This is a genomic window from Salmonella sp. 2018103, from assembly GCF_026247685.1.
Classification (GTDB): domain Bacteria; phylum Pseudomonadota; class Gammaproteobacteria; order Enterobacterales; family Enterobacteriaceae; genus Salmonella; species Salmonella enterica.
Window position 1 is genome coordinate 685,381 of sequence record NZ_CP111029.1, and the last position, 230,686, is coordinate 916,066.

The following is a 230,686-nucleotide window of genomic DNA, read 5'->3' on the forward strand; positions in this document are numbered from 1 at the left end:
TTACTCATTTTGTGTCCTCAAGAAATGCGTTTGCTGCTGATTCTACGCTGACGGGCGGTGCGGTGAAATTAGCAAAATGTGCAAAGTCTTTTGCATTTTTGGCAAAAGTCTCTGTTACCAACTTACTACGGCCTCAAATCCACCTTCCGCGGCGTTGCCAAACGACACCGTCATGCCGTGCAGCGTAGCGATGCGACGGACGATTGATAATCCCAGACCGCTACCGGTCACACTTTGGCCTGGCGGGCGGTAAAAACGCTCGCCGATATGCGTCAGAATCTCTGGCGCTACGCCGGGGCCATTATCTCTGACGGTGAAGCTGCGGGCATGTAAGGTAACGTCGACGACGCTGCCCTGCGGACTGTAGCGAATCGCATTATCCAGCAGGTTACGCACTAACAGGCTTAAGAGTAGCGGCTGGCCGGTACGTATGACGTCATGGGCGTTAAGCTGTAAACGCACGTCGATATTCGCCTGCTGCGCCGGATGATAAATATCCATTACCGCGGACTGCAGCAGCTCTTCCAGCGAAATCTCCGCTACATCCTGCAAATTATTGAGCGAGTCGAGACGCGATAACGTCAGTAGCTGATCGACCAGCCGCGTGGCGCGATCGATCCCCGCATGGAGCTGGGTCAGCGCTTTATCACGCGATAGCGGATCGTCGCCCGAGAGCTGCGCCACCTCGGTTTGTACTTTCAGCGCGGCCAGCGGGCTGCGCAATTCATGGGCAGCGTCGGAGGTAAATCGCCGTTCGCGCACCATCATGGAGTGGATGCGGCTAAAAAGCTGATTAAGCGCTTCGACCAGTGGGCGAACCTCGCTCGGTACGCCTTTGGCGTCGAGCGGCGTTTCCGATTCCGGCGACCGGAAGCGCAGCGCCTGCGCCAGTTTTTTCAACGGTCTGAGCTCGCGGTGAAGCAGGAGTAATAAAATCAGTAGCATGAAGGGAAGGGCGAGCAGCCACGGCGTTAATTGCGCCGCCACGATCGCCAGCGCCATATCTTCGCGGTAATCCCACTCCTGACCGACGACGATACGATACTTACCGTCCGCCGAGTTCAACCACAAAAAACGCCAGAGATCGTTGTCATCCTTCAGATAGCCATTGTCGAAACCTTCGCGGCGATAGCGATACGGAATATCCTGGCCGTTGTCGCCATCATGCAGCAACATTTTGCCGTCAGCGGAAAAGATGGCGAATGCCAGCGCATCGTCATCGATATGCCCATGTTTTAATTTCTTTGGCGTATGCGCCATGCGCTGCGGGGCATTGATCTCGTTAAGATCGAGGGTGCTAAGCCGTCTGGCGAACAACATCAACTGTGTGTCAAACAGCTCGTCGACATTATCCGTCGTCTTTCTCCAGGCCACAAAACTGGAGATTGCCCAGGTGATGGAGACCAGAATCAGAAAAATAAGCGTCAGCCTGACGCGCAGGCTGAGACGTTGCGTCAATTTCATGCGTCACCCAGGGTATAGCCGATGCCGTGTACGGTGCGAATAAATTCACTGCCGAGCTTGCGGCGTAAATGATGAACATGGACTTCCACTGCATTGCTGGACACGTCGTCATCCCAGTTATACAGCTTCTCTTCAATAAGCTTGCGCGGCAGCACGCGACCTTTGTTGCGCAGTAAGAGTTCCAGCAACGCGAACTCTTTTGGTTTTAGGGCCAGCGGTTCGCCGGCAAGCGTTGCGACGAGATTGCCTGGATTGAGCGTCACCTGGCCGTGGCGCAATTCGCTACTGGCCTGACCGCTGGCGCGGCGTACCAGCGCCTCCAGACGGGCGGCGACCTCAATGAGCGCGAAAGGTTTACATAAATAGTCATCGGCGCCCAGACGTAGCCCCTCGACGCGCTCTGCTAACGCGTCGCGCGCCGTCAGGATCAGGACCGGTTCCTGTTTACCCTTTTCGCGCCATTCGCGCAAAATATCCCGTCCGTCCATGCCTGGCAGCGTCAAATCTAAAATAACCGCATCATAAGGCGCGCTGTAAAGCGCCTCTTTGCCCGGACGTCCCTCGGTAAACCAGTCGACGCTGAAACCCATTTTACTCAGGCCCGCTTTTATGCCATCGCCAATAAGTGTGTCATCTTCTACCAGTAAAATTCGCATCTGTTCTTCCTTGCGGTAACTCGCGTTACCGTCAGTTAACCTTGTCGCCGCAGGCGATGTACAGAAAAAAAGATTCTTTTTTTGCCTTAAGAAGTTGTTAAGGATTACCTTATTAAATGGATCTGAAACGACATGAAAGGGAAAAGTAATCATGAAAAAATTAGCTGCAATCGTTGCCGTTATGGCACTGTGTTCTACCCCGGTTCTGGCGGCTCAGCAGGGCGGTTTCTCCGGCCCGTCGGCGACGCAAACGCAAGGCGGCGGATTTGTCGGCCCGAACGGCAGCAGCACGACGGTAGAGAGCGCTAAATCGCTGCGTGACGATGCGTGGGTAACGCTGCGCGGGAATATCGTCGAGCGCATTTCCGACGACCTGTATGTGTTTAAAGATGCGACCGGTACTATCAATGTGGATATTGACCACAAGCGTTGGAACGGCCTGACCGTAACCCCGCAGGATACCGTTGAAATTCAGGGTGAAGTGGATAAAGACTGGAACTCTGTCGAAATCGACGTAAAACAGATTCGTAAAGTGAATCCGTAATCCCACATTGCGCAAGATCGGTCAGGATTCACAGCCGCCCGGTGGGCAGAATAGGCCACAAGGAGGCAGTGATGAATGACCTGATCAGCGCGGCTTATTCCGAACGTCTGCGGCGCGTTTGCGACCACATTGAGCGTCATCTGGATGAGCCTCTGTCGCTTGAGGTGTTAAGCCGGATGGCGCACAGCTCGCCGTTTCATTTTCACCGGCAGTTTACCACCTGGAGCGGGCTTCCGCTCTATCGCTATATCCAGTGGTTGCGTTTGCGCCGCGCGTCATGGCGGCTGGCGTTTAACCCGCAGGATAAAGTTATCGATATCGCGCTGGATGCCGGGTTTCAGAATCCGGAGTCGTTCACACGTGCTTTCAAAACCGCGTTTGGTCAAAGCCCGCGCCGGTTTCGGCAATCGCCGGACTGGCTGGCCTGGCACCAACGCGTTCCTAAACTTGCGTTACAGGAGCAGCATGTCATGGACGTAAAAATTGTTGAATTTCCACCTACCCGCGTCGCGATGCTGACGCATCTGGGGCATCCGGATAAGGTCAACGCCAGCGCGGCGAAATTTATTGCATGGCGGCGCGAAACGGGGCAGTCGCCGATTGCCAGCAGTCAAACTTTTGGTATTGCCTGGCACGACCCGCAGACGACGCCGCCGGATCAATTCCGCTTTGATATCTGCGGCAGCGTCCACCAGCCGATAGCCGAAAATGACGTTGGCGTGGTGAATAGCGAGATTCTTGGCGGGCGCTGCGCGGTGGTACGCCATCAGGGATCGCTCGACAGCCTCCCGGAGAGCGTGTGGTATTTATTCCGCGAATGGCTACCGGCCAGCGGCGAGACGCTGCGCGATTTTCCGGTCTTCTTCCAGTACCTGAATTTCGTCAATGAGGTGGCGGAACATGAGCTGCTGACGGATATCTATCTGCCGCTTCGTTAACTTCCTCGTCACCTGGCTCACGGTTTGTGACTCAGACCGTGAGATAGGGTATTATCTGCGGCAATATTGCCGTCCGAACGGTCAGCATGCAGATTGAGGATCCCCTGTTAATGAGCGATATGGCAGAGCGCCTTGCGCTACATGAATTTACGGAAAACGCCTACTTAAACTACTCCATGTACGTGATCATGGATCGTGCGTTGCCGTTTATTGGCGACGGCCTGAAGCCGGTACAGCGCCGCATCGTCTATGCGATGTCAGAGCTGGGGCTGAACGCCAGCGCTAAATTTAAAAAATCCGCCCGTACCGTTGGTGACGTACTGGGTAAGTATCACCCGCATGGCGACAGCGCCTGCTATGAAGCCATGGTGCTGATGGCGCAGCCGTTCTCTTACCGTTACCCGCTGGTCGATGGCCAGGGGAACTGGGGCGCGCCGGATGATCCGAAGTCATTCGCGGCAATGCGTTATACCGAATCTCGCCTGTCCAAATACGCCGAGCTGCTGTTAAGCGAGCTGGGGCAGGGGACGGCGGACTGGGTGCCAAACTTCGACGGCACGATGCAGGAACCGAAAATGTTACCGGCGCGTCTGCCGAACATCCTGCTGAACGGCACCACCGGTATTGCGGTGGGCATGGCAACAGATATCCCGCCGCACAACCTGCGCGAAGTGGCGAAAGCGGCGATTACGCTGATTGAGCAGCCGAAAACGACGCTGGATCAGTTGCTGGATATCGTCCAGGGGCCGGATTACCCGACCGAAGCGGAGATCATTACCCCACGTGCGGAAATTCGTAAAATTTACGAAAACGGGCGTGGCTCCGTGCGTATGCGCGCGGTATGGACCAAAGAAGACGGCGCCGTGGTAATTTCCGCGCTGCCGCATCAGGTGTCTGGCGCGAAAGTGCTGGAACAGATTGCTGCGCAGATGCGTAATAAAAAACTGCCGATGGTAGACGATCTGCGCGATGAATCGGATCACGAAAACCCGACGCGTTTAGTGATTGTCCCGCGCTCCAACCGTGTGGATATGGAACAGGTGATGAACCATCTGTTCGCCACCACCGATCTGGAAAAAAGCTACCGTATTAACCTGAACATGATCGGTCTGGATGGTCGTCCGGCGGTGAAAAACCTGCTGGAGATCCTCACCGAGTGGCTGGCGTTCCGCCGCGACACGGTGCGTCGTCGTCTGAACTATCGTCTGGAGAAAGTGCTTAAGCGCCTGCATATCCTCGAAGGTTTGCTGGTGGCGTTTCTCAACATCGACGAAGTGATTGAGATTATCCGTAACGAGGATGAGCCGAAACCCGCGCTGATGTCGCGTTTCGGCATCAGCGAAACCCAGGCGGAAGCGATCCTCGAACTGAAACTGCGTCATCTCGCCAAACTGGAAGAGATGAAAATTCGCGGTGAGCAGGACGAGCTGGAAAAAGAGCGGGACCAGTTGCAGGGCATTCTCGCGTCCGAACGCAAAATGAATACCTTGCTGAAAAAAGAGCTACAGGCAGATTCCGATGCCTATGGCGACGATCGCCGTTCTCCGCTGCGTGAGCGCGAAGAAGCTAAAGCGATGAGCGAACACGATATGCTGCCGTCCGAACCGGTGACTATCGTGCTGTCGCAGATGGGCTGGGTGCGCAGCGCCAAAGGTCATGATATTGATGCGCCGGGGCTTAACTATAAAGCGGGCGACAGCTTTAAAGCCGCGGTGAAAGGTAAGAGCAATCAACCGGTGGTGTTTATTGATACCACCGGTCGCAGCTATGCTATTGATCCCATTACGCTTCCGTCGGCGCGCGGGCAGGGCGAACCGCTGACCGGCAAACTCACGCTGCCGCCGGGGGCGACCGTAGAGCATATGCTGATGGAAGGCGATGACCAGAAACTGCTGATGGCGTCGGATGCGGGCTATGGCTTCGTTTGTACGTTTAACGATCTGGTTGCCCGTAACCGTGCCGGTAAAGCGTTGATTACACTGCCGGAAAATGCGCACGTCATGCCGCCGCTGGTGATTGAAGACGAGCACGATATGCTGCTGGCGATTACCCAGGCCGGACGGATGTTGATGTTCCCGGTTGACTCTCTGCCGCAGCTGTCGAAAGGCAAAGGGAATAAGATCATTAATATCCCCTCTGCGGAAGCGGCGAAAGGCGATGATGGACTGGCGCACCTGTACGTGCTGCCGCCACAAAGCACTCTGACTATCCATGTCGGGAAGCGCAAAATCAAACTGCGCCCTGAAGAGTTACAGAAAGTGGTCGGCGAACGCGGACGCCGTGGCACATTAATGCGCGGCCTGCAGCGTATCGATCGCATTGAGATTGATTCACCGCATCGCGTAAGTCATGGCGACAGCGAAGAGTAAGACAGGGGCACCCGTAGGCCGGACAAGGCATTTAAGCCGCCATCCGGCGCTCTGCCGTTGCCGGATGACGACGCAGTAGCGTCTTATCCGGCCTACGGTTTCAGATCGGATTAACATTAAAATTTCCCGTAAAACCGTTGTTTATTCGTGCATTGCGATTAACAATACGTTTTTCCAGAGAGCCACACTTACCAAAATCCTAACCTGAATTTCAGGTGACGTAGAATGCCGGGCTCTTAGGCCTTCAGAGGTTGTTATGCTATATATTTTTCGTCTTATTGTTACCGTTATTTACTCCATTCTGGTCTGTGTTTTCGGTTCTATTTACTGCCTTTTCAGCCCACGTAACCCAAAACACGTGGCGACGTTTGGACATATGTTCGGTCGTCTGGCCCCGCTGTTTGGCCTGAAAGTGGAGTGCCGCAAACCCGCCGACGCGGAAAGCTATGGCAATGCTATCTATATCGCTAACCACCAGAATAATTATGATATGGTCACGGCGTCGAATATTGTGCAGCCGCCAACGGTGACGGTGGGGAAAAAAAGCCTGCTTTGGATCCCGTTTTTTGGGCAACTGTACTGGCTGACCGGTAATCTGTTGATTGACCGTAATAACCGCGCCAAAGCGCATAGCACCATTGCGGCAGTGGTTAACCATTTTAAAAAGCGCCGTATTTCTATCTGGATGTTCCCTGAAGGTACGCGTAGCCGGGGACGCGGTCTGCTGCCGTTTAAAACCGGCGCGTTTCATGCGGCTATCGCGGCTGGTGTGCCGATCATTCCTGTCTGCGTTTCCAACACCTCTAACAAAGTCAATCTAAACCGCCTGAACAACGGACTGGTTATTGTGGAAATGCTGCCGCCAGTCGACGTCAGCGAATATGGTAAAGATCAGGTTCGCGAGCTGGCGGCCCACTGCCGTGCGTTAATGGAGCAAAAAATCGCGGAACTTGATAAAGAGGTTGCGGAACGTGAAGCGACCGGTAAGGTTTAAGCAGCCTTACTCTGTTATTGTAGAAATCATTTTTTCAGGCACAACTCTTTAGCCTGTTTTACATGGAGCTTATATGTCATTCAGTCGGCGTCAGTTTCTTCAGGCATCGGGAATCGCACTATGTGCAGGCGCGATTCCCTTCAGGGCGAATGCTGCCGGTCAGCAACAGCCGTTGCCTGTTCCGCCGTTGCTGGAGTCCCGTCGCGGGCAGCCGTTGTTTATGACGCTACAGCGAGCGCACTGGTCCTTTACGCAAGGCACGCGCGCGCCGGTCTGGGGAGTGAACGGTCGTTATCTGGGGCCGACAATCCGCGTCTGGAAAGGCGATGACGTTAAACTCATCTATAGCAACCGCCTGGCGGAAAATGTCTCCATGACGGTTGCTGGTTTACTGGTGCCGGGGCCGCTGATGGGTGGCCCGGCGCGTATGATGTCGCCGAACGCGGACTGGGCGCCGGTGTTGCCGATTCGTCAGAGCGCCGCGACGCTGTGGTATCACGCTAACACGCCTAACCGTACTGCGCAGCAGGTGTATAACGGCCTGGCCGGAATGTGGCTGGTCGAAGACGACATCAGTAAAACGCTGCCCATTCCGAACCATTACGGCGTGGATGATTTTCCCGTCATTATCCAGGATAAACGGCTGGATAACTTTGGGACGCCGGAGTACAGCGAACCGGGAAGCGGTGGTTTTGTCGGCGATACGCTGCTGGTGAACGGCGCGCAAAGCCCCTATGTCGAAGTGTCCCGCGGCTGGGTGCGGTTACGGTTGTTGAACGCCTCGAACTCGCGGCGCTATCAGCTTCAGATGAGCGATGGCCGGGCGCTGCATGTGATTTCAGGCGATCAGGGCTTTTTACCTGCGCCGGTTTCCGTCAAACAGTTGTCACTGGCGCCCGGCGAGCGACGTGAAATCCTGGTTGATATGACCAACGGCGACGAAGTCTCGATCACCTGCGGGGAAGCGGCCAGCATAGTCGATCGGATTCGCGGTTTCTTTGAGCCTTCCAGTATTCTGGTTTCTACCCTGGTGCTGACGTTACGACCAACCGGATTGCTGCCGCTGGTGACCGATAATCTTCCGATGCGTCTGTTGCCGACGGAGATCATGAGCGGCGCGCCTGTCCGCAGCCGGGACATCAGTCTTGGTGACGATCCGGGGATTAACGGCCAACTATGGGATGTGAATCGCATTGATATTACGGCCCAACAAGGCACCTGGGAGCGCTGGACGGTACGCGCCGATATGCCGCAGTCGTTCCATATTGAGGGCGTCTCTTTCCTGATTCGTAACGTCAACGGCGCTATGCCGTTCCCGGAAGATAGAGGCTGGAAAGATACCGTCTGGGTGGATGGGCAAGTCGAACTGCTGGTCTACTACGGTCAGCCGTCCTGGCCGCACTTCCCGTTCTATTTCAATAGCCAGACGCTGGAAATGGCCGACCGCGGCTCGATTGGGCAAATGCTGGTGAATCCGGCGTCGTAAAGGCGGACCAGTGATATTCGATGAGAATCAGTGAGGAGGGATGGCGGCTGCTGACGTTCTGGATGTTTACTGCAGCGGCTATCTTATTCTGTTCTTCATTGTTATTTGCCTGGCTTTTTTGTTCCAAACGCCTCGTCGCGTGTTGCTGTGGATTGCTTTGCCACAGATTACGCTGGTTCTTTTGCTATGGTTTGCTGCGGGTGATGAAACGCTTTTCTTCCCGATTGGCGCAGGGTGGATACTGGGGCTTAGTTTATTGCTGGCGCTACTGTTTAGCCACCGATTACGCCAACCACACCACCTTTGGGCCGGGTGCCATGCGGTCGTATTGCTGCTGTTGTTAGCGCACATAGGGGATATTCTCGAGAGGCATCATCGGCGCGATGCCTATCAGGCACAGCAGGCGGCGGAAGAAACGCTGTTACAAAAAATCGATACGACCGATGACCGCTCTTTTTTAAATCATTTGATGTCGCAAGCAATGCAGTCGCAAAACGCAGGGGATTGGTGGACGAATAGGCGGATTGAGCATCTCGCAAAACGCATTTCCCCTTTTGATATTGCTGATGGAACTGAAAAAATTTGGTTGGTTTTGGCCATCGACCGGCTTAATCGTCCTGCCGTTGGGGCGTTTGCCTCCTGGTTTATTGGCGATTCTGTACAGGCAAAGCAATATCGGTATCAGCTTTTACAAAACAATCCATTATTGGACCTACTGAATCGTATTTTTAATGATAGTATGGCTGATGAACAAACTTTTCTGCAACAACAACTTTTTGCGCGAGATATTTGTACCAGTTTGATTAGCGTCGTGCCGGAATTATTGACGGACGAACTGTATGCGCAAGCCGTTGCCTTTGATAATAGCAACAAACCGAAACCTTTCTCATGGCAGTTTGAATTCGATGTATTTTATCATCAGAAAAAATAACGGGCAATAATGAATTTGGGAAACGGATAGAATTTGTTGTTGATGATAATATCCACCGTGCTGGGCAATATATACAATCATCGTATTGGCTATAGTTATTAGTGCGTTTAGCTCGCTGTGTTATCAGAAAATAGAAACGAGAGATTTGAATTCGGTAGTGAGCATGGAAAGTAAGGATGCTTTATGGTTGAATCATTTGCGTGGATGATGTGGGATTCAGTAATATTGATGAGCGCGTGGGGGATTTATGGCGTCGTATTATTGAGGTTAATTGTCGGCGCATTTGATTCTTTGCGCTATCGGCGGGTTTTTTTGCGTGTTGTTCTTCCGCAGGTGAGCGTTGTTTGTATATTGTGGGGAGGATTATTCTGGATCGATTCAAAAAATATTTATATCGTATATTTATTGATATTAGGATTGATGCCCTCGATAATAATTGCTATTTTTTCTAGTCGAGAGTCTCCATTTTTTATTCTGGGAACTATCGTGTCCCATACTATTTTTTTGTTCGTTTTCGTTTATGTGATGGACGGCCCGCGATTATGGCACCACATTGGTGAAGACTGGGATAACTATAAAATTACCCGACTGTTTGAGCGCGCGAAGGGGGATGTTCAGGTTTTGCAGGATGCCTCTTGTTATCAATTGGCAAGTGTTTTGACGCTGGCTGCAGAACACCGCGATACACCGGAAAATTTATTGCGTTATCTGGCTAAAATACGAGGTATTTCGCCATTTTTGACAGCGGCAGAATCTTGCCCTGAAGCGGCGATCCCGAATGCCGAATTTCTTTATACGCCATTTGTTACCGCTCTTCGCCAACATAACGTACCGATAGTACGCTTTTTTAGCCAGCAACTGGTGGGCGAGACATCTTCCGCCAGAGAGAATCGCAACATTGTCGCTCGTAAAGAAAATCCACTGCTGACGCTTTATAAATCTAACTATATGTCACAGTATCGCGAGCAGTACAGGCTAGAAATTAGTCATTTATTGCTGAATATTATGCCATAACTGTTGAATGATGCTGTCTATATTTATCCCATTATCCAACGTAACACCGAGTTGGTTGCTTATTTTTGGCAGAAACATCCGCCCACTATTCCTCTGCGCAGGCTCGAAGCGATGGTGTTGTTAGCCAAAACGGAACCGCTAATGAGCGAGGTAACCCATAATCCAGAAATATTGATCACACCGCCGATTGAGAGGTGGGATCGTGAAAACCTGCTCACTTTCATACTGAGCAATGGCAATCTGGTAATGATTCAGTCGCTTATTGATGCAAACGTAGTGGACTGGAAACGAGCAATGGAAGACGGAAATAATGAGCCTCTGCATCAGGCCATATTGCGACTGCGTGGTGGAGCGTTAGAGAACGCATTGCTGATACAGATCATTAAGGCGATGCAAGCGCAGAAAGCGTTATCCAACGAGCAAATCGCCCACTATCTTCCCTGGACACCGACGTTTCCTGCCGCTTTTTTACAGGCTGGGCTTTCCTGTGAGCAATTGCGTGAGGTGTTGAATGCTTCAGTGGCGGGGGGCGAACAAGCACGAAACGATACGCGGCAACGGCTGAATGCGCTATGTCCAGTCGCGAAGTGACTAAAGGAATAGTAAATGGATTATATTAATCGATGGCTTGGCTCTGAACTGCTGATGTTTTGTATTCTACCGTGGGGGTATGCCGCTGCGGTGGCATCACTGCTGATCCTGATGTTTTCCAAAAAACGCAGACGACAGATTTTGCTGTGGGTATTACTACCACAGTGGGCAGTCGTGGTATTGCTGTTACTCACGTTGCAGTACACCCAGTTGTTGAGCCAAACAGGCACGGTATGGATGTTGATGCTCCTGTTGCCGATTCTGAGTTGGGCGGGCTTGCTGCCCGCGCTGCTGCTGGGAACCTGGCTGCGCAAGCCGTGGCCCGCATGGCTACTGTGCCATATTGTGTTCATTGGGGTGCTGTGCCCGGTGATGCCGGAGCTGTGGCGTGCTATTAGCCATCAATGGCAACAGCAAAATATTGCGCAGTTGCTCAGGCAGGTTCAGGCAGGCGACTTGGACCAGTTAGAGAGCATTCATGATAACAGTATGTTGGAACAGACACTGGTTCAGGCGGTAAAAGCGCCAGGCATATCAGAAAAAAACTTGCGCGCTCTGACTGCACGTGTGGCATCGCCTTTTAGTGTTTCGCGGGAAGATGGCTATTTCGTCAATGCGCCATTTTTTGCAGCTTTTGAGAGTGGCAATATCACTGCGGTGCGTATTTTTAGCGAGCAGCTCACGGGCGACTCTCAGCAGGCGCAGGCAAATCGCACCATCGTACGGCAGCAAAATCCGTTGGAATATCTCCCCACGCCCCATTTTAAGCCTGAGGGATTTCGCCAGACTTTTTTTGAGATGGCCGACGTTCTACTACGGGTCATGCCCGATCTCCTCACCGATGAAGCCTATTCGGGGGCGATACAGCTTCAGGATAAAGAGACTCTGGCCTTTTTCTGGCAGCGGCGTGAAGCGCAAAATCCGCTGTATCGCGCATATTATTTCTTGTTGCAGGGGCAAACTAAAGCGCTGCTTGCCCAGATAAAACTGACGCCGCAGGTGCTGGGACAATCAGTTTATCCGAATAAAAATCTGCTGGCGTCGCTGTTTAGTGATGCGGATGGCGAGACGCTGCGTGCGTTGGTGAAAGGGCAGATGCTGAACTGGCAGCACATCCCTCAGGATAAGTTGACGGACGGCTGGAATTTCCTGATTTCACGCACATTGCATACCGCCTCGAAAGAGGACGCGCTGCCGCCGGATATTCTGGCGGGGATACTGCAAAGTATGCAACAGCAACATACGGCGTTGCCGGAAGCCCTTATTGTAGCCAGCCTTGATTACCAGGATGAAATACATAGCCTGATGACTGCCTACCGGATGGCTTGGTTGGACTGTAACAAGCTTAACGCAATGATCGATAAGGTGTATCCACCAGAAGATACGCGGCGTACCAATGCGCGTATAAAATTAGCACAGCAGTGCGCCGATTTAGACTGATATGCCGTGCTCTGATAATTGAAATTACATTGATTGTTAATAGAAATACAGGGAGTGGTAAATAATGAAAAAATGTTTTTTATTTATATTTGTGTGCCTGTTTATCTTCTCAGCTAATGCGGAACTAAAATTCTGCCCTGAGTTCGAAAATAAAAAAATCTATTTTCAGGGCAAGGTCACAGACTACACACTAAATGACTTTACCTTTTTCGGTGACAGTCGCGAACCCTTTTATGGCAGCGAAAACGATGATTATACCGCCACTGCAGATGAGTGGCTCGGATTTTACGCTGAGTTGCCCGACGTTCGAAAATGGCAGCGCGTGGTTCCTGACGATTTTTCTACGATGTATGGCGCGCCGTGGTGTGACATCCAGTTTTTTGAACAAGAGAATGATCATTCGGTGATTACTGGAAGTGAACATATGCGCTGTATCGATTTTCTCGTGACGCCTAAAAGAAAAGGGCTCATTCCTATGGGGACAAAGGGAACGCTGATGGATTACGGCAGCTATCTTGCTTTCGCACCGCAGATAGAGCACATCACGCTGGAAGGCCGATTTCCTGAAGCCTCGCGGACCTGGCTTCCTGTAAGAAGCGTGCAAACCAGGGCAACCTCGATAGCCGATCTTAAAATTATGCTTAATGAGATTTATGCTCGCCACGGTTATATTTTCAGACCGGGCGGTGAGATGGATCGGTACTTCCGACAGCAGCCGTGGTATCGCCCACGCTATGCGAACGTTGATTACCTCATTACCAAGACAGAACATCGTAATATCAAACTCCTCAAAGAGCTGCTTTCTCCTGAGTCACAGCGTAAAAAGGCGCTGTATATTCAGAACACAACCGATTTTTGTGAGGCGCTGAAAGCGAATAATATCAAATATGTCATGGACAATACGGCAGAATACCTTACGACTGGCGCAGATCAGCCAATCAATTTAGAAAAAGTATGGCAAAAATACAGAGACTTAATGATCAATGGCGGCGGAAACTGTCAACGCGATATCGAGAGCTATAAGCGCTACTCCTTTTTATACAGCGAACCTTTAGGTATTTATTACAATTCCACTTTTGAGTTTGATGAAAAGAAAGGGAAATATGTTCTCACTTATGTGAACTTTGATTCTTCCTGCAACAAAGAGGGTGACACGATTGAACTGGAAGGTATGATGGTCAAACGCGAGCACGTCATTGAAGATAACCAAGGCCAACACTCGGATAAAGATCTCGAATTAAAAACAATAAACCTTCAGTGTGTGGCAGGGGCCATGATGGACCAACCTGACTGGGATCGCTATGTCCAGCTCATTCTTCCTCCTGAAAAATACAATTATTATCAACGGTTTATAGGGAAGAGAATCACCCTGCGAGGGAAAGTCATGATTGCAGAATCCATGTATCATGTCACGCCGGTACTGTTGAATTTGCTCGAAGAACAAAATCCTATTATCAAAGTAGCAGATATGCCTGCTCGTCCATAAGTACGATAACCGGCGGGGCAGGCAATCGGCCCCGCTACAGAGTGCAGCCTCACCAATCAATTCGATTTATCTTCCATTCCGGCTTATAATCCCCGACCTTTGATTATTTTTTTGCCAATCGTTTTGGAAGCAATATGAGCGCTATCTCCCTGATCCAACCGGATCGCGACCTTTTCTCCTGGCCGCAGTACTGGGCCGCCTGCTTTGGGCCGGCGCCGTTTTTGCCGATGTCACGTGAAGAGATGGATCAACTTGGCTGGGATAGCTGCGACATTATTCTGGTAACCGGAGACGCCTACGTCGACCATCCGAGCTTCGGCATGGCGATTTGCGGTCGTATGCTGGAAGCGCAGGGCTTCCGCGTGGGGATCATCGCCCAGCCGGACTGGAACAGTAAAGACGACTTTATGCGTCTGGGTAAACCGAACCTGTTCTTCGGCGTGACCGCTGGCAATATGGATTCGATGATCAACCGTTACACCGCTGACCGTAAGCTGCGCCACGATGACGCCTACACCCCGGATAACGTCGCGGGCAAACGCCCGGACCGCGCCACGCTGGTCTATACCCAGCGTTGCAAAGAAGCATGGAAAGACGTCCCGGTGATCCTCGGCGGCATTGAGGCCAGTCTGCGTCGTACCGCGCATTACGACTACTGGTCTGATACTGTGCGTCGTTCAGTGTTAGTCGATTCCAAAGCCGACATGCTGATGTTTGGCAACGGCGAGCGTCCGCTGGTGGAAGTGGCGCACCGTTTGGCAATGGGCGAAACCATCGATCAGATTCGCGACGTGCGTAACACTGCGATTATGGTTAAAGAAGCTCTGCCTGGCTGGAGCGGCGTCGACTCCACTCGTCTGGACACGCCGGGTAAAATCGATCCAATTCCCCATCCCTATGGCGAGGATCTGCCGTGCGCGGATAACAAGCCGGTCGCGCCGAAAAAGCAGGAAGCTAAAGCGATTACCGTGCAGCCGCCGCGTCCGAAGCCGTGGGAAAAAACCTATATCCTGCTGCCATCCTTTGAAAAGGTGAAAGGCGACAAGGTGCTGTACGCCCATGCGTCGCGTATTCTGCATCACGAAACTAACCCTGGCTGCGCGCGGGCGCTGATGCAAAAACACGGCGACCGCTATGTCTGGATCAACCCACCCGCCATACCGCTCTCCACTGAAGAGATGGATAGCGTGTTTGCGCTGCCGTATCAGCGTGTGCCGCACCCGGCTTACGGCAATGCCCGTATTCCGGCCTATGAGATGATCCGCTTTTCGATCAATATCATGCGCGGCTGCTTTGGCGGCTGCTCTTTCTGCTCGATCACTGAACATGAAGGGCGCATCATTCAGAGCCGCTCGGAAGACTCTATTATCAACGAGATCGAAGCGATCCGCGACACGGTGCCGGGGTTTACCGGCGTGATCTCCGATCTGGGCGGTCCTACCGCGAACATGTATATGCTGCGCTGTAAGTCGCCGCGTGCGGAGCAGACCTGTCGTCGCCTGTCATGCGTCTATCCGGATATCTGTCCGCATATGGATACTGACCATACGCCGACGATCAATCTTTATCGCCGCGCCCGTGAGCTGAAAGGCATTAAGAAAATCTTAATTGCCTCCGGCGTGCGCTACGACATCGCTGTAGAAGATCCTCGCTACATTAAAGAGCTGGCAAGCCATCATGTGGGCGGCTATCTGAAGATTGCGCCGGAGCATACTGAAGAAGGTCCGCTGTCGAAAATGATGAAGCCGGGTATGGGCAGCTACGATCGCTTTAAAGAGTTATTTGACCTTTACTCTAAACAGGCCGGAAAAGAGCAGTATCTGATCCCGTATTTTATCTCCGCGCATCCGGGCACGCGGGACGAGGATATGGTGAATCTGGCGCTGTGGCTCAAGCGCCACCGCTTCCGTCTGGATCAGGTGCAGAACTTCTACCCGTCGCCGTTGGCGAATTCGACCACCATGTATTACACCGGCAAAAACCCGCTGGGTAAAATTGGTTATAAGAGTGAAGATGTGGTGGTGCCGAAGGGAGACAGGCAACGTCGCCTGCATAAGGCGCTGCTGCGTTATCACGATCCGGCGAACTGGCCGCTGATTCGCCAGGCGCTGGAAGCGATGGGGAAAAAGCATTTGATTGGCGGTCGCCGTGAGTGTCTGGTGCCTGCGCCGACCATTGAAGAGATGCGCGAAGCGCGTCGCCAGAACCGCAACACGCGCCCGGCGTTGACCAAGCATACGCCGGTGGAACATCAGCGGCAGGGGCTTGCTGCGAATAAGAAGCGCGGGAAAGGCGCGGGGCGTTAAACGGTTTTACAGGTATCCTGTCAGGCTGGATAAGGCGAAGCCGCGATCCAGCGATTATTTTGCCTGATGGCGCTGTGTTTATCAGGCCCACAGATCGACCCAGGCCGAACGCCATCCGGCAGAAGTGCTCCGTATTTATGCCGCACGAATTCTGGCCGCCAGCGCGGCCAGTTTTTCATCATCCGCCCGTTCATGATCGTGTGACGACAGATATCCTTCATACTGTTCGAAAAATTTATTCTGCCGCGATTCAATCGGTTTCCAGTGGGTTAAATCGCCAGTACCGTGCATGGGGCTTAATTTACTGTGCACATGGTCTACGCCGAAACCTTCGAAGAACATTCCCGTACGACTGACATCCGGGAAAGCCTTATCCAGTTTCTTCGCCACTTTTTGGGTCGCCAGCATCAGGTCCGCTAACGCCTGCGGCGGTAGATCGAACGCGTAGCTGGGGTAATGTTTTTTCGGGATCACTACGGTAAACCCATCGGTATTCGGAAAAATCGACAAAAAAGCCAGGTGATGCTCATCTTCCCAAACTTTATGACAAGGTGCTTTACCTTCAACTATTTGACAGAAAATGCAGGTCATTCCATTTCTCCGTTAACCGAGGGCTTATCGATGCGTTAAGCGTTTAATACAACCCTAACACTTTCCACCATGCGAGGCCGACTGTCAAAAAGACCGCCTGATTAAAGAGACTGATAATAAATCCCGTTCGCCACCAGACGCCCGTTGGCACATAGCCGGCGCCAAATAGAATGGGGCCGCGTGCGTGGGTATACTGCGTAAGAGAGCAGTACAGGCTGCTGGTAAACGCCAGCATAAGCGCCATCGGCGCCGCCGGAATATTTAGATGCAGGCCGACGCCCAGAAATACCGCATACAGCGCGGCGATTTGCGCGTTGCCGCTGGCGAAAAAATAGTGGGTATAAAAATAGGCTGCGTTAAGCAGTAGCAGGATGATTATCCAACTGGTTCCATGCATCGTGCTGCCGATGCTGTCGCCAATCAGGTTGCCAAACCAACTGGTGAATCCTAGTTTCTTCAACTGGTTAGCCATCATCAGCAGCGCGGCAAACCAAATCAACGTATCCCAGGCGCCTTTTTCGCTTTTAACGTCTTCCCAGGTGAGCACGCCGCTCAGTAATAAAATCGAGAGACCGACAAAAGAGGCCGTCGTGGCATCCACGCCGAGCGTATTGCCAAAAATCCATAGCACCAGCAACACGCCGACGGTTGCCAGCATGAGCCACTCGCCGCGCGTCATACTGCCCATTTGCGCCAGCTCTTTGCGCGCCAAATCCGGCGCATCCGGCGTATGTTTAATTTCCGGACGCGTCAGCCAGTAGACCAGCAGCGGGACGATAAGAAAAGAGACCAGGCAAGGCAGGAGAGCGGCGATAAACCAGCTTCCCCAGCTCAACGTAACGCCGGCGTTCGCCGCCAGTTTTACCGCCAGCAGGTTACCCGTATAACCGGTCATAAACAGTGCGGCGGTGACGTCGTTAACATTGCCAATACAGGTGATCAGAAAGGTGCCGATTTTGCTGCGAGACTCATCTTCCGGATGTGAATCAAAGCTGCGCGCCAGCGAGTCGGCGATCGGGTAAATCACGCCGCCGCAGCGCGCGGTGTTACTGGGCATCGCGGGGGAGAGGATCAGATCGGCAAACGCCAGGCCATAAGCCAGGCCCAGCGTTCGTTTACCTAACAGACGGATCATTTGTAGGGCGATACGCCGACCCAGCCCGGTTTTGATAAACCCACGGGCAATCATAAAGGCGACGACGATAAGCCAGATCAACGAACTGTTAAGCTCGCTCAAGGCCGTGGTAATCGCGCCGCTGGCCGTTTTGTCGCCGGCAGCATAGGCGAGCGCAAAGACGGTGATGCCGATAATACCGACCGCGCCAATAGGCAGCACTTTCGCCACGATAGAGGCGATCGTCGCGACAAAAATAATCGCGGAATGCCAGGCCGGCGCGCTTAACCCGGAAGGGGGCGTTAGCTGCCACAGTCCGGCGGCGATAACCAGAATAAGAATGAATGGGAGCCATTTGACGCCCTGAGATTTTTTTTCCGCCACAATCACACATCCATAAATATTTTATATGTATTAAGTAAATTCATAATAAATATGAATAAATATTCACAAAATCAGAATAATTCTGCGCTTGTGTGTGGGGGAAATATACTGTTAAATGCGCGTAATTGTTTCTTAATGTTTCGGAATGCAAAAAAGCCCGACGACATCGTCGGGCATGGCGTGCGATAAATCCGGCTTAACCGCCGAACTGATCCGGATCGGGACCGAGGCGTTTTCCTTGATCCAGTTTTGCGATCTCGCCTAATTCATCTTTATCGAGACGGAAATCCCAGACAGCAAAGTTTTCCGCGATACGGGAAGGGGTGACGGATTTCGGAATGACGACCAGCCCGCAGTCCAGATGCCAGCGAATAACAATCTGGGCGGGCGTTTTGCCGTATTTATCCGCCAGTTCGCGAATCACTTTCTGATCGAATACGCCTTCGCCACCCTGCGCCAGCGGGCTCCAGGACTCGGTCTGGATTTTATGCGTCGCATTCCACGCATGTAGCTGGCGCTGTTGCATCAAGGGGTGAAGCTCGATCTGGTTGATCACAGGGGTAACGCCGGTTTCATCGATCAGACGCTGGAGGTGATGGATCTGAAAGTTACAGACCCCGATACTCTTTACCAGCCCCTCTTTTTGCAGCGCGATCATGCCCTTCCAGGCGTCGACATAGTGATCGATAGCCGGTACAGGCCAGTGCATCAGATAGAGATCGAGATAATCAAGCTGCAGTTTTTTCAGACTCTCCTGCAGGGCTTCGCGGGGACGTTTTTGATCGTCATTCCACAACTTGGTGGTGATAAACAGCTCTTCCCGCGCCACGCTCGCTGCTTTTAGCGCTTTGCCGACGCCTTCTTCATTCTGATATGCTGTGGCGGTATCAATCGATCGATAGCCCACCTCCAGCGCTTTATGAATCGCCGCGATCACCTCTTCATTGCTTGCTTTCCAGACTCCCAGCCCAAGTTGTGGCATTACGTTGCCATCCTGTAGCCTGATAATGGTTGGATTAGCCATGATGTGTTCCTCTTTTAATTGGCTCGCCGGAGTCGGGTCCGGCGAGACTAAGTGACTTAAGTCTGGACGAAATGGCCAAAAACGAAAGTCAGAGGCGAAAAAACCTTAGCGCGCCGCTTCATAAATCCGACGGCTGACATCCAGCGTAATATCCTGATTTTCACCTAAATTTGTGCATCCATGCGCCTCAAGTTTAGCCAGTAGCGCCGGAATAGTGCTGCCATCCAGACCGTAATCGGACAGGTGGGTAGGCACGCCCATCTGTTCAAAGAAACGGCGGGTGGCGGCAATGGCAGCATCAATACGCTCGTCGTCGGAACCGTCGGTGATATTCCATACACGTTCAGCATATTGCAGGAGTTTTGCACGTTTAACGTCTCGTTTTTCGTTCCATAGCGCAGGCAGAATGATAGCCAGCGTCTGGGCATGATCGAGACCGTGCATCGCGGTAAGCTCGTGGCCCAGCATATGCGTCGCCCAGTCCTGCGGAACACCAGCGCCAATCAGGCCATTCAACGCCTGAGTAGCGGCCCACATCACGTTGGCGCGGACGTCATAATTTTCAGGCTCTTGCAGCGCTTTGGGACCTTCTTCGATCAGTGTGAGTAAAATACCTTCGGCGAAACGATCCTGAATTTTGCCGTTAACCGGGTAAGTGACGTACTGCTCAACGGTATGGACGAAAGCATCCACGACGCCATTCGCAACCTGGCGTGGCGGCAATGTATAGGTGTAGACCGGGTCCAGTACGGCAAAGACCGGTTGCACGAACGAGGAGTGGAAGGCCTGTTTGTCGCCAGTGGTTTTACGGGAAATGACTGCGCCGGCGTTCGATTCTGAGCCGGTTGCCGGTAGGGTCAGCACAGACCCCATCGGGATTGCGCTACGAATCTCAGTACCGCCGGTTTCCAGAATGTGCCACGGATCGACGCCGTCCGTATACTGCGCCGCTGCGGCGATAAATTTGGTGCCGTCCAGTACGGAACCGCCGCCAACGGCCAGCAGGAAGGTAATATTTTCGTCGCGCACAAGCTGCACGGCCTTCATCAGCGTTTCATAGGACGGGTTCGGTTCAATACCGCCAAACTTCCGAACATCCAGTCCTTTTAACGCTTCCTGAACTTGCGCCAGTACGCCGGTCTTTTTCACGCTACCGCCGCCATAGGTAATCAGCACGCGGGCGTCCTGCGGGATCTGAGCGCGGAGATCGACGATAGCGCCTTTACCAAACAGAATGCGGGTAGGGGTATGTAATTTGAAATTGTTCATTGCTCATTCCCTTATGTGGGTAAAAAGAGGGCAGGCGGCTGTCTGCCTGATGGCCATCATTGTGGTCTTGTGAGGGATGTCTCTCAATGCACATTTCTGTCAATGTTTTGCCTATTTCTCCAGAATGCTGGAGAAAATCGCTAAAAATGCGCACAATCCAGCGGAGTGGATTTGATGAAAAAATGGCGCGTTATGAATCGTGAAGCAATTTGCTTACAGTTGGCTGATAAAATTAATCATTTAAAAAATAATGATAAAATAATCAGCGAGCGGCTGGCGGGCATTCGTCTGTTGTATGGTGTTGAACCGGGGCCGCGCACGCCGGTCATGTATCAGCCTGGCATCATATTTCTCTTTTCCGGCCATAAAATTGGCTATATTAACAAGCGCAAGTTTCGTTATGACGCTAATGAATATCTCTTACTGACCGTGCCGCTCCCTTTTGAATGCGAGACCTGGGCGACGCCGGAGGTACCGCTGGCCGGTATTCGGCTCGACATTGATGTGCTGCAACTGCAAGAGTTGCTCATGGACATTGGCGAAGATGAGCGTTTCCAGTTGCCGATGGCGGCCAGTGGGATTAACTCCGCCACGCTGTCGGACGAGATTTTATGCGCGGTGGAAAGATTGCTGGATGTGATGGAGCGCCCGCTGGATGCGCGGATTCTGGGAAAACAGATTATTCGCGAAATTCTTTATCATGTGCTGATGGGACCGCGCGGCGGGGCGCTGCTTGCACTGGTTAGTCGCCAGACGCACTTTAGCCTGATCAGTCGCGTACTTAAACAGATCGAAATGAAATACACCGAGAACCTGAATGTTGAGCAACTGGCGGCAGAAGCGAACATGAGCGTGTCGGCGTTTCACCATAATTTTAAGGCGGTCACCAGCACCTCGCCGTTGCAGTATTTAAAAAGCTACCGACTGCATAAAGCGCGGATGATGATGATTCACGATGGTATGAAGGCCAGCGCCGCGGCGATGCGGGTCGGCTATGAGAGCGCATCGCAGTTTAGCCGGGAGTTTAAACGTTATTTTGGCGTTACGCCGGGCGAAGATGCGGCAAGAATGCGGACAATGCAAGGGAGCTAAGTGGGGCATCCCGCCACGGGTCAACGAAGCGTAACCGGGCCATCCTGGCCGATTATGGATACGTCAGGCGTTACAGTATTTCTTTTTAATCACCACGACCAGCGTACCTAACAGCCCGGCGACCAGTAGCGCGACGGGAAGGATCATTAAAAATGTCATTACCTGGTCTTCATGGCGCTTAACAAACGGGATCATACTGAGCGCGTAGCCGAAGCTGGTCACGACAGTCACCCACAGCAGGCCGCTTAACCAGTTAAAAAACTGAAACCGGCGGTTGGACAGGCCGGAAATACCCGCCATTGTTGGCAGCAGAGTGCGGACAAACGCCAGAAAGCGCCCGGCAAGCAACGCTAACAAACCGTGACGGTCAAACATGCAGGTGGCGCGCTGATGATATTTTGCCGGAAGCTGCGCCAGCCAGCCTTTGACGGTACGCGTATTACCGAGCCAGCGTCCCTGGATATAACTTAGCCAGCAGCCGAGACTGGCCGCGGCGGTGAGAATGCCAATCGTCGGCAAAAAATGCATCACATCCTGGGCGATCAACGCGCCTGCCAGTAGTAGCAGACTATCGCCGGGTAAGAATGACGCTGGCAGCAGACCGTTTTCTAAAAATAGCGTGGCGAACATGACAAAGTAGACGACGCTAACAACGTGTGGATTCGCCAGCGCGGCAAAATCATGTTGCCAGAGCGCAGCGATAATATCTTGAATGACAGCCATGAACTTTCCTGTGGAACAGCATTTACGCTTTTATCTGCCTATTGTACTCCTGAATCGTCCGGGATGCCTTGATCCCGGACGCAACAAACGCAGACTTTTCCACGGAAATTGTCTGCATATATGTCCATCCCCGGCAACTTTACACAATTCTGGCGAAGCCGGCGGCTAAATCAGCGATCAAATCATCAACACTCTCTAAACCAATATGCACCCGAACCAGCGTACCGGTAAAATCTACGCCGCCTGCGGGACGAATCGCGGCGATCTGTTCCGGCTGATTAGCAATAATCAGCGATTCGTAGCCTCCCCAGGAGTAGGCCATACTGAACAGCGAAAAGTTATCCAGATAGGCTGATAATTCTGCCTCGGTCAGCTTTTTATTGAGCACAAAGGAGAACAGACCGCTGCTGCCTGTAAAGTCTCGTTTCCAGAAGGCATGACCTTTGCTACCCGGCAGGGCCGGATGATTAACGCGCGCGACCTGAGGATGGTTCGCCAGCCACGCGGCGATTTTGAGGCTGCTTTCTTGATGCTGGCGCAGTCGGACGCCGAGCGTGCGCAGACCGCGGCTGGTCATATAAGCCGTGTCGGCGTCGAGCATTTGCCCCATCAGATAGGCGTTTTCCCGCAATTGTTCCCAGCAGCGCGCATTTGCAACGGCAGTCCCGACCATCGCATCAGAATGACCAATCAGATACTTAGTGCCCGCCTGGATAGAGATATCAATATCGAACTCCAGCGCTTTGAACAGAACGCCAGCCGCCCAGGTATTATCAATCATGATGACGGCTTCTGGCGCGACGCGTCTGACCGCACTGACAATGGTCGGAATATCATGTACTTCCATGGTAATAGAGCCGGGGGATTCCAGAAAAACGACTTTCGTGTTCGGCTGAATATGTTGCGTGATATCAGCGCCGATGAGCGGGTCGAACCAGCTTGTCGTCACGCCCAGTTTGCCGAGAATTTTGCTGCAGAAATCCTGGCTGGGTTCATAGGCTGTGTTGGTCATCAGGATGTGGTCGCCCTGCTCAACGAATGCCAGAATGGTGTTGGCGACCGCCGCCGCGCCGCACGGGAAGAGCGCGCATCCGGCGCCGCCTTCCAGTTCACACATGGCTTCCTGGAGCGAAAAGTGGGTCAGCGTTCCCCGGCGTCCGTAAAATAATTCGCCGTTGGCGCGATTGCGGGTAGCGTGTTTTTTGGCCTCGACGGTGTCAAACACCAGTGAAGAAGCGCGTTGAATCACACTATTCACTGAGCCAAGCGTGTATTTTTTGCTGCGTCCTGCGTTTACCAGTTTGGTATCCAACTGTTTATCCGTCATGTTGCGTTTCCTGATTTTAACCGTCTGGATGTCTAAACTAGCATGAATATAACCATCTGCACCCTGGCGACGTGTGATACAGATGAAAATTTTGCCAAAATAAAAACAGGTGGCTTTTTTAATGCGTAAGCGCAAAGAAAAAGCAGTAAAGGTGCGGCAGTATGTAAATAGTAATGAGAACGACTATCAATTCGACGTCGTTTTGATATTATTATGCTCAGATTTTGTGATTTGCGTCCTGGAGATACAGAGTGGGTAATAATTTGATGCAGACGGATCTCTCCGTCTGGGGTATGTATCAGCACGCCGATATTGTCGTGAAGTGCGTGATGATTGGTTTGATTCTGGCGTCAGTCGTCACCTGGGCTATCTTCTTCAGTAAAAGTGTTGAATTTTTCACTCAAAAGCGCCGCTTAAAGCGCGAACAACTGCAATTAGCCGATGCGCGCTCTTTAGATCAGGCTTCCGACATTGCGGCAGGTTTCAGCGCAAAAAGCCTCAGCGCACAGCTCATCAATGAAGCGCAGAATGAACTGGAACTCTCTCAGGGCAGCGAAGATAACGAAGGGATTAAAGAACGTACCGGCTTTCGTCTGGAACGTCGCGTCGCGGCAGTTGGCCGCTACATGGGACGAGGCAACGGTTATCTGGCGACGATCGGCGCCATTTCCCCCTTCGTCGGGTTGTTTGGCACCGTATGGGGCATTATGAATAGCTTCATCGGTATTGCGCAAACGCAGACCACCAACCTGGCGGTGGTCGCTCCTGGTATTGCGGAAGCGCTGCTGGCGACGGCGATTGGGCTGGTGGCTGCGATCCCGGCGGTTGTCATTTACAACATCTTCGCACGTCAGATAGGCAGTTACAAAGCGACGCTGGGCGACGTGGCGGCGCAGGTATTGCTGCTGCAAAGCCGCGATCTCGATCTGAATGCGAGCGCCAGTGCGCAGCCGGTACGCGCCGCGCAGAAATTACGGGTAGGGTAATGCGTCATGGCAATGCGTCTTAACGAGAACCTGGATGACAACGGCGAAATGCATGAAATCAACGTGACGCCGTTTATCGATGTCATGTTGGTTCTGCTGATTATCTTTATGGTGGCTGCGCCGCTGGCGACGGTAGACGTCAAGGTGAATCTGCCCGCTTCTACCAGTACGCCACAGCCGCGCCCGGAAAAACCGGTTTATCTGTCGGTGAAAGCGGATAACACCATGTTTATCGGTAACGATCCGGTGACGGATGATACGATGATTGCCGAGCTAACGGCCCTGACGGAAGGGAAAAAGGATACTACGATTTTCTTCCGCGCGGATAAAACCGTAGAGTATGAAACCCTGATGAAAGTGATGGATATGCTGCATCAGGCGGGCTATCTCAAGATTGGTCTGGTCGGCGAAGAGACCGCGAAAGCGAAATAAGTATTCTGCTGATGCTGTAGGCCGGGTAAGGCGCAGTCGCCACCCGGCTTTTTTATTGCCTAAAGTGGCGCTTTGCGTAACAGAAGTGCGCCATCTTAATCGACTTCATGCGTTAGCCTAAATGCTCCCCGCCGCACACGCCGTGCACTTCTGCGGTAACGTAACTGGATTCCTGGCTTGCCAGATAGACATACACCGGCGCCAGCTCTGCCGGTTGGCCGGCCCGCTTCATTGGCGTCTGCTGACCAAACTGCGGAATTTTATCCTGGGTTTGACCGCCGGAAATTTGCAGCGCTGTCCAGATAGGGCCAGGCGCGACAATATTCACACGAATTCCTTTTTCCGCCACCTGTTTCGCCAGGCCACGGCTGTAATTGAGGATTGCCGCCTTGGTTGCCGCATAATCCAGCAGGTGCGGACTGGGCTGATACGCCTGGATAGACGACGTCGTGATAATACTGGCGCCTTTTGGCAGCAGCGGAATTGCTTCCTGGGTTATCCAGAACAGGGCAAAAACGTTAACGGCGAAGGTTTGCTGAAATTGCTCGCTGGTCAGATCTTTTATCTCCGGGATTGCCGTCTGTTTACCGGCCACCAGCGCCAGAATGTCCAGCCCGCCCAGCGCTTCACGCGCCTTATGGACCAGCGAACGGGCGAAAGATTCGTCGCTAAGATCGCCTGGCAATAACACCGCTTTACGGCCGCACTCCTCAATCAGCGCTTTAACCTGCTGGGCGTCCTCTTCTTCCGCTGGCAGATAGTTGATCGCGACATCTGCGCCTTCACGCGCGTAAGCGATAGCGGCAGCACGCCCAATCCCGGAGTCGCCCCCTGTCACCAGCGCCTTACGATCTTTAAGGCGACCACTGCCGACATAACTTTTTTCACCACAGTCAGGAACAGGCGTCATTTTCGCCTGGACGCCGGGCGCCGGCTGTTTTTGCTTAGGATACTCGCCGGTGTAATACTGCGTGGTAGGGTCGTATAGATGAGACATTGAGCTTCTCCCTTCAGGTTGAACACCCTTTAAGCGTAGACACTTTTACTACCGTAAGAGGGAGAATCAGAACGATCCTTATGCTTCGCCCGTATTCACAACAGAGTTAACTAGCCATGAAGGTTATTTTTCTTGCCGTGTGACGGTGGTGACGTTGCGCGTCCGGTAGTCGCCATCGGAAAGCTTACGCGTCAGACGTAAGGTTGCCGTCTCGCGAGCCAGCAGATGCTGCCAGTCACTTTCAAGACGAGACATAATTTTGTCTCGTAATTCAGGATGCTGCTCGATAATGGCATTGATGGTCGCGCCATAAATCTCCTCTTTGACCTGTAACGCATACATCTCCCGTCGGTTTTGCCACTTCAGGCGTACTAACGCCGCCGGTATGGATACCACCTCCTGCGTTACCTTTTCCAGGGTGGCATTTTTACTGGCGATTAGCGCTGCAAGATTTTGCTTTAAGATAAATTCATCACTTTTATGGTTGTCTAAAGCCAAATAAACGTTATTGTCTTCAACTTCTTTCATCTTTATCTTCCAGTGAATAAAATAGCGGCATATTGGTTTCGCGAGTGATTAAATTAAGCCAAATGGCATTGCCTTTTTCATTTATCATTGCGGTTTTATCCGCCAGTATTTTACTTAGCATTTGGGCATCAATATCGCCTTCTGCCTGTAGTGCGTTTATCAGGCGGGCAAACGTTTCAATTTTAGCCACACAATACAGACGTTCTTTAATATGACGGTCGCGTTCTTCAAATAATACGTTTCTGTGTTGCCCGGCAGCGTTAGCGCTAATTAAAATATCGGGCTCGTAATCGCTGAGTTTTGTCTTTCCCTTAGGCAAATTTTTACTGTTTTCTGTGGCTTCAGGGGGCGGCGATGACAGGCGAAAATGAGAGGAAACCAGATGCTCAGGAAGCATGACTAAATATCCTTTACGATCAGTGGTATACTATTTTTAATAGTGTAGGTTTCGTTGACAATAACATGGTGTAATTTTAAAATCAAAAAAAATGGAGCCTGCTATGAACAGTATTTTTTATTCTGTTATTATATTGCTATTACTGACCGGCGCGATACTCTTCCTGATGTGGGAGGTTAATAAAAAACGTCCTGGTGGAAAAATCGTAAATTTAAATCAAACTGAACCCATGACAAAGGAAGAGGGCGAAGATCATTTCTCAGTATTAATGAATTCGATAACGCCGGTATGGTACTGGCGCGTTAACCATGAATATATCGATTTCCTTCATGCAACGATAAAACGAATGACAATGACTGAGTTGAATGAAACGCCTGGATTATTTGACGCACAGCGTCGTTGCAGCGACCTTAACTCTGCCGTTTATAAGTATTACGACAATATTAAGAAGCGTTGTCTGAACGGAGAAAAGGTGCCGTATTCGGATTTGGACGTCCTGAATTTACGTCAGTGTTTTCGGGAGTTCAGTCTTGAGGCCTACCCGGCATTGGTCGCGCTGGTATGGCCGGAATATCAGCGTCCACAGGTTAAACCGGATGAGATTTAGAGCCTATCCCATTAGGGCTATTTTACTTGCCATTTTGGACCTGGGCAGTGCTCAAAATCCTCACGTACTACGTGTACGCTCCGGTTTTTGCGCGCTGTCCGTGTCCAAACTGGCTGCGCCAATAACGCCTGGTGGGATAGGCTCTTAACTGCATGTTGATCTGATGTTGCATGGTTGAGATATACTGTTGCTGGTTTTAGTTACCTGACAGGTCCCTATGGAACGCTTTCTTGAAAATGTAATGTATGCGTCTCGCTGGCTGCTCGCGCCAGTGTATTTTGGCCTCTCTTTGGCGCTGATCGCTTTAGCGCTAAAATTTTTCCAGGAAATTCTACACGTTCTGCCGAACGTTTTTGCCCTGGCGGAGGCCGATCTGATCCTGGTGCTGTTATCGCTGGTTGATATGACTCTGGTTGGCGGATTGCTGGTAATGGTCATGTTCTCCGGGTATGAAAACTTTGTCTCTCAGCTGGATATCTCTGCGGGCAAGGAGAAGCTGAACTGGCTGGGGAAAATGGATGCGACTTCGCTAAAAAATAAGGTGGCGGCATCGATAGTCGCTATCTCTTCCATTCACCTGTTACGCGTGTTTATGGACGCGAAAAACGTCCCGGATAACAAATTAATGTGGTATGTCATCATCCATCTGACCTTTGTCCTGTCGGCGTTCGTGATGGGCTATCTGGACAGATTGACGCGGCATAACCATTGAGCCGCCGTCAACGGCGGGGCAGTCGGGCAAAGGACACTGAGCCCGGCTGTAAAACAGCACTTCTTTAACGGCGGATAACCGCCTCCCTGCAGCCTTACGCAATATTTTTACTACATCTATTCATTTACCCAGTAATAAGACTAAAAGATTTTCTCTGCGTTCACAGATATATAACATCTGCGGGTACGTGAACGGCGATAACTGTAAAAAAATGGAGAATGCATTATATATTCTCCGCGCCTTGCCGATAACGAGAGTGCGTCATCGTCTGATGACTAATCTCTTATATTCAGCAAGGAAATTCATATGCGTTTGCTGCAAAACTTTACTATTCGTATGGTCATGCTGACGATACTGGGACTTTTTTGTCTACTCTGGTCGGGGGTGGGGTTATACAGCGTCCATGCTTTATCCGAAGTTTCGGAAGGAAATGATATTGACCGGCATCTTGTGCGGCAAATGACGGTGCTAAGCCAGGGTAACGATCAATATTTCCGCTTTGTTACCCGCCTTAGCCGCGCGATGGATGTAAAAATCGGCGGCGGCACGCCCGATTTTGCGCCCGCCCGGCAGTCGCTCGAGAATATGCGTCAGAAGCTGGAGGAGATGAAAGCGCTATCGCCAGGGCCGATGAACCCTGATATCTCAAGGGAGGTGTTGTCCAACTGGCAGGCCTTACTGGAGAAAGGCGTCGTTCCTCAAATGCAACTGGCGCAGCAAGGATCGCTGACCGCCTGGAGCGAACATGCCAGTACGGTCACGCCCGCACTCAGTCGCGCGTTCGGCGCCAGCGCGGAACGGTTTAGTCATGAAGCTGGCGCCATGCTGGATAACACACGTGTGATGGTCGATGGTAAAACCTATACCATCCGCATCCTGCTTATCACGGCGGTGATTCTGGGCATTGCTATCCTGATTTTTACCGATCGCTATCTGGTTGCAATGATGGTGAAACCGCTGGAGCGCATCCGTCAGCAATTTCAGCGCATCGCGCAAGGCGATCTTAGCCAGCCGATTGAAGCGTTGGGGCGTAACTGCGTAGGCCGGTTGGTGCCGCTACTGCGCGCGATGCAGGACAGTTTACGCGAAGCCGTGAGTACGATCCGCGCCGGAAGCGACAATATCTGGCGCGGCGCGACGGAAATTTCTACCGGTAATAACGATCTCTCTTCCCGAACGGAAGAACAGGCCGCCGCGCTGGAAGAAACTGCCGCCAGCATGGAACAGCTTACCGCAACGGTGAAAATGAACGCCGAACACGCTCGCCAGGCGAGTCAGCTTGCGGATGCCGCCTCGCTAACGGCAGGAAAAGGCGGTGAACTGGTTTCCGATGTGGTAGAAACAATGAACGGTATTTCCGCCAGTTCGCAGCAGATCGCCGAAATTACTACCGTGATTAATAGTATTGCTTTCCAGACCAATATTCTGGCCTTGAACGCAGCGGTAGAAGCGGCCAGAGCGGGCGAGCAGGGACGCGGCTTCGCGGTGGTCGCCGGTGAGGTACGTAACCTGGCCAGCCGCAGCGCGGGGGCGGCGAAAGAAATTGAAGCCTTAATTGGCGAATCGGTACGTCGCGTAGCGCAGGGCGCGCAGTTGGTCCAGGAGACCGGCGCGACGATGGACGCCATCCTGCGCGGCGTCACGGAAGTGACGACGATTATGAAACAGATCGCGTCCGCCTCCGAAGAGCAGAGTAAAGGTATCTCTCAGGTTGGCGTGGCGATCACGCAAATGGATAGCGTTACGCAACAAAACGCCGCGCTGGTTGAGCAGGTTTCCGCGGCGGCGGCGGCGCTGGAACGGCAGACGGAGGATTTGCAACGCTCCGTACAGCAGTTCCGGATTTCCGCTAGTGAGCCGCAACAATGCGTAACGGCGAAAGCGGCGCCTGGCGTTCAGAGAATGGCGTCGGCTCCCGCACAGTCTACTGATGAATGGGTTTCCTTCTGATGTGAAGCAAAAAAGCGCGTAATGCGCTGGCCTTCATTTAACCATCCGCTATATAATTTATTATATATCGGGTGGGGAGGTCAGATGAATAATCATTTTGGGAAAGGGTTAATGGCCGGGTTGCACGCGCCATATGCATATAGCGCGCATCATGCGGTGAATTTCTGTTCTGAGTATAAACGTGGCTTTGTATTGGGTTTTACACACCGTATGTTCGAAAAGACCGGCGATCGTCAACTTAGCGCGTGGGAGGCCGGAATTCTGACGCGTCGCTATGGTCTGGATAAAGAAATGGTGATGGATTTCTTTAAAGAGAATCATTCCGGGATGGCGGTTCGCTTCTTTATGGCCGGTTATCGACTCGAAGGTTGATCCAGCAGGGGTATTATCTTGCTTTAATTAATTACACTATCGCCTCTTCCCTTCGTTTTACTGTTCCGTCGAAGTATTATGGCGCACATAACCATAAAAAAAGTGTGGTAAATGGCGTACCGATCGCAATAACTTCTTCGCGAACAGTGCAAAATAAAAGCCAGGTCTTCGTAACGGAATAACTATAAAATGACTGGAGATAATACTCTCATCACTTCTCACGGCATTAACCGTCGTGATTTCATGAAGCTTTGTGCAGCACTGGCCGCTACTATGGGGCTCAGTAGCAAAGCCGCCGCAGAAATGGCAGAATCGGTATCCAATCCACAGCGTCCGCCCGTTATCTGGATTGGCGCTCAGGAGTGTACCGGTTGTACCGAATCACTGCTTCGTGCTACACACCCAACCGTTGAAAACCTCGTTCTGGAGACTATCTCTCTGGAATACCACGAGGTACTTTCCGCCGCATTCGGTCACCAGGTCGAAGAAAACAAACATAACGCTCTGGAGAAGTATAAAGGGCAATATGTTCTGGTGGTGGATGGTTCTATCCCACTAAAAGATAACGGTATCTACTGCATGGTTGCCGGCGAGCCGATCGTGGATCACATCCGCAAAGCCGCTGACGGCGCAGCCGCGATTATCGCTATCGGTTCCTGCTCGGCATGGGGCGGCGTTGCTGCGGCTGGCGTAAACCCAACCGGCGCTGTCAGTCTGCAGGAAGTCTTACCGGGCAAAACGGTTATCAATATTCCAGGTTGTCCGCCAAACCCGCATAACTTCCTGGCGACCGTCGCGCATATCATCACTTACGGCACGCCGCCGAAGCTGGATGCGAAAAATCGTCCAACCTTTGCCTATGGCCGTCTGATCCATGAGCATTGCGAACGTCGTCCACACTTCGACGCAGGCCGTTTTGCCAAAGAATTTGGCGACGAAGGCCACCGTCAGGGCTGGTGTCTCTACCATCTTGGCTGTAAAGGGCCGGAAACCTGGGGCAACTGTTCTACGTTACAGTTCTGTGACGTTGGCGGCGTCTGGCCAGTGGCGATCGGTCATCCTTGCTATGGCTGTAACGAAGAAGGTATCGGCTTCCATAAGGGCATTCACCAGCTTGCTCATGTCGAAAACCAAACTCCGCGTTCAGAGAAACCTGACGTCAATATGAAAGAAGGCGGCAATATCTCTGCGGGCGCTGTCGGTCTGCTTGGCGGCGTAGTCGGTCTGGTTGCCGGCGTCAGCGTGATGGCGGTACGTGAACTGGGGCGTCAGCAAAAGAAAGATAACGCTGACTCACGGGGAGAATAACCGTGAACAGACGTGACTTTATTAAAGCAGCCTCCGGTGGAGCATTGCTGTTGGGCGCCGCGCCGTCTGTCAGCCATGCGGCTGCAGAAAACCGTCCGCCGATTCCTGGTTCGCTGGGCATGCTGTATGACTCCACTCTGTGCGTGGGCTGTCAGGCCTGCGTCACAAAGTGTCAGGATATCAACTTCCCGGCGCGTAACCCGGAAGGGGAGCAGACCTGGTCGAACAACGACAAACTGTCGCCGTATACCAATAACATTATCCAGGTATGGCGTAGCGGCACGGGCGTGAACAAAGATCAGGAAGAGAACGGCTATGCCTACATCAAGAAACAGTGTATGCACTGCGTCGATCCTAACTGCGTTTCCGTTTGTCCGGTGTCGGCGCTGAAAAAAGATCCGAAAACCGGCATCGTCCACTATGACAAAGATGTCTGCACCGGCTGCCGTTACTGTATGGTTGCCTGCCCGTACAACGTACCTAAGTACGACTACAACAACCCGTTTGGCGCGCTTCACAAGTGTGAGCTGTGTAACCAGAAAGGCGTTGAGCGTCTGGATAAAGGCGGTTTGCCTGGGTGTGTGGAAGTTTGTCCGGCAGGGGCCGTCATTTTCGGTACTCGTGAAGAGCTGATGGCGGAAGCGAAAAAACGTCTGGCCCTCAAACCAGGCAGTGAATATCACTATCCGCGCCAGACGTTGAAAACGGACGACACCTATCTGCATACGGTGCCTAAATACTACCCACACCTCTACGGTGAAAAAGAGGGCGGTGGTACTCAGGTGCTGGTGCTGACAGGCGTTCCTTATGAAGATCTGGATCTGCCGAAGCTGGATGACCTTTCAACCGGAGCGCGCTCCGAGCATGTTCAACACACGCTTTATAAAGGCATGATACTACCCCTGGCTGCGCTGGCGGGCTTAACCGTGCTGGTTCGTCGTAATAGCAAAAACGACCATCACGATGGAGGAGACGATCATGAGTCATGATCCAAAACCGCTGGGCGGAAAAATCATCAGTAAACCGGTCATTATTTTTGGACCGTTAATCGTCCTGTGTATGCTCCTTATCGTGAAGCGTCTGGTCTTCGGGTTGGGCTCCGTTTCCGACCTGAACGGCGGTTTCCCGTGGGGCGTCTGGATTGCCTTTGACCTGTTGATCGGCACCGGCTTTGCCTGCGGCGGTTGGGCGTTGGCATGGGCGGTGTATGTCTTTAACCGTGGGCAATACCATCCGTTGGTGCGCCCGGCGTTGCTGGCAAGCTTGTTTGGTTACTCGCTGGGCGGCCTGTCGATCACTATCGACGTCGGTCGTTACTGGAACCTGCCGTACTTCTACATTCCAGGTCACTTCAACGTGAACTCGGTACTGTTTGAGACGGCGGTCTGTATGACCATCTACATCGGCGTGATGGCGCTGGAGTTTGCGCCTGCCCTGTTTGAACGTCTGGGCTGGAAAGTGTCGCTCAAGCGTCTGAATAAGGTGATGTTCTTTATTATCGCGCTGGGCGCGCTGCTGCCGACGATGCACCAGTCCTCAATGGGGTCATTGATGATCTCGGCGGGCTATAAAGTACATCCGCTATGGCAAAGCTATGAAATGCTGCCGCTGTTCTCGGTTCTGACCGCGTTTATCATGGGCTTCTCCATTGTCATATTTGAGGGTTCGCTGGTTCAGGCAGGCCTGAAAGGAAACGGTCCGGATGAGAAAAATTTGTTTGTTAAGCTGACGAATACCATCAGCGTGCTGCTGGCGATTTTCGTCGTCCTGCGCTTTGGCGAACTGATTTATCGCGACAAGCTGTCCTATGCGTTTGCCGGCGATTTTTACTCCGCTATGTTCTGGATTGAAGTCGTCCTGATGGTCTTCCCGTTAGTGGTGCTGCGTGTGGCGAAACTGCGTAATGACTCTCGTATGCTGTACCTGTCGGCGCTGAGCGCGCTGTTGGGCTGCGCGACGTGGCGTCTGACCTATTCGCTGGTGGCATTCAACCCGGGTGGCGGCTACCACTACTTCCCAACCTGGGAAGAATTGTTGATTTCTATTGGTTTTGTGGCCATTGAGATTTGTGCATACATCGTACTCATTCGTCTACTGCCGATACTTCCTCCTTTAAAACAAAACGATCATAATCGTCATGAGGCGAGCAAAGCATGAGCCAGAGAATTACTATTGATCCGGTAACCCGTATTGAGGGTCATTTACGCATTGACTGCGAAATTGAGAACGGCGTCGTATCCAAAGCATGGGCGTCCGGCACCATGTGGCGCGGTATGGAAGAGATCGTGAAGAACCGCGATCCGCGCGATGCGTGGATGATTGTGCAACGTATTTGCGGCGTTTGTACGACAACTCACGCGATCTCCTCCGTTCGTGCGGCGGAAAGCGCGCTGAATATTGATGTTCCCGTCAACGCGCAGTATATCCGTAATATTATTCTGGCGGCGCATACCACCCATGACCACATTGTCCATTTCTACCAGCTCTCTGCGCTGGACTGGGTGGACATTACCTCTGCGCTGAAAGCCGATCCGGAAAAAGCCTCCGCGATGCTGGATGGCGTGTCGAGCTGGCACCTGAACAGCGCGCAAGAGTTCACGAAAGTTCAGAACAAGATCAAGGATCTTGTCGCCAGCGGTCAGCTAGGTATTTTCGCCAATGGCTACTGGGGGCACCCGGCAATGCAGTTACCGCCGGAGGTCAACCTGATTGCGGTCGCCCACTATCTGCAGGCGCTGGAATGTCAGCGTGACGCTAACCGCGTGGTGGCGTTGCTGGGCGGTAAATCGCCGCATATCCAGAACCTGGCGGTCGGTGGGGTGGCGAACCCGATCAATCTCGACAGCATCGGTACGTTGAACCTTGAACGCCTGATGTACATCAAATCGTTTATCGATAAGCTGAGCGATTTTGTCGAGCAGGTGTATAAAGTGGATACCGCAGTCATCGCGGCCTACTATCCGGAATGGCTGGAGCGCGGCAAAGGCGCGGTGAACTACCTGAGCGCGCCGGAATTCCCGACCGACGGTAAAAACGGCAGTTTCCTGTTCCCGGGCGGTTACATTACCAATGCCGATCTGTCGACATACCGTCCGATCACCTCTCACTCCGACGAGTTCCTGATTAAAGGTATTCAGGAGAGCGCGAAGCACGCCTGGTATAAAGATGAAGCGCCGCAGGCACCGTGGGAAGGCACCACGATTCCGGCTTACGACGGTTGGTCGGATGACGGTAAATACTCATGGGTCAAGTCGCCGACATTCTACGGCAAAACCGTCGAAGTCGGGCCGCTGGCGAACATGCTGTGTAAACTGGCTGCAGGTCGTGAATCCACCCAGACCAAGCTCAATGAAATCATTGCGCTTTATCAGAAGCTGACCGGCAAAACGCTGGAAATGGCGCAACTTCACTCTACGCTGGGTCGTATCATCGGGCGTACCGTTCACTGTTGTGAACTGCAAAACGTATTGCAGGATCAATACAACGCGCTGATTGTAAATATCGGCAAAGGCGATTACACCACGTTTGTGAAGCCGAACATTCCGGCGACGGGCGAGTTCAAAGGCGTGGGCTTCCTGGAGGCGCCGCGCGGTATGCTGTCTCACTGGATGGTGATTAAAGACGGTATTATCAGTAACTATCAGGCAGTGGTGCCATCGACCTGGAACTCAGGTCCGCGTAACTTCAACGATGACGTGGGGCCGTACGAACAGTCGCTGGTCGGTACGCCGATCGCCGATCCGGCGAAGCCGCTGGAAGTGGTACGTACCATCCACTCCTTCGACCCTTGCATGGCGTGCGCGGTACACGTGGTGGACGCCGATGGCAATGAAGTGGTCTCGGTGAAGGTTTTGTAATGCGGATATTAGTCTTAGGGGTCGGCAATATTTTGCTGACCGATGAAGCCATCGGGGTGCGTATTGTTGAAGCGTTAGAGCAACGATACACCCTGCCGGATTTCGTTGAGATTCTGGATGGCGGTACGGCGGGAATGGAACTTCTTGGCGATATGGCGAATCGGGATCATTTGATCATTGCCGACGCCATCGTGTCGAAAAAGAACGCGCCGGGAACCATTATGGTACTGCGCGACGATGAAGTTCCGGCGTTGTTCACCAACAAAATCTCCCCCCATCAGCTTGGACTGGCCGACGTATTGTCGGCCCTCCGCTTTACCGGCGAGTTTCCGAAGAAACTGACCCTGGTCGGCGTTATTCCACAGTCGCTGGAACCGCACATCGGCTTAACGCCAACCGTCGAGGCGATGATTGAACCTGCGCTTGAGCAGGTTCTTGCTGCGCTGCGTGAATCCGGCGTCGAAGCAATTCCTAAGGAGACGGCGCATGTCTGAAACGTTTTCCGGATTCGACACGGCGCCCGTCGCCCGGGTTCAGGCGGCATTTGAAGAGATAGCCCATCGTTCGATGCACGATCTTTCGTTTCTGCATCCGACTATGCCTGTGCATGTCTCTGATTTTACGTTGTTTGAAGGACAATGGACGGGCACGGTAATTACGCCGTGGATGTTAAGCGCATTAATCTTCCCTGGCCCGGACCAGATCTGGCCCGGGCGTACCGTCGGTGAAAAACTCGGTCTGCAACTGCCTTATGGCACGATGACCTTTACCGTTGGCGAACTGGAAGGCGTTTCGCAATATCTTGCCTGCTCGTTGATGTCGCCGCTTTCCCGTAGCCTGTCGCCGGAAGAGGGCGTCCGGCTGGCGGATGACTGCGCGCGGATGCTGTTATCCCTGCCGGTAAGCAATCCTGATGCGCCGCAGACAAGCCGGCGCGCGTTGCTGTTTGGCCGTCGGAGCTGTGAGAATGCATGAGCTGTCTCTTTGCCAAAGCGCCGTTGAAATTATTCAGCAGCAGGCAGAACAGCACGGCGTGGCGCGCGTCACCGGCGTATGGCTGGAGATAGGCGCGCTTTCGTGCGTTGAAGAGCGCGCGGTTCGTTTCAGCTTTGACATCGCCTGCCAGGGGACTTTAGCGCAAGGGTGCGAATTGCACATCGACTACAGACCGGCCCAGGCCTGGTGCTGGGATTGCAGTCAGGTGGTGGAAATTCTCAGGCATGACGCGCAATGTCCGCATTGTCATGGCGATCGCCTGCGGGTGGATACCGGCGATTCGTTGAAAGTAAAAAGTATTGAGGTCGAATAACCCGCATTTTATTCCAGGTGGTTAATTATGTGTATTGGCGTCCCCGGTCAGGTGCTGGCCGTCGGAGATGATATTCACCAGCTTGCGCAGGTGGAAGTGTGTGGCATCAAACGTGATGTCAATATTGCTCTGATTTGTGAAGGTAAGCCAGCCGAGCTGATAGGGCAATGGGTATTGGTACACGTTGGTTTTGCGATGAGCATCATTGACGAAGACGAAGCGAAAGCCACGTTAGATGCGCTGCGCCGCATGGAGTACGACATCACCAGCGCGTGATCCCTTAATCACCTCTATTATATCGCTCTACAATCGTTGTATAATTATTTATATATCGATTGTGGGGCGAAACCTATGAATAAATTTTTGCGCCAGCTCTCTCTGCTGGCGTTGCTTTTTTGCTGGTCGTTAATGTCACAGGCGGCGCGTACTTTTACCGATCAAATTGGCCGCCAGGTCACGGTTCCCGACACCGTCGACAGAGTGGTGGTGCTCCAGCATCAAACGCTCAATCTCCTTGTACAGATGAATGCCACTGACAAAATCGTTGGGGTCATGGCGAACTGGAAACAGCAATTAGGCGACGGCTATGCGCGTCTGGCGCCGGAACTGGCGCAAAAAGCCTCGCTGGGCGATCTAACGCACGTTGATCCTGAAAAACTGGTGGCGCTGCGCCCGCAGGTGGTGTTTGTCACGAATTACGCTCCACAGGAGATGATCGACAAGATCAGCCGTCTTGGCATTCCGGTGGTGGCGATTTCGCTGCGCCATGATGTTGTTGGCGAGCAGGCTAAAATGAACCCGACCCTGGCCGATGAAGAGCAGGCTTACAACCGCGGGCTGCGTGAAGGAATAACGCTGATTGGCGATATCGTCAATAAACCGCAGGAGGCGAAAGCGCTGATTGAGGCGATGGATAAAGGTCGCAAAATGGTCAGCGACCGTTTGCAGTCGGTTCCTGAAAATGAGCGGGTTCGCGCCTATATGGCGAATCCGGAGCTGACCACCTACGGTTCCGGTAAATATACCGGTCTGATGATGGCCCATGCGGGGGCGCTGAATGTAGCGGCATCCTCGGTGAAAGGCTTTAAGCAGGTGACAATGGAGCAGGTGATCGCCTGGGATCCACAGGTGATCTTTGTCCAGAATCGCTATCCAAAGGTCGTCAATGAGATCCTGCACAATCCCCAGTGGCAGGTCATTGACGCGGTGAAGCATCATCGGGTTTACCTGATGCCGGATTATGCCAAAGCCTGGGGATATCCGATGCCGGAGGCGGTGGGAATCGGCGAACTGTGGATGGCGAAAAAACTCTATCCGGAAAAATTCCACGATATTGACATGCAAAAGGCCGCTAACGACTGGTATCAACGTTTTTACCGTACTGACTATCAGGGCGTACAGTGATGCGAATACTGGCTGCGGGGAGCTTGCGTGTCGTCTGGCCGCAGCTAATGGCGGCGTTTCAGGCGGATGCGGTATGTGATTTCGGTCCGGCGGGGTTGTTACGTGAACGCATCGAAGCGGGCGAAGCGTGCGACTTTTTTGCTTCGGCGAACCTGGCGCATCCGCAGGCGCTGCTGGAAAGCGGGCGGGCGCTGCGGGTCGCGCCTTTTACGACGAACCGTTTGTGTCTGAGCGTGCGGGCACAGGCGATGCGTGAAGGCGAGGACTGGCTGTCGCTGTTAACCCGGCGGGATCTGCGGATCGGCACCTCAACAGCAGGTTGCGATCCTTCCGGCGATTATACGCAGCAGCTTTTTTCGCGGATGGGCAAGGAGGGCGAAGCGGTCCGAAAACGCGCGGTAGCGCTGGTTGGCGGCAGGCAGACTTTGCCGTTACCGGCGGGCCGGCTGGCGGCGGAATGGCTCATCAATCATGATTACACCGATATCTTTATCGGCTATGCCAGCTATGCTCCCAGGCTACGGCTGGTTAATTCGCTGCGAGTGGTTGATATCCCGGAACCTTATAATCCCGTGGCTGAATATGGCTTTGCCTGCCTGAGCGAGCAGGGAAAAACGCTTGCCGACTTTTTACTATCAGCACGGGCGAGGTCGATTCTCATGCAACATGGGTTTAGTGAAGCGCCGCATATGACACGCTCGCAGAACTGATAAGCGAAGCGTCAGCAGGGAATACCATGCCGGATGACGACATTACTACCCCATCCGGCATTATGGTTTAACTTTGACGTTTATCTTCGGTATGGTTTTCGAAGTCGCTGGCGTCATGGCGTTCGTGAAGCTGTTCGTTCAATGGGCCGTTGGTCCGGTTGACAATGCGCCCCCGCTTTACCGCCGGACGTTCGGCTACCTGTTTCGCCCAGCGTTGTACGTTTTGATAACTTCCGGCATCCAGAAACTCCGCTGCATCATAGACATTCCCCAGCACCACGTTACCGAACCACGGCCAGATGGCCATATCGGCAATAGTGTACTCTTCTCCCGCGACATACGGGTGGTGAGCTAACTGCTTATCCAGCACGTCCAGCAGACGCTTGGCTTCCATGGTGAAGCGATTAATGGCGTACTCAATTTTTACCGGCGCATAATGATAGAAATGACCGAAACCGCCGCCGAGGAACGGCGCCGCGCCCTGTAGCCAGAACAACCAGTTAAGGGTTTCTGTGCGCTTAGCCAGATCCTGCGGCAGGAAATGGCCAAACTTATCCGCCAGATAAACAAGAATTGCGCCCGACTCAAAAACCCGAATCGGCGGGTTGTGTGAATTATCGCGCAGCGCCGGGATTTTTGAGTTCGGATTGATGTCAACAAAGCCGCTGGAGAACTGATCGCCCTCGCCGATGCGAATCAACCAGGCGTCATATTCGGCGCCGGTTACGCCCAGCGCCAGGAGTTCTTCCAGCATAATGGTCACTTTCTGGCCGTTAGGCGTCCCCAGCGAATAGAGCTGTAACGGATGTTTGCCGACGGGCAGCGTTTTGTCGTGCGTCGGGCCGGAAACCGGGCGATTAATGTTAGCGAACGCGCCGCCGCCGGATTTATCCCACGTCCAGACTTTTGCGGGTTGATAAGTATTATCTGCCATATTGACCTGCCTTCACTGTGGTGGTGTTGAAGCAGTGTAGCAGCTTGCTAACCGGACATTTAACCGATTGGGACATTCCGGCGAGTGAAATTTTAACCTTCTGGCCTCAGTGTGCCTTATTGAGGTGTATGATTATGTCGACCTCTGTCCGGTTAGTGTCACAGAGCAGACAATCAGAGCGAAATTACGCCAGGCTGCTCAGGCGGTCTTGTTTTGAGGTAAGTGCATGAGCAAAGGAACCACCAGTCAGGATGCCCCCTTCGGGACATTATTGGGTTACGCCCCCGGCGGCGTAGCGATCTACTCTTCAGATTACAATTCCCTCGATCCGTGGGACGACGACGACGCAGCTTTTCGTAGCTACATCGACGATGAATACATGGGGCATAAATGGCAGTGCGTGGAATTTGCCCGCCGTTTTCTCTTTCTGAATTATGGCGTTGTTTTTACTGACGTCGGCATGGCCTGGGAAATCTTCTCGCTGCGTTTTCTGCGCGAGGTCGTGAATGACAATATTTTGCCTTTGCAGGCCTTCCCGAACGGTTCGCCGCGCGCGCCGGAGGCCGGGGCGCTGCTCATCTGGCAAAAGGGCGGCGAGTTTAACGAAACCGGGCACGTCGCGATTATCACCCAACTCCTGGATAACAAAATTCGTATTGCTGAGCAAAACGTTATCCACACGCCATTGCCGCCAGGGCAGCAGTGGACTCGCGAACTGGAAATGGTCGTAGAAAACGGGTGTTACACCCTGCGCGACACCTTTGATGACACGACGATTTTAGGCTGGATGATCCAGACCGACGACACGCAATACAGTTTGTCACAGCCTGACATCGCGAATCAGTCGCTGGCGATTCGCGGCGCAAGACTGCCAGAGAAAGGTCAGTTTGACGGTCAGTGGTTGGATGAGCGCGATCCGTTACAAAAAGCCTATGTACAGGCGAACGGACACGTTATCAATCAGGACCCGTACCAGTATTTTACCATCACCGAGAGCGCTGAACAGGAGCTTATCAAAGCGACCAATGAGTTGCATTTGATGTACCTGCACGCCACGGACAAAGTTTTAAAAGACGATAATCTGCTGGCGCTATTCGATATCCCCAAAATTCTTTGGCCGCGCCTGCGTCTCTCCTGGCAGCGCCGTCGTCACCATATGATCACCGGTCGTATGGATTTCTGCATGGATGAACGCGGGCTGAAAGTCTATGAATACAATGCCGATTCCGCATCATGCCATACCGAAGCGGGATTAATTCTCGAAAAATGGGCTGAGCAGGGCTATACCGGTAAAGGGCATAACCCGGCAGAGGGCTTAATTAACGAGCTGGCAGGCGCCTGGAAACACAGTAAAGCGCGTCCTTTCGTTCATATCATGCAGGATGATGATATCGAGGAGGACTATCACGCGCAGTTTATGCAGCAGGCGCTGCATCAGGCTGGTTTCGCGAGCAAAATTCTCCGCGGGCTGGGCGAGTTGCGCTGGGATGACGCCGGGCAGTTGATTGATGGCGACGGACGGCTGGTGAATTGTGTCTGGAAAACCTGGGCGTGGGAAACGGCGATGGAGCAGATACGCGAAGTCAGCGAGACGGAGTACGCCGCAGTGCCTATTCGTACCGGGCACCCGGAAAATGAAGTCCGGCTGATTGATGTATTACTGCGCCCGGAAGTGTTGGTGTTTGAACCGCTGTGGACGGTGATCCCGGGTAACAAAGCGATCCTGCCCATCCTGTGGTCGCTCTTCCCACATCATCGCTATTTGCTCGACACGGATTTTACCGTTAACGATGAGCTGGTGCAGACCGGCTATGCGGTAAAACCGATTGCCGGACGTTGCGGTAGTAATATTGATTTGGTGAGCCATCAGGAAGAGCTCCTGGATAAAACCAGCGGCAAGTTCGCCACGCAGAAAAATATCTATCAGCAGTTGTGGTGCCTGCCGAAGGTCGCCGGGAAGTATATTCAGGTCTGTACGTTTACCGTGGGCGGTAACTACGGCGGTACGTGCCTGCGCGGCGATGATTCATTAGTCATTAAAAAAGAGAGCGATATTGAACCGTTAATTGTCATCAAAGCGTAACGGGGTCATTCTCGTCGGGATATCGGCGTGGGTGCCGATATCCCGCCTGTTGTGTTTACCAGCGAACGGCTGTCAGCCTGCCATTTACTGGTAACATATGAGAAATAATATCACAAATTATTCTTAACTTTTCTGACGCAGGCGGTGACGCTCGCCGCGTTGGCGCATCCGTTTCCTGATTTTCGTCTAATCGGTACTTTTTGCGGCTGGTTACGCCGCCCCTATCCCTTTGGATTTAGGTCATGCCTGTTTGGCGGGTAAACGGACAGCATAATATATTGACGAGTTTAAATGATATTGTTAGTCATATAAAAAGTTTACGTTAGGTTATTTTTCTATCGCAAAAGTTTGCGTTTAAACCCTGTCTGCAATCTTCGGGCCGAGATATAGATACACCTAAGTAAATGCAGTTAATTATTATTCAGCTATTGTTGTCAGCCTTGTAAATAATATTTCCGTATAAAGCGAAGCGACTTCCATTATGACTATTAATAGTATTGTTGAATAGTTTACTTTGTAATTATTTAAGTTTGGTGGACGTTTTGTCTTATTCTGGTGAACGTATGGCTATGGCAGATGACAGCCGATTTTTCATTATGTTAGCATGAGTTGATAATACTTTATCCAGGCATAGATCAGGATGTCCACATATAATAAGGAGAATGGTATATGTTTAAAAAAGTATTAGGCTTGCGCCACTGGAATAATAATGTTGTAAAAATACCGCCGCCAGCAGAATCTGGCGCTAATGCGTCTGACGTGGTGGTGGATACTCCTGAGCCTTATGAGCGGATATTGTGTCAAAAAATTCTGATGGGGATCTCGACGATCGATATCATTCGTAATGCCATCATTAAGTCCTGTGAGCAGCTCAACATTGAAAAAGAACGCATTAATGAACTTAACGAACAGAATGATAAAGCCAGAAGTTCATTAAAATCGCTCGTGGAATTTATCACCGAAATTGGCACGACTTCATCGGATATTGGCTGTCGTATGGGCGACTTAAATACCTCCTTAACGCAAATTAATGCGTGTATTAAAGAGATACAGAAGATCGCTAACCAGACCAATTTGATAGCGATTAACTCCGCGATCGAGGCCGCGCGCGTAGGGGATGCCGGGCGTGGTTTTAGCGTTATTTCGAAAGAGGTGAAAAACCTGTCCGAAGATGTTAAACACAGTTCGAAAAGCGTCAGTACGTTAACCTCTGTAATCAAAGATAATACGGCCAGAGTGAGTGAGGTGCTGGATAACCAACAGCCGGTTATTGATAATATTACGACTAACATAAATCAAATTGTGGAGTCTATTGGCATCGTCATCGATAAATCGCTGAGCATGAAATCGGTCATGCAGTACATCTCTACGGTGCAGTTTTTGAATATTGTCAAAGTTGACCATGTTATCTGGAAAATGGAAGTCTACAAATTACTCTTAAATAAAGACATAAACAGTAAAATAACGATGCACGATCAGTGTCGGCTGGGGAAATGGTACTATGGTTTCGAAGGGCAGCAGTTTAGCAATTACTACAGTTTCCGTAGTCTGGAAGCGCCGCATAAAGAGGTGCATACCGCTGGTCACTCTGCGCTGAACTATTTTGCCGCAGGCGATATGAATGCGATGTCGCAAGAACTTGACAGAATGGAGCGATCCAGTAATGAGGTGGTTAACCAGCTGGAAATGCTGGCTGTCGATTTGTTAAAAGAAACCACACTGTGAAGTCATGAGTTATTACCGTATAACCAACAGGAGCCATCATCAACAGGACTGATGTATCGCACTTTCTGCACTGGAGTTATTCCGGACAGAGAAAAGAAGCATGACGCAGAAGATGGCTGTGTTTGTTCACCCGAATCACTTACCTTAGTAAGTGATTCGGGATTAATCAGCAACCTCTTTGCTTTTTATCGGCGGCCAGACTTTGGCTGGAAAAGTGCGTTACTGCTAAATTTCTCACTCTCTTACCGCCTTCCTGCCCCTCGGAATACCTGAAACCTGTGCTCACAGATTAATAGCGATTATTTAATCGTGAAATAACGTTGGGCATTATTGAAGCAGATATCCTGAACCATACGGCTTAGCATCGCTTCATCATCAGGAATCTCTCCGTCCTGCGCCCACTGTCCCAGCAGGTTACAGAGAATACGACGGAAATATTCATGTCGCGTATAAGAAAGGAAACTGCGGGAGTCGGTCAGCATCCCGACAAACTGACTTAACAGTCCCATTTGCGACAGTTGCTCCAGTTGGCGCAGCATCCCGTCTTTCTGATCGTTAAACCACCAGCCGGAACCAAACTGCACTTTTCCGGCAATTCCCGGCCCCTGGAAGTTACCGATCATGGTCGCCAGGACTTCGTTATCACGTGGGTTCAGGCAATAGAGGATAGTCTTGGGCAGTTCATTGGTCACATCCATACTGTCGAGCAAACGGGAGAGCGCCCAGCTAATGTTATTATCGCCAATGGAGTCAAAGCCGGTATCCGGCCCCAGCAGGCGGAACATACGGGTATTATTATTACGGATCGCGCCAATATGTAGCTGCATCACCCAGCCGCGCGCGGCGTACTGACGGCCCAGCCAGACCAGCACCGCCGTGGTAAACTGGGCGATCTCAAGTTCGCTCAACGTTTCGCCAGCCAGACGTTTGCCCAGAATGGCGTCAAGCTGCGCGTCGTCGGGCACCGGCGCAAATCGCAGCGTTTCAATGCCATGATCGGACGCGCGACAGCCGCAGGCGGCGAAATGGTCGAGACGGCGAGTGAGCGCCTGACGTAAATCGTCGAAACGGGTAATGCTGACATCTGCCGCCGCTTCCAGTTTCCTCAGGTAATCGACAAAGCCGTCCAGTTCGATTTTGAAAACTTTGTCGGGGCGCCAGCTTGGCGCGACTTCAATATCAATGCTGTCGTCGGCGGCTATCTGGCGGTGATATTCCAGAGAATCTATCGGGTCGTCGGTGGTTCCGACCATCCGCACATTCATCTGCTGCATAATACCGCGCGCGGAAAAGGCCGGCGTCGCCAGTTTCTCATTACACTGCGTCCAGATACTTTCCGCGGTATCCGGTCCGAACAGCGTACCTGTAATGCCAAATGGACGGCGTAGTTCAAGGTGCGTCCAGTGATACAGCGGATTGCCCAGCGTTTTTGGTACGGTATTGGCCCAGGCCATATATTTTTCATAATCGCTGGTCTCTTTGCCGGTGATCAGCGACTCATCCACGCCTGCGCTTCGTAGCGCTCGCCATTTATAGTGGTCGCCTTCCAGCCAGATCTGACCGAGGTTATCGAAACGGCGATCGTCGGCGATTTCCTGCGGACTTAAATGGCAGTGGAAGTCATAAATCGGCATGGGCGCGGCGTATTTATGGTACAGCGTGCGGGCAATGTCGTTTTTAAGTAGAAAATCTTCAGTCATAAACGTAGCCATGATTTATCTCCTTACTTAGCCAGCGCTTCTACCGTGGCTTTCGCGCCGTTCTGCAATAGCTGTTGGTAAGCGTCGGTAACGGCTTGCACAAATTCGTGGTTCTTCGGCAGGTCGTTGCCAAAGATAGACTCGATGGCCAGTAGCCCGCGAACGCGTTCTTCCGGCGTCTGATATTGCTGATGAATCGCCTGATACTGTGCAAGCAGCGGATCGACGACATCAATGGTTTTACCTTGTTCATCGACACCGCCGACGTAACGCATCCATCCGGCGACGCCCAGCGTCAGGTGGCGATAGTCATCGCCCTGTTGTAAGTGCAGACGTACCGGGTCCAACAAACGCTGCGGCAGTTTCTGACTGCCATCCATCGCGATCTGCCAGGTGCGGTGTTTCAACGAGGGGTTAGTGAAACGCGCAATCAACAAATTCGCATACCCTTCCAGATCGGTGCCTTCCGGCATTGACAACGTCGGCGCTTGTTCATCAAGCATCAGCGCCAGCGCCGCGCGACGGTAAGCCGGGTTGGTCATGGTATCGGCGATAGTGTCATACCCGCCGAGATAACCCAGATAGGCGAGGAAAGAGTGACTGCCGTTAAGCATACGCAGCTTCATCATCTCAAACGGTACGACGTCTGCAACGAATTGCGCGCCGACGGTGTCCCAGTCCGGGCGACCATTCACAAAGTTATCTTCGATGACCCACTGGCGGAAGGGTTCGCAGGCGATAGCGCAGGGATCATAAACCCCTAACTGGTCGGCAACCAGTTGTAGCGTCTCTTCGGTCGCTGCCGGAACAATGCGGTCAACCATGGTGCAGGGGAAGGTCACATTGTCGGCAATCCATGCGGCGAGGGCGGCATCGCGAGCTTTTGCCAGACCGAGGACGGCAGCCTTCGCGACGTGACCATTCTCGCGCACGTTATCACACGACAGCACGGTAAAAGCTTTCAGTCCTTGCTCCCGGCGCATGTTTAGCGCTTCGACAATATAGCCAATGGCGGATTTAGGCTGCTGTGGATGGGCAAGATCGTTTTGGATCAGCGGGTTATTGACATCAAGCTCGCCGCTGGCGGGGTCGGTGCAGTAGCCTTTTTCGGTCACGGTTAAGGAGACGATGGCGGTTTCCGGGCGCGCCATTGCCGCCAGAATCCCTGCATGACCGTCGAATTCAGGGTGCAGCGCTTCTTTCATTGAACCGATAATTTTCAGTTCGGTGCTTTCTGCGCCGCGTTCTGCAACGGTGTACAGCAGATTTTGCGCTTTCAGGTTCGCGATCAGCCGCGCGTCGTTACCCGGCATCAGGTTCACTTCACAAATGCCCCAGTCGCTGTCGCTCTTTTCCAGTAGATGATGAGTAAAGAGCGCCTGGTGCGCGCGGTGAAACGCCCCGCAGCCCAGATGCACAATACGGGATACCAGACGTGATTTGTCCCAGTTTGGGCGGGCGACGGAAACCTGGGCGGTGGCGATATTCTGTTCCATTGCAAACTCCTGTCATTCGACGTCTTCGCCCGCGATCTCCGGGGCGAGGCATGTTGCTATTGCATTGAGTAGGGGAAATCGCATGACGCGTCGCGCCATGCGAAAGAAGGTTATTTGCTAAAGAAAGCGCGCTGGATAGCCAGTTCGACGCCGCGGACTTCCGCAAGCCCTTTCAGACGGCCAATGGCGGAATAACCCGGATTCGTTTTCTTCTTCAGATCGTCCAGCATCTGATGACCGTGGTCCGGGCGCATCGGGATCAGATCGTCGCTACCTTCGGCTTTACGACGGTGCTCTTCTTCCACAATCGCTTTAACGACTTCATACATATCCACATCGCCGTGCAAATGGGCGGCCTCGTGGAAGGTCTTCGGATTCTCTTCGCGCAGCGTAGAACGCAGATGCGTAAAGTAGATGCGCGGACCAAATTGCTTGATCATATCAACCAGATCGTTGTCGGCGCGCACGCCGTAAGATCCGGTACACATGGTGAAGCCGTTCGCCATGCTATTAACGGTTTCCACCATCCATTGCATATCTTCAATGGTAGAGACAATGCGCGGCAGGCCGAGAATAGGGCGCGGCGGATCGTCAGGGTGAACGGCCATACGCACGCCAACCTCGTCGGCAACCGGAATAATGGCTTTCAGGAAATAGGCAAAATGTTCACGCAGTTTTGCTTTATCGATATCTTTATACGTCGCCAGGTGTTGACGGAACTGCTCCAGCGTATAGCCTTCTTCCGCGCCAGGTAAACCGGCAATAATGTTGCGGGTCAGACGTGCTTTGTCTTCCTCGCTCATGGTGGCGAAACGCCGCTCTGCCTGAGCAATCTCTTCTGCCGTATAGTCGGCTTCTGCTCCCGGACGCTTCAGGATGTGCAGTTCGAACGCGGCGAATTCAATCTGGTCAAAACGCAACGCTTTGGAACCATCCGGTAATACGTATTCCAGATCCGTACGTGTCCAGTCCAGCACCGGCATAAAGTTATAACAAACCGTATAGATACCGCATTGCGCCAGGTTACGTAGCGTTTGCTGGTAGTTTTTGATCCATAAATCGTACTGACCGGTGTGGGTTTTGATGTCTTCGTGGATAGGTACGCTCTCTACCACAGACCACTCCAGACCCGCCTCTTCAACGATTGCTTTACGTTTCTGGATCTCGTCTACCGACCAAATTTCTCCATTCGGGATATGGTGTAACGCCGTTACCACGCCGGTTGCGCCAGCCTGGCGTACATCTGACAGCGTTACCGGGTCGTTAGGTCCGTACCAGCGCCAGGTTTGTTTCATATCTCGTTTCCTCTTCTTGCGATAACGTCTTCGTGGTTGACCCATTGCCAGCCAACATCGAAACGTGCTTTGTAAACCCGTTCTGGCTCCTAAATTCAACCAAAAATTTTCTCATGTCAACCTTATTGTCTAAATTGGCTAACCAAATCACAAATATCATCATTCACGGTCTGCCAATTTTATTTATTTGATCTGTGTCAATTTTTGCTGGGTGAAAAGCATTCACCATTCAACTTGAAATGAGTTGATGTATTTATTTCAGGAATACTAAGTGCGGGAGTTGCCGCCAGATTTTGACCGGTCCGGATGAGAAAATATTGATTGGTCAACCAATTTTTGTGATTTCAGTTTTCCCGCTACAGGTCAGACGGCGCGGAGCTAATGTTTTTTAACGAGGCTTTATCATGAAGATGACAAAATTAAGATGGTGGATTATCGGCCTGGTCTGCGTAGGGACCATCGTAAACTACCTGTCCCGTAGCTCGCTTAGCGTTGCGGCGCCAGCGATGATGAAAGAACTCCATTTTGATGAGCAACAATATTCCTGGGTGGTGAGCGCCTTCCAGCTTTGTTACACCATTGCGCAGCCGATCACCGGCTATTTGATGGATGTCATCGGACTGAAAATCGGCTTCTTTATCTTTGCCTTGTTGTGGTCGCTGATCAACATGGCGCACGCGCTGGCCGGCGGCTGGATAAGCCTGGCATTTCTGCGTGGTCTGATGGGGCTGACCGAAGCGTCGGCGATTCCGGCCGGGATTAAAGCCAGCGCCGAATGGTTCCCGACGAAAGAACGCGGTATTGCGGGGGGGCTGTTTAATATCGGTACTTCGATTGGCGCGATGCTGGCGCCGCCGCTGGTGGTCTGGGCGATGCTGACCTTTGCTGATAGCGGCATCGGTACTGAAATGGCGTTTGTGATTACCGGTGGGATCGGCGTGCTGTTCGCCATCACCTGGTTCCTGATTTATAACTCGCCAAATAAACACCCGTGGATCACCCACAAAGAGCTGCGTTATATCGAAGACGGCCAGGAAAGCTATCTCCAGGACGATAACAAAAAACCGGCCGTTAAAGAGATCGTTAAAAAGCGTAACTTCTGGGCGTTGGCGATTACCCGTTTTCTGGCTGACCCGGCATGGGGAACGCTGAGTTTCTGGATGCCGCTGTATCTGATTAACGTGATGCATCTGCCGTTAAAAGAGATCGCCATGTTTGCCTGGTTGCCGTTCCTGGCGGCGGACTTTGGCTGCGTTGCAGGCGGTTTCCTGGCGAAGTTCTTCATGGAAAAGATGCACATGACCACGATCAATGCGCGTCGTTGTAGCTTTACCATCGGCGCTGTTTTGATGATTTCGATCGGTTTTGTCAGCATTACGACTAACCCGTATGTCGCCATTGCATTGATGAGTATTGGCGGTTTTGCGCACCAGACGCTGTCTACCGTCGTGATTACCATGAGCGCTGACCTGTTCAAGAAAAATGAGGTCGCGACGGTTGCCGGTCTGGCAGGATCTGCGGCGTGGATGGGACAGTTAAGCTTCAACCTGTTTATGGGGGCGTTGGTCGCTATTATCGGTTACGGCCCGTTCTTCATTGCACTCAGTCTGTTCGATATTATCGGCGCCATCATCCTGTGGGTACTGATTAAAGATCCGGAAAAGCACCACCCGCCAATGACGGAACAGCCGCTGGCGTCTCACCGCTAAAGCTGTCTCGGTTTCACAGGCCTGATAAGCGAAAGCGCTACCGGCCTCTAACGGCCACCTTCGGGTGGCCGTCTTCATCTTACCTGAGCATAAAATCATACTGGATGCTCATCTTCACATCCCAGTAATTCAAGCGATCGCCCAGCGCGCTACCGTCGCGTTTTTCGCGCCCTTTGTCAGCGGCAAGAAAAATGTTCATGCCCTCTAGCGGCCCCTCTTCAATACGATAATTTATGGCTCCCAGCAGACCCAACCCCTTAATTTGAACAGCGCGCTGGCTGGACTCATAACCGCGCGTGACGACAGGCGCGAATGTCATGGTGAGCTGTGGCGTAACACGGTAATTAACGCCCGCCTGCCAGGACTGCATGCCTTCCCGGTTGCGATCGAGGCTTAAAGAGAAGGGATAACCAATATCGGTATCGACCACTGCGCCGTTCATGGCGTGTTGCAGATAGCCGCCGCTGGCAAACAGGCTGCCCCAGGGGGCGCTCCAGGTAAACTGAGCGCTAACCAACCCGGTCTCATTAGGCTGGGTGGATGAACGACTTAGCCCCTCCAGCCGGGCGTAAAAACCGAGCAGCTCGCCTTTCAGGGCATAACCATCGTCTAGTGGTATCCGTTTTTCAAAGATACCCTGTACCTGACGGGAGACATCGTTTTGCTGCGAGCCGCCTATGGAATAGCGGCTGCTCTCGTCGTGCCAGCTGGCGGCGAAAAATGCGCGTGGACGATGATGATCATATTGACCCGTTTTACTGTTGTAGACGCCTTCATTGCGAATACCGGTCGTTGAGTCTGTCCACTGAAAAACGCGGGTACGCCACATTGCCCAGAACTCTACATTTGGCGTCAGCGCCAGGTAGCCCAGCGCGCCTTCGGAAGCGGTCGGTAGCGTGCGTTGTGAGCTGCTGGCTATGAGTGGAATTCGCCAGGGGAGGCTGCCATAACTATAATCGGTGCCAAAACGACCTATTTTTAAGCGGCTATTTTCTGTTGGCTTTATTTTTATTGCGCCAAGCACATAGCCGAAACTCTCGTGTCCGTCTAAGTACCAGCGCGTACTCATATTATCGCGAGCACCGAGTTTATAAACATAATACGCGCTACCCTCGACGCCGATCCGTTGTGAATAATAGCTGCTATTAAAATCAATTAACCCACCCTGAACCCAGGCATAAATATCTCTGCCTGCGCCCGCGCTGGGCTTATCAGCTCTTCGTAACTCATTTTTCAGTCTAAAACGTAAGGCGGACTCATCATCAGAAATTTGTAGGGCCAGGGCAGAAGGACAGGCCGCGACTACTGCTATTGGAATAGCCGCTATCTTCGCGAATTTTTTCATTGTTTAACCTGTTGTATATTATTGTTATCGAAAAGCTATTTATTAAAATCTTTAATAAGTTGTTGCTGTGACTGTTTTCGTTTATCTATCTCCTGAACAATCTCCTTAAATTTATTATCCGTTAATGGGTAAAACCAAATAATAATAAAAGCCAGTAACATAAAGCCGCACGGTATGAGCGATATAGACATCCGGATACCGGTAATGACTTCCGGCGTCTGCGTCTGATTGGCGATATAGCCACTTAACCCAAGAATAAAGGCCGGAATAGAACCGCCGATAGCCTGGCCGCATTTACGGGTAAAAGAAAATAGCGAGTACGTCAGACCTTCTATGCGCACGCCCGTGAGATATTCGCCGTACTCCACGGTATCCGCCTCCAGCGCCCACATTACCGTCATGGTGATCCCCTGGCCAATAGCGGCAATCGCCAGAGCGGTTAAGGCCACGGGCACTGAATGGTCAGACATATAAAAGAAAAGCAAATACCCAAGGGTGCCCATTAAGGCGCCCGCCAGGAAGGTATTCTTCTTACCTATCTTCGCCACCAGACGGGGAACCAGAGGTGCTGACGCCACAGAACCTACCAGCATTTGTACCAGCACGATAACCGAGAAAAGGGCGGTATCATTCAAAACATAGCGTACATAGAACAGTGACGATGCGCTGACGGCGAAGGTCGAGATCAGAATGCATAGCGCGCCGGTACAAAGCATCATTAGCGGGCGGTTCTGTTTAAGCGTTTGCAGACTGATTTTTAACGACGGCTGCGCGACGATACGCACCACGTTTTCGCGGGTAGATTTAAAACAGATGAAATACAGCGCCATACCGGCAATGGCCAGGATAATGGTCCAGAAGAGGTAGACCGACGCCATTTCTGTCGGGCTGGAATGAGTAATACGCGGCCCGATCAGGAAGGCCAGACAGACAAACGTTAGCGAGGCCGCAATACTGCGCGCCGCGCCGAGACGGGCGCGCGAACGCGGTTCCTGAGTCATTGCCGTCGCCAGCGATCCATAGGGAATATTGACCATGCTATAGCAGAACCCAAGTCCCATATAGGTGAGATATGCGTAAATAACTTTGTTGCTATGACTCCACTCTGCCGGGACGCAGAATACCAGTACGCTAAACAGCATTAACGGCGCCGATCCGAACAGCAGGAACGGGCGAAATTTCCCCCAGCGGGTATTTACACTATCTACTATGCGTCCCGCCACCACATCGGCGAAGGCGTCAAATATTCGTACCAGTAAGAGCATCGTACCGGCAGCGGCGGCACCGACGCCTGCGACGTCGGTGTAATAACTTAGCAGGAACAGCGCCCCCATGGCGAAGGCGAAATTATTGGCAACATCACCCAGGCTGTAGCCTACGATAACGCGCCAGGAAAGCGGCTGGTTCATGATTTCTCTCCCTGCTGTGGCTTTTCGCCGAAGGTCATACCGGTCCAGCGTTTTTGCAGTATAAAGGCCGCGGATTTTGGTCTTCTGTCGCGGGTAAAAATCCCTTTTCGATTACCGCCGACGCGCATAATGCCCTGTGAAGTCGCGAAATCGGCAAAGTTCCAGACCTGCTCGCCGACAACGGCGCTAACGCGATCGAATACTCGGTGATACATCTCCAGCCAGGCGCACTGGTACTCTTCGCTCCACATGTCGCTGTACATCGAATGCAGCCCTGCCAGCGTATCGACGCCATATTCCGTCATGATGATGGGGCGGTGGAGTTTCTCCTGCCAGGCCAGTAACTCTTTCTCCAGCACTTTTTCTGCTTTCGCAAGATCGCCGCTTTGTACATACCAACCGTAATAGCGGTTCAGGCATACCACATCGAAGAGGTCGGTGATGGTGTCGGTTTCCACATCGCAAAACATGACGTTCACGCAGGTTATAGGGCGGGTCGGGTCCAGTTCGCGCGTGGCCTGCGCCAGTGGCGCAAAATAGTCTCTGGCGCCTTCTGGACGGGTATCCGGCTCATTCGCGATACTCCACATCACCACGCTGGGATGGTTTTTATCGCGGGCGATCAATTCCTGAATAGCCTTGAGATGCGCCCGCTGTGTTTCATCATTGACGCCTTCCTCGCTGTATAGCGCCTTCGGTTTTTCGCAGGAATCAAAGCCGATACCTAAAGAGAGATTGAAACCAACAGCTGCTGTTTCATCAATGACGACAATGCCATGCTCGTCCGCCCAGTCGAGCATCTCTTCGGCGTAAGGATAGTGCGACGTGCGATAAGAGTTGGCGCCAATCCACGACATTAGCGCGTGATCGTGTACCATCAGCACGTTATCAAATCCTTTCCCTCGTAGATCGGCATCTTCATGGCGACCGAAGCCGGTAAAATAAAAAGGTTTATGATTTATCAGAAACTGTTCGCCTTTTACCTCTACGCTACGGATTCCTACCCGAAGCGGATAGTCATCACGTTCGTCCTGATGCTGTGCGATAACCCGCAGCTCGTACAGATATCCTTCGCCCGGTTGCCATAATCGTGGCGCTGCTATCTGTAATTCGCCCTTTGCCCCTTCGCCGTAGGCGACAATATGCTGCCCGGCATCCCGCAGTTCTACGCGTACTTCACCGTTGGCCTCCACCCGCCAGCTCAGTGTGGCCCGGGAGAGATCGTTCGCGACCTCCGTCGTCACCGTAATATCCTGAACAAACGTTTTTGGTGTGGTGTAGAGCATGACGCTACGGTGGATACCGGCGTAATTAAAGAAATCATGGAAGTATGATTGCTGCCTTTTCCCCGTTTCATCACGGGTCACCACCCCCGGAGGGATAGTCTGCCAGCTCAGCTCGTTATTGACGCATACTGTGATACGTATGCTCTCTCCGGCTGCCGCCAGGTGGCTGATATCCGCTTCGAAAGGTGTATAGCCTCCCTGGTGTTCCATCACGGCGTGGTCATTTACCCATACCTTTCCATAATGCGTGACGGCATCAAAACGTAGAACGATGCGTTGATGCTCCCAGCCTTTGGGGATGCGGACGTTGAGCTGATACCAGACATTGCCGACATAGTTGCGGATCTCTGCATCGGCAAACTGATCGTTATAACTACCCGGTACGGCGATAGCGCGGCTTTGGGGGAGCGGTTGTCGCCACCATTGTTGCGCGATACCGCAATCGTCTGCATCCGTGCAAAACGACCACAGTCCATCAAGTTTTTTGATTTCGCGGCTCTGGGTTTCTACGGGACGTAACATTGTTCACTCCTTAATCCTGATGAATTTTCATTGGTCAACCAGCAATAAAACAAGTTAACCAGTTGTCTGAGGCAATAGTTATCACGCAGCGATCGAGAGGGAAAATGCAGAAAGGAAGGATCTTAAGGCGGATCAAAAAAAACAGGATTGCAACCTGATTTTTGTTTCTTTTGTCACATAAAACCATTTTCATCCGTTGACATATGGCAAAAAATGTTCAATCGAATGTTCGTTCTACTGTTTTTTATACAGGAAGTGAGGGGGAGGGGGCGGGAGGGATATCATGAGGATCAAAGAAAATAGGATGAAGAGTAGGCGCCTGAAGTGCGCCCGGGTACACTGCCACCACGCAGAGTGAAAAATGGGTCAACGTAATGGAGAATAAACTTACCGAATCACTACCGACGCGGATGCGAATTTTACGCGCCGCCAGGCAGTGTTTTGCTGAAAACGGTTTTCACAGTACATCAATGAAAACGATCTGTAAGGCCAGCGACATGAGCCCCGGCACACTCTATCATCACTTCCCCTCTAAAGAGGCCCTGATTGAAGCCATTATTTTAGAAGATCAGGAAAGAGCACTAACCCATTTTCGTGAGCCGCTGGAGGGCGTTGGGCTGGTGGATTATCTGGTGGAGTCAACTATTGCCGTCACGCGTGAAGACTGCGCGCAGCGGGCGTTGGTCGTAGAGATTATGGCTGAAGGGATGCGTAATCCTCAGGTCGCGGAAATGCTAACCAATAAATACCACACTATTATCGCCTCGCTGGTTGCACGTTTTAACGATGCGCAGGCGAAGGGGGAAATTGGCGCCGATGTGGATAAAGAAATGGCGGCAAGGCTATTATTAGCTACCACGTATGGTATTTTATCGGATAGCAGCTCTGCTGAGAATGCCCGGCACGTCAGTTTTGCGACGACGTTAAGAACTATGTTAACCGGGCTACTAAAATGCAACTCTGCAAGCTAGTGTCGGTAAAAATACGCGTTCGTTTTATACGAGCGCGTTATCATTTAGTTTGCCTGATTATTTTTAGATGATGAAAATAATATTGTGGTAAGGGTTATTGTTTTTCGCCTGGATTTTTAGCGACTCTCTGTCTCGCTGCGATCATCGATAAAGTCCCCTTTATGTAAATAAAGCTTCAATGCTTCTACTCTTTTCTCCATATATTTTGCGTAGCTTCACAAAAAATAACCTGATGTCGTAATGCCCACTCCCTAATATTCTCCATGCGCTATACGTTAATTTAAGTTTAAATTTCATGCCGGGGATATCACGATGTCACGTAATTTTACTGTTTCAGCCTGTCAGTATATTGTTACTGAAATAAACACTTTTGAAGATTTCATAACAAAGGTAAGGATACTTCTTAATAAAAGTCAGGGAGCTGATGTCGTTATCTTCCCGGAGCTATTTACCATTGAGCTATTTACACTATTGAAAAAATGGCAAGAAAGACCCATTTCACACCTTACTTTAATTGATCAGTTCACGGATGCCTATAAGCAGCTTTTTCAACAGGAAGCGAAAGAAAGAGGACAGTTCATTATTGCTGGCTCTCATCTGGAGCAGACCGGAGCAGATCGCTATGAGAATGTTGCGCATATATGGGGACCCGATGGCGAACATTATGCCCACAGTAAGACGCATATCTTTCCGGCTGAACGGGGTTGGTATACTCAGGAAGGCGATAAAATGGCTGTTTTTCAACTGCCATTTGCAAAGGTGGGTTTTAATATTTGTTATGAAGCAGAAATACCGGAGTGTGCCGCGACGCTGGCGGAACAGGGTGTGGAGTTAATTTTAACGCCTTCCGCTACGTTTACTGAACAGGGATTTTGGCGAGTCAGGCATTGTTGCCACGCACGTTGTATTGAAAATCAAATTTATCTTGTTCACTGTTGCCTGGGCGGAAACCCGGGTGGACCACTGCCAGGCTGCTGGGCCCGAAGTTCAATTTTAAGCCCCTGTGATGTCGTGTGGAAAAATCCACAAGGTATTATCGCAGAGGCGCACGTCAATCAAGAGGATGTCATTTCAGGAGAAATTAACCTCGATGTTCTATATGAAAATAGACTTGGGGGGGCAGCAACAACGTTCAAGGACAGACGCAGAAAAGCAGGCATATATAATATCTGGCCATCACACATTAAATAACAGAATGTGTCCCTTCTATGTATTAGCTGGAGGTCGTTATGGGATATTTAAAATTACCTGAGGGTAAAAGGATTGCGGTCAATCTTGGTGTCGATGTAGATGCTCAGTCTTTATGGCTGGGCGGATTTAATCGACCGTCGCCATCCTTTATGTCACGAGGAGAGTTTGGTGCACAAGTTGGCGTACCAAGGCTTCTGAAATTGTTCAAAGAAAATAATATCAAAACCACCTTTTTTATTCCCGGACACACTGTAGACACCTTCCCGGAAATCAGTAAAGCGATTTTTGATGCCGGGCATGAAATCGCTCACCATGGCTACTATCATGAAAATCCGACGCTGGTGAATCGTGATACAGAGCGCCGACTTATGGATCTGGCGTTCGCCTGTTATAAAAGACATTTCGGCATACGTCCTGTGGGATACCGTTCTCCCTATTGGGATTATAGCGAGAATACGCTGGATCTTCTGGAGGAAGCCGGTTTTCTCTATGACAGTAGCCTGATGGCGAGAGATCTTGTGCCTTACCATCCTCAACGTTGGCAGGTGAATTGGGAGACGGGAAATATCGCAGGCCCGGCCAGCGCGATTCTGGAAATTCCTGTTAGCTGGTATCTGGATGATTTTCCCGCACTGGCGTATACCGGCAACCAGGAGGGGATGAGCGATACTGACGGTGTTCTGCGACGCTGGAAGGATATTTTTACCTATGCTTATAACCATCAGGAAAACGGTTTATATGCGATGGCCCTTCATCCGCAGATAATCGGTCATGGGCATCATATGATGATGTTGTCACGCTTGATTGAACATATTAAAGGGCATGATGGCGTATGGTTTGCAACCTGTGAAGAGATAGCCAGTGTCTGGGTGGATGACGAAGAGGATCGACAAAAAATGCTCCGTCCTGATGTTCGTGGCGTAGCGCCGGTTCCGGATGATTATGGCTGGCCAGGCAAATGATATCACCTCATGACAATGTTAATATCAGTCGGGTAACGGATTACCCGGGCAGAAGTTACCTGTTTGCTCGCTCGTTAATGCATATTGTCCATCAGAAAGGGAGACTATCCCGGGACGTATAAAATCTTTTTTATTTCGGTCAAAACGTTAATCAACGAGAATAGTTTGTTTTTTGATTTAAATCATTTTTTAGTGTTCACAGGAAGATAAGCAAATAGCATTTATAATGTGAGTATTAAGAAAAATAAAATTTCCATAGTGATTAATTTTTATTTAATGCTTTGATTTTTAATGTTTTTGTATATGTTAATTGATGTAAATCAATTTGGATTTTTTTATTGAATAAGTAAAAATTAAGTTGATATTTGCTTTTTGATGTGTTTTTTATATATAGCTGATTATTATTCTGAAATGTCAATTTTTGAATAACGACGCTGTGATACCGGCACCAGGGATACTTTGCGATAAAAGGGATTGAATATGGCAGAGAGCGTTCAGTATAACCTCAATTGTATTTGGCCACAGCGGGCCAAAACCCTCTATTGCATTGCAACCAGCGGAATAACGTTCATCAGACGTGGGTAAACGTTGGCAAAATCCCTGCAAACCTGGCGCTTTTCACGCTGTGTTTTTTGGTAGTTGCGCTTTTAATAAGAGTCACAAGCGTTGGCCGCGGGTATTCGTCTGGCTGCTGAACTGCCACCTGATCAACAAGGAGATAAATCATGGATGCGATTTTTTTAAAGCTCGACAATATCAAAGGCGAAAGCCAGGTTGAAGGCTTTGAAGATCAGATAGAGATCATGTCTTATAGCCACAATGTGGCAATGCAGGTAAATAACGATGTTAGCCTCACTGAGCGGACTTCCGGGCGTGCGCATGTTGGTGAAATGTCGCTCACCAAATTTGTCGACCTCGCCACGCCTGTGCTCAATGAGTACTGCTGTAGCGGGAGGCTAATTAGAACCGCGGTGCTGACGTTGTGCCGCAATGACGACGGCAAAATGCGGTCGCTTATCGTTTATACCCTGACAAACGTGCTGATATCACAACTCAGTGTTAGCGGCGGCGCCGGCGGTAAGCCGGTGGAAACGATGTCGCTGAACTTCACGAAAATCGAATGGCAAATCACTGCCGAGAAATCAGACGGCGCTCAACAGGAGTCCAGAACGTCAGTATGGGATCTGGCGATGGACCAGATAGGGAAATGATGATGACGCCAACCATTCCGGTCGCGCTATTCGACAGGCTCTTGGTTGAGGGGATAAGCCCACATGAATTGGTACGCCGCAAGTTAATGTGTTTATTCAACTCTTGCGCTGTGGCAGGTGGCGAGACATTACCGCCGCTGCTCACTCGGGGTATGCCGGAATGGCACGAGGTGAATGTGGGTGACAGACGGGTTCTCAACTGGTTTTGCCGTGAGCTTCGCGCTGCTATTTTACGTTATGAACCGAGCATCAACATGCTGAAAGTCAGTGTAAAAGATGCCCATCATCAGACGCTGGCGTTGTCTTTGGAAGCGATGTTACAGGATGAGTCTGAACCGTTAAGACTGGAGATAGCCTACTCTAACGGTAGATGGCGCTAGTAATGCAGAAAAGAACGCCGGGCCGGGCGTTTTACATTACCCCAAAAGCAATAAAACGCAGCGAGCGAACCTGATAATCAGGCAGGCAGTCCACCTTTCGGTATGGTTGATCTGCCTGCATCATTTTCAGGATGGTTAATAACGGACCATGACAGATTTAAGTTCGGTATAGTCATCAATAAACGCGCTGCCAAATTCACGACCAATGCCCGATCCTTTCATCCCTCCAAAGGGTACCGCAGGATCGAGGAAGGTATGCATATTGACCCACACCATGCCAGCATCAATATCTTCAGCGTAGCGTAATGCCTTAGACATATTTTCCGACCACACACTTGCTGCAAGGCCAAATGGCGAAGCGTTGATATGCGAAAGCGCCTCTTTTTCATTCTGATAACCGATAAAGCTACAGACAGGGCCAAAGGTCTCCTCGTGCATCAGCGTACTGTTTTTACTACGCACTTTTACCGCCGTCGGCTGTAAAAAGTACCCTTCGCCGGGTAAAGTTTCACCGCCGTAAACAATGGTATCCCCTTCTTCCCGTGCGATTTGAATCAGACGCAGCACTTTTTCAAGCTGAACCTGATTCGCCAGCGGGCCCATCACCGTTTTTTCATCTAAAGGCGAGCCGGGCACGATCTCCGATAACCGTTGCCTGAGGAGCGTCATGACTGTATCCAGTTTTTCCTGGGGCAGATAAAAACGCTCTGCGGCAGCACAAATCTGTCCTTGATTCAGATAACCGGCTTCAAGAATACCGTTGACCATGGCTTGTGCCGAGAGATCATTGAGAAACAGCGCCGCATTTTTCCCTCCCAGTTCGAGGGTAACGCGTTTTCCTGACGATGTTGCCGAACGCCGGACTTTCTCACCTGTCGCGACTGACCCGGTGAAACTCACTTTGGCGCAATCTGGATGCGCGATCAGCTGTTGCGCTATCTCACCGCCAGCACCGTTTACCACGTTAATTACGCCATCAGGGAAACCTGCCTCTTTAGCCAGTTCAGCGACTCGCAGCAGTGTCAGCGGGGTATATTCACTTGGTTTAATGACGATGGTGCAGCCACATACCAGCGCTGCGGCCAACTTCCAGATAGCAATCATGATTGAGAAATTCCACGGCACAATACCGACGACCACGCCAATGGGTTGGCGTTGGGTAAACGCTGTGTATCTCTCTTCTCCCATTGATGGCAGGGAGACATTCAGCGTTTCACCGGTTATTTTTCCTGCCCAACCGGCAAAGTAACGCAGGAAGGCCACTGACTGATCGAGTTCAAGACCGCGTGACAGCATAATCGTTTTACCTGAACAGACGCTTTCCAGTTGAGCTAACTCTTCACGATGAGCGGCAAGAGTATCAGCCAGTTTCAGCAGTAATGCGCCGCGTTGTAACGTTGGCATTTTACGCCAGACATCAAACGCCCGTCTGGCGCTCTGCATGGCCTGTTCTGCCTGCGCAGGGGTTGCCGACACAACGTCGGCGATGATTTTGCCGGTGGCTGGGTTAGTGACCGAAAAGTTTGTGCCGTTTCCGGCCTGACGTTCACCTGCAATAAATTGTCCGTGTCGTTGGCGTAAAAAAGTCGTTACTTCGGCAAGTAATGTCACGTCGCTCATCAGAAGTGCCTGTAGGTCAGGAATGTACGTTTTTCCATCTCAACATACTTTTTCGGGGCTGAATATCGTTCCAAAGAACGTCATTCTTCCGGACGATATTTTGCAAAACGTTACCGTGCTGTGATAGCGGTCTTAGTCAAGCGTGATGACAAGGTAACGCGATGAATACAAAAATCGATGCGTTGAATTACTACGGCGCGACGAAAAAATACCCGTTGCATTTTCCTGCTCTGCAAGAGGATATTGATGCCGATGTGGTGATCATTGGCGGTGGCTTTTCAGGCATCAATACCGCGCTGGAACTGGCGGAGCAGGGGATCACTAATGTTGTCGTTCTGGAAGCCCGTCATCTTGGGTATGGCGGCACCGGACGAAACGGCGGTCAGGTAATGGCCGGTATAGGTCACGACATCGAAGCCGTTAAAAAATATGTAGGCGCAGCGGGAATGGAGACGCTGTTTAAAATCTCGAACCTCGGCGCGGGTATTATTCGGGAGCGAATTCGTAAATACCATATTGATGCTGATTTTGTCCCCGGATATGGTTATCTGGCCTACAACCAGCGGCAGTTAAAAACGCTGCAACAATGGGAAAAAGAATTCAAAGCCGCTACGCCGGAAGACGATATTGAACTCTATACCGGTAAAGACGTGCAGCAGGTTATCGGTTCCGACGTCTACTGCGGTGTTCTCAAGCATATGGGGGGAGGGCATGTCCACTCGCTGAATTTATTGCTGGGCTCCGCTCAGGCTGCGAATTCGCTGGGGGTGAAGATATTCGAATATTCACCTGTGGTTGAGGTCAGTTACGGTAAGACAGTGCGGGTACGTACTGCGATGGGCAGCGTAAAAGCAGCCAAATTGCTGTGGGCCTGCGATAGTTTCCTCAATAATCTGGAACCAGAAATTTATAAGAAAACGCTGGTTACTTATTCTTATCAGGTCTCTACAGAACCTCTCTCCAGCGAGCTTGTTGAGCGGATCAGTCCCTTGCGCGGGGCTTTTAGTGATATCCGTCCGGTGATAAATTACTACCGTCTCACAAAAGAAAACCGTCTGCTGTTTGGCAGCGCCACAAGGTTTCTTGAATATACCCCGCACGATTTTGCTGCCTGGAACCGCACTCTGATGACGGAGGTCTTCCCTTATTTGAAAGACGTTAAAATCGATTTTGCCTGGGGCGGACCGATGGCCTGTAGCGCGAATCTGTTTCCGCAGATTGGCACGCTTCGTGAGCACAATAATGTTTTTTATGTTCAGGGTTATTCCGGATTTGGCGTCACGCCTTCCCATATTGTATGCAAAATCCTGGCCGAAGGAATAAATGGCGGTTCCGAGCGGTATCGTCTGATGAGTAGCATTCCCCACGCGACAATTTATGGTCGCGACAGTTTACGTCTATTGCTGGTCAGTGCGGGAAAACTGATACATCAAACAGCCGGTTTCTGGAAAGGCCGGAATTAACCAGGAGAACATTAATGCACGCTTTTAAACTCAATCAACCTGTTCCTGAATTACAGCCAGTCGGGAGTGTCAGCCTGTTAGGGGCGTTGCCAACAGAAGGCGATCCCCAGGTCGCCGTCGCGATGATTTATGGTAAACCTGAGGATGTATTTACCTGTGGACTGTTTTCATCGACCCGCGGCGGTTTCACGATGATTTATCCCTTTACCGAGCACGCAACCGTGCTGGAAGGGGAAGTGGAACTCACTGTCGCTGGTCAGGAACCGATACGTTTTTCACCGGGCGATAGTTGGTTTGTTGAACAGGGAACCGAAGTGGCATGGAAAGTTTTAACGCCCCGTTTTGTAAAACATTATCTGGCAAACGTTGAAAGCCATAAACAGGATTGAATCCTTTAATTGTTCGTCAGTAGCGTTGGCATCACTGGGGAGAATAACGCGCTCCCCACTTGCTATTAGCGCATGCGGGGACGGCGTCACAACGTTATTTACCGTTATCCCTCTTCAGGACGATACCTGTTAGATGCGCTGCCTGCCATAAATAAGCGTTATTCCGGAGCGGTAATTTATTGTTGTAATAATAGTGAAGAGGTTGACCATGTTTAAAAACAGACTTGCCAGCCATCTTGAACGTGGCGTTATTGGTTTCCCCACGACGCTTGCCAGCTCCGTCGGGCTGATTATGGCAAGCCCGGTGATCCTGACCGTGACCAGTGGTTTTGGCTCAGGGGGAGATACCTTTGCCCTTGCGGTATTACTGGCATTTATTATGATGCAAGCGCAGATTACCACCTTTGCCGAAGCGGCAACGCTTATTCCCACAACTGGCTCCGTCTACGACTATATTTCCTGCGGAATGGGGCGTTTTTTCGCTATCACCGGTGCGCTTTGCGCTTACCTGATCGTACACATTTTTGCCGGCACGGCAGAAACGATTCTCGCTGGCGTCATGGCGCTGGTGAACTTTGAGTCTGTTAGCGAACACGTGGCCATGCAGCACAATACCTGGATGGTTGGCGTCGGCATGGTAGTGGTTTTCGGGTTACTGAATGCCATTGGTGTTGAAGTATTTGGCAAGGTGGAAGTATTTCTTACTTTCGGTATGTGGACTACCCTGACCATCTTCGGTTTATGCGGGATCCTGTTATCCCCGGTCACTCATCATTCTGGGTGGTTTGGCGCACCGCTTGATGTCAGTAATCTTTCTGGTCTGTTTGGTTATATTGGCATGGCGATGTTTATGTTCGTCGGTTGTGAACTGGTAACGCCAATGGCGCCGGAAATTAAAAAAGCGCATCGTACGATTCCCAGAGCGATGGCGCTTGGCCTTTTAGCGGTGGCAGGTTGTATGTTCCTCTATGGCGCTGCGATTAACCGGCAGGTAAATAATGTGGTTGTCGATGCGGCAAACCATATCTTTTTACTGGATACGCCGATGGCTATTCCCGCCTTTGCCAATCGTGTCATGGGACATGTCGGGCAATACTGGCTGGGCGTGGGGTTGTTGTTAGCGGGATGTGCGACAATTAATACGCTGATGGCGGCAGTACCGCGTATTATATACGGCATGGCGCTGGACGGCGCTTTGCCGCGGTTTCTGACCTGGTTGCACCCCCGCTTTAAAACACCGGTCATCGCCATCGCTTTCGGTGTTGCGATCCCCTGTTTACATGCCTGGTATCTGAACGGTGATATCGACCACATTGTTCCGCTGATCCTCGCTGCGGTCTGCGCCTGGGGGGTAGCTTATCTGCTGGTAACGTTATCGGTCGTTATCTTACGTATTCGGCGCCCCGATTTGCCACGCGCTTACCGGGCCCCCTGGTTCCCCTTACCTCAGATTATTTCGAGCGTGGGTATTATTATCGCCATTATTAATATCGCACCTCCAGGAATGAACAGTCGGGATGTACTTATACCATTCGGTATTATGCTTGGATTGACTGCCGCCTATGCCTTATTCTGGACATTATGTGTGCAACGGGTTAATCCTTTCCTCCCACTTCCGGTAGAAGAGGTCGTGGAACGGGCGATGGGCAATTATGAAAAGCGAAACAATGAAGAGATGACGCCAGATGTCCTCCGTCCCCTGGTTTAAGAGCACATTAATGAACATGGTGTTACGTGATTTGAGCGGCTGGCGTTGTGAAAAATTGACCGAACATAGCGCCGTGCTGCATCTGAATGCATTTACCCAGGTTATCTGCCATGTTCAGCAAAAACGATTATTCATGGCCAGTATTCACAGTTGTGAATTCAGGGTGAAAGGCACAATCAATTATCCTTTGCAGGGCAAAATTCGCGTTCATCAGCCCGGATGGCTGAAACGTTATCCCGTCATTTTTACTGGCAGTAAAAGTACCGCCGGGTTGATTAACTATCTTAATCGTTTCCCCAATTTACAACAGGCACTGAGTGAACTGGATTATCGTCGTTTTACGCTGGTTTTACATCATAAGGAATGGTATTGCAGCATTGAGCTATGGGCTGCGAGCGAGGTGGTTTGTAAAATGCCGCCGCTGCGCCGTTATCTGCGGCTTGAGCGACACCAGCGTGTTCTTCTGCTGAGTGTGATAAATATGATCAATCAGGCCATGAATCAATGGCTGCAACAGGATACCGACGCCAGATAATATGACATTTTATTGAGGCATCAGCTCAGAGAGTGGTATTAATTCAGGCATATATGACACATGGGGAAAAGACCCGCAATTGACGCGGGGTAAAAAGCACGCTTTCACATATGCTGTGAATGTTGTACCGAGGACATTCTGGTTCGGGAAACCAGTTCCGTGCGATTTATCACTTCTGTTTTAGCAAAAATATTGCGTAAATGCGTTTTCACTGTTGAGAGAGATATATTCAACTGACGGGCAATCAATTTGTTACTGGCCCCTTCGCAGACCATTCCCACAATTTCACGCTCTTTTGCGGTCAATATTGACGCCAGATTGTTGTCTTCCTGAAGAGAATCATGAATTGCCAGTCCCAGTAATGGTTGTACTGCCTGGGCTCGCAAACGCTCTTCGCTGGAAAAAGGTATATCGCGCATTAATGAAATGCCCGCGATAATACGATGGCCCCGACGAATAAAGATCTCAATCATGTCGCACACATGATTAGGTAGCATAAATTCATGATAATAATGGCGATGACGGGCACAGATACCGGGCGTCATCGTCGCTACGGTAACAACCTGTTGGCCGAACCGGGAAGGCGATAGCGGGTCTAATGGTTGAAAATGCTCCAGATATTGTTGGTGTGTGCTATTAGAAATATTATGTAAAACATAGGCTTCCGGCTTTAAATAAGCATTAACACGATAAAAAACCGCCGACGACAGAGGAATGAGTTGCGCAATGCTCTGTAAGCAATGGAGAGTGATCCCGTCATTATGGCCAGTAGTTGATAAGGCTGACATGTTATCTCCTTCCATCCGGATGAGCGCGTCGGGGCGCAGTAAAATAGTGGTATGTTGAAACATACAATTTACATTCGGTTAACACAATCATTCACATGTTAATAATGTGACGCGTGTTACGGTATTTTTTATAACTATTTGAAATAAAACAGTTTTAATTTAAATCCTGTTTGGTTTTCTAAAAAATAATTAAAAATTATTAATATAATTTTTTTCTGTCGCGGTTGACTCATCTCCTGAAAATGCCGTGGGTTCTCGTCCTTCAGGACGATATTCTTTTGAGATGCCTGTTCTATGATTTTCTGTAATAGCGCAGGTTAACAGAGACTTAATTTCTGGTTCAGACAGGATTTGCTAAATAACGTTTCAATAGCGTCATGCGCTATGCAGAAAACCGGTGTATCAATAGATACAGCCCGCTTTCGGCATTCTGCCCGCAGCACCAGACGGACGCTATTGCGAAATGTGAGTCATGTCTCCGCATCAGAAATGATAATTACAGGACAGAATAATGTTGAATCTCAACACATTACGGCAACAACAAATCCCCGTAATGACTGAATATCGCGCGCAGATACCCTTTCATATTCTGGCAAAACCCATAGGCCCTGCGTGTAATCTGGCCTGCCGCTATTGTTATTACCCACAGGGCGAAACGCCCGTAGAAAAAATGAATGAATCAACGCTGGAGGTTTTTATTTGTCGCTATATTGCGGCGCAACCTGCCAGTGCGCGTGAAATTAATTTTGTCTGGCAAGGCGGTGAACCGCTTTTAGCCGGAATCGGTTTTTATAAAAAGGTAATAGCGCTTCAACAACGATATGCGCCTGACGGCGTGACGATCAGTAATAGTCTGCAAACGAACGCGACGTTGTTAAACGATGCCTGGTGTCGTCTGTTTCGCGACAATAATTTTACTATTGGCATCAGTCTTGAGGGCAGTGAAGACTTGCAAAATTACCATCGTCCGGGCAAACGCGGCGAGTCCAGTTATCCGGCGGTGTTGCGGGGAATCACATTGTTACAACACTATCGAGTCGATTTTAACGTACTGATTGTCGTGCATGATGACATGGCTCGCCATGCGGCAGCCATCTACGATCATGTTGTTAGCCTTGGCGCTCGTTATCTGCAATTTCAGCCACTGATGAACGAAGGCAACGCCCTACAGCAACGTTACCAATTGAGTGCGGATAACTGGGGACGTTTCATGATTGATATCTGGCGTCAATGGCGCAAACGCGGCGATATGGGACGGGTTTTTGTGATCAACATTGAACAGGCATGGGCACAATATTTTACGCATATCAGCGCCACCTGTGTCCACTCCGCCCGCTGCGGCATGAATCTGGTCATGGAGCCGGACGGCAAACTCTATGCCTGCGATCATCTGATTAATAGCCAGCATTACCTGGGACAGCTTGCTAATAATACGTTAGCGCCAGCCGTAGATTCCGCAACCCGGCTTCCCTTTGGTATTAAGAAAAGCCAGCGCCGGGAGTGTCAACGGTGTTCTGTGAAAATAGTCTGCCAGGGAGGCTGCCCCGCACATATCAACAGTGCCGGCTACAACCGACTTTGTAGCGGCTATTACTCTTTTTTCACGGAGATTCTGGCTCCGCTACGCGCCTGGCCCCGGAATCTGAATGGACTGAAAGCCTGGCGTGCTGACGTTATGGGCAGATTTTCGGGCTGATGGTCCCTCTTGCCGCATTTGCCCGCCGCTCTTGTACAACATCCGTAGTCTGAAATGGGGAATAAGCCGTGAAAAAACAAGTAACACTTGCCACACTCAGCATTATCTTCTCCGGTACGGCGCACAGTACGCAAAACGAACGTCCTGATATTATCGTGATTATCGCTGATGATATGGGATATTCTGATATCCCTCCCTTCGGTGGGGAAATCCCAACGCCTAATTTGCAGGCGATGGCTGAGAACGGCGTGCGGATGAGTCAATATTACACGTCTCCCATGTCTGCTCCCGCCCGTGCGATGCTATTAACCGGGAACACCAGTCAGCAAGCGGGTATAGGCGGTATGTGGTGGTATGAAAATACCATAGGTAAGGAAGGCTATGAATTGCGCCTGACTGATCGGGTGACGACCATGGCTGAACGCTTTAAAGATGCTGGTTACAATACGCTGATGGCGGGTAAATGGCATCTTGGTTTTACGCCAGGCTCGACGCCAAAAGATCGGGGCTTTCGTCATTCTTTCGCCTTGATGGGGGGAGGCGCCAGTCACTTTGATGATGCCGTGCCGCTGGGAACCGTGGAGATATTTCATACCTATTATACCCGTGACAATCAGCGCATTTCACTGCCCTCCAGTTTTTACTCCAGCGAAGCCTATGCCAGCCAGATTAATCGCTGGATCAGCGAGACGCCACGGGAACAACCTATCTTCGCGTGGTTGGCCTTTACTGCGCCACATGATCCTCTGCAGGCACCGGATGAATGGATTAGTCGTTTTAAAAGTCAGTATGAACAGGGCTATGCAGACGTCTATCGTCAGCGTATTGCTCGTTTGAAGAAACTGGGTTTCCTGCGTGATGACATACCTCTGCCAGGACTGGAACTTGATAAAGAATGGCAGGCGATGACCCCGGAACAGCAGAAATATACGGCGAAGGTGATGCAGGTTTACGCTGCTATGATCGCCAATATGGATACACAGATTGGTACCGTTATTGAGACGTTAAAAAAGACCGGGCGCGATAAAAACACGATTCTGGTCTTCTTAAGTGATAATGGGGTGAATCCGGCGGAGGGCTTTCACTATGAATCTGAACCGGATTTTTGGAAGCAATTCGATAATCGTTACGAAAATATTGGTCGTAAAAATTCATTTATCTCTTACGGTCCCCACTGGGCTGATGTCAGCAATGCGCCTTATGGTCGCTATCACAAAACGACCAGCGGTCAGGGGGGAATTAATACCAGTTTTATGATTTCCGGTCCTGGTATCATCCATAATGGCGCCATAGATAACGCCACAATGGCGGCGTATGATGTCGCGCCCACGCTCTATGAATTTGCAGGTATTGATGTCAGTAAATCATTATCTGAAAGACCGACACTGCCAATGATCGGCGTGAGTTTTAAACGCTATCTGACCGGTGAAAGTCTGCACGCGCCTCGCACACAATATGGTGTTGAACTCCATAATCAGGCGGCCTGGATAGATGGGGAATGGAAATTGCGTCGTCTTGTCACAGTATTCCCACAGGCGGGTAATGCGCCATGGGAATTATTCAACCTGCAACGTGACCCCCTGGAAACGCATAATCTCGCAGCAGATTATGTGGATAAAGTGAAAATACTGAGCAGTGCATATGAGGCATTTGCAAAACAGACAATGGTGCTTTATGCCAAAGGCAAGCTTATCGATTATGTGGGTATCGACAGTAAAACCGGGCGTTATCTGGCTGTCGATCCACAGACATTGCAGCCAGTTCCTGCTCCGTTAGCGATTCCTTTAGACACAAAATCGGACCAATAATTATTGGTTACGTTTCAAATGATTATTCAACGCTCACGTAACTGCATTCAGCCAGTGACTTTCAGGATGAAGTTTCTCAGCGTTGGCGATGTATCGCCGCGCCGGTATGCCAGAGCCAACTTTGCGACGGGCATCTGGTCTGCAACGGGGCGGTATACTACTCCCTTGACATTAACCTGTCTCATTGAATCTGGAACCATCGACACGCCCATCTCTGCCGACACAAGGTTAATGACTGACGAAATTTGCGGCACGAGTTGACCAATTTTCGGTTCAAAGCCCGCTTTACCGCAGGCCTCGATCACTACGTCATAAAGCGACAGGCCGATTTCACGTGGGAAGAGTAAAAAAAACTCATCTTTGAGAATCGAGAGTGCAATCTGTTTACACGCCGCAGCAGGATGCGTTTCTGCCAGCACAATAACCATCGGCTCTTCAGACAGTAACCTGAGCTGGAACCGTTCATTGCCTGTAAAACCGGGTCTCAGAAAGGCAACATCCAGCGATCCTTCATTCAATTCATCAGCCAGTTGGGTTGTATTTCCTTCCTCAAGCTGCAAACGAACGTCAGGATAAGCCCGCTTGAAAGTACGGATTGCGCCGGGCACCACACTGTTAAATGCCGCAGAGGCAGTAAAACCCACCCTTAACACGCCCGACTCCCCCCTGGCAACACGCTGCGCCGCCAGCGCGGCTCTTGTCGCGGTAGCAGGCATCCCTTTAACAACATCATAAAATGCTTTTCCAGCCTCGGTTAATTCCGCGCCATGAGGCACTCTCCGGAATAGCTGCGCTCCCAGCTCTCTTTCCAGATCCTTAATCTGTTGGCTTAGCGGCGGCTGACCTATGCCTACTTTTGTCGCAGCCCGCGTGAAATGCCGCTCTTCAGCGACGGCGAGAAAATAGCGAATATGGCGCAGTTCCATCCTCATCTCCAAAAGCAATTAAGAATGGCACCATCATATATTGGAAGAATGAAACCAGCGAGCGCATAGTGAGGTTAACAGGAGGTGCAATATGCCCGATATTTCTCATACACCGACACGTAGCTGGCTTTTTACCCCAGCAATTCGACCAGAACGTTTCATAAAAGCAGTTGAAAGTGCGGCGGACATTTCTATTATCGATCTTGAAGATTCCGTCACCCCGAATGACAAGGCGCAGGCCCGGAAAATTGCGATGCAGTTCCTTTCATCCCGACCAAACTCATCGCTGAAAATAGCATTAAGAATTAATGGAATGAATACTCATGCTGGCATTGAAGACCTGCATATGTTACTGGAATGCCGTTTTTTTCCTGATTACATTATTCTTCCGAAAACAGAGTCAGCCGCGCACCTGCAAATCGTGGATAGTCTTATCATGATGGCTGGTTCTGATACTCGCCTTATTGGCATTATTGAGTCAGTTGTTGGGCTTAATGCCGTAGAGTCTATTGCGGACGCCACCCCCAGACTCTGCGGGTTGATGTTTGGCGCCGCAGATATGGCGGCTGACATTGGCGCCACACCCGCCTGGGAGCCTCTTGCGCTGGCGCGGGCCAGAATAGTGGCTGCCTGCGCTATGAAAGGGCTTCTTGCAATAGATGCTCCCTTCTTTGATATAGGCGATTTTTCAGGTCTGAAAGAGGAAACGCTGCAGGCGCTCAGTTTTGGTTTTTCTGCAAAATCGGCTATTCACCCCGCTCAGATTAGTGTAATCAACGCCGCATTTACTCCTACAACGGCAGAAATTAATCATGCTCGTGCAGTACTGACAGAGAATGCCAAAGGCGTCGGGATCGTTAGCGGCATGATGATAGATGCAGCCGTTGCCCGTCAGGCCCGGAGATTACTCGCCCGGGCAGGGATCTTTTCCTGATTTTATTAACAGAGGAATTGATTATGAACACGTTATTACCCGCTTATAAAACCATTAGCGAGGGGCGCTACCGAGAAATTTCGGGTCTTTACTGGGAGGATTTTCATCCCGGTGATGTTTTTGAACATCGTCCCGGCCGGACGGTTCTGGACGCCGATAATGTGTGGTTTACCCTGCTCACTCTCAATGTGCAGCCGGTCCATTTCGATGCGGCTTACGCCAGCAAAACGGAATGGAAAAAGTTACTGGTTGATTCAACGTTCACTCTGGCGCTTTTAACCGGTATGAGCGTGCGTACTGTCAGCGCCAGGGTCGTGGCCAATCTTGGCTGGGATAAGGTACAAGCCGTCCATCCGGTTTTCGCAGGGGATACACTTTATGCTGAAAGCACTGTACTCAGCAAACGCCTGTCAAATAGTCGCCCGGGACAAGGCATCGTTACCGTTCGGACATGTGGCATTAATCAGAATGGTGTAGAGGTCATGCGCTTCGAACGAACAATGTTAGTTTATTGCTGTGGATGTTCGCCTGAAGAAGACGCCGCTTATTGAGAAATCGCCCTGAGGTTTAGAGTCATGATGAATGTTAATGCAGTGTATGCCGAAAAATGCGTGACGCCTGACGAGGCGGTTACTTTAATTACCTCCGGCAGTCACCTCTCTATGGGAATGTTTGCAGCAGAGCCTCCAGCTTTGCTGAATGCGCTGGCAAAGCGAGCGAAAAGGGGAGAAATCAACGATCTGCGGGTTTACTGTTATGAAACAGCCAGCATTGCCGGGAACACTATTTTCCGTTATGAGCTAAGTGACTATATTCATCTCTACAGTATGTTTATTACCGGTATTGAACGGGCTTTAATACGTCAGGGGATTGAGAGTTCCGGGCGAAAAATAGTTAACTATGTACCTTCAAATTTTCATCAGGCGACGCGATTACTGGCTGATGATATTGGTATTGATACCTTTATTCACACCGTGTCCCCTATGGATAAGTATGGCTATTTTAATTTTGGAACTGGAAACGATTATTCCACCCGGATTGCGAGGACAGCTAAAAAGCTTATTGTCGAAGTTAACAAATATATGCCGCGCGTTCATGGAGAAGGTGCTGCAATCCATATTTCAGAAATTGACGCCATTGTTGAAAACCATGTCCCTTTAATTGAACTACCAATACGTACTGCCGTAGCCGAAGATATTGCTATCAGTCAGATTATCGCTTCTCTTGTGCCAGATGGCGCTTGTCTCCAGATGGGGGTCGGCGCATTACCGGAGCTCATCTGTAATGCGCTCAAGGAACATAATGATCTGGGGGTCCATACAGAGGCGCTGAATCCGGGGTTGGTAAGTTTGATTCAACAAGGCGTCGTTACCAACCAGCGTAAAAATATCGACCGGGGAATGTCTGTATTTACTTTTGCTATGGGACAAAAGGATATGTATGACTATCTCGACGACAACCCCTCTTTTTTTAGTCGGCCTGTCGATTATGTTAACGATCCGGGGATCATTGCGCAAAATGAGAATGTTGTCTCCATTAACGCTACCTTACAAATCGATCTCACTGGTGCCTGTAACTCTGAACATTTGCTTGGACACCAGTACAGCGCTTCAGGAGGGCAATTGGATTTTGTCAGAGGCGCATATGCATCTAAAGGAGGTCGTTCCATTATTACGACACGCTCAACGGCCGCGAATGATACGATTTCTCGTATTGTTCCCCGCCTTGAGGGGCCTGTAACAACCCCACGAACGGATACGCACTGGATAGTCACTGAATTTGGCTCCGTAAACCTGAAGGGGCTCTCTTCAACCGAGCGTGCGCTCAGGATCATTGAATTGGCGCATCCCAATTTTCGGCAGCAACTTAGAGTAGATGCAAAAAAAATGCATCTGATTTAAAAGTAGGTTAATGCTATTTTTTAATGTAGCATCCCCAAAATATAAACATCATGAGTCTATTCAAATGATAATTGACAGAATTGATCACCTTGTATTAACGGTATCTGATATATCAACCACAATAAGATTCTACGAAGAGGTACTTGGTTTTTCTGCGGTAACATTTAAACAAAACAGAAAAGCGTTAATATTTGGAGCGCAAAAAATTAACCTCCATCAGCAAGAAATGGAGTTCGAACCAAAAGCGAGTAGACCAACGCCGGGATCTGCCGATTTATGTTTTATTACATCGACACCGATAAATGATGTTGTGTCTGAGATCTTACAGGCAGGCATTCCCATTGTTGAAGGCCCGGTTGAGAGAACTGGAGCTACAGGCGAGATAATGTCTATCTACATCAGGGACCCTGATGGAAACTTAATTGAAATTTCGCAGTATGTTTAATGTTAAAACTTACTATTACTGCCTTTATTATGATCACGCATCCGTTTATATTGGTCTAATAGAGATCATATGGCAATAATTTCTGGAAAGAGTCTATGTTCAAACTTATTGACTTGAAGACATCGAGGAATTCATAAGGAAGCATAAAAAAGGAAAGGTGGTGCCCGGACTCGGAATCGAACCAAGGACACGGGGATTTTCAATCCCCTGCTCTACCGACTGAGCTATCCGGGCAACGAGGCGCATTAAACCGTAATCGCCTCGCTTCGTCAACGAAATTTCTTCAAATCAACGTAGACTGCACAATCTATCACCACTTTGTTGCTATTGCACGCAGAATCAGGCAAAAAACATCGCCCATGCGGCGGAAATCGGCATCGCCAGCAACAGCGCCGGGAGCATATTCACTACCGGAAACATTTTGATTCCACATACACGCAAGCCGGTCGCCACCAGCAGCAGTCCGCCCACAGCGCTAAAGTCGCCCATCATTGCCGGCGTGGTCAACGGAAGAATGAGGGTGGCGCAGGCGGCAAGCGTTAACTGGATAATCAACATCGGCGCGCAAATCGCCGAAACGGCGATGCCAAGCGAACAGGCGAAAATAATGGCAGTGAAAAAATCCAGAAAAGATTTAGCGATCAAAATGTTTGGATCGCCGGTCATCCCTTCATGCATCGCGCCGAAAATACCGGTGCCACTGGCGCAAAAAAGTACAATGATAGCGACGTAACTTTGAATAAATGAGTCGTGTGTTGGCTTCTTACCCGATGCCATAAATAATTGTTGGATTTTCGCGACTGCGCCATTAATGCCTTTTTCCAGCAAACAAAACTCGCCGATAAGCGCGCCGACCAGCGTCGCCAGCACCATCACCGGAAGATTAGCGCACTTCATCACCAGCAGAATGCCAATTCCCAGAGAGCACAGACCAAAAATAGACGTCATTGAGACGCGAATCCGTTCTGGCAGACGCTGACTTAACAGCGCGCCAATAACGCCGCCGAATAAAATTGCGCCAGCGTTAATAAAAGGTCCAATTACCACAATGACTCCTGTTATTTGTCTTTCAAATTGCCTTATTATCACGCGATTAAGCTGTTAATAGCTTGATTATCTGTGACGTATAGAGCGCTGATTTTACCTTGCGCCGTCTGGTGAAAGGTGCCATGATTGCGCGAAATTTCTCCTGCCAGCATGGGGCTCGCCGGGATGAACATAGCGCCTTTATATTGTTTTCACTGTCGCCTGACTGCGCGAGGTTTGCCCCTTTCTTTCCTTTTTTTTGTCGTCCCCGCTATGCGGTGAGGGCAGCGCACGCTCACTGCAGGACAACAGTAAAATCAGAAACAGTCTGTTTTTACTGATGTCTGGCGGTCGGAGCTGGTATCCAGTTTGACCCGGCATCTCGTTGGGCAAGGCATCGGGCTTTGTCCGGGGTTACTCTACTCCCGAAACGGGTATTTGCGCTTATGAAATCAATGAATATTGCCGCCAGCGGTGAACTCATCCCCCGTCTCTCCACCCACCGAAACGTAGTGGCGCTGGACAGTACCGACTTTACCGATGTGGCCGCAGTCGTCATTACCACTGCTGACAGCCGTAGCGGTATTCTGGCGTTGCTTAAACGCACCGGTTTTCACCTGCCGGTGTTTATGCTTGCGGATGAACCCGTCAGCGCGCCTGTCGGCGTCACGGCGGTAATAGGCGGGAACGCGCAGGAATGGCTGGAGCTGGAAAACGCTGCCTGTCGCTACGAAGCGGAACTTCTGCCGCCCTTTTATGACACCCTGACCCAGTATGTCGACATGGGGAATAGTACCTTTGCTTGCCCGGGGCACCAGCATGGCGAGTTTTTTAGAAAACATCCCGCAGGCCGCCATTTTTATGACTTTTTTGGTGAAAACCTGTTTCGTGCGGATATGTGTAACGCCGATGTGAAACTTGGCGATCTGCTCATACATGAAGGTTCTGCCAAACACGCGCAGAAATTTGCGGCAAAAGTGTTTAATGCGGATAAAACCTACTTTGTGCTGAATGGGACTTCGGCGGCGAATAAAGTGGTCACTAACGCCCTGCTGACGCGCGGCGATCTGGTGCTGTTTGATCGTAATAATCACAAATCCAACCACCACGGCGCCCTGATTCAGGCCGGGGCGACGCCAGTCTATCTTGAAGCAGCGCGTAACCCGTTTGGTTTTATCGGTGGTATTGATGCGCACTGTTTTGATGAAACGTACCTGCGCGACCAGATTCGTGACGTGATGCCGGAAAGCGCCGATGCATCGCGTCCGTTCCGCCTGGCGATCATTCAGCTGGGTACCTATGACGGCACTATTTACAACGCCCGTCAGGTGGTGGATAAAATCGGGCATCTCTGCGATTACATTCTGTTTGACTCCGCGTGGGTAGGCTATGAGCAGTTTATCAATATGATGGCGGATACCTCGCCGTTGCGGCTGGAGCTTAATGAAAACGACCCTGGGATCTTTGTGACCCAATCGGTACATAAGCAACAGGCGGGGTTCTCACAAACCTCGCAGATCCACAAAAAAGATAACCATATTCGCGGCCAGGCGCGTTTTTGCCCGCACAAACGCCTGAACAACGCCTTCATGTTGCACGCCTCGACCAGTCCGTTCTACCCGCTGTTTGCGGCGCTGGATATCAATGCCAAAATCCACGAAGGGGAGAGCGGTCGCCGCCTGTGGGCGGAGTGCGTTGCGCTGGGCATTGACGCGCGTAAAGCCATTCTCGCCCGTTGCAAACTGCTTCAGCCCTTTATCCCACTGGTGGTTGACGGCAAGCCGTGGCAGGCATATCCGACGGAGACCATTGCCAGCAATCGTCGTTTCTTCAGTTTTGAGCCCGGGGCGAAATGGCATGGCTTTGAGGGTTATGCGGATGACCAGTATTTTGTCGACCCCTGTAAACTGTTACTGACCACGCCAGGTATTGATGCCGATAGTGGGCAGTACACCGAATTCGGCATCCCGGCGACCATTCTCGCCCACTATCTGCGTGAGAACGGTATTGTGCCTGAGAAGTGCGATCTCAACTCGATTCTGTTCTTGCTGACACCCGCTGAGAGCGAAGAGAAACTGGCGCGGCTGGTCGCGATGCTGGCGCAATTTGAACGGCACATTGAAGACGATACGCCGCTTGCGGATGTATTGCCGACGGTTTTTCAGAAATACCCGGTGCGCTACCGCGATTACACCCTGCGTGAGCTATGTCAGGAGATGCACAACCTGTACGTTAGCTTTGACGTTAAGGATCTGCAAAAAGCGATGTTCCGCAAAGAAAGCCTGCCGCATGTGGCGATGAACCCACAGGACGCCAACAGCGCCTTTATTCGCGGCGATGTAGAGCTGGTGCGTATCAGCGAGGCGGACGGGCGTATTGCTGCCGAGGGGGCATTGCCATACCCGCCGGGCGTACTGTGCGTGGTGCCGGGGGAGATTTGGGGCGGCGCGGCGCAGCGTTATTTTTTGGCGCTGGAAGAGGGCATCAATCTGTTGCCCGGTTTTTCGCCTGAATTGCAGGGGGTATATAGCGAGACTGATGCCGATGGAATTCAACGCTTGTACGGATATGTTTTAAAGTAACGTTGCCTGCAGGCCGGATAAGGCATTTACGCCTTATCCGGCCTGCGAAACAGGGCAAGAATTAATGTGCAACGGGTTGCGAACTTGCCGGAACGCGAACGTGTTTGTATTTGAACAAGGCTACGAACGCAAAGGCCAGCACCAGCGAGTAGCCTGCGAAGATGAGCCACACGGTCTGCCAGTCGGTAATGCCGTTTTGAGTGTAATACTCCACCACTTTACCGCTCACAATGCCGCCCAGGATACAGCCGAAGCCGTTGGTCATCATCAGGAACATTCCCTGCGCGCTGGCGCGGATTTCCGGGCGTACTTCTTTTTCGACAAACACCGAGCCAGAAATGTTGAAGAAATCGAAGGCGCAGCCGTACACAATCATCGACAGTACCAGCAGAACGGTACCGAACGGCGTCGGGTCGCCATAAGCGAACAGGCCGAAACGCAGCATCCACGCCACAATACTGATAAGCATAACGTTCTTAATACCATAACGGCTCAGGAAGAACGGAATGGTCAGGATGAATAACGTTTCAGAAATCTGCGAAATCGACATCATCACCGAGGCGTGCTGCACGATAAAGCTACTGGCGAATAGCGGATCTTTATCAAAGCTATGCAGGAAGGTGTTGCCAAACATGTTGGTGATCTGCAGTTCCGCGCCCAGCATCATGGAGAAGATGAAGAAAATCGCCATCCGCTTATTTTTAAACAGCGCAAAAGCGTCAAGGCCCAGCATTGATGTCCAGCTCTGGTTTTTCTGTTGGTTCGCCACCGGAATGTGCGGCAGGGTAAAAGTAAACAGTACCAGCAGAACAGAAAGCGTCGCGCCGATATAAAGCTGCATATGGCTCAGCTCGAAACCGGAGAAACTCACGCCCCACATCGCCAAAATAAAGCCAATGGTGCCCCAGATACGGATAGGCGGGAAGTCAGTCACAATATCCATGCCGGCAGACTGCAGGCGGTAATACGATATTGTATTGATCAAGCCCAACGTCGGCATATAGGCCAGCGAGTTAAGCAGGATCACAAAGAACATCGCCCCAGGCGTAGTGACTTCCGCGGCCATGAATAGCGTGATGGCGCCGACGACATGACACAGGGCATAGACCCATTTCGCGCTCAGCCATTTGTCAGCCACAATGCCTAGCAAGGTCGGCATAAAGACAGCGGCAATCCCCAGTGAACTATAAACTGCGCCAATAGATGCGCCGTCAAATTTTAAGGTGACGAACATATACGAGCCCAGGGTAGTGAGCCAGCTTCCCCACAGACAGAACTGCAGAAAAGAGAGTATTTTAAGCTGCAGCTTAAGATTCATGTTAATTTCCTCACACCTGAGAGCGGATGAATGTTTTAAAAGGCACATTTGCCGTTGTGATTTGGTGTGATTCTATCAATGAGAGGCGGGCTTTTTTTGTTACCTGTGACAAATATTTGCAAACAATTTCTGATTGCAAAGCAAAAGAGTGACGGAGTTAACACTTTTACCTTTCCCGCCTCTGTCATTTGCTGGCCAGAGGCGGGATGCGATGGTTTATCGGCGGCGATACGATCGCTGGGCGGAATTCACCTTGTACAGATAGCGGCGCGACTCCGCAGATGGATGTCGGGTGGTTAATATCTGGTACACATCCCCCGGCGACATGCGGTTAATCATATTCGCGGCCTGAATCTTATCGTTCGAGAATACGCGTAATACGCTGCCTGCGCCGCCATTGTAGGCGGTAATGACCGCATAGCGCCGCGACGTCGGATTCTCAATACCGCTCAGATAGACATTATTCAACATTGCCAGATACGCTGTGCCGGTATCGATATTGCTGGCGGGGTCGAACAGGAAGTTACGGCTTGGCGTGCCGGACTTACCCTGAGAACGGAAAACATCTTTCCCGGCGCTGTGTTGCACCACCTGCATCAGGCCCAGCGCATCCGCGTGGCTGACCGCATACGGGTTAAACGAGGACTCCGTTTGCATAATCGCCAGAATCAGCGACTCGTCAACGCCGTATTTACGGGAGGCCTGGCGTACCATGCCAATATATTTATGCGCGCGTTTATCAAGGTGGTTCGGCACCAGATTAATGGTGACGCTGTAAATAATACGCAGGCCGTTACTGCGGCTTTTGAGCCGCGTTTTCAGCAAGTAATCCGCGAATGTCGTGGCGCGGCCTTCCCAGCGAATAGGCTGGCCGGTATTGTCGAGGACCTGACCATACAGGAAGGGTTCTTTAGAAATTTTTATGTCATCGACATCGGAGTAAAGATCGACGGAGGTTGGGTCGTCGCCCATGAGCAACGTTTTAATAATGGCCCGGCGCAGATGTGCGGTAGGTTCCGTCCCGGCGATGGTTTCAACGGTAATGGTCCCATCATCAAAGTTGATGTGGCTACGGGTCTGGAACTGATCGGTATATTTGACGTAGTCTTTCGGCCCGGCGATCAGGACTTCCTTATATCCCCACAGATTTTCAATATTGTTGGCAAATTGCCCCATCAAAATATCAAAGCCGTTGGTATCCTTGACCCAGGCTTCATTATACGTCTCGCCTTTTTTGGTCGAACTGGAGCAGGAGATGAGCAACGGCGCAATAACAGCAAGCGCGAGTAATTTTTTCATCATTCCGGGAGTGCATGTTGTGTTGTCGTTATGCCATGTTGCCGGGCAGCGGCGCTAAGGGCTTATCCGGCATAACTCACAGGCCGAATAAGCGCAGCCTCATTCAGCAACGGGCCTATTTTTTATCTTCCGGCGTATAACCTTCGATATGAACGTCTTTGCCTTCGAACAGGAAGCTCACCATCTCCTGTTCCAGCAGCTTACGGTGCTCGGCGTTCATCATGTTGAGCTTTTTCTCGTTAATCAACATGGTCTGCTTATGCTGCCACTGCGCCCACGCGTCCTTAGAGATCTCGTTATAGATACGTTTTCCCAGTTCGCCAGGGTAGAGCTGAAAATCTTGCCCTTCAGCGTCGCGTTGCAGGTAAGTACAAAAAATCGTTCTGCTCATAAGTCATCCTCTTCATCGACCGGGGCGTTAAACTGGCGCTCCGGTACGTAACTGCTGTAACAAGCGCTCCACGGGGGCCGCCAGTCCGACTGACGGCGGTTGCGCTAAGTTATACCAGAGCGCGCTGCCTTCATCCATGCAGGCGTCCAGTGACGACACGGGAAGCCACATAGGCACAATATCCAGGTGGAAATGGCTAAATGTGTGGCGAAACGCGTTAAGCTGGGTCAAATTATCAGCGTTAACATGCCGTTGCGCCAGCCATTCACGTAATTCATCTTCGCTGGCGAACTGCGGGAAGCAGTAGAGTCCGCCCCATAAACCGCTGGGAGGGCGCTGCGCCAGGAAAATCTCCTGATTATGCTGTAACAATAAAAAGTAACCCGTCCGCTCCGGCAACGTCTGTTTCGGTTTCTTGCCCGGATAGCGTGACCAGCTTTCATGCGCAGCGGCGATACAACCGTTTTGCAGCGGACACAGGGTGCACTTTGGCTTTGAACGCGTACAAACCATCGCGCCCAGATCCATCATCGCCTGATTAAAACGCTCCACGCCGCGTGCGGGCGTCACTTGCTCGCTCAACGTCCACAGCGTATTCTCCACCTCTTTTTTTCCAGGCCAGCCGCTAACAGCATAACAGCGAGCCAGCACACGTTTAACGTTTCCATCAAGAATCGGATAATGTTTACCTAACGCGAGGGAGAGAATCGCGCCGGCGGTTGAACGCCCGACGCCGGGTAGCGCGGCGATTTCGGCAAAAGTTTGCGGGAATTCTCCACCGTGAAGCGTCGCCACCTGTTGCGCCGCTTTATGCAAATTACGCGCGCGGGCGTAATAGCCGAGCCCGGTCCATAAATGGAGCACTTCATCCAGCGGCGCATTCGCTAAATCCGTCACCGTGGGAAAGCGCGCCATAAATCGCTCAAAGTAAGGAATCACCGTCGTCACCTGCGTTTGTTGCAACATGACTTCCGAGAGCCATACTTTGTAAGGCGTCTTGTTAATTTGCCAGGGCAGCGTTTTCCGCCCGTATTTGTCGTACCAGTCCAGAACCTGGGCTGAAAATTGAGACGCTTGCATGGAAACTCATTCATTATTGCCGGGGGCAAGATTGCAGCACAGAGGCCGCAGGGTGTAAACCGGAACTTTCCGCAGTGCGCTTCATGCTTGCATCCGGCAACTAACTTTGGATAATGCCCGTTTTCAGAACTCAAACACAGCAGACTACACTTTTATGAAAAACGACGTCATTTCACCGGAATTTGATGAAAACGGTCGCCCGCTGCGCCGTATTCGTAGTTTTGTTCGTCGCCAGGGGCGACTGACAAAGGGGCAAGAACACGCGCTGGAAAACTACTGGCCGGTGATGGGCGTCGAGTTCAGCGAAGCGCCGGTAGATTTCGCCACGCTGTTTGGTCGCGAAGCGCCGGTGACGCTGGAGATTGGTTTTGGCATGGGGGCGTCTCTCGTGGCGATGGCGAAAGCGCGCCCGGAGCAGAATTTCCTCGGCATTGAAGTGCATTCGCCCGGCGTCGGCGCATGTCTGGCGTCCGCTCATGAAGAGGGCGTTGAAAACCTGCGCGTCATGTGCCACGACGCGGTAGAAGTGTTGCATAAAATGATTCCTGACAATTCTTTATCGATGGTTCAGCTCTTTTTCCCTGACCCGTGGCATAAAGCGCGTCATAATAAACGCCGTATCGTTCAGGTGCCGTTTGCTGAACTGGTATTGAGCAAGCTGAAATTGGGCGGCGTTTTCCATATGGCGACCGACTGGGAAGCGTATGCGGAACACATGCTTGAAGTCATGTCTTCTATCGACGGGTACAAAAATCTGTCAGAGAGCAATGATTATGTACCGCGCCCGGAATCGCGCCCGGTAACGAAATTTGAACAACGTGGCCATCGTCTTGGTCATGGCGTATGGGACTTAATGTTCGAGAGGGTGAAATAATGGCAAAGAACCGTAGTCGTCGTCTGCGTAAAAAAATGCACATTGACGAATTCCAGGAATTAGGATTTTCGGTGGCATGGCGTTTTCCGGAAGGTACATCTGAAGAGCAGATCGATAAGACTGTCGATGACTTTATTAATGACGTTATTGAGCCTAATAAACTGGCGTTTGACGGCAGCGGCTACCTGGCCTGGGAAGGGCTGATTTGTATGCAGGAAATCGGTAAATGTACCGAAGAACATCAGGCGATTGTGCGTAAGTGGCTGGAAGCGTGCAACCTTGAAGAAGTCCGAACCAGCGAACTTTTCGACGTTTGGTGGGACTAATGAGTACAGGGTCGGCAAATGCCGGCCCGCTTTGTCTTGAGGGAAAGTTATGATGCGCAAAACGCTGCTGGCGGCAGTGCTAACGTTGACGGCGATGGCCGCTCATGCAGATTACAAATGCAGTGTCACGCCGCGTGACGATGTGATCCTGAGTCCACAAACGGTGCAGGTGAAAGGTGAAAACGGCAACCTGGTGATCACGCCGGACGGCAATGTGATGTACAACGGTAAGCAGTACACCCTTAGCGCCGCGCAACGCGAGCAAGCGAAAGATTACCAGGCGGAACTGCGAAGCGCGCTGCCGTGGATTGATGAGGGCGCCCGATCGCGCGTCGAAAAAGGCCGCGTGGCGCTGGATAAAATCATCGCTAAAGAGGTGGGCGAAAGCAGCAACATGCGTAGCCGTCTGACGAAGCTTGATGCGCAATTAAAAGCGCAAATGAACCGTATTATCGAACATCGTACGGACGGCCTGACGTTCCACTATAAGGCTATCGACCAGGTGCGTGCCGACGGTCAGCAGTTGGTGAATCAGGCGATGGGCGGTATTTTGCAGGACAGCATTAACGAAATGGGCGCCAAAGCGGTGCTTAAAGGCGGCGGCAATCCTTTACAGGGCGTGATGGGCAGCCTCGGTGGTTTGCAAACCGCTATCCAGAACGAATGGAAAAATCAGGAGAAAGATTTCCAGCAGTTTGGCAAAGATGTCTGTAGCCGCGTAGTAACCTTAGAAGATAGCCGCAAAGCGCTGGTTGGCAGCCTGAAGTAATCTTTCCTTTTTAAACAATGGCGTAGATCGTATCTGCGCCTTTTTATTCTGTTTTTTCCTGCATTTTGTTATCCATCTCTAAAAAATACTCTCTGTTGGATATATATCGCTGGTTAATCGTATGACATCACATTATTCGTCTGCAATATAGGGATAATGCGACCAGTTGACATAACTGGAGATATAACATGGAGTTTTTCAGGAAAACGGCATTAGCTGCTCTGGTAATGGGTTTCAGCGGCGCAGCGTTCGCTTTACCGAATATCACCATCTTAGCGACCGGCGGAACGATCGCTGGTGGCGGTGATTCAGCAACAAAATCAAATTATACGGCAGGTAAAGTTGGCGTCGAAAATCTGGTGGATGCCGTTCCTCAATTGAAGGACATTGCGGTAGTGAAAGGCGAGCAGGTCGTTAACATTGGCTCGCAGGATATGAACGATGAAGTCTGGCTCACGCTGGCGAAAAAAATCAATACCGAGTGCGACAGCACCGACGGTTTCGTGATCACCCACGGTACTGATACGATGGAAGAGACCGCTTATTTCCTCGATCTGACCGTGAAATGCAATAAACCGGTGGTACTGGTCGGCGCGATGCGTCCTTCCACGTCAATGAGCGCAGATGGCCCGTTCAACCTCTATAATGCGGTAGTAACAGCGGCTGATAAACAGTCTGCCAATCGCGGCGTGCTGGTGGTAATGAATGATACCGTCATGGACGGACGCGACGTCACTAAGACCAATACGACTGACGTGGCGACGTTTAAAGCGGTTAATTACGGCCCGCTGGGTTATATCCACAACGGTAAAATTGACTTCCAGCGTACGCCAGAGCGTAAACATACCACCTCCACCCCGTTCGACGTGTCGAAGCTGACCGCGTTGCCGAAAGTCGGTATCGTTTATAACTATGCGAATGCGTCCGATCTGCCGGCAAAAGCGCTGGTAGACGCGGGTTATGACGGGATCGTGAGCGCAGGTGTGGGTAACGGCAACCTGTATAAAACGGTCTTTGATACCCTGGCGACCGCTGCGCACAACGGTGCGGTAGTGGTGCGTTCTTCACGTGTGCCGACTGGCGCAACCACGCAGGATGCGGAAGTGGACGATGCAAAATACGGCTTTGTCGCCTCTGGCACGCTGAACCCGCAAAAAGCGCGTGTCTTACTGCAACTGGCGTTAACCCAGACTAAAGATCCAAAACAGATCCAGACGATGTTCAATCAGTATTAAAGATAATGCCCCGGTCGGAAGGCCGGGGCTATCTTTGGAAGACCTCTCGCACAATCAACACTATTATCTTACTAATTATCATCATGGTTATGATAATCGTGGGCGTCATGTCTCTGGACGGGAGGTCCACAAGTGGTTCGACAATGGATTGCTGGCGCAGCGCTGTTTGCCCTGATTTCAGGCTATAGTTGGGCAGAGGTTGCTCAACCCTCCGATAACATCTTAAAAGAACAGTTTAGTAAGCAGTACCACGGCATACTTAAACTGGATTCCATTACCTTAAAAAATCTTGATTCGAGGGGCAATCAGGCCACCTGGTCTGCCGAAGGGGATATTTCTTCCCGTGAAGATATGTATACCGGCGTTGGTATGGCGGCGGATTATTATTTTGTTGAAAAAACCTGGACCAAAGATCGTCCCGTTAAATTTTCTGCCATGTTGACCAGCAAAGGGACGCCAGCCTCTGGCTGGACGGTGAGCTATTACTCATTACAAATGGCAGCCAGCGATCAGGGCCGGGCTATTGACGACATTAAAACGAATGATAAATACCTGATCGTCAACAGCGATGACTTTAACTATCGGTTTGGCAACATTGAAGCTTCCTGGCGTGCGCATAAAGCGTCGATCCCCGGTCTTGAAGAACAACTCTTTGCCCTGGATAAGAAAATAGCGGTAGCTAAAAAAGAAGCGGACGCATATTGGGGAAAAGGTGCTGATGGGAAACCGTTGACCCGCGCCGAGGCGTTTAAAAAGACGTTAAAAGAGCGCGATGATTATGTAAAAGCCAACGATAGTAGCGTATATGCCGAGAAATACGAAAAAGAGGTCTATCAACCGGCATTAGACGCGTGCCGTAAGCAGAGTGAGCCGTGCAATGAAGCGGCTATTCAGCAGAAAAGAGATTTAGACATACACGAGCAACGGCGGCAGGTATTTTTGAAATCAGAAGAGCTGCGTCGAAAAGCGCAGAATGACTGGATAACGTTAGAGAAAGGACAATATCCGCTGAATATAGCGGTACAGAAACTTCAGATGCAACAGAGTGATATCCGTGTGAAAATTATGGATATTAATGACGGTTACGAGCGCTGGAAAAAAGATACGGACGATTTGCGTCGTAAAGGGGTTATTAAATAATGCGCTTGCCGGCGGCGCATTAACCGCCACAGGTCGGTAAGCGTCGCGCCATCAGGTATTTTACCCGCTGGCGCGACAGGCTTATCCTTGTTATTCCGCGAGAAACAACTCAAGAAGAGAGTTTAAAAACAGTTTACCGTGCCGGGTAATCTGCCAGTATTGCTCGCATTCGGTCAGATAGCCCTGGGCAATAGCCTCGTCGATTGGCTGACGAATAACCGCTTCCGTAAGCCCGGTGTAGTCGACAAATTCGGCGCGAGGCGCGCGCTCCAGCAACCGAAAACGGTTCATAAAGAACTCAAAGGGTTTATCGTCATCACTCACGTCACGCTGGCTTTCCAGGTAACGTCCCTGCATATAACCGCGTGGGTGACGGGTTTTGGTGGTGCGCAGGATCCTGCCGCCCGGGAAGGTGACTTTACCGTGGGCGCCGCAGCCAATACCCAGATAGTCGCCAAAGCGCCAGTAGTTCAGATTATGCTGGCACTGATAACCGGGTTTGGCATAGGCCGACGTTTCGTATTGCTGATAGCCCGCGGCGGTTAGTAACTGGTGGCCCTGCTCAAAGATATCCCACAGAGCGTCATCGTCCGGTAAAACCGGCGGACGCGAACCGAACAGAGTGTTGGGTTCAATCGTCAATTGATACCATGAGAGATGCGGCGGATTAAGCGCAATTGCCTGTCGCAAATCGTTCAGCGCCTCTTCCAGCGTTTGGTCCGGCAATCCATGCATCAAGTCGAGGTTAAAGCTGCGTAGCCCAAGCCCATTTGCCAGTCTTGCTGCCCGCATCGCCTCTTGTGGACCGTGAATACGGCCAAGACGTTTCAGCTTAGGCTCACTAAAGCTCTGCACGCCAATGGAGATCCGGTTTACGCCGGCGCGCTGATAGTCGATGAAGCGGTCGGCTTCGACCGTGCCGGGGTTCGCTTCCATGGTAATTTCCGCATCCGCCGCCAGATTCAGGCGCGCACGCACGCCGTCCAGCAGCGTTTGCATCGCCGGCCCGGAAAGCAGGCTTGGCGTACCGCCGCCAATAAAAATGGTCTTTACTTCACGCCCTTGCGCCCAGGCGACGTCGGCATCCAGATCGCTTAACAGATGCTGGACGTAGTCGTCATGCGGCACCTCGCCCTTCAACGCATGGGAATTGAAGTCGCAATATGGACATTTTTGTACACACCAGGGAATATGAATATAAAGACTGAGCGGCGGTAGTTTAGCCATTGCGTAACGCATCCAGCAGCAGCTTGAGCGCTTGTCCACGGTGGGAAATCGCGCTTTTTTCTTCACGGGTCAGTTCTGCGGCGGTTTTGCCTTCAGACGGTACGAAGAAAATGGGATCATAGCCAAATCCGCCATTTCCGGCCGCCTGGCGAGTAATGACGCCAGGCCAACTACCGTGACAGACTATCGGTGTGGGATCTTCGGCATGACGCAAATAAACCAGTACACAATGGAATCGCGCCTGGCGTTTGTCGTCCGGAACATCCCGCAGAGTATGCAGCAGTTTTTCCAGATTTTGCTGATCTGTCGCGTTTTCGCCAGAATAGCGCGCGGAATAGATACCCGGCGCGCCGCCTAAAACGTCAACGGCCAGACCGGAGTCATCGGCAATGGCGGGCAGACCGGTCATTTTAGCGGCATGGCGCGCTTTGAGAATCGCGTTTTCAATAAACGTCAGGCCGGTTTCTTCCGCGGAATCGACGCCCAGTTCCGTTTGTGCTACCACATCAAGCCCAAAATCGCTTAACAGCGACGCGAGCTCGCGCACTTTACCGGCGTTGCCGGTTGCGAGAACAACTTTTTGCATGGGATACCTACTCAGTTAACGCCGCAATTTCCGGCGGGATCTGTTGCGGGTGAATAATTTTTACCTGTTTGTGACGGCCCAGCTCGCCTTTTTCGATGACGATCTGACTTTTCGCCACGCGAAACTGTTTACCGAGAAACTTGATCAGATGGCTGTTTGCCTGACCGTCAACCGGCGGGGCGGTAATGGCGACTTTCACCCCGTCGCCATGTAAGCCCACAATACTGTCGCGGCTGGCTTTCGGCTGAATATAAAGCCGTAACACCAGACCGTCTTCGCAGCGAGTCACAGCACTCATAGCGCCATCCACAGCCCCGGCAGCAACATGTTGCCTGTCGCTTGTAAGACTTCAGCGATCCCCATATTAACGACATACAGCAGCAGCACCAGAACCATCGGCGAGAAGTCGATGCCGCCCATCGCAGGCAGTATACGGCGAATCGGGCTGAGCAGCGGCTCGGCAAGCTGAATCAATACATATTCAATCGGGCTACGACCCTGGCTCACCCAGCTCATGATAGCCATGACCAGCAGCACCCAGAAGATCAGCAGGCCGATTGTTTTAAGCAAGATAAGCACCGCGGCAATCCAGATAATCGCCTGAAACGTAATTACCTTAAACAGCACTATCGCCTTAATAACGCTAAGAATAAACGCCACCAGCAGGGAAGCGCTGTCGATCGGCCCCATTGGTGGGATAATACGACGCAGCGGTCCGATGATGGGCTGCGTAATTTTCACCACGAACTGGGAGAAAGGGTTGTAAAAGTCACAGCGGGCCCACTGCATCCACACGCGCAATAATAGCACCATGGTATACAGCTCAATTACCGTTGAGAGCAGGAAGGTCAACGTATTCATGGCGTTCCTCAGTTTTCCTTAATTTTTTGTGTAATCACGAGCACCAAAGATAGCGGTGCCGATGCGCACCATTGTGCTACCTGCCGCAATCGCGGCTTCCATATCGTCGCTCATACCCAGAGATAGGGTATCAACGTCAGGGTAGCGCGCTTTCAGCCCGGCAAATGCTACAGCCATTTGACGTGCGACTTCAAACTGCCTTACATAATCTGACTCTGGCGCCGGGATCGCCATCAGTCCGCGAAGCCTCAGACGCGGCAGTGTAGCCACCGCAGCGGCCAGCTCATCCAGTTCCGCCAGCGGAATGCCTGATTTGCTGTTTTCATCGCTGATATTAATTTGGATCAGAACATTTAGCGCCGGCAGATTATCCGGACGCTGTTCGCTCAGCCGCGAGGCGATACGCAGGCGATCGATGGTATGACACCAGTCAAAATGCTCGGCCACCAGCCGACTTTTGTTGGACTGTAAAGGGCCTATAAAGTGCCAGTGCAGGCCTTCCACTTTCGCTTCCTGAAAGTGGCGGATTTTTTCCACCCCCTCTTGTACATAATTTTCACCAAATGCCCGTTGTCCGGCGGCAATGGCTTCTGCGATGTCGCTCGCAGGTTTGGTTTTACTCACTGCAAGCAACGTAACTTCTTCTGAAGAGCGGCCGCAACGCGTCGCCGCGGCGGAGATTTTGTCCCGGATGTGTGCCAGGTTATGCGCGATATCGTTCATTTTCCGAGGATGTTTATATGAATATGGAAGAAATTGTGACGCTTAGTGTAAAGCATAACGTCTCGGATCTACACCTGTGTAACGCCTGGCCTGCGCGATGGCGCAAACAAGGACGCATGGAGATCGCGCCTTTTACCGCGCCAGATGTCGACAGGCTTCTGCTTGATTGGCTTAATGACGCGCAACAATATCAGTGGCGAGCGCACGGCCAGCTTGATTTCGCCGTCTCGCTGTCTGGCACGCGGCGCCTACGCGCCAGTGCGTTCACACATCAACAGGGAACGTCGCTGGCGCTACGGCTATTGCCCGAGCGTTGTCCTGATCTGGCGGAAATCCAGACGCCGCCGATAGTACCCGCACTGCTTGCCAGCGAGAACGGACTGATTCTGGTCACTGGCGCTACTGGCTGCGGGAAGTCCACCACGCTGGCGGCGATGGTGGGACATCTTAATCAACATGCCGATAAACACATCCTGACGCTGGAAGATCCTATTGAGTACCGTTACACCAGCAAGCGTTGCCTGATACAGCAGCGGGAAATCGGCCAGCATTGCGCCACTTTTGCCGCCGGGCTGCGCGCGGCGTTGCGTGAAGATCCCGATGTCATTTTGCTGGGAGAGCTGCGTGACAGCGAGACCATTCGCCTGGCGCTGACGGCGGCGGAAACGGGGCATCTGGTACTGGCAACCCTGCATACTCGCGGTGCGGCGCAGGCGGTGGAAAGATTAGTGGATAGTTTTCCGGCGCAGGAAAAAGAACCGATACGCAGTCAACTGGCGGGTAGTCTGCGCGCCGTACTATCACAAAAACTGGAGGTCGACAGACAGGATGGGCGCGTGGCGTTGTTTGAATTACTGATTAATACGCCAGCCACAGGGAATTTGATCCGTGAAGGCAAACTCCATCAGTTGGCCCACGTGATACAAACCGGGCAGCAGCAGGGGATGATGACATTCGCCCAGAGCGCGCAATGGCGTCAGGCGCAGGGACGGCTGTAGCGAAGATGGCGGCGTAGGGGGGGAGGAAAGTGTTGACTGGCGCGGTGGATTGAACGGTATACAGGCTTGTATCCTGGCGAACCGGCGTTAAAATCGCAGCTTTGTTAAAACCACAGCGAAGCCATTTAACGATGTCATCACAACCGAATCAAAGCCTGATAGATGGCATTCGCTGTCTGCAATATCTGGTTTCCAGCGACCGTGCTATCGGATGTCGCGAGCTTGCCCGGCTGATGGATATTAATACCACGCGCGTTAATCGCCTGTTAATGACGATGGCCTCTATTGGACTCACGATGCAGGATGAGCACCGACGCTATTTACCCGGGCCAGGCATTCATGCTTTGGCAGCGCAGGCGATTCGTGGTTCAGCGCTGTTCTCCCATGCGTTGCCTATCCTTGAACGCCATGCGCCCAAAGACATCGTGGTGGCATTAGGCGTGCTATGGGAAGACCAGATTATCTATATTTATCACTCTACGCCGGGTTCGCAGGGAAGTCAGGCGCTGGCGGGGTTTCGCATGTGCCCGGCCTGGCAGTCGGTAACAGGAGTGGCGTTACTGGCGGCAGAAAGCGATGAGGCGCTAATGCAGCGTTTTACTCCGGAGCAGTGGCGTAATATGGCGCCGCATGTGGCGCAGCAGCGCCAGCGGGGATACGTGCTGTGGCATCACGCTGATGGTGAAGTTTCTATGGCGCAACCGCTAGACAAGCACGCCGCAGCGCTGGCCTTTGCGGGAATGTGGCGGATTGATGAGGCGGAGGCGGCTGCGCGTTTACAGGCGCTGAAGGCACTAAACCAGCGTATTGCCCAGTAAGCCTGGCAACCGTGACCGCGTTATCCGCCTGCTGACAAAAACGGCTTTAATACCCCTGTTCAAAATAGCTTTCGAGGATAATCACGGCGGAGGCCGAGTCCACTTTGCCTTTGTTCAGCGCGCGATACCCACCTCGTTCAAACAGACCGGAGCGTGCTTCAACGGTGCTGAGTCGTTCATCGTGCAGCGTGACAGTTACCCCGAAACGCCCATGAATACGGTTGGCGAATTTACGGGCGCGCGCCGTCAGCGGCTGTTCAGTGCCATCCATATTAAGCGGTAGCCCGACAATAATTTCGTCTGGCTGCCACTCTTTCAGCAAACGTTCAATGAGCGTCCAGTCGGGCGTGCCGTCCTGTGCTTTGATTGCCGGAAGCGGACGGGCGGTGCCGGTAATGCGTTGTCCTATTGCAACGCCGATGCTTTTTGTGCCGAAGTCAAAGGCCAGTAAGGTGCCGCTCATCAGGCGTGCCCCGCAACGCCAGGCATGGTCAGAATATCAATGCCAATAAGTTTTGCCGCTTCGCGCCAGCGCTCGGCAATGGGCGTTTTGAACAAAATATTGAGATCGGCGGGCGCGGTAAGCCAGGCGTTATCAAGCAACTCTTGTTCAAGCTGGCCTTTATCCCAGGAGGCGTAGCCCAGCGCGACCAGCACATCGGAAGGCTGTTGTTGGGTACCTAACGTTTCCAGCACATCGCGGGAGGTAGTAATCACGGTATTGTCTGAGATACGAATGCTGGAGGCGAAACGTGACGGCGGAGTATGGAGAATAAATCCGCGATCTTCCGCCAGCGGGCCGCCGAGCATCACGGCTTTATCAAGACGAATTGCCGAATCGCGCGGTTCCGGCGTAATTTTTAGTTTTTCCAGAATCCCTTCAATTTGCAGATTTTCCAAAGGCTTATTAACAATAATCCCCATAGCGCCGTCCTGGTTGTGCTCGCAAATATACACCACGGAACGGCGGAAAATCGGGTCCTGGAGCGCAGGCATGGCAATAAGAAAGTGATGCTGTAAATTCATTGTCAGAGGTTCTGTTTCCTGGTTCAAAAAAACGACAGCGTTCAGTATGTGGGGAAAGCGGACGGTTGTCACTCATATAAGCCGTCTTTTGCCAAAGGACGGCTGCCTTATCGGGCAATAGACTGCCGGATGGCGATGCTGATGCGCCGCCTTATCCGACCGGGGCGGCGTGATTGCTCAGGCCCGGTAAGCGCACGCCACCGGGCAATAAACCTTTACTTCGCCAGACGCGCTTCGATGGCGTCCATCAACATCCCGGTGATAGAGATCGGGTATTCCGCTTCAATTTCACGCACGCAGGTTGGGCTGGTCACGTTAATTTCCGTTAAGCGGTCGCCGATAATATCCAGACCGACGAAAATAAGCCCTTTGGCTTTAAGCGTCGGCCCAACGCGGCGGGCGATTTCCCAGTCGCTTTCGCTCAACGGACGGGGTTCGCCGCGACCACCAGCCGCCAGGTTGCCGCGGGTTTCGCCGCCCTGCGGAATACGCGCCAGGCAGTAAGGCACCGGCTCGCCGTCGACGACCAGTACGCGCTTATCGCCATCTTTGATCGCGGGCAAATAGTTCTGCGCCATGCAGTAGCGGTTGCCCAGCTCGGTCAGCGTTTCGGCAATAACGCCTAGGTTAGGATCGCCTTCCTTAACGCGGAAAATGGACGCGCCGCCCATACCGTCCAGCGGTTTCATAATGATATCGCCGTGCTTTTCCCAAAACGCTTTGAGCTGCGCTTTATTGCGCGTTACCAGCGTTTCCGGGGTCAGGTCGGAAAACCAGGCGGTATACAGTTTTTCATTACAGTCGCGCAGGCTTTGCGGTTTGTTGACGATCAGCGTCCCTTCCTCTTCAGCGCGTTCCAGAATATAGGTCGCATAAATAAACTCGGTATCAAACGGCGGATCTTTGCGCATCAAAATGACGTCCAGATCGGCGAGTTTAATCTCCTGCTCGCTGCCGAACTCGTACCATTTATCGTAATTTTGCTCCACGCTCAACGTTCGCGTGCGGGCGCGGGCTTCGCCGTTAATCAGATAAAGGTCGGCCATCTCCATATAATGAAGTTCATAACCACGACGTTGGGCTTCCAGCAGCATAGCGAAACTGGTGTCTTTCTTGATGTTGATGTGTGCGATGGGGTCCATCACGATGCCGAGCTTGATCATTATTTTCTCCGTTAACGCTTCATCCTAAGTCGCCAAAACGCACCTGTAGCGCAGTAATGGCGGTGAGCGCGGTTGTCTCAGTACGCAGAACGCGAGGTCCTAACAGAATATCAGTAAACTGATAGCGCGCGGTCATCGCGATTTCGTCCGCCGACAGCCCGCCTTCCGGGCCGATCAGCAGTCGGACGCGTTCAACCGGCAGCGGCAGAGTGTTGATGCTGGCATGGGCGCGCGGATGAAGATTGAGCTTCAGCCCGGAATCTTGCTCGGCGCACCAGGCCTCCAGCGCCATCGGCGGGCGAATTTCCGGCACCCGGTTACGCCCGCATTGTTCGCAGGCGGCGATGGCGATCTTTTGCCACTGCTGGCGCTTTTTGTTCAGACGTTCATTATCCAGTTTAACGCCGCAGCGCTCAGAGAACAGTGGCGTAATGAGGCTTACACCCAGTTCGATCGATTTCTGGATAGTAAATTCCATTTTTTCACCACGCGACATCACCTGGCCCAGATGGATATGCAGCGGCGATTCACGATCGTCGATTTCGCCTTTCATCACTTGCACTTCAACGCTTTTCTTACTGGCGCTAATGATTTCAGCATCGAATACCTGATTACTGCCGTCAAACAGCTGTAACGCTTGTCCCGGTCCCATGCGCAGTACACGACCAATATGGTTGGCCGCATCTTCGCATAACGAAATCTGCGTACCGGACGTCAACAATTCAGGGTGATAAATGCGGGGAATACGCATAATAAAAAAATCCGCGTCATGGCCCCGGCGTTTGGCTATCCAGGGCATGGGTTAACAAGAATCCCGCTAGTGTAGGTTAGCTCTTTCGCGCCTGGCAAGCGCGTTGCACATAGGGATTATGATTACCCTGGACCTTCGCGATACGCGCATCGCGCTCGCACTCCCAGGCGGTAACGGGGTACTGCTTATCCCAGACGTTAAAAAGCTGCGTTTGTTGGCGGGAAAGTTTCAGTTGGTATTGGTCGCGCATATAAAAATAAGTGCGGGCGATTGCGCCACGGGCGCGGGCGGGCGGCTCGGCGATTTTCGCTTTAAAATCCACTTTCATGGCGCATTGCCCGTACTGACCTTCGCCGCCGTTCCACTGGCTATACATAAAGTTGCCGCGATCGCCATTCACTTCGCCAATGGCGGGCTGTAGGTTATGCATATCGCTTTCCATTTTGCGGTAGACCGGATCTTTAGCGCAGTTTTTTCGCCCGCCGTCCTGCCAGCACTGGCGCTGATGACCGAATTGCCAGGCGGGGACAACGTGCTCCCACTCAATGCGTCTGGCGCGATTCTCGTTTTTACGCACCTTATAGCCGCAGGACTCCAGGTCTACGACGCCTTTTTTACCCTGCCAGCGGATTTGGCACCCGCAGTAAAAGCTGCCGGGCGCGTCGGCATTGACTTTGACGCTCGCCGCTTTGGCCTGAGAAAAATTGTTAATGCCATCGGCCAGGGCCTGGCCTGAAAACGCTGCGGCCAGCAACGCAGCGGCAAAAGAAAAATTACGGTACATTGCACACTCCATAGCAAAACGAGCCCGCAACGTAACGAAAGTTGTGTCTGTATGCAATCAGTCCGCTCAGGAAAGTTCCCGGACGTTTCGGGAACTACCCGGCGACCAGTGGTTCGCCGCAGTGAACGCAACGATAAACCGCTTCGCCGCGTACTACCCGATTGTGACGGCGGACGGTGAGTTGATGTTGCTGGCATTGGCAATGGTAGGGAAAGGTATTGCGCCGTACGGATTGCAGCGCAAATTGATGAGTACGTCTGGCCGGAACGCCCAGCACGCTTTCCATCATCCACTTCCATTCCTTGCCATGCGGAGCCTTGCGTCCGAAGTGCTTCCACACCAACAGATGCGCCAGTTCATGCGGCACGACCTCTGCTATAAAGGTGTCGATGTTTTCCAGCAGTAACACCGGGTTGAGGCGGATTTCGTAGCTCTCCAGCCAGGCGGTGCCCGCCGAGGTGCCGCGTTGCGTATACACCAGTTTCGGCTCCGGATAATGTCTATCGAGCTTGAGGTTCGCCTGGGCGAGATTTTCCCGCAGGCGGCGCATTACGGCCTGCTGAATAGCGATAGGGAGACGAGGGGTTTTCATAGCGGCAGAGAATAGTGCGACGGAAGAGGGACTGCAAGAAAAACGCTTCCCCCTGTGGCAGGAGGAAGCGTGGAGGGATTAGTCGTGGGCGCCGATTTCGCGCAGTTTACGACCTTTCATCAGGTTACGTTCAATGTGTTCCAGCGAAACGTGTTTGGTTTCCGGCACCAGCCACAGGGTCAGCAGGATAAACAGCACGTTCAGGCCAGCGTAGACCCAGAAGGTGTTGGCGTTACCCAGATTGTTCAGCATGGTCAGGAACGTTGCGCCGACGATCATATTGGCGATCCAGTTGGTCGCGGTGGAGCAGGTGATGCCGAAATCGCGGCCTTTCAGCGGTTGGATTTCGGAGCACAGTACCCAAATCAGCGGACCAGCGCTCATCGCAAATCCAATGATGAACATCAGCAGCATAGCGATAGCGAAGTATTGCGCAGACGGCGAATGGATGCCGATGTGCATCATCGTACCCAGAATCCCCATACCAATCGCCATGACCAGGAAGCCCAGCGTCAGGGTAGGTTTGCGACCCCAGCGGTCAACCAGGCCGATAGCGATGAAGGTTGCCAGGACGTTAGTCAGACCAACAATAACGGTGCCCCACATCTGCTCCGTGGTATTTGTGTACCCCGCCAGCTCGAAGATTTTCGGCGCGTAATACATGATGACGTTCATCCCGGTAAATTGCTGCATTACCTGCAACAAAATGCCAAGAAACACGGCGCGGCGGAAGTTGCTGTTCTCTTTGAACAGCGCCCAACCGCTCTGTTTAACCTGCAAACTTTCGCGAATTTCATCAAGCTCACGTTTTGCTTCCGCACTGGTGTCACGCAGGCGCAACAGGACGCGTTCAGCATCATGGAAGCGGCGTTTCGCCGCAAACCAGCGCGGGCTGTCCGGCAGGAAGAAGACGCCGATCAGCAGCAGAATGGCTGGGATGATGATCACGCCGAGCATCCAGCGCCATGCGCCGCTGTAGCTGAACGCGGTATCGGACAGATAAGCGCCCAGAATCCCGATGGTGATCATGAGTTGGTACATTGAGATCATACTGCCGCGAATTTTTTCCGGCGCGATCTCGGACAGGTACAACGGTGCAGTGTAGGAAGCGACGCCGACGGCCAGACCCAGCAGCACGCGAGAAATAATCAGGACTTCAACGTTAGGCGCCGCAGCGGAGAACAGCGAACCGGCGACGAAAAGGATAGCGCCGATCATCAGGCTTTTTTTACGACCCAGCTTAAAGGAGAGCCAGCCGCTGCCGACAGCGCCGACGGCCGCGCCAAACATCATGGAGCTGACCACCCATTCCTGAGTGTGTGCGGTAATTTGAAACTCGTCGGTAATGAAGGGTAAAGCACCGGCGATAACGCCGATATCCAGGCCAAAAAGTAATCCTGCCAGGGCTGCAAGAAAGCAGACAAAAAATGTCATGGCCTTGTTGGAACGCCCTTGTTTTTTATTGTCAGGCATTATGCCCTCCGGTTGGGTTAGCAATTTTATCGATGTTAAGAGTAGGTGAGTACGCCGTAAAAAGATGTGAGGCTAATCACAATGGTGTAATCGTTTACACTACTATTTATCTCGGTGATTATTTAATTATCTGAAAAATAATAGTTTTAATAATCTTATAACCATATCAATCGCCTGGTATTCAGACAAAGTTGAAAAATTATGTAATATTTTCATCGCAGAATTAGCATACCGATAGTGATGTGGTCAGTTCTTAATGAAAATTAATGTAACCGCTTTCATGATGACTGAAACTGAATGATAAAAAGTGTAGTCGAAGAAACGAAAGGGGAGAGTGGATTGTGCTGCGCATCACAAAAAGGTCAGTATAAATACACGCTGGAATATCTGATAACGTTGCGTGTATCAGTAATGATAAAGGCCAGCAGGGCGCTGGCCTTGATAAGTACAGTATGGTTTACCTGACTGACAAACAGCGTCAGGCGCGGGCGATTATTTCAGACCGGCAGCGTCGCGCAGCAGTTGCGCTTTGTCGGTTTTTTCCCATGGGAAGTTTTCGCGACCGAAGTGGCCGTAAGCCGCAGTTTCTTTGTAGATCGGGTGCAGCAGATCCAGCATCTGAATCAAGCCGTACGGGCGCAGGTCGAAGAATTCGCGCACCAGCAGAATCAACTGTTCAGCAGGCACTTTTTCAGTACCGAACGTTTCCACCATGATGGACGTCGGCTCCGCTACGCCGATAGCGTAGGAGACCTGGATTTCACAGCGATCCGCCAGACCTGCCGCCACGATGTTTTTCGCGACATAACGCGCAGCGTAAGCTGCAGAACGGTCAACTTTAGACGGATCTTTACCGGAGAAGGCGCCGCCGCCGTGACGCGCCATACCGCCGTAGGTATCAACGATGATCTTACGACCGGTCAGACCACAATCGCCCATCGGGCCGCCGATAACAAAACGCCCGGTTGGGTTGATAAAAAACTTAGTGGACGTATTTAACCATTCAGACGGCAGAATGGGTTTGATGATCTCTTCCATCACCGCTTCTTGCAGCGATTTTTGGTCGATATCTTCTGCGTGCTGCGTAGAGAGAACCACGGCGTCGATACCGACGATTTTGCCGTCGTCATACTGGAAAGTGACCTGGCTTTTTGCATCCGGACGCAACCATGGCAGGGTGCCATTTTTACGCACTTCAGCCTGACGCTGTACCAGACGGTGCGCGTAGGTGATTGGCGCAGGCATCAGTACGTCGGTTTCATTTGTCGCGTAGCCAAACATCAGGCCCTGGTCGCCCGCGCCTTGTTCCAGCGGGTCTGCGCGGTCAACGCCCTGGTTGATATCCGGAGACTGTTTGCCAATTGCGCTCAGTACCGCGCAAGAGTTGGCGTCAAAGCCCATGTCGGAATGCACATAGCCAATTTCGCGCACCGTATTACGGGTAATCTCTTCGATATCGACCCAGGCGCTGGTGGTGATCTCACCGCCAACTAAAACCATGCCGGTTTTAACGTAGGTTTCACAGGCGACGCGTGCTTTCGGATCCTGTTGCAGGATAGCATCCAACACGGCATCAGAGATTTGGTCTGCGATTTTGTCAGGATGCCCTTCTGATACGGACTCAGACGTAAAAAGGTGTTTTGCCATATTTAATTTCACCTAAGGAGAATTTAGTTAGCTCAAACTGTTGTGCGGAATAGTCATGACAGAAGATTCTACCATGAGTCTGAAGGTTACTGACACTGGCAGTCTGAGTGTTAATCAGTATGGATGGATTAACATCTGGACGGCTATTTTAGGTCACTTCTTCGCCCAATTTCCAGCTTTTTTTGAAGGCCGTCGCAATGTCGGTCAAAATCAGGCGGTAAACGTTTCTGATAATGCTGACATTATGCGCATTTATGCTTTGCTTTTTTTCTGCGTTCTGGGTATAAAACGCGACGCGCGGCTCATACAAAAGCACACGACGTTTTCTTCGTGTCGCCACTTCCAGCCGGGTTAAAACGTTGCTTTGGCTTGTGGGTTCGTCTTACGAGGCGGCCGTGGAGGTGATACGAGATAATGAACCGTTGTATTCTGCTGAATCTGTCGCATCGTTCTGGTGCGCGCATGTCCCCCGCAATCTGCATCTCTGCTTTGCATACCTGCCGATGTTATACCCATCTCGGCGCTTCTCAGGATTCCAGAGCCGGCAATGGCGCTGAAGACTGAACAAGGGCGCTCTTGTTAACGCAAGAGTTTTCTCGTGGTTTCGCCGAACCGTTATCTGTGAGTTCGGTTACGTGTTTACAATGATATGAAAAAGAAACCGGTCGCGCAGGCGGAGCATCAGCGCTATCTGCTGGAAAACCCGCTTGTCTATGGGTTGTTATCGCGTCTTCGGATTGCGATAGTAGTCAACTGTTTTACACTTGCTAATAAAAATTGAGGTTCGCTATGTCTGACGACATGTCTATGGGTTCGCCTTCGTCAGCAGGCGAACAGGGTGTACTACGCTCCATGCAGGAGGTTGCAATGAGCTCCCAGGAAGCCAGCAAGATGCTGCGCACTTACAATATTGCCTGGTGGGGCAATAACTACTACGACGTCAACGAGCTGGGCCATATTAGCGTATGCCCCGATCCCGACGTACCGGAAGCGCGTGTCGATCTTGCCAAACTGGTGAAAGCGCGCGAAGCGCAAGGTCAGCGTCTGCCGGCGCTGTTTTGCTTCCCGCAGATCCTGCAACACCGTTTGCGTTCAATTAACGCGGCGTTTAAGCGTGCGCGTGAATCTTACGGTTATAACGGCGACTACTTCCTCGTTTACCCGATTAAGGTCAATCAGCATCGCCGCGTGATCGAGTCCCTTATCCATTCCGGTGAACCGTTGGGGCTGGAAGCGGGGTCAAAAGCGGAATTGATGGCGGTGCTGGCGCATGCCGGCATGACCCGTAGCGTGATCGTCTGTAATGGTTATAAAGACCGTGAATACATTCGGCTGGCGCTGATTGGCGAGAAGATGGGCCATAAGGTTTATCTGGTCATCGAAAAGATGTCTGAAATCGCGATTGTGCTGGAAGAAGCCGAGCGCCTGAACGTGGTTCCTCGTCTGGGCGTGCGTGCGCGTCTGGCCTCTCAGGGATCCGGTAAGTGGCAATCCTCCGGCGGCGAAAAATCAAAATTCGGCCTGGCGGCGACCCAGGTGCTGCAACTGGTGGAGACCCTGCGTGACGCCGGGCGTCTGGACAGTCTGCAACTGTTGCACTTCCACCTGGGATCGCAGATGGCGAACATTCGCGATATCGCGACCGGCGTGCGCGAGTCCGCGCGTTTCTATGTTGAGCTGCATAAGCTGGGCGTGAATATCCAGTGCTTCGACGTGGGCGGCGGTCTGGGCGTGGATTATGAAGGTACCCGCTCGCAGTCCGACTGTTCGGTGAACTATGGCCTGAACGAATATGCCAATAACATCATCTGGGCGATTGGCGATGCCTGCGAAGAGCATGGTTTACCGCATCCGACGGTGATTACCGAGTCTGGCCGCGCCGTCACTGCGCACCATACGGTACTGGTCTCTAACATTATCGGCGTGGAGCGTAACGAATACACGGATCCGACTGCCCCTGCTGAAGATGCGCCGCGCGCGCTGCAAAATCTCTGGGAAACCTGGCAGGAGATGCATAAACCTGGCACCCGCCGCTCGCTGCGTGAGTGGCTGCATGATAGCCAAATGGATCTGCACGATATTCATATCGGCTACTCTTCCGGCGCGTTTAGTTTGCAGGAGCGCGCCTGGGCGGAACAACTTTATCTCAGCATGTGCCATGAAGTGCAGAAGCAACTGGACCCGCAAAACCGTGCGCATCGTCCGATTATCGACGAACTGCAAGAGCGAATGGCGGACAAAATGTACGTCAACTTCTCGCTGTTCCAGTCAATGCCGGACGCGTGGGGAATCGATCAGCTCTTCCCGGTGCTGCCGCTGGAAGGGTTAGATCAGGTACCGGAACGTCGTGCCGTGCTGCTGGATATTACCTGTGATTCCGATGGCGCTATCGACCACTATATCGATGGCGACGGTATCGCCACGACGATGCCGATGCCGGAATACGATCCAGAGAATCCGCCGATGCTCGGCTTCTTTATGGTCGGCGCCTATCAGGAGATCCTCGGTAACATGCACAACCTGTTTGGCGATACTGAAGCGGTTGACGTGTTTGTCTTCCCGGATGGTAGCGTCGAGGTTGAGCTGTCGGACGAAGGCGATACCGTTGCGGATATGCTGCAATATGTGCAACTGGATCCGAAAACGCTGTTAACGCATTTCCGCGACCAGGTAAAACAGACGGATCTGGACGATGCGTTGCAGCAGCAGTTCCTTGAGGAATTTGAAGCGGGACTGTACGGTTATACTTATCTTGAAGATGAGTAGCCGTTGATGCCCGGTGGCGCTGCGCTTACCGGGCCTACGAATGCAGGCTGGATAAGGTAAAGCCACCACCCGGCAGAATGCTATACTCACTTGAACCCGTATGAATTAACGGCGATAATTCGCCGCAATAGCGATTTACAAATCAATCCCTTCCTCGTCGGGTTTAACGACGCGGAGGGGATTTTTTTTCATCTGTTTTAATGCAACGACTCTAAAAGAGGTCAGGACATGAGCACCTTAGGTCATCAGTACGATAACTCACTGGTTTCTAATGCGTTTGGTTTTTTACGTCTGCCAATGAACTTCCAGCCGTATGACAGCGATGCCGACTGGGTGATCACTGGCGTACCGTTTGATATGGCAACGTCCGGTCGCGCTGGCGGACGTCATGGTCCGGCGGCGATCCGTCAGGTGTCGACCAACCTCGCCTGGGAACATCACCGTTTCCCGTGGAATTTTGACATGCGCGAGCGCCTGAACGTCGTAGACTGCGGCGATTTAGTGTATGCGTTTGGCGATGCCCGTGAAATGAGCGAAAAATTACAGGCGCACGCTGAAAAACTGCTGTCTGCAGGCAAGCGTATGCTCTCTTTCGGCGGCGACCACTTCGTCACGCTGCCGCTGCTGCGCGCCCACGCTAAACATTTTGGCAAAATGGCGCTGGTACATTTTGACGCGCATACCGATACCTACGCTAACGGCTGCGAATTCGATCACGGCACGATGTTCTACACCGCGCCGAAAGAAGGCCTGATCGATCCGCATCATTCGGTACAGATCGGTATTCGCACTGAGTTTGACAAAGACAATGGCTTTACCGTGCTGGATGCCTGCCAGGTCAACGATCGCGGCGTGGATGATATTCTCGCTCAGGTGAAACAGATCGTCGGCGATATGCCGGTCTATCTGACCTTTGATATCGACTGTTTGGACCCGGCGTTTGCGCCTGGCACCGGTACGCCGGTGATCGGCGGTTTGACCTCCGATCGCGCCATTAAACTGGTACGCGGTCTGAAAGATCTGAACATTGTTGGTATGGATGTAGTGGAAGTCGCGCCGGCTTACGATCAGTCAGAGATCACCGCTCTGGCGGCCGCGACGCTGGCATTAGAAATGCTCTATATCCAGGCGGCGAAGAAGGGCGAGTAAGTTGTTTTGCCGGATGGCACTGCGCTTATCCGGCCTACAGCTGATTGATGCTTGTAGGCCAGATAAGGCGTTCACGCCGCCATCCGGCACTGTTCGGGGGTTATTTGATCCCGTCCGCGCTCATACGATCGCGCACATGCTGTGCGCGTGCGGCGGACGCCGGGTGATCGTCGAACATTGAGCTTTGACGACCCGCTTCCAGTTTTGCCAGTTTCTCAAAGCTGGTAGCGAGTCCTGCCGGACTGATACCGCGTTTGCGCAACAGGTCGTAAGAATAATCATCCGCTTCGGACTCCTGACGCTGAGAGAACTGCGAGTTCACCAGTTTTTCGCCAAGATCGCCAAGCTGTGATTGCGACAGGCTGCCGACAACTCCTCCTGCCGATGCCGCCGCGACGCGCACGGCGTTAGTGCCCAGCGCGACCTGCATCCCTTTCTTTACATGACCCAGCGCGACATGGCCCATTTCATGGCCGATCACGGCTTCAACTTCGTTGTCGGTCATCATATCCATCAGTCCGCTGTAGACGCGGATACAACCGTTCGCCATGGCAAACGCGTTGACGTCTTTCGTCTCGTAAACCTTATAGTTCACCGGCTGGCCGTTAATGTTATCCCCCAGCGCGGCGGCAATTTTTGTCAGTCGTTTAGCGTATTCGCTGCTCGCCGGCGCGATTTTCGCTTTGCTGTCGAGCTCTTGACAGGATTGATCGCTCAGCGCTTTTACCTGCGCATCGCTTAACGTATAGGCCTGAAAAGCTTCAGCGCCCGAAGAAAGCAGTCCATTAGAGTCCATATTCTGGCAACCGGTCAGCACCGTCGCCATGCCCAAAGCAAGCAGTAAAGCGCGAATTTTCATTTTTCTCTTCCATACGAATTAATATTATTTTGAAATGCGCCCGTTGCAGATGAATTAGCGCCTGGGTTAAGTATAAAGAAAAGCATGGCAGGCAAGTTAGCTAATTGCGCAACATGCGAGCACGATCCGGAGATTTCTGAAGCGGTAAAAGGATGTTCCATGTACATGACGCGCGGCTTGGGGTAAATTGTTGGCAAATTTTCCGGCGTAGCCCAAAACGCGCTGTCGTCAAGTCGTTACGGGCATGGCCTTTCAACATCCGATCTGGAGTCAAAATGTCCTCACGTAAAGAGCTTGCCAATGCTATTCGTGCGCTGAGCATGGACGCAGTACAGAAAGCCAAATCCGGTCACCCGGGTGCCCCGATGGGTATGGCTGACATTGCCGAAGTCCTGTGGCGTGATTTCCTGAACCACAACCCGACCAACCCGTCCTGGGCCGACCGCGACCGCTTTGTGCTGTCCAATGGCCACGGCTCAATGCTGATTTACAGCCTGCTGCACCTCACCGGCTATGACCTGCCGATGTCCGAACTGCAGAATTTCCGTCAGCTACATTCAAAAACCCCTGGTCACCCGGAAGTGGGCTACACCGCTGGTGTTGAAACCACTACTGGCCCGCTGGGTCAGGGTATTGCCAACGCCGTCGGGATGGCGATTGCCGAGAAAACTCTGGCGGCGCAGTTTAACCGTCCTGGCCACGACATCGTTGACCACTTCACCTACGTCTTTATGGGCGACGGCTGCATGATGGAAGGCATTTCTCACGAAGTGTGCTCTCTGGCTGGTACTCTGAAACTGGGCAAACTGATCGCGTTCTATGATGACAACGGTATCTCTATCGATGGTCACGTTGAAGGCTGGTTCACCGATGACACCGCGAAACGTTTTGAAGCCTACGGTTGGCACGTTATCCGTGGCATTGACGGTCACGATGCCGACGCTATTAAACGCGCCACGGAAGAAGCTCGCGCCGTGACTGACAAGCCGTCCCTGCTGATGTGCAAAACCATCATCGGTTTCGGTTCGCCGAACAAACAGGGTACCCACGATTCCCACGGCGCGCCGCTGGGCGACGCGGAAATCGCGCTGACCCGCGAACAGTTGGGCTGGAAATACGCGCCGTTCGAAATCCCGTCTGAAATCTACGCCCAGTGGGATGCGAAAGAAGCCGGCCAGGCGAAAGAATCCGCATGGAACGAGAAATTCGCGGCTTATGAGAAAGCCTTCCCGCAGGAAGCTGCTGAATTCACCCGTCGTATGAAAGGCGACATGCCGGCTGACTTCGATGCGAAAGCGAATGAATTCATCGCTAAACTGCAGGCTAACCCGGCGAAAATCGCCAGCCGCAAAGCGTCCCAGAATGCCATCGAAGCCTTCGGTCCGCTGTTGCCGGAATTCCTCGGCGGCTCTGCAGACCTGGCGCCCTCTAACCTGACCCTGTGGTCCGGTTCTAAGGCTATCAACGAAGACGCAGCGGGTAACTACATTCACTACGGTGTGCGTGAATTCGGTATGACCGCTATCGCCAACGGTATCGCCCTGCACGGCGGTTTCCTGCCGTACACCTCCACCTTCCTGATGTTCGTCGAATATGCCCGTAACGCAGTGCGTATGGCAGCGTTGATGAAACAGCGTCAGGTGATGGTGTACACCCACGACTCCATCGGTCTGGGCGAAGATGGCCCGACGCACCAGCCGGTCGAGCAGGTGGCAAGCCTGCGCGTAACGCCGAACATGTCCACATGGCGTCCGTGCGACCAGGTGGAATCCGCGGTGGCGTGGAAATATGGCGTAGAGCGCCAGGATGGCCCAACCGCGCTGATCCTCTCCCGTCAGAACCTGGCGCAGCAGGAACGTACTGAAGAGCAACTGGCGAATATCGCCCGCGGTGGTTACGTACTGAAAGATTGTGCGGGCCAGCCGCAGATTATCTTCATTGCGACCGGTTCAGAAGTTGAGCTGGCGGTTGCCGCTTACGAAAAACTGACTGCCGAAGGCGTGAAGGCGCGCGTGGTTTCCATGCCGTCCACCGACGCGTTCGACAAACAGGATGCGGCTTACCGTGAATCCGTGCTGCCGAAGGCGGTCTCTGCGCGTGTGGCGATTGAAGCGGGTATCGCTGACTACTGGTTCAAATACGTCGGCCTGAACGGCGCTATTGTCGGGATGACCACCTTCGGTGAATCCGCTCCGGCAGAGCTGCTGTTTGAAGAGTTTGGCTTCACGGTGGACAACGTGATCGCCAAAGCGAAAGCGCTGCTGTAATCCTTAATACGGCATGAAACGGGTCGCTTCGGCGACCCATTTTTTTAGATACATTTATTTTATCGCTAACAAGACTTTATTTGTGATTTTTATCACAATTTTGATATTTTATTATTTATTGAATTTGCAATTAACATCACAAAATTAAGCTTGCTTTTTATTTTTATAATTATAACAGGTTGTTTTATAGATAAATTATAATCATGTCATTTTAAGCGCTCGCTTTTTCGCCTGGATTGATTTCATTTTGCCGCCCGCGTATTTTATTTTTAACGACAAGTTGTACCCTAAAAATAAAATAAGGATAGTTTATGCGGTTAATAGATTATTTTCCTGAAGCATCTATTACAATAAGACCATTGGCACAAAATTGGCAGGAAGCTGTTGATTTTTCCATGTCATCACTTTTGGCTAATCGTTATATAAATGAAAATTATATTCAGGCTATCAAAGATTCAACAATCAGTAATGGTCCTTACTATATTCTGGCACCTGGTGTCGCGATGCCTCATGCTCGCCCCGAATGCGGCGCGTTAAAAACCGGGATGTCATTAACATTGCTCAGGCAGGATGTGCAGTTTACCGACGAGGATGACGGCATAAAATTATTAATCGGCCTGTCAGCAGCAGATTCAGATTCACATATTGGCGCTATTCAGGCGTTAAGCGAACTATTATGTGAAGAGGATGTTTTAGCGGCGTTATTAGCTGCGAAATCAGAAAAAGAGCTGGCGGATATTATAGCTCGCGCATAATTATTCTCTCCTTTACAGGATATTAATATGGAACACAAGTCTGCTCGTGCAAAGGTCCAGGCTTTTGGGGGATTTTTGACCGCGATGGTCATTCCCAATATCGGCGCTTTTATTGCCTGGGGTTTTATCACTGCATTATTTATTCCAACCGGATGGATGCCAAATGAGCATTTCGCCAAAATTGTCGGCCCGATGATTACTTATTTACTGCCGGTGATGATTGGTTCTACCGGTGGACATCTGGTCGGTGGAAAGCGTGGCGCCGTGATGGGGGGAATTGGCACCATTGGCGTTATCATCGGTGCTGATATCCCCATGTTTCTTGGCTCAATGATTATGGGACCTCTCGGCGGTCTGGTCATTAAATATATTGATCGGTTGCTGGAAAAGCGGATTCCCGCCGGTTTTGAGATGGTGATTAATAACTTCTCGCTGGGTATCGCCGGGATGATTTTGTGCCTGCTGGGTTTTGAAGTGATTGGTCCGGCGGTACTTATTGCCAATAACTTTGTGAAGGAGTGTATTGAATCATTGGTACATGCGGGCTATCTGCCGCTGCTGTCTTTAATCAATGAACCGGCAAAAATCCTCTTTTTGAACAATGCCATCGATCAGGGCGTTTATTATCCGCTGGGAATGCAACAGGCGTCGGAAACCGGAAAGTCCATTTTCTTTATGGTGGCCTCTAACCCGGGGCCTGGCTTAGGTTTGCTGCTTGCCTTTACGCTATTCGGCAAAGGAATGGCAAAGAAATCTGCGCCTGGCGCCATGATTATCCATTTCCTCGGGGGGATTCATGAGCTCTATTTCCCCTATGTACTGATGAAGCCATTAACACTCATCGCCATGATTGCCGGCGGGATGAGCGGAACATGGGTGTTTAACCTGCTGGATGGCGGCCTGGTTGCAGGGCCAAGCCCGGGGTCAATTTTCGCTTACCTGGCGCTGACGCCGAAAGGTTCTTTCCTTGCTACGATAGCTGGCGTAACGGCGGGAACGGCAGTGACCTTTATTATCACCGCTTTCATTTTGAAAATGGAAAAAAGTAGCGAAGCCGACAGCGAAGATACTTTTAGTGATTCCGCTAAAGCGGTGAAAGCCATGAAGCAAGAAGGCAAATTTTCATATCGCGACGTGAAACGTATCGCCTTTGTCTGCGATGCGGGGATGGGCTCCAGCGCAATGGGCGCCACAACGTTCCGCCGACGTCTGGAAAAGGCGGGCCTGACTATCGACGTTAAACATTACGCTATCGAAAATGTACCGGATGATGCCGATATTATCGTTACCCACGCCAGCCTTGAAGGACGGGTTAAGCGAGTCAGCGATAAGCCCTTAATACTTATTAAAAACTATATTGGCGATCCGTGCCTTGATGATTTATTTAACCATTTGACATCGAATTAATATTTCAGGTTTCTGGAGTAAATATGAAAACGAAAGTAGCTGCTATATATGGCAAGCGGGATGTCCGTATCCGTGAGTTTGAATTACCCGACATTACGGAGAATGAACTGCTCGTAAGCGTAATTTCCGACAGCGTATGTCTCTCTACCTGGAAAGCCGCTTTATTAGGCAGTGAACATAAACGAGTGCCAGATGATCTGGAAAATCATCCAGTCATTACGGGGCATGAATGTGCTGGAATTATCGTCGAAGTAGGAAAAAATCTGACTGATAAATATAAAAAAGGACAGCGTTTTGTTTTACAACCGGCGATGGGCCTGCCGAGCGGTTATTCTGCTGGCTACAGTTACGAATATTTTGGCGGTAACGCCACGTACATGATAATCCCGGAAGTAGCGATTAATCTGGGCTGTGTTTTACCGTATCACGGCTCATATTTTGCCGCGGCATCGCTGGCGGAACCGATGTGCTGCATTATTGGCGCTTATAACGCCAATTACCATACAACACCTTATGTTTATGAACATCGGATGGGAGTCAAACCCGGCGGTAATATCGCGCTCCTGGCCTGTGCCGGACCGATGGGCATTGGTGCGATTGATTATGCCATTAACGGCGGGATCCAGCCGGCGCGAGTTGTGGTGGTCGATATCGATGAAGCCCGCCTGGCGCAGGCTAAAAAACTGCTGCCGGTCAAACAGGCCGCTGAGAAGGGCATTGAGCTTATCTATGTGAATACCGCGGGCATGGCTGATCCTGCTGCGCAACTTCGGACATTAACCGATGGCGCAGGATTTGATGATGTCTTTGTTTATGCCGCCGTTCCGTCCGTCGTTGAAATGGCTGACGATCTTCTCGCCGAAGACGGTTGCCTGAATTTCTTTGCCGGGCCGACAGATAGCCAGTTCAAGGTACCGTTTAATTTCTACAATGTGCATTACAACAGTACCCATGTCGTAGGGACATCTGGCGGCTCCACAGAGGATATGAAAGAGGCTATTACGTTAAGCGCAACAGGACAGCTTCAGCCTTCATTCATGGTGACGCATATTGGTGGGCTGGATGCAGTACCGGACACCGTACTCAACCTGCCGGATATTCCCGGCGGTAAGAAGCTTATCTATAACGGCGTCACCATGCCGCTGACGGCGATTACTGATTTCGCCGAAAAAGGAAAAACGGATCCGTTGTTCAGGGAGCTGGCGCGTCTGGTTGAAGAGACGCACGGCATCTGGAACGAAAAAGCGGAAAGATACCTGCTGGCGCAATTTGGCGTGGATATCGGGGAGGCGGCATGATGTCTCTGGCATGGCCGCTATTTCGCATTACGGAGCAGGCAGCACTGGCTGCCTGGCCGCAAACGGGATGCGGCGATAAGAACAGAATTGATGGGCTGGCTGTTACCGCGATGCGACAGGCATTGAATGATATCGCCATCCGTGGGCGGATCGTCATCGGCGAGGGGGAAATCGATCATGCGCCCATGCTGTGGATTGGCGAGGAGGTGGGTAACGGCGAGGGGCCGGAGGTGGATATCGCCGTCGATCCTATAGAAGGCACCCGAATGGTCGCCATGGGACAAAGTAATGCGCTGGCCGTCATGGCGTTTGCGCCCCGGGGCAGCTTGTTACATGCGCCCGATATGTATATGAAAAAGCTGGTTGTAAATCGGCAGGCGAAAGGCGTGATCAATCTGGCGTTATCGTTAACCGATAATCTGCGAAATGTCGCCAGGGCGCTAAATAAGCCGCTGGAGGATCTGCGTATGGTCACGTTAGATAAACCGCGGCTGAAACCGGCCATTACACAGGCGACGCAACTTGGGGTTAAGGTATTCGCTCTCCCCGATGGTGATGTAGCGGCCAGCGTCCTGACCTGTTTGCAGGATAACCCTTATGATCTGATGTATACCATTGGCGGCGCGCCTGAAGGCGTAATTTCCGCCTGTGCGGTAAAAGCGCTGGGCGGTGATATGCAGGCGGAGCTACTCGACTTTTGTGAAGCGAAAGGGGACAACGCTGACAACCGCCTGGTGGCGCAACAGGAGCGTCAACGCTGCGAAGAAATGGGCGTTGCGGTTAACCGTGTCTACTCCCTTGACGAGCTGGCTGCCGGTAACGACATTCTCTTTAGCGCGACGGGCGTTACGGGCGGCGATCTGGTTAACGGGATCCAACGGGTTGCGAATGGTGTGCGCACGCAAACTTTACTGATTGGTAGCGCAGATCGAACGTGTAATATTATAGACTCTCTGCATTCATGGTGACTTATCCCCGTCATTCTTCACGTTGCAAGTACGTTGGCGACGCGCGTTCACACCAGTCACTTACTCATGTAAGCTCCTGGTGGTTCTCTCTCTTGCCGCTTGTCTGCAACTCGAATTATTTAGGGTATATACTCTGGGCTTTTCAGGATGAAGGACGGTGGCAAGTCCACGCCCACCTGTAGCTTGAAAGACGATGAGTATATCGGGACACAAATGACGACGCTGACAGAAGACGATGTGCTTGAGCAACTGGATGCTCAAAATAATTTACTTTCGTTTATGACGACGGCACATAACATTTTGCTCCAGGGCATTAAGCGCTTTCTGCCGTCGCTGTTTGTCGATAATGATGAAGAAATTGTGGAATATGCAGTGAAGCCGTTACTCGCTCAAAGCGGGCCGCTTGACGATATCGACGTTGCATTACGTCTGATTTATGCGCTGGGGAAAATGGATAAATGGCTCTACGCTGACATCACCCATTTTTCTCAGTTTTATCAGTACCTGCATGAACAGGACGCGATTCCCGGTTTTGCCGACGACATTACCTGGGACTTCATCAGTAACGTTAACTGTATTACCCGTAATGCGCCCTTATATGGCGCGCTGGAGTCGATGAAGTTTGCCGACTTCGCCGCGTGGTCTGAGGTGCGTTTTACCGGTATGGTCAAAACGGCGATGGCGCTGGCGGTAACGACAATTTTAAAGGAATTAACGCCGTGAAAATCGCATTAACGGTTAATGGGCTGCACGTTGAAGCACATTATCATGATGATGAAATAGAGAAGGTTCACAAGCCCTTACTGCAACAACTGGCTAAAATACATGCCGCTAAACCTGAGCGCCGTACCATCGTTTTTCTTAGCGCGCCGCCCGGCACAGGCAAATCCACGCTGACCACCTTCTGGGAATATCTCTCTCGTCAGGATGCTGGCCTGCCGGAAATTCAAACGCTTCCCATGGATGGCTTTCATTACTATAACCGCTGGCTGGAGGCGCATCATTTACGTGCCTGTAAAGGCGCGCCGGAAACCTTTGACGTTGATAAGCTGGCGGAAAATCTGCGTCTGGTGCGGGCTGGCGAAGCGACCTGGCCGCAGTACGACCGACAGCGGCACGACCCGGTGGAACACGCTGTTATGGTCACGGCGCCGATCGTGATTGTGGAAGGAAACTGGCTCCTGCGGGATGACGACAGATGGCGCGCGTTAGCGGAGTTTTGCGATTTCTCATTATTTATTCGCGCCCCGGCGGAAACCTTACGCGCCCGGTTGATTGGACGTAAACTGGCGGGAGGATTATCACAGGCGGAGGCGGAAACCTTTTATGAACGCACCGACGGCCCAAATGTGCGCCGGGTGCTGGAAAGTAGCCTGCCAGCCGATCTCATGCTGGAAATGACCTCTACGGGCGAATATCGGATGGCGTGTCCTTAATGATGTTACGCGGCGTTATCGCGCCATTATGCAGCCGTACCACCCGTGAAAAATGACGCCGGGTAAACGCAGCGTCATGGCTAATCGCCACGACGCTGGTTCCCCGTGCCCGGCATGTCGCCAGCCAGTGTTCAAATACGGTTAGCCAGTGGGCGTCAAAATCCCGGCTGGGTTCATCCAGCAATAGCACAGGCGGCGCCATCGCCTCCAGACTGGCGACCGCCACCATCCGGCGCTGCGCGGCGTGCAGATCGAGCGGGTGCGCCTCGGCGACGTCCGTTAGCTGACATAACCGCAGCGCGGCCTGCGTGCGCCGTGAAATTTCCTCCGCCGATAAGCGTTGTAGTTTCAGCCCAAAAGCGACCTCTTGCGCGACATTGCTGTGGAAAATCTGGTTTTCCGCTTCCTGAAAGAGTACGCCGATAGCGGCGGCGCGTTGACGATTTTTAAGCTGCGCAATCGGCTCTCCATTAAGCGTTACCGAGCCGGAAGTGGGGGAAAGCAGGCCGGCCATAATCCGTAACAGCGTTGATTTTCCCGCGCCGTTATCGCCGGTCAACGCCAGCCATTCGCCGTCACGAAGTTCAAGCGAGATGGCGTGCAGACAGTCGGCTGCGGCATTCGGCCAGCGATAAGCGACCTGATTTAACGTCAACATAATGGGGTTAGCGCTCCGTCGCGCAATTGCCATACCCGCTGGCATCGCGTCAGAAAAGGAAAATGGTTACGCTCAAAAAGCACAATGAGAGAATGACGTTCCAGCGCCCACTGTTGTAACCGTTCCAGCAGTGTCCCGGTGGCCGCTGACGTCAGCCGACTGAAGGCTTCATCAAGAACTAATAGTCTGGGCTGCATGGCAAGCGCGCTGGCAATCACTACCCGCTGCGTTTCGCCGCCGGAGAGCGTGCCGGGATGGCGATGGCGTAACGACTGGCAGTTTGTCAGAGTCAGCGCCTCGTCAATGCGCCGTAGAATTTCCGCTTCATGGAGGCCGAGATTCTCCGGGCCAAACGCCACCTCTTCCTCTACGCTAAAGGTACAGCCGGAAAGCTGTAAATATGGCGATTGCTGCACCAACTGGATGGTGGGCGACTGTTCTACCAGCGGGAGCCGCCCGATAGGGACGCCAAGCAGTAAGCCTGTGCCGTCAATATCGCCGGGAAGATAATCCGGATACCAGCCAGCCATCAGTTGCGCCAGCGTACTTTTTCCGCTGCCGTTATCACCGACTATTGCCACTATTCCGGGTGTTGAATAGTGGAAATCAAAACATGCCGGCGGGCGTGTCGCATCGGACGGAAGATAACGAAACTGCTCTAACGTAACCATATCCATACTCCCGCTTCCGCCAGTATTAGCAGTACCATGCCATACCGCGCAACCCGTTGTAACATGCTATCTTTCGGCGCCCACAGCGTGGTTCGGGCTCGATGCAGCCGAAACCCCCGCATATCCAACGCCGCGCCGCGTATTGTCAGATCGTTAAGCGCATTTTGCGTAAGCGGCACGATCAGCGCAGGCATAGCCCGTAGCCGCTGATACCAGCCTTCATCCAGCGGTACGCCACGCGCGCGCTGGGCTTCATAAACGATCGTCAGTTGTCGTTTGAGCTGTTCGACGACCAGCAGCGGGCCAGCGAACAGGTAAGCGATGCCGGGGGGCAGACGTGAAGCGAACAGGGCGCGAATAAGCCGCTGAACCGGCACATACTGCATCCATAGCTGCGACGTCGACACGATCGCCAGCAGGCGTAGCCATAGCGTAACGGCATATATCCAGCGTTGCGGATCGCGAGGCTGCCCGCTTATCCATTCCGTTAGCCAACCGCCATGTACCAGCCATAGCCCAAACCCTAAAGACAGCATCAGCCAGGCGACATACTTCGCCCGCCGCCGCGTTGATTTCAGCGCCAGCAGACAGAGGAAGGCCGCCGCGCTATAAACCGGGAGCACGGTTTGCGCAGGGAGTAGCAGCGTGGTGCAGGCCGCCAGCGCCCATAAGGTTAACGAGGTAAACGGATGCATTTAGCGTACGGCTGACATCGCAGGAAAATGCCGTGTCGTACGTAACGGTAGCTGACGCAGCAGCACCCAAACGATGATCGCCGTCAGAATTTTATCGACCAGATTAGCGCCTATGACGGTAATCGCGACCGACTCTACCAGGTTTTGGCCCATTGAATGCATCCAGGCGACGAATAAATCAGCGCCGCTACCGGTAACGCCGCCAAAAAGCGCGGTACGAAGCGGTACGGCGACCAGCGTCACCGCTAACGTAATGACGACCCCGCTGACGACCACTTTGGGCAGGGTACGAAACCAGCCTGCGCGCGCCAGCCACCCGGCGACCAGACCGATAACCATCGCTACCGGGGCAAACGCGGCAGCGATAGGGTCGGTAAGAAGCCCCCACAGCAAGTTGGTCAGAAGCCCAGTCAACATGCCGATGAACGGCCCTAACAGCACCGCACTAATTAAGGTGCCGATCGAGTCGAGAAAAATAGGCAGCTTCAACATGCTAATAAGCTGTCCGCCAATCATATTGATGGCAATAGCGATGACAATCAGCACCAGAGACTGGCTGGAAAACGGGCGACGCGCCATAAAGTACCTCTTAAAGAGTCGTCAATTAACGGGAAGAAATATGCAGTTCGTCATAACCGGAAATGGCGCACGGTTGACGGCTGAACGTCAGCGCTGGTAGTTCGCCGATAACCAGTTCCAGCGTGGTACGCACGGTACACCCTGGCATCATATGGCCGCCGAGCATGGCTCCGTAGGGATCTGATACCGCGAGATGTAGATGCTCGCCGGTCAATTCAAGCGTGCCGTTTAGCGAGATAACTTCAAACGTGCCGGTGAGCGATGTGGTCGCCTCTTGCCCGGCATAACGCAGCGCAACATCGGCCAGACTGCCGGTACACCCTGCAATCCAGGCGGCATGTAATTGGTTCTGTTGCACAAAGGCGTGTAATTGGGAAAACACTTCCTGGCCGGGAAGCAGACGAAGCGCGTAAAAGCGCGCTGTAGAGGCATTGTGGTGAGATACAGTCATCGTTACAGGACTCCGAGACTCGGACGTGGCGCTGATAATATAGACGCTGGCGGCAGCGCTTTCTGATATAAATCAGTATTTGTGACGCGGCGATGAAAAGATCTGACGGATGTACTGGTGATTCTTAAATATGGAATAAATTGCAGCGTAAGCGGCCATGAAATGTGATGCAGGTCAGATAACTGTCTTCTTCGACTGGACAAACATTCCTTTTATTCCCCGTTTCGCTTATTCTAGCTGAAGCGTTTCAGTTAATTAAATGTTCGACAATTAACCAATCAGTCGCAGTTTGCGACAGGTGAGGTTTTACTCGACGATGAGCTGCATTACTCTGTCAGCCTCATCTGAATCGGGATAGCCTTGCAGGAGACCTATGACCGTACGCATAGCGATTAATGGCTTTGGTCGCATCGGGCGTAACGTGGTTCGTGCTTTGTATGAATCCGGACGTCGGGCGGAAATTACCGTGGTGGCCATCAACGAGCTGGCGGATGCCGCAGGCATGGCGCATTTGTTGAAATACGATACCAGCCACGGGCGTTTTGCATGGGAGGTTCGCCACGAGCGCGAGCAGCTTTTTGTCGGCGACGATGTCATTCGTATTCTGCATGAACGAACGCTGGCGGATCTGCCGTGGCGCGAACTGGGCGTGGATATCGTGTTGGATTGTACGGGCGTATATGGCAACCGGGAGCATGGCGAGGCGCATATTGCCGCTGGCGCGAAGAAAGTGCTCTTTTCTCATCCGGGCAGCAACGATCTTGACGCCACCGTCGTTTTTGGCGTGAACCAGAACCAACTGCGTGCGGAACATCGTATTGTCTCAAACGCGTCCTGTACCACGAATTGCATAATTCCCGTCATTAAATTGTTGGATGATGCTTACGGCATCGAGTCTGGTACCGTCACGACGATCCACTCCGCGATGAACGATCAGCAGGTGATCGACGCGTATCACTCCGATCTACGGCGCACGCGCGCGGCCAGCCAGTCGATTATCCCGGTAGATACGAAACTGGCGGCAGGCATTACGCGTATATTCCCGCAGTTTAACGATCGTTTTGAGGCGATTGCCGTGCGCGTTCCAACCATTAATGTGACGGCGATCGATTTAAGCGTGACGGTGAAAAAACCAGTAAAAGCCAGTGAAGTCAACCAGTTGCTGCAAAAAGCAGCACAAGGTGCATTTCATGGTATAGTTGACTATACGGAATCACCGTTGGTCTCGATAGATTTTAACCACGACCCGCACAGCGCCATTGTTGATGGTACGCAAACCCGGGTCAGTGGCGCCCACCTGATCAAGACGCTGGTCTGGTGCGATAATGAATGGGGCTTTGCTAACCGGATGCTCGACACCACGTTAGCGATGGCCGCAGTTGGTTTCAGGCTCGACGCGTCAGCGTCGACAAAACTTTAAGCATCATTGAGAGGATTCACCATGTCTGTAATTAAGATGACCGATCTGGATCTGGCCGGGAAACGCGTTTTTATCCGTGCGGATCTGAACGTACCTGTTAAAGAAGGGAAAGTGACCAGCGACGCGCGTATCCGCGCCTCTCTGCCGACCATCGAACTGGCTCTGAAACAGGGCGCGAAAGTGATGGTAACTTCCCACCTGGGTCGTCCTACCGAAGGCGAGTACAACGAAGAATTCTCTCTGCTGCCGGTTGTTAACTACCTGAAAGACAAACTGTCTAACCCGGTTCGCCTGGTCAAAGATTACCTGGACGGCGTTGACGTGGCCGAAGGTGAGCTGGTGGTTCTGGAAAACGTTCGCTTTAACAAAGGCGAAAAGAAAGACGACGAAGCGCTGTCTAAAAAATATGCCGCCCTGTGTGACGTATTCGTGATGGACGCCTTTGGTACTGCGCACCGCGCGCAGGCTTCTACCCACGGTATCGGCAAATTTGCTGACGTCGCGTGCGCAGGCCCGCTGCTGGCCGCTGAACTGGATGCGCTGGGTAAAGCGCTGAAAGAGCCGGCTCGTCCGATGGTGGCTATCGTTGGTGGTTCTAAAGTATCTACCAAACTGACCGTTCTGGATTCCCTGTCTAAAATCGCTGACCAGCTGATTGTCGGCGGCGGTATCGCCAATACCTTCGTTGCCGCTCAGGGCCACAGCGTCGGTAAATCCCTGTACGAAGCTGACCTGGTTGACGAAGCAAAACGTCTGCTGACCACTTGCGATATTCCGGTTCCGACCGATGTTCGCGTTGCCACCGAGTTCTCCGAAACCGCACCGGCGACTCTGAAATCCGTTAACGACGTGAAAGAAGACGAGCAGATCCTGGATATCGGCGATGCTTCCGCTCAGCAGCTGGCTGAAATCCTCAAGAATGCCAAAACCATTCTGTGGAACGGCCCGGTTGGTGTGTTTGAGTTCCCGAACTTCCGTAAAGGGACTGAAATCGTGGCAAATGCCATCGCTGATAGCGAAGCGTTTTCCATCGCTGGCGGCGGCGACACCCTGGCGGCAATCGACCTGTTCGGCATTGCTGACAAAATTTCCTACATTTCTACTGGCGGCGGCGCATTCCTCGAATTCGTGGAAGGTAAAGTTCTGCCAGCCGTAGCGATGCTCGAAGAGCGCGCTAAGAAGTAATCGTTACGGGCAGGGATTCCTGCCCGTTGATTTATTGCCGATCTGACATTCAGGGCGGCCCGTGTTTTTTCCCAAAGCCCGACGATACAGGACAACGAAACATGTCTAAAATTTTTGATTTCGTAAAACCAGGCGTGATCACTGGTGATGACGTACAGAAAGTGTTCCAGGTAGCAAAAGAAAACAATTTTGCTCTGCCGGCAGTTAACTGCGTGGGCACTGATTCCATCAACGCTGTTCTGGAAACCGCTGCAAAAGTTAAAGCACCGGTCATCGTTCAGTTCTCCAACGGCGGCGCTTCCTTCATCGCGGGTAAAGGCGTGAAAACTGACGTACCTCAGGGCGCGGCAATCCTGGGCGCTATCTCTGGCGCGCATCACGTTCACCAGATGGCTGAGCACTACGGTGTTCCGGTTATCCTGCACACTGACCACTGCGCCAAGAAACTGCTGCCGTGGATCGACGGTCTGCTGGACGCGGGTGAAAAACACTTCGCAGCGACCGGTAAACCGCTGTTCTCTTCTCACATGATCGACCTGTCTGAAGAGTCTCTGCACGAAAACATCGAAATCTGCTCCAAATACCTGGCGCGCATGTCCAAAATTGGCATGACTCTGGAAATCGAACTGGGTTGCACCGGTGGCGAAGAAGACGGCGTGGACAACAGCCACATGGACGCTTCTGCCCTGTACACCCAGCCGGAAGATGTTGATTACGCGTACACTGAGCTGAGCAAAATCAGCCCGCGTTTCACCATTGCCGCTTCCTTCGGTAACGTACACGGCGTTTACAAGCCGGGTAACGTGGTTCTGACCCCGACCATTCTGCGTGATTCTCAGGACTATGTTTCTAAGAAACACAACCTGCCGCACAACAGCCTGAACTTCGTTTTCCACGGTGGTTCCGGTTCTACCGCTCAGGAAATCAAAGACTCCGTAAGCTACGGCGTAGTGAAAATGAACATCGATACCGATACCCAATGGGCAACCTGGGAAGGTGTTCTGAACTACTACAAAGAAAACGAAGCGTATCTGCAAGGTCAGCTGGGCAACCCGAAAGGCGAAGATCAGCCGAACAAGAAATACTATGACCCACGCGTATGGCTGCGTGCTGGCCAGACTTCGATGATCGCTCGTCTGGAAAAAGCATTTAAAGAACTGAACGCGATTGACGTTCTGTAATGTAGTCTGTTGATTAAAATGGCTTCCCTTGGGAAGCCATTTTTTTATCGTTATTTCCGGAGAGCGGCGTTAACGCTTTCATCCGGCCAACTCACAGTGTACCTGCCTTTTTGGGGATGATGCCGAAAAATGGCATATTCCTCTGTTTTTGTTTACCTTTAAAAAGTTCTTTTCGTGAGAATGATCTCATTTGCTTGTTTTGCTATGACCAAGGAATATTGAATGGAAGATTTGAATGTTGTCGACAGCATAAATGGTGCGGGCACCTGGCTGGTACGCAACCAGGCGTTATTGCTCAGCTATGCTGTGAATATTGTTGCGGCTATCGCTATTATCATCATCGGCTTGATTGTAGCGCGCGTGATCTCCAATACGGTAAATCGTCTGATGCGTGCGCGTCATATTGATGCGACAGTGGCCGACTTTCTTTCTGCGCTGGTGCGCTATGGGGTTATCGCTTTTACGCTGATTGCGGCTCTGGGTCGCGTGGGGGTTCAAACCGCCTCGGTTATTGCCGTACTGGGCGCCGCCGGTTTAGCCGTTGGCCTGGCATTACAGGGATCGCTCTCTAACCTTGCGGCTGGGGTATTGCTGGTTATGTTCCGTCCGTTCCGCGCCGGTGAGTATGTCGATTTGGGCGGCGTTGCCGGTACGGTACTGAACGTGCAAATCTTTTCCACGACAATGCGCGCGGTAGACGGCAAAATTATTGTGATTCCGAATGGCAAAATTATCGCGGGAAATATCATCAACTATTCTCGTGAGCCGGTTCGCCGTAACGAATTCATTATTGGGGTGGCCTACGATTCGGATATCGATCAGGTGAAACAGCTGCTAACGACGATTATCGAGTCCGACGATCGTATTTTAAAAGATCGCGAAATGACGGTACGTTTGAATGAGCTGGGCGCCTCATCAATTAATTTTGTGGTGCGTGTCTGGAGTAAAAGCAGCGACCTGCAAAATGTCTACTGGGACGTGCTGGAACGTATTAAACGTGAATTCGACGCCGCTGGTATTAGCTTCCCGTACCCGCAGATGGACGTCAATTTTAAACGTGTGAAAGATAACGCCGCGGAGTAATTTTTCTCCCGCGCTGCCTGCCGGCGCTGCGCTTATCCGCCTCCAGTATTCTCTGGTTATTGAGCGGATAAGCGTAGCCGCCATCCGTTATTCAGTCTCTTCATTAGCTTTTCTTATTAGTGATTAAAATTATCAATTTCCGCTAATAATATTCCCGCGCTATAGTCTGCCTTTAAGAAAAACAGCTCAGGGTAGTTAACGTGATATCTTATTATTTTCAAGGGCTTGCCCTTGGCGCCGCCATGATCCTTCCGCTTGGCCCGCAAAATGCGTTTGTGATGAATCAGGGAATTCGTCGCCAGTACCACCTCATGATAGCGCTGCTTTGCGCGTTAAGTGATTTAGTCCTGATCAGCGCCGGTATTTTTGGCGGCAGCGCGTTGCTGATGCAGTCGCCGTGGCTGCTGGCGCTGGTCACATGGGGCGGGGTCGCGTTCTTGTTATGGTACGGTTTTGGCGCGCTGAAAACGGCAATGAGCAGTAATCTGGAGCTGGCCAGCGCCGAGGTTATGAAGCAGGGGCGCTGGAAAATTATTGCTACGATGCTGGCGGTAACGTGGCTGAATCCGCACGTTTATCTGGATACGTTTGTCGTGTTGGGCAGTCTCGGCGGGCAACTGGCTATGGAGCCAAAGCGCTGGTTTGCTCTCGGCACGATTAGCGCGTCGTTCTTATGGTTTTTTGGGTTAGCGCTACTGGCGGCCTGGCTTGCGCCTCGACTGCGTACGGCGAAAGCTCAACGCATTATCAACATTCTGGTTGGGGTGGTGATGTGGCTTATCGCCTTCCAACTGGCGCGGGAAGGCGTCGCGCATATGCACGCGCTTTTCAACTAAGCGTTGTCTGATGGACAACAGGCCGATATCCGCTAAGCTTGCCTGCATGCGCCCTGTATATCAGGGCAATGACTGCAATATGGAGGAGAGACTGTGAAGTTCAAAGTGATGGCCCTGGCGGCATTAGTGGGTTTAAGTGCAATGTCGGCGCAGGCAAGCGAATTGCCGGAAGGCCCGCACATCGTGACTTCCGGTACGGCAAGCGTCGATGCTGTGCCTGATATCGCCACCTTAGCGATTGAAGTGAACGTCGCGGCGAAGGATGCGGCGACGGCGAAGAAGCAGGCCGATGAGCGCGTGGCGCAATATCTTTCCTTCCTTGAGCAAAATCAGATTGCGAAAAAAGACATTAGCGCGGCGAATCTGCGCACGCAGCCGGATTATGATTACCAAAACGGTAAAAGCATTCTGAAAGGGTATCGCGCGGTGCGAACCGTTGAAGTGATGCTGCGTCAGTTAGATAAACTTAATTCTCTGCTGGACGGCGCGCTGAAGGCGGGTCTGAACGAGATTCGTTCGGTATCGCTGGGCGTGGCGCAACCGGACGCCTATAAAGACAAGGCCCGCAAAGCCGCCATTGATGACGCGATTCATCAGGCGCAAGCGCTGGCAGCCGGTTTTAACAGCAAATTGGGGCCGGTTTACAGCGTTCGTTACCATGTCTCTAATTATCAGCCGAGTCCGGTGGTGCGAATGATGAAAGCCGCAGATGCTGCGCCGGTATCCGCGCAGGAAACTTACGAGCAGCCGACTATTCAGTTCGACGATCAGGTCGATGTGGTATTCCAGCTTGAACCTGGAACAGGGCAGACGTCGACAACGGCCGCCAGCACGCAGTAATCTCGCCCGGCCTGGGCGCTTCCAGGCCGCGTTTTCTCCCGGTGTTCTCGTTTTTTGCCGCCTGAACGCAATGATTTTGTGATGAATTTCAAAGAAGCGACGGGGGAATAATGGGTCATGCAGGCCGGATAAGACGTTCACGCCGCCATCCGGCATTCATTGAGAGGCTAATCCTGACGCAGCACCTTGTGCCCGTACTCCAGTAGCGCGTCGGTCACTTTGCGCATCATCCGGCTTTCCGGGGCAAAGCGGTGCCAGTAAAGCATCCGGCGCTGTAGCAAACCAGGCGTTAAGTTGATCAACTCGCCGCTTTCCAGCTCTTTCTCAATCTGCAGGTGAGGGATCATGCAGCAGGTCGTGCCCTGGCGCGCAAGCTGTACAAACGCTTCGGATGAATTAACGATATGGCACGGCACGCTGCCGGGCGGTAGATCGAAATTCTGTTGCAAAAAGGCCTGATGCATATCATCCAGATGGTCGAACGCGACGGCGGGCGCTTTCAGCAGCGACGACCGGGTAACGCCATTGGGGAAATAGCGCTCGGCAAACGGCTTTGACGCGACAAACAGATAGTCGAGCGCGCCCAGTTTGTCTACCAGGCAACTGGGCAGCGCCTGATGCTGAATACTCACCGCGCCCACCACCTCGCCGCGACGCAGACGTTCTTGCGTGCGCGTTTCATCTTCCACCTGTAAATTGAGACGGATAGGGGAGTCCGCCAGCACCGGCGCCAGCGCCGGAAGCAGCCAGGTCGCCAGACTGTCGGCGTTAACCGCCAGCGACAGCAGCAGCGGCGTAGAGCCGGTTTGTTCATCGCCCAGCCACTCTTCTTCCAGCAGTTCAACCTGACGCAGCAGAGCCAGTAATTTTTGCCCTTGCTCCGTGGGGCGAGGAGGAACGGTACGCACCAACAACGGTTGTCCGAACATATTCTCAAGCTGTTTTATGCGCTGTGAGACGGCGGATTGCGTGATGCACAGCTTCTGGGCGGCGCGCTCGAATCCTCGTTCACGTATAACGGCATCCAGCGCCTGTAGTGTTCTGTAGTCCGGACGTTTCATTGTTGTGTCATGCTCCTGTTATTTTTTTCCGCACTATGACATAAATTTGCCGTCGGTACAGATGAAATCCGTAGCCTGTGTACGGACACGGAGATTTTTCCCGACAATGTTCTATAATGCGGCTGTATTTTCACACCACAGGCGAAACGATCTATGACGCAGGATGAACTGAAAAAAGCGGTAGGATGGGCGGCACTTCAGTATGTACAGCCCGGCACCATTGTGGGCGTTGGTACAGGCTCAACGGCCGCACACTTTATTGATGCGCTGGGCACAATGAAAGGCCAGATTGAAGGCGCGGTCTCCAGCTCGGACGCCTCGACTGAAAAACTCAAAGGCCTCGGTATTCATGTGTTTGATCTCAACGAAGTGGATAGCCTGGGTATCTATGTCGATGGCGCGGACGAAATCAACGGTCATATGCAGATGATCAAAGGCGGCGGCGCGGCATTAACCCGTGAGAAAATTATTGCTTCCGTGGCGGAGAAATTTATCTGCATTGCGGATGCCTCTAAGCAGGTAGATATTCTTGGCAAATTCCCGTTGCCGGTCGAAGTGATTCCGATGGCGCGCAGCGCGGTCGCTCGTCAACTGGTGAAGCTGGGCGGGCGTCCGGAGTACCGTCAGAACGTGGTCACGGATAACGGCAACGTGATTCTGGATGTTTATGGTATGGAAATCCTTGATCCCATCGCGCTGGAAAACGCCATTAACGCGATTCCGGGCGTCGTGACCGTAGGGTTGTTCGCCAACCGTGGCGCCGATGTCGCACTGATCGGCACGCCGGACGGGGTGAAAACCATCGTAAAATGATCCCGCCAGGCGTATTTCCTGCCGCGTAAAAAATTCGGTCAGGGCAAATTTGGTGACATGTATCACGTTTAATCGTTTGCCCTGCCGATCCCTCCAAAGAAAAAGTTATTCCCGGTATTTTCATCTGCTATTTCCCGCTGTATGCGATTCCTTCACGACGCTGGCGCAAACGTTCATATTGCCGTGATAATTTTTTTTGATATGTTGAAGGACGGATGCAAATCCACACACAACATCAGATGGCAAAAAAAGACAGGATCGGGGAAATGGCAAAGGTATCGCTGGAGAAAGATAAAATTAAATTTCTGCTGGTTGAAGGGGTGCATCAAAAGGCGCTGGAAAGCCTTCGTGCGGCAGGTTACACCAACATTGAATATCACAAGGGCGCGCTGGACGCTGAACAGTTGAAAGCGTCCATCCGCGATGCCCACTTCATCGGTCTGCGATCCCGTACTCATCTGACAGAAGAAGTGATTAACGCCGCAGAGAAGCTAGTGGCGATTGGCTGTTTTTGCATCGGCACCAACCAGGTGGATTTAAATGCGGCGGCAAAACGCGGTATTCCGGTCTTTAACGCGCCATTCTCGAATACCCGTTCCGTGGCGGAGCTGGTGATTGGCGAGCTATTGCTGCTGCTGCGCGGCGTGCCGGAAGCGAACGCCAAAGCGCACCGCGGCGTATGGAATAAACTGGCGGCGGGATCGTTCGAAGCGCGCGGTAAAAAGCTTGGCATTATCGGCTACGGCCATATCGGAACGCAGTTGGGCATTCTGGCGGAATCGCTGGGGATGCATGTCTATTTCTATGATATTGAAAATAAACTGCCGCTCGGTAACGCAACTCAGGTGCAGCACCTGTCTGAATTGCTGAATATGAGCGATGTGGTCAGTCTGCACGTACCTGAAAACGCCTCCACCAAAAACATGATGGGCGCAAAAGAGATAGCCCTGATGAAGCCGGGTTCGCTGCTGATTAACGCCGCGCGCGGTACGGTAGTGGATATCCCGGCTTTGTGCGACGCGCTGGCGACGAAACATCTGGCGGGGGCGGCTATCGACGTCTTCCCGACGGAACCGGCCACTAATAGCGATCCGTTTACCTCTCCGCTGTGCGAATTCGATAACGTGATCCTGACGCCGCATATCGGCGGCTCGACGCAGGAGGCGCAAGAAAACATCGGTCTGGAAGTCGCAGGAAAACTGATTAAGTACTCGGATAACGGCTCGACGCTTTCCGCCGTGAACTTCCCGGAAGTGTCGCTGCCGCTGCACGGTGGTCGTCGCCTGATGCACATCCACGAAAACCGCCCGGGCGTATTGACCGCGCTTAACCAGATCTTTGCCGAGCAGGGCGTTAACATTGCCGCACAGTATCTGCAAACCTCCGCCCGAATGGGGTATGTGGTAATTGATATAGAAGCCGATGGCGATGTAGCGGAGAAAGCGCTGCTGGCGATGAAGGCGATTCCGGGCACCATTCGCGCCCGTCTGCTGTACTAATTTCCTCTAAATGGGCAGGAGATGACCTGCCCATCCTTTCTCTGGTTTCCCTGCCTCAACATCTCTTCGTGTAACGCATACATTCTGTTTTCGAGCCTTGCCGCAATTGGTAATTAAAGGCAGCGTTGCGTGTTGTACAGCAATAAAAGGAATTTACGATAAGGGCTCAGCATAGCGCTGAAACGGGAAAGCCCCTACCGAAGCAGGGGCTCTAAAAAGGAAAGGGACGATGATGAGATACGTCATCATGCTGCTGATCCTGTTAATCATCGCTTGCCCAGCATATTAACAGTGAGTACGCAGGAGGGAGGTTCGCCTCCCTCACCCTTCACCGAGAAATTTAGGTCAAAAAAGCGACGCTGTCAATCGACAAAACACGGCTACCACTCCCAAATTTTGGATGGCGTTACCACCGCAGGCAGCGGGATATCCCACTCTTCAACCGGCAGTTTTTCCACTAACTGGCAATCATGCGCGTAGCCCACAGGTAGGATCTTATGCTGCTGCCAGTTTTGTAGCGTGCGGTCATAAAAACCGCCGCCCATACCTAAACGCTGCCCGTCTTCGTCAAACGCGACTAACGGCGTTACCAGCACATCCAGCTTTGCCAGCGGCAATACGTCGCGGACATCAAGCCGTGGCTCCTGAATCTTTAAGCGGTTGGTCACCAGCACACTCTGCGGATGATAGTGCAGGAACAGGAGGTTGCCGGGGCTGAAGGGATGAAGAACCGGAAGGTAGACGCGCTTGCCCGCTTGCCATAGCTGTTCAATCAGCGGCTGGGTGTCGAGTTCGCCATCAAAGGAGAGAAACACGGCGACAGTGTGCGCCATCACGACGGGAGGAAAGCTGAGCATTCGGGCGGCGGCCTGTTGACCAAAGCGGCGTTGCTGCTCTGGCGTCAGCGCGCGGCGACGTTGCCGAATCATTCGGCGGATTTCTTGTCGTGATAAAGAGAGTTCGGGAAGTTGCGTCATGGCTGTCGCCAGTCAGAAGGGGAATCTCCGAGATGCCGCCGCAGGCTGTAACCCTTGAACCCTTGGTTCAAGGTGAATGTGTCGTCACAGTTTTAAGGCTTCTCGGACGAACCGAGCATGCTCACCAACCGCGGAGCGCCACATTCTTGTGGTATGAAATATCGGCTCAGGGGACTGGCCCGCTTGCAAACATCTCAGAGAAATTCTGTTTTCACAATCACTTTACCATAGTAAAGCGAAAAGTGTTATTCAAAGTTTTGGCCCGTTTTTTCGGTTATGCGACCTTGATCAAGCAACGCCTGTTCGATGGTCTGTTGTAGCATCCGAATACGTTGTTCCATGCTCGCCGCGTAATCGCGGGTCTTCGCTTTTTCCTGAGTTAACTCATAGCTGATATTCAATGCGGCAATGAAAACCAACTGCTCAGTATTTGTGACTCTAGTGCGAACTTTCAGATCTTGCAACCGCTGATTCAGATCGTCCGCAGCCTGATTCAACGCATCCCTTTGGTCAGGCGGGCAATTCACTCGCAGTGAACGGCCAAATATTTGGATATCGACGGGTTGTGCAGACATGCCACCTTCCTGCTGATTGACTGCGCTGCCTTCGTCTCCAGACCCAGGGTCCGCGAAGGGGCGACACTATAGCTACCCTGGTGTGAAGATACAAGCCCTTTTCTGGTTCACCAGGGTCCAAAGTGGTAGCATATCATGAATATCCTCCCTTTGATGACGAATGCTTATGTCTATACAGAACGAAATGCCTGGTTACAACGAAATGAACCGGTTTTTGAATCAACAAGGGGCCGGTCTGACCCCGGCTGAAATGCATGGTTTAATCAGCGGGATGATTTGCGGCGGCAACAACGACAGCTCATGGCAGCCGCTGTTGCACGACCTGACGAACGAAGGTCTGGCCTTCGGGCATGAGCTTGCTCAGGCGCTGCGCAAAATGCACGCGGCGACCAGCGACGCGCTGGAAGACGACGGCTTTCTTTTTCAGCTTTATCTGCCTGAAGGCGACGATGTCAGCGTATTCGATCGCGCAGATGCATTAGCCGGGTGGGTTAACCACTTTTTGCTTGGCCTCGGCGTAACGCAGCCTAAACTTGATAAAGTCACCGGCGAAACGGGTGAAGCGATTGACGACCTGCGTAATATTGCGCAGCTTGGTTATGATGAGAGCGAAGATCAGGAAGAGCTGGAGATGTCGCTCGAAGAGATCATCGAATATGTCCGTGTTGCGGCGCTGTTATGTCATGACACTTTCACGCGCCAACAGCCGACCGCGCCGGAAGTGCGTAAACCGACGCTACACTAAGAAAAAACGAAATGGAGGCCATGTCATGACTCAGCAGGAATACCAACGCCGTCGCCAGGCATTACTGGCGCAAATGCAGCCCGGCAGCGCCGCGCTGATCTTTGCCGCGCCGGAGGCGACGCGCAGCGCAGACAGTGAATATCCGTATCGCCAGAGTAGCGACTTCTGGTATTTCACCGGTTTTAACGAACCGGAAGCCGTGCTGGTACTGATTAAGAGTGATGACACCCACAACCACAGCGTTTTGTTCAACCGCGTTCGCGACCTGACGGCGGAAATCTGGTTTGGTCGCCGTTTAGGACAGGATGCCGCGCCGGAAAAACTGGGCGTTGACCGGGCGCTGGCGTTTAGCGAAATCAACCAGCAACTCTTTCAGTTGCTTAATGGTCTGGATGTGGTGTACCACGCGCAGGGCGAATATGCGTATGCCGACGAGGTTGTTCTGGCTGCGCTGGAGAAGCTGCGTAAAGGCTCTCGCCAGAATCTGACCGCGCCGGCCACCATGACTGACTGGCGACCGATTGTCCATGAGATGCGCCTGTTCAAATCGCCGGAAGAGATTGCTGTCCTGCGCCGCGCCGGGGAAATTAGCGCGCTGGCGCATATCCGCGCGATGGAAAAATGTCGTCCGGGGATGTTTGAGTATCAGCTGGAGGGGGAAATTCACCACGAATTTAACCGCCACGGCGCGCGCTATCCCTCCTATAACACCATTGTCGGCAGCGGCGAAAATGGCTGTATCCTGCATTACACTGAAAACGAAAGTGAAATGCGCGACGGCGATTTAGTGCTTATCGACGCGGGCTGTGAATATAAAGGTTACGCGGGCGACATCACGCGTACTTTCCCGGTGAACGGGAAATTTACGCCAGCTCAGCGTGAAATTTATGACATCGTTCTGGAATCGCTGGAGACCAGCCTGCGACTGTTCCGTCCTGGCACCTCTATTCAGGAGGTGACCGGCGAAGTCGTGCGCATCATGATAACCGGGCTGGTGAAGCTGGGGATTTTGCAAGGAGAGGTTGATCAACTGATTGCCGAAAATGCGCATCGTCCTTTCTTTATGCATGGCTTGAGCCACTGGCTGGGGCTGGATGTTCATGATGTCGGCGTTTATGGGCCGGATCGCTCCCGCATCCTGGAGCCGGGCATGGTGCTGACCGTAGAGCCAGGCCTCTATATCGCGCCGGATGCCGACGTGCCGGAAGCGTATCGCGGCATTGGCGTTCGAATTGAAGATGACATTGTCATTACCGAAACCGGTAATGAAAACCTGACCGCTGGCGTTGTGAAGAAGGCGGATGACATTGAGGCATTAATGGCGGCGGCGCGGCAGCAATGAGCGTCATTATCGTTGGCGGCGGCATGGCAGGCGCGACGCTGGCGCTGGCCATCTCTCAGTTCAGTCATGGGACGTTGCCGGTACACCTGATTGAAGCGAAAGCGCCTGAAGCCGACGGTCATCCCGGCTTTGACGCCAGAGCGATTGCGCTGGCGGCGGGCACTTGCCAGCAACTGGCGCGAATTGGCGTCTGGCAGGCGATTTCCGATTGCGCAACGGCAATCAACACCGTACACGTCAGCGATCGCGGCCATGCCGGATTTGTGACTCTCGACGCGCAGGACTACAGTCTGGCAGCGTTGGGTCACGTTGCGGAGCTGCATGATATCGGGCTGCGTCTGTTTGCGCTCTTGCGTAAAGCGCCAGGCGTTACGCTGCACTGCCCGGAGCGCGTAGCCAGCGTGTCGCGTACCCAACAGCAGGTTAACGTCACACTGGAAAATGGCAATGTGATAGCTGGCAGCGTGCTGGTGGCGGCTAACGGTACCCACTCCGCGCTGGCGTCAGCCTGCGGCGTTGACTGGCGTCAGGAGCCTTACGAACAGTTAGCGGTGATAGCGAATGTCGCGACCGCTATCCCGCACCAGGGACGCGCCTTTGAACGTTTTACCCCCAATGGCCCGCTGGCGATGTTGCCGATGTCGCATGGCCGATGTTCGCTGGTTTGGTGTCACCCGCTCGACCAGCGCGATGAGGTGCTGAGCTGGTCCGACGCGCAGTTCTGTCATGCGTTGCAGGCCGCGTTCGGCTGGCGGCTGGGGCGAATTACTCAGGCGGGGAAGCGCAGCGCGTATCCGCTTGCCCTGACTACGGCGGCAAAAGTGTTTACTCACCGGACTGTCGTGGTCGGCAATGCGGCTCAGACGTTGCATCCTATCGCCGGACAAGGGTTTAATCTCGGTCTGCGCGATGTCATGAGCCTGGCGGAAACGCTGGTCGCGGCACAGGACGCGGGCGAGGATATTGGCGCCTGGCACGTGTTATCGCGCTATCAGCAGCGTCGTCAGGTTGACCGGGATACGACGATTGGCGTAACGAACGGTCTGGTCCATCTGTTTGCAAATCGTTGGGCGCCGCTGGTTATTGGGCGCAATATCGGTTTAATGGCGATGGAATTATTACCGCCTGCGCGCGATGCGCTGGCACAGCGGACCTTAGGTTGGGTTGCGCGTTAAGCAGATCTGTAGGCCGGATAAGGCATTTACGCCGCCATCCGGCATCGTGTTCGTAAAAATGCCGGATGGCAGCTTCGCCTTATCCGGCCTACGGTTTTGATTGTTCCGGTTTCCAGGAGTAAATAGTGCAAAGTGTGGATGTAGCAATAGTTGGCGGAGGCATGGTGGGACTGGCTGTTGCCTGCGGCTTGCAGGGGAGCGGTTTGCGCGTTGCGGTACTGGATCACGTAGTCCCCCAGCCGTTGGCGAACGATGCGCCGCCTCAGCTTCGGGTGTCGGCGATTAATGCCGCCAGCGAAAAACTGCTTACCCGTCTTGGCGTATGGTCAAACATTGTGGCGCGACGGGCAAGTTGCTACCACGGTATGGAAGTCTGGGATAAAGACAGCTTTGGCCGTATTACGTTTGATGACGCAAGCATGGGATATAGCCATCTGGGGCATATTGTTGAAAACAGCGTCATTCACTATGCACTGTGGCAAAAAGCGCAGCAAGCGGCGGATATCACCTTAATGGCGCCAGCGGAATTACAGCAGGTCGCCTGGGGGGAAAACGACGCCTTCCTGACTTTAAAAGACGGCGCGATGTTAACCGCGCGTCTGGTGATTGCCGCGGATGGCGCCAACTCCTGGCTGCGTAACAAAGCGGATATTCCCTTAACTTTCTGGGACTACCGTCACCATGCGCTGGTAGCGACTATCCGCACCGAAGAGCCGCACGGCGCGGTTGCTCGCCAGGTGTTTCATGGTGAAGGTATTCTGGCGTTTTTGCCGTTAAGCGATCCGCATCTGTGTTCCATTGTCTGGTCGCTTTCTCCGCAGGATGCGGAGCGTATGCAACAGAGCGGCGACGAGGCGTTTAACCAGGCGTTGACTATCGCCTTCGATAATCGGCTGGGCTTATGCCGCCTGGAAAGCGAACGGCAGGTTTTTCCTCTGACGGGCCGCTATGCTCGCCAGTTTGCCGCGCATCGTCTGGCGTTAGTCGGCGATGCCGCGCACACCATCCATCCGCTGGCAGGGCAAGGCGTCAACCTCGGCTTTATGGACGCGGCCGAACTGGTGGACGATCTGCGCCGGCTTCAGCGCCAGGGCAAAGACATTGGCCAACATCTTTATCTCCGTCGTTATGAGCGTAGCCGTAAACATAGCGCGGCGATGATGCTTGCCGGGATGCAAGGTTTTCGTGACCTGTTTGCCGGCGAAAACCCGGCAAAAAAATTGCTGCGCGACATCGGACTGAAACTTGCGGATACGCTCCCCGGCGTCAAACCCCAACTGCTTCGCCAGGCAATGGGGCTAAACGACCTTCCGCAATGGCTTCGTTAAGCGTCTGACTGCACGCCAGCAAGAGTTTGAAACCCGTCACACTTTGCTTTCCCGGCTATCGCGCCGGGGGGCTTTCCTCGTTTGAAATAATCTAATTTCACCGCCTATTTCGCATTATATTTTCTAATGTCATTATTTTTAGCGAACGCGATTTTCGACATTTTTTCCGCATTTAATATTAATTTATGTTGTGATAAATCGTATCAGCTTCATTTTTATGACGGTTATTTAGCGTAATAGTGGTTTTTTGTGCTGATGGGATTTTAGCGTTTTTTAGTCATAAGCTAATGTGATGGTAAATTCAGCCTTATGGTTTAGCGCCTGGTTCGGTGGTAAGTTCAGGAGCAAGAGAACGTTTGCGTCGGCGCAGGAAAAAGGGCGTCGATGCCAGGTTTCGTGGCGAAGATTTCCCATGAAAATGGTTGTTAGCCCCCGCTAATTCAACGAGGAAAAGATGGCCCAACAGACGCCTTTGTACGAACAACACACGCTATGCGGCGCTCGCATGGTCGATTTTCATGGCTGGATGATGCCCCTGCATTACGGCTCTCAGCTTGATGAACACCACGCTGTGCGCACTGATGCCGGGATGTTTGATGTATCGCATATGACCATTGTCGATCTTCATGGTAGCCGCACCCGGGAGTTCTTGCGTTATCTGCTGGCAAACGACGTCGCGAAGCTAACGAAGACGGGTAAAGCCCTCTACTCCGGTATGCTTAACGCATCGGGTGGCGTGATTGATGACCTTATCGTCTACTACTTCACTGAAGATTTCTTCCGTCTCGTTGTTAACTCCTCCACCCGCGAAAAAGACCTCTCCTGGATTACCCAACACGCTGAACCTTATGCCATCGACATCACCGTTCGTGACGACCTGTCGCTGATTGCGGTACAGGGGCCGAATGCGCAGGAAAAAGCGGCGACTCTGTTTACTGACCAACAGCGCCATGCAGTAGAAGGTATGAAGCCGTTCTTCGGCGTTCAGGCGGGTGATTTGTTTATCGCCACCACCGGTTATACCGGCGAAGCGGGCTATGAAATCGCTATGCCGAATGAAAAAGCGGCGGATTTCTGGCGTGCGCTGGTGGAGGCGGGCGTGAAGCCGTGCGGTCTTGGCGCGCGCGACACGCTGCGTCTGGAAGCAGGCATGAACCTGTACGGTCAGGAGATGGATGAAGGTATCTCTCCGCTGGCGGCTAATATGGGATGGACTATCGCCTGGGAACCTGCTGACCGCGACTTTATTGGCCGTGAGGCGCTGGAGATGCAGCGTGAAAAAGGCCATGAGCAGCTTGTCGGTCTGGTGATGACCGAGAAAGGCGTATTGCGTAATGAACTGCCGGTGCGTTTTACCGATGCGCAGGGCAATCAGCAAGAAGGCATTATCACCAGCGGGACGTTTTCCCCAACGTTGGGCTACAGCATTGCGCTGGCGCGCGTTCCGGCGGGCATCGGCGAGACGGCGATTGTACAAATTCGTAACCGTGAAATGCCGGTAAAAGTGACTAAACCTGTTTTTGTGCGTAACGGCAAAGCCGTCGCGTGATTCATCCTTTTTTGGAGATTAATTGATGAGCAACGTACCCGCAGAACTGAAATACAGCAAAGAACACGAATGGCTGCGTAAAGAAGCGGATGGCACTTACACCGTTGGCATTACTGAACACGCTCAGGAGCTGTTGGGCGATATGGTTTTTGTTGATCTGCCGGAAGTCGGCGCGACCGTAAGCGCGGGCGACGACTGCGCCGTGGCGGAGTCCGTAAAAGCGGCGTCCGACATTTATGCGCCGGTAAGCGGCGAGATCGTGGCGGTAAACGATGCGCTGAGCGACTCCCCGGAGCTGGTGAACAGCGAACCGTATGCCGGTGGCTGGATCTTTAAAATCAAAGCCAGCGATGAAAGCGAACTTGAATCGCTGCTGGATGCCACCGCGTATGAGGCATTGTTAGAAGACGAATAATGTTGTGCCGGATGGCGCTAATGCTTATCCGGCCTACTCACTGCAACGCGAATGATTTTGCGTATTCGTTTTCGCACGCGTAGGCCCGGTAAGCGTCAGCGCCACCGGGCAATTGAGTTAGAGACACCTACGATTCACTGCACGTTTCAGGAACCATCGCCCATGACACAGACGTTAAGCCAGCTTGAAAACCGCGGCGCTTTCATTGAACGCCACATCGGACCGGACGCCGCGCAGCAGCAAGAGATGCTGAATGCGGTTGGCGCCGAGTCGTTAAACGCGCTGACAGGTCAGATTGTGCCGAAAGACATTCAGCTCGCGACTCCGCCGCAGGTTGGCGAGGCGGCAACCGAATATGCCGCACTGGCGGAATTAAAAGCCATCGCCGGGCGTAACAAGCGCTTCACGTCCTACATTGGCATGGGCTACACAGCCGTGCAGCTACCGCCGGTTATCCTGCGCAACATGCTGGAAAATCCAGGCTGGTATACCGCCTACACCCCTTATCAGCCGGAAGTCTCTCAGGGGCGTCTGGAAGCGCTGCTCAACTTCCAACAGGTGACGCTGGATCTGACCGGACTGGACATGGCTTCCGCCTCGCTGCTGGATGAAGCGACCGCCGCCGCTGAAGCGATGGCGATGGCAAAGCGCGTCAGCAAACTGAAAAATGCCAACCGTTTCTTTGTCGCCTCTGATGTCCATCCGCAAACTCTGGACGTCGTGCGTACGCGTGCCGAAACCTTTGGCTTTGACGTCATTGTAGATGACGCGGCGAAAGCACTGGATCACCAGGATGTGTTTGGCGTGCTGTTACAACAGGTAGGCACCACAGGTGAAATTCACGACTACAGCGCACTGATTACTGAGCTGAAATCCCGTAAAGTTGTGGTCAGCGTCGCCGCCGATTTTATGGCGCTGGTGCTGCTGACGGCTCCGGGCAAACAGGGCGCGGACATTGTTTTCGGCTCTGCGCAACGCTTCGGCGTACCGATGGGGTACGGTGGCCCGCACGCGGCGTTCTTTGCCGCCAAAGACGAATTTAAACGTTCCATGCCAGGCCGTATTATCGGCGTCTCAAAAGATGCGGCGGGCAATACCGCACTGCGCATGGCGATGCAGACTCGCGAGCAGCATATCCGTCGTGAGAAAGCGAACTCCAACATTTGTACCTCGCAGGTACTGCTGGCTAACATCGCCAGCCTGTATGCCGTTTATCATGGTCCGGTCGGTCTGAAGCGCATCGCTAATCGTATCCACCGCCTGACCGATATTCTGGCGGCAGGTCTGCAACAGAAAGGCTTAAAGCTGCGTCATGCGCACTACTTCGACACCCTGTGTGTGGAAGTGGCTGATAAAGCTGCGGTACTGTCGCGTGCGGAAGCGGCAGAGATCAATCTGCGCAGCGATATTCATAACGCGGTGGGTATTACGCTCGATGAAACCACCACCCGTGAGAATGTGGCGCAGTTGTTCAATGTTTTGCTGGGCGACAGCCACGGTCTGAACATTGAAACACTGGATAAAGACGTGGCGCTTGATAGCCGTTCCATTCAGCAAAGTATGCTGCGTGACGATGCGATTCTGACGCATCCGGTATTTAACCGTTACCACAGCGAAACCGAGATGATGCGCTATATGCACTCGCTGGAGCGTAAAGATCTGGCGCTGAACCAGGCGATGATCCCGCTGGGTTCCTGTACCATGAAGCTGAACGCCGCCGCCGAGATGATTCCTATCACCTGGCCGGAATTCGCTGAACTGCATCCGTTCTGCCCGCCGGAACAGGCGGAAGGATATCATCAGATGATTAGCCAGCTTTCTGACTGGCTGGTGAAACTCACCGGGTACGACGCCGTCTGTATGCAGCCTAACTCCGGCGCACAGGGGGAATACGCGGGGCTGCTGGCGATTCGTCACTATCACGAAAGCCGCAACGAAGGGCATCGCGATATCTGCCTGATTCCGGCCTCTGCTCACGGCACTAACCCTGCTTCTGCACATATGGCAGGAATGCAGGTGGTGGTTGTGGCGTGTGATAAGAACGGCAACATCGACCTGGACGATCTGCGAGCAAAAGCAGAACAACATGCTGCGAACCTCTCTTGCATCATGGTGACCTATCCGTCCACCCACGGCGTCTATGAAGAAACGATCCGTGAAGTGTGTGAAGTTGTGCACCAGTTCGGCGGTCAGGTTTACCTTGACGGCGCGAACATGAACGCCCAGGTCGGCATCACCTCACCGGGCTTTATTGGCGCGGACGTTTCGCATCTTAACCTGCATAAAACTTTTTGCATTCCGCACGGCGGCGGCGGCCCAGGCATGGGACCGATCGGCGTGAAAGCGCATCTGGCACCGTTTGTACCTGGTCATAGCGTGGTGCAAATCGAAGGGATGCTCACCCGTCAGGGTGCGGTGTCTGCCGCGCCGTTCGGTAGTGCCTCTATCCTGCCAATCAGCTGGATGTACATCCGCATGATGGGCGCAGAAGGCCTGAAGCAGGCAAGCCAGGTCGCGATTCTTAACGCTAACTACATTGCCAGCCGTCTGAAAGACGCGTACCCGGTACTGTATACCGGTCGCGATGGCCGTGTGGCGCACGAATGTATTCTTGATATTCGCCCATTGAAAGAAGAAACCGGCATCAGCGAGCTGGATATTGCCAAGCGTCTGATCGACTACGGTTTCCATGCGCCAACCATGTCGTTCCCGGTGGCGGGCACGCTGATGGTAGAGCCGACGGAATCTGAAGGTAAGGCCGAGCTGGATCGCTTTATCGATGCGATGCTGGCTATCCGCGCAGAGATTGACCAGGTGAAAGCCGGTGTCTGGCCGCTGGAAGATAACCCGCTGGTGAACGCGCCGCACATTCAGAGCGAACTGGTCGCCGAGTGGGCGCATCCGTACAGCCGTGAAGTTGCCGTATTCCCGGCAGGCGTGGCAGACAAATACTGGCCGACGGTGAAACGTTTGGATGATGTTTATGGCGACCGTAACCTGTTCTGCTCCTGCGTACCGATTAGCGACTACCAGTAATTTACTGATTCGACTGTCTTCTAAAGGCGCTTCGGCGCCTTTTCAGCTTGTTAATAAAGTGCGCTTTGTTTATGTCGGATACAGTGTGAGTGCCTTATTCAGGCTACAAAGTGTTACTAATTCAATATATTACAGTAAATCCTTGGCTCCTGTCAGGCAACCTGGCGTTTGTATCAGTGTATTAGCCAGAATTAAATTACCGCTTTTTTAGAGCCTAATGATTCATTGTGCATCATTTTTACCTTGCTGTTATTTAATCAAAACAACACAGTATATTTACATGTAGTTACAAATAGTTTCTCTACGGAATCGTTATTTACCTCTCAATATAGTTACAAAAATTTCCGTATATTAAATTCATCAAGTTATTAATTTAAATTATAAATTAAAAATAAACATAAATAACGTAAATATTTATTAACTTAGCGCTTTGTTTTTTATACCTGGAGGGAATAATGAAACGATTTATATTTCTGCCATTAATGACATATTTTCTATTAATGAATGCAATGGCAGCTAACGGAGAAAATAATCCCAGTAATCTATTAGGTGCACCAGTTAATACCGCTATTTCTGGTGGTTCAGTATTGCCGGAAGGAAAGTTATTAACCGCCGTGAATAGCTCATTTCGCGATAAAGATCATCAAATCGAGGGGCACGGAAGTCCGGATGTTTACTCCCAGATATGGTTATTGAAGATTCGTTACGGTTTGACCGACAGACTGGAATTATCAACTGTGGGGTCGTATATCAATAACAAACGAGACAATCTGTCTCCTGAGCACATAGAGGGAATGGGCGACCAATCGGTGGGGGTCAATTATGCTTTAATGAGCCAGCGAAGAGGTGATCCGTTTTGGGTTACGGTAGGTGGGGCATTATTACTACCCACCGGGCAAGATGGAGATAATCATTTGCCTGGGAATAGCGCCTGGGGAGGAAGAGTAACACTCACTTTAACAAAATTATTTACTCCTAACATTAAAGGGGATATGGGTTTTGTATATCAGGGACCATTTGAGCGCGGTAACCAGGACGTGAAACGAGGTAACGAATTCCAGTGGAATACCCAGGTGCGGTATATGTTTAGCGATTTACCGCTGGATCTTGGTCTGGAAAGTGCCTACAGCAATAATGCCTCTGGAACGAAAAAACTGTCTAATGGCAGCGTAATTAATAACCATTCTGGAACTACCGAATGGGTTGTTGGTCCGTCATTTAATATTGCCGTCGATTCACTGAAATTATGGTTTGGTGCCGGAGCCTTCTTCCCGGTAATGCAGGAAGCGAAGTCGCCAACCAAAATGGAAGATGTACGCTGGGAATTTAAAATAGGTAAGACCTGGTAAGACTCGTTCAAAGTGTTACCCGCCGACTGGCGGGTAACGTGCAGGAGTTAAAGCTTCTCGCCGTTGCTGGCAATCACCTCTTTGTACCAGTTGAAGCTCTTCTTACGCGAACGCGACATATCGCCCGTACCGTCATCGTGCTTGTTCACGTAGATGAAGCCGTAGCGCTTGCTGTACTGCCCGGTGGTGAACGACACGCAGTCGATGCAGCCCCACGGCGTGTAGCCCATCAGGTCGACACCATCGTAAGTCACCGCTTTTTTCATCTCTTCAATATGGGCGCGCAGGTAGTCAATGCGATAGTCGTCGTTGATGCTGCCATCTTCTTCTACTTTGTCGTAAGCACCAAAACCGTTTTCGACAATAAACAGCGGCTTTTGATAGCGTTCGTACAGTTCACACAATGAATAACGCAGGCCCACCGGGTCAATCTGCCAGCCCCAGTCAGAGGCTTTAACATAGGGGTTCGGTACGCTGCCTTCAAAACCGGAAATAGCATCGCCGCTACCGCCTTCGGCTTTGACCGCGTTGGTCATGTAATAACTGAAACCAAGATAGTCGCAGGTGCCTTCGCGCAGCACTTCAAGATCGCCATCTTCTATTTTGATGTTAAATCCGCGGCGCTCCCACTCGTTCAACACATAGGACGGGTAATAGCCGCGCAGCTGTACATCGGTAAAGACGTAGCGTTCACGCATCGATTCCTGAGCAAACATCACATCTTCTGGTTTGCAGGAGAAGGGATACAGCGCGACCATCGCCAGCATACAGCCAACTTTCATCTGTGGATTAATACGACGTGCCGCTTTCACCGCCAGGGCGCTGGCGACAAACTGATGATGTAAGACCTGATACATGGTTTCTTCTGGATTCTCATGCTCGGTATACACCACGCCGGAACAGCAGTAGCCAAACAGCGGCGCGCGCCAGTTTCGCTGGTTGTTAATTTCGTTGAAGGTCATCCAGTATTTGACCTTATGCTTGTAGCGTTCAAACACGACTTCAGCAAAACGGACAAAGAAATCAACGACTTTACGATTGGTCCAGCCGCCGTAGTGCTGGACCAGATGTAACGGCATTTCAAAGTGGGAAAGGGTGATGACCGGTTCGATGTTGTATTTGAGCAATTCATCAAACATGTCGTCGTAGAATTTCAGACCGGCCTCGTTTGGCTGGGATTCGTCGCCATTCGGGAAGATACGCGTCCAGGCAATAGAGGTACGGAAGCATTTGAACCCCATTTCGGCGAAAAGACGGATGTCTTCTTTGTAATGTCCGTAAAAATCCACCGCCTCGTGGTTCGGATAGTATTTGCCAGCAACGACATTCTGGGTAATTTCGCGTGGCACGCCGTGTGCGCCGCCGGTTAGCACGTCGCAGATGCTGGGGCCTTTACCGCCTTTATTCCAGCCGCCTTCAACCTGGTGTGCAGCAACCGCGCCGCCCCATAAAAAATCTTTTGGCAGGGTGAGTTTTCTCATTGTTGCATAATCTCAATTTATTTAGTCTGTTATCATTCATTCTGCACCAAATGACATGTAAAGCGTACGCAAAATTCCAGGGGGCTCGCGTGTCGGGGCAGGAACACATTCAGATCGTAACATCCACTTCAAGAGTTCATATTCAGGGGATAACCACATGCAGCCAAACGACATTACTTTCTTTCAACGTTTCCAGAATGACATTCTGGCAGGGCGTAAAACCATCACCATTCGTGATGCCTCCGAGTCCCACTTTAAAGCAGGCGATATGCTACGCGTGGGGCGGTTCGAAGATGATGGCTATTTTTGCACAATCGAAGTGACAGGAACGTCAACTGTGACGCTGGATACGCTGAACGAAAAACATGCGCAACAGGAAAATATGTCGCTTGATGAGCTGAAACGGGTCATTGCTGAAATCTATCCCAACCAGACGCAATTTTATGTGATTGATTTTAAATGCCTTTGATAAATATGAACGCGTGTTAGTTGAGTTTCTGTGGTTAAGTTATTGAATAAGAAAGAAAATTTAATTTTGCGAATTTATTTTAGCTAACATGTGTTCACTGGAATCATTCTCAGTTACGCTAGAGGCGCAGTTCATCGTTATGAACGTTTCTCCGGAGTAAGTTATGGTGCAAAAACCATTAATGACGCAGGGATATTCGCTGGCTGAGGAAATCGCCAACAGTATTAGCCACGGCATTGGATTGGTATTTGGTATTGTCGGCCTGGTGCTGTTGTTGGTTCAGGCGGTAGAGGCGAATGCTGGTATGACGGCTATTGCCAGCTACAGTTTATATGGCGGGAGCATGATCCTGCTTTTTCTTGCCTCAACGCTTTATCATGCCATTCCTCATCAGCGGGCAAAAATCTGGTTAAAGAAATTTGATCACTGCGCTATCTATCTGCTCATTGCCGGAACCTATACGCCATTTCTGCTGGTAGGTCTGGATTCGCCGCTGGCGCGCGGACTAATGATTGTGATCTGGAGCCTGGCGCTATTCGGTATCCTCTTCAAGTTGACGATTGCGCACCGATTTAAAGTGCTCTCACTGGTTACGTATCTGGCAATGGGCTGGCTGTCGTTGATAGTGGTTTATCAGTTGGCGATTAAGCTGGCGATAGGCGGCGTGACGCTGCTGGCGGTAGGTGGCGTCGTTTACTCGCTGGGCGTAATTTTCTATGTTTGCAAACGCATACCTTATAACCACGCCATCTGGCATGGCTTTGTGCTGGGTGGCAGCGTGTGCCATTTCCTGGCCATCTATTTGTATGTGGGACAGGCGTAATTCCCGGATGCCCGTGCCGGATGGCGGCGCTGTCGCACCTTATCCGGCCTACGAGAACAGCACGTGCGAGCCTGATGGCGTTGCGCTATCAGGCTATCAGGCTTTTAACGTGATATCACTCTTCCAGCGAGTAGGGCAGCGGGACGATATGCAGGGTGTTGGCATCGTCGCGAACGCGGAAGACGCTTTCGGCTTCTAAATCGTTATTCATGACGGCCTGAACCAGTAACTGACCATCGTCCAACTGTGCCGCCGCCAGAATAGCGCCGGTACGACGCCAGTTCTCGCCCATCTGTAGCTCCAGATCTTCTCCTGCTTCCGGTACCCGGCTGGCTTTGCCCGCCAGCAACCAAAGCGCGCGTTTATTGGCGCCGCGGAATTTTGCCCGTGCGACCATCTCCTGTCCGGTGTAGCAGCCTTTCTTGAAGCTGATGCCGCCCAGCGCCTGTAGGTTAGTCGCCTGGGGGATAAACTGACCGCTGTTCGCCGCGTCAATCACCGGAATGCCTGCTTCAATATCCAACGCCAGCCACTGTTGACTGTTATTCAGTTCGGCTTCGCCATGCAACTTCTCCGTTAACATGTTGGCCGTCGCGACATCAGTGACAAGCAGGAATCGTTCCGCAGGATGTTCAAACCATAGCAGCGTGGAGGCGCCGTCTCTGACCACCTGATTTTCACTATTGGGCAGTTCGCTAAAGACATTAGCCAGCGCCGCGCGGGCCTGAAAACCTGCCACGCCAAGCAATACGCGTTCGTCATCCGGCGCGATGACCACTTTGGAAAATACGGCGTACTTTTTCAGCTCCGTTAATTGCGCTTCACGCACGCTACGGCGTTCAATCCAGGCGAAACCGTCGCGCTCACGGAACAGGCGCAGAGTGCTCCACATCTTACCTTTAGCATCGCAGTGGGCGGCGAGAAGGTGTTGCTGTTCAGTCATCTGGCTTACGTCAGCGGTGACCTGGCCCTGAATATACTTTTCACTGTCTACGCCGGTAATGGACGACAGCGCCCAGTCGTCAAGCGCGATCAGCGTCAGCGGCAGGCGGGCTGACGATGAAGGATGACGTGGCGGAAAGGAGATAAAAGCCATAAATAATGTCCTGGTTAGCTGCAACAATAATGGTTAATGGTAAAAGAGCCATCGGTCATTGCAAGTGCTTTAAATAGCCCATTGAGAGCGGATTGATCGTTTTGCGAGGCGGTATCCAAAACGGATGAACGTATTGATTCCCAGCCTTTTATTTCGCGATCGCGTTCCAGATTACTGAGATTCCCGTAAAACAACGCCAAAAACACGTTACAATAGCCCGGTACTTCATTTTCGCGAGGCAGGAAGAACATGGATATTCACAATAAAGCACGTATTCACTGGGCATGTCGTCGCGGTATGCGCGAACTTGATATTTCTATCATGCCGTTTTTTGAACATGAGTACGATAGTTTAAGTGATGAAGAAAAGCGTATTTTTGTCCGTTTGTTGCAGAGTGATGACCCGGATTTATTTAACTGGTTGATGAATCACGGTAAACCGGCTGACGCTGAACTGGAACAGATGGTCCGACTCATTCAGACACGGAATCGGGAACGTGGTCCTGTGGCAATCTGATTTACGCGTCTCATGGCGCGCTCAGTGGATCTCATTGCTCATTCATGGGCTGGTTGCCGCGGTGATTTTATTGATGCCCTGGCCGCTGAGTTATACCCCGTTATGGATGATGCTACTGTCGCTGGTCGTGTTTGACTGTGTACGTAGCCAGCGCAGGATTAATACCTGCCAGGGAGAGATCAAGTTACTCATGGACGGGCGCTTACGCTGGCAGGGGCAGGACTGGACGCTCTTGCGTCCGCCCTGGTTACTGAAGAGCGGGATGGTGTTGCGTTTACGCGCAGAGTCTGGACGTCATCAGCATTTATGGCTGGCGGCGGATAGCATGGAAGAAGCGGAATGGCGTGAGTTGCGTCGGATACTGTTACAGCAGCCGATATCGGGCCAACACTGACGGAACGGCGCAAACGCGGTTCCGTCGAGAGGGAAATACAGCGAGTAAGGCTTCAGGCGTAGTGTTCGGCTATTTCGCCGAGAATTTGTTCACACCAGGTCTGTATACGCTCATCGCTGAGATCATACTGGTTCGTTTCATCCAGCGCCAGGCCGACAAACAGTTGCCCATCCGCAATGACCGGTTTATTGCTGGTAAATTCGTAGCCTTCTGTGGGCCAGTAGCCGACAAATTTAACGCATTTGAGTGCAAGTTTGTCATGCAACATACCCAGCGCATCCAGGAACCACTCACCGTAGCCGAGCTGGTCGCCCATACCGTAAAGCGCAACGATTTTGCCTTCCAGATTGAGATCGTCCAGTTGCTCCCAGACGGCTTCCCAGTCCTCCTGAATTTCGCCAAAATCCCAGGTGGGGATGCCTAAAATGAGCACGTCGTACTGCTCCATTAAGGCGGGGGCGTCATCCTTGAGGTTATGTAATGTCACCAGCTCCGGGCCGAGGATATCGCGAATTTTCTCTGCGGCCATCTCGGTGTAGCACGTGCTGGAACCGTAAAAAAGACCCATGTTCATTACGTTACATCTCGATTCTGCTATAGCGTTGCGGGTAGTGTAACAGAATCGCTGCATTCACGGCACAATGAGGCATAATGCACCAAAAGTAAGCGTGAAGTAGGGAGCGCGAATGGAACAGGATTTAGCGCGTATTGAGCAGTTTCTGGATGCCCTGTGGCTGGAACGAAATCTGGCGGAAAATACATTAAGCGCGTATCGTCGCGATTTATCGATGGTCGTTGCGTGGTTGCATCATCGCGGAAAAACGCTTGCGACGGCGCAGGCTGATGATTTACAAACGCTGCTGGCTGAACGGGTGGAGGGCGGATACAAAGCGACCAGTTCCGCACGCCTGTTAAGCGCTATGCGGCGCTTTTTCCAGCATCTGTACCGTGAAAAGTGTCGTGAGGATGATCCGAGCGCGCAGTTGGCCTCGCCTAAGCTTCCGCAGCGTTTACCGAAAGACCTTAGCGAGGCGCAGGTTGAACGGCTCTTGCAGGCGCCGCTTATTGATCAACCTTTGGAGTTGCGCGATAAAGCTATGTTGGAAGTGCTGTATGCCACCGGTTTGCGCGTGTCGGAACTGGTGGGGCTGACAATGAGCGATATCAGTCTGCGGCAGGGCGTGGTGCGGGTTATCGGTAAAGGCAATAAAGAGCGGTTGGTGCCGTTAGGCGAAGAGGCGGTATATTGGCTGGAAACGTATCTGGAGCATGGGCGTCCCTGGTTACTCAATGGCGTATCGATTGACGTATTATTCCCCAGTCAGCGTGCGCAGCAGATGACGCGGCAGACCTTCTGGCACCGTATTAAACATTATGCGGTACTGGCTGGAATCGATAGCGAAAAACTATCGCCGCATGTTTTACGTCACGCTTTCGCCACGCATTTGCTGAATCACGGCGCCGACTTGCGCGTTGTACAAATGCTACTTGGGCATAGCGATCTTTCGACGACACAAATTTATACGCATGTCGCAACGGAGCGTTTGCGTCAACTTCATCAACAGCACCATCCGCGGGCATGAGTGCTGACAGGAAAGGATAGTTTATGAAAAAGCGTTTTATGATGTTCACTTTACTGGCGGCGGCGTTTTCAGGCGTGGCCCATGCGGATGATGCGGCTATCCGTCAGTCGCTGGCTAAGCTGGGCGTTCAGAGTACGGAAATTCAGGCCTCTCCAGTGGCAGGAATGAAAACCGTCCTCACTCACAGCGGCGTACTGTACGTCACTGACGACGGCAAACATATTATTCAAGGGCCGATGTATGACGTGAGCGGCGCGCATCCGGTAAACGTGACGAACAAACTGCTGATGAGCCAGCTAAATGCGCTGGAAAAAGAGATGATCGTCTATAAAGCGCCGGATGAGAAACATGTCATTACTGTTTTTACCGATATCACCTGCGGCTATTGTCATAAGCTACATGAAGAGATGAAAGATTATAACGCGCTGGGGATCACGGTACGTTATCTGGCCTTCCCGCGCCAGGGGCTGGAAAGCCAAGCGGAGCAGGATATGAAATCTATCTGGTGCGCCAAAGACAAAAACAAAGCGTTTGATGACGCCATGGCAGGTAAGGGCGTGAAACCGGCAAGCTGTGATGTGAACATTGCTGATCATTATGCATTGGGCGTGCAGTTGGGCGTTAGCGGTACGCCAGCCATTGTATTGAGTAACGGCTATGTGGTGCCTGGCTATCAGGGACCGAAAGAGATGAAAGCGTTTCTTGATGAGCATCAAAAACAGACCAGTGGTAAATAATACGCGTGAAACAACAGAGACAACTTCGTCGGCGTGAGGCTGATGAGACGGCGGAACTCCCCGCCGATCTTCCTCCATTACTACGACGTTTATATGCCAGCCGGGGCGTTCGTAGCGCCCGCGAACTGGAGCGCAGCGTGAAAGGAATGCTGCCCTGGCAACAGCTTAGCGGCATAGATAACGCGGTGGAGATCCTCTACAACGCCTTTCGCGAAGGTACCCGCATTATTGTTGTTGGCGATTTTGACGCCGACGGCGCGACCAGTACTGCGCTAAGCGTATTGGGAATGCGTGCGTTGGGATGTGACAACATCAGTTATCTGGTGCCTAATCGCTTTGAAGATGGCTACGGTTTAAGCCCGGAAGTGGTCGATCAGGCGAAGGCGCGCGGCGCGCAGCTTATCGTCACCGTAGACAACGGCATCTCATCCCACGCCGGCGTAGCGCATGCAAAGACGTTGGGGATTCCGGTGATCGTGACCGATCACCACCTGCCAGGCGACACGTTGCCGGATGCCGAAGCGATTATTAATCCTAATCTGCGCGACTGCGAATTCCCGTCTAAGTCGCTGGCGGGCGTCGGCGTGGCGTTTTACCTGATGCTGGCGTTGCGAACATTTTTGCGCGACAAAGGATGGTTCGACGAGCGCAACATCGCGCCGCCGAATCTGGCGGAGCTGCTGGATTTAGTGGCGTTGGGAACGGTAGCAGACGTTGTGCCGCTGGACGCTAACAACCGTATTCTGACCTGGCAAGGGCTAAGTCGTATTCGTGCCGGGAAATGCCGTCCGGGAATTAAAGCGTTGCTGGAGATATCGAATCGCGATCCGCAGCAGCTTGCCGCCAGTGATTTAGGCTTCGCGTTGGGGCCTCGCCTGAATGCCGCCGGCAGGCTGGATGATATGTCCGTTGGCGTGGCGTTACTGTTGTGCGACAACCTCGGCGAAGCGCGTGTTCTGGCCAGCGAGCTGGATGCGCTTAACCAGACGCGCAAAGAAATAGAGCAGGGGATGCAGGCGGAAGCGCTTATCCTGTGCGAAAAGCTTGAGCGCAGTAGTGAAACGCTTCCGGGCGGTCTGGCGATGTATCATCCTGAATGGCATCAGGGCGTGGTCGGAATTCTGGCGTCGCGCATTAAAGAGCGTTTTCACCGCCCGGTGATCGCCTTTGCACCTGCGGGCGACGGCACGCTAAAAGGCTCAGGCCGTTCGATTCAGGGGCTGCATATGCGCGATGCGCTGGAAAGGCTGGATACGCTTTACCCTGATCTGATGATCAAGTTCGGCGGTCATGCGATGGCGGCGGGATTGTCGCTGGAAGAGCATAAATTCGAGCAGTTTCAGCAACGTTTTGGCGAGCTGGTAACGGAATGGCTCGATCCTGCCCTGTTGCAAGGCGAAGTGATCTCCGATGGTCCATTAAGCGCGGCGGAGATGTCTATGGAAGTGGCGCAACTGTTGCGGGATGCCGGACCGTGGGGGCAAATGTTCCCGGAACCGTTATTCGATGGTCGTTTCCGTCTGCTACAACAGCGTCTGGTGGGCGAGCGCCACCTCAAGGTGATGGTGGAGCCCGTCGGCGGCGGCCCGCTGTTGGATGGCATCGCATTTAATATTGATACGACCTGTTGGCCGGATAACGGCGTGCGGGAGGTAGAACTGGCTTATAAACTGGACATTAACGAGTTTCGCGGCAACCGTAGTTTACAGATTATTATCGATGATATTTGGCCGCTATGATCGGGGCGATTTAACAACACTTTCGCTGTAATTAAGGGGCGAAATCCGCTAATATTTCGCCCTTATAACCGCATTTTGACAAGTCAAATAAAAGAAATCAGACCATGTTTGAAATTAACCCGGTGAATAACCGCATTCAGGACCTCACGGAACGCACCAACGTTCTTAGGGGGTATCTTTGACTACGATGCTAAGAAAGAGCGTCTGGAAGAAGTAAACGCCGAGCTGGAACAGCCGGATGTCTGGAACGAACCTGAGCGCGCGCAGGCGCTGGGAAAAGAGCGTTCATCGCTCGAAGCGATCGTCGATACGCTTGATCAAATGACTCAGGGGCTGGACGACGTTTCCGGGCTGCTGGAACTGGCGGTAGAAGTTGACGACGAAGAGACGTTTAACGAAGCCGTCGCGGAGCTGAATACGCTGGAAGAGAAACTGGCGCAGTTGGAATTCCGCCGGATGTTCTCCGGCGAGTACGATAGCGCCGATTGCTATCTCGATATTCAGGCCGGTTCTGGTGGTACTGAAGCGCAGGACTGGGCCAGCATGTTGCTGCGTATGTATCTGCGTTGGGCGGAAGCGCGCGGCTTCAAGACGGAAGTCATTGAAGAGTCGGAAGGGGAAGTCGCCGGCATTAAGTCCGCGACTATCAAAATCTCCGGCGAATATGCCTATGGCTGGCTGCGCACTGAAACCGGCGTACATCGTCTGGTGCGTAAAAGCCCGTTTGACTCCGGCGGTCGCCGTCATACCTCGTTTAGCTCCGCGTTTGTGTACCCGGAAGTGGACGACGATATCGATATCGACATTAACCCGGCGGATCTGCGTATCGACGTCTATCGCGCGTCTGGCGCAGGCGGTCAGCACGTTAACCGTACTGAATCCGCAGTGCGTATCACCCATATTCCCACCGGGATTGTGACGCAGTGCCAGAACGACCGTTCGCAGCACAAAAACAAAGACCAGGCCATGAAGCAGATGAAAGCGAAGCTTTATGAACTGGAGATGCAGAAAAAGAACGCTGAAAAACAGGCGATGGAAGACACTAAGTCCGATATCGGCTGGGGAAGCCAGATTCGTTCCTATGTCCTGGACGATTCCCGCATTAAAGACCTGCGTACTGGGGTGGAAACCCGCAATACACAGGCGGTACTGGACGGTAGTCTGGATCAATTTATCGAAGCAAGTTTGAAAGCAGGGCTATGAGGAATCAACATGTCTGAACAAAACGCACAGGGCGCTGACGAGGTAGTCGATCTTAACAATGAAATGAAGGCACGTCGCGAGAAGCTGGCTGCACTGCGTGAGCAGGGTATCCCGTTCCCGAACGATTTCCGTCGTGACCGTACCTCAGACCAACTGCACGCAGAGTTTGACGCGAAAGAAGCTGAAGAACTGGAAGCGCTGAATATTGAAGTGTCCGTCGCGGGCCGTATGATGACTCGCCGTATTATGGGTAAAGCCTCTTTTGTTACCCTGCAAGACGTAGGCGGCCGCATTCAGCTGTATGTGGCGCGCGATGATCTGCCGGAAGGCGTTTACAACGAGCAGTTCAAGAAGTGGGATCTTGGCGATATCCTCGGCGCGAAAGGTAAGCTGTTCAAAACCAAAACCGGCGAGCTGTCTATCCACTGCACCGAACTGCGCCTGCTGACGAAAGCGCTGCGTCCGTTGCCGGATAAATTCCACGGCCTGCAGGACCAGGAAGCGCGCTATCGCCAGCGTTATCTGGATCTCATCTCTAACGATGAATCCCGTCACACCTTCAAAACCCGTTCGAAGATCCTGGCCGGTATTCGCCAGTTTATGGTTGCTCGCGGCTTTATGGAAGTCGAAACGCCGATGATGCAGGTGATCCCAGGCGGCGCGTCTGCCCGTCCGTTTATCACCCATCACAACGCGCTGGATCTGGACATGTACCTGCGTATCGCGCCGGAACTGTACCTCAAGCGTCTGGTGGTTGGCGGCTTCGAACGCGTATTCGAAATTAACCGTAACTTCCGTAACGAAGGCATCTCCGTGCGCCATAATCCTGAGTTCACCATGATGGAACTCTATATGGCGTATGCGGACTACAAAGACCTGATCGAACTGACGGAGTCTCTGTTCCGGACGCTGGCGCAGGATGTTCTGGGCACCACCCAGGTTCCGTACGGTGATGAAGTGTTTGACTTCGGTAAGCCGTTCGAAAAACTGACCATGCGTGAAGCGATCAAGAAATATCGTCCGGAAACGGATATGGCTGATCTGGACAACTTCGACTCCGCGAAGGCGATTGCTGAAAGCATCGGCATTCACGTCGAGAAGAGCTGGGGGCTGGGCCGTATCGTCACTGAGATCTTTGACGAAGTCGCTGAAGCGCATCTGATTCAGCCGACCTTCATCACTGAATATCCGGCTGAAGTGTCTCCGCTGGCGCGTCGTAATGATGTGAACCCGGAAATCACTGACCGCTTCGAGTTCTTTATCGGCGGTCGTGAAATCGGTAATGGCTTTAGCGAGTTGAACGATGCGGAAGACCAGGCGCAGCGTTTCCTGGATCAGGTTAATGCAAAAGCGGCGGGCGATGACGAAGCCATGTTCTACGACGAAGACTACGTGACGGCGCTGGAACACGGTTTACCGCCGACAGCGGGTCTAGGAATTGGCATCGACCGTATGGTGATGCTGTTTACTAACAGCCACACGATTCGCGACGTTATTCTGTTCCCGGCGATGCGTCCGGTGAAATAAGATGTAAATTGCCGGATGGGGCATTAGCCGCCATCCGGCATCTCTTCGTTCAGACGTAGCGCCATCAGGCAATCTTTAACGCTGGCAGTAATTGAGCAGTCGTTCACGCGCTTGTTCGTCTGACGCTTGCATGACCATCCACGGGCTAAATGCCCACGGCGTAGCGAGAAGGCTTTTCCATACGCTTTTAAATTCGCTCCACTGATAGTCCATCACCTCTTCGCTGTTAACCTGCAACACACTGGTTGCCCGCGCGGCAAATACCGGACAGACTTCATTTTCCACAATACCGTTTGGATCTGTCGCCCGATAGCTGAAGTGCGGATAGACGGGGGTGAGATCGGTAATTTCCACGCCGAGTTCGAACCGACAACGGCGGATGATCGCCTCTTCGGTGGTTTCGCCTTGTTGCGGATGACCGCAAACCGAATTCGTCCACACGCCTGGCCAGGCTTTTTTGCTCAGCGACCGTCGTGTTACCAGCAACTGACCATCTTCGTTAAATAGCCAGCAGGAGAAAGCCAGATGCAAAGGCGTATTAAGCGTATGAGCCGCATACTTTTCCAGTGTGCCGGAGGGCTTATCCTGCTCATCCAATAAAACGACATGTTCCTCAGTCATGAAAGCTCCTGAAAATTAAAATGACCCGGCAGCAGGGCCAGGCCATATACTCAGACGATCAGCGTAGCGCATAACAGAAAGAAAGGCATTACCAAAACAGGCCCTGACAGAACGCAGACGAGCGCCATTGCGCCGTGAGTCGATATTATGCTGGCATATCGGATATTCGCGGCATCATCATCCGCGCGGACCCTTTCCGGCGTCAATGGATTGGGCATACGGCATTTGGCTGCTATCATAAGGCGTCTGTCAATAGAGTGAGGAATGGTTTTGAGCGCAGGACGCCTGAACAAAAATAGCCTGGGTATTGCGGTGCTGTTATGCACAGGGCTGCTGCTGGCGGGGTGTTCCAGTAATTCCGGCTCAGGAACGTATTCCGGCTCCGTCTATACCGTTAAGCGCGGCGATACGTTGTATCGTATATCGCGCGCCACGGGAACCAGCGTGAAAGAACTGGCCCGACTGAATGGCATTTCTCCGCCTTATACTATTGAGGTGGGGCAGCGAATTAAAGTGCGCGGCAGTGCAAAGAGTAGCAGTTCAACACGCAAAACCAGCAATAAAACAGCAACAAAAACTGCCGCGGTCAGACCGTCATCTTCGGTGCCAAAATCCTCCTGGCCGCCGGTGGGGCAGCGCTGTTGGGTATGGCCTGCCAACGGTAAAGTGATTTTACCTTATTCCACCGCAGAGGGCGGAAATAAGGGCATCGATATTGCGGGCGCGCGCGGAACGCCTGTTTATGCGGCGGGAGCGGGTAAAGTTGTCTATGTCGGGAACCAGCTGCGCGGTTACGGCAATCTCATCATGATTAAGCACAATGAAGATTACATTACGGCTTACGCTCATAATGACACCATGCTGGTTAATAATGGGCAAAGCGTTAAAGCGGGGCAAAAAATCGCTACGATGGGCAGCACGGATGCCGCATCCGTAAGACTACACTTCCAGATTCGCTACCGGGCGACGGCCATCGATCCGCTGCGTTATCTGCCGCCGCAGGGGAGTAAACCGAAGTGCTGACGGTGAATTAATCGCCAGTCAGCCAGTAAGTCTCTTGCCAACCAGAACGTAAGGTTTATAATGCCTTACGCATCTCAAAGCGGGCGTAGTTCAATGGTAGAACGAGAGCTTCCCAAGCTCTATACGAGGGTTCGATTCCCTTCGCCCGCTCCAGACAAATATCTTCTAATATTTACTAACCCCACGAATTTACAGCAATTTTTCCTGTCGGCCCCACAGTGAACAGGGTTTCAATGCCTATGTCGGACGGCTCTGGCGACTCTGGTAATGACTTTATCATTCAGCCCGCAGCACAACGATGCCTGGTCTGGAATGCATGTATTCCATAAACGGTGTGTCCACCACTTTTCTGTTTGCGGCCAATGAGGAGGCGTTCCGAAACCACACCTGTTCATCATGGCGAACTACGATACCCACATGTGAAACGTCCAGCCCGTCAAGCGGGGAGTAGACACCGATATAGTCCCCATTTTTTAGGTGGTTCATGACCTGCTGGTTGATGGCTCTTCCGGGAATATAATTTATTTTACGAGGATGGATGCCCAGACCAGGAATGTACTCGCCGCCATCAGGTTTATGGTTAAGCTGCTTGTCAACAACGATATAATCAGGGCTGATATACGGCGTTACATCCCGTGCATTACGCGGTACTGCGGCGAACCAGTCAGAGAAGAAGTGCCGGCGGCTGAGATAAGCAACTTTGCCTGCGGCGTAGCGAGTCCTGGCAAGATTATGCAGAAACGATTTCTGATTATCGCTGCGGGCCAGGGCCTCAACGTAATCAGCCAGGGTAAAGCAGTCCACGCCGTTGAAATTCGCTACAAGGACTTCGGGTGTGCCGGGCCCACCGATGAGCGTATTTGCCTGATAAGGTGTTCCGAGAAAAGCAGACGATACGCGGCTGATAACTTCTCCATGGTTTTCGCCTTTATAAGGAATGACATCCGACTGGATAATCCGGCTTACTTTTTCTGCCGTAACGCTGTCCATGCTGGTCTGATATTTTTCTGTGCCAGGGACGGTACAGGCCGTCAGATGCGCCGACATAAGCAAAATTGTCCATGTATTTACCTTCATTATCATCTCCGGAAAGGTTCAAATCCCTTTTTTACCTTTACCGGAAATGGTTGTGATGGATACAGAAAAACGCCAGAGGTTGATTACAGGTTGAGTAATATGAACGCTGATGATGATAAATGTGAAGATCATCATACGACTTTATTCGCAGTTGTTTTTTGCCTGATCGTCAAAGCCAACATGCCCCTTCAGGCTGGCGATACATACCGGTCAAATCCGTGCCGAACTGGCCCGCAAGGGAACACCTGTCGGGCCTTATGACCAGATGATTGCTGGCCATGCCCGTAGCCGCGGACTGGTCGTCGTCACAAACAATCTCCGCGAGTTTGAAGGCATTCCGGGTATCCGAATCGAAGACTGGTGCTAATTTCTGCATCAGATGTTATCCCCGGATTCAAACTCTTTTCCGGATTTAGTGGCACAGTCAGTTTGGTTACCTGCTTAATGGTGGTTTGCATCACATTTTTAGCTGGTGGTATTTTTTTATGTTGACTGGAGATACCTGCCAACAGCATAACTTTTACGGCCAGATAATAAATAAAAGAGTACCAAAATGTCGTATTCTGACATGTTTACGAAGGGAGTACCGCTCCCTTCTTTTTTTGTTTCCTGGATACTCACTGAACAATGCCGTTACTGCCCGATAACTGCCGCATCCCCTCTCCATAGCCGTTTCCTGCAACTAAGTCACAGACGTTGGTTTACCAGGCCGATATGACTTCTTTCCCGTTATATACCCTTCATACTTCAAGTGGCTTATGTGTTGACTACGGATTACTCGGCCCATCATGGGCCTCGCCCTGACGGGCCGTCGCACGCGACGTTCAAATCTGCTCCCGGCAGATTTGTCGCTCACCCCAGTCACAGAGTTATCTATGCTCCTGGGGACTCACTCCCTTGCCGCCTTTAAGCAACTCAAATTATTTTGGGTATATATCAGTGAACTTCTATTTTTGTCAGTTTTTATTTTTCAGTTTATTTATTATTAAATGCTGTTTCTGGCCTGGATATATTTTCGTGAATAGCCTCCCGACAGCCGCAGACAAAGATATTTGCTGGCGTAACAGCGCTCATAATTTAAAAGATTTATTTATAGTTTGTTATCACGGAAAGATTTTAACTTAATACATGCCAGTAAGGCATCAGGTAAAAATAACCGGAGAGAAGAAGATGAACAAAATGCTATTAGCCGGAAGTGCCGGTATTGTTCTGCTGTCTGCTGCAGCCAGTCCGGTATGGGCAGACGATAATGCCAGTACATTTTCACTTGGATACGCCCAGTCCCATACTAATCACGCCGGGACGTTGCGTGGGGTTCGGCTGGCAAACAACTATGAAATGTCACCGGACTGGGGGCTGACAACCTCATTTGCCTGGCTAAATGGAAGCCAGCGCTATTCCGATGAAAGCAGTAATGGTCGTGTAACAACCCGTTATTACTCCCTGCTTGCAGGCCCTTCATGGAAAATAAATAACCAGTTAAGCCTGTATAGTCAAGTGGGCCCCGTATTATTGCATCAGCGTGATCACGGAATAAATGAGTCTGACAGTAAGGTCGGATATGGTTATTCTGCAGGCGTGGCTTATACCCCGGTCAGTAATGTCGCTATAAATCTGGGTTATGAGGGTGCGGATTTTGATGCTACCCATAACAGCGGAAGCCTTAATAGCAACGGCTTTAATCTTGGCGTGGGTTACCGGTTCTGAATAGGATAATTCGATAAAAAATGTTACTTTGTGGAGATGATGGATTATGAAAAGCCATATTATGCCAGGCGTTGCGCTGATGGTTATCCTGTTTTCAGGAAATGTTATGGCCGCAACAAACATGACTGATAATGTTACTCTGAATAATGACAAGATATCCGGACAGGCCTGGCAGGCCATGCGTGATATCGGAATGTCGCGATTCGAGTTGTTTAATGGTCGAACCCAAAAGGCGGAACAACTGGCTGCGCAAGCAGAAAAACTCCTGAACGATGACAGCACTGACTGGAATCTGTATGTCAAATCAGATAAAAAAGCCCCAGTTGAAGGAGACCGCTATATTCGGATAAATTCATCGATTACGGTAGCCGAAGATTATCTCCCTGCGGGGCAGAAAAATGATGCTATTAATAAAGCAAACCAGAAAATGAAAGAAGGAGATAAAAAAGGGACTATAGAGGCCCTGAAACTAGCAGGCGTCAGTATGATTGAAAATCAGGAACTCATTCCTCTTCAGCAAACCCGTAAGGATGTGACCACAGCGCTTTCCTTGATGAACGAAGGAAAATACTATCAGGCAGGTCTGATACTAAAATCAGCTCAGGATGGCATAATTGTGGATTCTCAGTCAGTTCAGGAATTACCCACGGCCCCCGTGCAGCACGATTCCGCGCATTAATATCCCCCAGCCTGCTGTATATATTACAGCAGGCAGCATTATGTCTGACAGCTATTACCAGTTTGTTCTGTGCTGTCGGCATTGTTTTTAAATTTCATCCGTGAAGTTCAGTAATGTCAGGGTACCTGCATTCATATCTATTGTGATGCTCATCACAAATACAGAAGAATATCATTTCATTTATTATTTTTTATCCCTTCCGCTTATGATGGTTCATAATGATTTATTAAGTTAATGTTTTGGAATTAAATGCCTTTTACTTGCGTTATATCTAGTTTTTTATGCTACCAGTAGTTTCATTGTTATATATGGTTAGTATTATGTTTTGTAAATATCCAGTGTGATGGAAAAGCAAAACATACATTCCCGATAACATATTACAAAATATTTCATGTCCGCTGCGAATATCTGTCTGTTAGGTATTCATCCGCTTATAATTACATTAAAAAGTATTTCTTTGATGATTATTCTTAAATTACGATCATAATCATCGATCGTATCGATCTATTTTTATTGTTTTAATTTGAATAAGAATTTTCTTACAACTGATTAGGCATTAGCTGAAATCAATATTTTTCGATGGAAAGTTCAGGTGCTTCGTTTAACACCAGGCGTTTATTATTCATACGAATCTTTTCTGAACGCTTTCATTAATACCCTCAGATTTGTTTTCAGCCTTTGCAAAATAATTCTCATTCACCCAAAGGACATATTATCTATGCGTAATAAAATAATACTTGCCATGGCGGCTGCCGGTATGATGTATGGCGCTTCTGTATATGCAGTCGATCCACCAACAGCAGGCCCGTTCGGCTCAGGTAAAATTACCTTTACTGGCACCATCACCAACTCCCCCTGTGATATCGCACCGGGCGACGATGCGATCACCGTTCCGTTTGGACAGATTTCTTACCGTAAACTGAATACCGCCGACGCAACCACGGACTCAAAACCGTTCACCATTCATCTGCAGAACTGTGCTTTCGATCCGAATGATGCAGGTTCAAATCCTGCTGGCTCCGCAGGGAAAATGTCTAAAGTAACCGTCTCTTTCAGTGGCACAGCTGATACCTCAGGTAAAGCTTACGTCAGCACCGGCAGTGCCCAGCATGTTGGTGTGCAGCTTCTGAAAAGTGACAATACCTCACTGATTACACCCAATACCCCGATGCCGGATGGCGAAGCTCAGCAACTGCAAGCCGGGAATAACGAACTTAACTTCTTTGCCCGCCTGATAGCCCTGACAAATGCCGCAACTCCTGGCGATGTTAACGCCTCTGTCACCTACATCCTGAAATACCTGTGATTTTACGCGGTAAATAACGACAGGGAGAAGCCGTCCACGGAGGGGTTCGGACGGCTTTTATATCTGACCATGCCTGCGGGCTGTCTGTTACACGGACGACAACACGAAAGCGCCATGCCATGAAAATTACCCGGCTTGCCATTCTGATTACCCTGACATTTTCCGTCCTGAAGTCGCAGGCCACGGAGTTCAATGCCAGCCTGCTGGACAGCGGGAACCTGTCCAACGTGGACCTCACGGCCTTCAGCCGCGAGGGGTATGTGGCGCCCGGTAACTATATTCTCGATATCTGGCTCAATGACCAGCCGGTACGGGAACAGTATCCGGTCAGAGTTGTACCGGTTGCCGGACGCGACGCGGCCGTCATCTGTGTGACAACAGACATGGTGGCCATGCTGGGTCTTAAGGATAAGATTATTCATGGCCTGAAACCCGTTACCGGTATCCCGGACGGGCAATGCCTTGAGCTGCGCTCCGCTGACAGTCAGGTACGGTACAGCGCTGAAAATCAGCGTCTGACCTTCATTATTCCCCAGGCCTGGATGCGATATCAGGACCCGGACTGGGTCCCCCCTTCACGCTGGAGCGACGGCGTCACCGCCGGCCTGCTCGATTACAGCCTGATGGCCAACCGCTATATGCCGCAGCAGGGGGAGACCTCTACCAGCTACAGCCTCTACGGCACCGCCGGGTTTAATCTCGGCGCCTGGCGGTTGCGGAGCGATTACCAGTACAGCCGTTTTGACAGTGGGCGGGGCGCATCACAGTCCGATTTTTATCTGCCGCAGACGTATCTGTTCCGTGCCCTGCCAGCACTGCGCTCAAAACTGACGCTCGGACAGACGTACCTCAGCTCCGCTATTTTTGATTCCTTCCGCTTTGCCGGGCTCACTTTGGCCAGCGATGAGCGCATGCTACCGCCCTCTCTTCAGGGGTATGCCCCGAAAATCAGCGGCATTGCGAACAGTAATGCACAGGTTACCGTCAGCCAGAATGGCCGCATTCTGTACCAGACCCGGGTGTCGCCGGGGCCTTTTGAGCTTCCCGACCTGAGCCAGAATATCAGCGGCAACCTGGATGTCAGCGTCCGGGAAAGCGACGGTAGCGTCCGGACATGGCAGGTCAACACGGCCAGCGTCCCCTTTATGGCACGCCAGGGACAGGTTCGCTATAAGGTGGCCGCCGGACGTCCGCTGTACGGCGGGACGCATAACAACAGCACGGTCAGCCCTGACTTTCTGCTCGGGGAGGCCACCTGGGGAGCATTTAACAACACGTCGCTGTATGGCGGCCTCATTGCCTCCACCGGCGACTACCAGTCCGCGGCGCTCGGGATCGGCCAGAATATGGGGCTGCTGGGCGCTCTGTCTGCGGACGTCACCCGCTCAGATGCACGGTTGCCGCACGGGCAGAAGCAGTCCGGTTACAGCTACCGTATCAACTATGCCAAAACGTTTGATAAAACCGGCAGTACCCTGGCGTTCGTCGGATACCGCTTCTCGGACCGCCATTTTCTGTCCATGCCGGAGTACCTGCAGCGTCGGGCCACCGACGGCGGCGATGCATGGCATGAAAAACAGAGCTACACCGTGACTTATAGCCAGTCCGTTCCGGTACTCAATATGAGCGCGGCCCTCTCGGTAAGCCGGCTCAATTACTGGAATGCGCAGTCCAACAATAACTACATGCTCAGCTTCAACAAAGTGTTCAGTCTCGGCGAGCTTCAGGGGCTCTCGGCCTCGGTGTCGTTTGCCCGTAACCAGTACACCGGCGGGGGGAGCCAGAACCAGGTCTACGCCACCATCAGTATCCCGTGGGGCGACAGCCGCCAGGTGAGCTACAGCGTGCAGAAGGATAACCGGGGTGGCCTGCAGCAGACCGTGAATTACAGCGATTTCCATAACCCGGACACCACATGGAACATCAGCGCTGGTCATAACCGCTATGACACTGGTAGTAACAGCAGCTTTAGCGGCAGTGTGCAGAGCCGTCTACCGTGGGGCCAGGCGGCAGCGGACGCCACCCTGCAGCCCGGACAGTACCGCAGCCTGGGCCTGAGCTGGTACGGCTCGGTGACCGCCACCGCCCACGGCGCCGCTTTCAGCCAGTCGATGGCCGGGAATGAGCCCCGCATGATGATAGATACCGGAGACGTGGCCGGTGTGCCGGTGAACGGCAACAGCGGGGTGACCAACCGCTTCGGGGTGGGCGTGGTGAGCGCCGGCAGCAGCTATCGCCGCAGCGATATTTCGGTTGATGTGGCCGCCCTGCCGGAGGACGTGGACGTCAGCAGCTCCGTCATCAGTCAGGTACTGACGGAAGGCGCGGTGGGCTACCGGAAGATTGACGCCAGCCAGGGGGAGCAGGTGCTCGGTCATATCCGGCTGGCTGATGGCGCCAGTCCGCCGTTTGGCGCCCTGGTGGTGTCCGGGAAAACCGGCAGAACCGCGGGGATGGTCGGAGATGGCGGTCTGGCCTACCTGACAGGTCTCAGCGGGGAAGACCGCCGGACCCTGAATGTGTCCTGGGATGGCCGGGTGCAGTGCAGACTCACCCTGCCGGAAACGGTGACACTCAGCTGGGGGCCGCTGTTACTGCCCTGCAGATAAAAATATCCCTGTCACAGAGCAGGACTAACGGAGAAAACAGGTGAAAAACAGCAGAAGAAGCCGTGTGATTTTACTCGCGCTGGCGGCAGCATGGAGCCAGTGCAGCCCGGCGGCCGTCAATGTCGACCGGACCCGTATTATCATGGATGCGCCGCAGAAAACGGTGGCCATCACGCTGAATAACGATGACAAAACCACGCCGTTCCTGGCGCAGTCCTGGGTGACGGATGCTGACGGGGTGAGAACCGATGCGCTGATGGCGCTGCCGCCGCTGCAGCGTATTGATGCCGGACAGAAATCCCAGGTCCGTATCACCCAGGTTCGTGGGCTGACAGATAAGCTCCCTCAGGACAGGGAAACGCTGTTCTGGTTTAACGTGCGGGGCGTTCCCCCGAAGCCGGAAGACGACAACGTCCTGCAGCTGGCCATGCAGAGCCAGCTGAAACTGTTTTACCGTCCGAAAGCCATTATCAGAAGCAGCAATGACCAGCCGGAAAGAAAGCTGACCGCTGAGCGGAATGCGGGACACCTGACCCTCAGAAACCCGACGCCGTACTACATCACTGTGGCGTGGCTGGGAGCAGACCGTAGCCACAGGCTCAGCGGTTTCCGCGAGGGCGTGATGGTGCCGCCCCTGGGGAGCCTGCCTTTAAAGGCTGTTCTGCCGGCAGAAACCCGGACGCTGTGGGTGGGGTATATTGATGATTACGGTGGACTGCAGATGAACCGCTACGCCTGCGATGCCCTGAACTGCGCGTTTAAGGACGCAGGGGCGACATCATGACAGGACGATTATTCAATATGAAATCACTGATACTGTCAGGTGTGTTTCTTTTCTTTGCTGTCTGTGATTCTGCGAGGGCAAACTATGACTGGTCAAAATGTGATGCCAATGGAAATGTAAATATTCAGAATATCAGTCTGAAGGGAGGACAATATTTACAAGGGCAGGAACTGCAGAAGATTACTGTTCCCATAAGTTATACCTGTACTACAACATGGAGCAGTTTTAATTCACTTGTTTACTCTACAGCAGTTTCGCTTTCCGATATGAGACAGGTAGCCACTGCGCTAAAAGATCGCGGTCTTGGAATGGATATCGTTGTTCAGGAAGGGAGCTTGACTCCCGTGACATTTACGTGGAGGGATATACAGGCAGGGTTTTCAGGCTGGTCCAGTTCAAAAGCATTCGGGCAACGTATGGAAGCGCAAAAAACATATAACCGGAGCGGAACGATTACAGTACATATTTTTGTCGAACAGGTTTTCAATAATAATTTTTTGGACATAAACATTCCGGGAAGTAAAATTAATATATATCCCTATAGCCCGTCACAACCCGGACTGTCTGTTGAACCACCGACTGTTCCATTCAGACCTTTAACTGTTTCTGCGTTTAATCTCAGGTTTATTCCTGACAACTCAGGCAAGGTTATTATCTCTCCTTCTAATACTATCAATATGGGGCGTTTTTATACGGAATATAAGGAAACCCTGGTGCCCAGGGAAGTACCTTTCACCGTTACAGCACAACAGAATGTCGGAACGCAGATCCCATTCGTCGCCCCACTGGCTATAGAGTTCAGGACCAACGGTCTGACACTGGCAGATGCTGACAGCACCGTGATTCTTAAGAATAATAAACAAGAAAACAATGGTTTCAGACTGTCGGTAATGGATGTGGATAATAACACACCAGTTAAATTTAATGTGAAAACAGATATGGGATCTATCCATCTTGATAACGGTGCCGGTGGCAGAATTATAAAACAGTATAAAGCAAAGGTCGAAGCTATACCCGGTGCGGTAATTAAAACAGGTGCTTTTTCAGCCGCAATGACAGTGATTGTTACTTACAATTAGCAGGATTAAATACCATTTCCTGATAGTTAATTAAAAAATAGCTATAAATTTATCTTTATGATTATTTTTTCTTCTCGGTCTTTTTCACTAAAAAACGGAGAGTTTGCATGTCTTCTGATAAATCAAAAGGGAAGATAGTTTTTTCAGGTAACGATATTCATTATCCCGGACAGACCAACCATGATGCCTGTTTTATTCCGGTAAGTGTCCGCCAGTATGCCGGCGAGCCCCTGTATATCATCGTGGCACACTGGTGCCTGTTGCAGCAGAACTGGGTTCAGCGTAACCAGATAGCAGAGGCGTTTCACATCACGGCCAGACGGGCCAGCTACCTGATTGCCTATCTGCGAAGCAAAACATCGCGGGTGGTCAGCATCTGCCGTCACCAGACCCTGCCCAATAAAGCACGACGCTATGAGATTTATGTTATCCGGGTTCTTGACAGTCCCACCCCGTCCACGCGCCGTGAAAAAGCCGGACCGCCGCTGGTATCAAAACGCCGGGTCGGTAATGGTGACAGGTCGATGGCAAATGAACTGTGGAACCGGCTGTGCAGTAACAGAAATGCGGGGAAAATCCTGAAAAAGAAGGAGGATGAGGATGACGGAACATAACCGGATGCCGGCCCGGCAGATTATCGTTTACGGTGACTGCTGGCCGGTGACGATCGCCGTGGCACACCTGGTCCGGAGATTTCTGCCGAGCTGCAACTGTGAAACCGCATACAGGCTGCCTGTTCTGTTGCAGCAATTACGTCGGAAACCGGAGGCCATACTGATACTATGTCTGCGTCCCCGTGAACATCTCTTTTTGTTCTATTCCCTGAGACAGATACTGCCGGACTACCCGGTTATGATTATCAGCGATGAGCTGTTTTTCAGCGACCGGGTGGTACTGAAGGTATACGGCGGCATCCCGGCGCTGCTGGAGCAGGAACTGGCGGAGATACTTATCCGGGGGCGGCGGGGTGAACAGTGGGCCGGGGGCGCACGCCTGCGCAGGACAGGAGAGCTGGACGCCTTTTTGTTATCTCCGGCTCCGGTGACGGGCTTTCTGGAAGTGCCACCGATATTTAACAATCCGAAGCGGTTGATGAACTATATGGACCAGTTGATGCACCGGGAGATACTGGCATGCGGAGTGAGCCTGGCCCAGTTACGCTTGCTTCAGGAAGTTTACCGTGGACGGGGAAGGTTGTCAGCGTTGTGTGGAAGGCTGAATACGCAGGAGAAGCAAATCTGGCAGGACAAATACCGGTTACTGGTGAAGTTGGGAATGCGGAACCGATTACGGGAACTGCTGTTTGGTACCCGGTTTTGTAAATCACTGCAGCGAACTCCGTTTATCGCTCCGCAATAACCCGCCTCCGGCGACTCTATCCAGAAACCCTGAAACGCCGGCTAAACCCGGTGGCGGTGGGGCATGTTTTGCCTGTGGTGTAGTGGAGTAAAATACAGAATTCAGGCGGGATGCTGAATGTATGACCTTTCATACCGTTTGATAAGTAAAAACGCTTCTGGAATGAAACCCGACGTGAATGATACGGCCTGAGCAGAAGCGTTACATATTTACTGCATGATCCCGGTATAGCCATGAATTCCCATATACACGCCGACCAGACCAATCAGAATGCTCGAAAAATAGGGCGCCCGCCGGGCAAGCGTCGAAAAACCACTCCAGCGCTTTGCTGCCTGTTGAACGCTTATCGCCGCGCCAACGCCTACCGTCACCAGTGTTAATGCCAGGCCAAGACTAAAGCTCAGCACCATCGTGGCGCCCAGCGTAAACGCTTTAAGCTGGATACAAATCAGTAAAACGGTGATCGCAGCCGGACAGGGGATAAGCCCTCCGGTCAGGCCGAACAGCAGGATCTGTCCATTAGTCACTGTTTGACCATCAAAACGGCGTTGAATATCGGCAGCATGGGCGCGTTCATGGGCATCCTGATACGCTTTTGACGTTGCGCCTTCCGGATGTATGTGACCATGATGGTCGTGGTCGTGGTCGTGGTCGTGGTCGTGGTCGTGGTCGTGATGGTGGTTTCCCGCCAGCCACTGCTGCTCGCCTCGCCATGTCCGCCAGAACATCCAGCACGCGGTGCTCAGAATAATAATCGCAGAAATTAACTGCAGCCATGGTTCCACTGATTGTGCGGTGAATGCCCGGCTAAGATACATCCCACCCAGCGCGATTAACCAGACGATCGCGGTATGAGAAAGCGTTGCTGCCAGACCGAGCATGACGGCCTGTTTAACCGTACCTTTAATGGCAATGATAAAAGCCGCCATCATAGTTTTGGAGTGCCCTGGTTCAAGCCCGTGCAAAATACCTAATAAAATGGCGCTGGGAATGAAGAACCAGCCGTTTCCTTGCTGAAGAAGTGTCGAAAATTCACCCATGAGAATGATTCTTAGTTGTTTTATGTGGGTGTCATTCTACTCCCCCCCAGTATGGAATACTACCCCCCAGTAGCATCGTAATGCTATAATTTGTATTCGTTAATGTTAGTGAGGTGTTGCAATGTCACATACCATCCGGGACAAACAAAAGCTTAAAGCCAGAACCAGCAAGATTCAGGGACAGGTGATAGCGCTAAAAAAAATGCTGGATGAACCGCATGAATGCGCGGCCGTGTTACAACAGATCGCGGCGATTCGCGGCGCGGTAAATGGCTTAATGCGCGAGGTGATTAAAGGGCATCTGACCGAGCATATCGTTCATCAGAGTGATGAAGCCAGACGTGAAGAAGATCTGGACGTAATATTAAAGGTGCTGGATTCTTATATAAAATAGCCGGGAGTTATATCCCGGCTATCTTTTACTTTAGCTGAAAAACATCACCGATACGCAAAGTAAACCGACGACCAACGTAATGAAATTACCTACTGAACGGTAGGGTTTCAATGCCGGTATCAGGTACGTTGACAACGTGGGCATAATAAACAGAATCATCGCAATGAGCGGGCCGCTAATGGCATAAATCATAGAGATGGCATTCGGGTTAATACAGCAAATAATAAACGTAATCCCGGAAACCAGCATGATAGACAGCGCGCGATTGAACGCCCGGCTTTTTTTCACGCCAACCTGCTGTAGGGTGGTTCTTACCATTTCGGTTGCGCCCTCGATGACGCCGAAATAGGTGCCGAGGAAAGATTTCGACATGGCCACGACGGCAACGATAATACCGGAAATAGAGAGCCAGGCCGGCGCATTGGGCATCATCGAGAGCGCGGAAAGGATGGTAACGCCTTCGTTGCGCGCGTCTTCAATGTATGACGGCGGAATGGAGAGCAGGCAGCTAAAGACAAAGAATAGCACGCTCAGGCAGATAATCAGGTAGGCGACCTTCATGATCTTTCTGCATTTATCCATGGCCTGATCGCCAAAATTTTCCCGTCTGTCGATGGCAAACGTCGAAATAATGGGCGTATGGCTAAAAGCAAAAACCATCACCGGAATAGAAATCCATACCTGATGCAACGTGTGACTATCCAATGACATCTGCCCGGTCAGTAACGAGGGTTGCCAGCTTCCGGTTAAGTAGAGCGAAAGGAACAAGAAGTAAGCGATAAGTGGAAAGACTAAAAAGCCCATTACGCGAAGAGTGGCATGTCTTCCCATTAAGAAAATCATATTCAGGATAAGTACTACGCCGAAGCTAACTGCCATCCGGATGCGAATATCTATCTGAATATGCTTCGCTAATTGCTCTGTCAGGGAATTGGTAATCGCCACAGCATAAATTAATACCACGACAAAAAACGCAATGAAATAAAGCGTGGTAATAATATTGCCGATTTTCTTGCCGTAATAATGAGTAACGGCGCCAGTAATTCCCTCACCGGCAGAAGTCTTTGAGGAAAGAATAAACTGACACAGCGCCTTATGCGGCCAGTATGTTAGAGGCCAGGCGACCAGCGCGGTAATAAATAGCACGATTGCGCCTGCCGATCCCAACTGGATGGGAAGGAAAAGAGTGCCTGCGCCTACAGCCGTTCCGTATAATGCAAAACTCCAGAGAGTCTCATCTTTTGACCAAATTTTAGACATTATTTGAATTTATCAACTATAAAACACACAAAAAGAAGCGCAATTTACCATAAATAGCGTCAGTTGGGGGCGTTTTAAGCAGATGGATGTCGTGGAGGAGGAGGGCCGGGAGCGTTGCGATCCCGGCAAAAAAGAGCAATATCATGCACTAACGCGCTGTTGGCGGCGGGTCACTATTCGCTGGCGTAAAACATCGTACGCCCAGTTGTACAGCATCGTGTACGGCAAAAAGAACAGGAAGAAACCAATTTCCAGGGTGAATGCTTGTAGCAGGCTGACATTCAGTACCCAGGCGACAATACTCACGCCAATGACAATAAACCCACTTTCAAATCCTAACGCATGGAGTGCGCGCACTTTGGCGGTTCGTCTCACCTGATGCGCAGGCCACAGTCGATCAAACAGAGCGTTATAAATGATATTCCAGATCATGGCCGTCGTTGCCAGCAATATCGTCAGGCCGCCCATCTCCAGCACCGAGCGCTGCATTAGCCAGGCGGTCGTTGGCGCCAGTATCGCAGTCGCAATACCTTCAAAACAGACAGCATGGAGAATACGCTCCGGCAGCGAGCGACGTTGTATGGCGTCATGTTGCATAAACGAAAAAACCTTACTCTTAATCAAACTAAAGAAATTTCCGCTATTTTATCGTTTAATGTGATACCTAAAAGATAACATCCATCGATAAAATAGATATGTTATGCGTTACTCACCTGAAGCGTTAATGGCATTTGTTGAGACCGTCTCTTGCGGTTCGTTTTCTGCGGCGGCGCGCCGCCTGCGTAAAAGCCAGTCCACCATTAGTACCGCCATTGCGCATCTGGAGGCGGATCTGGGATTTTCATTATTTGATCGATCTTCGCGCCAGCCCGTTCTGACCGAAGAAGGAAAACGGGTGCTTAGCTATGTTCAGGCTATTTTATCGGCGAGCGACCGTCTGGATGAGGTGGCGCTGACGTTATCCGGCGAGACGGAGGCAAGGCTCACGTTCGTCCTCTCTGATACCCTGCACCCTGACAGTCTGGAAGAGTTAATGGCGCAGTTTGATCGTCAATTTCCGCATACCGAGTTTGAATGTTTGATCGGAGAAAATGATGATGTCATCGACCTGCTGCAAAAAGGGCGCGCCCAGATAGGCCTGATTGAAGCGCGTGATGACTATCCCACAAACATTGGCGCGACGCGTCTGCCTGTTCAAAGCTGGATGGGGGTTTATGTGGCGACCACGCATCCGTTGGCGTCGCAGACGAACCTGCAATGGGAGCAACTGCATACCTGGCGCGAGCTGCGTCTGAATACCTACCTTGAATCTAACGCCAACATTACGCGCGGCCCGGCCTGGTCAGCGCCAAACTATTTATTGCTGTTGAGCATGGCGGTTCAGGGATTTGGCTGGTGCGTATTGCCCTGCGCGCTGGTGGAAGAGTTTGCGGCGGAAAAACCGCTGGCGCAGCTGGATGTTCCTGGCTGGCCGAGGGCGATTGCTATTGATTTGCTGTGGAACAAGAAAACGCCGCCCGGAACGGCGGGGAACTGGCTTCGCTACCATTTGCAGCAGAAATAAGCTGCGTCACCGTCAAATCAGCGTCATTTCCTTTGTGATAAAACTCACTTTTTTTAAACAATCAAGATAACTAATTTTAACAATGCTCTACTATGGCGGTGTCATTTTGCGCTGAGGTGGTAATGAAAGAGGTTGTGATAGTGGGGGCTTTACGGACACCCATCGGCTGTTTTCAGGGAACGCTGGCCCGTCATTCCGCCGTCGAGCTGGGGAGCATGGTCGTAAAAGCGTTAATTGAGCGCACCGGCGTGGACGCTAACGCTATCGATGAGGTCATCCTCGGTCAGGTACTGACGGCTGGCGCCGGGCAGAATCCGGCGCGCCAGTCAGCCATCAAAGGAGGGCTGCCGACAACCGTTTCCGCCATTACCATTAATGACGTTTGTGGTTCCGGTTTAAAAGCGTTGCACCTGGCGACGCAGGCTATTCAGTGCGGCGAAGCGGACATTGTTATTGCGGGCGGGCAGGAGAATATGAGCCGTGCGCCGCATGTCCTCAATGACAGCCGTACCGGCGCGTTGCCTGATGCCGACAATCTGGTGGATAGTCTGGTACATGATGGCTTATGGGATGCCTTCAACGATTATCACATTGGCGTGACGGCAGAAAACCTGGCGCGGGAATATGGCATCAGCCGCGAGTTACAGGATGCTTATGCGCTCAGTTCGCAACAAAAAGCCAGGGCCGCGATTGATACCGGACGTTTTAAAGATGAGATTGTCCCCATCGTCACGCAACGTAATGGGCAGACCGCAATTGTCGATACGGATGAACAACCGCGGGCCGACGCCAGTGCGGAGGGGTTAGCCCTGCTGCATCCGGCGTTTGATAGTTTAGGTTCGGTGACGGCGGGTAATGCCTCCTCAATCAACGATGGCGCCGCCGCGGTGATGATGATGAGCGAGGCGAAAGCCCAGGCGCTGGGGCTGCCGGTGCTGGCGCGCATCCGCGCGTTTGCCAGCGTCGGCGTCGATCCTGCGCTAATGGGGATTGCGCCGGTATATGCTACCCGGCGCTGTCTGGAGCGTGCCGGCTGGCAACTGGCGGAGGTCGACCTTATCGAAGCCAACGAAGCGTTTGCCGCCCAGGCGTTGTCGGTAGGAAAAATGCTGGAATGGGATGAGCGACGGGTAAACGTTAATGGCGGCGCGATTGCGCTGGGGCATCCTATTGGCGCTTCCGGCTGTCGAATTCTGGTTTCACTGGTGCACGAAATGGTTAAACGCGACGCGCGAAAAGGCCTGGCGACGCTGTGTATTGGTGGCGGCCAGGGCGTTGCTTTAACCATTGAACGCGATTGATCCTGCGCCAGCCATCCTTTTTCTGCTTCATTATTCCGTCATAAAAAGCCCTCTATCACGAGGGCAAAGCCAGTAACAGAACCCCCTTTTTCGTTATAGCGCGGAACGTCTTGCCGCGTCGGGCATTGCAGACGCATACCGCTTTTAATTCAATTCGCACATCAGACCTCGTTCTAAAACAAGCTTCAATTTTTATCTGAGTAACCGCATACAGCATCTGGCGCACATGTCTGAAAATCAGACATGTGTGTAAGTTTTAGCGCCGTTCGTGATCGCTACAGCAGTTTTAAAAATAACCAACCATATAAATGAAACGTTGTTTTATTTATTGTTGAAAACCTTCATCCAGGCGACTATGATGCCGTTAAATAAATCAAAACAGTGTTTTGATTTTATGCCGTTGCGATCGATTTATCATTGGAGGGAAAAGTGGACGTAAGGCAAAGCATCCATAGCGAGCACGCTAAAACGCTGGACACCCAGGCGCTGCGACGCGAGTTTTTAATAGAAAATATTTTTGTCGCTGATGAATATACGATGGTCTACAGCCATATCGACCGTATTATTGTCGGCGGCATTATGCCCGTCAGCCATTCTGTTGAAATCGGCGGAGAGGTGGGTAAACAGCTTGGCGTTTCCCGGTTACTGGACCGCCGCGAGCTGGGCGTCATTAATATTGGCGGCGCGGGCGCCATTATCGTTGACGGGCAGCGCCATGACATTGGTCATCGTGATGCTCTGTATATTGGTAAAGGGGCGAAAGAGTTGGTCTTCGTCAGCAATGAGGCGAGCAGACCGGCGAAGTTTTATTACAACTGCGCGCCAGCGCATACCGCTTATCCGACGAAAAAAGTGTCGCCTGCCGACGTTGCGCCCGTCACCTTAGGCGATAACCTCACCAGTAACCGTCGCACCATCAATAAATACTTCGTACCGGATGTACTGGAAACCTGTCAGCTCAGTATGGGACTCACCGAACTGGCGCCCGGCAATCTATGGAACACCATGCCATGCCATACCCATGAGCGCCGTATGGAAGTTTACCTCTATTTCAATATGGAAGAAGACAGTTGCGTTTTCCATATGATGGGGCAGCCTCAGGAAACCCGTCATATTGTGATGCGTAATGAACAGGCGGTTATTTCCCCAAGCTGGTCAATACATTCCGGCGTTGGCACCAAAGCCTATACGTTTATTTGGGGCATGGTGGGAGAAAATCAGGTCTTCGATGACATGGATCACGTTGCGGTACAAGATCTGCGCTAGTCGCGACCGGTGATAACGCCTGTGCGTGACAGGCATGACAAAAATAAGGATTAACAATGATTTTGAATGCATTTTCTCTTGAAGGTAAAGTCGCGGTTGTGACGGGGTGCGATACCGGATTGGGGCAGGGGATGGCGTTAGGGCTGGCGGAAGCGGGCTGTGACATTGTCGGTATTAACATTGTTGAACCGACGGACACTATTGCGCGCGTCACCGCTCTGGGACGTCGTTTTTTAAGCCTGACAGCCGATCTGCGTCAAATCGATGGTATTCCGGCATTACTGGAACGGGCGGTGGCGGAATACGGTCATATTGATATTCTGGTGAATAACGCGGGTTTGATCCGTCGTGAAGATGCAATTGATTTCACGGAAAAAGACTGGGATGACGTCATGAACCTGAACATCAAGAGCGTGTTCTTTATGTCTCAGGCGGCGGCAAAACATTTTATTGCCCAGGGCAACGGCGGCAAAATTATTAATATCGCGTCTATGCTCTCCTTCCAGGGCGGCATTCGCGTTCCGTCTTATACCGCGTCGAAAAGCGGCGTAATGGGAATAACACGTCTGATGGCGAACGAGTGGGCGAAACACAATATCAATGTGAACGCCATCGCACCGGGCTATATGTCCACGAATAATACCCAGCAATTGCGCGCTGATGCACAACGTAGCGCCGAAATTCTCGACCGTATTCCGGCTGGACGTTGGGGGCTACCGGGCGATTTAATGGGCCCGGTAGTCTTCCTGGCATCCAGCGCCGCTGATTATATTAACGGCTATACCATAGCGGTAGATGGCGGTTGGCTGGCGCGTTAATTCGCTACTGACAAATGCGTTTCTGGGAAAATCGACTCTTTGGCCGAAAAACTGATAAAGCCCTGTCCTGGTACAGGGTTTTTTTATGATCTCATTAGCATAGTCCATATTGTGGGTTTAACTTAATCCATATATTGTTAAATAATAGCTATGATCAATGCTTTAATTTATTGAAATATTGGTAGTTTAAAAAAATACCCGGCAACGGCGTTAAATTTAAAAAGTGTAATATCCATCACATATCGCTATAGTGTAGCCATTTAATCCATATTTATGCCGTTTCCAGCCTGACACTTGGGGAAGAGTATCCCGTACTTTCAGGCTATGTCTTACTCTGTTGTGGCAGGAAAATATGGTCTCTATTAATCATGACTCTGCTTTAACGCCGCGTTCGCTTCGCGACACACGACGTATGAATATGTTTGTTTCGGTTTCTGCAGCGGTAGCGGGACTGTTATTTGGTCTGGATATCGGCGTTATCGCCGGGGCGCTGCCTTTTATTACCGACCATTTCGTACTGACCAGCCGGCTGCAGGAATGGGTCGTCAGCAGTATGATGCTTGGCGCGGCAATTGGCGCATTATTTAACGGCTGGCTTTCATTCCGGCTGGGGCGTAAGTATAGCCTGATGGCTGGCGCGATTTTGTTTGTGCTCGGCTCGCTGGGGTCGGCGTTTGCTTCCAGCGTGGAAGTATTGATTGGTGCCCGCGTGATACTGGGCGTAGCAGTAGGGATTGCCTCCTATACCGCGCCGCTTTATCTATCTGAAATGGCAAGTGAAAATGTTCGCGGCAAAATGATCAGTATGTATCAACTGATGGTGACGTTAGGCATTGTGCTGGCTTTTTTATCCGATACGGCATTCAGCTACAGCGGCAACTGGCGCGCGATGTTGGGCGTACTGGCGCTGCCTGCGGTGTTGCTCATTATTCTGGTGGTATTCCTGCCGAATAGTCCGCGCTGGCTGGCGCAAAAAGGTCGCCATATTGAAGCGGAAGAGGTGCTGCGTATGCTGCGCGATACCTCGGAAAAAGCCCGTGATGAACTGAATGAGATTCGGGAAAGCCTCAAACTCAAGCAGGGCGGGTGGGCATTATTTAAAGCTAACCGCAATGTTCGCCGCGCCGTGTTCCTCGGTATGCTGCTACAGGCAATGCAGCAGTTCACCGGCATGAACATCATTATGTACTATGCGCCGCGCATTTTTAAAATGGCCGGCTTTACCACCACGGAACAGCAAATGATCGCTACGCTGGTGGTCGGACTGACCTTTATGTTCGCGACGTTTATCGCCGTCTTTACGGTAGATAAGGCCGGGCGTAAACCGGCGTTAAAAATCGGTTTCAGCGTAATGGCGTTAGGGACATTGGTGTTGGGCTACTGCCTGATGCAGTTTGATAACGGTACGGCATCAAGCGGCCTCTCCTGGCTTTCCGTTGGGATGACGATGATGTGTATCGCCGGTTACGCGATGAGCGCCGCTCCGGTGGTGTGGATACTGTGTTCGGAAATCCAGCCGCTGAAATGCCGTGATTTTGGCATTACCTGTTCAACCACGACAAACTGGGTATCGAACATGATCATCGGCGCGACATTCCTGACACTGTTGGACAGCATTGGCGCGGCAGGTACATTCTGGCTTTACACCGCGCTGAATATCGCTTTTATCGGCATCACTTTCTGGCTGATTCCGGAAACCAAAAATGTCACCCTGGAGCACATCGAACGCAAGCTGATGGCGGGCGAGAAGCTAAGAAATATTGGCGTGTAATCACCCCTCCCATGCCGGATGACGCCTGTTATCCGGCATGATGAAAAATAGACTGGAAACGGATGTGTAAGTTTGCTTCACTGCCATAATGCTTTAAAAAAAGGAGAGCGCAGTGAAAACGATCGGGCTGTTGGGGGGGATGAGCTGGGAATCGACTATCCCTTATTACCGTTTAATCAATGAAGGCATTAAACAGCAGCTGGGAGGCCTGCACTCGGCGAGCTTACTGCTGCATAGCGTAGATTTCCACGATATTGAAGTATGTCAACGCCGCGGCGAGTGGGATAAAGCGGGCGATATCCTGGCGCAGGCCGCGCAGGGGTTACAGCAGGCGGGCGCAGAAGGCATTGTGCTGTGTACCAACACCATGCATAAAATCGCGCACATTATTGAATCTCGTTGTTCTCTGCCTTTTCTACACATCGCGGATGCTACCGGGCGAGCTATCGCCCGTCAGGGGTTGCATCGCGTGGCGCTATTAGGGACTCGCTATACGATGGAGCAGGATTTTTATCGCGGGCGGCTGGAACAGCAATTTGCGATTGAGACCATCGTGCCGGAGGCGGACGATCGGGCGCGTATCAATCAGGTCATTTTTGACGAGCTCTGTCAGGGGACATTCACCGACGCGTCGCGCCACTATTATTTACAGGTTATCGAACGACTGGCTGCGCAAGGCGCGCAGGGCGTTATTTTTGGCTGCACTGAAATAGGTTTGCTTGTTCCCCAGACGCAAAGCGCGCTACCGGTTTTCGATACCACGGCAATTCATGCCGCAGATGCCGTGAGCTTTATGCTTTCGTCATCGGCCCCAGAATAACCTCCAGCGGTTCGACCAGGCGCGAAAGGTGCGTTTGTAAATGCTTACTGAAGGCGTCAACCAGCGCGGAGGCGGGGCGGTGTAGCGGGCGAATCAGGCTGACGGTAAAGGGCACGTCAATGCTGAAGCGGCGAACGGCGACGCCGCTGGCGGCATAGTCCAGCGCGGTTAGCGGGTTAACGATCGAAACGCCCGCCCCGGCGCGCACCATCGCGCAGACGGAGGCCGCGCTATGCGTTTCCACCACCATTCTGCGCTTCACCTGATGTTCGGCAAATAACGTATCCAACAACTGTCGATAGCTGTCCAGGCGGGAGAGGCTGATAAAGTTTTCCCCCTGAAAATCGTCTGGCGTCAGTACCGTTTTGGCGGCAAGCGGATGGTCGCAGGGCAGTACGCACACTTCATTCAGCGTTAGTAACTCGGTACGGGTTGTTCCTGCCGGGGCATGAAGCGTCTCCGTCAGCCCTAAATCGTGGCGCTGAGCGGAGAGCCACTCTTCCAGCAACGGCGACTCCTGCGGCACAATATTCAGGCTGACATCCGGATAACGCGCCAGAAAAGGCGGTAGTAACGGCGGCAAAAAGGATTGTGAAAAGACCGGCAGGCAGGCGATAGAGAGCTCGCCCTGACGGAACTCGCGCAGACTTTCCGCCGCGCTGACGATGCGATCCAACCCATACCAGGAGCGTTGTACCTCTTCGAACAGGCGTAGCCCTTGCACCGTCGGATGTAAGCGCCCGCGTGTGCGCTCAAACAGCGTTAATCCCAGCACTTTCTCAAAACGCGCCAGCTCGCGACTGACGGTAGGCTGCGAGGTATGCAGCAGCCGCGCCGCTTCGGTGAGATTTCCGGCGGTCATTACGGCATGAAAAATTTCAATGTGACGTAAATTAACGGCAGCCATACGTTTCCCTGAATCATTTATCCCATATCATTTTTGCATAGACTGACAATAAAACGATATTTTTTATTCTTTCTAAGGTATGGCGTAATCGTTAAAAAGCCTGTTCCGGAGTTTGTTATGTCATTGCCGCATTATCACGCTGAAACTGACCTTAACGCTGAAAATTTGCTCAGATTGCCTGCTGAATTTGGCTGTCCGGTCTGGGTCTATGACGCGCACATTATTCGCCGTCAGATAGCCGCCCTGCAGCAGTTTGACGTCGTGCGTTTTGCGCAAAAAGCCTGTTCGAACATTCATATCCTGCGCTTAATGCGCGCGCAGGGTGTCAAGGTGGATTCTGTTTCATTGGGAGAGATCGAACGTGCGCTGGCGGCGGGCTACGATCCACAAACGTGCCCTGATGATATCGTTTTTACCGCCGATGTGATTGATGCCGACACGCTGGCGCGCGTCAGTGAACTGCATATTCCGGTCAATGCCGGCTCGGTAGATATGCTGACGCAGCTTGGTCAGGTTTCGCCTGGGCATCGCGTCTGGTTGCGCGTGAATCCTGGCTTTGGTCACGGCCACAGCCAGAAAACCAACACCGGGGGCGAAAACAGCAAACACGGCATCTGGCATAGCGATCTTCCGGCGGCGCTGGCGGTAATGCAGAAATACCGACTGAAACTTGTCGGTATCCATATGCACATTGGTTCCGGCGTCGATTATGGCCATCTGGAGCAGGTTTGCGGCGCGATGGTACGCCAGGTGCTGGAATGTGGTCAGGATGTGGAGGCGATTTCGGCAGGCGGCGGACTCTCGATACCTTATCGTGAGGGAGAAGAGCCCGTTGATACGCGCCATTACTATGGCCTGTGGAACGCGGCGCGCGAGCAAATCGCCCGCCATCTGGGACATGCGGTCAAACTTGAGATCGAACCCGGACGTTTTCTGGTGGCGCAATCAGGCGTGCTGGTAACGCAGGTGCGTAGCGTAAAACAGATGGGAAGCCGCCATTTCGTGCTGGTAGATGCGGGTTTTAACGATCTGATGCGCCCGGCGATGTACGGTAGCTATCACCGTATTTCGGCGCTGGCGGCGGATGGTCGCGCGCTTGAAAATGGCCCGTGGGTCGAGACGGTGGTCGCCGGGCCGCTATGCGAATCAGGCGATGTTTTTACGCAGCAGGAAGGGGGAATGGTTGAAACACGCGCCTTACCTGCGGTCATCCCCGGCGATTACCTCGTATTGCACGATACCGGCGCGTACGGCGCGTCTATGTCATCGAATTACAATAGCCGCCCGCTCCTGCCGGAAGTACTGTTTGACAATGGACAGGCGCGGCTGATCCGCCGTCGTCAGACCATTGAAGAGCTGTTAGCGCTGGAGATGCTCTGAAGCGCATCATTAGGCCGGACGTTGAAAAAACGGGCCTGCGGCGACGGACTCGCGCAGAATCAGCGTGCCGGTAAAGGGCGGGATCGGGGCGACCGGCTCGCTGTTCGCCAGACGAACGGCCTGATCGATTGCGGTGGCTATCATATCCTCGATGGGTAAATAGACTGTTGAAAGCCCCGGTTCAAGCCAGGTTGCGCCCGGCGCATCGTCAAAACCAAACAGCGACACATCCTGCGGGATGCGTAATCCGGCCTGGCGCAGCGCTTTTGCCGCGCCCAGCGCCGTGTCATCATTACAGGCGAATAGCGCGCTAAACGTGACGCCTTCCTCCAGTAATTCCCGGCAGGCGTCATAGCCGCGCGTCAGCGTGTAATCGCCGAATTTCACTTTTGCCGGTTGCCAGGGAATGCCATATTTTTCCAGCGCCTTGCGATAACCCGCTACGCGTGATGTGCCGGTGGGAGTATGAACAGGCAGCGTAATACAGGCGATATCGCGATGGCCCTGCGTAATCAGATATTCCACCGCCTGGAATGCCGCCGTCTCCTGCTCGAAGAAAATAGCGCGATCGCGGGCCTGAGTGACGTTGCGATTAATAATCACCAGCGGCATTTCCGTGGCGTCAATCAACGACAAAATCGCCGGCTCATCCATATAGCGAGTGTAAAGAATAATAGCGTCGCACTGTCTGTCGGCCAACATTTGTACGGCTTTCTGCTCTCGTTCCGGCGTATCGTGACCATCGGTGACGATCAACTGCTTGTTATGAAACTCCGCCTGGCGCGACGCCCGGCGCAACAAACTGCCAAAATAGAAGCCGTCAAACGTAGAGACGACCAGACCGATGCTGTTGCTGGTGCGATTCGCCAGCGAGCGTGCCAGCAGGTTGGGGCGATAGTCCAGAGCCTGCATCGCCGTAAACACTTTCTGGCGCGTGCTTTCTTTTACCTGCCCCGTCCCATTCAGCACTCGTGAGACGGTGGCCTTTGATACGCCCGCATGGCGGGAAACATCCAGCATTGTCGCCATCATGCTACCCTGATTAATCGGTTGTCGACAGGTGTCCGGTATCCGTCGGCGTGGATACCGAATGTCGGCGTACCAGTGTCGGACTAAATACATGAGTTACTTCTGGCGTAGGGCATTTCCCCGCCAACGCTAACGCCAGCTCCGCCGCCTGTGTCGCCATGGTGACGATCGGATACCGAATGGTGGTCAGTCGGGGACGCACATAGCGTGAGACCAGTACATCATCAAAACCGATGAGCGATACTTCGCCCGGCACCCCCACGCCATTATCATTTAATACTCCCATCGCGCCAGCCGCCATCGAGTCGTTATAGCAGGCCACCGCGGTAAAATTTCTGCCGCGACCTAATAACTCAGTCATCGCCTGCTCGCCGCCGCTTTCATCCGGTTCGCCGAACGTCACCAGCCGATCGTTAGCCGGGATATGGCTTTCCGCCAGCGCATCGTAATAGCCCCTCAGGCGATCTTCGGCATCAGAGATGGTGTGGTTGGAACAGATATACCCAATACGCGTATGACCTTGCTGGATCAGATGTCGGGTCGCCAGCCATGCCCCGTAACGGTCATCCAGCGCGACACAGCGGTGTTCTAACCCCGGTAAAATGCGGTTAATCAGCACCATGCCGGGGATTTGCTTCATTAATGAGGCCAGGTCCGCATCCGGAATCATTTTGGCGTGTACCACTAACGCTGCGCAACGATGACGAATCAACTGTTCAATAGCCTGACGCTCTTTTTGTTCGTTATGATACCCGTTGCCAATCAGTAAAAAATTTCCGGTGTGATACGCCACCTGTTCAACGGCTTTCACCATCGCGCCGAAAAAAGGATCGGAAACGTCGCCGACCACCAGACCGAGGGTTTCCGTTGCCTGCTGTGCCAGCGCGCGCGCGTTGGCGTTAGGGTGATAGCTCAGGGACTCCATTGCGCTGGTCACCGCCAGCCGGGACGCTTCGCTGGCTTTTGGCGAATCGTTAATAACGCGAGAAACGGTGGCGACTGAAACACCGGCCAGTCGGGCTACATCTTTTATGGTCGCCATGATAATACCTATAGTGGGTAAACGCTTACATTACGCCAGTTTTACGGAAAATGAACGTCTGTTCAAGCCTCTTGCCCCGCCGTGTCGGGCAAATGTGACCTGCACGGGAGAAATGCGTCTGTAAAGTGACAATACAAATCTTTCGTTACAGTTTGCGAAGCGCTGTTGCGATTGTCTGCTGGCAGGCCAGCGAGTCAGGTTGATAGAGTGGTGATCCCAGAGGTATTGATAGGTGGAATCAACGTCATTGTTGATCACACGAATTACACCAACCTGCGTAGAGATGCGCAGGTTTTTTTTTGTTTCGCCTGAACCTGTAACAGTAACGGATAATTTACACAACTCGTTGCATTTCCGTTTATTCCTTTGCGTTTTCGGACTGGCGATGCAGACGCGCGAAGCCCACAATCAAGATCCCAGAGGTATTGATTGGTGAGATTATTCGGTACGCTCTTCGTACCTGTCTCTTGCACCAACCTGCGCGGATGCGCAGGTTTTTTTTCGAACCTATTTTGCTATCGCTCCTGTTACGCAACTCGTGTAATCTGCCACAATTCATGTTTTAGCGAATTGTCGGCCAAAGGGAGTTGAAATGCTGTTTGGATTTTTCCGTAACCTGTTTCGCGTGCTTTATCGTGTGCGCGTCACTGGCGATGTCCGGGCGCTACAGGGGAACCGGGTCTTAATTACCCCCAATCACGTTTCATTTATCGATGGTATGCTACTGGCGCTGTTTTTGCCGGTACGGCCTGTCTTTGCGGTATATACCTCCATCAGCCAGCAATGGTATATGCGCTGGTTAACGCCGCTGATCGATTTTGTGCCGCTCGATCCCACTAAACCCATGTCCATTAAACACCTGGTGCGCCTGGTGGAGCAGGGGCGTCCAGTGGTGATTTTCCCGGAAGGGCGGATTTCCGTGACCGGCTCGCTGATGAAAATTTATGACGGCGCAGGCTTTGTGGCGGCAAAATCGGGCGCAACCGTCATTCCGCTCCGTATTGACGGCGCGGAGCTTACGCCTTTCAGTCGCCTTAAAGGTCTGGTTAAACGGCGCTTATTCCCCCGCATTCAGCTTCATATTTTACCGCCGACGCAAATACCGATGCCGGAAGCGCCGCGCGCGCGCGACAGACGTAAGATAGCGGGTGAGATGCTGCACCAGATCATGATGGAAGCGCGTATGGCGGTGCGCCCGCGCGAGACGTTATACGAATCGTTGCTGGCGGCGCAATATCGTTACGGCGCAGGTAAAAACTGTATTGAGGACATTAACTTTACGCCGGATACGTATCGTAAGTTACTGACCAAGACGCTTTTTGTTGGCCGGATTCTGGAAAAGTACAGCGTTGAGGGCGAGAAAATCGGTTTAATGCTGCCGAATGCCGCCATCAGCGCGGCGGTGATTTTCGGCGCGGTTTCTCGTCGCCGCATTCCGGCCATGATGAACTACACGGCGGGGGTAAAAGGGCTGACCAGCGCGATTACCGCGGCGGAAATTAAAACGATTTTTACCTCCCGCCAGTTCCTCGATAAAGGTAAATTGTGGCACCTGCCGGAGCAGCTAACGCAGGTTCGCTGGGTTTACCTGGAAGATTTAAAAGCGGACGTCACGCCCGCCGACAAGCTGTGGATTTTTGCCCACCTCCTGGCGCCGCGACTGGCGCAGGTAAAACAGCAGCCGGAAGACGCGGCGATCATTCTTTTTACCTCCGGCTCGGAAGGGCACCCGAAAGGGGTGGTGCACAGTCATAAAAGCATTCTGGCGAACGTCGAGCAGATAAAAACGATTGCGGATTTCACCGCCAATGACCGTTTTATGTCGGCGCTGCCGCTCTTTCACTCGTTCGGTTTGACGGTGGGCCTGTTTACGCCGTTGTTGACCGGCGCGGAAGTGTTTCTTTATCCAAGTCCGCTGCACTATCGCATTGTGCCGGAACTGGTCTATGACCGTAACTGTACCGTGCTGTTTGGTACATCAACCTTCCTCGGCAACTATGCGCGCTTTGCCAATCCGTATGATTTTTATCGCCTGCGCTATGTGGTGGCCGGTGCGGAAAAACTTCAGGAGAGCACTAAACAACTGTGGCAGGATAAATTCGGTCTGCGCATTCTTGAGGGCTACGGGGTAACGGAATGCGCGCCAGTAGTCTCGATTAACGTGCCGATGGCGGCTAAGCCGGGTACTGTTGGCCGCATTCTGCCTGGCATGGACGCGCGTCTGCTGGCGGTGCCCGGTATTGAAAACGGCGGTCGGCTACAGCTGAAAGGGCCGAATATCATGAATGGCTATCTGCGCGTGGAAAAACCGGGCGTGCTGGAGGTGCCGTCAGCGGAAAACGCCAGAGGCGAAACCGAGCGCGGGTGGTACGACACGGGTGACATTGTACGCTTCGATGAAAATGGTTTTGTGCAGATTCAGGGGCGCGCGAAACGCTTTGCGAAAATTGCTGGCGAAATGGTCTCGCTGGAGATGGTCGAGCAACTGGCGCTTGGCGTTTCGGCGGACAAAATGCACGCTACCGCCATTAAAAGCGATGCCAGCAAAGGTGAAGCGCTGGTACTGTTTACGACTGACAGCGAACTCACCCGAGAAAAGTTACAGCACTATGCCCGTGAACACGGTATTCCGGAACTTGCCGTCCCGCGCGATATCCGTTATCTGAAACAGCTTCCCTTACTTGGCAGCGGAAAACCCGATTTTGTCACGCTGAAAAGCTGGGTGGATGCGCCGGAACAACATCATGAGTGAGTCAGTACGCACTAACACCTCCATCTGGTCGAAAGGGATGCTGTCGGTGATTGTCGCGCAGTTTCTCTCGGCTTTTGGCGATAATGCGCTGCTGTTTGCGACGCTGGCGCTGCTGAAAGCCCAGTTTTATCCGGACTGGAGCCAGCCTGTTCTGCAAATGGTGTTTGTGGGCGCTTACATTCTTTTTGCGCCGTTTGTCGGTCAGATCGCGGACAGCTTTGCCAAAGGCCGGGTGATGATGGTCGCCAATGGTCTTAAACTGGCGGGAGCGGCAGGTATCTGCCTCGGCGTGAATCCTTTTGTCGGTTATACGTTGGTCGGGATTGGCGCGGCGGCTTATTCTCCGGCGAAATACGGTATTCTGGGCGAACTGACGACGGGCGATAAGCTGGTGAAAGCCAATGGCCTGATGGAAGCCTCTACGATTGCGGCGATTTTGCTCGGTTCCGTCGCGGGCGGCGTATTGGCCGACTGGCATGTCATCGCCGCGCTGGTTGCCTGCGCGTTGGCCTACGCTGGCGCAGTGGCAGCGAACCTGTTTATCCCGAAGCTTGTGGCGGCGCGTCCAGGGCAATCCTGGCGGTTGTCGGCGATGACGCGTAGCTTCTTCTGCGCTTGCGTTGTCCTTTGGCGTAACGGTGAAACGCGTTTTTCGCTGGTGGGGACCGGGCTATTCTGGGGCGCAGGCGTGACGCTGCGTTTTCTGCTGGTGCTGTGGGTGCCGGTGGCGCTGGGCATTACGGATAACGCCACGCCGACTTACCTGAACGCCATGGTGGCGGTAGGCATTGTGGTCGGCGCGGGTGCGGCGGCAAAACTGGTGACGCTGGAGACCGTATCGCGCTGTATGCCCGCCGGGATTTTGATTGGCGTTGTGGTTGCGATCTTCTCATTACAGCACGCATTGCTGCCTGCTTATGCCTTGTTGCTGTTGATAGGTATGCTGGGCGGCTTTTTTGTGGTGCCGCTCAACGCCTTGCTCCAGGAGCGCGGTAAGAAGAGCGTTGGCGCCGGGAATGCCATTGCCGTACAAAATCTGGGCGAGAATAGCGCCATGCTATTAATGCTGGGACTGTACTCGCTGGCGGTGCTGGTTGGCGTTCCGGCAGTGGCGATAGGTATCGGCTTTGGCGTGCTGTTCGCGCTGGCGATCGCGGCGCTGTGGATCTGGCAGCGCCGGCAGGCATCATACTGAGTGAATATGCCGGGCGGCGAGTGCGCGTTACCCGGCTTACATTGTCTCTGTAAGCCCGGAAGCGTAGCGCCACCGGGCACTGACCGTCACGGCGCCGGGTAGGTATAAACCTGATGCGCCGCCTCAATCTCCGCCAGAACCTCTTCGCTTAACGTCAGATGCAGACTTTCCACATTCGTCTTGAGCTGCGCCATCGTGGTTGCGCCCAGTAACGTACTGGCGACAAACGGCTGGCGGCGAACAAAGGCCAGCGCCATCTGCGCCGGATCAAGATTGTGACGCTTCGCGATATCGACGTAGGCGGCAACGGCTTTTTGCGCCTGTTCGCCGCTGTAACGTGTGAAGCGGCTGAACAAGGTATTCCGCGCGCCTGCGGGTTTGGCCCCGTTCAGGTATTTACCGGTTAATGTGCCAAACGCCAGACAGGAATAGGCGAGCAATTCAACACCTTCATACTGGCTGACTTCCGCCAGTCCGACCTCGTAGCTGCGGTTTAACAGGCTATAGGGGTTCTGGATAGTGACAATACGCGGCAGGTCATGTTTTTCCGCCAGATGCAGATAGCGCATAACGCCAAACGCTGTCTCATTTGAAACGCCAATATAACGAATCTTACCCGCTCGCTGAAACTCACTTAGCGCGTCTAACGTCTCCAGCAGACTTACTACTGGCGTGGAGTCCGTCCAGTTATAGCCGAGTTTACCGAAGCAGTTAGTGGGACGCTGCGGCCAGTGCACCTGATACAAATCCAGATAATCGGTCTGCAATCGGGTCAAACTGTCGTGTAGCGCTTCGCGAATATTTTTACGATCCAGCGCCTGATGAGGCCGGATGCCTTGATCATTATTACGTGCCGGTCCGCTAACTTTGCTGGCGATGATCAGTTTTTCACGGTTGCCGCGTTTGGCGAGCCAGTTACCGATATAGGATTCCGTCAGCCCTTGTGTTTCCGGGCGCGGCGGTACCGGATACATCTCGGCGGCGTCGATAAGGTTAATGCCATTTGCGATGGCATAGTCGAGCTGTGCGTGAGCGTCGGCTTCGCTGTTTTGTTCACCAAATGTCATTGTGCCCAGCCCTAGCGTACTTACTTCGAGCGAGCTGTGGGGTATACGGTGATAGTGCATAGCCGTTTCCTTTTTATTATGAAGTCAGAAATTCCCGACAAAGGACAATAAAAATGGCAGAGGGAAGGCAAAAGGGAAAGTAAAATTGCAGGCTACGCGGCGTAATTGTTACCGGGCGTGGTCGCCACGCACCGTTACGGGACGCAGCCTGAAGGCTTGCAGAACGCTGACCTCGATCACAGGCCACTGCTTAACGTTCGATGATTTGAGACACTTCGTCACGGTTGATTTGCATCTCGTTTCCCTGTGCATCGGTATAGCTGACCAGACCGGTATCATCGTCAACTTGCGGTTTTCCATCGGTCAGGATCATACGACCATCTTTCGTCGCCATTACATAATCGCTGCTGCATCCGGATACCGCAAAAGCCAACCCTACTGCGGAAATTACAACTGCCCACTTTTTCATCCGTTTGTCCTCACATAGCCTGCATCTGATAATAGTCTGTTAATCATATGTCTGATAATAGTCTAGTAATAACGCGCAGCTCTGCATGTCGGAAGCAGCAAAATCTTAATCTGTGAGAAGAAAGGAAATAAAGTGAGTATTCGCTCCCCGGCGGGGGAGCGAGACAGGATTACAGCGGATTCTTTTTATTACGCAACAGGTTCAGGCTCTCTACTGCGATAGAGAAGAACATGGCGAAATAGATATACCCTTTCGGAACGTGAACGTCGAAACTTTCCAAAATCAGGGTAAAGCCAACCAGGATCAGAAAGGAGAGCGCCAGCATTTTTACCGACGGATGACGATCGACAAACTCGCCGATGGGCCGTGCCGCAAACATCATGACGCCCACGGCAATAACGACTGCCGCCATCATAATAAACAGATGATCGGAGAGGCCAACCGCTGTGATAACTGAATCAAGGCTGAAAATAATATCCAGCAGCATAATCTGTACTATTGCGCCCAGGAAAGAAGAAACCCGGGTTTTTAACCCTTCTTCTTCGCCTTCGATGGACTCATGGATCTCCTTGCTGGCTTTCCAGATTAAAAATAACCCGCCCAGTAACAGAATGAGATCGCGGGCGGAAATCGCTTCGCCGAAAAGCTCAAACAGCGGATTAGTCAGACGAGTGACCCAGGCGATTGACGCCAGCAGCGCCAGGCGCATGACCATCGCCGCCGCCAACCCAAGCCGCCGTGCGTGGTTCCGTTGCGCCGTAGGAAGTTTTGCTACCACCAGAGAAAGAAAAATAATGTTGTCGATCCCAAGTACAATCTCCAGCAGCGTCAGCGTACCGAGCGCCAGCCAGGCATTAGGATCGGTTATCCATGCAAATAACATCGAACAAAGTCCTGCCAAAAAAAGAAGCGGTAATTATAGGCCCGTCGAGTGACGGGCGAAAGCCCAGGCTGAATTTGCGCAACCAGGAACGGTGTAAAATAGCGGCGACAATACGCTTACGTTTATCCGGCATCGGCCCGATGCGTAGCCATAGCGGAGGCGCATTTGCGTGTAATGGACGTTACGGATTCTGCAATAAAAAATGGCGAGCCAGCAGCGCCTGCGTAAAATTTTTTTTCAGATAAAATCCACGCGGTAGCGTCAAAATAGGTTCCCCGCGCGCGCCGATAGCCTCGGTGAGCGCCCTGGCATTGGCGGCTTTGGGTCGCAGTTGCAAGACTTCGCCATGGCGGGCGGTAATGCGTTCCACCTGGCCCAGCACTATCATGTCCATCAGCTCTTCCCAGTCGAGGCGTAGCTGCCTGTCCTCTTCTTCACTCGGACTCCAGAGTAGCGGCGAACCTACGCGGCGTTCGGCTAACGGTATGCTGCGATCGCCTTCGACCGGTACCCATAGCACGCGCTTCAATTTATGCCGTACGTGACTTGTCTCCCAGGTCACGCCGCTGTTACCGGTTAACGGCGCCACGCAAACAAAGGTTGTTTCCAGAGGACGACCCAGACTATCCACCGGGATGGTTTTCAGTTCTACGCCTAACGCGGCGAAATCCTGCTCCGGCTTGCTCCCGGCGCTGGCGCCGAGCCAGATCTCCAGCAAGACGCCGATCCAGCCTTTGTCTCGCTTCAAATCTTTAGGCGTGGTAATGCCGGCCATCGCCGCCAGCTCGCCTAACGTATAGCCGGAAAGCTGCCGCGCCTGGGCTAACAGCAATGCTTCCGAAGCAGGCGGAGTCAGTAGCGGACAAAGAGCGGACATGACAATTACCTTAGGTCAAAAAGTGAGCAGTGATTTTATACCGTATGGGCAGAGTTTATCTTTTTCTGTGTCTTATATTCAATAGACTGATTTTTATTGCCTTTTTTGTGTTGTTTCTTCGTGTTGCGCAACGCTGAAGCGGGTTTTCCAATTCTGGTCACTGACAATAAACAGGATCTTACACTATGTTATCCACAGAAAGTTGGGATAACTGTGTAAAACCACCACTACTGTTTCCATTTACAGCCTTGACGTGCGACGAAAATCGAAAATTCAGACAAATAGTGCGTAAGTTATTGGCACAATCTGTGGATAAAACCGACGCTGGTTGATCTTTCATCAGCATAAGGATCTTAGATGTGATGCTGGTCACGCTTTATGAAGGTGGCATGTAAGATTTGTCTATAACACAATGAATATAAGGAACTATTTTTACTGCCTCCAGTATGAGGAATTCAGACTGTTCTGGGTTTTCCCGTGGTAATTCCATACTTCTTCACAACTATATCCACAGAAAAGGTGAATAAAATGGCGCAAGGGCGTCATCATCTGTTTATAACTCGGCTATTTACTGTGAGTTATTCAATTGTTATTAGGCTGTGTCACTATTACAGAGTGGTTTACCGCCTCACTGGAGTATGAAACAATCGTTCATATATAAGGTTTATGTTGAGGTAGTCCGGTGATTGATGACGATGGCTACCGCCCAAATGTAGGTATCGTAATTTGTAATCGTCAGGGGCAGGTGATGTGGGCCCGGCGATTTGGTCAGCACTCCTGGCAGTTCCCGCAGGGCGGGATAAATCCAGGGGAGTCGGCAGAACAGGCGATGTACCGGGAACTGTTTGAAGAAGTTGGGTTAAGCCGTAAAGATGTGCGGATCCTTGCTTCTACTCGCAACTGGTTGCGTTACAAGTTACCAAAACGTTTGGTGCGTTGGGACACAAAGCCGGTATGTATCGGCCAGAAACAAAAGTGGTTTCTTTTGCAGTTAATGAGCGCCGACGCCGAAATCAATATGCAAACCAGCAGTACGCCGGAGTTTGACGGCTGGCGCTGGGTAAGTTACTGGTATCCGGTTCGACAAGTGGTGTCATTTAAACGCGATGTCTACCGCAGGGTAATGAAAGAGTTTGCAAGTGTTGTCATGGCGCTTCAGGATAATCCCCCTAAGCTACAAAGCGCGCCTGCTTATCGACGTAAAAGAGGTTAAGCCACGCAAATTATGCTCACTCGCCTGCGCGAAATAGTCGAAAAAGTGGCCAGTGCGCCGCGTCTGAACGAGGCGCTGAATATTCTGGTCACGGATATCTGTCTTGCGATGGATACAGAGGTTTGCTCGGTTTACCTGGCCGATCATGACCGACGCTGTTATTACCTGATGGCGACGCGGGGGTTGAAAAAACCGCGTGGTCGAACCGTTGCGCTTGCGTTTGATGAGGGGATCGTCGGTCTGGTGGGCAGACTGGCGGAGCCCATTAACCTTGCCGATGCGCAAAAACATCCCAGCTTTAAATACATTCCTTCGGTAAAAGAGGAGCGTTTTCGCGCGTTTCTCGGCGTGCCGATCATTCAGCGTCGCCAACTTCTCGGCGTGCTGGTCGTACAGCAGCGCGAATTGCGCCAGTACGATGAAAGCGAAGAGTCTTTCCTCGTCACGCTCGCTACGCAGATGGCGGCTATCCTGTCACAGTCGCAGGTCACAGCGCTGTTCGGGCAATACCGGCAGACGCGAATCCGCGCGCTTCCTGCGGCGCCGGGCGTGGCTATCGCAACGGGCTGGCAAGACGCGACCATGCCGCTGATGGAACAGGTTTACGAAGCGTCTACGCTGGATACCTCTCTTGAACGCGAACGACTGACCGGCGCGCTGGAAGAGGCGGCGAACGAATTCCGACGATACAGCAAACGCTTTGCCGCCGGCGCGCAAAAAGAGACGGCGGCCATTTTCGATCTGTACTCACACCTGCTTTCAGATGCCAGACTGCGTCGCGAACTCTTCGCCGAGGTCGACAAAGGCGCTGTTGCGGAGTGGGCCGTTAAAAAAATCATCGAAAAATTTGCCGAGCAATTTGCGGCGCTAACCGATAACTACCTCAAAGAACGTGCGGGAGACTTACGCACGCTGGGGCAGCGGCTGTTATTCCACCTTGATGATTCAGTTCAGGGGCCAAACGCCTGGCCGGAACGTTTTATTCTGGTCGCGGATGAGCTGTCGGCGACCACCCTGGCGGAGCTGCCGCAGGACAGGCTGGCGGGCGTTGTAGTGCGCGACGGCGCGGCAAACTCGCATGCGGCGATTATGGTGCGCGCGCTCGGTATCCCGACCGTCATGGGCGCGGATATCCAGCCTTCGGTGCTACATCGCCGTACGTTGGTGGTGGATGGCTATCGCGGTGAATTACTGGTCGATCCTGAACCCGTGCTTATTCAGGAATATCAGCGACTCATTAGTGAAGAGATAGAACTCAGTCGTCTGGCGGAGGACGACGTCAATCTTCCCGCCCAACTGAAAAGCGGCGAGCGAGTCAAAGTGATGCTGAATGCCGGGCTCAGCCCCGAGCATGAGGAAAAGTTAGGCAGTCGGATCGACGGTATCGGCCTGTACCGTACTGAAATTCCCTTTATGCTGCAAAGCGGGTTTCCCTCGGAAGAAGAGCAGGTGGCGCAGTATCAAGGGATGCTGCAAATGTTTAACGATAAACCGGTGACGCTGCGGACCCTGGATGTGGGAGCGGATAAGCAACTGCCCTATATGCCGATCAGCGAGGAGAACCCGTGTCTGGGCTGGCGCGGGATCCGCATTACGCTGGATCAGCCGGAGATCTTTTTGATCCAGGTCCGCGCGATGCTGCGCGCCAATGCGGCGACTGGCAACCTCAGCATTTTGTTGCCGATGGTCACCAGTATTGATGAAGTCGATGAAGCGCGGCGTCTGATCGAACGCGCCGGGCGCGAGGTCGAGGAGATGATCGGCTATGCGATCCCGAAACCGCGTATCGGCATTATGCTGGAAGTGCCGTCCATGGTATTTATGCTGCCGCATCTGGCTAACCGGATCGACTTTATCTCGGTCGGCACCAACGATTTAACGCAATATATCCTGGCGGTAGATCGCAACAATACCCGCGTGGCCAGTATTTATGACAGTTTGCATCCGGCTATGCTGCGCGCACTGTCCATGATTGCGCAGGAAGCCGAAAAACATGGTCTCGATCTTCGCTTGTGCGGCGAGATGGCGGGTGATCCGATGTGCGTGGCGATTCTTATCGGTCTGGGATATCGCCATCTTTCGATGAATGGCCGTTCGGTAGCGCGTGTGAAATATCTGCTGCGGCATATCGATTTTGAAGACGCGCAAACCCTTGCCAGACGCAGCCTTGAGGCGCAGATGGCGACCGAGGTGCGTCATCAGGTGGCGGCGTTTATGGAGCGCCGCGGGATGGGGGGATTGATTCGAGGAGGGTTGTAACGACTGGAGCGGGAAAAGAGAGTGACTGTGGATTCACGGCGCAGACAACACGCCTGCAAGATGAAAGACAATGCGTATACATATCTTTTAACGGTAATCGGCATCTCGCTTTTAACCCTTGTGCTATTATTCGCACCTTTGGAGCGTCTGCAACGCGCAGGCGCGCTTATCAATCGCTATCTCTTCAGCGAAATAACAAGAAATTGTGGTGACAGATGACCAGTAGCTATCTGCATTTTCCGGACTTTGATCCGGTCATTTTCTCAATTGGGCCCGTCGCGCTTCACTGGTATGGCTTGATGTATCTGGTGGGATTCGTTTTCGCGATGTGGTTGGCGGTGCGTCGCGCTAACCGTCCGGGAAGCGGTTGGACCAAAAACGAAGTTGAAAATTTACTCTATGCAGGTTTCCTGGGGGTCTTCCTGGGGGGGCGTATTGGCTATGTCCTGTTTTATAACTTCCCTCTGTTTCTGGATAACCCGCTCTATTTATTCCGCGTCTGGGACGGCGGCATGTCCTTCCACGGCGGGCTTATCGGCGTGATACTGGTGATGATTATCTTCGCCAGGCGCACGAAGCGCTCGTTCTTTCAGGTGTCTGATTTTATTGCACCGTTAATTCCGTTCGGCCTGGGCGCCGGGCGTCTGGGCAACTTTATCAACGGTGAATTGTGGGGGCGAGTCGATCCTAACTTCCGGTTTGCCATGCTCTTTCCTGGCTCACGCGCGGAAGATATTGCGCTGCTGCCGTCACATCCGCAATGGCAGCCTATTTTTGATACCTACGGCGTATTGCCGCGCCACCCTTCCCAGTTGTATGAGCTGGCATTAGAAGGCGTGGTGCTGTTTATCATCCTTAATCTCTTTATTCGCAAACCGCGTCCGATGGGCGCAGTCTCCGGATTATTCCTGATTGGCTATGGCGCGTTTCGTATCATTGTTGAATTCTTCCGCCAGCCGGACGCGCAATTTACCGGCGCGTGGGTACAGTACATCAGCATGGGGCAGATTCTCTCTATCCCGATGATTATCGCTGGCGCGATCATGATGGTTTGGGCATATCGCCGCCGCCCGCAGCAACACGTTTCCTGAGGAACCATGAAACAGTATTTAGAACTGATGCAAAAAGTGCTGGATGAAGGCACACAGAAAAACGACCGTACCGGCACCGGCACGCTTTCCATTTTTGGCCATCAGATGCGTTTTAACCTGCAGGAAGGCTTTCCTCTGGTGACGACGAAACGCTGCCATTTACGTTCAATTATTCACGAACTGCTATGGTTTTTGCAGGGCGATACCAACATCGCTTACCTGCACGAAAATAATGTCACCATCTGGGACGAATGGGCCGATGAGAACGGCGATTTAGGCCCGGTTTATGGTAAGCAGTGGCGTGCATGGCCAACACCGGATGGCCGCCATATCGATCAGATCGCCACGGTTTTAAGCCAGCTTAAAAACGACCCGGACTCTCGTCGTATTATCGTTTCTGCGTGGAACGTCGGCGAGCTGGGTAAGATGGCGCTGGCGCCGTGTCACGCCTTTTTCCAGTTTTATGTCGCAGATGGAAAACTCTCCTGCCAACTTTATCAACGCTCCTGCGATGTGTTCCTCGGTCTGCCGTTCAACATTGCCAGCTACGCGTTACTGGTGCATATGATGGCGCAACAGTGCGACCTGGACGTCGGCGATTTTGTCTGGACCGGCGGCGACACGCACCTGTACAGCAACCATATGGAGCAGACGCACCTGCAATTAAGCCGTGAACCGCGCGCGCTGCCGAAGCTGGTCATTAAGCGTAAACCTGATTCGCTTTTTGACTACCGGTTCGATGATTTCGAAATTGAAGGCTATGATCCGCACCCCGGTATTAAAGCGCCGGTCGCTATCTAAGCGTTGACGATCCTGCCATAACCGACGTCATCGCGCGTCGGTTTTTTTTACCCTTTGTCTCAATCTTCGGCGCGGATTCCTGAAATTTTGCAACGCGCTGCAAGACATGAACTTTTTTCCGTAACGCGCCGAACAATCTGTATTTGGCGCTCGTTATTTTTCTTCCGCCCGCCATACTGCCGACATGAAAAAACAACAAGGCTATACGCTCATTGAAACGGTGGTCGCGATGTCGCTCATTATCATTCTCAGCGCCACAGGACTTTATGGCTGGCAACGTTGGCAGCAGCAACAGCGCCTGTGGCAAACCGCATGTCAGGTGCGGGATTATCTGCTGCAACTTCGTGAGGACGCTCACTGGCATAACCGCGATCACATTCTTCGCGTGGTCAGCGAAGGCGGTTCATGGTGCTTTGTCAGCTCTGTTGCTACGCAAACATCGTGTACGCCATCTTCCCCCTTTGTGTTTACGCCCGACTGGCGTGATGTCGTCCTTGCCGATATCACGCCATCGTTAGCCTTCTTTGGCTTGCGCAATACGGCATGGGCAGGGCACATCGTACTGAAAAACGCTGCCGGAGAGTGGCGTCTGGTCGTCTCCTCCTGGGGGCGAATCAGGCTATGCGAGCGTAACGAGGCCGCCACGTGTCAATAACCACGCGGGGGTTCTCGCTACTGGAGGTTGTGCTGGCGATGGCGATAGGTTCCATTTTACTGCTTGGATCCGCACGATTTTTACCGGCGCTACAGCGTGAGATCTGGCACAACACGCGACAGTTATCGCTGGAAGATGAAATCTGGCAGCGAACCTATACCGTAGCGAAGCATCTTCAACGTGCGGGTTACTGTCATGGCCACTGTACTGGCGAAGGGTTACATCTTGCTGAACAGGGGCAATGCGTCATCGTTCAGTGGGACGGAAATAATAACGGTGTCTGGGATACCATACCGGCGAAAGAGGCCGACCAGACCGGGTTCCGTATGAAGGATAACGTTCTGGAAACATTACGCGGAGCAACATCTTGCCAGGGGAAGGGATGGGAAAAAATGACCGATCCCAATACGGTACTCATCACGGCTTTTACCGTTGAGCGACGGGATATAACGGGATTCTCGCCAGTGCTCATGCTGCATCTGCGCGGCGCCAGCAAAGCCGAGCCTCAGACGGTTATTGACGCGCAATACAGCGTAACGGGATTTAATCTGTGAATCGGGAACGTGGCGCTTCTTCGCTAATACTGGCGCTTTTAATACTGATTCTGGGTAGCCTGCTACTGCAAGGCGTAAATCAGCAGCAGGCCAGCTATGCCGCCCGCGTGACGACGCAGAGCCTGGCGATACAACGCCAGGCGCTCGTACAGTCGGCGCTGGAATGGGGGCGGGGGCAGCTATGGTCAGGCGTAACCGAAATGGAATGTCGGCGCTATTCCTCTTCAGGGGCAAGAGTCTGTTTGCGGAGATTATCGGGGGATGAGGTGGTGATGGCGGCGCAAGATGACGGCATGACGTTATGGCGTTTGGGCAACGTCATTCAGGGAAGTATTGTCTTTTCTCCCCACGGCTGGAGCGATTTTTGTCCGTTAAAAGAGGTGGCGTTATGTCGCATCCCCTGAATTTACAACGCGGGTTTAGCCTCCCGGAAGTTTTAGTGGCGATGGTTCTAATAGTAATGATCGTCACCGCGCTGTCAGGCTATCAGCGGGTATTAATGCACAGTTTTGCATTACGACACCAGTATCTCCAGATCTGGCGGCAGGCGTGGCAGCAAACGGCGCTGTATCCATTTTCGCCTGCTGAAGGGTGGAAGGCCAACCGGATGCAGACAATGCAATCGGGATGTGTCAGCATCAGCGTCACGATGGTTTCACCCTCTGGCAAGCAGGGGCAGATGACGCGCTTGCATTGTCCAAATCGTTAATCGTCAGGAGTAATTATGTTAAGGGTCTACCACTCCAATCGTCTGGATGTGCTGGAAGCGTTGATGGAGTTCATCGTCGAACGCGAGCGGCTGGATGATCCCTTTGAACCAGAAATGATTCTGGTACAAAGCACGGGTATGGCGCAGTGGCTGCAGATGACCCTTTCACAAAAGTTTGGTATTGCGGCGAATATCGCTTTTCCGTTACCGGCGAGTTTTATCTGGGAGATGTTTGTCCGCGTGTTGCCGGATATCCCCAAAGAAAGCGCTTTCAGCAAACAAAGCATGAGCTGGAAACTGATGACCTTGCTGCCGCAGTTGCTGGATAAGGATGAGTTTGTACTGCTGCGCCATTATCTGACCGACGACACTGATAAACGCAAACTCTTTCAGCTTTCCGCGCGCGCCGCCGACCTGTTCGATCAGTATCTGGTTTATCGGCCTGACTGGCTTACGCAGTGGGAGGCGGGAGAAACCGTGGAAGGTCTGGGGGAGGCGCAAAACTGGCAGGCGCCGCTGTGGAAAGCATTGGTGGAATATACCGCCGCGCTGGGGCAGCCGCGCTGGCATCGCGCCAATCTCTACCAACGCTTTATTCAAACGCTGGAAAGCGCGACCGCCTGCCCGCCAGGGTTGCCGTCCCGCGTTTTTATTTGCGGCATTTCCGCGTTACCGCCAGTGTATCTCAGAGCGTTGCAGGCGCTGGGCAAACATATTGAAATTCATCTCCTTTTTACTAATCCGTGTCGGTATTACTGGGGGGACATTAAAGACCCAGCCTGGCTGGCAAAACTCATGGCTCGCCAGCGTCGTCACAGTTTTGAAGACCGTCATTTACCGTTGTTCCGTGAAAACCAGAATCCGGAAGCCTTATTTAACAGCGACGGTGAACAGGATATCGGTAATCCGCTACTGGCCTCATGGGGAAAACTGGGGCGGGATTATATCTACCTGCTATCTGAACTGGAAAACAGCCAGGAGCTGGATGCGTTTGTTGATATTACGCCAGATAATCTTTTGCATCGGATTCAGGCGGATATTCTTGAACTGGAAAGCCATGCGGTGGCGGGCGTAAACCTTGAGGAGTATTCGCGCAGCGACAATAAGCGTCTGCTCGATCCCGAAGATAACAGCCTCTCTTTTCACGTTTGTCACAGCCCGCAGCGCGAGGTGGAGATACTGCACGATCGCCTTCTGGCGATGCTGGAAGCCGATCCGACGCTAACGCCGCGCGACATTATCGTTATGGTGGCTGATATTGACAGCTATAGCCCGTTTATCCAGGCGGTATTTGGTAGCGCGCCAACGGAGCGCTATCTGCCTTATGCCATTTCCGATCGGCGGGCGCGTCAGTCACATCCGGTGTTACAGGCATTTATCAGCCTACTTTCGTTACCGGACAGCCGCTTCGTCTCCGAGGATGTTCTGGCGTTGTTAGACGTACCGGTATTGGCTGCCCGCTTTACGATCAACGAAGAAGGGCTGCGTTATTTGCGCTTGTGGGTCAATGAGTCAGGCATTCGCTGGGGAATTGACGATGACAACGTACGCGAGCTGGAACTTCCTGCCACGGGACAGCATACATGGCAATTTGGCCTGACGCGTATGCTGCTGGGGTATGCCATGGAAAGCGCCCAGGGCGAGTGGCAGTCGGTTCTGCCTTATGACGAATCCAGCGGTCTGATTGCTGAGCTGGTCGGGCATCTGGCTTCGCTGCTGATGCAGCTTAATATCTGGCGGCGCGGTCTGGCGCAGGAGCGACCGCTGGAAGAGTGGTTGCCCGTTTGTCGCGACATGCTCAATGATTTCTTCCTGCCCGATGCGGACACGGAAGCGGCAATGACATTGATTGAACAGCAGTGGCAGGCCATTATCGCCGAAGGCGTCGCGGCGGAATATGGCGACGCGGTACCGATTTCGCTACTGCGGGATGAACTGGCGCAGCGTCTGGATCAGGAACGTATTAGCCAGCGCTTCCTGGCGGGCCCCATCAATATTTGTACGCTGATGCCGATGCGTTCCATTCCGTTCAGAGTCGTTTGCCTGCTGGGAATGAACGACGGCGTATACCCGCGCCAGCTTGCGCCGTTGGGCTTTGACCTGATGAGCCAAAAACCCATGCGCGGGGATCGAAGCCGTCGCGACGATGACCGCTATCTGTTTCTGGAAGCGTTAATCTCGGCGCAGCAGACGCTGTATATCAGCTACATCGGTCGCTCCATCCAGGATAATAGCGAACGCTTTCCCTCTGTACTGGTGCAAGAATTGGTGGATTACATCGGACAAAGCCACTATTTGCCGGGCGACGAAACGCTGACCTGTGATGAGAGCGAAGCACGAGTCAAAGCGCATATTACGCGTCTGCATACCCGTATGCCTTTTGATGCGCAAAATTACCAACCCGGCGAACAGCAAAGCTATGCCAGAGAGTGGTTGCCTGCGGCGAGTCAGTCGGGAAAAGCGCATTCTGACTTTGTGCAGCCGCTTCCTTTTACGATGCCGGAAACATTGACTCTGGAAAGTCTGCAGCGTTTTTGGGCCCATCCGGTACGCGCATTTTTTCAGATGCGGCTTCAGGTTAATTTCCGCTCGGAAGAGAGTGAGATTCCTGATGCGGAACCGTTTGAATTAGAGGGATTGACGCGATATCAACTTAACCAACAGTTGCTCAATACGCTGGTTGAAGAGGACGACGCCGAACGCTTGTTTCGCCGTTTCCGGGCTGCGGGAGAGTTGCCTTACGGCGCGTTTGGCGAAATATTCTGGGATGCGCAATGTCAGGAGATGCAACAACTGGCAAGCCGGGTCATCGCCTGCCGTAAGCCGAGCCAAAGCCTGGAAGTGGATCTGCTTTGCAATGGCGTTCAGCTAAGCGGCTGGCTACCGCAGGTACAGGAGGATGGATTATTGCGCTGGCGTCCCGCTTTAATCAGCGTTGCGCAAGGTGTGCAACTTTGGCTGGAACACCTTGTCTATTGTGCCAGCGGCGGTAGTGGCGAAAGTCGCCTGTTTTTGCGCAAAGAGGGAGAGTGGCGATTTCCGCCTCTTGATAAAACGCAGGCAATGGCTTACCTGGCGCAACTGATTGAAGGCTACCGGGAAGGCATGTCTTCTCCGCTATTGGTACTGCCGGAAAGCGGCGGCGCATGGATAAAAGCCTGTTATGACGCTGAAAATGATGTCATGTTAGACGACGATGATACCTTACAGAAGGCCAGGACAAAGTTTTTACAGGCTTATGAAGGCAACATGATGGTGAGCGGCGAAGGCGAAGATATCTGGTATCAACGTCTTTGGCGTCAGCTGGAATCTGAAACGTTGCAGGCTATCATTGCGCAGTCCCGACATTACCTGTTACCGCTGTTTCGTTTTAATCAGTCTCGTTGATTGTATGAAAATCGCGCCATTAAAAGGCTTCGACTATGATGCGCTCTTCGTCACGGACTGATTACTGATAAAAAGATGCTGCCTGGTTCAGCACAATAATATCCCGTTCTGCTCAGGTCGATGGTTTACGTGACCATACAGATGAGTGGGAATGAAAGTTAATGATGAGGTCCGTGAATGCCCCGCAGCACCTGGTTCAAAGCGTTATTGTTATTGGTCGCCCTCTGGGGGCCTGCAGTTCAGGCGGATATCGGTTGGCAACCGCTGCAAGAAACTATCCGTAAAAGCGATAAAGATACCCGGCAGTATCAGGCGATACGTCTTGATAATGACATGGTGGTGTTGCTGGTATCCGATCCGCAGGCTGTAAAGTCTCTTTCTGCGTTAGTGGTGCCCGTTGGATCGCTTGAAGATCCTGAGGCTCATCAAGGGCTTGCTCATTATCTTGAGCATATGTGCCTGATGGGGTCAAAAAAATATCCGCAGGCGGATAGCCTTGCCGAATACCTTAAAAGACATGGCGGTAGCCACAACGCCAGCACCGCGCCTTATCGAACAGCCTTCTACCTGGAGGTTGAAAACGACGCGCTTCCAGGCGCCGTAGATCGCCTGGCCGACGCCATTGCCGCGCCATTGCTCGATAAAAAGTACGCCGAACGCGAGCGAAACGCGGTGAATGCCGAGCTGACGATGGCGCGCACCCGCGACGGTATGCGTATGGCGCAGGTAAGCGCCGAAACCATTAACCCGGCGCATCCAGGCTCGCACTTTTCAGGCGGCAATCTGGAAACGCTAAGCGATAAGCCGGGCAATCCGGTGCAACAGGCGCTGATCGCTTTTCATGAAAAATACTATTCAGCTAATCTGATGAAGGCGGTGATTTACAGTAATAAACCCTTGCCGGAACTGGCGCGTATTGCCGCCGCAACCTATGGTCGCGTGCCGAATAAACAGATTAAAAAACCGGAAATTAACGTACCTGTCATCACCGAGGCGCAGAAGGGCATCATTATTCATTACGTGCCGGCGCTACCGCGTAAAGTGCTGCGCGTGGAGTTTCGTATTGATAACAATAGCGCGCAGTTCCGCAGCAAGACCGATGAACTGGTCTCTTATCTGATTGGCAATCGTAGCCCGGGGACGCTCTCTGACTGGCTGCAAAAACAAGGACTGGTCGAAGGTATTAGCGCGGATTCCGATCCGATTGTTAATGGTAACAGCGGCGTATTTGCCATTTCGGCAACGCTGACCGATAAAGGTTTGGCCAATCGTGATGAAGTCGTCGCAGCTATCTTTAGCTATCTCAATACGTTACGTGAAAAAGGGATAGATAAACGTTACTTTGACGAGCTGGCGCATGTGCTGGATCTCGACTTCCGCTATCCGTCGATTACCCGCGATATGGACTATGTCGAATGGCTGGCGGACACTATGATCCGCGTCCCGGTAGCGCATACGCTGGATGCGGCGAATATCGCCGATCGTTACGATCCTGCCGCTATCAAAAATCGCCTGGCGATGATGACGCCGCAGAATGCGCGCATCTGGTACATCAGTCCCCAGGAACCCCATAATAAGATTGCGTATTTTGTGGATGCGCCTTATCAGGTCGATAAGATTAGCGAACAGACGTTTAAAAACTGGCAGCAAAAAGCACAGGGCATTGCGTTGTCGCTGCCGGAGTTAAACCCCTATATTCCTGATGATTTTACGCTTGTTAAGAATGACAAAAACTACGTGCGGCCAGAACTGATTGTCGATAAAGCGGATTTGCGCGTGGTTTATGCGCCGAGTCGTTATTTCGCCAGCGAGCCAAAAGCTGACGTGAGCGTGGTATTGCGTAATCCGCAGGCGATGGACAGCGCCCGCAATCAGGTACTGTTCGCCCTTAATGATTATCTGGCGGGAATGGCGCTCGATCAGCTCAGCAACCAGGCGGCAGTGGGCGGCATTAGCTTTTCTACTAACGCCAACAATGGTCTGATGGTCACTGCGAACGGTTATACCCAGCGTTTGCCGCAGCTTTTCCTGGCGTTGCTGGAAGGATATTTTAGCTACGACGCCACGGAAGAACAGCTGGCGCAGGCGAAATCCTGGTATACGCAGATGATGGATTCTGCGGAGAAGGGAAAAGCCTACGAGCAGGCGATTATGCCGGTGCAGATGATTTCGCAGGTGCCTTATTTTTCCCGTGATGAACGTCGCGCTTTGCTGCCGTCCATTACGTTGAAAGAGGTAATGGCCTATCGTAATGCGTTAAAAACGGGCGCTCGTCCGGAATTTCTGGTTATAGGGAATATGAGCGAAGCCCAGGCGACCTCTCTGGCGCAAGATGTTCAAAAACAGCTCGCGGCGAACGGATCGGCGTGGTGTCGCAACAAAGACGTGGTGGTTGAGAAAAAGCAGTCCGTAATATTTGAAAAAGCGGGCAGTAGCACCGACTCCGCGTTAGCAGCGGTCTTTGTCCCGGTCGGCTACGACGAGTACGTCAGCGCCGCCTACAGCGCGATGTTAGGTCAGATTGTTCAACCGTGGTTTTACAATCAGCTACGAACCGAAGAGCAACTGGGATACGCCGTTTTCGCCTTTCCGATGAGCGTTGGCCGTCAGTGGGGAATGGGATTCCTGCTACAGAGCAACGATAAACAGCCCTCTTACCTGTGGCAACGCTATCAGGCATTTTTCCCTGACGCCGAGGCGAAGCTGAGGGCGATGAAGCCGGAAGAGTTCGCCCAAATTCAGCAGGCGATCATTACGCAAATGCGCCAGGCGCCGCAAACGTTGGGCGAAGAAGCATCCCGTTTAAGCAAGGATTTCGATCGGGGTAATATGCGCTTTGACTCGCGTGATAAAATCATCGCTCAGATAAAATTGCTGACGCCACAAAAGCTTGCCGACTTCTTCCACCAGGCGGTGGTGGAACCACAAGGTATGGCAATATTGTCACAGATTGCCGGTAGCCAGAATGGAAAAGCAGAATACGTGCATCCGACAGGCTGGAAAGTGTGGGATAACGTCAGCGCATTGCAGCAAACGTTACCTCTAATGAGCGAAAAGAATGAATGATGTCGCCGAGACTCTTGATCCTCTGCGCTTGCCCCTGACAGGCGAGCGTCTGATTGAAGCATCAGCGGGCACAGGCAAAACGTTTACTATCGCGGCGCTGTATCTGCGGTTATTGCTCGGTCTGGGCGGCAGTGCCGCATTTCCCCGTCCGTTGACCGTTGAAGAACTGCTGGTGGTAACCTTTACGGAGGCCGCCACTGAAGAGCTGCGTGGGCGAATTCGCAGTAATATCCATGAGTTGCGCATCGCCTGTCTGCGAGAAAGCACGGATAATCCGCTGTATGCCCGCTTGCTGGAAGAAATTAGCGACAAAAAGCAGGCCGCGCAGTGGTTATTACTGGCGGAACGACAAATGGATGAGGCCGCGGTTTTTACCATCCACGGTTTTTGCCAGCGTATGCTCAGCCTGAACGCTTTCGAATCCGGTATGTTGTTTGAGCAACAGCTTATTGAAGACGAATCTTTGTTGCGTTATCAGGCCTGCGCCGATTTCTGGCGGCGTCATTGCTATCCGCTACCGCGCGACATCGCGCAGGTGGTGTTTGACGTATGGAAGGGGCCGAAGGCGCTCTTAAAGGATATCGATCGTTATCTGCAGGGCGAAGCGCCGGTCATTAAAGCGCCGCCATCGCAGGAGGAGACGCTGGCATCGCGTCATGAACAGATCCTGGCGCGCATCAACCAGGTGAAGCAGCAGTGGTGTGAGGCGGTTAGCGAGCTGGACGCGCTAATCGAATCATCCGGCATCGATCGCAGAAAATTCAACCGCGGCAATCAGGCGAAATGGATCGAAAAGATCACCGCGTGGGCGCAAGAAGAGACCAAAAATTATCAATTACCCGAGGCGTTGGGAAAATTTTCACAGCGTTTTTTAGCTGAGCGCACCAAAGCTGGCGGCGTGACGCCCCAGCACCCATTGTTTGTCGCCATTGATAACCTGTTGGGCGAACCGCTATCGATTAAAGATCTGGTTCTTACCCGAGCGCTCTCAGAGATCCGTGAAACGGTGGCTCAGGAAAAACGACGGCGCGGCGAGCTGGGGTTTGACGATATGCTCAGCCGTTTAGATACCGCGCTGCGTAGTGAAAGCGGCGAGGCGCTGGCTACGGCGATTCGTACCCGTTTTCCGGTGGCGATGATCGATGAATTTCAGGATACCGACCCACAACAGTACCGTATTTTTCGCCGTATCTGGCGACATCAACCCGATACGGCGCTATTGCTGATTGGCGATCCTAAGCAGGCGATTTATGCGTTTCGTGGCGCGGATATCTTTACCTACATGAAGGCTCGCAGCGAAGTGAGCGCGCACTATACGCTTGACACTAACTGGCGCTCCGCGCCGGGGATGGTGAATAGCGTTAACAAGCTGTTCAGTCAGATGAACGACGCCTTTATGTTCCGCGATATTCCCTTCAGTCCGGTAAAGTTTGCGCCCAGAAACCAGTCGCTGCAATTTAAAGTGAATGACGCGCCTCAACCGGCGATGACCCTGTGGCTAATGGAGGGGGAAAGCTGCGGTTCGGGCGATTATCAAAGTTATATGGCGCAGGTGTGCGCCACGCAAATTCGCGACTGGCTGCGCGCCGGACAAACGGGCGACGCGCTGCTGACGAATGGCGATTCGTCGCGGCCCGTTCGCGCCTCGGATATCAGCGTGCTGGTGCGCAGCAGGCGTGAGGCCGCGCTGATACGGGATGCGCTGACCTTACTGGCGATCCCCTCCGTCTATCTTTCTAACCGCGACAGCGTATTCGAAACGCTCGAAGCGCAGGAAATGCTGTGGGTGTTGCAGGCGGTGATGGCGCCCGAACGTGAGAATACGCTACGTAGCGCTCTGGCGACATCAATGATGGGCCTTACCGCGCTGGATATCGAAACGCTTAACAATGATGAAAATGCGTGGGATGCGGTTGTCGAAGAGTTTGATGGCTACCGGCAGATTTGGCATAAACGCGGCGTGATGCCTATGCTGCGCGCGCTAATGTCGGCGCGCAATATTGCTGAAAACCTGTTGGCGACAGCGGGAGGCGAACGTCGGCTGACGGATATTCTGCATATTAGCGAACTGTTACAGGAAGCCGGTTCGCAGCTGGAAAGCGAACATGCGCTGGTGCGTTGGCTGGCGCAACATATCCTTGAACCCGATAGCAATGCTTCCAGCCAGCAACTACGTCTGGAAAGCGATAAGCATCTGGTGCAAATCGTCACCATTCATAAATCGAAAGGTCTGGAATACCCGCTGGTCTGGTTACCTTTTATCACCCATTTCCGCGTGCAGGACCAGGCTTTTTATCACGACAGGCACTCCTACGAGGCGGTGCTGGACCTTAGTCACGCCGAAGAGAGCATAGCACTGGCGGAAGCCGAACGCCTGGCGGAAGATCTGCGCCTACTTTATGTCGCGCTGACCCGTGCAGTGTGGCATTGCAGCCTCGGCGTCGCGCCGTTGGTGCGGCGTCGCAGCGATAAGAAAGGCGAGACGGATGTGCACCAAAGCGCGCTTGGGCGACTCCTGCAAAAAGGCGAACCGATGGATGCCGCAGGCCTTCGCGCCTGTATTGAGGCGCTATGCGACGAGGATATCGTGTGTCGAACGCCAGGCAGTACGGATAACGACCGCTGGCAAATTGCCGCTGCATCGCACGCGGAACTCAGCGCCAGAACGCTGCAACGTCTGCTTTATGATAGCTGGCGCGTTACCAGTTATTCCGGTTTGCAGCAGCGGGGACATAGCGTGGCGCAAGATCTTATTCCTCGTCTCGACATTGACGCCGCAGGCGTTGGCGAAGCGGCGGAAGCGCCGGCAATGACGCCGCATCACTTTCCTCGCGGGGCATCGCCGGGAACATTTTTGCACAGCCTGTTTGAAGAGCTTGATTTTACTCAACCGATAGACCCCCAATGGGTACAGGAAAAACTGGAGCTGAGTGGTTTTGAAACGCGATGGGAGCCCGTACTTACCCGCTGGCTGGACACCGTGTTACACGTTCCCCTTAACGAGACGGGCGTTAGTCTGAGCGTGCTGACCGAGCGTGAAAAACAGGTCGAAATGGAGTTTTATCTGCCGATTGCCCAGCCGCTTACCGCCGGAGAGCTGGATGCGTTGATTCGTCGATACGACCCGCTTTCAGCAGGTTGCCCTGCGCTGGATTTCATGCAGGTTCGCGGCATGTTAAAGGGCTTTATCGACCTGGTGTTCCGTTATGAGGGGCGCTATTACCTGCTCGACTATAAATCTAACTGGCTGGGCGAGGATAGCGCCGCTTATACCCAGACGGCGATGGCTGCGGCGATGCAGGCGCATCGCTATGATTTGCAGTACCAGCTTTATACGCTGGCATTGCATCGTTACCTTCGTCATCGAATGGCGAATTACGACTATGAACGCCATTTCGGCGGCGTCATCTATCTCTTTTTACGCGGGGTGGATAGCGAACGTCCGCAGCAGGGTATTTTTACCACTCGTCCTGCGGCGGCGTTAATTAACCAACTGGATGATATGTTTGCAGGTGAAATGAGTGAGGAGGCGCAATGACAATCCAGGAGCGGTTGCTGGAGGCCGTTGAACAAAAACTCTTACGGCCCATTGATGCCCAGTTTGCTTTAACCGTCGCCGGTAACGACGATCCCGCCGTGACGCTGGCGGCAGCGCTGCTTAGTCATGACGCAGGTGAAGGTCACGTGTGTCTGCCGTTGTCGCGTTTAACGTTAACGGAGGAGGCGCATCCCTTACTGGTCGCCTGGATAAGCGAAACGGCTACGCCAATTGACTGGAAAAAGCGGTTACTGGCGTCTGCGGCGGTTAGCTGCGGCGATAGCCCCGCGCCGTTAATTCTGTGCGGCGATCGCCTCTACCTGAATCGCATGTGGTGCAACGAGCGTACGGTTGCGCGCTTTTTTAACGAGTTTAACCAGGCCATCGCCGTAGATGAAGATCAGTTATCCCGTATTCTGGACGCGCTATTCCCTCCGACAGACGAGGTGAACTGGCAAAAGGTGGCCGCCGCCGTAGCGCTAACTCGCCGTATCTCCGTGATTGCAGGCGGTCCCGGCACCGGTAAAACCACCACCGTCGCGAAGCTGCTGGCGGCATTAATTCAAATGGCGGATGGCGAACGTTGCCGTATCCGGCTGGCGGCGCCGACCGGGAAAGCGGCCGCACGCCTGACGGAGTCGCTCGGCGCGGCGTTGCGTCAGCTTCCTCTTACCGATGCGCAGAAAAAGCGTATACCGGAGGACGCCAGTACGCTGCACCGACTGCTGGGCGCACAGCCCGGCAGCCAGCGATTACGCCATCATGCGGGCAACCCGCTGCATCTGGACGTGCTGGTGGTCGATGAAGCATCAATGATTGATTTGCCGATGATGTCACGTTTGATTGACGCTCTGCCGCCGCACGGGCGGGTCATTTTTCTTGGCGATCGCGATCAGTTGGCATCCGTGGAGGCGGGCGCTGTGTTGGGCGATATTTGCGCCTATGTCAACGCAGGGTTTACGGCGGAACGCGCCCGACAGCTAAGTCGACTAACAGGGAGCGCCATTCCGGCGGGGGCCGGAACGCAAGCCGCGTCTTTACGCGATAGCCTCTGTTTGTTGCAAAAGAGCTACCGTTTCGGCAGCGATTCTGGTATCGGCAAGCTGGCGGCGGCAATTAACTGCGGCGACAGATCGGCAATCCAGGCTGTTTTTCAGCAGGGGTTTAGCGATATAGAGAAGCGTACATTGCAAAGCAGCGACGATTATGCCGGGATGCTGGATGAAGCGCTGGCGGGCTATGGGCGCTACCTGCGGTTGCTGCATGAAAAAGCGGCGCCGGAGGCAATCCTTCAGGCTTTCAATGAGTATCAACTGCTTTGCGCGCTGCGCGAAGGCCCATTTGGCGTGAGGGGATTGAATGACCGCATTGAGCAGGCGATGGTGCAGCAACGAAAAATTCAGCGGCACCCGCATTCTCGCTGGTATGAAGGGCGTCCGGTAATGATTGCGCGCAACGATAGCGCGCTGGGGTTATTTAACGGCGATATTGGTATTGCGCTCGATCGCGGACAGGGGTTACGCGTCTGGTTTGTGATGCCGGACGGCACCATCAAGTCCGTTCAGCCCAGCCGTCTGCCGGAACATGATACAACCTGGGCGATGACGGTACATAAATCACAGGGGTCTGAATTTGATCACGCCGCGCTGATTTTACCCAGCCAGCGTTCGCCGGTCGTGACGCGGGAGCTGGTGTATACCGCTGTTACGCGGGCGCGGCGGCGGTTATCGCTGTATGCCGATGAACGGATCCTGGCAAGCGCGATTGTGACGCGTACGGAGCGGCGCAGCGGATTAGCCACCTTATTTGATGAAGTCAGTCGTACCGGATAAGACGAGTTCTCGCCGGATGGCGACGCGTAGCGGCTTATCCGGCCTCCAAATGATGCTTTCGAGCGTAGGCCTGATAAGCGCAGCGCCATCAGGCCCCTCTTGTTATCCTAAATCCGCCATCAGCACCTTTGAACGTCGCTGATAGTTATACATTTTTTTCTTGCTCTCAGGCAGTAACTCAATATCGACAGGCGTGAAACCGCGCTCCTGGAACCAGTGAATACTGCGCGTCGTCAGCACAAACAATTTACTCAGCCCCATTTGCCGCGCCTGGGCGGCAACCCGCTCCAGAAGCACTTCTCCACGCGATGAGCTGCGATAATCCGGATGTACCGCTACGCAGGCCATTTCGCCTATTTTCTCTTCCAAAAAAGGATACAGCGCCGCGCAGGCGATAGTCATATTATCGCGCTGAATAATGGTAAATTTATCGATCTCCATCTCCAGTTGTTCACGGGAACGGCGTACCAGAATGCCCTGCTGTTCCAGTGGGCGGATAAGCTCCAGAATACCGCCAATATCGTTGATGGTGGCGCGGCGGATCTGCTCGGCGCTCTCCATGACGATCTGCGTACCGATACCATCACGCGAGAACAGTTCCTGTAATAGCGAGCCATCTTCCTGATAGCTGATCAGATGGCAACGACGAACGCCGCTACGACAGGCTTTTACCGCGCCGCGCAAAAAACGTACGGTACCGGAGTTGTAATCGCCCTGCGCTTCCAACTCTTCCACCCGCGCCTGCGCTTCATTCGGGAAGAGTTCAGAAATGATGCCGCCCTCGCTATTGGTAACGCCCTGAGAAGAACAGAAACCGATCATTTTTTCCGCTTTCAATTTAACGGCGAGTTGAGTGGCAATCTCTTCTGAGGTCAGATTAAAACTTTCGCCGGTCACTGAGACGGCGACCGGCCCCATCAGAACGATCGCGCCGTTATCCAACTGGCGGTTGATCGCATCTTCATCAATGCGCCGGATACGGCCGCTATGACAGTAGTCCACGCCATCATCAACGCCCAGCGGCTGCGCAATGGTGAAATTGCCGCTGACGACATTAATGTGCGCGCCCTGCAACGGCGTATTGTTCAGACTCATCGACAGACGGGCGGTAATATCAAGCTGGAGTAAACCGGCGGCCTGTTTCACCAGCTCCAGTGCTTTGGCGTCCGTCACCCGCGTGTTTTTGTGGTAAATCGGTTCATGATGATGCGCGGCCAGATTGGCGTCGATTTGTGGTCGCGCGCCATACACCACGACAAGGCGAATACCGAGGCTATGCAGTAGCCCGATATCGCTAACGATGCTGGAAAAATTGTCATGCTCAATGGCTTCGCCGCCGAGCATAATGACAAAGGTTTTTCCGCGATGGGTGTTGATATAGGGAACTGAATGGCGAAACCCTTCTACCAGTTCGGTTTTACGTTCCTTTATCATTGCGCGCCCCACTAGTGAATTATTATTCGAAATTAGTGTATTTTTATTCTGTTTTTGCCCTCTGTGCAAGCGTAAATTTTATGCGGTCCGATCGCTTTTCTTAGTAATGCCGTGAATATAAAAAGAATGTTTACCCTTTTATAGATGACAGATTATGCGTCATTCGCTAAAGTTTCCGGTCAATTTGGATGAACTTTGTATGATCTCTATTTAGTTTTTGCTCGGGAGAAGCATGTCGGGAGCCAATTCAGCAATCAGCCGTCGCCGTTTACTACAAGGCGCGGGCGCCATGTGGCTATTAAGCGTGAGCCAGGTCGGGCTGGCTGCCGTAAGCCAGGTCGTTGCGGTGCGTATCTGGCCTGCGTCCAGCTATACCCGCGTCACGGTAGAGTCGAATCGTCTGCTGAAATATAAACAATTTGCCTTAAGTAACCCGGACCGCGTGGTGGTAGATATTGAGGATGTGAATCTGAACTCGGTGCTTAAAGGCATTGGCGCGCAGATTCGCAGCGACGATCCGTATATCAAATCCGCAAGGGTAGGGCAGTTTGATCCTAAGACTGTGCGTATGGTCTTTGAGCTAAAACAAAACGTGAAGCCGCAGCTATTTGCGCTGGCGCCTGTGGCAGGCTTTAAAGAACGTCTGGTGATGGATCTTTATCCTGTCAATGCGCAGGATATGCAGGATCCGCTGCTGGCGCTGCTGGAAGACTACAATAAAGGCGATCTGGATAAACAGGTGCCGCCTTCGCAAAGCGGGCCGCAGCCCGGTAAAGCGGGGCGCGATCGTCCTATTGTCATTATGCTTGATCCGGGACACGGCGGCGAAGACCCCGGTGCGATAGGCAAATACAAAACGCGTGAAAAAGACGTGGTGCTCCAGATAGCCCGCCGCCTGCGCGCGTTGATCGAAAAAGAAGGCAACATGAAGGTCTATATGACGCGCAATGAAGACATCTTCATTCCGTTAAAAGTCCGGGTGGCGAAAGCGCAGAAACAGCGCGCCGACCTGTTTGTTTCTATTCATGCGGATGCCTTCACCAGCCGGCAGCCTAGCGGTTCATCCGTATTCGCGCTATCGACCAAAGGCGCCACCAGTACTGCGGCGAAATATCTGGCGCAAACGCAGAACGCCTCGGACTTAATTGGCGGCGTGAGCAAAAGCGGTGACCGTTATGTCGACCATACGATGTTCGATATGGTGCAATCGCTGACCATTGCCGATAGTTTGAAATTCGGTAAAGCGGTGTTGAAGCAGCTTGGTAAAATTAATGACCTGCATAAAAACAAGGTCGAGCAGGCGGGGTTTGCGGTGTTAAAGGCGCCCGATATTCCGTCTATTCTGGTCGAGACGGCGTTTATCAGTAACATTGAAGAAGAACGCAAGCTCAAGACCGCGACGTTCCAGCAACAGGTCGCAGAGTCGATTCTGGCGGGCATTAAAGCGTATTTTGCCGATGGGGCGACGCTGGCGAGAAGAAGTTAACCTGAGATGACGGCGAGTTTATTGCGCGGGTAAGTAGGATGCTGCCCGCACTGTTGTTGCGGACCAGACGACAGATACAAAAAAACACCCGTAAGGGTGTTCATTAAGTTGGTTGCGGGGGCCGGATTTGAACCGACGACCTTCGGGTTATGAGCCCGACGAGCTACCAGGCTGCTCCACCCCGCGTCCGTCTAAACTTGCATTCTCATTGTAATTGGTTGCGGGGGCCGGATTTGAACCGACGACCTTCGGGTTATGAGCCCGACGAGCTACCAGGCTGCTCCACCCCGCGTCCGTGGATGCGCACTATACTCCGCTGAGCTTTTGTTGCAACCCTTTTTTCATATAAATCGCTAATTTCTCATGAATTGCGCAAATACACCGCAGATAGCGCGATTTTTAAACGAATTTACATAATGAGATCGCGATCGCATTTCATTACTTCGGACGGTTTGTTATCTTCACCGGGCACTTTCGATTACGCAGAAGACGAGACACCATGAAAGGACGTTGGGCAAAATATGTGGCGACAGGCGTAATGCTGGCAATGCTGGCTGCCTGTTCATCAAAACCGACCGATCGCGGTCAGCAATATAAGGACGGGAAATTTACCCAGCCCTTCTCCCTGGTAAACCAGCCGGACGCAGTGGGTGCGCCGATTAATGCTGGTGACTTTGCCGAGCAGGTCGACCAGATCCGTTCCGCGTCGCCGCGTTTATACACCAATCAAAGCAACGTCTATAACGCTGTCCAGAACTGGTTACGTTCCGGAGGCGATACGCGTACTATGCGTCAGTTTGGTATCGATGCCTGGCAGATGGAAGGCACCGACAACTACGGTAACGTCCAGTTCACGGGCTACTATACGCCCGTCGTTCAGGCTCGCCATACGCGCCAGGGCGCGTTCCAGTACCCTATCTATAGTATGCCGCCAAAACGCGGGCGCTTACCGTCCCGCGCCCAGATCTACGCAGGCGCGCTGAGCGATAAGTACATCCTGGCCTGGAGTAATTCGCTGATGGATAACTTTATTATGGATGTCCAGGGCAGCGGCTATATTGATTTCGGTGACGGTAGTCCACTGAACTTCTTTAGTTATGCCGGTAAAAACGGCTGGCCTTATCGCAGTATTGGTAAAGTGCTTATCGATCGCGGTGAAGTGAAAAAAGAAGATATGTCGATGCAGGCTATACGCGAATGGGGAGAGAAGCACAGCGAAGCGGAAGTGCGTGAATTACTGGAGCAGAACCCGTCGTTCGTCTTCTTTAAGCCGCAATCTTTTGCGCCGGTCAAAGGTGCCAGCGCTGTACCGCTGATTGGGCGAGCATCCGTCGCCTCCGACCGCAGCATCATTCCGCCTGGCACGACCTTGTTGGCGGAAGTACCGTTGCTGGATAACAACGGTAAATTTAGCGGTCAGTATGAGCTACGTTTGATGGTCGCACTGGATGTCGGCGGAGCGATTAAAGGCCAGCACTTTGATATTTACCAGGGGATTGGCCCGGATGCCGGGCATCGTGCCGGATGGTATAATCACTATGGTCGCGTCTGGGTGTTAAAAAGCGCGCCGGGCGCCGGTAACGTGTTTAGCGGCTGATTGTGGTATTCTGCGACATCCGGATTGCCCGATAACGCGATCGCTATCGGGCCTGAAAATAGTGAGCAGGGGTGAGGAATAACCTCACCTTTTTTATTCTGAGGTCATATGTCAGTGGTGATAAGTGATGCCTGGCGCCAACGCTTTGGCGGCACCGCGCGTCTGTACGGTGAAAAAGCGCTGCAGCGGTTTGCTGAGGCGCATATCTGCGTCGTGGGAATCGGCGGGGTGGGATCATGGGCGGCAGAGGCGCTGGCGCGTACGGGCATCGGCGCGATTACGCTGATTGATATGGACGATGTCTGCGTGACCAATACGAACCGTCAGATCCATGCGTTGCGTGATAACGTCGGGTTGGCGAAAGCGGAAGTGATGGCCGAACGGATTCGTCAAATTAACCCGGAGTGCCGGGTAACGGTTATCGATGATTTCATCACGCCGGATAATGTGGCGGGTTATATGGACGCGGGTTTTACCTATGTCATTGACGCCATTGACAGCGTTCGTCCAAAAGCCGCGCTGATTGCGTACTGTCGCCGATATAAGGTTCCTTTAGTGACCACTGGCGGCGCAGGCGGGCAGATCGATCCGACGCAAATCCAGGTCGCTGATTTGGCGAAAACCATCCAGGATCCGCTGGCGGCAAAACTGCGTGAGAGATTGAAACATAATTTTGGCGTAGTGAAGAACAGTAAAGGTAAACTGGGCGTGGACTGCGTTTTTTCCACTGAAGCGCTGGTTTACCCACAGGCGGACGGTTCCGTATGCGCGATGAAAGCTATCGCAGAAGGGCCAAAACGGATGGATTGCGCCTCTGGCTTCGGCGCGGCGACGATGGTGACGGCAACGTTCGGTTTTGTCGCCGTTTCCCATGCGCTGAAGAAGATCATGGCTAAAGCGGCGCGACAAGAATAAAAGGACGGGGCGGAGTGTCACGCAGACGCGTATCCGGCCCTGCGCCCTTTGTTAGCGAAAGAAGCGCTGTACCCTGCCGAACACCGGTTTCAGACGGGCGCGGAGATAATGGGAATATAAATTTTCAGATATGCATAGAAACAACCCGAACCATACTGCACAAAAGCAGAGCAGTTCCGCGTAATTAATGTGCTCGCCAAATATCATAATGGCAAGTAAGAACTGTAAAGACGGCTCTATATATTGCGCCAGTCCGGTGACAATCAACGAGGTATGATTTAACGCGATGGCAAATAATACCAGTGGAATGATTGTCACTGGCGCCGTCATAACATACAAAAAGAAAGGAGTATTAGCGGATATAATTGGCCCGCTATCGCTAAAGATAAAAATTAATAGTGAGACAGGCAATGCCCATAATGTTTCAATCGTTATCGATGTCATCACATCATAATGTATAAACTTTCGTGCCAGGCCATATAGCGCAAATGATAATCCCATGGTTAGCGCCAGCGCCGGGAAATGCCGTAGCATGATAATTTGAAAAGTCAGGCCACAAACACCGGAAAAAACGGCGATGGCCTGAAACAACGACAGTTTTTCTTTAAGAAAAATGCATCCCAGCGCAATAACAAATAGCGGGTTGATAAAATAGCCGAGGCTGGCATCAAGCACCAGATGATGGGTTAGCGCATAAATAAAAGATGACCATGAGACAATCATTAAAAGTCCGGCGATCATGCAGAAGAAAAAAGATTTTTTATCTTTCCAGGCATCATGAAATCGCGTTCGCTGCCGAAATAACAATCTTACTGCCAGTAATAATGGAATTGACCAGAACACCCGGTATATCAATATTTGTGCGAGATTTCCCCCTGATAAATATTGATAATATAAAGGTGTTAACCCCCATAATATAAATGCCAGTACCACAAACATGGTACCGCTACGCAGATATTTTTCCACTTATCCATATCCTGTTATAACTTCACCCGATGCGTATGAATTTTCCAGTTCTCCTGCTACGCTACATCAAGTGGCTTTATTTACTCTAAAATCTTCACGCCGTTTTAACATGGATTCTAACATTGTAATTTCATTGTGATAGCTGATAAAAATCAAAAGAATGTTTATCAGGGAAATCTGATGCAGAAACTAATAAAGTGACTGGATTATTTTATCTGCATCGCCTGACCGCCGCGGACGGCGCTGTCAGGCGACAGAATATTTACGCTATTTCAACCCTTATGCGTTGCGGCAACAATCGCTTCGCTCAGCGCGTTCAGCCCCTGACTGCGTGAGGCGCTAAGCTGGGCGCGTAAACCCAGCTCATCAAACAGCGCCAGCGGTGAACGAGCCTGCAGCTCGGCGGCGTTTTTTCCTTCCACCGCGGTGAGCAATACCGCCAGCAGGCCGCGGACAATCCGCCCCTCACTGTCGCCGAAAAAGTGCATCGTTCCGTTATCTGATCGGGTAAAGCCCAGCCAGACGCGGTTCTCGCAGCCGGCTATCTCTTTCGCCTGCGCTTTGCATTCATCCGGCAGAGCGGGGAGCTGTTTTCCTAACAGAATCAACTGACGATATTTATCCTCCCACTGGGTCAGCGGGAGAAAGATAGCGCGTAACGTCTCTTCCGTTACCGTTGTGCCGAACGGGTGTCCGGTATAAAGAGGGTTTGTCATTAATCCACCAGCAGTTCCAGCGCGCGGTCAACGGCGTTAACCAACGCATCCACATCATGTTGGGTATTATACGGCGCAAAAGAGGCGCGCAGAGTCCCTGTGACGCCAAGTTCCGCCAGCAATGGCTGGGCGCAATGTTGCCCGGCCCGGAGCGCAATACCGTATTCCGCCAGCAGCGTCACCATATCGCCGTGGTGCACGCCGACAAAATCAAAGGCCAGCAGGCTGGAGTCCTGGCAGCGGAACGAACGAAAGCCCGGACGTTTCGCCAGTGCGTCTTCCGCCAGCGTCGCCAGCCCGCGGCTCCAGTTTTCGGCCTGTTCAATATCGATATCGGACAGCCATTCCAGCGCAGCGCTCAGGCCGATGACCCCGGCGACGTTCGGCGTCCCCGCTTCCAGTTTCCAGGGAGCGCTTTGAGTGGTGAAGCCTTCAAAGCTAACGTCACGGATCATCTTGCCGCCGCCGAGCCAGGGCGACATCGCCTCAAGAAGCTCCGGCTTACCGTACAGCACGCCGATACCGGTCGGGCCATACAGTTTGTGAGCGGAAAAAGCATAAAAATCGATATCAAGCTGCTGGAGATCCGCCGGGAAGTGTACCGCGCCTTGCGCGCCATCTACCATCACTACCATTCCCGCCGCGTGAGCGGCGCTGATAGCGCTTGCGAGATCCGGGCAGCCGCCCGTTACGTTCGACATTTGCCCCAGCGCCAGAATCCGGCTGCGCGACGTGATCAGTTCCGGCAGACGCTCAACATCAGGAAGACGTCGGTCATTAAGCGGCAGTTTTATGACCTGCGCGCCGGTTTGTTGCGCCACCATCAGCCAGGGCACAAGGTTGGCGTGATGCTCGGCGACGCTAACGATAATTTCATCGCCGGGGCGCAGACGAGGACGGGCGTAACACTGCGCCACCATGTTGATCGCTTCGGTGGTGCCGCGAGTCCAGACGATACTTTTTTCATCGGGCGCGTTTAACAGTCGCGCTGCTTTTGCTCTGGCCGCTTCATATTGCGCCGTCAGGCGCTGCGCCTGTGCAAACTGGCTACGATGAACGTTACCGGCGCTCAAACAATAAAACTGGTGCGTGGCGTCAATGACTGCCTGTGGCTTTAATGCCGTGGCGGCGCTATCGAGATAAACACCCGCATCGGCTAGCGCGGGAAACTGCGCGCGAAACTGCGTGGGATTAAAAGCGTTCATGATATTCCTCGGTTCAGTTTACCGATCGTGGCGTAAAAGCGCGGCTGATACAAGGTTTGTCCTAACCATCGGAATCGTCTGTATATCCTGGCGAATTATGTAAAGGAGGTTATGCTGAATAATGTTAGGCGAATGTTTAAGCCTGTTACGGAGTCCGCTTTAAATAGCACAAACAGCTTTAAGGAGAAGAAGATGAAAAAGACTGCCGCAATTATCTCTGCATGTATGCTGACTTTTGCCCTGAGCGCCTGTTCCGGTCCTAATTACGTTATGCACACCAATGATGGACGTAGCATTGTGACCGACGGTAAACCCCAGACCGATAACGATACCGGTATGATTTCGTATAAAGACGCTAATGGCAACAAACAGCAGATCAATCGTACTGACGTGAAAGAGATGGTGGCTCTGGAAAACTAACCCTTTGTTATACAAAAAAAAGCACCGCAATATGGCGGTGCTACATTAATCACTATGGACAGACAGGGTAAATGTACAGGAAGTGAAAAAGGGTAGTCTCGCTACCGTGGTCTGAATCGCAGACCAATTGCAAACACAACAACACAACATCACAACCGTAAGCCAAAAGCCCATCAGAACACGCATTCCGATAAAACTTTTCGTTCCGGCTCAGGAAGTGCCGCCACTATAGGTATTTGCTGGTAGAACCTCAACGGACAATTTATAATGTCTCAGATTAAAAAAACTAATAGGTTACATATTGTTACCTATTTGTTAAATTCATTCGACATTAAGTCCAGAGGCCATGTCAAAACGATTACCTCCTTTAAATGCGTTACGCGTTTTTGATGCTGCCGCGCGCCATTTGAGCTTTACGCGAGCAGCGGAAGAACTTTTTGTGACGCAGGCCGCAGTAAGCCACCAAATTAAGTCACTTGAGGATTTTTTGGGGCTAAAACTGTTCCGCCGCCGCAATCGTTCGCTGCTGCTGACGGAAGAAGGCCAAAGCTATTTTCTCGACATTAAAGAGATATTTTCCCAGCTCACGGAAGCAACGCGTAAGCTCCAGGCGCGCAGTGCCAAAGGGGCGCTGACGGTGAGTTTACCGCCCAGTTTTGCCATCCAGTGGCTGGTGCCCAGACTCTCCAGCTTTAACTCAGCTTATCCGGGAATTGACGTTCGGATACAAGCCGTTGACCGTCAGGAAGATAAACTGGCAGACGATGTCGATGTCGCGATTTTTTATGGCCGGGGAAACTGGCCGGGCTTGCGCGTCGAAAAATTATACGCAGAATATTTACTGCCCGTCTGTTCTCCTTTATTGCTCACAGGCGAAAAACCGTTAAAAACGCCGGAAGATCTGGCGAAACACACGTTATTGCACGATGCTTCCCGGCGTGACTGGCAGGCCTATACTCGTCAGTTAGGGCTCAACCATATTAACGTTCAGCAAGGGCCGATATTTAGCCACAGCGCGATGGTGTTACAGGCCGCTATTCACGGACAGGGGATCGCGCTGGCGAATAATGTTATGGCGCAGTCGGAAATTGAAGCCGGGCGACTGGTGTGTCCATTTAACGATGTTCTGGTGAGTAAGAATGCTTTTTATCTGGTTTGTCATGACAGCCAGGCAGAACTGGGTAAAATAGCCGCCTTCCGTCAGTGGATTTTGGCGAAGGCGGCGACGGAGCAAGAAAAATTCCGTTTTCGTTACGAACAATAATTAACTTAGGGTATGACCATGACCAGCCGTTTTATGCTGATTGTCGCCGCTATCAGCGGTTTTATTTACGTTGCTCTGGGCGCGTTCGGGGCGCATGTTTTGAGTAAAACCCTGGGCGTGGTTGAAATGGGCTGGATTCAGACCGGCCTGCAATATCAGGCGTTCCATACGCTGGCGATCTTTGGCCTGGCGGTGGCGATGCAGCGCCGTATCAGCATCTGGTTTTACTGGAGCAGCGTTTTTCTGGCGCTGGGCACGGTGCTGTTTAGCGGCAGTCTGTACTGCCTTGCGCTTTCGCATCTGCGCTTGTGGGCGTATATCACGCCTGTCGGCGGCGTCAGTTTCCTGGTGGGCTGGGCGCTATTACTGATTGGCGCCATTCGTATGAAACGTAAGGGCGCGAGCCATGAATAAAGTTGTATTGCTCTGCCGTCCGGGGTTTGAAAAAGAGTGCGCTGCAGAAATTACCGATAAGGCGGGAAAACGGGAAATATTTGGTTTTGCACGCGTAAAAGAGAACGCAGGCTATGTCATTTATGAATGCTACCAGCCGGAAGATGGCGAAAAGCTGATTTCAGAACTGCCGTTCAGTTCGCTGATTTTCGCCCGCCAGTGGTTTGTGGTGGGTGAACTGCTGCAACATTTACCGCCGGAAGACAGAATTACGCCGATTGTCGGCATGTTGCAGGGCGTAGTGGAAAAGGGCGGCGAGCTGCGGGTTGAAGTCGCCGACACCAATGAAAGTAAAGAACTGATGAAGTTCTGCCGCAAATTTACGGTGCCGCTGCGCGCGGCTTTGCGTGATGCGGGCGTATTGACGAATTATGAAACGCCGAAGCGTCCGGTCGTTCATGTCTTTTTTATCGCGCCAGGATGCTGCTATACCGGTTATTCGTTCGCGCATAACAATTCACCGTTTTATATGGGCATCCCGCGTTTGAAGTTTCCGTCTGATGCGCCGAGCCGCTCAACGCTGAAACTGGAAGAGGCGCTCCACGTTTTCATCCCGGAAGATGAGTGGGATGAACGTCTGGCGAACGGCATGTATGCGGTGGATTTGGGCGCCTGTCCCGGCGGATGGACGTACCAGTTAGTGAAGCGCAATATGTGGGTCTACTCCGTAGATAACGGCCCGATGGCGCAAAGCCTGATGGACACCGGACAGGTGACCTGGTTGCGTGAGGATGGCTTCAGGTACCGTCCGAACCGGAATAATATTTCATGGATGGTCTGCGATATGGTGGAGAAGCCGGCCAAAGTCACCGCGTTAATGGCGCAGTGGCTGGTGAACGGCTGGTGTCGGGAGACGATTTTTAACCTTAAACTGCCGATGAAAAAACGCTATGAAGAGGTGTCGCATAACCTGGCGTATCTTCAGGCGCAGTTGGATGAGCATGGCGTTAATGCGCAGATCCAGGCGCGTCAGCTTTATCACGATCGCGAAGAAGTGACGGTACACGTGCGTCGGTTGTGGGCGGCTGTTGGCGGACGTCGCGACGAGCGGTAAAAACGCGCTGCCGTCATCCGGCGCGTCATCAGCGCCGGATGGCGCACGCTTATCCGGCCTATGACTGCGGCGCATCTGAAACAATATGCGTCACGTCATCCAGATGGCCGATGCGCGCCTCTCCTGAACGATTAAATTTACTTTTATCAATCAATAGCAAAGACTGCGAGGCGCGCCTGAGCAGGATAGATTTAAAATCGGCGTTGATCGCATTGGAGTCCCACAGATCGCCGCCGCCGTCGATCCCCTCGCAGGAAAAGATGAACAGATCGATATCAAGCGATTTTAGCTGTGAGATAAGCGACGGATTAACGTAACAGCCATATTTACGTTCAAGCTGGCCGCCGGAACTTATCAGCGCAATGCGTTCGCGTTTTCCCAGCTCCTGACAGATAGGATGGCTATTGGTAAAAACCTGAATGGGAATATCCGGCAACTGGCGGGCCAGATACCAGCAGGTTGAACTGGCATCCAGCGCAATCGTCATTCCTTCTTCTATCCACGCTAACGCTTCACGGGCAATATCGGCTTTATGCGCATAATGGCTTTTCAGGCGGATATGGAATGGATCGCCGCTGTCCTGATTTTCACGATGAATATATTTAGCTCGTCCGTGATTACGCAGCACTTTTCCCTGCGTCTGTAGTTCACTGAGATCGCGGCGGATGGTCTCTTTACTGACGTTAAGCCGGGTGGCCAGCGCTTCGGTGGTCAGACTTTTATGATTGATCAGCAGATCGACTATCGCTTGTTGGCGTGCCGCTTTCATTTTTCTCACCCCATCATTCGATGAACGCCCGCGTCATGCGGGCGCACCGGCAAGAGATTACGGCGTTACCCCTTTTTTTAAAAGAATATTTCCGTACTTCGCGCACTCACCTGTGATAACGATCGCAAACGCTTTTTGCGCCCGCTCATAAAACGCATAGCGGTCGATACGAACGATATCCGGGCACGGCGCTTCTAATGACAAGGCATCGCGATAGCGCGCTTCAACGCTGGGATCGAGCGTGTCGCCTTCCACGGCGGCCATCATCACCAGCGGCGGGGCGTAGCTATCCAGCTCAAAGAGCGGAATAATTGCCCGCAGTAGATCGCTGACGCTAAGACCATCGGCGCGAATCACCTGCGGGCCCAGGCTATGCGCGGGAAAGTGAGCGTCGGAAAAAATGATTTCGTCCCCGTGGCCCATCTCGGCCAGCACTTTGAGCAGTGTCGGGGAAATTAACGGTGAAATGGTTTTTAGCATTTCATACTCCCTCAATAATTTCAGGTTCGGTTTGCGGCCAGAAATAGCGATACTGATAATTGACCTGCGCACGCGCCTGTTCCGGGCTATTAAATTCGCCTACGCCGTACCAGCCAAACATGGCAGCGCCGGCCACGGTGGTTTCCGCGTCGTCCAGCACTTTGATAGGGATATCAAGCTGATTCGCTTTAATTTGATTCCATAAAGCGTTGCGACTGCCGCCGCCAACCAGTAACAGTTCTGTGGCGTTAAAATGGCCGATTTTCTCCAGCGTGCGCAGATTACGCTGAAGTTGCGCCGTCAGGCCTTCCAGCGCGGCGCGATAGAAATGGCCGCGGGTGGTATTGAGCGTCACGCCCTGCCAGCCTGCATTTTGGCAGGCGAGCAGATCGCACTGCATCCGCACGCCTTCCGCGCCAGCGGGAATAGCGCGCGCTTCGTCGATCAGCGTTTGCCATGGCGTTTCCGGCGTCCACAGCAGTTTTCGTACCCATTCGAGTACGCCGGAGGCCAGCCACTGCATTCCGGGGTTATAAAGCCCCGACTGACTGTCCAGTTCACAGGTCGAGCCTGGATACTGGCTGAGCAGCGAGGTATCCACCTGACCGCTGCGCACCATCAGAATCTCCCATGTTCCTGAGGAGAGCACCGGTTCACCTTGCTGCGCGCCAGCGCCGAATAACGCGAACTGAGTATCGTGTCCGGCAGAGATCACCGGCACACCCGCCGGGAGACCGAGTAGCCTGGCCGCGTCTGTCTGTAGCGTGCCTATCTGGGCGCCCGCTTCCACGATACGCGGGAACAGGCGGCGCGCCAGGCCCGTCGCCTGCAGGATTTCCGGACTAAAGTCGCGCTGATGGATATCCAGTAGCTGGCTGGTGCCTGCCATAGTGATATCGGTCGTAAACTCGCCGGTCAGACGGTGGTTAATCAGCGACGAGATAAACAGCCAGCAGTGAGCTTGTTCCAGCAGGCGCGGATGATTCTCTTTAAGCCAGACCAGTTTGTACAGCGTGTTAAAGCTGAACGCGCCGACGCCGGAGAGCGTCTGCAATTGCCGGGGCGAGATAAAGCGCCCAATCGTTTCCATCACGGCAGCGGTTCGCGGGCATTTCCAACTGATGACCGGGTAGAGCAGCTTACCCTGCGCATCGACCAGCGCGCCATCGACGCCGAACGTAGTCACCGTAATACCGCGAACAACACACTCCGACAGGGCGCTGGAGAGTGACCTGCAGCAGTCGGCGAAACGTTGCAGGATGGCGTCCAGCGACCACTGATGCCAGGCGCTATTTTCTGCGGCAATGTCGCTGGCGTTAGCGGTTGAGGCGCGGGCGACAATTTTCCCCTGGCGATCAACGGCGATCGCCCGAACGTTAGTCGCACCGCAGTCGAGAACCAGGATAACGTCTTGTTTCATAGATAACTCCATAAACGCCGCCCGATGGCGCTACGCTTATCCGGCCTACGGTTCACGCGCCCGTAGGCCCGGTAAGCCTGCGCCACCGGGCTAAGCCGCATTAACGTTTATACAGCGGGCCATAATTTTGGCAGGCGCGATAATCCTGGCCTTCGATATCCATACCGTGAGCCGCCCAGGCGGAAGGACGGTAGATCTTCGCCTCCTCCACGTTGTGCATACATACCGGGATACGCAGCATCGCGGCGAGAGTAATAAAGTCCGCCCCTACATGGCCGATGGTGAGTACGCCGTGGTTAGCGCCCCAGTTCGCCATCACCGAATAGACATCGGTAAACGGGCCTTTGCCGGTAAGACGCGGCGCAAACCAGGTGGTAGGCCAGGTAGAGTTGGTGCGGGCATCAAGCTGATCGTGCATCGCTTTCGGCAGTTCGACGCTCCAGCCCTCGGCGATTTGCAGTACTGGTCCCAGGCCTTTGATGATATTCACGCGGGTCATGGTGAATGGCACGCCGCCTTCGGTCAGGAAACGGGATGAGTAGCCGCCGCCGCGGAAGTATTCGTGAATCGCCGGGCACCATTCAGTGGCCGCCAGACACGCATCCGCCTCTTGTTGGCTGATTTCCCAGTGTGGTTTCATGGTCGGCTTGCCTTCGCTGTCGCGCTGTTTACAGGCACCGTCCAGAGCGGCAGAACCGGAGTTAATCAGGTGAATAATGCCGTGTTCCGCCAGGCCGCTGAGCGCCTGGCCGGTGACGCGTTCTACGGCTTCCGGCGACCAGTAGGTTCGTACGTCGGCGAATATCTGCGCGGTACCAGTGAGTTGATGGCCAAACAGCATCGCTACGCCGTTCAGACTGTCATTTTCGGTGGCGACGACAAACGGTTCGCGTACGCCGTTCCAGTCAAAAGAGCTATTGAGCAGCGCTTCGGCGGTATCGCCGTTCGGGTATTGATCGGTCCAGTGGCGCTGGCCCTGGAAGCCGGCGGCAATGGCGTTGTAGCCCAGCGATTCTTCAACTAACCCTTTGTCCGCCAGCGTCTTGTTGCCCTGCATCATATCGCGAATACACATCGCCATCAGCAGGCTCTCTTTTAGCACCGCGCGGTTCTGGGCTTCATTGCGCTTATACTGCGAGGCATTCTGATCTTCGCCGTAGCGGAAGTTTTTATCCGCCCACGCCAGCGCCATCTCCAGTTCGGCCTCATCATAAATTTTTTGATCGATACGGCGGCGCAGTTCGGTCATATCTACCGCTTGCACCTTCATGCCCAGCCAGGATTCGAAGAAGTTATGATCGACAATGGAACCCGCGATCCCCATCGACACGCCGCCGACGGAGAGGTAGCTTTTGCCTTTCATACTGGCAACCGCTAACCCTGCCCGCGCAAAACGCAGCAGTTTTTCTTCGACGTCGGCGGGAATGGAGGTATCGTCGGCATCCTGCACGTCATGGCCATAAATGGAGAACGCCGGAATGCCTTTCTGGCTGTGCGCCGCCAGCGCCGCGGCAAGGTAAACCGCCCCAGGACGCTCTGTGCCGTTAAAGCCCCAGATGGCTTTCGGACGCATCGGGTCCATATCAATGGTTTCGCTGCCATAGCACCAGCACGGCGTAACGGTAATGGTCACGCCCACGTTCTGGCTACTGAATTTTTCTTCACAGGCGGCGGATTCCGCCATTCCGGCAATACAGGTATCCGCAATGACGCACTCCACCTGTGCCCCGCAGGCGTGGCGGATTTTCTCGGTGATGAGCGCCGCCGTCGCTTTCGCCATGTTCATGGTTTGCTCTTCGAGCGACTCGCGTACGCCCATACGACGTCCATCAATCACCGGGCGGATACCGATTTTCGGTAAGCTGATTTTTTTCATGACAGATTCCTCACGTTATTCGGATAAATGTTCAGTTTGTCGCCGCTTGTGAACGGAAACGGGCAAAAATGAAGATGACGGCAAAGCACAATGCCGGAACCAGTTCGGCGGTCGGGATTTTGCCTGCGGCGTCGCTAACGAAGCCCATTACTGGCGTGACAATACCGCCGCCAATGATGGTCATGACGATAAAAGACGAGCCGTACTTAGTGTCCTGTCCCAGATTTTTGATACCCAGCGAGAAGATGGTCGGGTACTGGATTGACATAAATGCGCTACACAACGTCAGCGCCAGCAGGCCGATATGTCCGCCGCTAAAGGCGGAAATCAGACACAGGAGCATGGCAAACAGGGCGTAGGCGGCCAGCACTTTATGCGGCGCGAAGCGGCTGATAAGCCAGGTCCCGGTGAAACGGCCGATAAAGAAGCACACCATCGTGCCGGTCAGGTAATTGGCGGCGAAACCGGGCGTCATTCCAGGGATCTCCTCAATGGCGTAGCGGATCAGATAGCTCCAGCAGGCGGTTTGCGCCCCCACGTAGCAGAACTGCGCCAGCACCGCCCAGCGCCAGTGGCGGATACGGATGAGTCGGGAGAGAGAAGATAAGAAAGAGCTTTGTTTAGCATCGCTATGATCGTCACTTTGCAGGGCCGGAAATTTGGTCAGCATAATCAGCAGCGCAACTACTAATACGATGGCGACGATAATCATGTATGGCGTTTGTACCGATAACACCAGGCTGTGTTTATAGGCGCTAAGCTGATCCGGCGTCATTTTATCAAGCGCTTCTTGCGATTGATGCGGCACGTTAGACAAAATAAGGCTTTGCCCAAACACAACGGCGATAATAGCGCCAAAGGAGTTAAAAGTTTGCGCCAGATTAAGCCGGAAATGTCCGCCGCTTTCTGGACCTAATACCGTAACAAAAGGGTTGGCTGCAGTTTCAAGACAGCCTAAACCGGCGGCGATGATAAACAGGCCAATTAAAAATAATGTGTAATTCATTATCTCGGCGGCAGGCCAGAATAATGCGGCGCCAACAGCATACAAAAAAAGCCCGGTGATAATTCCTGCTTTATAACTGAGTTTTTTCATCAAAATCCCAGCAGGAATTGGAATGACGAAATAACCGAAATAAAAGGCTGACTGAATAAGTCCGGCCTGAAAGTTAGTTAGCGTAAAAGCTTGTTGAAACTGCGGTAGTAAAATGTCATTCAGATTATTGGCGACGGCCCACAGAAAAAATAGCGAGCAAAGTAAGGCGAATGGAATAATGTAGCGCTTGCTCTTGCTTTGCTCTGCATCCACAGCACGAAAACTCTGCGTTTGTATTGTTGTGTTTCCCATAGCATCCTCATCGGTTCAGAAGCTTTTGCGTGCGGTCGGTTCTGGTCACCAGACCGTAAAATTAGGTGAGTTCGCTTTTCTTACCGGTAATAAATTGGCGTCCGGAATGAACTCATGGATTCATTTTCAAATAAAAAAGGCCTTTTAATATGATGGCGGTCACATTTATACCTGAGAGCAGAGCGTTCTGTGATTATCATCACTTTAATTTTCATAAAAAAATGACCGTTTGAGATGTTTAATTTAAAAAACCACAGACTGAATGCCCGAATTAAATTATTGCCACGAAAACGGGCAGTAGTAACTTATTCTTCATCTTTGCCCGTTTTAAAAAATATTATTAAGAGCGGGCATTTATCGGCGAGAGAAACGGTAGTCGTCTGGTTTATCGTGGCGAATTAATTGATGTGAATCACAAAATATCGTTATTTAAATTCCCTTCTCTTTATTCAGTATGATGATAGTTGCTAACTATTCGATTATTTCAACAGGACAGCAGCGCGATGCGAAAGACGGTTTTGTTGTCTCATTTTGAATCACAGAGAGAGGTAAATAATGGAACGAAATAGACTGGCGCGGCAGATTATTGATACCTGTCTGGAAATGACGCGGTTAGGGTTAAATCAGGGGACGGCAGGTAACGTGAGCGTACGTTATCAGGGCGGATTGCTGATTACGCCGACGGGGATCCCCTACGAGAAGCTGACAGAGTCGCACATTGTCTTTATTGATGCTGACGGTCAGCATGAGCAGGGCAAGCTGCCTTCCAGCGAGTGGCGTTTTCATATGGCGGCATACCAGACGCGCCCTGACGCCAATGCCGTGGTACATAACCACGCTGTCCATTGTACGGCAGTCTCGATCCTGAATCGCCCGATTCCGGCAATTCACTACATGATTGCCGCCGCAGGAGGAAACTCTATTCCCTGCGCGCCCTACGCCACTTTTGGCACCCGCGAACTTTCTGACCATGTTGCCGTGGCGCTTAAAAATCGTAAAGCGACGCTGTTACAGCATCACGGGCTTATCGCTTGTGAAGAAAATTTAGACAAAGCGTTGTGGCTGGCGCATGAAGTGGAAGTGCTGGCGCAGCTCTATTTAAGTACGCTGGCCATTGTCGATCCGGTACCGGTACTGGATGACGAGGCGATCGCTATCGTACTGGAGAAATTTAAAACTTACGGATTACGTATTGAAGAGTGATGTCAGGAGACAGGCGATGGCGAACAGAATGATTCTGAATGAAACGGCATGGTTTGGCCGGGGAGCGGTGGACGCATTAACCGATGAGGTAACGCGCCGCGGTTATCATAAAGCGCTGATTGTTACCGATAAAACGCTGGTGCAATGCGGTGTGGTCGATAAAGTGACAAGCAGAATGGATGCCGCAGGGCTGGCGTGGGAAATCTATGCGGGCGTGATCCCTAATCCTACGATTTCCGTTGTCCAGGAAGGGCTTAAGGTCTTTACCCAAAGCGGCGCGGACTATCTCATCGCCATTGGCGGCGGTTCTCCGCAGGATACCTGCAAAGCGATCGGTATTATCAGTAACAATCCGGAATTTGCCGATGTGCGCAGTCTGGAAGGGCTATCGCCGACCCGTAAACCCAGCGTGCCGATTATGGCGATCCCGACAACGGCGGGAACCGCGGCGGAAGTCACTATCAATTATGTGATTACCGATGAAGAGAAACGGCGCAAATTCGTTTGTGTCGATCCACATGATATTCCGCAGGCGGCATTTATCGATGCCGATATGATGGACGGTATGCCGCCCGCGCTGAAAGCGGCAACGGGCGTGGATGCGCTAACCCATGCTATTGAAGGCTATATTACCCGGGCCGCATGGGCGCTGACGGATGCATTACATATCAAAGCCATTGAGATTATTGCTGGCGCGCTACGCGGCGCCGTAGCCGGAGAAAAAGAGGCCGGTGAGGCGATGGCGTTGGGGCAATACGTTGCCGGGATGGGGTTTTCCAATGTGGGGCTGGGACTGGTGCATGGGATGGCGCATCCGCTGGGCGCGTTTTACAACACGCCGCACGGCGTCGCGAATGCTATTTTGCTTCCGCATGTGATGCGTTTCAATGCCGGGTCTACCAACGAGAAATTCCGTGATATCGCCCGGGCGATGGGGGTGAAGGTAGAAGGATTGAGCCTTGAAGAGGCGCGTAATGCCGCAGTGGAAGCTGTATTTGCGTTAAATCGCGATGTGGGAATTCCGCTGCATTTGCGTGATGTCGGCGTTCGAAAAGAGGATATCCCGGCGCTGGCGCAGGCGGCGTTCGATGATGTCTGTACGGGCGGCAATCCGCGTGAAGCGAGTCTGGCGGACATTGTCGAACTGTATCATATCGCCTGGTAATTTTGCCGGATGGCGCTGCGCTTATCCGCTCTACATTTCGTGCAGTCCTGTAGGCAGGATAAGGCGTTCACGCCGCCATCCGGCAACAAAACTACCGCGCCAGCCGTAGCTGCTGTAAGTTTCCGTCGATATGTAAATCGGTTTGCAGACGTGCAATATCGCGGCAGAGAAATGCCATTTCTTTATGCATCTCAAGCTTTTTGCGCCACTTTTCCGGCACCTCGTCCAGATGGGCGTAAATTCCCTCCAGATTTTGAAACTGAATCAATAGCTGGGTCGCGCTTTTGGGGCCGATACCGGCAACGCCGGGGACTTTCGAACTGCTGATTCCTGCCAGACCCCAGTAATCCGGCAACTGTCGGGGAAGTACGCCAAACTCTTTTTCAATAAACGGCGCGTCCAGCCAGCGTTTCTGGAAGTAGTCGCGAATGCGCAATCCCGGAGAGAGCAACTGGCAATAGCCTTTATCGGTTGACACAATGGTTGCCTGGTGTCCGGCTTCGGTAACTTTTAGCGCCAGCGTCGCCGCCAGATCGTCCGCTTCATTACCATCTGATGCCCAACAGCGTACGCCGCGCTGTTCAAACGCGGCGCGTAGGGCGGGCATTTCATTATGTAAATCGTCAGGCATCGGCGGACGTCCTGCTTTGTAGTCCGGCAAACGCTGATGACGCCAGCCGCTGCTGCGCGCGTCGTCATCAAATACCGCTACGGCATGGGTTGGCTGGCTGTGGATAATCAATTGATCGAGCGCGTGTTGGCAGGTTTCCACACAGGGCGATCCCTGAACGGCGTGAATACGGCGAATCAAATTGAGCGCGTCGACGATAAGCAGATGAGCAGCCACGGTGTTCTCCCTTACAAACCTGCGCGTAGGGTAACATTCACGGCGGGGGGAGGCGAGCATTGCGAAATAGCGCTATCCGTAGGCCTGATAAGCGAAGCGACATCAGGCAACAAAGCCGGATGGCGGCGAGCGCCTTATCCGGCCTACAGATCCTAAAATGTGCTGAGAATTAATCGCAGGTAACGATCTTCATCGCCAGGCCGCCGCGCGAAGTTTCGCGGTACTTAGCGTTCATGTCTTTACCGGTTTCGTACATGGTCTCAATCACTTTATCGAGGCATACACGCGGTTCGCTGGTACGGCGCAGCGCCATACGCGCGGCGTTGACCGCTTTGACTGAAGCAATCGCGTTACGCTCAATGCAGGGAACCTGGACCTGACCGGCAACCGGATCGCAAGTTAACCCCAGATTATGCTCCATGGCGATTTCTGCGGCGATACACACCTGCGCCGGACTACCGCCCAGCAGCTCGGCCAGACCCGCTGCCGCCATGGAACAGGCCACGCCGACCTCTCCCTGACAACCCACTTCGGCGCCGGAAATAGAGGCGTTCATCTTATACAGCGAGCCAATCGCGCTGGCGACCAGCATATAGCGAGCAAGTGAGTTAGCATTTACTTCGCGGATAAACTTGTCATAGTACGCCAGCACCGCCGGAACAATACCACATGCGCCGTTAGTCGGCGCAGTGACTACTCGTCCGCCTGCGGCATTCTCTTCGTTCACCGCCAGCGCGAACATATTGATCCAGTCGACGACCGCCATCGGATCGGTGGTGGTCTTATCCTGACTGACCAGCACCCGACGCAGCGCCGCCGCGCGACGCGGAACGCGCAGTTTGCCCGGCAATACGCCCTCGGTGGTGATACCGCGCTCGATACCGCTGCGCATTACCTCCCAGACCCTGGCGAAGTGCTGCTCCAGCGCTTCTTTACTGTGCAGGGCCAGTTCGTTTTGCATCATCAGACCGGAGAGCGACAGACCCGTCTCCTGGCAGTGGCGCTGTAAATCCGCGGCGGTTTTGTAAGGGTACGGCACGTTAACAGGTTCGCTATTCGTCAAACCAAAGTGCTCTTCATCGACGATAAAGCCGCCGCCAATGGAGTAGTAGGTTTGGCTGTAGAGCACCTTATCGCCCGCCAGCGCGGTAATACGCATCCCGTTTTCATGCAGAGACAGGTTGTCGGCGTGGAAATTCATGCACTTATCGACCGGAAATTCGACTTCATGCTGCCCATTGGCCAGTAGTAAACGCCCATGGGTGTTCACATCCTGGATAAAGGACGGAATGGCGTCGATATCGACGGTGTCCGGCAGATTCCCCGCCAGGCCCATAATAATGGCGATATCAGTATGGTGGCCTTTACCCGTCAATGACAGAGAGCCGTAGACATCCACCACGACGCGGGTGACATCTGTAAGGATATGGCGGGCAATCAGATCATCCGTGAACTGCTTGCCTGCTTTCATTGGTCCGACGGTGTGAGAACTGGAAGGGCCAATGCCGATTTTAAAAATATCGAATACGCTAATCATAGGGCATCCATTGCGGTTGTATCATAGAGAAGCGCCGCGGTAAGCGGCGCTAAAGGACTTAGCTGAACAGTGAGTAGAAAATAGCGGAGATGGCAATCAGGCCCATAATCACAACGAATACGTTGCTGATATGACCGCTGTACTTACGCATTGCCGGTACTTTCTGGATGGCATACATCGGCATCAGGAACAGAATCATCGCGATGATCGGGCCGCCCAGGGTTTCAATCATGCCCAGGATGCTGGGGTTCAGCGTCGCCACAATCCAGGTGGTGACCAGCATGAACAGCGCGGTAATTTTATTCAGTTTGTTGATTTCGATGGATTTACCTTTACCACGCAGCGATTTAATCACCATACCGTTAAAGCCTTCACGCGCGCCCAGGTAGTGGCCGAGGAAGGATTTGGTGATAGCAATCATCGCAATGATCGGCGCCATCCAGGCGATGATCGGCGCGTTAAAGTGGTTCGCCAGGTAAGACAGAATAGAGATGTTCTGCTCTTTTGCTGCCGCCAGATCTGCCGGCGTCAGGCTCAGCACGCAGCTGAAGACGAAGAACATCACGGTTAGCACCATCATGATGTGGGCGAAGGCCAGAATTTTAGAACATTTCTTCTCAGCGCCTTCACCGTACTCTTCACGCTTCGCAACCGCGAAGGAGGAGATGATCGGGGAGTGGTTGAAAGAGAAAACCATCACCGGAATCGCCAGCCACAGCGTCATCCACAGACCGTTACCGGTAGACGCGGCGGAATCAAAGGACAGCGTTTCCAGCGCCGCGCCGTTCCACTGCGGGATCAGGTACAAGGCCAGCAGCATCAGCGCAGCGACGAACGGGAATACCAGGATACTCATCGCCTTAACGATCATTTGCTCGCCGAAGCGCACGATGGTCATCATGCCAACAATCAGGATCAGGGAAAGAATCGCCCGCGGCGGCGGATTAATCGCTAACTGGTGGGTCAGGAAGCTTTCCACGGTATTAGTAATCGCCACGCTGTAAACCAGCAGGATGGGGTAAATCGCGAAGAAGTAGAGCAGGGTAATCAGTTTACCTGCGCCGATACCGAAGTGTTCCTCAACGACTTCAGTGATGTCTTCACCCGGGTTTTTACCGGACAGCACGAAGCGGGTTAAACCACGGTGTGCGAAAAAGGTCATCGGGAAAGCGAGAATCGCCATGATGATGAGCGGAATCATGCCGCCGACGCCTGCGTTGATCGGCAGGAACAGAACGCCCGCGCCGATTGCCGTGCCGTAAAGGCCCAGCATCCACATGGTATCCGTTTTGCGCCATGCGCTTCGAGAGTCAATCGAAGCAATCGTGCTGGTCTGAGTGGTTTCCATCTATTTCTCCTGGAGGATGCTAAAAATCAGGTTGCTGGTCTAATCCAATGAAAAAAGACCTGATCGTAAAATGAAATCTGCTTAGGGACGCTTTTTATATAATTTTTCGCCGTAATAATTTTCGGGCGGAAAGATACATTTAAGTGATGAATCTATCAGTGATCCCGATCTCAAATGCAATAATCCGCTTCTTACATGGATAAATTTGGACCATTAATCTATTAAAAAAACGTCATAACGAATTTCCGGGCGCGAAGGCTACCATTAACGATATAAGGCCGGAAAGATTGGGGCGCAAGATACGGAGGTTTGACTATAAAAATCAAGGTTTTTAGTGGATTCTGGCGAAGAATAAGAGTTTGGACCGATAAATCACGGTAAGAGGAGTGAGGTAAACGTTTGCCTGGCAATCTATTTATGGTGAATTATAAATGGTGTTTATAAAACAATGCGGGCTATGCCTCTGATGAACATCATAAAAAATGAAGGCATACGTTAATCGCCATACCGCAATGAAAGGAATGGGAGAAGCGCCCGGCTGCTGGCGGCAACCGGGCATAAGCGCTAAGCGCAGATCTCGTAACAGGGGATGTAGGCGGAACCTGGCAATTTCATACGATGCTGCGCGACGAATCCCTGCAGCAGATCGTCCATGCGACGCATCATCTCTCGATCGCCGTGGATTTTATACGGACCATTAGCTTCAATGGCGCGTATCCCGACCTCCTTCACGTTCCCCGCGACAATACCGGAGAAGGCGCGCCGCAGATCCGCCGCCAGAATTTCAACCGGCTGATCCGGGTACAGTTTCAGGTTGGCCATATTCTCATGCGACGGCTCAAACGGCACCTGCAGATCCGGTGCAATACGCATCGACCAGTTAAAACTATAGGCGTCGCCGGTATCGCGGCGATTCTCTTTCACTTGCGGCATCGCTTTCTTCATCAGCCGCGCTACCTCCGCCGCATCGTCAATGATGATGCGGTAATGACGGCGGGCCGCTTCGCCCAGCGTATGGGTAATAAACTCATCCAGCACGCGGAAGTAATCGGCGCTCTCTTTTGGTCCGGTCAGGATCAGCGGCAGCACCTGATTTTTATTGGCTGGATTCATCAGAATCCCCAGCAAATAAAGCAGCTCTTCCGCCGTACCCACGCCGCCCGGGAAGATGATGATACCGTGTGCGATACGGACGAACGCTTCCAGGCGTTTTTCGATATCCGGCATGATGATCAGTTCGTTCACCAGCGGGTTAGGCGGTTCAGCCGCAATAATGGAAGGTTCAGTCATGCCGATAAAGCGGCTGTCTTTATAACGCTGCTGCGCGTGACCGACCGCCGCGCCCTTCATGGGGGCTTCCATCGCCCCAGGGCCGCAGCCGGTGCAGATGTTCAGCTCGCGTAATCCCAACTGTGTGCCGACGCGACGGGCATACAGGTACTCGTTTTCGTTAATTGAGTGGCCGCCCCAGCATACCACCATGTTTGGCGCTTCGCCGACGTGCAGCGCCCGGGCGTTGCGCAAAATGGAGAACACCAGATTGGTGATATGTGTTGAGCTTTCAAGATCCAGATGCTGGAAACGACCGGCATTATGGATCTGCCCATTCACAAAGAGAATGTCGCGCAGCACCGCGAACAGGTTAGCCTGTAGCGCACGAATAATCCGCCCGTCAACAAAGGCGTCTTCAGGCGGATTAATCAATTCCAGCTTCACGCCGCGCTCGCGGCGCAGCACGTTAATATCGAAATTTTCAAAGCGGGACAGCAGCTCTTTGCTGTTGTCGGTCAGGCTGCCGGAGTTAAGAACGGCAAGTGAACAGTTACGAAACAGTTGATACAGGTCGCTACTGGCCGTGCGTTTCAGCATGTCCACTTCCAGTTGCGACAACATATCCATTGAGCCAAGCGGGCTAATATGTGTAATCAAGTAAACTCCTTATGGGACGCAACACGCCATTCCCTGTTGATTACAATAGCCCTGGCTGATGACCTTTCACAACCTTACATGCGCAATCCGGCACGCAAAATTGACAAAAAAGATTACTGACGCGCCAGCCTGCCCGTGGCGGGCACAAAATCGGCATTGCTGCGCCAGGGATTAATGTCCAGCCCGCCGCGGCGGGTATAGCGCGCATAAACGCTTAACGTTTCCGGCTGACAGAAGCGCAGAATGTCATTAAAAATACGCTCTACGCACTGCTCGTGAAATTCATTATGGTGACGGAAGGAGACCAGATAACGCAGCAGTTTTTCCCTGTCGATTTTGCGCCCGCGATACTGAATTTGTATTGAGCCCCAGTCCGGTTGGTGGGTGATCAGGCAGTTGGATTTCAGCAGATGACTGACCAGCGTCTCCTCTACTTGCTTCTCGCCGCTGACCGCATGTTGCAGATAGTCGGTAGTAAACTGGTAGTTGTCGATACTGATATCCTGATCGTCAATACAGGTGCCGTGGAAATGGGCGACAGGCTGTCCTTCCAGCTCATCAAGACGATGAAGCCTCACGCTAACGTTGCCCTGCGCGCAGGCGCGCAGATCGCGCTCCAGCGTCTGGCGCACCGTCTCCCAGGTGTCAAAGCGCGTCTGGTTAAAGCTGTTCAGATACAGTTTAAAGCTTTTGGATTCGATTAAATTAACGCTGGTGTAATCCAGTTCGACATGCCCGACGGCGACCTGCGGAAGACCACGGCTGTTAAGCCAGGAAAGTTCATACAACGTCCAGATATCCGCGCCGTGGAACGGCAAATTATCGGCTGTTAATCCGAGCGGGTCGCGATTCAAACTGCGCGGTACGCCCTGCAGCAGGCTGGCGTCATAATTGTCCCGGTAATCCGTTGATTTTCCGAGAGTCAGGCCATCGAGAGCCTGATGGTTTTCATAAGAAGACATGTTTCACCGTCATAAACCAGATACACTATGCGCCAAGTGTATCCTGGCTTTTATGAAGAGAGAAACTGGTGGACGAACTGACAGCGCAGGCATTGAAAGCCTTTACGACGCGTTACTGCGACGCGTGGCAAGAAAAACACGGTAGCTGGCCGTTGAGCGAAGAACTGTATGGCGTACCTTCTCCGTGCATTATTTCTTCAACCCGCGATGCCGTTTACTGGCAGCCGCAACCTTTTGAAGGCGAAGAAAATGTAAACGCGGTTGAACGCGCCTTCGATATTATGGTACAACCTGCGCTCCACGCGTTTTACACCACGCAGTTTGCTGGCGACATGCCCGCGCAGTTCGCGGATGAAAAGCTTACGCTACTGCAAACCTGGAGTCAGGATGACTTTCGGCGCGTGCAGGAAAATCTGATAGGCCACCTGGTCACGCAAAAGCGGCTCAAGCTTCCTCCCACGCTTTTTATTGCGACGCAGGAAAATGAACTTGAGGTCATTTCGGTCTGTAATCTGTCCGGCGAGGTGATTAAAGAAACGCTGGGCACCCGCAATCGTACCGTTCTTGCCGCAACGCTTGCGGAATTCCTTACGCAACTTAATCCTCTTCTGTAATCGTTTGCCCTAACAGGTGTGAGAGATCTCTTACAAAGTCTGTAGGAGATCGCCAGGATATCAGCGGATACTGAGTCCCGTTTTCTTATGTAAGTCTATATAAAACAACCTGTTAAAATGTTTTTGCGCACTTTCATATGAAAATTTACTTAAGGTATTGTCTGTAGGTGTCTTGTAAGACAAGGTGAAACAGGCGATTCTATCTTCGTCGACAGGGAGTCGTACAACGAAGCGAACGTCAGGATGATGACGCTTCAGCAGGACACGCCAGGATGGTGTTACAAGGAAAGGCTTCAGGATGAAGCAAAGTGGAAAGCGCAGGATGCGTTAAAGGACACCTCCAGGACGGAGAACGAGAGCCGATCAGGATGTTCGGCGGGTCTGGATGACCAGGGACGCTTCAGGAAGAAGCTATCACATCGGGCGATGTGCGCAGGATGCAAACGTTCAGGATGAACAGGCCGTAAGGTCACAGGAAAAGTTGTCACGGATGAGCAGGGAGCACGAAAAGTAGCTGGAATGCTGCGAAACGAACCGGGAGCACTGTTTATACAGTGCTCCCTTTTTTTTGTTATTCTTCGCGCCAGATTTTCATCATTGAGGTTTTTAACATGACGACTCATGACCGTGTGCGTCAGCAGTTACATGCGCTTGAAACGCTGCTGCGCGAGCATCGCCACTGGCGGCTGGATGCGCCGCAGGCGCACCTGTTTACCAGCACCCAACCATTTTTTATGGATACCATGGAACCGCTGGAATGGCTGCAATGGGTATTGATCCCTCGTATGCATACCCTACTTGATAATGCGCAACCACTGCCCGAGGCGTTTGCCGTCGCCCCTTATTATGAAATGGCGCTGGCGGCGGATCATCCGCAGCGGGAGGCGATCCTGGCGGTTTTGCAGGATCTGGATGCGCTATTCGTCCGCGATAAATCCTGATGCTGGAGATCCTCTATCAAGACCAGTGGCTGGTTGCCGTGAATAAACCCGCAGGCTGGCTTGTTCACCGGAGCTGGCTGGATCGCGACGAAAAAGTCGTGGTCATGCAAACGGTGCGCGACCAAATCGGCCATCATGTTTTTACCGCCCACCGTCTCGACAGACCCACGTCGGGCGTACTGTTAATGGGGCTGTCCAGCGAAGCGGGACGCCGTCTGGCGCAGCAGTTCGAGCAGCACCACATCCGTAAACGCTACCATGCCATTGTGCGCGGCTGGCTGATGGATGACGCAGTACTGGATTATCCGCTGGTGGAAGAGCGCGATAAAATTGCTGATAAATTCGCCCGCGAGGATAAAGCGCCCCAGCCGGCTGTAACGCAGTATCGCGGACTGGCGACGGTCGAAATGGCGGTGCCGACCGGACGTTATCCCACCACGCGTTATGGTCTGGTTGAGCTGGAACCAAAAACGGGACGCAAGCACCAGCTTCGTCGTCATCTGGCGCATCTGCGTCATCCTATCATCGGCGACAGCAAGCATGGCGATTTGCGACAAAACCGCAGCGCCGCAGAGCATTTTGCCTGTCGTCGCCTGATGCTTCATGCCAGTCGGCTTGAACTGACGCACCCCTTCACCGGACAGCCGTTGATGATTCAGGCCGGGTTGGATGAAACCTGGATGCAGGCGCTGACACAGTTTGGCTGGCGTGGACTTCTCCCTGACAATGAAAGGGTTGAGTTTACGGCGGCGTCCCGGCAGGATGAGACTCATCAGGCATAATTCAGGGAGATACGCATAATGGCGGAAATTGGTATTTTTGTCGGGACCATGTATGGCAACTCACTGCTGGTGGCGGAAGAAGCGGAAGCGATCCTCGCCAGACAGGGCCACAGCGCGACCGTGTTTGAAGATCCTGAACTGTCCGACTGGCAGCAATATCAGGATAAGGTTGCGCTGGTCGTTACCTCGACGACCGGGCAGGGCGATCTACCGGATAGCATTGCGCCGCTCTTTCACGGCATTAAAGATACAGTCGGTTTTCAACCAAACCTGCGTTACGGGGTGATTGCGCTAGGTGATAGCAGCTACCCCAATTTCTGTAATGGCGGCAAACAGTTTGATGCCCTGTTGCAGGAGCAAAGCGCGCAGCGGGTGGGGGAGATGTTATTCATTGACGCCAGC

211 protein-coding genes, 4 tRNA genes, 1 other RNA gene and 3 pseudogenes (2 of these 219 running past the window's edge) are annotated in these 230,686 nt (G+C 52.4%); 136 read left to right on the top strand and 83 right to left on the bottom strand.

The window, feature by feature from the left end:
- The 3 genes from OLG56_RS03290 to qseB all read right to left on the bottom strand — a co-directional run.
- Positions 1-8, bottom strand: partial view of an NAD(P)H-dependent oxidoreductase gene (locus OLG56_RS03290; protein ID WP_000065416.1) — the 5' portion only. It extends 574 nt beyond the left edge of the window; 8 of the gene's 582 nt are visible here — the first part of the coding sequence; its start codon is at positions 6-8; its stop codon lies beyond the left edge, outside the window.
- A 106-nt stretch (positions 9-114) separates the two neighbouring features.
- Positions 115-1,464 carry a quorum sensing histidine kinase QseC gene (qseC, locus tag OLG56_RS03295; RefSeq protein WP_000779333.1) on the bottom strand — a complete coding sequence of 450 codons (1,350 nt, stop codon included), beginning with the start codon at positions 1,462-1,464 and terminating at the stop codon, positions 115-117.
- Positions 1,461-2,120, bottom strand: a complete 660-nt coding sequence (gene qseB, locus OLG56_RS03300; protein WP_001221574.1) for a quorum sensing response regulator transcription factor QseB — start codon at positions 2,118-2,120, stop codon at positions 1,461-1,463. The genes qseC and qseB overlap by 4 nt, the downstream gene beginning before the upstream one ends.
- A 151-nt stretch (positions 2,121-2,271) precedes the next feature.
- Here qseB and OLG56_RS03305 point away from each other — a divergent pair, with 151 nt between their 5' ends.
- The 10 genes and pseudogenes from OLG56_RS03305 (at position 2,272) to OLG56_RS03355 (ending at position 16,219) form a co-directional block, all read left to right on the top strand.
- Positions 2,272-2,664 (top strand): YgiW/YdeI family stress tolerance OB fold protein, encoded by a 393-nt coding sequence (locus tag OLG56_RS03305; protein WP_000731552.1) that lies wholly within the window; start codon positions 2,272-2,274, stop codon positions 2,662-2,664.
- 71 nt (positions 2,665-2,735) lie between these two features.
- Positions 2,736-3,602 (top strand): AraC family transcriptional regulator, encoded by an 867-nt coding sequence (locus OLG56_RS03310; RefSeq protein ID WP_207011550.1) that lies wholly within the window; start codon positions 2,736-2,738, stop codon positions 3,600-3,602.
- A 110-nt stretch (positions 3,603-3,712) separates the two neighbouring features.
- Positions 3,713-5,971 carry a DNA topoisomerase IV subunit A gene (gene parC / locus OLG56_RS03315; RefSeq protein ID WP_001281853.1) on the top strand — a complete coding sequence of 753 codons (2,259 nt, stop codon included), beginning with the start codon at positions 3,713-3,715 and terminating at the stop codon, positions 5,969-5,971.
- A gap of 256 nt (positions 5,972-6,227) precedes the next feature.
- Positions 6,228-6,965, top strand: a complete 738-nt coding sequence (gene plsC, locus OLG56_RS03320; RefSeq protein ID WP_000965733.1) for a 1-acylglycerol-3-phosphate O-acyltransferase — start codon at positions 6,228-6,230, stop codon at positions 6,963-6,965.
- Positions 6,966-7,038: 73 nt separating this feature from the next.
- Entirely contained in the window at positions 7,039-8,451 is a 1,413-nt protein-coding gene (ftsP, locus tag OLG56_RS03325) for a cell division protein FtsP (protein WP_000010650.1), read from the top strand.
- A 40-nt stretch (positions 8,452-8,491) separates the two neighbouring features.
- A complete protein-coding gene (locus OLG56_RS03330) occupies positions 8,492-9,382 on the top strand; it encodes a hypothetical protein (protein ID WP_235596651.1) in 891 nt (296 codons plus the stop codon).
- 699 nt (positions 9,383-10,081) lie between these two features.
- Positions 10,082-10,987 (top strand): annotated as a pseudogene (locus OLG56_RS22175) (hypothetical protein).
- Between the two features lie 15 nt (positions 10,988-11,002).
- Entirely contained in the window at positions 11,003-12,427 is a 1,425-nt protein-coding gene (locus tag OLG56_RS03345) for a hypothetical protein (protein WP_061377612.1), read from the top strand.
- 64 nt (positions 12,428-12,491) lie between these two features.
- Positions 12,492-13,913 carry a DUF4459 domain-containing protein gene (locus OLG56_RS03350; RefSeq protein WP_061377611.1) on the top strand — a complete coding sequence of 474 codons (1,422 nt, stop codon included), beginning with the start codon at positions 12,492-12,494 and terminating at the stop codon, positions 13,911-13,913.
- Between the two features lie 134 nt (positions 13,914-14,047).
- Positions 14,048-16,219, top strand: a complete 2,172-nt coding sequence (locus OLG56_RS03355; RefSeq protein ID WP_001274469.1) for a YgiQ family radical SAM protein — start codon at positions 14,048-14,050, stop codon at positions 16,217-16,219.
- Between the two features lie 135 nt (positions 16,220-16,354).
- Here OLG56_RS03355 and OLG56_RS03360 read toward each other — a convergent pair whose 3' ends face one another.
- From OLG56_RS03360 to yqhD, 4 genes and pseudogenes are all read right to left on the bottom strand, one after another.
- Positions 16,355-16,810 (bottom strand): HIT family protein, encoded by a 456-nt coding sequence (locus OLG56_RS03360; RefSeq protein ID WP_001527932.1) that lies wholly within the window; start codon positions 16,808-16,810, stop codon positions 16,355-16,357.
- A 43-nt stretch (positions 16,811-16,853) separates the two neighbouring features.
- Positions 16,854-18,339: pseudogene (locus OLG56_RS03365) on the bottom strand (DASS family sodium-coupled anion symporter).
- 165 nt (positions 18,340-18,504) lie between these two features.
- Positions 18,505-19,332 carry a 2,5-didehydrogluconate reductase DkgA gene (dkgA, locus tag OLG56_RS03370; RefSeq protein WP_000013100.1) on the bottom strand — a complete coding sequence of 276 codons (828 nt, stop codon included), beginning with the start codon at positions 19,330-19,332 and terminating at the stop codon, positions 18,505-18,507.
- A gap of 105 nt (positions 19,333-19,437) precedes the next feature.
- Positions 19,438-20,601 carry an alcohol dehydrogenase gene (gene yqhD, locus OLG56_RS03375; protein WP_061377610.1) on the bottom strand — a complete coding sequence of 388 codons (1,164 nt, stop codon included), beginning with the start codon at positions 20,599-20,601 and terminating at the stop codon, positions 19,438-19,440.
- Between the two features lie 192 nt (positions 20,602-20,793).
- Here yqhD and OLG56_RS03380 point away from each other — a divergent pair, with 192 nt between their 5' ends.
- Positions 20,794-21,693: an AraC family transcriptional regulator gene (locus OLG56_RS03380; RefSeq protein WP_001078198.1), complete on the top strand. Its 900-nt coding sequence runs from the start codon at positions 20,794-20,796 to the stop codon at positions 21,691-21,693.
- Positions 21,694-21,756: 63 nt separating this feature from the next.
- Here OLG56_RS03380 and yghB read toward each other — a convergent pair whose 3' ends face one another.
- Together yghB and metC are read right to left on the bottom strand one after the other, a co-directional pair.
- On the bottom strand, positions 21,757-22,416 hold the full coding sequence (yghB, locus tag OLG56_RS03385) for a DedA family general envelope maintenance protein YghB (RefSeq protein WP_000268441.1): 660 nt from the start codon (positions 22,414-22,416) through the stop codon (positions 21,757-21,759).
- Positions 22,417-22,555: 139 nt separating this feature from the next.
- Positions 22,556-23,743: a cystathionine beta-lyase gene (gene metC, locus OLG56_RS03390; RefSeq protein WP_000130270.1), complete on the bottom strand. Its 1,188-nt coding sequence runs from the start codon at positions 23,741-23,743 to the stop codon at positions 22,556-22,558.
- A 251-nt stretch (positions 23,744-23,994) separates the two neighbouring features.
- Between metC and exbB the strand changes: the two genes are divergently transcribed.
- Positions 23,995-24,729 carry a tol-pal system-associated acyl-CoA thioesterase gene (exbB, locus tag OLG56_RS03395; protein ID WP_000527859.1) on the top strand — a complete coding sequence of 245 codons (735 nt, stop codon included), beginning with the start codon at positions 23,995-23,997 and terminating at the stop codon, positions 24,727-24,729.
- A 6-nt stretch (positions 24,730-24,735) separates the two neighbouring features.
- Entirely contained in the window at positions 24,736-25,161 is a 426-nt protein-coding gene (exbD, locus tag OLG56_RS03400) for a TonB system transport protein ExbD (protein WP_001251476.1), read from the top strand.
- Positions 25,162-25,273: 112 nt separating this feature from the next.
- Here exbD and OLG56_RS03405 read toward each other — a convergent pair whose 3' ends face one another.
- The 3 genes from OLG56_RS03405 to OLG56_RS03415 form a co-directional block, all read right to left on the bottom strand.
- Complete coding sequence (locus tag OLG56_RS03405) at positions 25,274-26,158, bottom strand: SDR family oxidoreductase (protein WP_000019032.1); 885 nt, start codon at positions 26,156-26,158, stop codon at positions 25,274-25,276.
- 123 nt (positions 26,159-26,281) lie between these two features.
- Positions 26,282-26,686, bottom strand: a complete 405-nt coding sequence (locus OLG56_RS03410) for a hypothetical protein (RefSeq protein WP_061377609.1) — start codon at positions 26,684-26,686, stop codon at positions 26,282-26,284.
- Entirely contained in the window at positions 26,673-27,083 is a 411-nt protein-coding gene (locus OLG56_RS03415) for a hypothetical protein (protein WP_000936443.1), read from the bottom strand. Before OLG56_RS03415 ends, OLG56_RS03410 begins: the two co-directional genes overlap by 14 nt.
- Before the next feature lie 103 nt (positions 27,084-27,186).
- Between OLG56_RS03415 and OLG56_RS03420 the strand changes: the two genes are divergently transcribed.
- From OLG56_RS03420 to OLG56_RS03485, 14 genes are all read left to right on the top strand, one after another.
- The gene (locus OLG56_RS03420) at positions 27,187-27,690 is read left to right on the top strand and encodes an ESA_00282 family adhesion-associated protein (RefSeq protein ID WP_001084409.1); all 504 of its coding nucleotides are present in this window, start codon (positions 27,187-27,189) and stop codon (positions 27,688-27,690) included.
- A gap of 217 nt (positions 27,691-27,907) precedes the next feature.
- Entirely contained in the window at positions 27,908-28,402 is a 495-nt protein-coding gene (locus OLG56_RS03425) for a TIGR00645 family protein (protein ID WP_000439335.1), read from the top strand.
- Positions 28,403-28,708: 306 nt separating this feature from the next.
- The gene (locus OLG56_RS03430; RefSeq protein WP_207011549.1) at positions 28,709-30,352 is read left to right on the top strand and encodes a methyl-accepting chemotaxis protein; all 1,644 of its coding nucleotides are present in this window, start codon (positions 28,709-28,711) and stop codon (positions 30,350-30,352) included.
- A gap of 84 nt (positions 30,353-30,436) precedes the next feature.
- A complete protein-coding gene (locus OLG56_RS03435) occupies positions 30,437-30,724 on the top strand; it encodes a DUF2623 family protein (RefSeq protein WP_001059119.1) in 288 nt (95 codons plus the stop codon).
- A 189-nt stretch (positions 30,725-30,913) separates the two neighbouring features.
- Entirely contained in the window at positions 30,914-32,032 is a 1,119-nt protein-coding gene (gene hybO, locus OLG56_RS03440; RefSeq protein ID WP_000145429.1) for a hydrogenase 2 small subunit, read from the top strand.
- A gap of 2 nt (positions 32,033-32,034) precedes the next feature.
- The gene (gene hybA, locus OLG56_RS03445; RefSeq protein ID WP_001081721.1) at positions 32,035-33,021 is read left to right on the top strand and encodes a hydrogenase 2 operon protein HybA; all 987 of its coding nucleotides are present in this window, start codon (positions 32,035-32,037) and stop codon (positions 33,019-33,021) included.
- Positions 33,011-34,189, top strand: coding sequence for a Ni/Fe-hydrogenase cytochrome b subunit (gene hybB / locus OLG56_RS03450; RefSeq protein ID WP_000017678.1), 1,179 nt, complete (start codon positions 33,011-33,013; stop codon positions 34,187-34,189). The genes hybA and hybB overlap by 11 nt, the downstream gene beginning before the upstream one ends.
- Entirely contained in the window at positions 34,186-35,889 is a 1,704-nt protein-coding gene (gene hybC, locus OLG56_RS03455) for a hydrogenase 2 large subunit (protein WP_000083045.1), read from the top strand. The genes hybB and hybC overlap by 4 nt, the downstream gene beginning before the upstream one ends.
- Positions 35,889-36,383: a HyaD/HybD family hydrogenase maturation endopeptidase gene (locus OLG56_RS03460; protein WP_001221960.1), complete on the top strand. Its 495-nt coding sequence runs from the start codon at positions 35,889-35,891 to the stop codon at positions 36,381-36,383. The genes hybC and OLG56_RS03460 overlap by 1 nt, the downstream gene beginning before the upstream one ends.
- Positions 36,376-36,864, top strand: coding sequence for a hydrogenase-2 assembly chaperone (hybE, locus tag OLG56_RS03465; RefSeq protein ID WP_000004951.1), 489 nt, complete (start codon positions 36,376-36,378; stop codon positions 36,862-36,864). Before OLG56_RS03460 ends, hybE begins: the two co-directional genes overlap by 8 nt.
- Positions 36,857-37,198, top strand: coding sequence for a hydrogenase maturation nickel metallochaperone HypA (hypA, locus tag OLG56_RS03470; protein ID WP_000544945.1), 342 nt, complete (start codon positions 36,857-36,859; stop codon positions 37,196-37,198). Before hybE ends, hypA begins: the two co-directional genes overlap by 8 nt.
- A 27-nt stretch (positions 37,199-37,225) precedes the next feature.
- A complete protein-coding gene (hybG, locus tag OLG56_RS03475) occupies positions 37,226-37,474 on the top strand; it encodes a hydrogenase maturation factor HybG (protein ID WP_000334890.1) in 249 nt (82 codons plus the stop codon).
- A 75-nt stretch (positions 37,475-37,549) separates the two neighbouring features.
- Positions 37,550-38,602: an ABC transporter substrate-binding protein gene (locus tag OLG56_RS03480; protein ID WP_001032024.1), complete on the top strand. Its 1,053-nt coding sequence runs from the start codon at positions 37,550-37,552 to the stop codon at positions 38,600-38,602.
- Positions 38,602-39,312, top strand: a complete 711-nt coding sequence (locus OLG56_RS03485; RefSeq protein WP_023136686.1) for a molybdate ABC transporter substrate-binding protein — start codon at positions 38,602-38,604, stop codon at positions 39,310-39,312. Before OLG56_RS03480 ends, OLG56_RS03485 begins: the two co-directional genes overlap by 1 nt.
- Positions 39,313-39,379: 67 nt before the next feature.
- Here OLG56_RS03485 and yghU read toward each other — a convergent pair whose 3' ends face one another.
- Entirely contained in the window at positions 39,380-40,246 is an 867-nt protein-coding gene (yghU, locus tag OLG56_RS03490; protein ID WP_000774852.1) for a glutathione-dependent disulfide-bond oxidoreductase, read from the bottom strand.
- Between the two features lie 226 nt (positions 40,247-40,472).
- Here yghU and gss point away from each other — a divergent pair, with 226 nt between their 5' ends.
- Together gss and OLG56_RS03500 are read left to right on the top strand one after the other, a co-directional pair.
- A complete protein-coding gene (gene gss / locus OLG56_RS03495; RefSeq protein WP_000033690.1) occupies positions 40,473-42,329 on the top strand; it encodes a bifunctional glutathionylspermidine amidase/synthase in 1,857 nt (618 codons plus the stop codon).
- 669 nt (positions 42,330-42,998) lie between these two features.
- Complete coding sequence (locus OLG56_RS03500; protein ID WP_000475253.1) at positions 42,999-44,054, top strand: methyl-accepting chemotaxis protein; 1,056 nt, start codon at positions 42,999-43,001, stop codon at positions 44,052-44,054.
- A 299-nt stretch (positions 44,055-44,353) separates the two neighbouring features.
- On the opposite strand, the gene uxaC is transcribed toward OLG56_RS03500, so the two are convergent.
- The 3 genes from uxaC to uxuA form a co-directional block, all read right to left on the bottom strand.
- Positions 44,354-45,766, bottom strand: a complete 1,413-nt coding sequence (gene uxaC / locus OLG56_RS03505) for a glucuronate isomerase (RefSeq protein ID WP_000190182.1) — start codon at positions 45,764-45,766, stop codon at positions 44,354-44,356.
- A gap of 11 nt (positions 45,767-45,777) precedes the next feature.
- Positions 45,778-47,250 (bottom strand): fructuronate reductase, encoded by a 1,473-nt coding sequence (locus OLG56_RS03510; RefSeq protein WP_061377608.1) that lies wholly within the window; start codon positions 47,248-47,250, stop codon positions 45,778-45,780.
- A gap of 110 nt (positions 47,251-47,360) precedes the next feature.
- Positions 47,361-48,545, bottom strand: a complete 1,185-nt coding sequence (gene uxuA, locus OLG56_RS03515) for a mannonate dehydratase (RefSeq protein WP_000815491.1) — start codon at positions 48,543-48,545, stop codon at positions 47,361-47,363.
- Between the two features lie 404 nt (positions 48,546-48,949).
- Here uxuA and OLG56_RS03520 point away from each other — a divergent pair, with 404 nt between their 5' ends.
- Entirely contained in the window at positions 48,950-50,254 is a 1,305-nt protein-coding gene (locus OLG56_RS03520; RefSeq protein WP_000784371.1) for an MFS transporter, read from the top strand.
- Between the two features lie 79 nt (positions 50,255-50,333).
- Here OLG56_RS03520 and uidC read toward each other — a convergent pair whose 3' ends face one another.
- From uidC to uidA, 3 genes are read right to left on the bottom strand one after another with little or no spacing between them, the layout of a single operon-like run.
- Positions 50,334-51,599 (bottom strand): glucuronide uptake porin UidC, encoded by a 1,266-nt coding sequence (uidC, locus tag OLG56_RS03525; protein ID WP_000712675.1) that lies wholly within the window; start codon positions 51,597-51,599, stop codon positions 50,334-50,336.
- Between the two features lie 35 nt (positions 51,600-51,634).
- Complete coding sequence (gene uidB / locus OLG56_RS03530; RefSeq protein ID WP_001075549.1) at positions 51,635-53,008, bottom strand: glucuronide transporter; 1,374 nt, start codon at positions 53,006-53,008, stop codon at positions 51,635-51,637.
- Positions 53,005-54,816: a beta-glucuronidase gene (uidA, locus tag OLG56_RS03535; protein WP_061377606.1), complete on the bottom strand. Its 1,812-nt coding sequence runs from the start codon at positions 54,814-54,816 to the stop codon at positions 53,005-53,007. The genes uidB and uidA overlap by 4 nt, the downstream gene beginning before the upstream one ends.
- Positions 54,817-55,190: 374 nt before the next feature.
- Between uidA and OLG56_RS03540 the strand changes: the two genes are divergently transcribed.
- The 5 genes from OLG56_RS03540 (at position 55,191) to iraD (ending at position 59,531) form a co-directional block, all read left to right on the top strand.
- A complete protein-coding gene (locus OLG56_RS03540) occupies positions 55,191-55,787 on the top strand; it encodes a TetR/AcrR family transcriptional regulator (protein ID WP_001667040.1) in 597 nt (198 codons plus the stop codon).
- 312 nt (positions 55,788-56,099) lie between these two features.
- Complete coding sequence (locus OLG56_RS03545) at positions 56,100-56,978, top strand: carbon-nitrogen hydrolase family protein (RefSeq protein ID WP_000089255.1); 879 nt, start codon at positions 56,100-56,102, stop codon at positions 56,976-56,978.
- A 38-nt stretch (positions 56,979-57,016) separates the two neighbouring features.
- On the top strand, positions 57,017-57,940 hold the full coding sequence (locus OLG56_RS03550; protein ID WP_000540892.1) for a polysaccharide deacetylase family protein: 924 nt from the start codon (positions 57,017-57,019) through the stop codon (positions 57,938-57,940).
- Positions 57,941-58,665: 725 nt separating this feature from the next.
- Entirely contained in the window at positions 58,666-59,151 is a 486-nt protein-coding gene (locus OLG56_RS03555) for an Hcp family type VI secretion system effector (RefSeq protein WP_000338753.1), read from the top strand.
- Positions 59,151-59,531 (top strand): anti-adapter protein IraD, encoded by a 381-nt coding sequence (gene iraD / locus OLG56_RS03560; RefSeq protein WP_023139912.1) that lies wholly within the window; start codon positions 59,151-59,153, stop codon positions 59,529-59,531. Before OLG56_RS03555 ends, iraD begins: the two co-directional genes overlap by 1 nt.
- A 135-nt stretch (positions 59,532-59,666) precedes the next feature.
- On the opposite strand, the gene OLG56_RS03565 is transcribed toward iraD, so the two are convergent.
- A complete protein-coding gene (locus tag OLG56_RS03565; RefSeq protein WP_001528014.1) occupies positions 59,667-61,151 on the bottom strand; it encodes an NAD-dependent phenylacetaldehyde dehydrogenase in 1,485 nt (494 codons plus the stop codon).
- Between the two features lie 161 nt (positions 61,152-61,312).
- Between OLG56_RS03565 and OLG56_RS03570 the strand changes: the two genes are divergently transcribed.
- The 4 genes from OLG56_RS03570 (at position 61,313) to OLG56_RS03585 (ending at position 65,246) form a co-directional block, all read left to right on the top strand.
- Complete coding sequence (locus OLG56_RS03570; RefSeq protein ID WP_061377604.1) at positions 61,313-62,614, top strand: NAD(P)/FAD-dependent oxidoreductase; 1,302 nt, start codon at positions 61,313-61,315, stop codon at positions 62,612-62,614.
- Between the two features lie 14 nt (positions 62,615-62,628).
- Positions 62,629-63,003 carry a cupin domain-containing protein gene (locus tag OLG56_RS03575; protein ID WP_000542983.1) on the top strand — a complete coding sequence of 125 codons (375 nt, stop codon included), beginning with the start codon at positions 62,629-62,631 and terminating at the stop codon, positions 63,001-63,003.
- Between the two features lie 208 nt (positions 63,004-63,211).
- Positions 63,212-64,711, top strand: a complete 1,500-nt coding sequence (locus OLG56_RS03580) for an APC family permease (RefSeq protein ID WP_000475960.1) — start codon at positions 63,212-63,214, stop codon at positions 64,709-64,711.
- Positions 64,689-65,246, top strand: coding sequence for a DUF3156 family protein (locus tag OLG56_RS03585; RefSeq protein WP_000100109.1), 558 nt, complete (start codon positions 64,689-64,691; stop codon positions 65,244-65,246). Before OLG56_RS03580 ends, OLG56_RS03585 begins: the two co-directional genes overlap by 23 nt.
- A gap of 104 nt (positions 65,247-65,350) precedes the next feature.
- Here the strand turns inward: OLG56_RS03585 and OLG56_RS03590 are convergent, their stop codons facing one another.
- On the bottom strand, positions 65,351-66,034 hold the full coding sequence (locus OLG56_RS03590) for a helix-turn-helix transcriptional regulator (RefSeq protein ID WP_023232630.1): 684 nt from the start codon (positions 66,032-66,034) through the stop codon (positions 65,351-65,353).
- Positions 66,035-66,545: 511 nt separating this feature from the next.
- Here OLG56_RS03590 and OLG56_RS03595 point away from each other — a divergent pair.
- Complete coding sequence (locus OLG56_RS03595) at positions 66,546-67,730, top strand: anaerobic sulfatase maturase (RefSeq protein WP_061377603.1); 1,185 nt, start codon at positions 66,546-66,548, stop codon at positions 67,728-67,730.
- Positions 67,731-67,798: 68 nt separating this feature from the next.
- Positions 67,799-69,538, top strand: coding sequence for an arylsulfatase (locus OLG56_RS03600; RefSeq protein ID WP_207011548.1), 1,740 nt, complete (start codon positions 67,799-67,801; stop codon positions 69,536-69,538).
- A 47-nt stretch (positions 69,539-69,585) separates the two neighbouring features.
- Here the strand turns inward: OLG56_RS03600 and ripR are convergent, their stop codons facing one another.
- Entirely contained in the window at positions 69,586-70,464 is an 879-nt protein-coding gene (ripR, locus tag OLG56_RS03605; protein WP_001527936.1) for an itaconate degradation transcriptional regulator RipR, read from the bottom strand.
- Between the two features lie 91 nt (positions 70,465-70,555).
- On the opposite strand from ripR, the gene ripC reads away from it, so the two are divergent.
- The 4 genes from ripC (at position 70,556) to OLG56_RS03625 (ending at position 73,744) form a co-directional block, all read left to right on the top strand.
- Positions 70,556-71,398 (top strand): itaconate degradation C-C-lyase RipC, encoded by an 843-nt coding sequence (ripC, locus tag OLG56_RS03610; protein WP_001112897.1) that lies wholly within the window; start codon positions 70,556-70,558, stop codon positions 71,396-71,398.
- 23 nt (positions 71,399-71,421) lie between these two features.
- The gene (gene ripB, locus OLG56_RS03615) at positions 71,422-71,949 is read left to right on the top strand and encodes a (R)-specific enoyl-CoA hydratase RipB/Ich (protein WP_001094308.1); all 528 of its coding nucleotides are present in this window, start codon (positions 71,422-71,424) and stop codon (positions 71,947-71,949) included.
- Between the two features lie 24 nt (positions 71,950-71,973).
- Positions 71,974-73,299, top strand: coding sequence for an itaconate CoA-transferase RipA/Ict (ripA, locus tag OLG56_RS03620; RefSeq protein ID WP_077948840.1), 1,326 nt, complete (start codon positions 71,974-71,976; stop codon positions 73,297-73,299).
- Positions 73,300-73,363: 64 nt separating this feature from the next.
- Positions 73,364-73,744, top strand: a complete 381-nt coding sequence (locus OLG56_RS03625) for a VOC family protein (RefSeq protein ID WP_000582672.1) — start codon at positions 73,364-73,366, stop codon at positions 73,742-73,744.
- 158 nt (positions 73,745-73,902) lie between these two features.
- On the opposite strand, the gene OLG56_RS03630 is transcribed toward OLG56_RS03625, so the two are convergent.
- Positions 73,903-73,978, bottom strand: a tRNA-Phe gene (locus OLG56_RS03630).
- A 105-nt stretch (positions 73,979-74,083) separates the two neighbouring features.
- Entirely contained in the window at positions 74,084-74,791 is a 708-nt protein-coding gene (locus OLG56_RS03635) for a DUF554 domain-containing protein (protein ID WP_000234466.1), read from the bottom strand.
- Positions 74,792-75,216: 425 nt separating this feature from the next.
- Between OLG56_RS03635 and OLG56_RS03640 the strand changes: the two genes are divergently transcribed.
- Positions 75,217-77,352: an ornithine decarboxylase gene (locus OLG56_RS03640; RefSeq protein ID WP_001646210.1), complete on the top strand. Its 2,136-nt coding sequence runs from the start codon at positions 75,217-75,219 to the stop codon at positions 77,350-77,352.
- 61 nt (positions 77,353-77,413) lie between these two features.
- Here the strand turns inward: OLG56_RS03640 and OLG56_RS03645 are convergent, their stop codons facing one another.
- The 4 genes from OLG56_RS03645 to mutY all read right to left on the bottom strand — a co-directional run bounded on the left by OLG56_RS03645 (position 77,414) and on the right by mutY (position 81,440).
- Positions 77,414-78,670 (bottom strand): nucleoside permease, encoded by a 1,257-nt coding sequence (locus tag OLG56_RS03645; RefSeq protein WP_001049804.1) that lies wholly within the window; start codon positions 78,668-78,670, stop codon positions 77,414-77,416.
- Positions 78,671-78,886: 216 nt separating this feature from the next.
- Positions 78,887-79,972, bottom strand: coding sequence for a membrane-bound lytic murein transglycosylase MltC (gene mltC / locus OLG56_RS03650; RefSeq protein ID WP_000976289.1), 1,086 nt, complete (start codon positions 79,970-79,972; stop codon positions 78,887-78,889).
- 112 nt (positions 79,973-80,084) lie between these two features.
- Positions 80,085-80,360, bottom strand: coding sequence for an oxidative damage protection protein (locus OLG56_RS03655; protein ID WP_000091706.1), 276 nt, complete (start codon positions 80,358-80,360; stop codon positions 80,085-80,087).
- Positions 80,361-80,387: 27 nt separating this feature from the next.
- On the bottom strand, positions 80,388-81,440 hold the full coding sequence (gene mutY / locus OLG56_RS03660) for an A/G-specific adenine glycosylase (protein ID WP_001148959.1): 1,053 nt from the start codon (positions 81,438-81,440) through the stop codon (positions 80,388-80,390).
- Positions 81,441-81,594: 154 nt separating this feature from the next.
- Here mutY and trmB point away from each other — a divergent pair, with 154 nt between their 5' ends.
- The 5 genes from trmB to OLG56_RS03685 all read left to right on the top strand — a co-directional run bounded on the left by trmB (position 81,595) and on the right by OLG56_RS03685 (position 85,784).
- Positions 81,595-82,314: a tRNA (guanosine(46)-N7)-methyltransferase TrmB gene (gene trmB / locus OLG56_RS03665; RefSeq protein WP_000786890.1), complete on the top strand. Its 720-nt coding sequence runs from the start codon at positions 81,595-81,597 to the stop codon at positions 82,312-82,314.
- Positions 82,314-82,640, top strand: coding sequence for a YggL family protein (locus OLG56_RS03670; protein ID WP_001107557.1), 327 nt, complete (start codon positions 82,314-82,316; stop codon positions 82,638-82,640). The genes trmB and OLG56_RS03670 overlap by 1 nt, the downstream gene beginning before the upstream one ends.
- A gap of 49 nt (positions 82,641-82,689) precedes the next feature.
- Positions 82,690-83,409, top strand: coding sequence for a YggN family protein (locus OLG56_RS03675; protein WP_000984835.1), 720 nt, complete (start codon positions 82,690-82,692; stop codon positions 83,407-83,409).
- 188 nt (positions 83,410-83,597) lie between these two features.
- On the top strand, positions 83,598-84,644 hold the full coding sequence (gene ansB / locus OLG56_RS03680; RefSeq protein ID WP_061377601.1) for an L-asparaginase 2: 1,047 nt from the start codon (positions 83,598-83,600) through the stop codon (positions 84,642-84,644).
- A 132-nt stretch (positions 84,645-84,776) separates the two neighbouring features.
- Complete coding sequence (locus OLG56_RS03685) at positions 84,777-85,784, top strand: DUF1202 domain-containing protein (RefSeq protein WP_207011547.1); 1,008 nt, start codon at positions 84,777-84,779, stop codon at positions 85,782-85,784.
- A 90-nt stretch (positions 85,785-85,874) separates the two neighbouring features.
- On the opposite strand, the gene hemW is transcribed toward OLG56_RS03685, so the two are convergent.
- The 5 genes from hemW to OLG56_RS03710 are packed head-to-tail and all read right to left on the bottom strand — an operon-like array spanning position 85,875 to position 89,181.
- A complete protein-coding gene (hemW, locus tag OLG56_RS03690) occupies positions 85,875-87,011 on the bottom strand; it encodes a radical SAM family heme chaperone HemW (protein ID WP_001096532.1) in 1,137 nt (378 codons plus the stop codon).
- Positions 87,004-87,597, bottom strand: a complete 594-nt coding sequence (locus OLG56_RS03695; RefSeq protein WP_001174769.1) for an XTP/dITP diphosphatase — start codon at positions 87,595-87,597, stop codon at positions 87,004-87,006. The genes hemW and OLG56_RS03695 overlap by 8 nt, the downstream gene beginning before the upstream one ends.
- 7 nt (positions 87,598-87,604) lie before the next feature.
- Complete coding sequence (gene yggU, locus OLG56_RS03700; RefSeq protein ID WP_061377600.1) at positions 87,605-87,895, bottom strand: DUF167 family protein YggU; 291 nt, start codon at positions 87,893-87,895, stop codon at positions 87,605-87,607.
- Positions 87,892-88,458 carry a YggT family protein gene (locus OLG56_RS03705; protein ID WP_001094848.1) on the bottom strand — a complete coding sequence of 189 codons (567 nt, stop codon included), beginning with the start codon at positions 88,456-88,458 and terminating at the stop codon, positions 87,892-87,894. The genes yggU and OLG56_RS03705 overlap by 4 nt, the downstream gene beginning before the upstream one ends.
- Positions 88,459-88,476: 18 nt before the next feature.
- Positions 88,477-89,181, bottom strand: coding sequence for a YggS family pyridoxal phosphate-dependent enzyme (locus OLG56_RS03710; RefSeq protein WP_000997790.1), 705 nt, complete (start codon positions 89,179-89,181; stop codon positions 88,477-88,479).
- Between the two features lie 17 nt (positions 89,182-89,198).
- On the opposite strand from OLG56_RS03710, the gene OLG56_RS03715 reads away from it, so the two are divergent.
- Together OLG56_RS03715 and OLG56_RS03720 are read left to right on the top strand one after the other, a co-directional pair.
- Positions 89,199-90,179, top strand: coding sequence for a type IV pilus twitching motility protein PilT (locus OLG56_RS03715; protein WP_061377599.1), 981 nt, complete (start codon positions 89,199-89,201; stop codon positions 90,177-90,179).
- Positions 90,180-90,310: 131 nt separating this feature from the next.
- Positions 90,311-90,997 (top strand): IclR family transcriptional regulator, encoded by a 687-nt coding sequence (locus OLG56_RS03720; protein ID WP_001607997.1) that lies wholly within the window; start codon positions 90,311-90,313, stop codon positions 90,995-90,997.
- Between the two features lie 46 nt (positions 90,998-91,043).
- On the opposite strand, the gene ruvX is transcribed toward OLG56_RS03720, so the two are convergent.
- The 8 genes from ruvX to metK all read right to left on the bottom strand — a co-directional run bounded on the left by ruvX (position 91,044) and on the right by metK (position 98,433).
- Complete coding sequence (gene ruvX, locus OLG56_RS03725; protein ID WP_000017096.1) at positions 91,044-91,460, bottom strand: Holliday junction resolvase RuvX; 417 nt, start codon at positions 91,458-91,460, stop codon at positions 91,044-91,046.
- Positions 91,460-92,023, bottom strand: coding sequence for a YqgE/AlgH family protein (locus tag OLG56_RS03730; protein WP_001053171.1), 564 nt, complete (start codon positions 92,021-92,023; stop codon positions 91,460-91,462). The genes ruvX and OLG56_RS03730 overlap by 1 nt, the downstream gene beginning before the upstream one ends.
- 215 nt (positions 92,024-92,238) lie before the next feature.
- On the bottom strand, positions 92,239-93,186 hold the full coding sequence (gene gshB / locus OLG56_RS03735) for a glutathione synthase (protein WP_061377598.1): 948 nt from the start codon (positions 93,184-93,186) through the stop codon (positions 92,239-92,241).
- A 19-nt stretch (positions 93,187-93,205) separates the two neighbouring features.
- Positions 93,206-93,937: a 16S rRNA (uracil(1498)-N(3))-methyltransferase gene (gene rsmE, locus OLG56_RS03740; protein WP_001222488.1), complete on the bottom strand. Its 732-nt coding sequence runs from the start codon at positions 93,935-93,937 to the stop codon at positions 93,206-93,208.
- 76 nt (positions 93,938-94,013) lie between these two features.
- Positions 94,014-94,721, bottom strand: a complete 708-nt coding sequence (gene endA / locus OLG56_RS03745; protein WP_000286123.1) for a deoxyribonuclease I — start codon at positions 94,719-94,721, stop codon at positions 94,014-94,016.
- A gap of 94 nt (positions 94,722-94,815) precedes the next feature.
- Positions 94,816-95,313: a SprT family zinc-dependent metalloprotease gene (locus OLG56_RS03750; protein WP_000856775.1), complete on the bottom strand. Its 498-nt coding sequence runs from the start codon at positions 95,311-95,313 to the stop codon at positions 94,816-94,818.
- Positions 95,314-95,391: 78 nt separating this feature from the next.
- Positions 95,392-96,786 carry a galactose/proton symporter gene (gene galP, locus OLG56_RS03755; protein ID WP_001113171.1) on the bottom strand — a complete coding sequence of 465 codons (1,395 nt, stop codon included), beginning with the start codon at positions 96,784-96,786 and terminating at the stop codon, positions 95,392-95,394.
- A gap of 492 nt (positions 96,787-97,278) precedes the next feature.
- The gene (gene metK, locus OLG56_RS03760) at positions 97,279-98,433 is read right to left on the bottom strand and encodes a methionine adenosyltransferase (protein ID WP_001062140.1); all 1,155 of its coding nucleotides are present in this window, start codon (positions 98,431-98,433) and stop codon (positions 97,279-97,281) included.
- A 55-nt stretch (positions 98,434-98,488) separates the two neighbouring features.
- Between metK and OLG56_RS03765 the strand changes: the two genes are divergently transcribed.
- The 5 genes from OLG56_RS03765 (at position 98,489) to speB (ending at position 102,348) form a co-directional block, all read left to right on the top strand.
- Complete coding sequence (locus OLG56_RS03765) at positions 98,489-98,788, top strand: hypothetical protein (protein WP_001543499.1); 300 nt, start codon at positions 98,489-98,491, stop codon at positions 98,786-98,788.
- Positions 98,789-98,847: 59 nt separating this feature from the next.
- Positions 98,848-98,997 carry a small protein YqgG gene (gene yqgG, locus OLG56_RS22170; protein WP_001751809.1) on the top strand — a complete coding sequence of 50 codons (150 nt, stop codon included), beginning with the start codon at positions 98,848-98,850 and terminating at the stop codon, positions 98,995-98,997.
- Between the two features lie 85 nt (positions 98,998-99,082).
- Complete coding sequence (yqgB, locus tag OLG56_RS03770; RefSeq protein WP_000729109.1) at positions 99,083-99,214, top strand: acid stress response protein YqgB; 132 nt, start codon at positions 99,083-99,085, stop codon at positions 99,212-99,214.
- Between the two features lie 8 nt (positions 99,215-99,222).
- Positions 99,223-101,199 carry a biosynthetic arginine decarboxylase gene (gene speA, locus OLG56_RS03775; protein ID WP_001278580.1) on the top strand — a complete coding sequence of 659 codons (1,977 nt, stop codon included), beginning with the start codon at positions 99,223-99,225 and terminating at the stop codon, positions 101,197-101,199.
- 228 nt (positions 101,200-101,427) lie between these two features.
- Positions 101,428-102,348, top strand: a complete 921-nt coding sequence (gene speB, locus OLG56_RS03780) for an agmatinase (protein ID WP_000105550.1) — start codon at positions 101,428-101,430, stop codon at positions 102,346-102,348.
- Positions 102,349-102,448: 100 nt separating this feature from the next.
- On the opposite strand, the gene loiP is transcribed toward speB, so the two are convergent.
- Positions 102,449-103,207 carry a metalloprotease LoiP gene (gene loiP / locus OLG56_RS03785; protein ID WP_000701825.1) on the bottom strand — a complete coding sequence of 253 codons (759 nt, stop codon included), beginning with the start codon at positions 103,205-103,207 and terminating at the stop codon, positions 102,449-102,451.
- Between the two features lie 275 nt (positions 103,208-103,482).
- Between loiP and tkt the strand changes: the two genes are divergently transcribed.
- From tkt to OLG56_RS03820, 7 genes are all read left to right on the top strand, one after another.
- A complete protein-coding gene (gene tkt / locus OLG56_RS03790) occupies positions 103,483-105,474 on the top strand; it encodes a transketolase (protein WP_000098648.1) in 1,992 nt (663 codons plus the stop codon).
- A gap of 311 nt (positions 105,475-105,785) precedes the next feature.
- Positions 105,786-106,229: a PTS mannitol transporter subunit IIA gene (gene cmtB / locus OLG56_RS03795; RefSeq protein WP_001518319.1), complete on the top strand. Its 444-nt coding sequence runs from the start codon at positions 105,786-105,788 to the stop codon at positions 106,227-106,229.
- A gap of 27 nt (positions 106,230-106,256) precedes the next feature.
- Positions 106,257-107,636, top strand: coding sequence for a PTS mannitol transporter subunit IIBC (locus OLG56_RS03800; RefSeq protein WP_000400411.1), 1,380 nt, complete (start codon positions 106,257-106,259; stop codon positions 107,634-107,636).
- A gap of 23 nt (positions 107,637-107,659) precedes the next feature.
- Positions 107,660-108,934, top strand: coding sequence for a zinc-binding dehydrogenase (locus tag OLG56_RS03805; RefSeq protein WP_000853171.1), 1,275 nt, complete (start codon positions 107,660-107,662; stop codon positions 108,932-108,934).
- Positions 108,931-109,902 carry a class II fructose-bisphosphatase gene (gene glpX / locus OLG56_RS03810; RefSeq protein ID WP_001519647.1) on the top strand — a complete coding sequence of 324 codons (972 nt, stop codon included), beginning with the start codon at positions 108,931-108,933 and terminating at the stop codon, positions 109,900-109,902. Before OLG56_RS03805 ends, glpX begins: the two co-directional genes overlap by 4 nt.
- Positions 109,903-110,115: 213 nt before the next feature.
- The gene (locus OLG56_RS03815; protein WP_000209974.1) at positions 110,116-110,625 is read left to right on the top strand and encodes an MltR family transcriptional regulator; all 510 of its coding nucleotides are present in this window, start codon (positions 110,116-110,118) and stop codon (positions 110,623-110,625) included.
- Positions 110,622-111,338: a nucleoside/nucleotide kinase family protein gene (locus OLG56_RS03820; RefSeq protein ID WP_000684837.1), complete on the top strand. Its 717-nt coding sequence runs from the start codon at positions 110,622-110,624 to the stop codon at positions 111,336-111,338. The genes OLG56_RS03815 and OLG56_RS03820 overlap by 4 nt, the downstream gene beginning before the upstream one ends.
- On the opposite strand, the gene OLG56_RS03825 is transcribed toward OLG56_RS03820, so the two are convergent.
- From OLG56_RS03825 to OLG56_RS03845, 5 genes are read right to left on the bottom strand one after another with little or no spacing between them, the layout of a single operon-like run.
- Positions 111,307-111,996: an ABC transporter ATP-binding protein gene (locus OLG56_RS03825; protein ID WP_023207645.1), complete on the bottom strand. Its 690-nt coding sequence runs from the start codon at positions 111,994-111,996 to the stop codon at positions 111,307-111,309. The two genes, OLG56_RS03820 and OLG56_RS03825, sit on opposite strands and share 32 nt — an antisense overlap.
- Entirely contained in the window at positions 111,990-112,667 is a 678-nt protein-coding gene (locus tag OLG56_RS03830; protein ID WP_001517914.1) for an ABC transporter ATP-binding protein, read from the bottom strand. Before OLG56_RS03830 ends, OLG56_RS03825 begins: the two co-directional genes overlap by 7 nt.
- A complete protein-coding gene (locus tag OLG56_RS03835; RefSeq protein ID WP_079980902.1) occupies positions 112,655-113,362 on the bottom strand; it encodes an energy-coupling factor transporter transmembrane component T in 708 nt (235 codons plus the stop codon). The genes OLG56_RS03830 and OLG56_RS03835 overlap by 13 nt, the downstream gene beginning before the upstream one ends.
- Entirely contained in the window at positions 113,363-113,941 is a 579-nt protein-coding gene (locus OLG56_RS03840; RefSeq protein WP_000124004.1) for an ECF transporter S component, read from the bottom strand. It abuts the gene before it with no gap.
- A gap of 25 nt (positions 113,942-113,966) precedes the next feature.
- Positions 113,967-114,392: a PPC domain-containing DNA-binding protein gene (locus OLG56_RS03845; protein WP_000218562.1), complete on the bottom strand. Its 426-nt coding sequence runs from the start codon at positions 114,390-114,392 to the stop codon at positions 113,967-113,969.
- 373 nt (positions 114,393-114,765) lie between these two features.
- On the opposite strand from OLG56_RS03845, the gene epd reads away from it, so the two are divergent.
- The 6 genes from epd (at position 114,766) to OLG56_RS03875 (ending at position 120,937) form a co-directional block, all read left to right on the top strand.
- The gene (gene epd / locus OLG56_RS03850; RefSeq protein WP_000218329.1) at positions 114,766-115,812 is read left to right on the top strand and encodes an erythrose-4-phosphate dehydrogenase; all 1,047 of its coding nucleotides are present in this window, start codon (positions 114,766-114,768) and stop codon (positions 115,810-115,812) included.
- 21 nt (positions 115,813-115,833) lie between these two features.
- Complete coding sequence (pgk, locus tag OLG56_RS03855; RefSeq protein ID WP_000111274.1) at positions 115,834-116,997, top strand: phosphoglycerate kinase; 1,164 nt, start codon at positions 115,834-115,836, stop codon at positions 116,995-116,997.
- Between the two features lie 101 nt (positions 116,998-117,098).
- On the top strand, positions 117,099-118,178 hold the full coding sequence (gene fbaA, locus OLG56_RS03860; RefSeq protein WP_000034386.1) for a class II fructose-bisphosphate aldolase: 1,080 nt from the start codon (positions 117,099-117,101) through the stop codon (positions 118,176-118,178).
- Between the two features lie 222 nt (positions 118,179-118,400).
- Entirely contained in the window at positions 118,401-119,261 is an 861-nt protein-coding gene (locus OLG56_RS03865) for a small-conductance mechanosensitive channel MscS (protein WP_000389833.1), read from the top strand.
- A gap of 200 nt (positions 119,262-119,461) precedes the next feature.
- Positions 119,462-120,097, top strand: a complete 636-nt coding sequence (gene argO / locus OLG56_RS03870) for an arginine exporter ArgO (protein WP_000626876.1) — start codon at positions 119,462-119,464, stop codon at positions 120,095-120,097.
- 93 nt (positions 120,098-120,190) lie between these two features.
- Entirely contained in the window at positions 120,191-120,937 is a 747-nt protein-coding gene (locus OLG56_RS03875) for an oxidative stress defense protein (RefSeq protein ID WP_079980901.1), read from the top strand.
- Positions 120,938-121,104: 167 nt separating this feature from the next.
- On the opposite strand, the gene argP is transcribed toward OLG56_RS03875, so the two are convergent.
- Positions 121,105-121,998: a DNA-binding transcriptional regulator ArgP gene (gene argP / locus OLG56_RS03880; RefSeq protein WP_000828345.1), complete on the bottom strand. Its 894-nt coding sequence runs from the start codon at positions 121,996-121,998 to the stop codon at positions 121,105-121,107.
- A 153-nt stretch (positions 121,999-122,151) separates the two neighbouring features.
- On the opposite strand from argP, the gene rpiA reads away from it, so the two are divergent.
- The gene (rpiA, locus tag OLG56_RS03885; RefSeq protein ID WP_000189741.1) at positions 122,152-122,811 is read left to right on the top strand and encodes a ribose-5-phosphate isomerase RpiA; all 660 of its coding nucleotides are present in this window, start codon (positions 122,152-122,154) and stop codon (positions 122,809-122,811) included.
- 266 nt (positions 122,812-123,077) lie between these two features.
- Positions 123,078-124,310: a phosphoglycerate dehydrogenase gene (gene serA / locus OLG56_RS03890; RefSeq protein ID WP_001151627.1), complete on the top strand. Its 1,233-nt coding sequence runs from the start codon at positions 123,078-123,080 to the stop codon at positions 124,308-124,310.
- A gap of 380 nt (positions 124,311-124,690) precedes the next feature.
- On the opposite strand, the gene OLG56_RS03895 is transcribed toward serA, so the two are convergent.
- From OLG56_RS03895 to zapA, 3 genes are all read right to left on the bottom strand, one after another.
- Entirely contained in the window at positions 124,691-125,287 is a 597-nt protein-coding gene (locus tag OLG56_RS03895; protein ID WP_031607403.1) for a 5-formyltetrahydrofolate cyclo-ligase, read from the bottom strand.
- Between the two features lie 20 nt (positions 125,288-125,307).
- A non-coding RNA gene (gene ssrS, locus OLG56_RS03900) (6S RNA) lies at positions 125,308-125,491 on the bottom strand.
- Between the two features lie 41 nt (positions 125,492-125,532).
- Entirely contained in the window at positions 125,533-125,862 is a 330-nt protein-coding gene (zapA, locus tag OLG56_RS03905) for a cell division protein ZapA (protein WP_001276011.1), read from the bottom strand.
- 166 nt (positions 125,863-126,028) lie between these two features.
- Here zapA and OLG56_RS03910 point away from each other — a divergent pair, with 166 nt between their 5' ends.
- The 4 genes from OLG56_RS03910 to ubiI all read left to right on the top strand — a co-directional run bounded on the left by OLG56_RS03910 (position 126,029) and on the right by ubiI (position 130,452).
- Complete coding sequence (locus tag OLG56_RS03910; RefSeq protein WP_000027236.1) at positions 126,029-126,607, top strand: YecA/YgfB family protein; 579 nt, start codon at positions 126,029-126,031, stop codon at positions 126,605-126,607.
- A 25-nt stretch (positions 126,608-126,632) separates the two neighbouring features.
- Positions 126,633-127,949 (top strand): Xaa-Pro aminopeptidase, encoded by a 1,317-nt coding sequence (pepP, locus tag OLG56_RS03915; protein WP_023220833.1) that lies wholly within the window; start codon positions 126,633-126,635, stop codon positions 127,947-127,949.
- Entirely contained in the window at positions 127,946-129,124 is a 1,179-nt protein-coding gene (gene ubiH / locus OLG56_RS03920; protein WP_001635505.1) for a 2-octaprenyl-6-methoxyphenyl hydroxylase, read from the top strand. The genes pepP and ubiH overlap by 4 nt, the downstream gene beginning before the upstream one ends.
- Before the next feature lie 125 nt (positions 129,125-129,249).
- Entirely contained in the window at positions 129,250-130,452 is a 1,203-nt protein-coding gene (ubiI, locus tag OLG56_RS03925; protein WP_001192144.1) for an FAD-dependent 2-octaprenylphenol hydroxylase, read from the top strand.
- 104 nt (positions 130,453-130,556) lie between these two features.
- Here the strand turns inward: ubiI and OLG56_RS22270 are convergent, their stop codons facing one another.
- Complete coding sequence (locus OLG56_RS22270; RefSeq protein WP_464762953.1) at positions 130,557-130,613, bottom strand: hypothetical protein; 57 nt, start codon at positions 130,611-130,613, stop codon at positions 130,557-130,559.
- 293 nt (positions 130,614-130,906) lie between these two features.
- Here OLG56_RS22270 and gcvT point away from each other — a divergent pair, with 293 nt between their 5' ends.
- From gcvT to OLG56_RS03945, 4 genes are all read left to right on the top strand, one after another.
- A complete protein-coding gene (gene gcvT, locus OLG56_RS03930) occupies positions 130,907-132,001 on the top strand; it encodes a glycine cleavage system aminomethyltransferase GcvT (RefSeq protein WP_023213852.1) in 1,095 nt (364 codons plus the stop codon).
- A 25-nt stretch (positions 132,002-132,026) separates the two neighbouring features.
- A complete protein-coding gene (gene gcvH / locus OLG56_RS03935) occupies positions 132,027-132,416 on the top strand; it encodes a glycine cleavage system protein GcvH (protein ID WP_001295377.1) in 390 nt (129 codons plus the stop codon).
- 162 nt (positions 132,417-132,578) lie between these two features.
- Entirely contained in the window at positions 132,579-135,452 is a 2,874-nt protein-coding gene (gene gcvP / locus OLG56_RS03940; protein ID WP_023213851.1) for an aminomethyl-transferring glycine dehydrogenase, read from the top strand.
- Between the two features lie 455 nt (positions 135,453-135,907).
- Complete coding sequence (locus tag OLG56_RS03945) at positions 135,908-136,801, top strand: transporter (protein WP_000819373.1); 894 nt, start codon at positions 135,908-135,910, stop codon at positions 136,799-136,801.
- A gap of 47 nt (positions 136,802-136,848) precedes the next feature.
- Here OLG56_RS03945 and bglA read toward each other — a convergent pair whose 3' ends face one another.
- Positions 136,849-138,282, bottom strand: a complete 1,434-nt coding sequence (bglA, locus tag OLG56_RS03950; RefSeq protein WP_001230152.1) for a 6-phospho-beta-glucosidase BglA — start codon at positions 138,280-138,282, stop codon at positions 136,849-136,851.
- Positions 138,283-138,439: 157 nt separating this feature from the next.
- Here bglA and yqfB point away from each other — a divergent pair, with 157 nt between their 5' ends.
- Positions 138,440-138,751, top strand: a complete 312-nt coding sequence (yqfB, locus tag OLG56_RS03955) for a N(4)-acetylcytidine aminohydrolase (protein ID WP_001182972.1) — start codon at positions 138,440-138,442, stop codon at positions 138,749-138,751.
- 163 nt (positions 138,752-138,914) lie between these two features.
- Positions 138,915-139,574, top strand: coding sequence for a PAQR family membrane homeostasis protein TrhA (gene trhA / locus OLG56_RS03960; protein WP_000250289.1), 660 nt, complete (start codon positions 138,915-138,917; stop codon positions 139,572-139,574).
- Between the two features lie 115 nt (positions 139,575-139,689).
- On the opposite strand, the gene ygfZ is transcribed toward trhA, so the two are convergent.
- Positions 139,690-140,670 carry a tRNA-modifying protein YgfZ gene (gene ygfZ / locus OLG56_RS03965; RefSeq protein WP_000874169.1) on the bottom strand — a complete coding sequence of 327 codons (981 nt, stop codon included), beginning with the start codon at positions 140,668-140,670 and terminating at the stop codon, positions 139,690-139,692.
- A gap of 249 nt (positions 140,671-140,919) precedes the next feature.
- Between ygfZ and sdhE the strand changes: the two genes are divergently transcribed.
- Positions 140,920-141,186 carry an FAD assembly factor SdhE gene (gene sdhE, locus OLG56_RS03970; RefSeq protein WP_000351186.1) on the top strand — a complete coding sequence of 89 codons (267 nt, stop codon included), beginning with the start codon at positions 140,920-140,922 and terminating at the stop codon, positions 141,184-141,186.
- Positions 141,167-141,580 (top strand): protein YgfX, encoded by a 414-nt coding sequence (locus OLG56_RS03975; protein ID WP_001727955.1) that lies wholly within the window; start codon positions 141,167-141,169, stop codon positions 141,578-141,580. The genes sdhE and OLG56_RS03975 overlap by 20 nt, the downstream gene beginning before the upstream one ends.
- A 52-nt stretch (positions 141,581-141,632) precedes the next feature.
- On the opposite strand, the gene fldB is transcribed toward OLG56_RS03975, so the two are convergent.
- The gene (gene fldB, locus OLG56_RS03980) at positions 141,633-142,154 is read right to left on the bottom strand and encodes a flavodoxin FldB (RefSeq protein WP_052942704.1); all 522 of its coding nucleotides are present in this window, start codon (positions 142,152-142,154) and stop codon (positions 141,633-141,635) included.
- Between the two features lie 112 nt (positions 142,155-142,266).
- Here fldB and xerD point away from each other — a divergent pair, with 112 nt between their 5' ends.
- The 5 genes from xerD to lysS all read left to right on the top strand — a co-directional run bounded on the left by xerD (position 142,267) and on the right by lysS (position 148,369).
- Positions 142,267-143,163 carry a site-specific tyrosine recombinase XerD gene (gene xerD / locus OLG56_RS03985; protein WP_000434300.1) on the top strand — a complete coding sequence of 299 codons (897 nt, stop codon included), beginning with the start codon at positions 142,267-142,269 and terminating at the stop codon, positions 143,161-143,163.
- A gap of 23 nt (positions 143,164-143,186) precedes the next feature.
- Positions 143,187-143,900 (top strand): bifunctional protein-disulfide isomerase/oxidoreductase DsbC, encoded by a 714-nt coding sequence (dsbC, locus tag OLG56_RS03990; RefSeq protein WP_000745614.1) that lies wholly within the window; start codon positions 143,187-143,189, stop codon positions 143,898-143,900.
- Positions 143,901-143,905: 5 nt separating this feature from the next.
- Positions 143,906-145,639, top strand: coding sequence for a single-stranded-DNA-specific exonuclease RecJ (gene recJ / locus OLG56_RS03995; protein WP_000813394.1), 1,734 nt, complete (start codon positions 143,906-143,908; stop codon positions 145,637-145,639).
- Positions 145,640-145,743: 104 nt separating this feature from the next.
- Positions 145,744-146,842, top strand: a protein-coding gene (prfB, locus tag OLG56_RS04000; protein ID WP_114060427.1) for a peptide chain release factor 2 whose coding sequence is annotated in 2 segments (ribosomal slippage) — positions 145,744-145,818 and positions 145,820-146,842 — 1,098 coding nt in all. Because the reading frame shifts where the segments join, the coding sequence is not laid out codon by codon here.
- A gap of 9 nt (positions 146,843-146,851) precedes the next feature.
- Positions 146,852-148,369, top strand: a complete 1,518-nt coding sequence (gene lysS, locus OLG56_RS04005) for a lysine--tRNA ligase (RefSeq protein ID WP_079900286.1) — start codon at positions 146,852-146,854, stop codon at positions 148,367-148,369.
- 75 nt (positions 148,370-148,444) lie between these two features.
- Here lysS and idi read toward each other — a convergent pair whose 3' ends face one another.
- Complete coding sequence (idi, locus tag OLG56_RS04010) at positions 148,445-148,990, bottom strand: isopentenyl-diphosphate Delta-isomerase (RefSeq protein WP_000133994.1); 546 nt, start codon at positions 148,988-148,990, stop codon at positions 148,445-148,447.
- Between the two features lie 264 nt (positions 148,991-149,254).
- On the opposite strand from idi, the gene actS reads away from it, so the two are divergent.
- Both actS and OLG56_RS04020 read left to right on the top strand, forming a co-directional pair.
- Complete coding sequence (gene actS, locus OLG56_RS04015) at positions 149,255-150,013, top strand: amidase activator ActS (RefSeq protein ID WP_000244328.1); 759 nt, start codon at positions 149,255-149,257, stop codon at positions 150,011-150,013.
- 79 nt (positions 150,014-150,092) lie between these two features.
- Positions 150,093-150,166: transfer RNA gene (locus OLG56_RS04020), tRNA-Gly, on the top strand.
- 123 nt (positions 150,167-150,289) lie between these two features.
- Here the strand turns inward: OLG56_RS04020 and OLG56_RS04025 are convergent.
- Positions 150,290-151,096 (bottom strand): DUF1460 domain-containing protein, encoded by an 807-nt coding sequence (locus OLG56_RS04025; protein WP_001635492.1) that lies wholly within the window; start codon positions 151,094-151,096, stop codon positions 150,290-150,292.
- 190 nt (positions 151,097-151,286) lie between these two features.
- Here OLG56_RS04025 and vapC point away from each other — a divergent pair.
- From vapC to OLG56_RS04070, 9 genes and pseudogenes are all read left to right on the top strand, one after another.
- A pseudogene (gene vapC, locus OLG56_RS04030) lies at positions 151,287-151,457 on the top strand (tRNA(fMet)-specific endonuclease VapC); the annotation flags it as partial.
- An 803-nt stretch (positions 151,458-152,260) separates the two neighbouring features.
- Positions 152,261-152,797, top strand: a complete 537-nt coding sequence (locus OLG56_RS04035; RefSeq protein WP_001038499.1) for an STM3031 family outer membrane protein — start codon at positions 152,261-152,263, stop codon at positions 152,795-152,797.
- A gap of 46 nt (positions 152,798-152,843) precedes the next feature.
- Complete coding sequence (locus OLG56_RS04040; protein WP_000835269.1) at positions 152,844-153,476, top strand: YfdX family protein; 633 nt, start codon at positions 152,844-152,846, stop codon at positions 153,474-153,476.
- A gap of 718 nt (positions 153,477-154,194) precedes the next feature.
- Positions 154,195-154,782 carry a fimbrial protein gene (locus OLG56_RS04045; protein ID WP_139763563.1) on the top strand — a complete coding sequence of 196 codons (588 nt, stop codon included), beginning with the start codon at positions 154,195-154,197 and terminating at the stop codon, positions 154,780-154,782.
- Between the two features lie 119 nt (positions 154,783-154,901).
- Positions 154,902-157,391 carry a fimbrial outer membrane usher protein StdB gene (stdB, locus tag OLG56_RS04050; protein WP_023233410.1) on the top strand — a complete coding sequence of 830 codons (2,490 nt, stop codon included), beginning with the start codon at positions 154,902-154,904 and terminating at the stop codon, positions 157,389-157,391.
- A gap of 40 nt (positions 157,392-157,431) precedes the next feature.
- Entirely contained in the window at positions 157,432-158,175 is a 744-nt protein-coding gene (stdC, locus tag OLG56_RS04055; RefSeq protein ID WP_000798491.1) for a fimbrial biogenesis chaperone StdC, read from the top strand.
- Complete coding sequence (locus tag OLG56_RS04060; protein WP_000147767.1) at positions 158,172-159,254, top strand: fimbrial protein; 1,083 nt, start codon at positions 158,172-158,174, stop codon at positions 159,252-159,254. The genes stdC and OLG56_RS04060 overlap by 4 nt, the downstream gene beginning before the upstream one ends.
- Positions 159,255-159,361: 107 nt before the next feature.
- A complete protein-coding gene (locus OLG56_RS04065; RefSeq protein WP_000093332.1) occupies positions 159,362-159,868 on the top strand; it encodes a CaiF/GrlA family transcriptional regulator in 507 nt (168 codons plus the stop codon).
- Positions 159,855-160,613 (top strand): hypothetical protein, encoded by a 759-nt coding sequence (locus tag OLG56_RS04070; protein WP_023136668.1) that lies wholly within the window; start codon positions 159,855-159,857, stop codon positions 160,611-160,613. The genes OLG56_RS04065 and OLG56_RS04070 overlap by 14 nt, the downstream gene beginning before the upstream one ends.
- Before the next feature lie 209 nt (positions 160,614-160,822).
- On the opposite strand, the gene OLG56_RS04075 is transcribed toward OLG56_RS04070, so the two are convergent.
- Positions 160,823-161,653 carry a nickel/cobalt efflux protein RcnA gene (locus OLG56_RS04075; RefSeq protein ID WP_000503693.1) on the bottom strand — a complete coding sequence of 277 codons (831 nt, stop codon included), beginning with the start codon at positions 161,651-161,653 and terminating at the stop codon, positions 160,823-160,825.
- A 121-nt stretch (positions 161,654-161,774) separates the two neighbouring features.
- Between OLG56_RS04075 and rcnR the strand changes: the two genes are divergently transcribed.
- The gene (gene rcnR, locus OLG56_RS04080; RefSeq protein WP_000019953.1) at positions 161,775-162,047 is read left to right on the top strand and encodes a Ni(II)/Co(II)-binding transcriptional repressor RcnR; all 273 of its coding nucleotides are present in this window, start codon (positions 161,775-161,777) and stop codon (positions 162,045-162,047) included.
- Positions 162,048-162,077: 30 nt separating this feature from the next.
- Here the strand turns inward: rcnR and OLG56_RS04085 are convergent, their stop codons facing one another.
- On the bottom strand, positions 162,078-163,307 hold the full coding sequence (locus OLG56_RS04085) for an amino acid permease (RefSeq protein WP_000036828.1): 1,230 nt from the start codon (positions 163,305-163,307) through the stop codon (positions 162,078-162,080).
- Between the two features lie 141 nt (positions 163,308-163,448).
- Entirely contained in the window at positions 163,449-163,904 is a 456-nt protein-coding gene (locus OLG56_RS04090) for a multidrug/biocide efflux PACE transporter (RefSeq protein ID WP_001530217.1), read from the bottom strand.
- Between the two features lie 103 nt (positions 163,905-164,007).
- On the opposite strand from OLG56_RS04090, the gene OLG56_RS04095 reads away from it, so the two are divergent.
- The 6 genes from OLG56_RS04095 (at position 164,008) to OLG56_RS04120 (ending at position 170,847) form a co-directional block, all read left to right on the top strand.
- Positions 164,008-164,871 (top strand): LysR family transcriptional regulator, encoded by an 864-nt coding sequence (locus OLG56_RS04095; RefSeq protein WP_001270779.1) that lies wholly within the window; start codon positions 164,008-164,010, stop codon positions 164,869-164,871.
- A gap of 122 nt (positions 164,872-164,993) precedes the next feature.
- On the top strand, positions 164,994-166,172 hold the full coding sequence (locus OLG56_RS04100) for an acetyl-CoA C-acetyltransferase (protein ID WP_000665979.1): 1,179 nt from the start codon (positions 164,994-164,996) through the stop codon (positions 166,170-166,172).
- Between the two features lie 429 nt (positions 166,173-166,601).
- Positions 166,602-167,438: a 5-dehydro-4-deoxy-D-glucuronate isomerase gene (gene kduI / locus OLG56_RS04105; RefSeq protein ID WP_000383274.1), complete on the top strand. Its 837-nt coding sequence runs from the start codon at positions 166,602-166,604 to the stop codon at positions 167,436-167,438.
- Positions 167,439-167,494: 56 nt separating this feature from the next.
- Positions 167,495-168,256: a 2-dehydro-3-deoxy-D-gluconate 5-dehydrogenase KduD gene (kduD, locus tag OLG56_RS04110; RefSeq protein ID WP_021000742.1), complete on the top strand. Its 762-nt coding sequence runs from the start codon at positions 167,495-167,497 to the stop codon at positions 168,254-168,256.
- A gap of 352 nt (positions 168,257-168,608) precedes the next feature.
- The gene (gene araE, locus OLG56_RS04115; RefSeq protein ID WP_000253650.1) at positions 168,609-170,027 is read left to right on the top strand and encodes an arabinose-proton symporter AraE; all 1,419 of its coding nucleotides are present in this window, start codon (positions 168,609-168,611) and stop codon (positions 170,025-170,027) included.
- Positions 170,028-170,139: 112 nt separating this feature from the next.
- Positions 170,140-170,847, top strand: coding sequence for an aspartate/glutamate racemase (locus tag OLG56_RS04120; RefSeq protein WP_023136665.1), 708 nt, complete (start codon positions 170,140-170,142; stop codon positions 170,845-170,847).
- Here OLG56_RS04120 and OLG56_RS04125 read toward each other — a convergent pair.
- Positions 170,819-171,754, bottom strand: coding sequence for a LysR family transcriptional regulator (locus OLG56_RS04125; protein WP_000741797.1), 936 nt, complete (start codon positions 171,752-171,754; stop codon positions 170,819-170,821). The two genes, OLG56_RS04120 and OLG56_RS04125, sit on opposite strands and share 29 nt — an antisense overlap.
- Before the next feature lie 117 nt (positions 171,755-171,871).
- Here OLG56_RS04125 and lysA point away from each other — a divergent pair, with 117 nt between their 5' ends.
- Positions 171,872-173,134, top strand: coding sequence for a diaminopimelate decarboxylase (lysA, locus tag OLG56_RS04130; RefSeq protein WP_023136664.1), 1,263 nt, complete (start codon positions 171,872-171,874; stop codon positions 173,132-173,134).
- A 9-nt stretch (positions 173,135-173,143) separates the two neighbouring features.
- On the opposite strand, the gene OLG56_RS04135 is transcribed toward lysA, so the two are convergent.
- On the bottom strand, positions 173,144-174,166 hold the full coding sequence (locus OLG56_RS04135) for a LacI family DNA-binding transcriptional regulator (RefSeq protein WP_072102305.1): 1,023 nt from the start codon (positions 174,164-174,166) through the stop codon (positions 173,144-173,146).
- 10 nt (positions 174,167-174,176) lie between these two features.
- Positions 174,177-175,205, bottom strand: a complete 1,029-nt coding sequence (gene galR / locus OLG56_RS04140) for an HTH-type transcriptional regulator GalR (protein ID WP_000201030.1) — start codon at positions 175,203-175,205, stop codon at positions 174,177-174,179.
- Positions 175,206-175,797: 592 nt separating this feature from the next.
- Here galR and aas point away from each other — a divergent pair.
- On the top strand, positions 175,798-177,957 hold the full coding sequence (aas, locus tag OLG56_RS04145; RefSeq protein WP_000896101.1) for a bifunctional acyl-ACP--phospholipid O-acyltransferase/long-chain-fatty-acid--ACP ligase: 2,160 nt from the start codon (positions 175,798-175,800) through the stop codon (positions 177,955-177,957).
- Positions 177,950-179,152, top strand: a complete 1,203-nt coding sequence (lplT, locus tag OLG56_RS04150) for a lysophospholipid transporter LplT (RefSeq protein WP_000004684.1) — start codon at positions 177,950-177,952, stop codon at positions 179,150-179,152. Before aas ends, lplT begins: the two co-directional genes overlap by 8 nt.
- Before the next feature lie 86 nt (positions 179,153-179,238).
- Here lplT and OLG56_RS04155 read toward each other — a convergent pair whose 3' ends face one another.
- The 4 genes from OLG56_RS04155 to mutH all read right to left on the bottom strand — a co-directional run bounded on the left by OLG56_RS04155 (position 179,239) and on the right by mutH (position 182,448).
- Complete coding sequence (locus OLG56_RS04155) at positions 179,239-180,279, bottom strand: NADP(H)-dependent aldo-keto reductase (protein ID WP_000558960.1); 1,041 nt, start codon at positions 180,277-180,279, stop codon at positions 179,239-179,241.
- A gap of 190 nt (positions 180,280-180,469) precedes the next feature.
- Positions 180,470-180,688, bottom strand: a complete 219-nt coding sequence (locus OLG56_RS04160; protein WP_000758662.1) for a YgdI/YgdR family lipoprotein — start codon at positions 180,686-180,688, stop codon at positions 180,470-180,472.
- Positions 180,689-180,857: 169 nt separating this feature from the next.
- The gene (locus OLG56_RS04165; protein ID WP_000895635.1) at positions 180,858-181,571 is read right to left on the bottom strand and encodes a TerC family protein; all 714 of its coding nucleotides are present in this window, start codon (positions 181,569-181,571) and stop codon (positions 180,858-180,860) included.
- 181 nt (positions 181,572-181,752) lie between these two features.
- Positions 181,753-182,448 (bottom strand): DNA mismatch repair endonuclease MutH, encoded by a 696-nt coding sequence (mutH, locus tag OLG56_RS04170; protein WP_001274930.1) that lies wholly within the window; start codon positions 182,446-182,448, stop codon positions 181,753-181,755.
- A gap of 682 nt (positions 182,449-183,130) precedes the next feature.
- On the opposite strand from mutH, the gene rppH reads away from it, so the two are divergent.
- The 12 genes from rppH to recD all read left to right on the top strand — a co-directional run bounded on the left by rppH (position 183,131) and on the right by recD (position 201,553).
- On the top strand, positions 183,131-183,661 hold the full coding sequence (gene rppH / locus OLG56_RS04175) for an RNA pyrophosphohydrolase (RefSeq protein ID WP_000564481.1): 531 nt from the start codon (positions 183,131-183,133) through the stop codon (positions 183,659-183,661).
- 12 nt (positions 183,662-183,673) lie between these two features.
- Positions 183,674-185,920 (top strand): phosphoenolpyruvate--protein phosphotransferase, encoded by a 2,247-nt coding sequence (gene ptsP / locus OLG56_RS04180; protein WP_000957887.1) that lies wholly within the window; start codon positions 183,674-183,676, stop codon positions 185,918-185,920.
- Between the two features lie 215 nt (positions 185,921-186,135).
- On the top strand, positions 186,136-187,011 hold the full coding sequence (lgt, locus tag OLG56_RS04185) for a prolipoprotein diacylglyceryl transferase (protein ID WP_000204647.1): 876 nt from the start codon (positions 186,136-186,138) through the stop codon (positions 187,009-187,011).
- A 6-nt stretch (positions 187,012-187,017) separates the two neighbouring features.
- The gene (thyA, locus tag OLG56_RS04190; RefSeq protein WP_023233405.1) at positions 187,018-187,812 is read left to right on the top strand and encodes a thymidylate synthase; all 795 of its coding nucleotides are present in this window, start codon (positions 187,018-187,020) and stop codon (positions 187,810-187,812) included.
- A 184-nt stretch (positions 187,813-187,996) separates the two neighbouring features.
- Positions 187,997-188,467, top strand: a complete 471-nt coding sequence (locus tag OLG56_RS04195) for a prepilin peptidase-dependent protein (protein ID WP_000744668.1) — start codon at positions 187,997-187,999, stop codon at positions 188,465-188,467.
- Positions 188,458-189,021, top strand: a complete 564-nt coding sequence (locus OLG56_RS04200) for a prepilin peptidase-dependent protein (RefSeq protein ID WP_000029156.1) — start codon at positions 188,458-188,460, stop codon at positions 189,019-189,021. The genes OLG56_RS04195 and OLG56_RS04200 overlap by 10 nt, the downstream gene beginning before the upstream one ends.
- On the top strand, positions 189,018-189,425 hold the full coding sequence (locus OLG56_RS04205; protein WP_001078532.1) for a DUF2509 family protein: 408 nt from the start codon (positions 189,018-189,020) through the stop codon (positions 189,423-189,425). Before OLG56_RS04200 ends, OLG56_RS04205 begins: the two co-directional genes overlap by 4 nt.
- Complete coding sequence (locus OLG56_RS04210; RefSeq protein WP_000019284.1) at positions 189,410-189,730, top strand: prepilin-type N-terminal cleavage/methylation domain-containing protein; 321 nt, start codon at positions 189,410-189,412, stop codon at positions 189,728-189,730. The genes OLG56_RS04205 and OLG56_RS04210 overlap by 16 nt, the downstream gene beginning before the upstream one ends.
- 15 nt (positions 189,731-189,745) lie before the next feature.
- The gene (recC, locus tag OLG56_RS04215; protein ID WP_023233366.1) at positions 189,746-193,117 is read left to right on the top strand and encodes an exodeoxyribonuclease V subunit gamma; all 3,372 of its coding nucleotides are present in this window, start codon (positions 189,746-189,748) and stop codon (positions 193,115-193,117) included.
- 177 nt (positions 193,118-193,294) lie between these two features.
- Positions 193,295-196,183 (top strand): pitrilysin, encoded by a 2,889-nt coding sequence (gene ptrA / locus OLG56_RS04220; RefSeq protein WP_001607828.1) that lies wholly within the window; start codon positions 193,295-193,297, stop codon positions 196,181-196,183.
- Positions 196,176-199,721, top strand: a complete 3,546-nt coding sequence (gene recB, locus OLG56_RS04225; protein ID WP_001000548.1) for an exodeoxyribonuclease V subunit beta — start codon at positions 196,176-196,178, stop codon at positions 199,719-199,721. The genes ptrA and recB overlap by 8 nt, the downstream gene beginning before the upstream one ends.
- On the top strand, positions 199,718-201,553 hold the full coding sequence (gene recD / locus OLG56_RS04230) for an exodeoxyribonuclease V subunit alpha (RefSeq protein ID WP_207011546.1): 1,836 nt from the start codon (positions 199,718-199,720) through the stop codon (positions 201,551-201,553). The genes recB and recD overlap by 4 nt, the downstream gene beginning before the upstream one ends.
- Positions 201,554-201,655: 102 nt before the next feature.
- Here the strand turns inward: recD and argA are convergent, their stop codons facing one another.
- Positions 201,656-202,987 carry an amino-acid N-acetyltransferase gene (gene argA / locus OLG56_RS04235; RefSeq protein WP_031601835.1) on the bottom strand — a complete coding sequence of 444 codons (1,332 nt, stop codon included), beginning with the start codon at positions 202,985-202,987 and terminating at the stop codon, positions 201,656-201,658.
- Positions 202,988-203,219: 232 nt separating this feature from the next.
- On the opposite strand from argA, the gene amiC reads away from it, so the two are divergent.
- Complete coding sequence (amiC, locus tag OLG56_RS04240) at positions 203,220-204,473, top strand: N-acetylmuramoyl-L-alanine amidase AmiC (RefSeq protein WP_023212730.1); 1,254 nt, start codon at positions 203,220-203,222, stop codon at positions 204,471-204,473.
- Between the two features lie 109 nt (positions 204,474-204,582).
- On the opposite strand, the gene OLG56_RS04245 is transcribed toward amiC, so the two are convergent.
- Together OLG56_RS04245 and OLG56_RS04250 are read right to left on the bottom strand one after the other, a co-directional pair.
- Positions 204,583-204,659, bottom strand: a tRNA-Met gene (locus OLG56_RS04245).
- A gap of 29 nt (positions 204,660-204,688) precedes the next feature.
- Positions 204,689-204,765: transfer RNA gene (locus tag OLG56_RS04250), tRNA-Met, on the bottom strand.
- A gap of 207 nt (positions 204,766-204,972) precedes the next feature.
- On the opposite strand from OLG56_RS04250, the gene mltA reads away from it, so the two are divergent.
- Complete coding sequence (gene mltA / locus OLG56_RS04255; RefSeq protein WP_000678621.1) at positions 204,973-206,070, top strand: murein transglycosylase A; 1,098 nt, start codon at positions 204,973-204,975, stop codon at positions 206,068-206,070.
- 108 nt (positions 206,071-206,178) lie between these two features.
- Positions 206,179-206,985 (top strand): tRNA cyclic N6-threonylcarbamoyladenosine(37) synthase TcdA, encoded by an 807-nt coding sequence (tcdA, locus tag OLG56_RS04260; RefSeq protein ID WP_023136655.1) that lies wholly within the window; start codon positions 206,179-206,181, stop codon positions 206,983-206,985.
- A gap of 51 nt (positions 206,986-207,036) precedes the next feature.
- Here the strand turns inward: tcdA and rarD are convergent, their stop codons facing one another.
- From rarD to csdA, 3 genes are all read right to left on the bottom strand, one after another.
- Positions 207,037-207,924, bottom strand: a complete 888-nt coding sequence (rarD, locus tag OLG56_RS04265) for an EamA family transporter RarD (RefSeq protein WP_077906266.1) — start codon at positions 207,922-207,924, stop codon at positions 207,037-207,039.
- A gap of 299 nt (positions 207,925-208,223) precedes the next feature.
- On the bottom strand, positions 208,224-208,667 hold the full coding sequence (gene csdE / locus OLG56_RS04270; RefSeq protein ID WP_000184198.1) for a cysteine desulfurase sulfur acceptor subunit CsdE: 444 nt from the start codon (positions 208,665-208,667) through the stop codon (positions 208,224-208,226).
- Positions 208,667-209,872, bottom strand: coding sequence for a cysteine desulfurase CsdA (gene csdA / locus OLG56_RS04275; RefSeq protein ID WP_000991052.1), 1,206 nt, complete (start codon positions 209,870-209,872; stop codon positions 208,667-208,669). Before csdA ends, csdE begins: the two co-directional genes overlap by 1 nt.
- 192 nt (positions 209,873-210,064) lie before the next feature.
- On the opposite strand from csdA, the gene OLG56_RS04280 reads away from it, so the two are divergent.
- From OLG56_RS04280 to rlmM, 4 genes are all read left to right on the top strand, one after another.
- Positions 210,065-210,292 carry a YgdI/YgdR family lipoprotein gene (locus OLG56_RS04280; RefSeq protein ID WP_000750393.1) on the top strand — a complete coding sequence of 76 codons (228 nt, stop codon included), beginning with the start codon at positions 210,065-210,067 and terminating at the stop codon, positions 210,290-210,292.
- Positions 210,293-210,638: 346 nt separating this feature from the next.
- Positions 210,639-211,556 (top strand): glycine cleavage system transcriptional regulator GcvA, encoded by a 918-nt coding sequence (gcvA, locus tag OLG56_RS04285; RefSeq protein ID WP_000044409.1) that lies wholly within the window; start codon positions 210,639-210,641, stop codon positions 211,554-211,556.
- Between the two features lie 18 nt (positions 211,557-211,574).
- Entirely contained in the window at positions 211,575-211,970 is a 396-nt protein-coding gene (locus OLG56_RS04290) for a DUF423 domain-containing protein (RefSeq protein WP_000203913.1), read from the top strand.
- Positions 211,963-213,063, top strand: a complete 1,101-nt coding sequence (gene rlmM, locus OLG56_RS04295) for a 23S rRNA (cytidine(2498)-2'-O)-methyltransferase RlmM (RefSeq protein WP_001045494.1) — start codon at positions 211,963-211,965, stop codon at positions 213,061-213,063. Before OLG56_RS04290 ends, rlmM begins: the two co-directional genes overlap by 8 nt.
- Before the next feature lie 58 nt (positions 213,064-213,121).
- Here the strand turns inward: rlmM and fucR are convergent, their stop codons facing one another.
- From fucR to fucP, 5 genes are all read right to left on the bottom strand, one after another.
- A complete protein-coding gene (fucR, locus tag OLG56_RS04300) occupies positions 213,122-213,832 on the bottom strand; it encodes an L-fucose operon activator (RefSeq protein ID WP_000642330.1) in 711 nt (236 codons plus the stop codon).
- A 57-nt stretch (positions 213,833-213,889) separates the two neighbouring features.
- Entirely contained in the window at positions 213,890-214,312 is a 423-nt protein-coding gene (fucU, locus tag OLG56_RS04305) for an L-fucose mutarotase (protein ID WP_000920848.1), read from the bottom strand.
- A gap of 1 nt (position 214,313) precedes the next feature.
- On the bottom strand, positions 214,314-215,732 hold the full coding sequence (fucK, locus tag OLG56_RS04310; protein WP_000806791.1) for an L-fuculokinase: 1,419 nt from the start codon (positions 215,730-215,732) through the stop codon (positions 214,314-214,316).
- 100 nt (positions 215,733-215,832) lie between these two features.
- Positions 215,833-217,608 (bottom strand): L-fucose isomerase, encoded by a 1,776-nt coding sequence (gene fucI, locus OLG56_RS04315; protein WP_000724126.1) that lies wholly within the window; start codon positions 217,606-217,608, stop codon positions 215,833-215,835.
- A gap of 31 nt (positions 217,609-217,639) precedes the next feature.
- Complete coding sequence (gene fucP / locus OLG56_RS04320; RefSeq protein WP_000528622.1) at positions 217,640-218,956, bottom strand: L-fucose:H+ symporter permease; 1,317 nt, start codon at positions 218,954-218,956, stop codon at positions 217,640-217,642.
- A 555-nt stretch (positions 218,957-219,511) separates the two neighbouring features.
- Here fucP and fucA point away from each other — a divergent pair.
- Entirely contained in the window at positions 219,512-220,159 is a 648-nt protein-coding gene (fucA, locus tag OLG56_RS04325; RefSeq protein ID WP_000440819.1) for an L-fuculose-phosphate aldolase, read from the top strand.
- A gap of 16 nt (positions 220,160-220,175) precedes the next feature.
- On the top strand, positions 220,176-221,324 hold the full coding sequence (gene fucO / locus OLG56_RS04330) for a lactaldehyde reductase (RefSeq protein WP_000013562.1): 1,149 nt from the start codon (positions 220,176-220,178) through the stop codon (positions 221,322-221,324).
- A gap of 91 nt (positions 221,325-221,415) precedes the next feature.
- On the opposite strand, the gene xni is transcribed toward fucO, so the two are convergent.
- The 5 genes from xni to queF form a co-directional block, all read right to left on the bottom strand.
- Positions 221,416-222,171: a flap endonuclease Xni gene (xni, locus tag OLG56_RS04335; RefSeq protein WP_001530269.1), complete on the bottom strand. Its 756-nt coding sequence runs from the start codon at positions 222,169-222,171 to the stop codon at positions 221,416-221,418.
- A gap of 169 nt (positions 222,172-222,340) precedes the next feature.
- Positions 222,341-223,708 (bottom strand): L-serine ammonia-lyase II, encoded by a 1,368-nt coding sequence (gene sdaB / locus OLG56_RS04340; protein ID WP_000626384.1) that lies wholly within the window; start codon positions 223,706-223,708, stop codon positions 222,341-222,343.
- A gap of 58 nt (positions 223,709-223,766) precedes the next feature.
- Positions 223,767-225,056: an HAAAP family serine/threonine permease SdaC gene (gene sdaC / locus OLG56_RS04345; RefSeq protein ID WP_000450462.1), complete on the bottom strand. Its 1,290-nt coding sequence runs from the start codon at positions 225,054-225,056 to the stop codon at positions 223,767-223,769.
- A gap of 564 nt (positions 225,057-225,620) precedes the next feature.
- Entirely contained in the window at positions 225,621-226,985 is a 1,365-nt protein-coding gene (gene ppnN, locus OLG56_RS04350; protein ID WP_000627973.1) for a nucleotide 5'-monophosphate nucleosidase PpnN, read from the bottom strand.
- 113 nt (positions 226,986-227,098) lie between these two features.
- On the bottom strand, positions 227,099-227,947 hold the full coding sequence (gene queF, locus OLG56_RS04355) for an NADPH-dependent 7-cyano-7-deazaguanine reductase QueF (protein WP_000100465.1): 849 nt from the start codon (positions 227,945-227,947) through the stop codon (positions 227,099-227,101).
- Between the two features lie 68 nt (positions 227,948-228,015).
- Between queF and syd the strand changes: the two genes are divergently transcribed.
- From syd to OLG56_RS04375, 4 genes are all read left to right on the top strand, one after another.
- Entirely contained in the window at positions 228,016-228,561 is a 546-nt protein-coding gene (syd, locus tag OLG56_RS04360) for a SecY-interacting protein (RefSeq protein ID WP_000343990.1), read from the top strand.
- Positions 228,562-229,172: 611 nt separating this feature from the next.
- Positions 229,173-229,502, top strand: coding sequence for a YqcC family protein (locus tag OLG56_RS04365; RefSeq protein WP_000207010.1), 330 nt, complete (start codon positions 229,173-229,175; stop codon positions 229,500-229,502).
- Entirely contained in the window at positions 229,502-230,284 is a 783-nt protein-coding gene (gene truC / locus OLG56_RS04370) for a tRNA pseudouridine(65) synthase TruC (RefSeq protein WP_000890032.1), read from the top strand. The genes OLG56_RS04365 and truC overlap by 1 nt, the downstream gene beginning before the upstream one ends.
- Before the next feature lie 18 nt (positions 230,285-230,302).
- Positions 230,303-230,686, top strand: the 5' portion of a protein-coding gene (locus tag OLG56_RS04375; protein WP_000807739.1) for a flavodoxin. Its footprint extends 66 nt past the window's final position; 384 of the gene's 450 nt are visible here — the first part of the coding sequence; it begins with the start codon at positions 230,303-230,305; its stop codon lies beyond the right edge, outside the window.

What these genes read in the sequence shown, in the direction of transcription:
- rpiA (WP_000189741.1), top strand. Translation starts at nt 122,152, where the DNA reads ATGACGCAGGATGAACTGAAAAAAGCGGTAGGATGGGCGGCACTTCAG.
- OLG56_RS03645 (WP_001049804.1), bottom strand. Translation starts at nt 78,670, where the DNA reads ATGAATCTTAAGCTGCAGCTTAAAATACTCTCTTTTCTGCAGTTCTGT.
- gss (WP_000033690.1), top strand. Translation starts at nt 40,473, where the DNA reads ATGAGCAAAGGAACCACCAGTCAGGATGCCCCCTTCGGGACATTATTG.
- OLG56_RS04065 (WP_000093332.1), top strand. Translation starts at nt 159,362, where the DNA reads ATGTCTTCTGATAAATCAAAAGGGAAGATAGTTTTTTCAGGTAACGAT.
- fucA (WP_000440819.1), top strand. Translation starts at nt 219,512, where the DNA reads ATGGAACGAAATAGACTGGCGCGGCAGATTATTGATACCTGTCTGGAA.
- fbaA (WP_000034386.1), top strand. Translation starts at nt 117,099, where the DNA reads ATGTCTAAAATTTTTGATTTCGTAAAACCAGGCGTGATCACTGGTGAT.
- lplT (WP_000004684.1), top strand. Translation starts at nt 177,950, where the DNA reads ATGAGTGAGTCAGTACGCACTAACACCTCCATCTGGTCGAAAGGGATG.
- ygfZ (WP_000874169.1), bottom strand. Translation starts at nt 140,670, where the DNA reads ATGGCTTTTATCTCCTTTCCGCCACGTCATCCTTCATCGTCAGCCCGC.
- OLG56_RS03895 (WP_031607403.1), bottom strand. Translation starts at nt 125,287, where the DNA reads ATGACGCAACTTCCCGAACTCTCTTTATCACGACAAGAAATCCGCCGA.
- yqhD (WP_061377610.1), bottom strand. Translation starts at nt 20,601, where the DNA reads ATGAACAATTTCAAATTACATACCCCTACCCGCATTCTGTTTGGTAAA.
- OLG56_RS03720 (WP_001607997.1), top strand. Translation starts at nt 90,311, where the DNA reads ATGTCATCACAACCGAATCAAAGCCTGATAGATGGCATTCGCTGTCTG.
- OLG56_RS04075 (WP_000503693.1), bottom strand. Translation starts at nt 161,653, where the DNA reads ATGGGTGAATTTTCGACACTTCTTCAGCAAGGAAACGGCTGGTTCTTC.
- OLG56_RS03840 (WP_000124004.1), bottom strand. Translation starts at nt 113,941, where the DNA reads ATGGCGCGTCGCCCGTTTTCCAGCCAGTCTCTGGTGCTGATTGTCATC.
- qseC (WP_000779333.1), bottom strand. Translation starts at nt 1,464, where the DNA reads ATGAAATTGACGCAACGTCTCAGCCTGCGCGTCAGGCTGACGCTTATT.
- OLG56_RS04165 (WP_000895635.1), bottom strand. Translation starts at nt 181,571, where the DNA reads ATGTTATTTGCATGGATAACCGATCCTAATGCCTGGCTGGCGCTCGGT.
- sdhE (WP_000351186.1), top strand. Translation starts at nt 140,920, where the DNA reads ATGGATATTCACAATAAAGCACGTATTCACTGGGCATGTCGTCGCGGT.
- rcnR (WP_000019953.1), top strand. Translation starts at nt 161,775, where the DNA reads ATGTCACATACCATCCGGGACAAACAAAAGCTTAAAGCCAGAACCAGC.
- OLG56_RS03580 (WP_000475960.1), top strand. Translation starts at nt 63,212, where the DNA reads ATGTTTAAAAACAGACTTGCCAGCCATCTTGAACGTGGCGTTATTGGT.
- ftsP (WP_000010650.1), top strand. Translation starts at nt 7,039, where the DNA reads ATGTCATTCAGTCGGCGTCAGTTTCTTCAGGCATCGGGAATCGCACTA.
- galP (WP_001113171.1), bottom strand. Translation starts at nt 96,786, where the DNA reads ATGCCTGACAATAAAAAACAAGGGCGTTCCAACAAGGCCATGACATTT.
- OLG56_RS03730 (WP_001053171.1), bottom strand. Translation starts at nt 92,023, where the DNA reads ATGAATTTACAGCATCACTTTCTTATTGCCATGCCTGCGCTCCAGGAC.
- recC (WP_023233366.1), top strand. Translation starts at nt 189,746, where the DNA reads ATGTTAAGGGTCTACCACTCCAATCGTCTGGATGTGCTGGAAGCGTTG.
- hybC (WP_000083045.1), top strand. Translation starts at nt 34,186, where the DNA reads ATGAGCCAGAGAATTACTATTGATCCGGTAACCCGTATTGAGGGTCAT.
- OLG56_RS03825 (WP_023207645.1), bottom strand. Translation starts at nt 111,996, where the DNA reads ATGTTGACGTTAAATCAGGTCGCTTATCGCTGGCCGAATGCCGCAGCC.
- OLG56_RS03910 (WP_000027236.1), top strand. Translation starts at nt 126,029, where the DNA reads ATGTCTATACAGAACGAAATGCCTGGTTACAACGAAATGAACCGGTTT.
- ptsP (WP_000957887.1), top strand. Translation starts at nt 183,674, where the DNA reads ATGCTCACTCGCCTGCGCGAAATAGTCGAAAAAGTGGCCAGTGCGCCG.
- argA (WP_031601835.1), bottom strand. Translation starts at nt 202,987, where the DNA reads ATGATAAAGGAACGTAAAACCGAACTGGTAGAAGGGTTTCGCCATTCA.
- OLG56_RS03545 (WP_000089255.1), top strand. Translation starts at nt 56,100, where the DNA reads ATGTCACGTAATTTTACTGTTTCAGCCTGTCAGTATATTGTTACTGAA.
- OLG56_RS04210 (WP_000019284.1), top strand. Translation starts at nt 189,410, where the DNA reads ATGTCGCATCCCCTGAATTTACAACGCGGGTTTAGCCTCCCGGAAGTT.
- OLG56_RS03695 (WP_001174769.1), bottom strand. Translation starts at nt 87,597, where the DNA reads ATGCAAAAAGTTGTTCTCGCAACCGGCAACGCCGGTAAAGTGCGCGAG.
- OLG56_RS03415 (WP_000936443.1), bottom strand. Translation starts at nt 27,083, where the DNA reads ATGCTTCCTGAGCATCTGGTTTCCTCTCATTTTCGCCTGTCATCGCCG.
- OLG56_RS03425 (WP_000439335.1), top strand. Translation starts at nt 27,908, where the DNA reads ATGGAACGCTTTCTTGAAAATGTAATGTATGCGTCTCGCTGGCTGCTC.
- recB (WP_001000548.1), top strand. Translation starts at nt 196,176, where the DNA reads ATGAATGATGTCGCCGAGACTCTTGATCCTCTGCGCTTGCCCCTGACA.
- recD (WP_207011546.1), top strand. Translation starts at nt 199,718, where the DNA reads ATGACAATCCAGGAGCGGTTGCTGGAGGCCGTTGAACAAAAACTCTTA.
- fucO (WP_000013562.1), top strand. Translation starts at nt 220,176, where the DNA reads ATGGCGAACAGAATGATTCTGAATGAAACGGCATGGTTTGGCCGGGGA.
- truC (WP_000890032.1), top strand. Translation starts at nt 229,502, where the DNA reads ATGCTGGAGATCCTCTATCAAGACCAGTGGCTGGTTGCCGTGAATAAA.
- lysS (WP_079900286.1), top strand. Translation starts at nt 146,852, where the DNA reads ATGTCTGAACAAAACGCACAGGGCGCTGACGAGGTAGTCGATCTTAAC.
- OLG56_RS03845 (WP_000218562.1), bottom strand. Translation starts at nt 114,392, where the DNA reads ATGACTGTATCTCACCACAATGCCTCTACAGCGCGCTTTTACGCGCTT.
- OLG56_RS04085 (WP_000036828.1), bottom strand. Translation starts at nt 163,307, where the DNA reads ATGTCTAAAATTTGGTCAAAAGATGAGACTCTCTGGAGTTTTGCATTA.
- gcvP (WP_023213851.1), top strand. Translation starts at nt 132,579, where the DNA reads ATGACACAGACGTTAAGCCAGCTTGAAAACCGCGGCGCTTTCATTGAA.
- bglA (WP_001230152.1), bottom strand. Translation starts at nt 138,282, where the DNA reads ATGAGAAAACTCACCCTGCCAAAAGATTTTTTATGGGGCGGCGCGGTT.
- glpX (WP_001519647.1), top strand. Translation starts at nt 108,931, where the DNA reads ATGATGTCTCTGGCATGGCCGCTATTTCGCATTACGGAGCAGGCAGCA.
- mutY (WP_001148959.1), bottom strand. Translation starts at nt 81,440, where the DNA reads ATGCAAGCGTCTCAATTTTCAGCCCAGGTTCTGGACTGGTACGACAAA.
- fucI (WP_000724126.1), bottom strand. Translation starts at nt 217,608, where the DNA reads ATGAAAAAAATCAGCTTACCGAAAATCGGTATCCGCCCGGTGATTGAT.
- sdaB (WP_000626384.1), bottom strand. Translation starts at nt 223,708, where the DNA reads ATGATTAGCGTATTCGATATTTTTAAAATCGGCATTGGCCCTTCCAGT.
- metC (WP_000130270.1), bottom strand. Translation starts at nt 23,743, where the DNA reads ATGACGGATAAACAGTTGGATACCAAACTGGTAAACGCAGGACGCAGC.
- OLG56_RS03510 (WP_061377608.1), bottom strand. Translation starts at nt 47,250, where the DNA reads ATGGAACAGAATATCGCCACCGCCCAGGTTTCCGTCGCCCGCCCAAAC.
- OLG56_RS03675 (WP_000984835.1), top strand. Translation starts at nt 82,690, where the DNA reads ATGATGCGCAAAACGCTGCTGGCGGCAGTGCTAACGTTGACGGCGATG.
- OLG56_RS03570 (WP_061377604.1), top strand. Translation starts at nt 61,313, where the DNA reads ATGAATACAAAAATCGATGCGTTGAATTACTACGGCGCGACGAAAAAA.
- galR (WP_000201030.1), bottom strand. Translation starts at nt 175,205, where the DNA reads ATGGCGACCATAAAAGATGTAGCCCGACTGGCCGGTGTTTCAGTCGCC.
- OLG56_RS03520 (WP_000784371.1), top strand. Translation starts at nt 48,950, where the DNA reads ATGAAGATGACAAAATTAAGATGGTGGATTATCGGCCTGGTCTGCGTA.
- OLG56_RS03555 (WP_000338753.1), top strand. Translation starts at nt 58,666, where the DNA reads ATGGATGCGATTTTTTTAAAGCTCGACAATATCAAAGGCGAAAGCCAG.
- yghU (WP_000774852.1), bottom strand. Translation starts at nt 40,246, where the DNA reads ATGGCAGATAATACTTATCAACCCGCAAAAGTCTGGACGTGGGATAAA.
- OLG56_RS03355 (WP_001274469.1), top strand. Translation starts at nt 14,048, where the DNA reads ATGAGCGCTATCTCCCTGATCCAACCGGATCGCGACCTTTTCTCCTGG.
- OLG56_RS04100 (WP_000665979.1), top strand. Translation starts at nt 164,994, where the DNA reads ATGAAAGAGGTTGTGATAGTGGGGGCTTTACGGACACCCATCGGCTGT.
- OLG56_RS03670 (WP_001107557.1), top strand. Translation starts at nt 82,314, where the DNA reads ATGGCAAAGAACCGTAGTCGTCGTCTGCGTAAAAAAATGCACATTGAC.
- iraD (WP_023139912.1), top strand. Translation starts at nt 59,151, where the DNA reads ATGATGACGCCAACCATTCCGGTCGCGCTATTCGACAGGCTCTTGGTT.
- ubiH (WP_001635505.1), top strand. Translation starts at nt 127,946, where the DNA reads ATGAGCGTCATTATCGTTGGCGGCGGCATGGCAGGCGCGACGCTGGCG.
- yqgG (WP_001751809.1), top strand. Translation starts at nt 98,848, where the DNA reads ATGAACCGTTGTATTCTGCTGAATCTGTCGCATCGTTCTGGTGCGCGC.
- ripA (WP_077948840.1), top strand. Translation starts at nt 71,974, where the DNA reads ATGATGAATGTTAATGCAGTGTATGCCGAAAAATGCGTGACGCCTGAC.
- OLG56_RS04090 (WP_001530217.1), bottom strand. Translation starts at nt 163,904, where the DNA reads ATGCAACATGACGCCATACAACGTCGCTCGCTGCCGGAGCGTATTCTC.
- pepP (WP_023220833.1), top strand. Translation starts at nt 126,633, where the DNA reads ATGACTCAGCAGGAATACCAACGCCGTCGCCAGGCATTACTGGCGCAA.
- OLG56_RS03640 (WP_001646210.1), top strand. Translation starts at nt 75,217, where the DNA reads ATGAAATCAATGAATATTGCCGCCAGCGGTGAACTCATCCCCCGTCTC.
- trmB (WP_000786890.1), top strand. Translation starts at nt 81,595, where the DNA reads ATGAAAAACGACGTCATTTCACCGGAATTTGATGAAAACGGTCGCCCG.
- fldB (WP_052942704.1), bottom strand. Translation starts at nt 142,154, where the DNA reads ATGAACATGGGTCTTTTTTACGGTTCCAGCACGTGCTACACCGAGATG.
- stdB (WP_023233410.1), top strand. Translation starts at nt 154,902, where the DNA reads ATGAAAATTACCCGGCTTGCCATTCTGATTACCCTGACATTTTCCGTC.
- queF (WP_000100465.1), bottom strand. Translation starts at nt 227,947, where the DNA reads ATGTCTTCTTATGAAAACCATCAGGCTCTCGATGGCCTGACTCTCGGA.
- OLG56_RS03705 (WP_001094848.1), bottom strand. Translation starts at nt 88,458, where the DNA reads ATGAATACGTTGACCTTCCTGCTCTCAACGGTAATTGAGCTGTATACC.
- csdE (WP_000184198.1), bottom strand. Translation starts at nt 208,667, where the DNA reads ATGACAAACCCTCTTTATACCGGACACCCGTTCGGCACAACGGTAACG.
- yggU (WP_061377600.1), bottom strand. Translation starts at nt 87,895, where the DNA reads ATGAGTGCTGTGACTCGCTGCGAAGACGGTCTGGTGTTACGGCTTTAT.
- OLG56_RS03480 (WP_001032024.1), top strand. Translation starts at nt 37,550, where the DNA reads ATGAATAAATTTTTGCGCCAGCTCTCTCTGCTGGCGTTGCTTTTTTGC.
- OLG56_RS03350 (WP_061377611.1), top strand. Translation starts at nt 12,492, where the DNA reads ATGAAAAAATGTTTTTTATTTATATTTGTGTGCCTGTTTATCTTCTCA.
- hybO (WP_000145429.1), top strand. Translation starts at nt 30,914, where the DNA reads ATGACTGGAGATAATACTCTCATCACTTCTCACGGCATTAACCGTCGT.
- rsmE (WP_001222488.1), bottom strand. Translation starts at nt 93,937, where the DNA reads ATGCGTATTCCCCGCATTTATCACCCTGAATTGTTGACGTCCGGTACG.
- gcvA (WP_000044409.1), top strand. Translation starts at nt 210,639, where the DNA reads ATGTCAAAACGATTACCTCCTTTAAATGCGTTACGCGTTTTTGATGCT.
- ptrA (WP_001607828.1), top strand. Translation starts at nt 193,295, where the DNA reads ATGCCCCGCAGCACCTGGTTCAAAGCGTTATTGTTATTGGTCGCCCTC.
- fucR (WP_000642330.1), bottom strand. Translation starts at nt 213,832, where the DNA reads ATGAAAGCGGCACGCCAACAAGCGATAGTCGATCTGCTGATCAATCAT.
- idi (WP_000133994.1), bottom strand. Translation starts at nt 148,990, where the DNA reads ATGACTGAGGAACATGTCGTTTTATTGGATGAGCAGGATAAGCCCTCC.
- thyA (WP_023233405.1), top strand. Translation starts at nt 187,018, where the DNA reads ATGAAACAGTATTTAGAACTGATGCAAAAAGTGCTGGATGAAGGCACA.
- dkgA (WP_000013100.1), bottom strand. Translation starts at nt 19,332, where the DNA reads ATGGCTAATCCAACCATTATCAGGCTACAGGATGGCAACGTAATGCCA.
- OLG56_RS03420 (WP_001084409.1), top strand. Translation starts at nt 27,187, where the DNA reads ATGAACAGTATTTTTTATTCTGTTATTATATTGCTATTACTGACCGGC.
- rlmM (WP_001045494.1), top strand. Translation starts at nt 211,963, where the DNA reads ATGAATAAAGTTGTATTGCTCTGCCGTCCGGGGTTTGAAAAAGAGTGC.
- OLG56_RS03945 (WP_000819373.1), top strand. Translation starts at nt 135,908, where the DNA reads ATGAAACGATTTATATTTCTGCCATTAATGACATATTTTCTATTAATG.
- OLG56_RS03500 (WP_000475253.1), top strand. Translation starts at nt 42,999, where the DNA reads ATGTTTAAAAAAGTATTAGGCTTGCGCCACTGGAATAATAATGTTGTA.
- aas (WP_000896101.1), top strand. Translation starts at nt 175,798, where the DNA reads ATGCTGTTTGGATTTTTCCGTAACCTGTTTCGCGTGCTTTATCGTGTG.
- cmtB (WP_001518319.1), top strand. Translation starts at nt 105,786, where the DNA reads ATGCGGTTAATAGATTATTTTCCTGAAGCATCTATTACAATAAGACCA.
- dsbC (WP_000745614.1), top strand. Translation starts at nt 143,187, where the DNA reads ATGAAAAAGCGTTTTATGATGTTCACTTTACTGGCGGCGGCGTTTTCA.
- OLG56_RS03430 (WP_207011549.1), top strand. Translation starts at nt 28,709, where the DNA reads ATGCGTTTGCTGCAAAACTTTACTATTCGTATGGTCATGCTGACGATA.
- amiC (WP_023212730.1), top strand. Translation starts at nt 203,220, where the DNA reads ATGTCGGGAGCCAATTCAGCAATCAGCCGTCGCCGTTTACTACAAGGC.
- pgk (WP_000111274.1), top strand. Translation starts at nt 115,834, where the DNA reads ATGTCTGTAATTAAGATGACCGATCTGGATCTGGCCGGGAAACGCGTT.
- gcvT (WP_023213852.1), top strand. Translation starts at nt 130,907, where the DNA reads ATGGCCCAACAGACGCCTTTGTACGAACAACACACGCTATGCGGCGCT.
- OLG56_RS03835 (WP_079980902.1), bottom strand. Translation starts at nt 113,362, where the DNA reads ATGCATCCGTTTACCTCGTTAACCTTATGGGCGCTGGCGGCCTGCACC.
- zapA (WP_001276011.1), bottom strand. Translation starts at nt 125,862, where the DNA reads ATGTCTGCACAACCCGTCGATATCCAAATATTTGGCCGTTCACTGCGA.
- OLG56_RS03590 (WP_023232630.1), bottom strand. Translation starts at nt 66,034, where the DNA reads ATGTCAGCCTTATCAACTACTGGCCATAATGACGGGATCACTCTCCAT.
- hemW (WP_001096532.1), bottom strand. Translation starts at nt 87,011, where the DNA reads ATGGCTAAACTACCGCCGCTCAGTCTTTATATTCATATTCCCTGGTGT.
- gcvH (WP_001295377.1), top strand. Translation starts at nt 132,027, where the DNA reads ATGAGCAACGTACCCGCAGAACTGAAATACAGCAAAGAACACGAATGG.
- OLG56_RS03435 (WP_001059119.1), top strand. Translation starts at nt 30,437, where the DNA reads ATGAATAATCATTTTGGGAAAGGGTTAATGGCCGGGTTGCACGCGCCA.
- OLG56_RS03565 (WP_001528014.1), bottom strand. Translation starts at nt 61,151, where the DNA reads ATGAGCGACGTGACATTACTTGCCGAAGTAACGACTTTTTTACGCCAA.
- OLG56_RS04060 (WP_000147767.1), top strand. Translation starts at nt 158,172, where the DNA reads ATGACAGGACGATTATTCAATATGAAATCACTGATACTGTCAGGTGTG.
- OLG56_RS03380 (WP_001078198.1), top strand. Translation starts at nt 20,794, where the DNA reads ATGAATCGTGAAGCAATTTGCTTACAGTTGGCTGATAAAATTAATCAT.
- fucP (WP_000528622.1), bottom strand. Translation starts at nt 218,956, where the DNA reads ATGGGAAACACAACAATACAAACGCAGAGTTTTCGTGCTGTGGATGCA.
- OLG56_RS03460 (WP_001221960.1), top strand. Translation starts at nt 35,889, where the DNA reads ATGCGGATATTAGTCTTAGGGGTCGGCAATATTTTGCTGACCGATGAA.
- loiP (WP_000701825.1), bottom strand. Translation starts at nt 103,207, where the DNA reads ATGAAAATTCGCGCTTTACTGCTTGCTTTGGGCATGGCGACGGTGCTG.
- OLG56_RS03815 (WP_000209974.1), top strand. Translation starts at nt 110,116, where the DNA reads ATGACGACGCTGACAGAAGACGATGTGCTTGAGCAACTGGATGCTCAA.
- uidC (WP_000712675.1), bottom strand. Translation starts at nt 51,599, where the DNA reads ATGAAAAAATTCGCGAAGATAGCGGCTATTCCAATAGCAGTAGTCGCG.
- OLG56_RS03305 (WP_000731552.1), top strand. Translation starts at nt 2,272, where the DNA reads ATGAAAAAATTAGCTGCAATCGTTGCCGTTATGGCACTGTGTTCTACC.
- gshB (WP_061377598.1), bottom strand. Translation starts at nt 93,186, where the DNA reads ATGATCAAGCTCGGCATCGTGATGGACCCCATCGCACACATCAACATC.
- ripR (WP_001527936.1), bottom strand. Translation starts at nt 70,464, where the DNA reads ATGGAACTGCGCCATATTCGCTATTTTCTCGCCGTCGCTGAAGAGCGG.
- xerD (WP_000434300.1), top strand. Translation starts at nt 142,267, where the DNA reads ATGGAACAGGATTTAGCGCGTATTGAGCAGTTTCTGGATGCCCTGTGG.
- csdA (WP_000991052.1), bottom strand. Translation starts at nt 209,872, where the DNA reads ATGAACGCTTTTAATCCCACGCAGTTTCGCGCGCAGTTTCCCGCGCTA.
- OLG56_RS04135 (WP_072102305.1), bottom strand. Translation starts at nt 174,166, where the DNA reads ATGATGGCGACAATGCTGGATGTTTCCCGCCATGCGGGCGTATCAAAG.
- yqgB (WP_000729109.1), top strand. Translation starts at nt 99,083, where the DNA reads ATGAAAAAGAAACCGGTCGCGCAGGCGGAGCATCAGCGCTATCTGCTG.
- OLG56_RS03715 (WP_061377599.1), top strand. Translation starts at nt 89,199, where the DNA reads ATGAATATGGAAGAAATTGTGACGCTTAGTGTAAAGCATAACGTCTCG.
- OLG56_RS04040 (WP_000835269.1), top strand. Translation starts at nt 152,844, where the DNA reads ATGAAAAGCCATATTATGCCAGGCGTTGCGCTGATGGTTATCCTGTTT.
- yqfB (WP_001182972.1), top strand. Translation starts at nt 138,440, where the DNA reads ATGCAGCCAAACGACATTACTTTCTTTCAACGTTTCCAGAATGACATT.
- mltA (WP_000678621.1), top strand. Translation starts at nt 204,973, where the DNA reads ATGAAAGGACGTTGGGCAAAATATGTGGCGACAGGCGTAATGCTGGCA.
- exbD (WP_001251476.1), top strand. Translation starts at nt 24,736, where the DNA reads ATGGCAATGCGTCTTAACGAGAACCTGGATGACAACGGCGAAATGCAT.
- lgt (WP_000204647.1), top strand. Translation starts at nt 186,136, where the DNA reads ATGACCAGTAGCTATCTGCATTTTCCGGACTTTGATCCGGTCATTTTC.
- OLG56_RS04290 (WP_000203913.1), top strand. Translation starts at nt 211,575, where the DNA reads ATGACCAGCCGTTTTATGCTGATTGTCGCCGCTATCAGCGGTTTTATT.
- OLG56_RS03360 (WP_001527932.1), bottom strand. Translation starts at nt 16,810, where the DNA reads ATGACCTGCATTTTCTGTCAAATAGTTGAAGGTAAAGCACCTTGTCAT.
- OLG56_RS03750 (WP_000856775.1), bottom strand. Translation starts at nt 95,313, where the DNA reads ATGAAAACCCCTCGTCTCCCTATCGCTATTCAGCAGGCCGTAATGCGC.
- epd (WP_000218329.1), top strand. Translation starts at nt 114,766, where the DNA reads ATGACCGTACGCATAGCGATTAATGGCTTTGGTCGCATCGGGCGTAAC.
- fucK (WP_000806791.1), bottom strand. Translation starts at nt 215,732, where the DNA reads ATGAAACAAGACGTTATCCTGGTTCTCGACTGCGGTGCGACTAACGTT.
- mutH (WP_001274930.1), bottom strand. Translation starts at nt 182,448, where the DNA reads ATGTCCGCTCTTTGTCCGCTACTGACTCCGCCTGCTTCGGAAGCATTG.
- OLG56_RS04280 (WP_000750393.1), top strand. Translation starts at nt 210,065, where the DNA reads ATGAAAAAGACTGCCGCAATTATCTCTGCATGTATGCTGACTTTTGCC.
- OLG56_RS03595 (WP_061377603.1), top strand. Translation starts at nt 66,546, where the DNA reads ATGTTGAATCTCAACACATTACGGCAACAACAAATCCCCGTAATGACT.
- lysA (WP_023136664.1), top strand. Translation starts at nt 171,872, where the DNA reads ATGTCATTGCCGCATTATCACGCTGAAACTGACCTTAACGCTGAAAAT.
- speA (WP_001278580.1), top strand. Translation starts at nt 99,223, where the DNA reads ATGTCTGACGACATGTCTATGGGTTCGCCTTCGTCAGCAGGCGAACAG.
- OLG56_RS04025 (WP_001635492.1), bottom strand. Translation starts at nt 151,096, where the DNA reads ATGATAATGAAGGTAAATACATGGACAATTTTGCTTATGTCGGCGCAT.
- OLG56_RS03655 (WP_000091706.1), bottom strand. Translation starts at nt 80,360, where the DNA reads ATGAGCAGAACGATTTTTTGTACTTACCTGCAACGCGACGCTGAAGGG.
- OLG56_RS03550 (WP_000540892.1), top strand. Translation starts at nt 57,017, where the DNA reads ATGGGATATTTAAAATTACCTGAGGGTAAAAGGATTGCGGTCAATCTT.
- actS (WP_000244328.1), top strand. Translation starts at nt 149,255, where the DNA reads ATGGTTTTGAGCGCAGGACGCCTGAACAAAAATAGCCTGGGTATTGCG.
- OLG56_RS04070 (WP_023136668.1), top strand. Translation starts at nt 159,855, where the DNA reads ATGACGGAACATAACCGGATGCCGGCCCGGCAGATTATCGTTTACGGT.
- OLG56_RS03805 (WP_000853171.1), top strand. Translation starts at nt 107,660, where the DNA reads ATGAAAACGAAAGTAGCTGCTATATATGGCAAGCGGGATGTCCGTATC.
- OLG56_RS03345 (WP_061377612.1), top strand. Translation starts at nt 11,003, where the DNA reads ATGGATTATATTAATCGATGGCTTGGCTCTGAACTGCTGATGTTTTGT.
- rarD (WP_077906266.1), bottom strand. Translation starts at nt 207,924, where the DNA reads ATGTTTGTGGTACTGGCATTTATATTATGGGGGTTAACACCTTTATAT.
- serA (WP_001151627.1), top strand. Translation starts at nt 123,078, where the DNA reads ATGGCAAAGGTATCGCTGGAGAAAGATAAAATTAAATTTCTGCTGGTT.
- OLG56_RS03485 (WP_023136686.1), top strand. Translation starts at nt 38,602, where the DNA reads ATGCGAATACTGGCTGCGGGGAGCTTGCGTGTCGTCTGGCCGCAGCTA.
- mltC (WP_000976289.1), bottom strand. Translation starts at nt 79,972, where the DNA reads ATGATGAAAAAATTACTCGCGCTTGCTGTTATTGCGCCGTTGCTCATC.
- trhA (WP_000250289.1), top strand. Translation starts at nt 138,915, where the DNA reads ATGGTGCAAAAACCATTAATGACGCAGGGATATTCGCTGGCTGAGGAA.
- uidB (WP_001075549.1), bottom strand. Translation starts at nt 53,008, where the DNA reads ATGAACCAGCCGCTTTCCTGGCGCGTTATCGTAGGCTACAGCCTGGGT.
- hybB (WP_000017678.1), top strand. Translation starts at nt 33,011, where the DNA reads ATGAGTCATGATCCAAAACCGCTGGGCGGAAAAATCATCAGTAAACCG.
- OLG56_RS03405 (WP_000019032.1), bottom strand. Translation starts at nt 26,158, where the DNA reads ATGTCTCATCTATACGACCCTACCACGCAGTATTACACCGGCGAGTAT.
- sdaC (WP_000450462.1), bottom strand. Translation starts at nt 225,056, where the DNA reads ATGGAAACCACTCAGACCAGCACGATTGCTTCGATTGACTCTCGAAGC.
- metK (WP_001062140.1), bottom strand. Translation starts at nt 98,433, where the DNA reads ATGGCAAAACACCTTTTTACGTCTGAGTCCGTATCAGAAGGGCATCCT.
- OLG56_RS04195 (WP_000744668.1), top strand. Translation starts at nt 187,997, where the DNA reads ATGAAAAAACAACAAGGCTATACGCTCATTGAAACGGTGGTCGCGATG.
- araE (WP_000253650.1), top strand. Translation starts at nt 168,609, where the DNA reads ATGGTCTCTATTAATCATGACTCTGCTTTAACGCCGCGTTCGCTTCGC.
- OLG56_RS03625 (WP_000582672.1), top strand. Translation starts at nt 73,364, where the DNA reads ATGATAATTGACAGAATTGATCACCTTGTATTAACGGTATCTGATATA.
- ruvX (WP_000017096.1), bottom strand. Translation starts at nt 91,460, where the DNA reads ATGAGCGGCACCTTACTGGCCTTTGACTTCGGCACAAAAAGCATCGGC.
- OLG56_RS03865 (WP_000389833.1), top strand. Translation starts at nt 118,401, where the DNA reads ATGGAAGATTTGAATGTTGTCGACAGCATAAATGGTGCGGGCACCTGG.
- OLG56_RS03330 (WP_235596651.1), top strand. Translation starts at nt 8,492, where the DNA reads ATGGCGGCTGCTGACGTTCTGGATGTTTACTGCAGCGGCTATCTTATT.
- uxuA (WP_000815491.1), bottom strand. Translation starts at nt 48,545, where the DNA reads ATGAAACAAACCTGGCGCTGGTACGGACCTAACGACCCGGTAACGCTG.
- OLG56_RS04155 (WP_000558960.1), bottom strand. Translation starts at nt 180,279, where the DNA reads ATGCACTATCACCGTATACCCCACAGCTCGCTCGAAGTAAGTACGCTA.
- OLG56_RS04035 (WP_001038499.1), top strand. Translation starts at nt 152,261, where the DNA reads ATGAACAAAATGCTATTAGCCGGAAGTGCCGGTATTGTTCTGCTGTCT.
- OLG56_RS04160 (WP_000758662.1), bottom strand. Translation starts at nt 180,688, where the DNA reads ATGAAAAAGTGGGCAGTTGTAATTTCCGCAGTAGGGTTGGCTTTTGCG.
- uidA (WP_061377606.1), bottom strand. Translation starts at nt 54,816, where the DNA reads ATGTTACGTCCCGTAGAAACCCAGAGCCGCGAAATCAAAAAACTTGAT.
- OLG56_RS03765 (WP_001543499.1), top strand. Translation starts at nt 98,489, where the DNA reads ATGACAGAAGATTCTACCATGAGTCTGAAGGTTACTGACACTGGCAGT.
- OLG56_RS03830 (WP_001517914.1), bottom strand. Translation starts at nt 112,667, where the DNA reads ATGGTTACGTTAGAGCAGTTTCGTTATCTTCCGTCCGATGCGACACGC.
- OLG56_RS03410 (WP_061377609.1), bottom strand. Translation starts at nt 26,686, where the DNA reads ATGAAAGAAGTTGAAGACAATAACGTTTATTTGGCTTTAGACAACCAT.
- plsC (WP_000965733.1), top strand. Translation starts at nt 6,228, where the DNA reads ATGCTATATATTTTTCGTCTTATTGTTACCGTTATTTACTCCATTCTG.
- hybG (WP_000334890.1), top strand. Translation starts at nt 37,226, where the DNA reads ATGTGTATTGGCGTCCCCGGTCAGGTGCTGGCCGTCGGAGATGATATT.
- uxaC (WP_000190182.1), bottom strand. Translation starts at nt 45,766, where the DNA reads ATGGCTACGTTTATGACTGAAGATTTTCTACTTAAAAACGACATTGCC.
- ripC (WP_001112897.1), top strand. Translation starts at nt 70,556, where the DNA reads ATGCCCGATATTTCTCATACACCGACACGTAGCTGGCTTTTTACCCCA.
- OLG56_RS04045 (WP_139763563.1), top strand. Translation starts at nt 154,195, where the DNA reads ATGCGTAATAAAATAATACTTGCCATGGCGGCTGCCGGTATGATGTAT.
- speB (WP_000105550.1), top strand. Translation starts at nt 101,428, where the DNA reads ATGAGCACCTTAGGTCATCAGTACGATAACTCACTGGTTTCTAATGCG.
- OLG56_RS04095 (WP_001270779.1), top strand. Translation starts at nt 164,008, where the DNA reads ATGCGTTACTCACCTGAAGCGTTAATGGCATTTGTTGAGACCGTCTCT.
- ripB (WP_001094308.1), top strand. Translation starts at nt 71,422, where the DNA reads ATGAACACGTTATTACCCGCTTATAAAACCATTAGCGAGGGGCGCTAC.
- OLG56_RS04365 (WP_000207010.1), top strand. Translation starts at nt 229,173, where the DNA reads ATGACGACTCATGACCGTGTGCGTCAGCAGTTACATGCGCTTGAAACG.
- OLG56_RS03800 (WP_000400411.1), top strand. Translation starts at nt 106,257, where the DNA reads ATGGAACACAAGTCTGCTCGTGCAAAGGTCCAGGCTTTTGGGGGATTT.
- hybE (WP_000004951.1), top strand. Translation starts at nt 36,376, where the DNA reads ATGTCTGAAACGTTTTCCGGATTCGACACGGCGCCCGTCGCCCGGGTT.
- yghB (WP_000268441.1), bottom strand. Translation starts at nt 22,416, where the DNA reads ATGGCTGTCATTCAAGATATTATCGCTGCGCTCTGGCAACATGATTTT.
- hypA (WP_000544945.1), top strand. Translation starts at nt 36,857, where the DNA reads ATGCATGAGCTGTCTCTTTGCCAAAGCGCCGTTGAAATTATTCAGCAG.
- parC (WP_001281853.1), top strand. Translation starts at nt 3,713, where the DNA reads ATGAGCGATATGGCAGAGCGCCTTGCGCTACATGAATTTACGGAAAAC.
- OLG56_RS03310 (WP_207011550.1), top strand. Translation starts at nt 2,736, where the DNA reads ATGAATGACCTGATCAGCGCGGCTTATTCCGAACGTCTGCGGCGCGTT.
- fucU (WP_000920848.1), bottom strand. Translation starts at nt 214,312, where the DNA reads ATGCTAAAAACCATTTCACCGTTAATTTCCCCGACACTGCTCAAAGTG.
- OLG56_RS03575 (WP_000542983.1), top strand. Translation starts at nt 62,629, where the DNA reads ATGCACGCTTTTAAACTCAATCAACCTGTTCCTGAATTACAGCCAGTC.
- OLG56_RS03540 (WP_001667040.1), top strand. Translation starts at nt 55,191, where the DNA reads ATGGAGAATAAACTTACCGAATCACTACCGACGCGGATGCGAATTTTA.
- tcdA (WP_023136655.1), top strand. Translation starts at nt 206,179, where the DNA reads ATGTCAGTGGTGATAAGTGATGCCTGGCGCCAACGCTTTGGCGGCACC.
- qseB (WP_001221574.1), bottom strand. Translation starts at nt 2,120, where the DNA reads ATGCGAATTTTACTGGTAGAAGATGACACACTTATTGGCGATGGCATA.
- OLG56_RS04125 (WP_000741797.1), bottom strand. Translation starts at nt 171,754, where the DNA reads ATGGCTGCCGTTAATTTACGTCACATTGAAATTTTTCATGCCGTAATG.
- tkt (WP_000098648.1), top strand. Translation starts at nt 103,483, where the DNA reads ATGTCCTCACGTAAAGAGCTTGCCAATGCTATTCGTGCGCTGAGCATG.
- argP (WP_000828345.1), bottom strand. Translation starts at nt 121,998, where the DNA reads ATGAAACGTCCGGACTACAGAACACTACAGGCGCTGGATGCCGTTATA.
- kduD (WP_021000742.1), top strand. Translation starts at nt 167,495, where the DNA reads ATGATTTTGAATGCATTTTCTCTTGAAGGTAAAGTCGCGGTTGTGACG.
- OLG56_RS03710 (WP_000997790.1), bottom strand. Translation starts at nt 89,181, where the DNA reads ATGAACGATATCGCGCATAACCTGGCACACATCCGGGACAAAATCTCC.
- OLG56_RS03585 (WP_000100109.1), top strand. Translation starts at nt 64,689, where the DNA reads ATGTCCTCCGTCCCCTGGTTTAAGAGCACATTAATGAACATGGTGTTA.
- ansB (WP_061377601.1), top strand. Translation starts at nt 83,598, where the DNA reads ATGGAGTTTTTCAGGAAAACGGCATTAGCTGCTCTGGTAATGGGTTTC.
- endA (WP_000286123.1), bottom strand. Translation starts at nt 94,721, where the DNA reads ATGTACCGTAATTTTTCTTTTGCCGCTGCGTTGCTGGCCGCAGCGTTT.